Source organism: Amycolatopsis sp. NPDC051371 (assembly GCF_040682155.1).
Classification (GTDB): domain Bacteria; phylum Actinomycetota; class Actinomycetes; order Mycobacteriales; family Pseudonocardiaceae; genus Amycolatopsis.
Genome location: NZ_JBFBAG010000019.1, coordinates 1 through 178,173, shown reverse-complemented (window position 1 = coordinate 178,173; position 178,173 = coordinate 1). Strand labels below are relative to the sequence as shown.

The following is a 178,173-nucleotide window of genomic DNA, read 5'->3' as shown; positions in this document are numbered from 1 at the left end:
AGGCGACCGCGCCCGCCTGCTACGGACCGAACGTGACCGCGCTGGCGGTCTATCTGCTGACCTACCAGCACATCCCGGTAGCCAGGACCGCGCAGCTGCTGGCCGACCTGCTGGGACTGCCGGTGTCGACCGGCTGGGTCGCCGGTGTCCTCACCCCGGTCGCCACCAACCTCGACGAGTTCGCCGAGCGGGTCGAACAGGCGCTGCGGGCAGCGTCGGTGGCACACTTCGACGAGACCGGCATCCGGGTCGAAGGAAAGAACTGGTGGCTGCACGTCGCCTGCACGTCCCACCTCACCGCGTATCTGCCGCACCGCCAGCGCGGCGGTGAGGCGATGGACGAATTCGGGATCCTCACCCGGTTCCGCGGTGTCGCGGTCCACGACGGCCTCATGTCCTACCAAGACTTCGGGCGCAACCACGCCCGCTGCAACGCCCACCACCTGCGCGAACTCGTCGCGGCCAGCGAGGCTTTTCCGGAGCACACCTGGCCCGGAATCGCCATGAAGACCCTCGAAAAGCTCAACACTGCTGCTCATATGGCACGAGACGCCGGCCTGGCCGCGATACCCGCCCATGTCGTTGATCCGTTGATCTCCAGGTTCGTCCGCACCGTCCATCTCGGCCTGCTGCTGCACCCACCGGATCGGGGTCGTAAGCAAAGCAAGACCCGGAACCTGCTGGTGCGCCTGCGCGACTACCAGCAGCAAGTGCTGCTGTTCGCCCGCGACCTGACTGTCCCGTTCACCAACAACCAGGCCGAACGCGACCTGCGCATGATCAAAGCACAGCTGAAGATCTCCGGCGGCTGGCGCACCCGACACGGCGCCCAGGCGTGGTTGCGCGTCCGCGGCTACATCTCCACCGCCCGCAAGAACGGTCTCCACATCATCACCGCGCTACGCGACGCCATCACCGGAAACCCTTGGCTGCCAACAACTGTCGAAATGGCCTGAACAGTTACTCCTTTCGTGTGATGAACGTTTGTTCGTCTGCCGGTAATCTTGGTGTGTGGACAGCGAAACGGTGTGGAAAGCAGATGCGGTGGCCCTGGCCGACCGCATCTCCACCCTGCTCACTTCCGTCCGGTCCATCGAGGCCGAGATCGGTTCTCTGCTGGCCGAAATCGAGTCGCGCGGTGTCATGGAACTCTTCGGCTACCGCTCTGTCGCACGGCTATTCGAGCACCTCGCCGATATCCCCAAAGCCGCCGCCGAAACCGTGATCAAACGAGCCCGAGCCCTCACCTCCAGCCACACCCTTGACGGCACCCCGATCCCCGCCGTCGCTCCCTCCACCGGCGCTGCCGCGTTGGACGGCCGGTTGAGCACCCCGATGATCGACACCATCGTCGGCGTCATGACCCAGGTCCCGCCCGAACACCGCGACGACGCCGAGGAACACTTGCTGTCCTTCGCCTCCGAGGCCGGGCACAAGCAGGTCGCCGCTCTCGGGGCACGCATCCTGGCTCACCTCGACCCCGACGGCCAGGTCCCCGACGAGACCGAACCCGCCACCCCGAGTCGCGAACTGTCGTTGCGTCGCAAAAGAACTGGGGTCTGGGAACTTCAGGGCCGGTTCGACGACGAGACCGGCACCCGCGCCAGCGCCCTGCTGGACTCGCTCGCGCAACGCCGCGCCACCGACGAAGGCCCCGACCTCCGCTCCCCGCAGGAACGCTACGGTGATGCGTTCTCCGACGCGATCGACCTGGCCCTCAACTCCCCAGACCTCCCGACGCAGGCCGGCGAACGAGCCCACGTCATGGTCGCAGTCTCCCTAGACGACCTGAAAACCGGTGTCGGCCGGGCCATCCTCGGCGACCTCGGGACAATGTCTGCGGCCGAGGCCCGCATCCACGCGTGCGACTGCAGGCTCATCCCCGCAGTACTGGGAACGAAGAGCGAACCCCTCGACCTGGGCCACCAGCGACGCTTGATCTCCACACCGCTGCGCCACGCGCTGTACCTACGCGACCGCGGCTGCGCCTTCCCCGGCTGCCACCGCCCACCCCGGCACTGTCAGGGACACCACATCCGGCATTGGGCCGACGGCGGACCCACGGAGCTGGGCAACCTGGTCCTGATGTGCGCCCACCATCACCGGCTGTTGCACCGCTCCGGCTGGCAAGTCCGCATCGCGGCCGACGGGTTGCCCGAGTTCCTGCCACCGGTGTTCCTGGACAAACGCCGAAAACCCAGGCGCAACAACCTGCACCAACCGCTGCCGTTCGCGGCGTGAACAATCGAACATGGGATAGGCCCGCAGCCAATGGCTACGGGCCTACACCCGCGTTCCAACCCGCAAGCGCCCGCCGACCCGACTTACGGTGCGAAAGTCCGGCGCTGGCCCGCGATGTCCGCCACCGACCCGACCGGCGGTGCGGGTTCCGGGGCCTGTCACCGAACTGCTCGCGGACCGTCGCTGCCATCGGCCCGGTCTCCGGCGCGAAGGTCCGGCGCTCGCCCGTCGCGGGCCATTCGTGATCAGAAGTTCCGGGGTCCGTCAGCGGCGGCCGATCAACCAGCACCCAACCCAGCCTCGACCGGCAACCACCCTCAACCGTCGCCGAACCGGTCCCCGATTTCCTCGATCTCCCGCAACCCCACCAACTCCGCGAAATCCGTCAACCCCGGCAACTCACGAACAGCCTCGACCGGCGTCCCATCCCGCGCGATCCGACCCAACACCGCACGCATCGCCTCCGTCGCCGCCAGCAGCGTCGAAATCGGACAGATCACCAACCGGAACCCGAGCTCACGCAACCGCTCCCGTCCCAACGGCGGCGTCTTCCCGCCCTCCGCCCAGTTGAACAGCAACGGCACGTCCCGGAACGTCTCCGCCACCCGCTCGATCTCGGCTTCGCTCTGCAACGCCTCCACGAACAGCATGTCCGCCCCCGCCTCGCGGTAGCGGTGGGCGCGGTCGATCGCCGCGTCGAGGCCTTCGACCGCTCGGGCGTCCGTGCGGGCTATCAGCAGGAAGTCGGGGTCCGATCGGGCGGCTACCGCGGCTCGCAACCGGTCGACCATTGTCGGCGCGGGGATCACGCTCTTGCCTTCGAGGTGGCCGCAGCGCTTCGGGGCCACCTGGTCCTCCAGGTGGATCGCCGCGACTCCGGCGGCCTCGTACTCGCGGACCGTGCGGATCACGTTCAGCGCGTTGCCGTAGCCGGTGTCCGCGTCGGCGATCAGCGGGACCTCCACCACCGAACGGATGCGGCTCGCCGCCTGGACCATCTCCGTCATCGTCAGGAGACCCACGTCCGGACGGCCCAGCAGCGACGCCGTCGTGCCGAAACCGGTCATGTAGACCGCCTCGAACCCGGCCGCCTCGACCAGGCGGGCGCTCAGCGCGTCGTACGCTCCCGGCGCGACGATCAGGTCGCCGCCCGCGAGCAGCTCGCGCAGCCGCGCCGGTCCCGGGACGCGCGGACTCAGCAGATCGGCCACCGCGATCACCTCCTCGCGGGGGCGTTCCCGAGCTGTCCCGGGGTCAAACCCACCCGCTCGTACACGATCTTCTCGTATGGACCGGCCGTGCCCGTCTCGTACAGGATCCCGACCGTGGCCGGGTCGGCCTGGACCAGGTCGGAATAGGCCGCCGGACCGCTGGTCAGCGTGCGGCCGGCGCGCCACGTGTGCCCGCGGTCGGTGCTCAGCCGCAGCTGCATCACCGCGCGCGTGGCGGGGTCGGCCGGGCCCGAGTACAGCATCAGCCACGGGATCGTCGTCTGCAGCACGCTGCCCTCGACCTTCGTCCCGGACAGCGACGGCTGCACCTGGTACGGCCGGACCAGAGTCTTCCCGCCGTCCACGCTGTAGCCGTCGACGCGGTGCTCGGCGGCGGACCCCTGGTTGCGGCTGGAGAAGTAGAGGGTCCCGTCGGGCAGCTCGGTCGCCGACGTCTCGTTCGCGGCGACGACGCCGTCCGTGCGGTCGTCGGTGAAGCCGATGTGCCAGGTGCGGCCGGCGTCGTCGCTGTAGAGGTCGTGACCGCCGTAGTACTTCGCCTCGGTGCCGACGTCGGGGGAGCCGGCCGGCGGGGAGCTGGAGTGGTTGGCGGGCACGACGATCCGGCCCGCGTGCGGGCCGTGCCGCAGCAGCGTCGCGTGCCCGGGGCCGGTGGCGTACCACCGCCAGCCCGGCAGCTTCGCGTCGGCGGTGATGTCCCGCGCGGGGGACCAGGTCCGGCCGTTGTCGCGGCTGCGCAACACGAAGACGCGGCGGGTGTCCTGCGCGGACGCCTGTCCGGACATGATCTGCTTCTCCGAGACCAGTCCGTTGTGGACGGTCAGCAGCACGAGCTCGCCGTCCCGCGCGAGCACCGGCGTCGGGTTGCCGGCGGTGGCGTCGCCGTTGCTGTCCACCAGGGACAGCGGGCCCCAGGTGCAGCCGCCGTCGCGGGAGGTGCGCGACACCGTCTGGATGGCTCCGGAGTCCCCGGCCGAGTCACGCCGTCCTTCGGCGAACGCGACGAGCGCACCGTCGGCCGCCCGGACCACCGCGGGGATGCGGAAGGTGTCGTAGCCCTCGGTGCCGGAGGTGAAGGCCACGGACGACGCGCATCCGTGCGCCGGGCCGGCCGTGGCCGCGGGAGTGAAGGACAGCGCGGTTGTCGCTGCCGCCAAAAGGATCGTGCTGAACCTGCGAATCGGGGACACCGGTTCGACCTCCTCGTCGAGGTAGGACATGGGATGTCGGACGTCCTATGTCTGGACAACCTAAGGAGGCCGTGCGAGTTCGTCAAGGACCACGCTGGGTGCCCGGCCGGGCACGCGGTGCCTTGGGCGTGGGTGCGCGGCGTGGGTGGAGAGCGGTTCGTCGCTCTCGCACGCCGACTACCTGGCGGCTGCCGTGGGCCGAATGGACCGAACCGCGGACGCGTGAAGTGTGCGCACGGAGCGCCGGCTCAAGGGCGGTCAGCCGGGCACGGCCCGAAGTACAGGCACTCGACCAGCGCGCGGACGTCGTGCGCTCGCGCCACCGGCTCCAGCTCGTCGAGCATCGCCGTGAGCGTGACCAGATCGACCCGGCCATCCCCGGTGAGCGGGAACTGCCGCTCCGCCGTGTCGTGCACAGCGCACCCGCTGCCGCGCAGGTTGCCCGCCGGGACGACCGCGAACACCACTTCGCTCTCGTCGCCGAAGGTGAAGTAGCACTGCAGGGCGACCGGGGTGGTGTCGGAGACCGTGTTGGTCCGCTCGCCGCCGAAGCTGTCCGGGTACGACCAGCCCGCGGTGGCGTCGTCGAGGAACTTGACGTCGGCGGGATCGGTGACCCCGTCGAGCCGCCAGCCGCGCGCCAGGACGTGGTGGTGCACCTCGAGCTGGCGGGAGATGAGCAGCGCCGCGGTCATGCGCTCAGTGTGGCCCCACGCCGTCACTCACGATCGGGTGACCTACCAATGGGGCTGGATCACGGACGCGAAGCCTGATAAGCCTCTGCGCGTGACGATGGACCTGCACAGCATCAACTCGTGGGAAGTGTCGTTCCTCCGCGAGGAAGTCGGCGGCTACTTCGCCCACGGCGTCGAGCTCGCACCCGGCGCGACCGTCCTCGACGTCGGGGCCAACGTCGGCGTCTTCTCCGCGGCGGTCTACGAACGGCTCGGCGGTGACGTGCGGATCTACGCGTTCGAGCCGTTGCCCCCGCTCTACGAAAAGCTGGACCACAACGGCCGGGACTTCTTCGCGGGGCGGCTGAAAGCGCTGCCCTTCGGGCTCGCGGCCGGTGAGGACGAGCTCGACTTCAGCTACTTCCCGGGCGCGACGATCTTCTCGTCGTCGTGGCGGGACGAGGGCAACGTCGAGGCGGAGCGGAAACGCGTCACCGCCAGCATCGTCGAGATGATCCGCCAGGGCGGTATGGGCCCGGCCGCCCGCCGCGTGCCGGCGCCGCTCCTGCGCGGCTTGGTCGGCCGCCAGCTGAAGGTGATGCGCAACCTCGAGACCCACCGGGTGCGGGTCCGGCCGCTGTCCCCGGTGCTCGACGAGGAAGGCATCGACCGCATCGACCTGCTCAAGGTCGACGTCGAGGGTGCCGAGCTGGACGTGCTGCGGGGGATCGAAGAGCGGCATTGGCCGCTGGTCCGGCAGGCCGTCGTCGAGGTCGAACGGTGGGCGGAGAACCGCGACCGCGTGCGCGAAGTCTTCGCCACGCGCGGGTTCGCGGTCGAAGCGGTGCAGGACCCGGTCCAGCAGGCGGCCGACATCGGGATGGTGTTCGCCCTCCGCTGACCCTTGCCTTGACGTGGGCGTCAGTGTTTAGCGTCGCCCCGTGTGAAGTTCGGAATCAGCTACAGCACCCCCCAGTTCGGCGTCGATCCCGGGAAACTCCTGCGGTTCGCGAGGGACGCCGAAGACCTCGGCTTCGAATCGTTGTACGTACCGGAGCACGTCGCCCTCCAGCCCGGCGCGAAGATCGGGCCGATGGAGCTGGACCCGACGCTGCCCTACGGTGATCCGCTCGAGTGCCTGACGTTCGTCGCCGCCGGCACGCGGCGCATCCTGCTCGGCACCGGCGTTCTGCTGCTGCCGTACCACCACCCGGTCGTGCTCGCCAAGCGGCTGGCGACGGTCGACCTGCTGTCCGGCGGGCGCATGCGGCTGCTCACCGTCGGCGTCGGCGCGCTGCCCGGCGAGGCCGCGGCGGTCGGCGTCGACTTCGCCACGCGCGGCCGCCGGGCCGACGAGGCGCTCGACGTCCTGCGGCTGCTCTGGGCCGGAGACGTGGACGGCGTCAGCCACGCGGGGGAGTTCTTCACCCTCGACGCCGTGTGCAGTTTCCCGAAGCCGGTCGGCGGCGGCCTGCCGATCCACGTCGGCGGTTCGAGCGACGCCGCGGCGCGCCGGGCCGGGCGGCGCGGGGACGGCTACTTCCCCGGCGGCCTGCTCACCCCGGACGAGCGCCGCCATCAGTTCGCGCTGGCCCGAACGGCCGCGAGCGAGGCCGGCCGGGACCCGGATGCCTTGCAGTACACGCGATGGGGGTCGATCGGAATGTCCGAAGAGGACGCTGAGAGCCTCGCGAACCAGGGCGTGACCCGGCTCGTCGTGAGCCCCACGACGGCCGACGCCGCCGCCCAGCGAGACGAGATGGCGGCCTTCGCCGAGCGGTTCGCCCTGGTTCGTCCGGTTGGGCCAGTCGAGTGACAGCGATGGAGTCGTAAATTTTCTGATCGGTGTCAAGTTCTTGCGTGACGGCGCTCACTTGTTGCATGCTCGGGTGGCTCAGGCTCCCGTCCCCGCCGTCTCGAAGAAGAGAAGACGCCATGACTCGTACGCGCCTGTCCCGGCTCGTCGCCGGTTTCCTCGCCGTGGGGCTGTCCGTCGCCGGGCTCTCCCTCGCCTCCGCGGCGAGCGGCCCACCCGACTTGTTCGAGGCGGCACCCGCCGCCGCGCTCGCGGACGTCCCCTTGACCCGGACGGTGTCGGCGAGCAGCGCCCTGCCCGGCTATCCCGTCGCCAACGCCGCCGACGGGAACCAGGCCACGTACTGGGAATCCGCCAATAACGCCTTCCCGCAGTGGATCCAGGCCGACCTCGGCTCCACGAAGGCGCTCTCGCGGATCATGCTAAAGCTGCCCATCGGCTGGGAGGCCCGCACTCAGACCTTGACCGTGCGCGGCAGCACCGACGGCACCGCGTTCACCGACCTCGCCGCGGCGAGCGGGTACGCCTTCACGCCGAGCGCGAACACCGTCACCATCCCGGTGACGGCCTCGACCCGCTACGTCCGGCTGAACGTCACCGCGAACACCCAGTGGCCGGCCGCGCAGCTCTCGGAGTTCGAGCTGTACGGCCCCGACTCCGGGGACACGCAGGCCCCGACCGTCCCGGCGAACCTCGTGCTCACCGAACCCGCCTCCGGCCAGGTCAAGCTGACGTGGTCGGCCTCGACCGACGACGTCGGCGTCACCGGCTACACCGTCTACCGCGACGGCACGGCCGTCAGCACGGTCACCGGCACGACCTTCACCGAGACCCGCCCCGCCGGCACGCGCGTCGAGTACTTCGTCCGGGCCGAGGACGCCGCGGGGCACGAGTCCGCCGACAGCAACCACGTCGTGCGCCAAGGCACCCAGGCCGGCCAGAACCTTGCCGCGGGCAAGCCGATCGAGGCGTCGTCGAGCGTCTTCGGCTTCGTCGCCGCGAACGCGAACGACAACAACACCGGCACGTACTGGGAAGCCTCGGGCCACCCGAGCACGCTGACCGTCAAGCTCGGCGCGAACGCCGATCTCGACCAGGTCGTCGTGAAGCTGAACCCCGACGCGGCCTGGGGTGCGCGGACGCAGAACTTCGAGGTCCTCGGCCGCGACCAGGGCGCCACGACGTTCACCTCGCTCAAAGCCCGCGCCGACTACCGGTTCGACCCCGCCACCAACCAGAACACCGTGACCATCCCGGTGAGCGGCCGGGCCGCGGACGTCCGGCTGCAGTTCTCCGCCAACTCCGGCGCGCCCGGCGGACAGGTCGCGGAGTTCCAGGTGCTCGGGACCCCGGCGCCGAACCCGGACCTCGTCGTCACCGGCACGACGTGGACCCCGGCGAACCCGACGGAGACGAGTCAGCTCGCGGTCTCGGCGACCGTCAAGAACGCGGGTACCGCGCCCGCGGCGGCCACCACCGTCACCGTCAGCTTGGGCGGCACGGTCGTCGGCAATGCGGCCGTCGGCGCCCTCGCGGCGGGCGCGTCCACGACCGTGTCCGTCAACGCGGGTACGCGGCCGCAGGGCACCTACAGCGTGTCCGCCACGGTCGATCCCACCAACACGGTCGTCGAGCAGGACGACACCAACAACACGTTCACCTCACCGACCTCGCTGGTGATCGCACAGGCGCCGGGCCCGGACCTCGAGGTCACCGGCATCACGTCGAACCCGCCGAACCCGGCGGCCGGCGCGGCGGTGTCGTTCACCGTCGCGGTGCACAACCGCGGCACGAGCGGCGCGGGCACCTCGGTGACCCGGCTGACCGCAGGCACCACCACCCTGGCCGGGGCCACGGGCGCGATCGCGGCCGGTGCCACGGCGAACGTCGCGATCTCCGGCACCTGGACCGCCACCAGTGGCGGCGCGACCCTCACCGCGACCGCCGATTCCACGAACACGGTCGCCGAGACCAACGAGTCCAACAACGACCTCTCGCGGGCGATCGTGGTGGGCCGCGGCGCGGCCGTGCCGTATACCGAGTACGAAGCGGAATCGGCGCAGTACCAGGGACAACTGCTCCAGACCGACCCGCTGCGCACGTTCGGCCACACGAACTTCGCGACCGAGTCCTCGGGCCGCCAGTCCGTCCGGCTGGCGAACCAGGGGCAGTACGTCGAGGTCACGTCCACGAACCAGGCGAACTCGATCGTGGTGCGCAACTCGGTCCCCGACGCGGCCGCCGGCGGCGGGCAGGACTACACGCTCAGCCTGTACGTCAACGGCGCGTTCGCGCAGAAGCTGACGCTGTCCTCGACCCACAGCTGGCTCTACGGCACCACCGACGAGCCCGAGGGCCTGACGAACCGGCCCGGGGGAGACGCGCGGCGGTTGTTCGACGAGTCGCACGCGCTGCTGGCGCAGTCCTACCCGGCGGGCACGAAGTTCAAGCTGCAGCGGGACAACGGCGACAACGCGGCGTACTACGTCATCGACTTGGTCGACCTGGAGCAGGTGGCACCGGCGCTGCCGAAGCCGGCCGAGTGCACGTCGATCACCGAGTACGGCGCCGTGCCGAACGACGGCGTCGACGACGCCCCGGCGATCCAGCGCGCGGTCACCGACGACCAGAACGGCAAGATCGCCTGCGTCTGGATCCCCGAGGGTCAGTGGCGGCAGGAGGCGAAGATCCTGACCGATGACCCGACCGTGCCCAACGGCGGCGGCCAGTACAACCAGGTCGGCATCTCGAACGTGACGATCAAGGGCGCCGGGATGTGGCGATCGCAGCTGTACTCGCTGATCCAGCCGCAGGACGCGGGCACCATCAACCACCCGCACGAGGGCAACTTCGGCTTCGACATCGACAAGAACACGCAGATCTCGGACATCGCGATCTTCGGCTCGGGCCGGATCCGCGGTGGCGACGGGAACGCCGAGGGCGGCGTCGGGCTGAACGGCCGCTTCGGCACCGGCACCAAGATCTCGAACGTCTGGATCGAGCACGCCAACGTCGGCGTGTGGGTCGGCCGCGACTACAGCAACAAGCCCGAGCTGTGGGGCCCGGCCGACGGCCTGGAGTTCAGCGGGATGCGGATCCGCGACACCTACGCCGACGGCATCAACTTCACCAACGGCACGCGCAACTCGCGGGTGTTCAATTCGTCCTTCCGCACCACCGGGGACGACTCGCTCGCGGTGTGGGCCAACCAGTACGTGAAGGACCCGTCGGTCGACATCGGGCACGACAACGTGTTCACCAACAACACGATCCAGCTTCCCTGGCGCGCCAACGGCATCGCGGTCTACGGCGGCTACGGGAACCGGATCGAGAACAACCTGGTCTACGACACGATGAACTACCCGGGGATCATGCTGGCGACCGACCACGACCCGCTGCCGTTCTCCGGGCAGACGACGATCGCGAACAACGCCCTCTTCCGCTGCGGCGGTGTCTTCTGGAGCGAGCAGCAGAAGTTCGGCGCGATCACGTTCTTCGCGCAGGGCAAGGACATCCCGGGGGTGACGCTGCGGGACACCGAGATCCACGACTCGACCTACGACGGCATCCAGTTCAAGACCGGGGGCGGCGTGGTGACGGCGACCGTCACGAACGTCAAGGTCGACCAGTCGGTCAACGGATCCGGGATCCTCGCGATGAGCGGCGCCCGCGGCAGCGCGACGCTGACGAACGTGACGATCTCCGGATCGGCGAAGGGTGACGTCGTCATCGAACCGGGGTCGCAGTTCGTGATCAACGGTGCTCCGATCCCGGCGGTGGTCGCGTCGGGCCGGCGCGACGGGAAGTGACGGAAGGGGGTGCCTCGGCACCCCCTTTCCTCACGCGTCGATCAGGTGATCCCGCAGCAGGTCTTCCCGTCGGCGGTCCTTGACCCACCACTTGCGGGCCCCGGGCTTGCGGGCCTCGTACGCCAGCTGCTTGACGGTGCTCGTGCAGACGAGCTCCTTGACCTTCGCCCCCAGCCGGCCGCCGAGGTGCAGCCGGATCGCGGTGTCGTCGCGGCGGGAGAACTGGAAGATCCCGGCGCGGCGCCCGAGGCTCAGGCACAGACCGGCGAACCCGACGTCGGCCGGGGCGGGTCGCTCGCCCGTGAGCCGGCTGAGCACCGTCTCGGCGGCCTGCGGGCCGAGCTGGACCGCCGACTGGCAGCCCATCCGGTACGGCAGGTCCGACGGCGCCGCCGCGTCGCCGGCCGCCACGATCCGGTCGTCGTCCACGCTGGTCAGCGTCTCGTCCGTGCGCAGGCGGCCCAGGGAATCGGTGCTCAGCCCGCTGCGCGCGGCCAGGTCCGGTACGCCGAAGCCCGCGGTCCAGACGGTCACGGTGCTCGGCAGCTCGCGGCCGTCGGCGAGCCGCACGGCGTCGCGCGTCACCTCGCTCACCACCGCGTCGGCGAGCACGGTCACGCCCAGCTTCGCCAGCCGCCCGGACACCGCGTGCCGGCCGCTCGGGTGCAGGTACGGCCCGAGCTCGCCGCCGCACACCAGCGTCACCGCGCGGCCCGCTTCCGCGAGCTCGGCCGCGGTCTCGATCCCGGCCGGACCGGCGCCGACGACCGTCACCGCCGACGCGGCGTCGAGGACCGGCCGCAGCAGCTGCGCCTCTTCGAAAGTCGTGACGGGGTAGGCGAATTCGGGCACGTTCGCGCCGGCGCTGCCCACGGCGTAGATCAGGTAGTCGTAGCCGAGGGTGCCGCCGTCGGCCAAGGTCACGCTGCGCGAGGCCGCGTCGATAGAGGTCACGCTGTCGACGACCAGCCGGACGCGCGCGGCCAGGACGTCGCGGTAGGCCACGGCCGCGTCGCCGGACCCGGCGGCGAGCTGGTGCAGGCGGATCCGTTCGACGAACTGCGGGCGCGGGTTGACCAGCGTGACGGTGACGTCATCGCGGCGGGTCAGGCGGTTGGCGGCCATGACGCCGGCGTATCCGCCGCCGATCACGACGACCTCGGTGGGCTCGGTCATGGTGTGTCTCCTTCGATGTCGGGTTCGGCATGGAGACACCACGCGACCGGGTCGTGTGACAGCTGTGGTTCAGCTCACGCGTCGGTGGGGGTCCGGGTCCACTGCACCGCCGCGTGCCAGGCGGCGATCAGCGCCTCGTCGTCGGCGTAGCTCGGGCAGGTCCCGACCGGGACCCACACCTGCTCGACGGGTTCGCCGTCTTCGACGCGCAGGACGGTCACCCCGGCGTACTCCAGTACTTCGCGGCCGTGCCCGGCGGGGACCGAGACCGCACGGGTGCCCAGTCGCAGCCGCACCTGTCGTTCGCCCGTCATCGACCCCCGCTCTCCCTGTGATGCTCGACGGTGGTGTCGCGCACCGGCCGCGATCTGTAACAGGCCGACGCCCCCGCCTGCGGTGAACGGCAGGAATCGCCCGGTCAAAGGCGAACGAGTGGCGAACGGACGCGTCCGTTCGTGCTAATCACGTGTAAGTGCGCCTCGGCCGGGTCACCCCGGTGCGGGAAAACCTTTCTGGGGGAGGCGCCGAAGACATGACACAGGAAAGTTTCGAATTCGAGGCGGAGCCGGCGCAGGTCAGGCTGGTGCGGTCGTGGGCGCGCGAACAGCTGGCCGGGAGTGACGTGCCGGAGGAGATCGCGGCGGACGTCGTGCTGATCACGTGCGAGCTGGCGACGAACGCCATCCGGCACGCCACCGGGCCGCTGCGAGCGCTGCTGATCTGCGCCGATGCCGCGGTCTGGGTCGGGGTCGAGGACGCCGGCGGGTCCGCGTGGTTCGACCCGGTCGTGCCCGACGCCGCTCCGGCGGGGACCGGGCTCACCCTGGTCGCCGCCTGTTCCGACCGGCGCGGGCACTTCCACCGCCGGGACGGCGGCAAGACCGTGTGGGCCGAGATCCCGCTCGCGTCCTGAGCCGGCCGCGTTCCGGGGGTTCAGCCGATCTGCTCGCGGATCCAGCCGGCCACCACGTCGACCCGCGCGATCGTCTCCGCGCCCGGCTGCGGGCACGGCGGCCCGGTGTTCACGATGGCCACCAGGCGCCCGGTCCGGTCGTCGTCGTCCGAGACGAAGAACGGGCCGCCCGAGTCCTCCGGGCACGGGCCGTTGTCCACCGTGCGCGTGCCGATCGGCAGGGCTTCCAAGGTGGACTGGGCGATGCCCGAGATCCGGAAGTGGCCGCGTTTGAGGTGGTCGGACGGGCCGAGCACGGTCGCCGAGTGCGAGCCCCAGCCCGCGAACTGCAGCTCTTCGCCGACCTTCGGGCGCGTCGAGGCCAGCTCCACCGGGGTGATGTCGTCGACCGGCGCGCTGAGCTTCGCCACCGCCAGGTCGTTGACCGGCGACTGGCGGACGTCGACGACGACCGCCGTGTGCCCGCCGGGGTCGCTGTCCTTGAGCCGCCCGATCGTCACGGTCATCGTGTAGGGCGGCCGGCCGCCGATCCGGGCGTCCTTGAGGTCGTGGAAGCAGTGCCCGGCCGTGACGACCCACTGCGGCGCCACCAGCGAGCCGCTGCAGGCGCCGTCGCGCACGCCGCCGCCCGGGACCGGGATGTCGTCCGACGTCAGTTTCGCGTTGAACGGCAGGATCGGGTTGGGCGCGGGCGTCGTCGGCGCCGGTGGTGCGGGCGCCGGGTCACGGCCCAGGGCACTGGTGTCGGGCAGGCTGTGCTCGCCGAGTGCCGCGGCCAGCGCGGGTCCGGCCGGCGCGCCGATGGCGGCGTTGGCGAACGCGATACCGGCCCCCACCAGCACCGCGACGGCCACGGCCCGCGCGCGGAAGCGCCGCCGTCGATCCGAAATCGTCCTCACACTCTTAATGCACGGATGAGAGCCCGGTTTGGTTGTGCGTGATCGTCAACTCGGCCGGCGCTTGCGGGGCGCCTTGGCCGTCGCGATCGCCGGCCACAGCACCGAAACGACCGCTTCGGGGATTTCGTCCCGGCTTTCACCGCGGTAAAAGGCGGCGAAGTAGCTGCCGAAGCACAGTGCCGCGATGGTGTGCTTGTCGATGCCGTCTCGGACGGCGCCGCTGTCCTGCAGCTGCGTCAACACGTTCTCGACGAGGGTGACCCGCGGCTCGACGGCGTGCTCGCGGAGGATCCCGAGCAGCTCCGGCGTGCGGATCGCCTCGCCGGCGAAGTTGCCCATGAGGACCATGGCGTCCGGGTTGAAGTACGCGGGATCCAGCCGGCGGACGGCTTCGACGAGCGCGTCGCGCGGCGCCATGTTGCTCAGGTCGATGGCGTACATGTCCCGCTGCTTGCGGAAGCCGTAGTCCAGCGCGTCGACGACCAGCTCGAACTTGGTGCTCCACCGCCGGTACAGCGTCGGACGGCTGACCTTGGCGTCCGCGGCGATGTCGCCGATGGTCATGAGGGAGTAGCCGTCGCGGACGAGCCGGTTCCGGGTGGCCAGGATGATCGCCTCGTCGAGCGCGGCGTCCCGGGGGCGGCCACCGGGCCGGGTCGCCGCGTCTTCGCCTGCTCGTGCCATGGGGGGAGCCTAGCGGATTCGTTACGATACCTGGCTGTTAAGTTACAATACTTGACTGTAACGAAACATCGGCTTACCGTCGGACCACCGATCGGAAGGAGACTGCGATGACCACCGCCCAGCAGCTGATCGACCGGAGCGTCCCATTCCTCGACGACGTCAAGAACCGGACCGCGGGCGGGGAGCTGGAGACCTGGCTCAACGAGCACCACGGTCCCGGCAGCCCGCTGTACGACGACCTCGCGCGCATGATCACCGACGGCGTCCGGGACGGCTGGGCGGCGAACATCGAGGTGGACGGCCCGAAGTACCGGCGCAGCCGGATCGCCGACCCGCAGGACGTCCTGAACTACTTCAGCGTCACCGCCGTCTACATGGACAGCGTCGAGCCCTACCGCGGGCAGTACCACCAGCACCCGTACGGCGAGCTCAACCTGGTGGTACCGCTCGACGCGAGCGCGAAGCTGATGGGCCCGAACGGCTGGAGCGGCCCGGGCTGGACCGCGCCGGGCCCCGGCAGCCACCACTACCCGGAGGTGAAGGGCGGCGCGCTGATCGCCCTCTTCTACCTGCCGGCGGGCCGGATCTCCTACGACATCACCCCGCCGGCCGAGTGAGCACCACCGTCGAGGAGGCGCTGCTGACGCGGCGCAGCTGCCGGGCGTTCCGGCCGGATCCGGTGCCCCGCGCGGACCTCGAGCGGCTGCTGGACCTGGCGGCGCGGTCGGCCAGCAACTCCAACAGCCAGCCGTGGCGGGTGCACGTGCTGACCGGTGCGGCGAAGCGGGCGCTGAGCGCGGACCTGCTGTGCGCGCACGACGAGGGCCGCCGCTCGGCGGGGGAGTTCGCCTACCAGCCCGGCGCGGACCAGTGGCCCGAGCCGTTCCGCGCGCGCCGCCGCCGGTTCGGCGAAGGGCTTTACCGGGACGCGCTGGGCCTCGAGCCCGGTGACACCGCCGGCCGCGTCGGTCACCACCGGCGCAACTACGACTTCTTCGGCGCGCCGGTCGGCATGGTCCTCACGGTCAGCCGGCTGCCCCTGCAGGGCGCCCTGGTCGACGCGGGGCTCTTCCTGCAGGCGCTGATGCTGGCCGCGCGTGGCGCCGGGCTGCACACGTGCGCGCAGGCGTCGCTGATCGACTACCACCCGGTCCTGCGCCGGCACGTGACCGTGCCCGACGACCACGTGATCGTCTGCGGGATCGCCCTCGGGTACGCCGACGAGGGGCACCGGCTCGGCGGCCACCGCACCACGCGCGAGCCGGTGTCGGCGTTCGCGACCTTCCACGACCGCCGCGACCCGGTCTGAGTCCCGGCGGCCACGTGGTCAGGGGCGCTGCCCTGCCTCGTCCACGAAGGTCTTCACCGTCACGGCGCTGTCGTCCGTGCCGAGGAACTGGTGGGTCCCGGCATCGAAGACGAGCACGATCGGCTTGGCGCCCGGTGCCGAGCCCGGCGGGAAGGACCAGGTGATCCCGACCCCCGGGCGGCCGGCGCCGTCGGTGACGTGGTCCAGCGCCTTGAGCCCGGGCACCTTCGCCGCCGCCTGGAACAGCGCGGCGTAGGACGCGGGGGTGAGGGCCCGCTCGTAGGCGAGCATGAAGACCTTCTTGCCCATCGAGCTGACGTCGCCGTCCTTGGTGCCCGGGAGGGCGTCGAGGTAGGCCAGCATCGCGTCGGCGGTCGTCGGCAGGTCCGCCTGGTAGGCGGGGGAGGGACGGCAGTCCTCCAGTGTGCCCTTCTTCGCCGGGTCGTACGGGCCGGAGTACGGGGCCTTGCCATCGCGGCAGCCGGTGACCTCGGTGTCGCCGATCAGGCCGTCGCGGGTGCCGTCGACCGACAGCCAGACCTCGCGGATGTGGTGGTGGGGATTCTCGGTCCGCACGTAGAGGAACTGGTCGGGGCGCGGAGCCTTCGCGGGCTCCTCGAGCGCCGCGCCGGCCGCTTCGGTCAGCACCCGCACCGGGTCGGCGTTCGCGACACCGACGCCGATGCCCACCTGCTCGGCCGGGGCGAGCGCCACGACCGCGGTGATCGCCGCGGCCAGGCCGATCGAGGCGCCGGCGGCCCAGAACCAGCGCCGGGACCGGTGCGGCCGGTCCCCGCGCGCCGCGGCCAGCAGCCGCTCCCGGGCCGGGGCGAGGTGCTCGGCCGGCGCGAAGCCGACGGCTTCCGCGCGGTCGCGGATCAGGTCGAGGTCATCCATGGCGGGAGGTCTCCTTCGCGAGGTCGAGGTCGAGGGCGCCGAGCTCGGCGCGGACGCGGGTGCGGGCGCGGCTGAGCCGTGACTTCACGGTGCCGACGGGGATGCCCAGTGCCTCGGCGACCTCCTGGTAGCCCAGCCCTTCCGCGGCGACGAGCAGCAGGACGTCCCGCTCGCGGGGCCGCAGCGCGGCCAGGGCGCGGTCGAGGTCGGCGCCCAGCGCCTGCGCGCTGACCCGGTCGGCGACCCGGTCGGCGTGGCCGTCGTCCACGGCGGGCGGCCCGGCGGCCAGGCGGAGCTTCAGCTCGCGCACCTCGGCCCGCCACTGCCGCGAGACGAGGTTGGTGGCGATGCCGTAGAGCCACGGCCGGGCGTCCGGCCGGGAAAGGTCGAACTTGGCCCGTTTGCCGAACGCGATGAGGAACGTGTCCGCGAGGACGTCGTCGGCCGCCGTCGGGCCCAGGCGCCGGACGACGTAGCGGTGGATGTGCCGGGCGTGGCGGTCGAAGATGACCGCGAACAGGCTCGGCTCCTGCCGCGACCGCGCGATCACGCTCGCGTCGTCGTCGGCTTCCGTGTCTCCGGGGGTCATCGCCCGCCTCTCGCTGCGCTCAGTGTCATCCGCTCTTCTCGCGAGACCGGAAACGGGTTCCCGGATCACGCGGACGAAGTGACGCAGGTCACGCTCGAGCGCCGGTACGGTGGTGATCATGCTGCCGAAGATCGCGCTGGAAGAGGCCTACGAGCACCCCGAGCGCGTCGCCCGGCTGCTCGCCGACGAGGCCGCGCTCGCCGACGCCTCCGACCGCGCGGGGTGACGCCGGAGTTCTACCGGCCGGTGATGGAGAAGCTGCGGGAGTTCGACGACGTCCGGCTCGGCAGCATGGACCGGGCGGGCATCACGCACACGATCCTCTCGCTCACCGCGCCCGGCATCCAGAGCATCCTCGACCCGGCGGCGGCGACCGCGGAAGCGCGCCGGCAGAACGACTTCCTGGCCGCCCAGGTCGCGAAGCACCCGGACCGGTACTCCGGCTTCGCCGCGGTGGCGTTGCAGGAGCCGGAGAACGCGGCCGCCGAGCTGCGTCGCGCGATCACCGAGCTCGGCTTCAAGGGCGTGCTCGTCAACGGCTACACGAACGCCGGCGACCCCGAACACGGCAGTTACCTCGACGAGCCGCGTTACCACGGGTTCTGGGAGACGCTCGCCGAGCTCGACGTGCCGCTCTACCTGCACCCGCGGCCGTCGCTGCCGGGCGGGCAGGCCCTCTACGCCGGGCACCCGGAGATGAAGGGCGCGACCTGGGGCTTCGGCACCGAAACGGCATCGCACGCGGTGCGGCTGCTGCTGAGCGGGCACTTCGACCGGTTCCCGACGGCGAAGCTGATCCTCGGGCACCTGGGGGAGGCGCTGCCCGCGCTGCTGTGGCGCACGCAGACCATGTTCGAGGCCAACCCGTTCGACCAACGGCCGCGCAAGACGCTGCCCGAGTACGTCGCGGACAACATCTGGATCACCACCAGCGGCACCTTCTCCGACCACGCGCTGATCAACGCCGTGCTGACCGTCGGCGCCGACCACATCATGTTCTCGGTGGACTACCCGTACTCGGAGAACGCCGGGGCCGCCGAATGGATCGAGCGCGCCCCGATCAGCGAGCTGGACCGCCGCAAGATCGCGCACGGCAACGCCGCCGCGCTGTTCGGGATCGAAGGCGCGTAGAACGCGCTCGGTATTCGGAAGGCTACTTTACTAACTGCCCTCCGAGTTGTAGGTTCGGGTCACCGCCGCCTTCAAGCAGTCCTGGTGAAAACCAGTCAGCTACGGAGGAGCTTGTGATCAGACAGGCGATCGTCTCGCACATCCCCGCATCGACGGCCCTCAGCCGGCCGTAAAACCGCCGGACGGTCCACGCCGGCGGTCCGCCGCGCCCGCGGGCCATCCGTCCCGGACTGGTCGCGCACGCCGGATCCCGGCGTGCTCCCACGCGAGCCCGAAGGCTCGACATGTTCGGAGGTTCCCTTGTCACGCAAGAAAACTGTCGCGATCGTGGCCGTCGCCGCGTGCGCCGCGGCCGGCTTCGGCGGCCTGAGCCCGTCGGCCGCGGCACCCGGCCCCGGCGCCCTCACCACGCTCGACACCTCGGCCGGCAACCGCGCGGCCCCGATCCCCGGCCTCTACGACTGGAGCAAGGCCGGCTTCCGCGGCGGGCAGAACCTGCCCGGCCCCGACGCGGTCGACCCGAGCGCGAGCTGCCGGATCACCGCGGCGCAGCTCGCCACCACCTACCAGGTCAAGCCGGACGACGGCGTCGACGACACCGCCGGCATCCAGTCGGCCATCGACAAGATCCACTCGTCGTGCTCGCCCTCGGCGAGCTACACCAAGCTGAGCCTGATCACCTTCCCGGCCGGCACGCTGAACGTCTCGCACGAGATCCACGTCGACGCGAACTACCTCGTCCTGCGCGGTGCCGGCACGGACAAGACGAAGTTCGTCTTCAAGCCGGACAAGAACACCGAGTACGACGTCGTGACGCCGGACGGCGACCAGTGGGACCAGCACGAGATGACCTACGAGGACGGCTCCGGGGGCTGGCTGTGGCCGGGCCGCGGCCTGTTCCGCGTGCAGTCGCGCGGCGTCGATCCCGGCTACGCCAGTCAATACAAGAGTGCCCCGGCCAACCGCAAGGACATCTTCGAAGGCACGATCAACGTGCACTGGAAGGCGGGCGCGAAGCTGCGCGAGAAGCCCGGGGACGAGGGCTTCGCGGCGCGCACCGGCGACCGGACCGTCTACCTGGCCACCGGTGCCAAGACCACCGCCATGAAGGTCGGCGGCTTCATCAACATCCGCGCCGCCAACACCATGAAGTTCTACCAGTCGATGAACGCGGTCCCGACGACCTGGCCGCTGCAGAACCTGCACATGCGCCAGCAGTGGTTCACGATCACCGCGCTCGACACCAAGAACCACACGGTGTCCCTCGACAAGCCCCTCGAGTACGACGTGCCGGTCGACTCCACTTCGGACGGTTCGGCGCCGATCGACGGCGCGACGTACGCGTCCAAGGCGTCACCGATCGTGGACCCGGTCGTGGGCGTCGGCTTCGAGGACTTCGCCTTCACCCAGGACGCCCCGCCCGGAGTCACCCAGGAGCAGGCGAAGGACAACTACGGCAACCTCGCGCCGTCGCTGGCCATGCAGGGCATCGTGTTCAAGTGGGCGGCGAACTCCTGGGTCCGCGGCATCCACTCGATGATGACCGGGTCGCACCCGATCGTGACCGAGGAAGCCAAGAACCTGCAGATCGTGAACAACGAGCTGGACGGCTCGTGGAACAAGGGCAAGGGCGGCAACGGCTACTTCCGCGGCTCCCGGGTCTGGGACTCGCTCTACGCCGGCAACACCACCCGCGACCTGCGGCACTTCACGTTCCAGTGGTCGGCCTCGGGCAACGTGGTGATCGGCAACGACATCGACTCCGACTTCAACATCCACGGCGGCTACGAACGCAACAACCTGTTCGAGCTGAACACGAACCGGGTGTCCTTCGCCCACCGTTCGGGCAACTGCACGGCGCACTGCGGTGACGAAGGCGGCGACGCCCCGGACGACTCGTCGTGGTTCCCGATCTACTGGTCGACCGGCCAGAAGGCGGTCAAGTGGTCCGGGTCGTCGGGCCCGCGCAACGTCTTCTTCGACAACACGATGACCAAGCAGATCACCGCCGGCGCGGCCTACACGCCGTACTACCCGGACCACAACCGGATCTACCAGTTCGGCTGGGACGGCACCGCCTTCCACCACCTGGACGTCGGCGGCAAGCCGATCCCGGACTGGGCGCACAACGAGCAGCAGGACTACACCGGCGGCCACGGCGTGGACGCGTCGAAGACCAGCACGGCGACGTCGCTGTTCCTGAAGAACGTGAGCTGACCGGCGCCTCGCCGTCCTCCGCGTCGGGTGGGGGACGGCGAGGCGTTCACCATGTGGAACGTGCCCGCGTCCGGGAATAGCTTCGCGAAGATCCGGTTGACCACAGACGGACCTCGGACCTCGAAGGAGCCGCGCTGTGACCGGAGATTCCCTGCACTTCAACGCCTTCATCTGGCCGAACGGCTACCACGAGTCCGCGTGGCGGGTCGTCGACGACGACGTCCGCGGGGTGCTCGGGCTGCCGTACTACGCGAACATCGCTCGGACCGCTGAGCGCGGCCTGATGGACTCGATCTTCCTGGCCGACAACATCGCCATCGTCGAATACCGCGTCACCCACCTGCCGCAGACGCAGTTCGACCCGATCTCGGTGCTGTCCGCCCTGGCCGCGGTCACCGAGAAGATCGGCCTGATCGGGACGGGGTCGACGACTTACAACAAGCCGTGGGAGCTCGCCCGCCGGTTCGCCACGCTGGACCACCTCAGCGGCGGGCGGGCGGGGTGGAACATCGTCACCACCATCACGCCGCTGGCCGCGGCCAACTTCGGCGAGAAGGCCCACCCCGACCACGCCGACCGGTACGAGCGGGCCCACGAGTTCGTCGACGTCGTCACCCGCGCGTGGGACAGCTGGGACGACGACGCGATCGTCGGCGACCGCGAGAACGGCGTCTGGGCCGACCGTGCCAAGCTGCACGCGCCGCGCTTCCACGGCAAGTTCTACGACGTCGAAGGCGTGCTGCCGTTCCCGCGGTCGCCGCAGGGCCGCCCAGTGCTCGTCCAGGCCGGACAGTCCGCAGCGGGGATCGGGCTCGCCGCCCGCTACGCCGAGCTGGTGTTCTCCGGCCCGCCGTCGCTGGAAGCGGCGGTGAAATTCCGCGCCGAGCTGGACACCCAGGTGATCGCGGCGGGCCGGGACCCTCGGCAGGTGCGCGTCCTGCCCGCGCTGATGGTGACCCTCGGCGGCACCGAGGCCGAGGCGAAGGCCCGGGCGCAGCGGCTCGAGGAGCTGGCCAGCCCGGAGTTCCGCTGGCAGAACGCGCTGTACACCGCCGGTCTCGACCCGGACGCGTTCGACCCGGACGCCCCGTTGCCGGCCGAGCTGCGGGCGGAGGGTGGGTCTTCGCGTCTGCAGCAGCTCGCGGCGGCGGCCCGGGAGCGTCCGGAGGCCCCGCTGCGCGAGATCGCCGGCAAGATCACCGGGGGAGCGGGGCAGGTCCACTTCGTCGGCACGCCCGAGCAGCTCGCCGACCACGTGCTCACCTGGCAGGACGCCGGCGCCGTCGACGGGTTCACCATCATGGGCTCGACGCTGCCCTACGAGCTGACCGCGTTCGTCGACCACGTCGTGCCGATCCTGCAGCGCAAGGGGCGGTACCGGACCGAATACACCGGCTCGACGCTGCGTGAGCACCTCGCGCCGTGATCCCAGCATGTGGTTTCTGTCGGTGGGGCTGGTTAGGGTCCTGACCGTCCGATTTCGACTGAGGAGTGTGGGACGTGGGCTGGACCCGGAACATCCGAGTGGCCGCGCTGGTGGCGGTGGCCGCTCTGGGCCTGACGGCGTGCGGCGGCGGGGACGACAAGCCCGCGGCGGCGGGCAAGGGCGGGGCGCCGATCGTCGTCGCGTCCTTCAACTTCACCGACAGCCAGATCCTGGCCGAGATCTACGCGCAGGCCCTGGAAGCCAAGGGCTACCCGGTGACCCGCAAGCTGAATCTCGGCTCGCGGGAGCTGATTTACCCGTCGCTGAAGTCCGGTGAGCTGCAGTTCATCCCCGAGTACCAGGGCTCGGCGATCGCCGCCGGGTTCGGCGCGGACCCGGTGAAGGACGCCAAGGGCGAGCACGAGCAGCTGGCCAAGCTGCTCGAGCCCAGCGGTGTCTCGCTGCTGGACTACGCGCTGGCGGAGGACAAGAACACCTACATCGTGAAGGCCGACCTCGCGCAGTCGAAGGGCCTCGCGACCATCGGCGACCTGAAGAAGCTCGACAAGGTCGTCCTCGCCGGCGGCCCGGAGTGCGAGAAGCGGCTGACGTGCTTCAAGGGCTTCACCGACGTCTACAAGCTGACGAACGCGACGTTCCAGACCGTCCAGGAGCTCGGGCCGCGGGCGCAGCAGCTCGATTCCGGTGCCGTCACGGTCATCCCGGTCGACTCGGTGAGCCCGCTGGCCGGCGACCCGAAGTACGTGGCGCTGAAGGACGACCTGGCCATGGTCCCGACCGAGAACGTGGTCCCGGCGGTGACCAAGAAGGTGCTCGACGAGCGCGGTGCGGACTTCGCGGCCGCGGTGAACGCCGTGAGTGCGAAGCTCACGACGGAGGGGATGCGCGAGCTGAACAAGCACGTCGACTCCGAAGGCGAGAAGGCCGCGGACGTGGCGAAGGACTGGCTGTCGCAGCAGGGCCTGGCCTGAGCCGGTGGGAAGACCTCAGCCGGGTGCCTGGCGGCTGAGGTCTTCCCACCGCGCGTGCTGCTCGTCGCGCAGCCGCGAGAGTTCCCGCACCATGTCGAACGACGCGCTGCCGACGACGAGCCGACGTGGCGGGTCTTCCATGGCGGCGACCCGCAGCACGACCGGCGCGGCCGTCTCGGGTGCCGGTCCGGCGTCGTCGCCCCACATCTCCTCGAGCTCCTTGCGCAGCTCCTGGTAGGCGGGGTCCGGCGTGGTGGTCGTCGTACCGCTGGTGAAGAGGCTGGTGGCGTAGCCGCCCATCTGCAGGTTCGTCACGTGCACGCCGAACCGTTCCACCTCCATCGCCAGTGCGTCGGTCAGCGCGTCGAGCGCCGCCTTGCCGGCACCGTAGAACCCGACGGACGCCATCCCGCCGCCGCTGCCCATGGACGTGACCTGCAGCAGCCTGCCGCCGCCTTTGAGGTGGGGCAGCACGGCCTGGGCGACCCAGAGCGCGCCGAAGAAGTTGACGTCGAAGTGTGCGCGGACCTGCTCTTCGGTGGCCTCTTCGACCATGCCGTAGAGCATCACCCCGGCGTTGTTGACGACGACGTCCAGACCGCCGAAGACGCCGGCCGCGCGCTCCACCGCGGCGAACACCGCGCTCCGGTCGGTCACGTCCAGCGGAACGTGGACGAGCCGACCCGGGTAGGCGTCGGTGAGGGTGCTTTCGGTGCGGGACGCGGTGATCACGCGGTGCCCGGCGTTCAGCGCGGCTTGGGCGATGGCCCGGCCGAGGCCGCGTGAAGCCCCGGTGACGAACCAGACCTGACCTTCGGTAGCCGTCATGGCCAACTCCTTGCAGTTCGCGAGACGAATCGTCTCGTCTCGCGAGGAGAAGTGTGCGTGCCTCGCGCCGGTGTGTCAAGACGGAACGGTTCGTCTCGTGGCGCGCTAGGCTGTCGCCCATGGTCACCAAGAAGCCCGATGCCGCCCGGCGCAGCGAACGGTCCCGCCAGGCGATCCTCGCGGCGACCCGCGAGCTGATCGTGGAGCTGGGCTACGCCAAGGTGTCGATCGACGCCATCGCGGCCCGCGCCGGCGTCGGCAAGCAGACGATCTACCGGTGGTGGCCGGCCAAGGGCGCGGTGGTGTTCGACTCGGTCCTCGAGCTGAGCGCCGATCCTTCCGGCGCGGTCGCCGCGCTGCCCGACACCGGTGACCTGGAAGCCGATCTGCAGCTGATCATGCGGGCGACCGTCGCCGAGTTCGCCGACCCGGCGTTCGAGGCACCGATCCGCGCGCTCAACACGGAGATCGCGAACGACCCGGACCTGGCCGCGCTCTACCGTGAGCGGTTGGCCGCCCCTGTGGACGAAGCGAAGAAGGACCGGCTGCGCAGCGCTCAGCGAGCGGGCCAGCTGGCCCCCGACGCCGACCTGGACCTGCTGCTCGAAGTGCTCTACGCGCCGCTGTACCAGCGGTGGCTGCTGCGCACCGGCCCGTTGACCGAAAGCTACGCGGACGCTCTGGTCGCGACGGCACTGAAGGCGTTCCGCCCCTAGCTGAAGCCGACCCGGCCCAGCAGGTGGTCGAGGACGTCGGGCAGGGACTGGTCGCCGGACTCCTCCAGCCACAGCACGCTCGCGGTCCGCACCGCCGCGAGGAACGTCGCGGTCATGAGGCGCGCCAAGGCTTCGTCGAGGTCGTGCCCCCGGGCGACCAGCACCGCGGCCAGGTCGCGCTCCAGGGTGATCTGGTCGCCGGCCTGCTGCGCGAGCAGCGACGGGTGCCGCCGCAGCAAGCGCAGCTGCGCCACCCATTCGCGGTCGGGGACCGCCCGTCCGCGGTACAGCTCGCGGCTCGCCGTGCGCAGCGCCTGCCACGGCTCCTCATCGGCCGGCCGGTTTTCGACCAGTGACACCAGTACGCCGGTGCGCTCGCGGTCGGCGTGCAGGATCGCGTCTTCCTTGTTGGTGAAGTAGTTGGAGAACGTCCGGCGGGACACGCCCACCGCGTCGGCGATGTCCTCGACCGTCACGCCGTCCAGCCCGCGCTCCATCGCGAGGTGCAGCGCGGCCTCGTGCAACGACTGCCGCGTCGCCGCCTTCTTGCGGCTGCGGAGCGTGTCGAGGGTGTCCATGCGGCCAGCTTAACTTCCGGAATAAATTGCTCATTGTGCAAGTTTGCTCAGTGGGCAATGATGGTCCGGAACGTGCGAAGGGATGCCATGAAGTCCGATAGAACCGACTCGTCCGGGTCGATGCGGCACCGCGAGGTGCTGGAGTCGCTGTCCGGGCTGCTGCTCGCGCTGTTCGTGGCCATGATCAGCTCGACCGTCGTGTCGACGTCGCTGCCGCTGATCATCGGTTCGCTGAACGGCAGCCAGACGCAGTACACCTGGGTCGTCACGGCCACGCTGCTGGCCGCCACGGCCACCACCCCGATCTGGGGCAAGCTCGCCGACCTGTTCAACAAGAAGACGCTGGTCCAGGTCGCGATCGTGATTTTCGTGGCCGGGTCGATGATCAGCGGCTTCAGCCAGGACACCGGGCAGCTGATCGCCGCGCGGGCGTTCCAGGGCATCGGCGTCGGCGGCCTGCAGGCGCTGGTCCAGGTCGTGATCGCCGCGATCATCCCGCCGCGGGAGCGCGGCCGGTACAACGGCTACCTCGGCGCCGTCATGGCCGTGGCGACGGTCGGCGGCCCGCTGCTGGGCGGCTTGATCGTGGACGTGCCGTGGCTCGGCTGGCGCTGGTGCTTCTTCGTCGGCGTGCCGATCGCGGTGCTCGCCTTCGTCGTGCTGCAGCGCACGCTGAAGCTGGAGACCGTGCGCCGGGAGAACGTCCGGGTCGACTACCTCGGCGCCGGCCTCATCGCCGCCGGCGTGAGCGTCCTGCTGATCTGGGTGTCGTTCGTCGGCAACACCTTCGACTGGCTGTCGTGGCAGACCGCCGTCATGGTCGGCGCCGGGGTCGTGCTGCTCGCGGTCGCCGTGGTGGTCGAGAAGAAGGTCCGCGAACCCGTGGTGCCGCTGCACATCGTCGTCCAGCGGACGCCCGCGCTCGCGATCATCGCGAGCCTCGCGGTGGGCATGGCGATGTTCGGCGGCGCGGTGTTCCTCGGCCAGTACTTCCAGATCGGCCGCGGGTACACGCCGACCGAAGCCGGCCTGCTGACCATGCCGATGATGGCGGGCGTGCTCGTGTCCTCGACGGTGTCCGGACGGCTGATCAGCCGCACCGGGAAGATCAAGCCGTACATCGTTTCCGGCGCGGTGATCCTGGTGCTCGGCTTCCTCGGCCTCGGCATGGTCGACCACGCCACGCCGCTGTGGATCGTCGGGATCGCGATGGCCGTGGTCGGCATCGGCGTCGGCATGACGATGCAGAACCTCGTGCTGGCCGTGCAGAACGACGTCCCGCTGCGCGAACTCGGCGCGGCGAGCGCGTCGGTGACGTTCTTCCGGTCGCTCGGCGGCACGATCGGCGTCTCGGTGCTCGGGGCGGTGCTCGCGAACCGCGTCTCCGCCGACCTGGCCACGGCGCTGCACGTGCCGGCCGGGCAGGCGTCGACGGGCGGGGTCAGCGCGCTGAACCTCAAAGCGCTCCCGCCGGAGGTGCAGGCGGTCGTGCACACGGTCTACGGCGACGCGACCGCGCACATCTTTTTGATCTCCGCGGCGGTGGCCGTGGTCGGGGTGATCGCGGCGCTGCTGCTCAAGCCGATCACGCTGCGCACGACCATCGACGTGGCCGAGAAGGCGGACGAGCCGGCTTCCGATGCGGTAGTGGGCTAGGGGAGAAGACGATGGGCGGGCCCGGAGCCTTCGAGTCCACTGTGGAGCGGTTCGGCCCGCGTCGCGCGGTCCCGGCGCGGGCCATCCTGGCCGGGATCGACGGCACGGACACGGCCATGCGCGCGGCGGCCTTCGCGTTCGGCATGGCACGCCGCCAGGACAGCAGGCTCATCGTCGTCTTCGTGGCGTGTCCGGCACCGCTGACCCCGCTCCGGCCGGCGGTGGCCACGGTGCTGGAACACGACACGGCGACGCACCTGTACGCCGAGCTGCGCGACCAGATGCGCGAGGCGGCCGAAGAGCTCCGGGTGGCGGTGACGCTGGTCAAGACGTTCGGCGACCCGTACACGGCCTTGCGCGACACGGCCGACCGCTGCCAGGCCGACACCGTGGTGGTCGGCGCGTCCCAGAAGGCGGGCCACCGCTTCGCCGGCTCGGTCGCGACGAAGCTGATCAGGGCGGGCCACTGGCCGGTGCTGGTGGTTCCCTGACCGTTCGGGTGACACGTTGGTGCTCCTGGAGATCCGGGTCAAGAGCTACAACGTCGGGCTCGCGATGGTCACCTACGAGAGCTGACCGCTCCGGTAGCGGCCGGCGAGCTCCGTTCTCTGACCCGCGAACGCGGCCAGATCGGCCCGGAAGACGGCGTCGAGGAGGCTCGTGTCCTCGACGCCGGGGGCGCACACGACCTCGCCGAGCGCCAGGCCGCGCAGCGAGGCGGTCACGACGTCGGCCGCGCTCATCCGCGGGACCGCGCTGAGGTCCAGGCCCTGGCGCTCGTGGAACTCCGTCGCGACGACGCCGGGGCACACCACCTGGACGCGGACGCCGGTGCCTTCGAGTTCGGCGCTCAGCGTCTGGGACAACGTGACGAGGTGGGCGAGGGAACCGGCGTAGACGGCGCGCCGGGGCATCTGGGAGTGCGGCGCGGGTCCGCTGAACGCGATCATGCCGGCCACGTTGACGATGGTGCCGCGGCCGCGTTCCCGCATGCCCGCGACGGCCGCGCGCGCGAGCATCGTCGGAGCGAGGACCTTGACCTTGACCAGTTCGCGGGCCTTGGCGGCGGGCAGGTCGGCGAGCGGCATGTAGTGCGCGACGCCGGCGTTGTTCACCAGCAGGTCGAGCGGCTCGGCGGCGGCGATCTCCGCGACGGTGTCGATGCCGTCGTCGGTGGAGAGGTCGGCCGCCACGGCGCGGACCTCGACGTCGGTGTGGGCGGCGGCGAACTCGTCGAGGCGGTCTTGGCGCCGGCCGACGACCACCAGGTCGTGGCCGTCGGCGGCGAGGCGTTCGGCGAACGCCTTCCCGATCCCGGAGGTGGCGCCGGTGACGAGGGCGAGCTTGCTCATGCGTGGTGGTCCTGTTCGGTCGTGGTGCGGGTGGCCGGAGGCAGGGCCGCGGAGCCCAGGAGGGCCAGCTTGTCCGCGGCGTCCGTGTCCGGGTCGGGGTGGTAGACGGCGAGCACGAGCCCCGGCGCCTCGCTGACGAGAAGCTTTTCGCGGTTCAGCATCAGTTCGCCGACCAGCGGGTGGTCGAACCGCACGGTGGCGCCCCGCCGGTTCGCGACGTCGTGGCGCGCCCACAGCTCCCGGAAGCGGGGGCTGGCCAGCGAAAGCTCGCCGACCAGCTCGATGAACCGGGGATCGTCGGTCTCGGTCCCGACGGACTGACGAAAGCCGGCGACGAGTCCCCTCGTGGCGACCTCCCAATCCGGGAAGAGCTCCCGCTCGGCGGGGTCGAGGAAGACGTCCCGCAGCCGGTTCGCGCCCGCCACGAGCCGAGGCGAGATCGCCGCGGCGAGCGGGTTGGCGGCCAGCACGTCGAGGTAGCGTCCCTCGACGAACGCGGGCAGCGCCAGCGCCGCCAGGAACTTGACGATGCTCGCCGGAACGGTCTCCTTCCGACGCCGTCTCGAGCGGCGGGGCTTCGAATCGGCGAGGCCGATGAGGTACGCCGTGGTGTCCTCGTCGAGCTGCAGCACACGGGCGAGCGATTCGACGACCGACCGCGACGGGTTCCGGTCGCGGCCCTGCTCCAGGCGAAGGTAGTAGTCGGCGCTGATGCCGGCCAGCATCGCGACCTCTTCCCGGCGCAGGCCGGGGACCCGCCGCACCCCGGTGACCCGAAGGCCCGCCTGCGCGGGGGTGAGCAGCTCACGGCGGGCGCGGAGGTGGTCGCCCAGGAGGTTCGGCTCGGCGGTCATGCTTCGACTGTAGGTCGGGTTGCGTGGTGGTGCCTGGTCCTGTCACTCCCAGGAGTGGGGGTCCACTGTGTACGAACATGGCTTTCCTGGGTTTCAGAAGCTCGTTTTAGGGATACGGCTTCGCCGGGGCGTAGGAAATCGGCGCTATCTGTTGTTGCTTGCCGCTCGGTGCGAGAGCGCCGATTCCCCACGCTACGGTGCCCCTGCCGCGTCTGTCGTTTCCACCTGATCGAGTTATGACCAGGCGTTCGACCACCGGTAATCTTGGTGTGTGGACAGCGAAACGGTGTGGAAAGCAGATGCGGTGGCGTTGGCCGACCGCATCTCCGCGCTGCTCACCCTCGCGCGGTCTGCTGAGGCCGAGATCGGTTCACTGCTGGCCGAAATCGAGTCCCGCGGCGTCATGGAACTCTTCGGATACCGCTCTGTCGCGCGGCTTTACGAGCACCTCGCCGACATCCCCAAATCCGCCGCCGAAACCATCGTCAAACGAGCCCGAGCCCTCACCTCCAGCCACACCCTCGACGGCACCCCGATCCCCGCCGTCGCTCCCGCCACCGCCGCCGCCGCGTTAGACGGACGGTTGAGCACCCCGATGATCGACACCATCGTCGGCGTCATGACCCAAGTCCCGCCCGAGCACCGCGACGACGCCGAACAGCACCTGCTGACCTTCGCCTCCGAGGCCGGACACAAACAGGTCGCCGCCCTCGGGACACGCATCCTGGCCCACCTCGACCCCGACGGCGTCGAACCCGACAGCGCCGAACCGGCCACCCCGAATCGCGAACTGTCGTTGCGCCGCAAAAGAACCGGGATCTGGGAACTTCAGGGCCGCTTCGACGACGAAACCGGCACCCGCGCCAGCGCCCTCCTGGACTCCCTCGCGCAACGCCGCACCACCGACGAAGGCCCCGACCTCCGCTCCCCGCAGGAACGCTACGGCGACGCCTTCTCCGACGCAATCGACCTCGCGTTGAACTCGCCAGACCTCCCGCTGCAGGCCGGCGAACGAGCCCACGTCATGGTCGCAGTCTCCCTCGCCGACCTGAAAACCGGCGTCGGCCGGGCCATCCTCGGCGACCTGGGCACGATGTCCGCGGCCGAAGCCCGGATCCACGCCTGCGACTGCAAGCTGATCCCCGCAGTGCTGGGCACTAAGAGCGAACCTCTCGACCTGGGTCACCAGCGACGCTTGATCTCCACCCCGCTGCGCCACGCGCTGTACCTGCGCGACCGCGGCTGCGCCTTCCCCGGCTGCCACCGCCCACCGCGGCACTGTCAAGGCCACCACATCCGCCATTGGACCGACGGTGGTCCGACGGAACTGGGCAACCTGGTGCTGATGTGCGCCCACCATCACCGGCTCTTGCATCGCTCGGGCTGGCAAGTCCGCATCGCGGCCGACGGGTTGCCCGAGTTCCTGCCACCGGTGTTCCTGGACAAACGCCGAAAACCCAGGCGCAACAACCTCCACCAACCACTGCCCTTCGCAGCCTGAACAACCGAACATGGGATCGGCCCGCAGCCACCGGCTACGGGCCTACACCCACGTCCAAGACGCAGCAGGGGCGGCTACCAACATCCCGCAAAGCCCTCGACTCTCCCCAACCGCGGACGACAGTGGCCCACACTCACGACCGGACCGAGCGAGTCAACGCCCGGCAATGGGCAGTCACCGCCCTCGCTGCAGTCGTCACCGTGGCAGCCGCAGCCTCCAGTCGGCAGCAGCCACCACGCACCGCGGCCGCTGCATTCACTGCTATCGCAGTCACTGCGCGGCTGCAGTCATCACGCATCCGCAGTCGCGGCAGTCACCACGGAGCGAGCGAGTCAACGCCCGGCAGTGGCGGCTGCCGCCACGACCACCCGCACCCATCGCCCCAGCTGCAGTCGCCACCGTCGCAGCCTCCAGACGGCAGCGGTCATCACGAATCGCGGTCGGGGCAAACGCCGTCGTCGCAGTCGCCGCGCGACTACGGTCATCACGCATCCGCGGCAATCACTGCGGAGCGAGCGAGTCGACGCCCGGCAGTGGCAGCTGCCGCCACGGCCAGCCCGCAGCCATCGCCCCAGCTGCAGCGCCAACGTCGCAACCGCAGCCTCCAGACGGCAGCGGTCACCGCGCATCGCGGCCGCTGCAGTCATCATCGTCGCAGTCGCCGCGCGGTTGCAGTCATCACGCCCGCGGTCGCGGTCGTCACCGTAGAGCGAGCGAGTCAACGCCCGGCAGTGGCAACTACCGCCAAGGCCCGCCCGCAGCCATCGCCCCGACTGCAGTCACCGCCTCCGCAGCCTCCTGGCGGCAGCGTCACCGCGCATTCTGCGGTAGCGGTAGTCACCATCACCGCAGTCACCGCGCAGCTGCGGCCGCCGCAGCCCTCACCGCCGTCGCCGCAGGCGCCACGCGGCATCAGTTACCACGCAGCCCCGGCCGCGGCGGCCACTCCAGGCGTCCCAACCTGCGTCCGGCCCCAAGCGCATGAAGTCCGCGCCGGCAGGCGGCCACGATCCGACCTCGAAAGGCACCTACTCATCCGGCACGACCGCACAACCAGCCGAGCGACCGAATCACCCGAACGAACCACCACAGTCCTCAGCCGCCTGCATCCGACGGTTCGCCTCCCCAAGCCCCTCAGCCAGCACCCGCAGCTGCTCCGGAGTCAAAACGTCCACCAGCAACTCCCGAACCAAAGCACCATGCCCCGGCGCCCCCAGTGACAGCCGTGAAGCGCCCTCCTCGGTGAGGACCGCGTAAACCGCCCGCACGTCACTCGGGCACGTCCGTCGCGAAACCAACCCCGACTGCTCCAGCTGGCCGATCTGGTACGTCAACCCGCTCTTGGAGCCGGCGACCGCGCACGCCAGCGATGTCATCCGCAGCTCCCGCTCCGGGGCCGCCGCCAACCGGGCCAGGATCTCGTACTGCAGGTGCGACATGCCCGCGTCGCGCTTGAGTTGCTGATCCATGCGCTGGTGCAGCAGGGCGTACGTCGTCCGGAGGGCCGTCCAGGCCCGGTGCTCCTCGGTGCTCAACCGACCCATGTCGGCCACACTACCGATTGTTCAAATTCGAACCCTTCGCACCGACGGCTGTTAGTGTCGACACGTCGGTATTCGGCCGGAGCCAAATCGTGGAGTCGCGTGTCCGAGGCGTTGGCGTTCGATCCCGGGGCCGCTGCCCGCGTGCGGCTGTGCAGCCGCCGGGACAACGGCTGGTCCTCCGTGCTCGTGCGGCTGCTGGACAACGCCGAGGAAGCCGAGCTCGACCTTCCACCCGGCGGCGACCAGACGATCGTGCTGGTGAGCCAGGGGACCACCACGATCGAATCCTTGCACGGCGCGCACTGGCGGCGGGCGGACTACCGGCCCGGCTCGATCGGCATGACCGCGCCCGGGCATCCGACGCGGATCCGCTGGTGCGGCACGGATCGTCTGCAGACGACGCATGTGCACCTCCCCGGTGCCCTGATCGACCGTACCGCTCTCGACCTCTGGGGCCGGGACGCCACCCGGCTCGGCCGGCCGGACGCGCTCGCCGTCGAAGACCCTGTGCTCGCGTCCGTCATGGAAGCGCTCAAAGCCGCCGCCCTCGCCGGTGCCGATGAGCTCTACGCCGAGTCGGCCGCCACCTTCCTCGCCGTTCACCTGCTGACCCGGCACGCCGAAGCACCGAGACCGCGCGAGCTCGGGCGGGATGAGCTGCGGACGCGGCGGGCGGTGCAGTTCATCCGGGAGAACCACCACCTCCCGCTCAGCCTGGGCGACATGGCGGCCGCCGCGGAGCTGAGCCCGTTTCACTTCTTGCGGGTCTTCAAGACGGCGACCGGCCAGACGCCGTACCGGTTCCTCACTCGCGTCCGGGTCGAACGGGCTTGCCGGCACCTGGAGCGCGGCGAGCTTTCCGTCACGGAAATCGCGCAGACGTGCGGATTCGCCACGCCGTCCCGGTTCGCTTCGGCCTTCCGGGCCCAAATCGGACTCTCGCCTTCCGGATACCGGGCCGCGGTGCGGCACCGGCACTGAGCGAGCACCAGCAATAAACGACGTCCCGCGCAGCAACCACGGGAAAGCGCCCCCACCCCGCGCGGGGCTAGCGTCGCCGCGTGTCCACTCCAGAAACCACCGTCGAAACTACCGTGAACGGCGAGGCCGTCCGGCTCGAGCTGGATCCGCGGGAGTCGCTGCTCGACGTGCTGCGCGAACGGCTCGGCCTGACCGGCACCAAGAAGGGCTGCGACCAGGGCCACTGCGGCGCCTGCACCGTGCACCTCGACGGGCGGCGCGTGGTCTCCTGCCTGACCCCCGCCGTGCAGGCCGCCGGGCAGGACGTCACCACCATCGAGGGCGTCGCCGGCCCCGGCGGCGCGCTGCACCCCCTGCAGCAGGCCTTCGTCGACCACGACGCGCTCCAGTGCGGCTACTGCACGCCCGGCCAGATCATGTCCGGCCTCGCCTGCATCGCCGAGGGCCACACGGCCGACGACGACCAGATCCGCGAGTACCTGAGCGGCAACCTCTGCCGCTGCGGGGCCTACGTCGGCATCGTCGCCGCCGTCCGCCAAGCCGCCACGAACCAGGAGGGCTGATGCGTCCCTTCGCCTACGTCGCGCCCGGCAGCCTCGGCGACGCCGTCGACGCGCTCCGCGACGCCGCGCCCGGCACCAAGGTCCTCGCCGGCGGCACGACGCTCTACGACCTCATGAAGCTCGGCATCGAGACCCCGCCCGCCGTCGTCGACGTGCACCGGCTGCCCGAGCTGAACACCATCGAGACCCACGACCACGAGCTGGTCTTCGGTGCCGGCGCCCGGATGGCCGACGTCGCCGACCACCCGGTCGTCCGCGACGACTACCCGGCCCTGTCCGAGTCGCTCTGGCGGGCCGCGTCGCAGCAGCTGCGGAACATGGCGAGCGTCGGCGGGAACCTGTTGCAGCGCACCCGCTGCGGCTACTTCCGCGGTGGCCCGGAGTTCCCCTGCAACAAGCGCGAACCCGGCAGCGGCTGCGCGGCGCGAGAAGGCCACGACCGCACCCACGCGCTGCTCGGCGCCAGCGACGCCTGCATCGCGACCTACCCCGGTGACTGGGCCATCGCGCTGCTCGCCTTCGACGCGGTCGTCGACGTCGTCGGCCCCCGCGGCGAACGCACGGTTCCCCTGGCAGAGCTGCACGTCGAACCCGGGGACGACCCGACGCGCGAGCACACCCTGGACGCCGACGAGCTGATCCTGCGGATCCGCGTCCCGGTGACCCCCGCCGGCCGCGGCTCCACCTACTTGAAGATCCGCGACCGCGAGTCCTACGCCTTCGCGCTCGCCTCGGCCGCGGTCGCCCTGACCGTCGAGGACGGCGTGATCGGGGACTGCCGGATCGCGCTCGGCGGGGTCGCCACCCGGCCGTGGCGGGCCGAAGAGGCCGAACACGTCCTGCGTGGCGCGCCGCTGACCGCCGAGGCCGCCCGGCACGCCGGGGAAGTCGCCTTCGCCGGCGCGCGTCCCGGCACCTACAACGGATTCCGAGTCGAGTTGGGCATCCGCACCGTCGCCGACGCGGTGCGCATCGCCGCGGAAAGGGCCACCCGATGACCGACACGCGCCGAGTGGACGCCTACGAAAAGGTCACCGGCAAGGCCGCCTACGGGACCGATCGCGTGCCCGAGGGGGTCGCCTACGCGACGCTCGCCCTGGCCCGCATCGGCCGCGGCCGGGTGTCCCGGGTGGACACCGCCGCGGCGGAAGCGGTGCCCGGCGTCCTGCTCACCGTCACCCGCTTCGACGCGGAAGAGCTGCGCGGCGCCGGGTTCATCATGGGTGGCGGGTTCTCCTTCCAGAGCCTGCAGCCGCTGCTGGACGACCACATCGCCTACCGCGGCCAGCCGATCGCCCTGGTCGTCGCGGAGACCCTGGTCGCCGCGACCGAAGCGGCCGAGCTCGTCACCGCCGAGTACGACACCGAGCCGTTCGCCGTCCACCTCGACGCCGAGGGCGCGACCACCCTCGTGCAGGAAGAGGCGATCCCGCTGCCGTTCCTCGCCGACATCAAGGTCGGCGACGCCGACGCGGCGGTCGACGCGAGCCCGGTCCGGATCGACAGCACCTACGAGTACGCGGCGCAGCACGCCGTGCCGATGGAGCTGAACGGCGCCGTCGTCGAGTGGCGAAACGGCACGCTCGTCGTGCACGAAGGCACTCAGAACGCGGCCGCGGTCCGGTTCGGTCTCGCCCAGCAGCTCGGCATCGACGCCGCGGACATCGAGGTGCGCTCGCCCTACGTCGGCGGCGGCTTCGGCCAGAAGAACTCGCTGCAGCCGCACCTCGGCCCGCTCGCCCTGGTGGCGCGGCGCCTCGGCCGGCCGGTCAAGCTCGTGCTGGCCCGCACCCAGACGTTCCACAACGGCAGCTTCCGTCCGGCCACCCGCCACCGCGTCCGCCTCGGCGCGGACGCGTCCGGCAAGATCCTCGCCGCCGTGCACGAGGTCGACCAGCAGACGTCCCGGCACGACCTGTTCCCGGCGATGCACACCGAGGTGACGTCGCGGCTCTACGGCTTCCCGGCGTTCCGCGGCCGGCACCGCCTCGTCCAGACCGACGTCCAGACGCCGGGGTACATGCGGGCGCCGTTCGAGAGCTCGGCGGCGTTCGCCTTCGAGTCGGCCGTCGACGAGCTGGCCTACGCCACCGGTCAGGACCCGGTCGCGCTGCGGCTGGCCAACGACACGATGACCGACCCGGTGACCGGACGGCCGTTCTCGACCCGGTTCCTCGCCGAGTGCCTCCGCCGCGGTGCCGAAGAGTTCGGCTGGGCGGACCGGAACCCGGAGCCCGGCTCGATGCGGGCCGACGACGGTTCGCTCGTCGGCTGGGGTGTCGCCGCGGGCAACTACCCGGGCAGCATCGTGCCCGCCGTCGCGCACTTGACCGCCGGCGCGGACGGCTGCGTGACGGTCGGCGTCGACGGCCACGAGATGGGTCAGGGCATCCGCTCGGCGATCGCGCTGCTCGTGGCCAGGGACCTCGGCATCCCGGCGCGTGACGTCGAAGTGCGCGTCGGTGACACGCGGTTCGCGGCGCAGCACCTCACCGCGGGTTCGTGGGGGACGGCGAGCGCCTTGCCGGCCGTCCACGCCGGACTGAGGGAGCTGCGCAAGCACCTGAACGTCGCCGACACCGGCGAGGTCGACGTCGCTGCAGCTGTCGAGCGCGCCGGGCACCCGGTCGAGGCCGAGGCGAGCACCCTCGGGCCCGGTCAGCCGCCCGAGGCACTCGACCAGGCGAAGTCTGGGCACCTGGCCATTTCCGGCCCGGTCTTCCCCGAGTTCAGCACGTTCAGCTGGGTCGCCCACTTCGTCGAGGTCCGCGTGGAGCCGACGACGTGCCGGATCCGCGTGCCGCGCGTGGTCAGCGTCGTCGACTGCGGCCGGGTGGCCAGCCCGGTGACCGCGGCGAGCCAGGTGCGCGGCGCCGTCGTGTGGGGCATCGGCGGGGCACTGCGCGAGGAGAGCCTGGCCGACGGCCGGTTCGGCGGCTTCCTCAACTCGACGCTCGAGGAATACCCGATCATGGTCAACGCCGACGTCCACCGCATCGACGTCGGCTTCGTGGACGAGCCGGACCTGCTGTTCAACCCGGTCGGGGTGAAGGGGCTCGGCGAGATCGCGATGGTCGGGGTCGCGGCGGCCGTGGCCAACGCCGTCCACCACGCCACGGGGAAGCGCCACCACCGGCTGCCGATCCGTCTCGATGACGTCCTCTAGACAGCTCGTGGACGACCGTCCGGCGGTTTGCCGGCCGGACGCGCTGAGCCCGGCCGCGCTGGCCGACGCCCGGCGGAACCAGCCCCGGCGGGCGCTGCTCGGGCTGGCCTTCGTCCTGCCGGTGACCGCGCTGCTCGCGGTAGGCGCAGGCGGCCCGGCGACCACGCTGGAGGCTCTCGGGCCGCCGGTGACGTTCGCGCTGCCGATCGTCGCGATGATCGCGTTCTGGTGGGAGGACTGGCCGGGTTCGCTGCTGCGCGGCGGCTGGTCCGGCCTGTCCGACACGGCGCTCGTCGTCGCCGGGGGAGCGGCGCTGACGCTGCTCGGCCGGGCCGTCACCGGGACGGCCGCCGTGCCGCTCGCGGCGGGCATCTTCACGCTGATGCTGCAGCTGACCCTGGTCGGGGAAGGCTGGCCACTGCGGGGCCGCGGCTCTCGCTGGCCGGGTGTCGCGGCCCTGGCGGTGTGCTGGGTCGCGGGGCTGGCGGTGTACCTGGGCTTGGTGCGGACTGGCGTCGTGCCGGCCGAGGACTACGGCGCGTGGTTCGCCGTGCTCGGCGCCTGGCAGATGGTTTGGTACGTAGCTCTGCGCGGCTGGCCGTTCGCGCGCATCCGGCATCGCGCGGTCCGGCTGGCGACGGCGCACGGCGCGGTCCTAGCCTGCGGTGTCGTCACGTTCGCGCTGGTGCGGCTCGCGTGGGAACCGGAGTGGATCGCGGTGGTCGCGGGCGCGGCCATCGCATCGGTGCTGGTGGTGGCGATGCTGTTCGAGGCGTGGCCGGCGATCCGGCTGACCCCGCTGCCGGGCCGCAGCCTGGTCCTGGTGCTGGTAGCGCTCCTGACAGCGGCGCTGTCGGCGGCTCTGCCGCAGGTGGCGCACGGGGCCGGGGTGCCGGAGCGGCTGGTCGCGGGGTGGGCGACACACACGACGTTGAACGCGCTCAGCTTGGCGGTGATCCTGCACGTGGCGGTCTGGCGCCGCTGGCCCGCGTCACCCCAGAGCAGTGATTCAGCGCCGTGACGCCGCGGTCGCCAGCTCCTCGGTGATCTTCTGCAACAGCTCGGAGGCCGCGTCGCCGAGCGCTTCGAGGTCGGCCAAGGTCGTCTCTTGGTCTTTCACAGCCTGGGTATTCACAGCGAGTCCTCGAAGGCTTCGTGACGGGCGATGAGAGCTTCGGCGAAGGCGGCGTGCACGCGGAGGTACTCGTCGAGGCCCACGGCGGTCTCGGCCCACGCGTGCCACCGGACGTGCGCCTGGGCGACATCGATGTTCGCCGCGGCGGCCACCGTCGCGGGGCCGGTGCCGGCGAGGATCGCGTGGTGCATGAGCGACGGCGAAGAGGTCCGGGCGAGCTCCGCCAGCGAGGCCAGCCGGGTGAGTTCGGCGAGCGCGTCGGGCGCGACCGGTCGGCGGCGCGGTACGGGGACGGGGCGGGCGTTCTCGAGAACGCTGGTCATCAAACGACTCCTGCACGGAAGAAGCTGAAGATCACGGACGGTGGTCGGTTACCCCGCCTCACAGTGATCAAACGCGCGCGCCCGTGATCTCCATCTCGCCGCTGGGGTGGCAGAATTGTGAGCCTGATGACAGACGACGCCCTCGCGGCCCACGCCCGCGCCCTGATCGCGGCGAACGCCTACCTCACCCTGGGGACGACCGACGGGGACGGCGCTCCCTGGACCTGCCCGGTGTACTTCGCGCCGGCCGGCGATCGCGCGTTCGTGTGGGTCTCGGAGACCGGTGCCCGGCACTCGCGCAACCTCGCCGAGCGCCCGCGGGTGAGCCTGGTCGTCTTCGACTCCACGGTCGCGCCGTACCACGGGCGGGCCGTCTACGCGGTGGGGGAAGCGCGGGAGCTGTCGGGGGATGCGCTCGACCGCGCGTTGGAGAGCTACTCCCGTCGCACCGGCGACGGCGCTTCGCCGGTGACGCTCGAAGACGTGTCCGGAGCGTCGCCCTACCGCCTCTACTCGGCAGTGGCGTCGGAAATGTGGGTCCTGTGCCCGCGGGATCCCGGGCAGCCGTGCGACCTCCACGGCGAAGCCCGGGACCACCGGGTTCAGTTGTAGCGGACCTTTCCCCGGCACTGCGGATGCGGGACCCGCTCCGGCCGCACGCTCTCCAGCGTCGGCGTCACCGGGACGATCGTCCCGTCGCGGCGGAAGGTCAGCTTGTCGATCGTCGTCTCGCGGTGGGTGCCGTCGCCGCCCGGGATGCCGAAGCGGTGGTAGGCCAGGTACCAGTCGTCCGTGCCCGGGACCTGCAGCATCGAGCTGTGGCCGGTGCCGAGGATGCCCAGGTGGGCGTCCTTGCCGAGGATCAGGCCGTGGTTGGTGAACGGCCCCGTCGGCGAGGACGCGGTCGCGTAGCCGACGCGGTAGTCCTCGCTGCGGGTGTCGTCGATCGACCAGCTCAGGTAGTAGGTGCCCTTGCGCTCCGCCATGAACAGACCCTCGCGGAAGCCGTCCAGCCCGGTCAGGCGGGTGATCTTCGCCGGGTCGAACGAGACCATGTCGTCGTTCAGCGGCACCACGTACGCGTTGCCGTTGCCCCAGTACAGGTACGGCTGTCCGGAGGAGTCGACGAACACCGCCGGGTCGATCGCCTGGCCGCCGTCCGGGTTCGTCGCGATCAGCGGCTTGCCCGAGTCCACGAACGGGCCGGTCGGCGAGTCGCTCACCGCCACGCCGATCTTGGCCTCCGCGCAGAAGTAGAAGTAGTACTTCCCGTTGTGCTGCGCGATCGTCGGCGCCCAGGCGTTCTTGTCGGCCCAGCTCACGTCCGGTCCGAGGTCGAGGATGACGCCCTGGTTCGTCCAGTCGACGAGGTTCTTCGACGACCACGCCGAGAACTTCGTACCGCTCCAGCCGTCGAAGCCGTCCGTCGTCGGGTACAGGTAGTACGTGTCGCCGAACGCGACGACGTTCGGGTCGGCGTTGTACCCCGGCAGCACCGGGCTGCGCGTCTCGTGCGCCTCGACCGTCCACACGCGACGGTCGCCGCCGGCGCCGGTCACCGTGAACTGCCGGGGCCGGCTCAGGTCCACCGTCCGGGCGTCCGGCTTGATCGTGGCGCCCGGCGCCAGCCCGAACTTCGGCGACAGCCGGTGCAGGTCCGTTCCGGGCCGGACCGGCAGCACGACGGTCGACGCGCCGGAGTCGATGACGGCCGGTGTCTTCAGCGAGGCCAGCTCCACCGACCGGATCGTCGTGCTGTTCGACGGCAGCGTCGCCACCTGAAGCCCGGTGAGCGCCCGGTTGTAGAGCCGGACGTCCTTCATCTTGCCGCGGAAGTACTTGTCGCTCGCGTACAGCGACCGGCCGAGGTAGTTCGCCGCCGTGACGCCGCCGCCGAGGTCCGACGGCTTGATCGTGGCGTTCGCGTTGCGCCCCACTTCGACGCCGTCGAGGTACAGCACCGCCACCCCGTCGCCGACGGTCAGCGTCAGGTTCTTCCAGACCCCGCGCGGAAACCCGCCGCTCGACGCCACCTGCTGCTCGGTCGTCCAGTTCCCGGTCGCGATCGCGCCGCGCAGGCCGCCGCTCGCGGTGCCGCCGGTGGTGAACAGGTAGCCGTCGCCCGCCCCGGACGGCGCGGTGTTGCCGAAGCCCCACAGGAAGTACGGCGTCTGCTGGGCCGGGTCGACCAGGACGTCGGCGGACACGGTGGCCGAGGCGGCGCCGGTCAGCAGGTTGTTCGGCAGCTGGACGTGCCCGTTGGTGCCGCCGAAGGCCAGCGAACCGTCGGACCAGGACACGTCACCGGCGAGGGCGCCGTCGTAGCCGTGGCCGGTGGTGTCCGTCGCGACCTGCCCCGATTTCGCGTCCAACGGCCAGTGCGCGACGAGGCCGTTCTGGTCGGCCTGCACCGGCGCCGGGGGAGCGCTCAGCCGTGCCATTTCCGCCTGCGTGACCGGCAGGACGGTGCCGTGCCGCGGTGACGCGGGCAGGTGCGCGCCCGCTGACATCGTCCACTTGCCCGAATTCAGGTCGGTGGATTCGAACGGGACGTAACCCCGGCCGCCGAACTCGTCGATGAACAGGTACCACTTGTTCTCGGTGTTGGACTTGAACCCGGTGGGTCCTTCGCCGGCGGAGAGGCCCGGGCTGGTCGCCGTCGCCTTGCCGATGCAGTCGGCGACGAAGCCGTAGTGCGGCTCGAGCAGGTCGGTGGACTTCTCCTCGGTGATGAACTTGCTGCACGGCGTCGACGACGTGTTGTTGCGTTCGTCCTTGGTGAAGCGGTAGTAAGTGTCCTGGTCCTTGATGACCGTCGAGTCGATCACCGAGTAGCCCGGGTCGTTCCACACCTGCGGCGCGCTGAAGGTGACGAAGTCGCGGGTGGTCGCGTACATCATCCGGTTGTAGCTGTCACCGGTGTGGTTCGGATCGTTGTCGGCGTAGAGCTTCGAAGCCCAGTACACGACGTACGTCCCGCGCTTGGCGTCCCAGGAAGCTTCCGGCGCCCACGTGTTGCCCGCGGTCGGCGGGGACACCTGGACGCTGCGCTGACGCGACCAGTGCGCCAGGTCGGTCGACTCCCAGACCATGATCGACCGGCTGCCGGAGCGCTGGGCGGCGTCCCAGCCGCGGCCGGCGTAGATCCGCAGGTCGGTGGCGAGCAGGTAGAACTTGTCGCCGTCGGGCGAGCGCAGGATGAACGGGTCGCGCACGCCCAGCTCGCCGAGGCTGGACTTGAGCACCGGACGCCCGTTGTTCAGTTCGCTCCAGTTCAGCGGGTCGTTGCCCTTGCTCAGCGCCGAGTAGATCTGCTCGCCGTCGGAGGTGCCTTCGCCGGTGAAGTAGAAGAAGCTGTAGCCCGCCAAGGGTTGCGGGGCCGGCTTCGGGACGACGGTGGCGGTGAACCGCCGTGTGGTGCTGTCGCGGCCGAGGCTGACCTTCGCGGTCAGGACGACCTTCGCGGGCTTGGCGCCGGTCGGCGGCCGGGTGACCTCACCGGTCGGGGTGATGACGGCCGGAGCGGACGACGTCCAGGCGACGCTCGTGCCGCTCGCGCCGCCGGTCGGCAGCGTGAGGTTGCCGCGGACGTCGTCGATGCCGGGTACCGCGAGGGCGCTCGCGGCTTCTCGTACGGAAGGCGGGGGAGCGGCACCGGCACCGGCGGTACCGAGGGGGACGAGTGCGGCCACGACGGCCAGCACGACGCCGAAACGGCGCGGGGAGAACAACTTCATCGTTGTCGATCCTTCGGGGCGCGTCAGGGACCAGGTGATGTTAACGTTAACATCGGATGGGGCACGCTGACCTTAGAGTCAGCCGTGTCCGGTGGTCAAGGGCCGGCCGGGTGCCGGCGCCCGTCAGCCGAGCCCGTCGAACGCCGGCGCCAGCTCTTCCAGCACCGCGACGTCGGCGGTCAAGTCGTCCGTCGCCGGGGGCATGAGCAGGACGTGGTCCGCGCCCGCGGCGAGGTGCTCGCGCACCTTGGCCGCGATGGCGTCCGGCCCGCCGTAGGCCACGACCGCGTCGGCGATCCCGGCCACGTCGTCCAGCGGGAAACCCAAGCGGCGCAAGGCGTTCGAGAACGTGGGGAGGTTCAGCGTCCCCGAGATCTTCTCGATCGCCGCCGCCTTCGCCCGGTCGGAGTCGGGGTCGGGAACCACGGCCAGGCCGACGACGAGCAGCTTGCCCGGGCCGAGCACCGACCGGGCCTCGGCGGTGAACGCCGGCGGCAGGTTGGCCGGCAGCGCGCCGTCCGCGATCTCCCCCGCGAGGGCGAGCATCTTCGGGCCGTTCGCGCCGAGCAGCCGGGGATACTTCGCCTCGGGCGCCGGCGGCCAGGTCTCCGCGTCCATCCGCCCGACGTAGTCGCGCATCGTCGCGAGGGGACTGCCGAAGTCCCGGCCGGTGCCCTCGGCCTGCTGCGGGTAGCCGACGCCCACGCCGAGCACCAGCCGGTCCGGGTACGCGTCGGCCAAGAACGCCGCGGCAGCGTGCAGGGTCTGCGGCTCGCGGGCCCAGATGTTCGCGATACCGGTGCCGAACGTCAGCCGTTCCGTCGCGGCCAGCAGCACCGCGAGCTGGACGAGGGCGTCCTTGCCGCCGACGACCTCGTTCGTCCAGACGGTCCGGTACCCGGCGCGTTCCAGCCGTCGCACGGCCTCGCGCTGGCTCTCGGCCGGCGGCGTGCGCGTGAACGAAATCGGCAGGTAGACGCCGACGGGCCCCAAGGTCGTCATGGAACTCCTTCTCCGGTGGTGTGGTCCTTCCACCGTGGCTTCGCCGGGCGTCCAGAGTCCAACGAATGTTTCGCGAGACGTGACGCGATTCGTGCATCACCACAGATCAGAGCGCTACGCTGGCGGTGTGTCCGACCTCGACTTACGCCTGGTGCGCGGCTTCACCGTCATCGCCGAACACCGGCACTTCGGCCGCGCCGCCGCCGAGCTGCACCTCACGCAGTCGTCGCTGAGCCGGCAGATCGTACGGCTCGAGCAGCAGGTCGGCGCCCGCCTGCTGGACCGCACCCCGCAGGGCACCCGCCTCACTGAAGCCGGTGAGGCGTTCCTCCCACTCGCCGCGGACCTGCTGCGGGCGGCGGCGCACGCGACAGCTCACGCGCGGGCGGTCGCGCGGCCCAGCCGGATCACCGTCGGCTACACCGGGAACCTGATCGTCACGCCGGCGGTGCGCGACCTGCGCCGCCGCCACCCCGGCGCCGAGGTGCGCACCCGGCACCTCGCGTGGGACGACGTCCGCGCGGCGCTGCTGGAGCACCGCGTCGACGTGGCGGTCGCCCGGCTGCCGCTGCGGGCGGCCGGGCTGCACGTGACGGTCCTCTACGACGAGCCCCGCGTGCTCCTGCTGCCCAGCGACCACCGGCTGGCGGGCAAGGAATCCGTGACGCTCGACGACATCGCCGACGAGCCGCTGCCGCGCGCCCTCGACCCGGAGTGGGACGCGTTCTGGCGCGTCGACCCGCGTCCGGACGGCCGCCCGGCGCCCGGCGGCCCGCTCATCGACGCGATCGAGGACAAGATCGAGCTCGTGGCGAGCGGGCAGGCGGTGGCGATCATCCCGGCGGCGCCGGGGAACGTCACCGGCCTCCGGCCGGACTTGACGATCGTGCCGCTCGCGGACGTCGAGCCGAGCCAGGTGGCGGTGGCGACGCGTGCCGGCGAGCGTAACCGGCTCGTGGCGGCGTTCCGCAAGGGCGCGGAAGCACTGCTGACCCCACCGGAATGACGAATGCCGCGGCGCCCGGCCCGGGCACCGCGGCATCCTTTGTGGACGGTTGGGTCAGCGGGGCGCGGCGGCCGTCCCGGCCGGCGTTCGCGAGGCCTGTTGCGCCCGCTTCCGCTCGATGGCTTCCTGTTCGCGCTGCAGTTTGGCGTGCCATGCTCCTGAGTCGTTGGTCATGGTGTTCTCCGGTGGGCGGGAATGACGGTGCCGTGCCACGGGCGAACCCGGTCACGGGCGGGGGGTGCGGACCGGTGGCGGAGGACCTGGGACCCGGGCGCCGGTGCCGTGTTCCGGAAGTACCCACGCTTTCCGGCGGTCAACCACTTTTCTGTGGTCCGACCTGCGGATCTTCGGTCCGGGGAAGCGCGTTCACACGTTCGGAGCAAGCGAGGCCGTCGAGGAACACCCGCACCAGGCGCTCCGCCGGCGCCGCCGGCTCCCGCGGCGTCAGTCCCGACACGAGCGCCGCCTCGTGCATTTCGAAGAGTAGCGCCAGATCCGCGGGCTCGAGGTCCGCGCGCACGCTGCCCTCGCGCTGAGCTTGCTCGAAAGCCGGGCGCAGCAAGGAAACCAGGGCGTGCGTGTACTGACGCTGGCTGCGCTCCGGCAGTTCGCGGAACAACCGGACGAGCGGGCGCCGCCGGGCCTGCATCGCCAGCACCGCCCGCAGCAGTTCGCGGAACGACTCCCGGCCCCGCACCTGGACCTTGAACGCCGCCAGGTGGTGGGCCGCGACGGCGAGCGCCAGCGCGGTGCGGTCGGGGAAGTGCCGGTAGACCGTGGCCCGGCCGAGGCCGGCGCGGCGGGCCACCTCGTCCAGCGCCACGTCGGCGTCTTCGCTGAAGGCTTCGTCGGCCGCGCGCAGGATCGCCTCGCGGTTGCGGCGGGCGTCGACGCGCCGGGGCACGGCCGCGGACGGTCGCACAGCGCGCATGGGCCGGGATGCTACTCGCGAGTAGTGAGACCGGCAATCCGTTCCATCTCTCGGTTCGGGTTCCTACCTTTACCGACAGTCACCGCCGCCGAAGGAGCCGCCCATGCGCAGCATCGACCGCCGTACCGTCCTGCGGGGCGCGGCCGCCGTCGCCGGCGTCGCCACGCTCGGCGCCGCTCGCGTGCGGGTCACGCGGGAAGAACACCGGGTCGTGATCATCGGCTCCGGGTTCGGCGGCGGGGTCACGGCGTTGCGGCTGGCGCAGGCCGGAGTGCCGGTGCTGGTGCTCGAACGCGGCCGCCGCTGGCCGACCGGGCCGGACGCCGAGACGTTCCCGCACCCGACGTCGGCGCCCGACAAGCGGATCTTCTGGCTCGGCTCCGCGCCGGCGCTGCCCGGCCTGCCGTCGCTGCCGCCGTTCGAGCGCTACACCGGACTGCTCGAACAGGTCACCGGCCAGGGCATGAGCATGATGTGCGCGGCCGGTGTCGGCGGCGGTTCGCTGGTGTACCAGGGCATGACGCTGCAGCCGACGGCCGAGCTGTTCCACGCGTGCTTCCCCGAACAGCTCGACTACGTGCGGCTGGACGCCGAGTACTACCCGCGCGTCGCCCGGATGCTGGGCATCGAGACCGCGCCGGACGCTCTCGTCGAGAGCCCGACCTACCAGGCGTCCCGGGTCTTCGCCCGCAACGCGCGCAACGCGGGCTACGCCGTCGAGAAGATCCCGATGCCGATCGACTGGAACTACGCGCTGCGCGAGACCCGCGGCGAGATGAAACCGTCCTACACCAACGGCGACTGCGCGCTCGGCGTCAACAACGGCGGCAAGCACTCGGTCGACGTCACCTACCTCGCCGCCGCCGAAGCCACCGGCCGCTGCACCGTCGCGACCCTGCACCACGTCACCGACGTCGCGCTCGCGTCCGACGGTCGTTGGGAGGTCCGCGTCGACCGCATCGACACGTCCGGAACGGTGCTGGAGAAGAAGGTCCTCACGGCGAAGGCACTCGTCATGGCGGCCGGCACGGCGAACACGACGCGGCTGCTGATGCGCGCGGGCGCGAAGGGCGACATCCCCGACCTGCCCGACGCGCTCGGCGCCGGCTGGGGCACCAACGGCGACCGCATCTACACCTGGACGAACCTCGCCGACGACTTCGGCGCGCCCCAGGGCGGTCCGGTCGTCTACGGCAGCAAGGAGTGGGACGACCCCGCGACGGCCAACACCGTCATCCAGGCGTCGCTGCCGCCGCTGCCGGACCTGCGGACCACGATGCTCGTCGGGTACGGCATCAGCGCCGGCCGAGGCCGCTTCGTCTACGACGCCGCCAAGGACGACGCCGTCCTGCACTGGCCCTCGAACGCGGACGCGAAGCTGAGCGCACGCATCCACGAACGCATTTCCCGGATCGCCGGTCCGCTCGGCGTGCTGCTCGACACGACCGCCGTCGTGCCCAGCACCTGGCACCCGCTCGATGGCGCCGCGATGGGGTCGGTCTGCGACCTCGAGGGCCGCGTGCTCGGCCACCGTGGTCTCTACGTGCTCGACGGCGCCCTGATGCCCGGCACGACCGCCGCCTGCAACCCGTCGATGACCATCGCCGCCGTCGCCGAGCGCGCACTGGACCACCTGATCGCCGAAGACGTCGGCTCTGTTTTCTAGATCCTTCACGGACTCAACGAGGAGTTCTCATGCGTCGCTTGTGGACGGTCCTGCTGGCCGTCGTCCTCCTGGTCACCACCGCCGGGCCGGTGAGCGCGGCCGCCGATCCGCCCCGCGGCCCGGACGGCGACGCCTTCTACACGCCGCCGAGCCCGCTGCCTGCCGGAGCCGACGGCGACGTCGTCTGGTGGCGGCCGCTGCCGGATTCCGCCGGTACCAAGGGGTACCTGGTGCTGTACCGGTCGAGGTCGGCGACGGACACGCCGATCGCGGTGTCGGGCCGCGTCCTGGTGCCGGCGAAGCCGTGGACCGGTGCCGGCCCGCGCCCGATCGTGTCGGTGGCCAGCGGAACCCGCGGCGTCGGCGACCGCTGCGCGCCGTCGAAGTTCCAGCCGGACTACGAAAAGCCGCTGTTCGTCGACGCGATGCTCAGCCGCGGCTGGGCCGTCGCGATCACCGACTACGAGGGCCTCGGGACGCCCGGCCTGCACACCTACGTCGTCGGCCGGTCCGAGGGCCACACGGTGATCGACGCGGCCCGCGCGGCGACCCGGCTGCCGGCCGCGGGCCTGGCCGCCGGCGGGCCGGTCGCGTTCTCCGGCTACTCGCAGGGTGGCGGGGGAGCGGCGTGGGCGGGCGAGCTGGCGCCGTCGTACGCACCGGAGCTGCAGGTCGCGGGCATCACGGCCGGCGGGACGCCCGCGGACCTGAACGTCGTGGCGAAGGGCCTCGACGGCGGGATCGGGTTCGGCTTCCTGCTGCTCTCGGCGCTGGGCCTGGACGCGGCGTACCCGGAGCTGGACCTGCCCGCCTACCTCAACGACCGCGGTCGCACGCTGTACGCGACGCAGCAGGACGCGTGCGTCGACGCCGTGTTCGGCTACGCCTTCGGGCACATCGCCGACTACACGACGTCGAACCCGCTGACGACCCCGAAGTGGCAGGCCCGGCTGGTGGAGAACGAGCTGGGCGCGCGCCCGCCGAAGGCGCCGATCTTCCTGTTCCACGGCAGCCTCGACGAGATCATCCCGCTCTCCCAGGCCCAGACGCTGCGGCGTGAGTACTGCGCGGCCGGGGTGGCCGTCACGTGGGGCACGTATGTCGGTGAGCACGTGACGACGCTGGCGTTCTCCGCCGGTGACGTCGTGAGCTACCTGGGCGACCGGTTCGCGGGCAAGCCGGCGCGCTCCAACTGCTGAGCGATCTCGTCCTTCGGGTACGGGGTCTTGCGGCTTTCGGTGTGGAGCGCGAAGTAGAAGTCGTTGACGACCGCTGCGAGCGGGGCGTACCGACGCAGGAGTGGTGCCGGGTGTCCCGCTGCGTGTTCGCGGACGAAGTCGTTGCGGGCGCGGGCATCCGGCCACTTGCCGAGGCCCCGGACGACCCGGTTGACCAGCTGGGTCAGAACGTAGGCGCGGTCGTGGTCGGCGTGCTCGGCGAGGAACCCGGCCTCGCGGTCCGAAAGCTCGAACCGCGGTGAGACCGTGAGGCCGAAGTCCGTGAGGTAGAGCCGCTCGCCGTCGGTGACGATGTTGGCGAAGTGCGCGTCGAAGTGCTGGACGCCCTGCCCGGCCAGGAATTCGGTGATGTGCCGCAGGTCTTGTTCGAGCGGCAGGTCGTCATCCGGCCACCCGGCGAGGCTGTGCGGCAGGTATTCGAGGAACAGCACGAGGTCGGTGGTGGCCCCGGCGAGGGCCTCGAGCCGGCGCCGGACGCCCGGGTCGCCGTGCCAGAACGCGACGTCCTGCTCGATGTCGGCGTGGGGACGCGGCAGGCCGGGCAGGATCCGCCAGTGGTGCAGAAGCGGGAAGTTCCCGCACTCGCCGCTGCGGGCCCACTCGGTCGCCATGAGGTGTGCTTCCAGCTCGCGCCAGGCCCCGCCGCCCGCCGAGCCGACGCCGTAGTGGGACCACGGCGGCAGCCCGTAGAAGTCGGCCGTCGAGCCTTCATGTCGCCGCTCCACATCGGTGAGGGCGACCCGCTTGACGAAGACGGGCTCGCCCGCCACCCGCAGCAGCCAGGTCGACCCGCCGATCCCGGTGCCGAGCGGACGCGCGTCGGCGAGGATGTCGTCGGGCGCCTCTTCGAGCGCGGCGGCGATCTTGTCGTGGCGGGTGAGTCGGGTCATCCTTCGAAGCTACTCAAGGACGGACGACCGTGAGGGCGAAGCGCGTCCGGCCGTTCGCCGCGTGGTCGAGGGCGCCCGCGATGTCGTCGAGGCCGAATTCGGTCACAGCGAACTGGCCGAGGTCGAGCAGTCCGGACCGGGCGAGGGCGATCATGCTCGCGTTCGCCGTCCGCGGCTGCATCCACTGGCCGCGCACCGTGATGCCGTTGCGCATGAGCCAGGGGTAGGGCAGGGCGAGGTCGTCGCCGCCGAGCATGCCGACCCCGCCCATCAGCACGATCCGGCCGTACTCGCGGACCGCCATCGCGGCGGCCCGCACGGGCGCGGTGCTCGCCGAGGGCGGCAGCAGGTCGAGGACGACGTCGATCGGGCCCGCGGCGTCACGCAGGCGGGCCGTGTCGTCGTCGCCGGTGAGCCGCACGGTCCGGACGCGGGCGCCGAATCGCCGTTCCAGGTCGTCGAGGGCGGTTTCGTTGCGGCCCGGTGCCACCACGCACGCCGCGCCCATGGCGAGCGCGACGGCGACCCCCGCGCTCCCGAAGTTCCCGGTGGCGCCGCTGACCAGCACGGTTTCGCCGGGTCGCAGGCCGGCCGCGAGCAAACCGCCGTAGGGCACGAGACACAGCGTGAGCGCGGTCCACCGGCCGGCTTCCGCCGGGTCGATCGGCCCGAGGGGGATCGCGTTTTCGGTCGGGAGGAGGAGTTGCTCGGCGTAGGCGCCGTGGCCGAAGTGGCGCTGCAGGAACAGGCCGCCTTCGCAGCGTGCGCTCAGGCCCTGCAGCGTGATGTCCGGGGTGAGCGTGTCGTCGCGGGAGCGGATCACCGGATCGCACAGCACCCAGTCGCCGGGGGTCAGGCGGGTCGAGTCCGGGCCGGTCGCGTGCACCCGGCCGATCGCGCCGGCGCCCGGCACGACCGGCAGGGTGAGCTGGTAGTTCCGCTCGCCGCGGAACACCTCGGCCGCGTAGGGCAGCACGGGTGCGGCGACGACGTCGACCAGGACTTCTCCGGTGCCGAGCGTCGGCGCGGGGACGTCGCGCACCGACAGCGGTTTGCCGAATTCTTCGAGGACAGCGGCTTTCATGTCCCCATCGTCGGGAAGATCGAGAGGGGCATCCAGGCCTGGTATCATCCTGGGACTGTCGAGTACCAGGCGGAGGTCGTCATGCCGGACGCGGCCCGGGCCGGGCTGGGGGAGTTCCTGCGGTCCCGGCGCGAGCGACTCAGCCCGGTGGCGCTCGGGCTGCCGGACCGGCGCCGCCGCCGGACGCCCGGGCTGCGTCGTGAAGAGGTCGCCGAGCTGGCCGGCATCGGCGTCGACTGGTACATCCGGCTCGAGCAGGGCCGCACGGTCAGCCCGTCGTCCGCGACGGTCGAAGCTCTCGCGGGTGCCCTGCGGCTGGACGACGCCGAGCGCGCCCACCTGCGTGCGCTCGCCCGGAACCCGGCGCGGACGCCGTTCGGCCGGGAGCAGGTGCCCGAAGCCACCCGGCGGCTCGTCAAGGGCCTGAGCGAGCCCGCGTACGTGACGGGCCGCCGCTGGGACGTGCTGGCCTGGAACCGCGCGGCGGCCGAGCTGTTCACCGACTTCGGCGCGGTGCCGGAGGAGGACCGCAACGTCCTGGTCTTCCTGCTGCTCGACGAGCGCGGCCGGCGGCTGTTCGGCGCCGGCTGGGCGGCGCAGGCCGAGCACACGGTGGCGCAGTTCCGGGCCGCGCACGATCTGTGGGCGGGCGACCCGGCGTTCGCCGGACTGGCCGCGCGGCTGCGGTCGGGCTGTCGTGAGTTCGCGACGTGGTGGGACCGCCACGACGTCGGCCGGAGCGGACCCGGCTGGAAGACGCTCTACCGGCCCGAGCCCGAAGAGTTCGACTACGCGACCTTCCAAGTCGCCGAGGATCCGGCACTACGCCTGACGATCTACGCACCCACCAGCGGCAGGTAGACCTCGTCGACGATCTCGACGAGCACGTCGTCGTCCACTGTGGTCAGTCCGCGGGTGAGGAATTCGTTGCGCAGCAGCACAAGCGCGACGGTAGCCACCCGTGGGTGCCGAGCTTCGGGGCGAGCTTCGCCGCGCGCGATGGCACGATCGACGATCGCGAGCCAGGTCTTCGCACCGCCCTCGGCGGCCTGCTCGTGCAGCTGTTCCCTCAGTTCCGGCTCGTCGCCGACGCCGGTCAGCAGACCGCGCAGGATCCGGGCTGCGGGTGAGGTTTGGCCGCAGTTGATCGCCCGCAGCAGGGCCAGGGCGTCTTCGCGGAGGTCGCCGGTGTCGGGCGGCTTGAGAGTGTCCGCGGTGACGTGCCGGTAGGCGGCGACGCCGAGCGCGGCGCGGTTCGGCCAGCGGCGGTAGATCGCGTTCTTGTTGGTGCCGGCCCGGTGCGCGACCCGTTCCATGGTCAGGCCGGGGTAGCCGGCTTCGGCGAGTTCGTCCGCGGCGGCGCGCAGGATCGCCTCTTCCAGCTCGGCGCCGCGGCGCCGGGTCTTCTCGGCCATGCGCCGGAGTGTACAGCTTTAGGGTACGGTACGGACCGTACCCTAAATTCTGGAGGAACCGTGCGAGCCAAGGGCATCGGCTACGACACCGGCTTGGAACGCGGCGGGCGGTTCAACCGCCCGTTCGCCCCCGACCTGGTCCGCCGCGAGCTGACGATCATCCGCGACGACCTGCACTGCACGGCGGTGCGGCTGATCGGCACGGACCTGGACCGGATCGAGCACGCCGCCCGCGAGGCGGCCGCGCTCGGGCTGGAGGTGTGGTTCTCGCCGTTCCCCTGGGATCGCACCCCGGAGGAGATCCTCGCGCTTCTCGCCGACGGTGCTTCGCGAGCCGAACGTATCCGATCGGCGGGCGCCGAGATCGTGTTCGTGACCGGCGCCGAGCTGAGCCTGTTCAACCACGGCTTCCTGCCCGGCGACGGCCTCGAAGAACGCGTGGCCGGCCTGCTGGCGTCGCGGGAGCTCATCGCCGGGCTTCCGGAGCGGGTCAACGCGTTCCTGGCGCGCGCGGTCGCGACGGTCCGCACCCGGTTCGGCGGCCGCGTGACGTACGCGGCGGTGCCGTTGGAACGGGTGGACTGGGAGCCGTTCGACATCGTCTCGGTGGACGCGCACCGCTCGAAGGAGGTCGCGCACTTGTACCGCGAAGGCATCCGCACGCTGGTGGCGGCGGGCAAGCCGGTGGCGATCACGGAGTTCGGTGTGACGCCGTACCGAGGCGCGGCCGACCTCGGCGCCCGCAGCGGCGAAATCCTGGAGTACGAAGGCGAAGTGCCGGTCCGGTTGAAGGGCGAGTACGTCCGCGACGAGGAGGAGCAGGCGCGCTACTTCCGGGAGTTGCTGGAGATCTTCACCTCGGAGGGTGTCGACGCGGCTTTCGCTTGCACGTTCGTGTGTTACGGGCTGGTCCACCGGGCCGATCCGCGGGCGGACCTGGACATGGCGAGCTGGGGCGTGGTGAAGGTGCTGGAGGACGGCTCGGGCGAGACGTACGCCGGCGTGCCTTGGGAACCGAAGGCGGCCTTCGGCGCATTGGCCGACTGCTACGCCTGAGCGTCGGCCACGGGAGACCACCATTCGGGGGATCCGGGGTCTCCGCGCGGCCGGGGCGGGCGCCGCGGGCCAGGAGGCGCAGCGTCACCCGGCCGCCGTAGGAATAGCCGCCCAGGTCGTAGTCCTCGACGCCGAGGTGGTCGAGCAGGGCGAGGCCGTCGTCGGCGAGGATGTCGGGCGGGTAGGCCGCCGGTTCGTGCGGACTCGCGCTCGCGCCGTGGCCGCGCAGGTCGGGGAGGATCACCCGGTGGCCGTGTCCGGCCAATCGCGAGCCGGGCCGAGCCAGTCGCGGCTCGTGCCGGTGAAGCCGTGGAACAGCACGAAAGGCCGGCCCGTGCCGAGCTCGCGGTAGGCCGGCTCCGCGCTGTCGCGACCTCGGAAATGCTGCATGGGACCAGCCTATCCATCAGATGAATCGTCGACCAAGTGTGCGGACATCTTGCGAACGACCGCCGGATAGCGCTAACTTCGTGACGCTAGACATCGGATGTCCAGCCCGGTTTGCCGGGTCCGTCCGCCGACCGATGTGCACCCCTGCCGAAGTCGTCAGGAAGGACACACCGACGATGCCGAAATTCCCCCGCAGGACGGCCCTCGCCGTCGCCGCCCTCACCGTGCCGCTCTTGTTCAGCCCGATCGCCCAAGCGGCCCCGCTGTGGCACCCGAACCCCGCCACCGACGGCCTCAAGGCCTTCGAGGGCATCGAAGCCGATCGCGGCAACCACCACCCCGACCGCAAGTACGTCGTGGTCGAAGGCGACCACTACCGCTTCAACATCTGGAAGGACGACCGCGACACCACGGGCGGCGGCGACCGCCAGCGCACCGAGTCCAAGGGCATGGTCCAGGGCGGCAGCACGCTCAAGATGCACGACGGCGAGACCTGGACGCTCTCCTACGAGATGTACATCCCGGGCACCCTGCACGGCACCAGCAAGTTCACCCACATCTTCCAGACCAAGACCCCGTCCACCAACGGCGGCCCGTGGGTGACGCTGGACCTGACCCGCAGCGGCAGCAAGGAAATGCTCAACGCCCGCGCGTACGCCAACTCGGGTTCGCCCAGCATCGCGGCCACCGACCTCGCGCCCCTGCGGAACAAGTGGATCACGATCGAATGGACGTTCACGCCGGGCTCGAAGGGCAAGGCGTCGTGCGTCCTCCGCAACGGCACCGGGTCCGGCGCGCCGATCGCCGCGCAAGGCAGCATGTCGAACGTCAACATCCCCGACCAGGGCGACTACGTGCGCCCGAAGTGGGGGATCTACCGCTCGGTCGAAAGCGCTTCGTCCGACATTCTGGACACCTACCTGCTGTTCCGGAACTACACGGCCTCGCGCAAGTAGCGTGTCGATCCGGGGCGGGCCCGTTCGCACGAGCGGTGCGGCGGGACCCGCCCGAGACGCAGCGGCCGGCCGGGTCACCGCCGCGATCCACGCCCCGATCGAGGTGCGCCCGCTCGCCGGGTTCGCCTGATCCGTGGCGGCGGACCCGGTGCCGGGGTGACACTGGCGCTATGAAGGTCGTCGACGGGTACTACGGCACACGCCACCCGTCGACGGCCGCGCGCTACGCCACGCCGAGGCCGCTGCGACGCGGTCCGGTGCTGGTCACGGCCGCTTTCGCCGCGCTCGGCGGTGCCCTGATCCCGGCCGCGTCGCTCGCCGCGCTCTGGCGGGTCTGGCAGTTCTACGCGATGTTGTTCGGCCTGTTCGCCGCCGTCGAAATCGTGGCTTTCGTCGCGGTGCTCGGGTGGCCGACCCGCAGGACCGCCCACGCCGGCGCGCTCGTCGCGACGGCGAGCCTCGCGCTGTGGGTGGCGAGCCGGCCGCTCGGGCTGCTGGCGCGGCTCGATCCCTGGCAACCGGCGGACACCGTCGCCGGCTTCACCGACTACGTCGCGGCCGCGCTGCAGGTCATCGCCGTCTTGGGCTTCCTGGTCGTCGCGCGGCGGCGGGCGCACCCACGCCCGTCGACGGCGCGGCGCGTGTCGGCGTGGATCGTGCTGTTCCCCGTGCTGCTGCTGGTGCTCGCGACCGGCGCGGCGGGCACGGTCGCGGCCGGCGACAACATCACCGGCAAGTCGGCTCCGACGCTGCTCGACGGCAGCACGGTCGAATACTGCCGTCCGGACGGGATTCCCCTGGTCATGGACATCGTCCGTCCGCGCCCGGACGCCCGCGCCGCGCCGGTGGCGCTCTTCCTGCACGGCGGCGGCCTCATCCTGGGCAACCGCAAGCCGTCGGGCCCGGGCGCGCTGCTCGCCGGGTCGCGGCTCGTGCCCCTGCGCGACGCCCTGACGGCTCGCGGGTTCGCGGTCGCCTCGATCGACTACCGCCTCGCGCCCGCGGCGCGCTGGCCGGCGCCGCTGACGGACGTGCGGTGCGCGGTCCGGTTCCTCCAGGCCAACGCGGCGGCGCTGAACGTCGACCCGGCGCGGATCACGGCCGTGGGCACGGGAACGGGCGGCACGCTGGCGTCGCTGCTCGGCGTCGCCCGGGAGCCGGCCAGCCCCGTCCGCGCGGTGGCGGCGCTGGACGCTCCGGCCGAGTTCGGCTTCACCGGCTCGGACCCGCTCACCCGGGCATCGATCCTCCTGGCATTGGGCCGCGACCCGGCGACGCTGCGCGAGGCGAGCCCGCTGACGTACCCGGGCGCGGGCGCACCACCGTTCCTGATCGAGGGCGGCCGCAAGTCGGCGGAGTTCGCGGACCACCTGCGCGCGGCGGGCATCCAGGTGAAGACCGGTGCCGGCGAACCGGCCGAAGTGGCGGACTTCCTGGCCGCGGCCACCGGCTGACCAGGTCGTGGCACGGTCGTGCGGTAGCTTGGCGGTATGAGCGGTCAGGGACTCGTGGCGCCGATCTTCGGCGACCACTCCTACCGCTGCGACTTCTACGGTTGACGGGCCTCGCTCCGGGTCCCTTTCTCCTCAACCGTAAGGACAGTCATGTCTTCATCCCCGCACGCCGGTACGAGCTGGGCGCTCAAGCACATGCCGCTGACCGCGGCCGCCGTCGAGGAGACCGCGCCGGTGCTCACCGGGCGGCGCCTGGCGATGTGCCTGCACGTCGAGCCCAAGACGGCGGCCCTGGTCACCCTGCTGGCCGGCATCGGCGTCGAGGTCACGCTGACCGGCTCGCCCGGCACCACCCACGACGACGTCGCCGACGCACTCCGGGCGCTCGACGTGCGGGTCCACACACGTCGCGCCGACGACGACGCCGACCACGCGCGGAACGTCGCCGCGGTGCTCGAATGCGAGCCGGACCTCACCCTCGACAACGGCGCCGACCTCACGCTCTCGCTGCTGGGATCCGGGCCGCCCGCGGGATACCTGGGCGGCACCGAGGAGACGACCACCGGCGGCTTGCGGCTGCGGGAGGCGCGCGTCGGCCACCCGGTCGTCGTGATCAACGACTCGCGGCTGAAGCTGCTGGTGGAGAACGAGTTCGGGGTCGGCCAGAGCGTCGTGCAGGGATTCCTCAACGCCACCAACCTGATGGTGCCGGGGATGCGCGCGGCGGTGCTCGGCTACGGGCCGTGCGGCAAGGGCGTCGCGGACACCCTGGCGCGGCTCGGCGCGCGGGTCGCGGTGTGCGACACCGACCCGATGCGGGCGCTGCAGGCCATTTTGGACGGTCACCGCGTCGGCTCTTCGGTCGAGGTTCTTTCCGACGCGCAGGCGGTCTTCACCGCGACCGGCGCTCCCGGCGTCGTCGGCGCTGCGGAGCTAGCGGCTCTGCCCGACGGCGCGCTGCTCGCCGGGGTCGGGCACTTCGCGTGGGAGATCGACGCGGCCGCGCTGCGGGCGGCGACGGTCCGCACGGTCGAGTACGGCTCGCCGGGCCGCCGGGTCGGGCACGTGCTGGCCGACGGCCGCGAGGTCGTCGTCCTCGACCGGGGCCGGATGCTCAACCTGACCGCCGCGAACGGGAACTCGATCCAGGCCATGGACCTCGGGCTCACGCTGCAGGTCCGCAGCCTGGCGGCGGTGGCGGCGGGCGGCCTGGCCGCCGAGGTCCAGCCGGTCCCGGCGCCGGTGGAGCGCCGGATCGCCACGGACCTGGTGGCCGAGCTGGCTTGACCTGGAGCGCGCTCCAGGCTCTAGCGTGAGGGCACGCCGTCCGCACGTCAGGAGAACGTTTCATGGAGCTCGGTTTCCACCTCCCCATCTTCGACATCGACGGCGGGACCCCCGCCATCGCCGGTGAGCTCGCCCGGGTGGGCAGCGCCGCGGAGGAGGCCGGGGCGACCTGGCTGTCCTTCATGGACCACTACTTCCAGATCGAGCCGACCGGCCTGCCCGCCGAGTCGAACATGCTGGAGGGCTACACCACCCTCGGCTTCCTCGCCGCGCACACGTCCCGGATCGAGCTCGGCCTGCTCGTCACCGGCGTGACCTACCGGCACCCCGGCCTGCTCGCGAAGATCGTCACCACCCTCGACGTCCTTTCGGGCGGCCGGGCCGTGCTGGGTGTCGGCGCGGCCTGGTTCGAGCGCGAGCACCGGGGGATGGGCGTGCCGTTCCCGCCGATCGCCGAGCGGTTCGAGCGGCTGGAGGAGACGCTGCGCATCTGCGGGCAGATGTGGGACCCGGCGGACAACGGCCCGTTCGAGGGCAAGCACTACCAGCTCGCCGAGACGCTCTGCTCGCCCCAGCCGATCAGCCGGCCGAAGGTGCTCATCGGCGGCGGCGGGGAGCGCAAGACGCTGCGGCTCGTCGCGCAGTACGGCGACGCGTGCAACCTGTTCGCGTCCTCGCCCGAGGACGTCGCGCACAAGCTGGACGTGCTGCGCGGCCACTGCGACGACGTGGGCCGCGACTACGACGAGATCCGCAAGACGGTCCTGGCCAACAACCCGCGCCCGTCGCCGGAGACCCGCGACGACTTCGTCCGCGCCATGGCGGACTACGCGAAGCTCGGCATCCGCTCGGCGATCATCACGCCGACGACGGGCTCCCCGGCCGCGTGGATCGAGGGCATGGCGCCGGCCGTGCCGCAGCTGGCCGAACTCGGCTAGCCGACGGCGGCGGTCAGAATCCGCGCGGTGACCAGTTCCGGGCGCTGCGGCGGCAGCGCGTGAGTCGTACGCGGCACGACCTCGACGTCGAACAGCGGGTTGAGTGCCCGCACGCGCTGTTCGACGTCGCGCGCGGAGTGGATCACGCTGCGCTCGGCGAGCAGCAGCCGGACCGGGACGGTCACCGCGCGCAGCTCGTCGTCGGTGAACAGGTGCGGCGGCGGGAGCTGCGCGCGGTACTTGAGCGCGCCGAACAGCAGCGGACGGAGGGTGCGCCGCACCGCCGCCCCGGGGCGCGGGTCGAACCAGCGCACGATTTCGCGCAGGCTCCACCGGATGAAGCTCGAGCCGATCACCGCGAACCCGGACGGCTCGATCGCGACCACCGCGGCCACCCGGGACGACGCCCGCATCGCCAGGGTGAGCGCGTGCCGGCCGCCGGTGGAGACGCCGGCCAGCACTGCCCGGTCGTGGCCGAGGCCGTCGAGCAGGTCGCCGAGCCAGTCCGCGTAGTCGCCGTCCCCGGTGATCGGCCGCGTCTGGCGGGACCGGCCCGGCTCGCCGATCGTGTCGACGGCGTACACCCGGTGGCCGGCAGCCAGCTCGGCGACGTGCGGGAACCACGACAGTGACGTGCCCATGCCGCCCGGCAGCAGCACGACCGGCGGTCCGGCGTCGCCGCTGTTCCGGACGCGGGTCGGCCCGTAGCGGGTCCCGACGTCCAGGTCACGCACCGGCACGGGCCAGCTCGTCGCGACCTCGTCGTAGGCGGCCGAGTAGGCGTCTTCGGCCCGCTGGTCCTTGAACTTCCCGAGCATCGGTCCCCCAGTTTTTATAGTGCAGATGCACGATAACATTGCGTGTCCGATGCTGTCGAGATCCTGAGCTGTGGCAGAGTGATCGCGTGCCAAAACGCGTCGACCACGAGCAGCGCCGGCGCGAGATCGCGGAGGCGCTGTTCCGGATCGCTGCCCACCGCGGCCTGACGGCCGTGACGCTGCGTGCGGTCGCCGCCGAAGCCGGGATCTCGATGAACCTCGTCCAGTACTACTTCCCGGCCAAGGACGACATGCTGCGGTTCGCCTGGCAGCGGATGGTGGAGCTGAGCGCCGAGCGGGCCGCGGCCGGGGTCGGCCGCGCGCTCGCGACCGGCGACGAACGCGCTGTCGTGCGGGCCTACCTGGCCGCTGTTCTGCCGTCCGACGAACGTGCGCGGCTGCTTTGCGCGGTGCAGATCGCCTACTTCGCCGCCGACGTCACCCGCGGTGGCGCACAGCCGGACCAGGAAGCCTTGCTGCCGCACCTGGTCCGCGGGCTGGCCGGGCAGATCCGCCTGGCGCAGAAGGGCGATCGCGTCAGCCCGAGCCTGGATGCGACGCTGGAGGCCGACGCACTCGCGACGATGGCCGCCGGTCTCGTCACCGGGATCCTCGTGGGGGCGTACACGGCCGAGCGGGCTTCCGTGCTCGTCGAATACCGGCTCGGCCAGCTGTTCAACGCTTGATTTTGTGTCCATAGTGGACGCTCCGGTAAATCCCTTTCGGTGATCGGTGAACCATTCACGACGGCGCCCCGTGTGCCTTGGTGAGGTGGCGACCCGAGAGGAGGGGCTGATGCCCCACGGACGCAGTACCGGACGACACCGCAAGCAGGCCACGATCGGGCTGGCGGCGCTGCTGGGAGTCGCGGGGGCGACGGCGACGGCGATCGCCCTCAGCAGCCCGGCGAGCAACGCGGCGACGGAGAGCTGCGGCGGCCTGGACACGGCGCTGCAGAACAACCTGACGTTCATCGCGGGCCAGCAGGCGGCCCCCGACGCCCAGTCCGCGGCCCGGATAGCCAACCGCCAGGCGGTGGTCGACCAGATCCAGCAACGCCGCGCGGCGGCCGGCTGCGGGGGAGAGGTGGCGGCGAACGCGGTCGCGACCCAGTGCGCGGCGATCGCCGGAGCGGCCGAGCAGGACGCCGTGGCCGGAGAGGACGCCCAAGCCGGCGAGAACGGCATGGCCGAGGGCAACGGCATGGCCAACGGCAAGGCCGAGAACGGCAAGGCCGCCCAGCAGGACGCGGCGGACGAGAACGGCGCGGCGGACCAGAACGGCATGGCCGACGGCAACGGTATGGCCGCCGAGAACGGCATGGCCGGCAAGGCCAAGGCGAAGCAGAAGGACAAGGCGGCCGAGAACGGCGCTGCCGCCGACGAGAACGCCATGGCCGGCCAGCAGGACGCGGCCGCCGAGGACAACACTGCTGCTCAGGACGACGCGGCCGCCCAGGCCTGCGATGTGGTCCAGCAGTGCGTGGCCCTGGCCGCCGGAGCCGCCGACGCCAACGGCATGGCCGCCGAGAACGGCGCGGCTGCCGAGAACGGCAAGGCCAAGCAGAACGGCGCGGCCAAGCAGAACGGCATGGCGAACGGAAACGGCGCGGCCAAGCAGAACGGCATGGCCAACGAGAACGGTATGGCCAACGAGAACGGCATGGCCGATCAGAACGGTGCGGCGGCCGAGAACGGCATGGCCGACCAGAATGGCATGGCCAACGGAAACGGCGCGGCCAAGCAGAACGGCATGGCCAACGGAAACGGCGCGGCCAAGCAGAACGGCATGGCCAACGAAAACGGCGCGGCCAGCGAGAATGGCATGGCAAATCAGAACGGCATGGCCGACCAGAACGGCATGGCCAACGAGAACGGCATGGCAGCGCAGAACGAAGCCGTAGCGCAGGATGGAGCCGCGGCTCAGAACGAAGTGAACGCGCAGGACTGTGCCGCCATCCTCGACTGCGTCACCCAAGCCACCGCCGCCTCGGCCGCGGACCAGCAGGGCATGGCCGCCGACCAGAACGGTAACGGTCAGCAGAAAGCCAAGGGCAAGAACAAGAAAGCCGCCAACGAGGCGGAGCAGGCGGCCGCTGCCGCGGTAGCGGAGAAGTGCGTCGCCGACCCGGCAGCAGGAGCGGCAGCGGGAGCGGCGACCGCAACCGACAGCAACACCGAAACCGCGACCGACAGCAATACCGAAACCGAAACCGCGACCGCGGGCAAGTGAGACCAGGAGGGGGTGCACCGGCGGCGGGCCGGTGCACCCCCTCCGTCAGCGGTACCTGCCACACTGGCCCGGTGGAATTCGCCCCCGAGCGGAAGCTCGCCGTCTGCCCCGGCCCGGACCCGCACCCCCGCGCGCCCGCCCGGGTCGACGTGCCGCCCGGGTCCGTCGACACCCACGCCCACGTCGTCGGCGCGAGCGGGTTCGTCGAGAACCGCAGCTTCACCCCACCACCCGCCACGGCCGCCGACTACACCGCCATGCTCGACGCCACGAAGATGACCTACGGCGTCCTCGTACAGGTCAGCGTGCACGGCACCGACAACTCGCTCCTCCTCGACACCCTCCGCGCCCACCCCGGCCGGCTCAAGGGCGTCGCCGTCGTCGACCCGCACGTCAGCGACCGCGAACGAGCCGAACTGCACGACGCCGGCATCACCGGGCTGCGGATCAACACCCTCACCGCCGGCGGAGTCGGCTTCGACGCACTCGACCGGCTCGAAGCGATCTGCGTCGAACACGGCTGGCACCTGCAGCTCTTCACCGACGCGGCCGCACTGAAGCCGGTCGCGGCCAAGCTGGCCGAACTCCGCGTCCCCTACGTCCTCGACCACCTCGGCGCGCCCGACGGCAAGACCGGCAACCGGCTCGTGCGGGACCTCGTCGCGGACGGCGCCTGGGTCAAGCTCTCCGGCGCCAACCGGCTCGCCGAGCCGCCGTACGCCGAGACCGTGCCGTTCGCCCGGGAGCTCGCCGCCGCCGCGCCCGACCGGTGCGTCTACGGCTCCGACTGGCCGCACGTCGGCTTCTGGGGGCCCATGCCGAACGACGGCGACCTCGTCGACCTGCTGGCCGACTGGGTGCCCGACCCCGGCACCCGGGCCGCCGTCCTCGGCGCCAACGCCCGCCGGCTCTACGGCTTCCCGGCGCCGACCTGACTCGACCGGGTGACCGGCGGGAACTCCGGCCCGCCGCCGATCGTTGATCGGGTAGCACACAGTAACCTGGTGCGCGGAAACGACCGACGACAGCACGAGGCTTGAGTGACCACCGACCCGGCGGCCGAGGACCTGCGCGAAGCGGCCGAAGAGCTCGCCGTCGCCGGGCAGCTCCCGCGCTTCCTCCTGATGTACAAGTTCGCCATCGAAGAGCTGATGACGAAGCTGCGGATCCTCAGCGAGGAGTTCGACTTCGTCCACAGCCACGACCCGATCGAGCACATCACGAGCCGAGTGAAGCGGCCCGAGGCGATCAAGGAAAAAGTCCACCGCCGCGGCCTCGGTGACGACTGGATCTCCGTCGCGCACGTCCTCGACGACATCGCCGGCATCCGCGTGGTCTGCCCGTTCGTCGACGACGTCTACGAGGTCGCCCGCATGCTCACCGCGCAGGACGACGTCGAGCTGTTGCGCACCAAGGACTACATCGCCCGGCCGAAGGCCAACGGCTACCGCAGCCTGCACCTGATCGTGCGCATCCCGGTGTTCCTGTCCAACCGCGTCGAGAAGGTCAAGGTCGAGATCCAGCTGCGCACCATCGCGATGGACTTCTGGGCGGCGGTCGAGCACAAGCTGTCCTACAAGTACGCGGACAGCGTGCCGCCGGACTTCGCGGGCGAGCTCGCTGCGGCGGCCAGGACGGCGGCGGACCTCGACGCGCGCATGGCGGCGCTGCACGAGCGGATCCGCTGACCCCTCAGCCCGGGGCCAGCGCGTCGAGCAGGATCCGCAGGCCGAACTCGAACTCCGCCTCGTGGTCGCACACCGCCAGGTACGGCGCCGCCGCGGCGACGGCCGGCAGCCCGGACGCCTCGAGATCCTCGAGCCGGCCGCGGCTGCCGTTGCTGAACGTCGGCGCCGCGCTGACCTCACGCATCAGCGTCCCGATCAGGAAGGCCAGCACCGCCCGCAGCCCGTGGACCGCCCGCTCCGGCGGGTAACCCGCCGCGAGCAGCGGGCCGAGCACCGCTTCGACCGGCGCGAGCGCGGTCAGCGACGCGAGCCGGCGGGTGAGAACGAGCGGCGCCGCGCGGGGGTGGCCGAGCATCGCGGCCCGGAACCCGTGCGCCAGCGCGGACATCGTCGTCCGGAGGTCCGGTTCCGGATCGGCGGCCGGGATCGCGGCGAGCAGCACCTCGGCGACGCCGTCCAGCAGCGCGTCCTTGCCGTCGACGTGGTTGTACAGGCTCATCGGGTCGACGCCGAGCCGGCGCGCGAGCTTGCGCATGCTGACCGCGTCCAGGCCCTCTTCGTCGACGAGCGACAAGGCCTCGCGCAGGATCCGCTCCCGCGACAGGGTGCCGTCCGAGTCCTTGGGCGGCCGGCCGCGCCGGGTCGTCACGAGGCGAGCACCGCGGGCAGGCTTTCGTAGCCGCGCAGGATGCGCGTCTCGCGACGCCGGCCGCCGGGCAGCACGCGCAGGCCGGGGAACCGCTCGAAGATCGAGCGCAACCCGATCTCGCCCTCCATCCGGGCCAGCGACGCGCCCAGGCAGTGGTGGCGGCCGGCGCCGAACGCCACGTGGTCGCGGGCACCGATCCGGGTCACGTCGAAGACCGCCGGAGCGTCGAACACCGCGGGGTCGCGGTTCGCGCCGGCCAGCACGGTGGTCACGAGCGCCCCGCGCGGTAAGGGGACCCCGGCGATCTCGGTGGCGCGCGTCGCCAACCGGCCGGTGAGCAGGACCGGCGGGTCGTACCGCAGGACCTCCTCGACGGCGTTGCCCCACAGCTCCGGCCGCTCGCGCAGCACGGCGAGCTGCCCGGGGTCGCCCGCGAGCAGCGCGATCCCGCTGCCGAGCAGGTTGACGGTCGTTTCGAAGCCGGCCGCCAGCACCAGGCCCGCGGTGGACTTCAGCTCCGTCTCGGTGAGCCCGACGCCGTCGTCGCGGGCCGCGACGAGCTTGCTGAACAGGTCCTTGCCGGGGTGGCGGCGCAAGTGGTCGAGGTGCTCGCCGAGCCAGGCGTCGAACTCGCCCAGCGCGGTCTCGACGTGGCGGAACGTGCGCCAGCCGAGGCCGAGGTCGAGGCTGGGCGCGGCGGCCGCGCCCAGCGACAGCACCTTGCCCAGGTCGGACGGCGGCACGCCGAGGATCTCGCTGATGACCGTCACCGGGAGCAGGCCGCAGTAGGACTCGACGAGGTCGAGCGGGCGGCCGGGGGCGAGGTCGTCGAGCAGGCCGTCGGCGATCTCCTGGACGCGCCCGCGCAGCTGCTCGACGGCGCGCGCGGTGAACACGCCGGTGACCAGCTTGCGGTAGCGGGTGTGCTCGGGCGGGTTGACGGCGAGCAGCGACGGCGGCCGCACCGGGTGCAGGTGCTCCCCGGCCGACCACTCGACAAGCCGGCCGAGCGGCGAGCCGTCGGAACCCATGACGCCGACGCGGAAGTCGTCGCTGGACAGCACTTCCCGGACCGCGGCGTGCGTGGTGGTCATCCAGCCGAAGCGGGTGCGCGCGAGCGGGCCGGCGGCACGGATCTCCTCGAACAGCCCGGTCAGGTCACGCCCGTCCGCGGCGGCGACCACCATCCGCCCCTGGAGGTCGCCGCGCCGGGCTTCGCGGCGGAGGACGGTCCGGGGAAGGGCGTGGCCGAGGCTCCACCGGACGACGGGTTTCGCGTGGGCCAGGGCGGCGTCGAGCACGGTCACGGCATCCTCCGCTGTCGGTCTGCCTACAGTGTAGGTTATCGTCCATTACCTACGGCGTAGATTTAGAGGAGTGAGCCATGAGCGAGTTCGACATCCCCGCCCGGGAAGTCCTCGAGGCGCGGCAGAAGCTGGTGCTCGACCACTTCCACGACGAGGTCGCCCAGGACTGGGACGCCACGCTCTCGACGTTCCCGCACCCGCACTACGAGGTGATCGCGACGATGACCGTCCACGACGGCGACGGCGCCGTCCGCGGCTACTACCAGGACACGCGCACCGCGTTCCCCGACCAGCACCACGAGCTGATCGCGCTGCGGCACAGCGCCGACGCCGTCGTCGTCGAGTTCTGGCTGCTGGGCACGCACCTCGGCCCGCTCGGCGCGATCCCGGCGACCGGCTCCCGCTTCCGGGTGCGCATGACGGCCTACTTCGTCTTCGACGCCGACGAGAAGCTGGTGTGCGAGCGGATCTACTTCGACACGCTCTCGATGCTCAAGCAGCTGATCGGCGGGATCGACAAGAAGAACCCGAAGAACTGGCCACTGCTGCTCCGCGTCGCCCGCGGCTTCCTGGCGATGTCCGGCGGGCGGCCCGACCCGCGGCTGGTGAACACCGCGGAGCCGGACCTCCGTCCCGTCTGACGCGCCAGTCGCACCAGCCCCAGCCGCTGAGGGCGACGGCGCGCGTGCCGGAGTCCCCGGCGGCCGCCCCGGCCGTGAGGACGGCCGCCACGCTCAGCACGGCGACCGGGGTCCGGCGCAGAAGTCTCATGGCAAGCTCGTCGCTCGTCAGTCGCAGGTCCAGCGCAGCGAAGCGTGGTCGCCGCCGGTGTTGCCGAAGATCACGCCGTCGTCGCCGATCACGTACACGTCCGCGTCGCCGCCGTCCGGGAACGGGAGCTTGCCGAGCAGCTTGGTGTCCTGCCAGACCGCGGACGGTCCGGTCAGGTCGTCCAGGCTGCCCGCGATCAGCCCGTGCTTGTTGGTCGCTTCCGCGGTGCCGCCGTGCTCGAGCGGCCGCGGGTCGGCCGGGCCGTGCCACGCCAAGGCACGGGAAGCGGGCCACGGTGAGTCGATCGCCGTGCCGACGACGACGCCGTTGCGGATCTGGCGGATGAGCACCGGATTCGCTTCGCCGGTCAGCGGGGTGACCACGCCCGCCCGCCAGAGCCCGCCGAGCCGGTTGTCCGGGGCGCCCAGCAGCACCGTGCCGTCGTCGTCGAGGTCCATGCCGTACCGGTCCGGGAGGTCGATGATCCGCGGTCCCGCGGCCAGGACCGACCAGAGGACGCTCACCCGGTGGCCGTCCTTGAGTGCGGTCGCGGAGGTGAGCACGTCGCCCCGGTCGTTGAGCGCGACGGCCGATTCGAGCCGGTAACCGGGCGGGTCGGACAGGCGGGTCAGCGTGCCGGGACCCGCGTGACCGCCGCTGAACAGGTAAACGCCCCGGGTGGTCGACGGAAGGCCGCCGTCCAGGAGCACTGTTCCCGCGGAGTTCTCGTCGGCGACGTTCGGGTAGACGAACGGCGCGAGCGCGTCCGGGATGCGGGGCTTGCCGTCGGTCCAGAGCACGACCTTGCCCATGTTCACGCTCCGGTCGCTGACGTCACCGGAGTAGTTGCCGTGGCTGTCGGTCCCTCTGATGTTGACGTCGCTGTCGAAGTAGCCGTCGGGCGCCACGATCTTGTGCGCCGTCCAGGTGCAGGCCTCGGCCGCGGTGGCGGTCGGTGCGGTGACGGCGGTGCCCAGTGCGAGTGCCGCGAACGTGAGCGCGGCAGCACGTCGGAACATGAGAATTCCCCCTCGGAATCGGTCGACGCCGACTCCACGCCCCACCGCGCCCGCGGGTTGAGCCGCGTTACCCGTTCGGCCTAGTCACCGACGCGGCGTTGACCACGACGAGCACCCCGATCGCCACCCACGAAAGGACGTCGAGGCGCTGGCCGAGGACGATCCATCCGACCAGGGCGGCCAGCACCGGGTTCACGCTCATCACGGTCCCGAACACCGACGCCGGAACCTTCCGCAGGGTCAGCAGGTCGGCCAGCATCGGCACGGCCGACGACAGGACGCCGGCGGTCACCGCGGCCAGGATCGCGCCGAGACCCGGCCGGTGCGCGATCATCGCCCACACGCCGACCGGCACGTACGCCAGCCCGGACGCGCCCGCGGCCGCCGCCGAGCCCGCTACGCCGGGGATGCGCGCGCCCACCGCGCGGTTGAGCAGGATGTAGCTCGCCCAGCACGCGGCCGCGAGCAGCGCCAGGCCGATGCCGACGTAGTCCGTGCTCGGCCGGGGCCGCACCAGCACCACCACGGCCGCCCCCGCGATCAGGGCGCAGAGCAGGTCGCCGCGCCGTCGTGACCCCGCCAGGGCGACGGCGAGGGGACCCAGGAACTCCAGCGTCACCGCCAGGCCGAGGCCGATCCGGTCGACCGCGCTGTAGAGCGAAAGGTTCATCGTCCCGAACACCAGCGCCAGGGCAAGGACGAGCCGCCACTGCCCGGCGGTGAACCCGCGCAGGCGCGGCCGCCCGGTCGCGAGCAGCACCACCGCCGCGACCCACTGGCGGACGGCGACGACGCCGGCCGGGCCCAGCTGGGGAAACGCCAGCGCCGCGACCGATGCCCCGACCTGGTTGGACAGCCCGCTGCCCGTCATCAGCGCCGCCCCGCGCCAGCGTCCTTCGCTTGTCATGCCTCGACTATCGGGGCCGGTGGGGTATACGCAAAATGCATCCGACACGTCGGCCATACGCTGAGCGCATGGATGCCTCGCTGGAGCTGCGCCACTTGCGACACCTCGTCGCGGTCGTCGACACCGGCAGCTTCACCGACGCCGCGATCGAACTGGGCGTCTCCCAGGCGACGGTGTCGCGGACGCTGCTCGCGCTCGAGCGCGTCCTCGGCGTCCGGCTGCTGCACCGCACGAGCCGGACCGTCGAGCCGACCACGGCCGGCGTCACGGTCCTCGCCCGGGCACGGGTCCTGCTGGCCGACGCGGAAACGCTGGTGCACGAGGTCACCACCGGCCACACCCGGCTCCGGCTCGGGCACGCGTGGTCGGCCGTGGGCCGGCACACGGCGGAATTCCAGCGGCGCTGGCAGGACCGGTACCCCGACGTCGAGCTGCAGTTGGTGCGGACCAACACGGCGACCGGCGGCCTGGCCGAGGGGCGCTGCGACCTGGCCGTCGTCCGCACCGCCGTCGACACCCGCCGCTACGCCCACACCGTCGTCGGCCACGAACGCCGGTGCGTCGCCCTCGCCTCGGACGACCCGTGGGCGCGGCGCCGCGTGATCCCGTTCGCCGAGCTGGGCGGCCGCACGCTCGTCGTCGACCGGCGCACCGGCACCACGACCGCGGACCTGTGGCCGGAGAACGCCCGGCCGGCGGTGGAGTACACCCACGACATCGACGACTGGCTGGCGGCGATCGCGAGCGGGCGCTGCGTCGGCGTCACGCCCGAGGCGACCGCGGCGCAGTACCGGCGCGACGGCATCCGCTACCGGCCGCTGCGCGACGCCGACCGCGTGCCGGTCCGGCTGATCTGGCGCCACCGCGACGCGCACCCGGCGACGCACCTGGCCGCCGCCCTGCTGACCGAGCTCTACCGCACCTGACTTCGCGCCGGAGCGAGCAGGACGCCCAGCGCGACCAGCTCCGTCAGCGCCATCCCGCGTTCGACGAGGCCGAGCGGGATGAGCGTCCACCAGCGGCCGCCGTCCGCCGCGGCCACCACGACGGCTCCGAGGATCACCGCGAACCAGCCCAGCGAGGCGATGGCCAGCACGCGGGCGAGCCACCGGCGGCCGGGGGAGCCCGGGAACGCCGTGCGGGCCGCGACCAGCACCGCCAGCGGGAGTGCCACGAAGGCCACGACGCTCGCGATCCGGTGCAGCGTGCCGCCGAAGTCCGAGCGTGAGACCGTGGCCCAGTCCGGCTTCGGGAAAGCCACGATGACCAGCAGCCCGACCGTCCACAATGTACCGAGCAGGGCCGCGGGCACGGGCAGCCGCCGCTGGCTGTGCAGGACGGCGAGCCCGGCCGCCGAGCCCAGCGCCACCAGGATCACCGCGAGGTCGAAGATCCACTTGTGGTCGGAGAGCCCGTATTCGCTGATCGTGCGGCGGGTCGCGCTGATCTCGTCGGTCGGCGGGATGACCTGGAGCAGCAGCACCAGCGCGGCACCGATCACGAGGGCGGCGATGCCGCTCAGCGAGACCGCGAGCGATGTCCGTCGCGCAGGGACCGTGACCATGAACCGACAGTAGTCGACCGGCGGTTGAACTCCCGGTAAAGGTTCTTTCGGGCGAACCTTCGCGTGAAAACGGGGTGAAGGCTGTACGACTTACGGCGGTTACCGTAGCCGGTTTTCGTCCATTACGGTCACTCGCTACCGGTACGTCCGTGCTGTGCCGGTCTCGGTCAAGGAGGTCTTTGCCTGTGGGGAATTCACCAAGAAGACTGGTGCTGGCGGCTTCGGTCGTGGCGCTGGCGGCGGCGTTCGTCACGTTACCGGCCGGTACCGCCGGCGCGGCGCAGAACATCCTGCGTGCCGACAAGTCGGTACCTCGCTCGTGCTTCGCGAAAGTGCTGCCCAAGGGCACGCCGGGCACCGATCGCCGGGAGCTCAAGTCCACTGTGGATGGACTGGTCCAGGCCCGGCTCAAGCCGGCCTCGGGCGCCGAAGGCGACTGGGACGTCGCCGTGTTCGACAAGGCGACGGGCGCGGTGGTCGCCGCCTCGGCGGCGTTGCGCACTCGCGAACTCGCCGAAAGCTTCGTGAAGAAGGACCAGGAGCTCGTCGTCCAGGGCTGCCGCTACGGCGGCTCGGCCGACCGCGCCCAGCTCGGCGTCGACTTCCTCGCGCTGACCCCGCAGGGCACGCCGACGACCGCGCAGAAGGCGCAGCTGGTCCGCGTCGAGACGCCGACGCGCGCCGACAAGAACAAGCTGACCGGCCTCGGCCTCGACGTCACCGAGAAGGGTGACGCGACCGGGATCGAGGTCGTCCTCGCCGACGACGCCGACCGTCAGGTGCTCAAGGACAGCGGCTTCAAGTCCAAGGTGATCGAAGCCGACCTCTCGGCCAAGTCGGTCCAGGACGCGAAGACCGACCGCCAGTACGCCGCGAAGACCGCCGCGTCGGCGCTGCCGTCCGGGCGCACGAGCTACCGGCACCTCTACGACTACAACTACGAGATGAAGGAGCTGGCCCGCAAGAACCCGGGCCTCGTCTCGGCGTTCACCATGCCGGAGTCGACCTGGGAAGGCCGTGACGTCGTCGGCGTCGAGATCGCCACCGACGTCAAGAACATCACCGACGGCAAGCCGGTGAACTTCACCATGGGCGTGCACCACGCCCGGGAGTGGCCGGCCGCCGAGCACGTCATGGAGTGGGCGTACGAGCTGATCAACGGGTACGCGCACGACCCCGCGATCCGCAGCCTCGTCGGCAAGACCCGCAACATCGTCGTGCCGGTGATCAACCCGGACGGCTTCGAGATCTCCCGCGAGGCCGAGCCGAAGGGCGACTTCACCCGGTTCGACTACGAGATGAAGCGCAAGAACTGCAACGTCAACGACTCGCCGCCGCAGTACGCCACCGGCGTCTGCAAGGCCAACCCCGGCGGTCGTCTCCGCGGCACCGACCCGAACCGCAACTACGCGGGCTTCTGGGGCGGCGCCGGCGCCGAGATCGCCTGGAGCGGCGACACCTTCCGCGGGTCCGCGCCGTTCAGCGAGCCCGAGGTCCGCAACGTGCGCTCGATCGTGTCCTCGCGCCAGGTGACCAACCTGATGACGATGCACACGGTCGCCGCGCTGGTGCTGCGCCCGCCGGGCGTGGCGGACGTCCGCCCGCCGCTGGAGGAGCCGGCCTACAAGGCCCTCGGCGACAAGATGGCGTCGCGCAACGGCTACACCAGCCAGCCGAGCTGGGCGCTGTACGACACCACCGGCAGCACCGAGGACTGGTCGTACTGGGCCACCGGCGGCTGGGGCTTCACGATCGAGGTCGGCGGCAACGGCTTCCACGGTCCCTACGCCGACAGCGTCGTCGCCGAGTACGAAGGCCTCGCGCCGTCGTCCGGGGCCGGCAAGGGCGGCAACCGCCAGGCGCTGCTGGACCAGCTGGGCAGCGCCGCCGACCCGCAGCAGCACTCGACGCTGATCGGTTCGGCGCCCAAGGGCTACCAGCTCAAGCTGCACAAGACGTTCCAGACGCCGACGTCGCCGGTGATCCAGCCCGACGGCTCCACCAAGCCGCCGATCTACGTCACCGACAACCTCGACTCGAAGTTCACGACCACCGGCGGGCGGTTCGCCTGGTCGGTCAACCCGTCGACCCGGCCGTACGTGGCCGGCCGCTACGGGCGCGACCCGCAGGGCCCGGCGCAGCAGGGCCAAGCGGTGACCAACCCGGCCGGGGTGCCGCCGATCAACCAGAACTACCCGGTCGACCCGGCGGGTGACTCGTTCACCTTCCACGTCAACGGCCTGCCCCAGGTCGACAACGGGAAGTTCAGCGTCAACATCAACTGGGCGAACACGGCCACGGACTGGGACCTGTTCATCTACGACGCGGCGGGCAACCAGGTCAGCTCGTCGGCGAACGGCGGCACGACGTCCGAGCATGCCGTGCTGTTCGACCCGCCGGCCGGTGACTACCGGGCCGTGGTGGTCAACTACGACCAGGCCGACCCGGCCACGGTCGACGACTGGTCCGGGGACGTGTCGTTCGCGTCGCCGATCCCGCCGACGTACGGGCCGAAGGAGGCCTACCAGCTGACCTGCACGTCGCCGAAGGGCCAGCTCGTCGGCGTGGCGGACGTGTACGCCGACCGCGGCCAGACGGTCGACGTCGGCGAGGTCTGCACCCGCTCCGCGCACGCGCAGAAGCAGCGCGCTTCGGGTGGGGTTCGGTAGTCCGTTCTGTGTGTTCGTGAAGGCCTCCTCGCTGCGGCGGGGAGGCCTTCACGGCGTTACGGCGAGGGTGACGCCCAGGGCGACGAGGATCGTGCCCACGACGCGGTTGAGCGTGGGTTTCGCGTGGGCGTACCAGCGCTGGGTGGCGGGCGCGGAGAACACCAGGGCGACGCTCAGGTGCCAGGCCGTCGAGGTCAGGACGATCAGGGCGACTGCCGCGGCTTTGACGGCGGTGGGTTCGGTGGGCGGGAGCGTCGCGGTGAGGACGCTGCCGAAGAACGCTGCGGCTTTCGGGTTGGTCAGGTTGCTGACCACGCCTTGGCGGAAGTGGTTCGGTTTGCCGAGGCTGGCTCGGGTTGGCGGCGGTGTGGCTTTCCCGGTGCGGGGCGGTGGGGCGTCGTCGGCGTCGGTTCGCGGTGGTGCGGCCTTCTCGGTGCGTTGCGGTGGGGCCTCGTCGGGGCGGTTCCGGGGTGGCGTCGCCCGGTGCTGTGGCGGTGCTGCTTCCTCGCCGCGGTTCGCCGTCTCTGCCGGTTCGCGGGCTCGCAGCCACAGCCGCACCCCGAGCCACGCCAGATAGCCGCCGCAGAGCACGCGCAGGCCGGTGGCCAGCCACGGCGCCCGGGCCAGCACGCTGCCCAGCCCGAAGACCGCGACGGCGGCCAGCACTCCACCCGCGGCGACCACCCCGAGCGCGACCGCCACCGCGGCCCGCCGGGTCCCGGCCGCTGCGGTGTGCGCGATGAGCACGAAGTTGGGGCCGGGGGAGACCGCCGCCGGGAGGTAGGCCAGCAGGACGGTCCCCAGCGTGGCGGCGGGGTTCACACCGCCAGCCTCGCACGGCCGCCGGGCGGCGAGCCGGGCGCGCCTTGCCGGGCCCTGCCGACCTGAGCCGGTCGTCGGGACGCGAGCCAGCCCGGCAGCATCACGCCGGGGGCTCAGGCCGCCCGGCCGCCCCCGCCGACCACCTGGTCCCGCATGGTCCGCAGCGCCTGGTGGTCCACAGTGGACGGATCGGCGGCGAGCCACTCGCCGATCTCGTGCAGGAACTCCTCCGGCGTCATCGGCGCGGCGAGCAGGTCCCCGGGTTCGGCCGTCGTCAACTCGCCGCTGCGGCTCGGGTACACGATCATCGCGCCGCGCAGCGCCACGCCCGGCAGCAGGTCGCGGTACGCGGCGAGACTCTCGGCCAGCCGGCTGCCGCCGCCGCGGAACGGCCGGCCGTTCCGCAGCAGCCGACCGTCCTCGGCCGTCTCGTAGTGCCCGGGCAGCCACAGCTTCGACTCGATCAGCACCAGGCGCTTCCCGCACAGCACCGCGTGGTCGACGTCGGCGAACACCGAACCGGGCCACGCGAGCCCGTGGAAGATCCGCGCGCCGGGCAGCCGGGTCAGGTAGGTCTCGAGCAGGTCGGCGGTGAGGCGCTCGGCCAGCTCGTCGCGCTCGGTGCCGGGGGCGCCGAACACGGTGCGGCCGCCGAACTCCTCGGCGTACGCCTCGCGCGCCTTGTGCGCGCGCAGGTAACCGCGGGCCAGGCGCTGGACGAGCAGCGCGGTGCCGGCCGTCAGCAGCAGCCAGACGATGAGCACCGGCGTGCTGAACCCCACCCCGGTGACCAGCGGCAGCAGCACCAGCACCATCCCGCCCACCGCGGCGACCACCGGCGTGTGCCCGGGTCCGCGGCGGCGGCCGTGGCGCATCCGGGTGTCCTCCCCGGCGAAGTGCCACCAGCTCAGGTCTTCGGCGTCCAGTTCGGGCAGGTCGGGGACGAACCCGGGCTCGTCCCCGAAGCGCCGGCGGGGCCGCGGCCGGACCGGGACGGGCACCACGATGGCGCCGCCGGAGTCGTACCGCGCGCGGGCGACGGGATCGCTCAGGACGTCGTAGGCCTCGCGGAGCAGGCGGAACGTGCCGACCGTCCCGCCGCCGTCGGGGTGCATGGTCTTTGCCAGGCGGCGGTAGGCCGTCTTGACGTCGGCCGCCGCGGCGTCCCGGCGGACGCCGAGCACCTCGTAGTAGTCGACCTCGGGCACGCGGCTGTTCACCTCCGGATGGCTGCGCGAAGACTTTATGGGACCCGGTTTCCGGGTCCGTCACCGCCTCGGCGGCGCGTCGGGGTGATGCTCCTCCGGCGCAGGTCAGTGCGGTGTCAGGAGTTCTACCGGTGACGGCGGGAGGTTCGCGCACCCGGTTCGCCGGCGCGGAGGGGCCGCGTAACCGGGTCCTCCATGGGCCTTCCGGCGCATTTGCCGTGGTCCGCGAGTGTCCATTGAGGACTTTGTGTCACTCGGAAGTGTTGTCGCGACGGGAAACAGTCGGGTCGCAGTGACTTTTCGTAGCCGGAAATCACTCGAAGAGACGCGAACAGGTGTTCGAATACACGGCTAGGATGGAGGTATGTCCCCGGCGCCCCACAGACGTGACGGGCCCACCGCCACCCCACCTCGGCAGCGGGCCCGTCACCCCCGTCACCGCTCGCGCAGCAGGAAGCGCTGCAGCTTCCCGCTCGCGTTGCGCGGCAGTGCGTCGATGAACCGCACCCGGCGCGGGTACTTGTACGGCGCGGCAACGGCTTTGGCGTGCTCCTGCAGGGCGTGCGCGAGGTCCGGGCCCGGGGTGGCGCCCGGCCGCGGCACGACGAAGGCGGTCACGACCGCGCCCCGGTCCGGGTCGGGTGTGCCGACGACCGCGCACTCGTCGACGTCCGGGTGGCTGAGCAGTACTTCTTCGACCTCGGGAGCGGCGATGTTGTAACCGGAGGAGACGATCATGTCGTCGCTGCGCGCCACGAACCGGAAATAGCCGTCGGGTTCGCGGACGTAGGTGTCGCCGGTGATGTTCCAGCCGTCGCGGACGTAGTCGGCCTGTCGCGGGTCCTCGAGGTAGCGGCAGCCGGTGGGGCCCCGCACGGCGAGCAGGCCGGGCGTGCCGTCGGGTACGGGCGTGCCGTCGATGTCCAGGACGGCGGCGCGGAACCCGGGCACGACGGTGCCGGTGGTGCCGGGGCGGGTGGCGTCGTCGGCCGCGGAGATGAAGACGTGCAGCATCTCCGTGCTGCCGATGCCGTCGATGAGCGGGCGGCCGACGACGTCGCGGTACTCCTCGGCCACGGCGGCGGGCAGGGCCTCGCCGGCGGAGATCGCGCGGCGCACGCCCTTGAGCAGGAGGCCGTCGCCGGCGCCGAGGATCGCGCGGTAGGCGGTCGGTGCTGTGAACAGCACGGTCACCGCCCGCTCGGCGACGATCGAGGCCAGCTCCTGGGGCGTGGCTCGTTCCAGGAGGAGCACGGACGCGCCGGCGTGCAGCGGGAAGACGAGGAGGCCGCCGAGGCCGAAGGTGAACGCCAGGGGAGGGGTGCCGCAGAAGAGGTCGTCCGCGGTGGGGCGCACGACGTGCCGGGAGAACGTGTCGGCGATGGCGAGCAGGTCGCGGTGGAAGTGCATCGTCGCCTTGGGCGTCCCGGTGGTGCCGGAGGTGAAGGCGAGCAGCGCGACGTCGTCGGCGGCGGTCGGCACGTCGTCGAAGGTCGCCGGGTGCCGCGCGCAGCGTCCGGCGAGCTCGGTGCCGTAGGAGACGACGGGCAGTCCGGGCGGCAGCTCGTCGAGCAGACGCTCGTCGCACAGGGCGACGGCCGGCCGCGCCCGGTCGACGATCTTGTCGAGCTCGTGGCGGCGCAGCATCGGCATCGTGGAGACGGCGACGGCGCCGGCCTTGAGGACGCCCAGCCAGCACGCCGCCAGCCACGGCGTGTTGGTGCCGCGCAGCAGCACGCGGTTCCCGGGGACGACCCCGAGCTCGGCGGTGAGGACGTGCGCGATCCGGTTGGCGCGCGCGAGCACCTCGCCGTAGGTCCACGTCTCGTCGAGTGAGCGCAGGCAGGGCCGGTCGGCGCCGAAGCGCTCGACCGCGCCGTCGAGCAGGGCGGTGGCGGCGTTGAGCCGGTCGGGGTAGTCCAGCTCGGGGAGGTCGAAGACGAGCCGCGGCCACTGGTCGCCGGGCGGCAGCCGGTCACGGCAGAACGAGTCGGTGTGAGCGCTGGGAGTAAGCCTCATCGCAGCTCCTCGGATCGACCTGGGCCCCAGGGAACGTAGCACTCGTTGCGACCGTCGAGAAGACGCAATGCCGCACCGATGACGGCGGCGACGAGGAAGCGATATCACTCCGTGGACCGGAGGCCGCGCAGAGTGACCGCCGCGACGAGCGCCTCGCCCACCACCCGACGGCCACGTTTCACCCGGCGTCACCGTGGTAGCCACCGATCATGGTGAGCGTCGGGTACTTCCTCTCCTCCGAAGAGTTCTCTCCCCGCGAGCTGGTCCGCCAGGCCCGGCTCGCGGAGGCCGCCGGGTTCGAGCGGCTGTGGATCTCCGACCACTTCCACCCCTGGCTCGACGAACAGGGCAACAGCCCGTTCGTCTGGTCGGTCATCGGCGCGCTCAGCGAGGTCACCTCGCTGCCCATCTCGACGGCCGTGACCTGCCCGATCATCCGGATGCACCCCGCCGTCGTCGCGCACGCCGCCGCCACCGCCGCCGTGCAGTGCGAAGGCCGGTTCGTGCTCGGCGTCGGCACCGGGGAGGCGCTCAACGAGCACGTCACCGGGGCGCAGTGGCCGTCGCCCGGGGTGCGGCTCGAGATGCTCGAAGAGGCCATCGACGTCATCCGGCAGCTGCACACCGGCAAGGAGGTGAACCACCGCGGCCGTCACTACACCGTTGACCACGCCCGCCTCTACACCGTGCCCGACGAGCCGGTGCCGATCTACGTCTCGGCTTTCGGCCCGATGGCCACGGATCTCGCCGCCCGGGTGGGCGACGGCTTCTGCACCGTCATGCCGGACGCCGACCTCGTCCGGAAGTACCGCGACGCCGGCGGCGGTGGCAAGCCGGTGCAGGGCGGGCTGAAGGTCTGCTGGGCCGAGTCCGAAGAGGACGGTGTCCGCACCGCGCACCAGCGCTGGCGCAATGAACTGCTGCCCGGCAAGCTGCCCTCGACCCTCCCGACCCCGGCCGACTACGCCGCCGCGGCGAGCCTGGTCACCGAGGACATGGTCCGCGAGCAGTTCCCGTGCGGGCCGGACGCCGACCGGCACGTCGAAGCCGTCCGCGAGTTCGCCGACGCCGGGTTCGACGAGGTCTACGTCCAGCAGATCGGTCCGGACCAGGACGAGTTCTTCGAAGCCTGGCGCACGCAGGTGCTGCCGCGTCTCTGACCGTCCTTAACGGACTGCGAGCGGCGCGACCGTCGCGTCCGGCTGGTTCGCGCGGCGCAACGCTTCGGCGACGAACCCGTTCGCCTTCAGCTCCTCGACCAGATCGCGCAGGAACTCGACCGTCGAAGGACGACGAGCCGGCGTGGTCCCGACCGCCTGCTGGATCTGCATGAACCGCTCGGAAATCACCCGAATCCCAGGGTGCCCGGCCACATAGGTGGTCATCGGCTGCCGGATCCCGGCGGCCACCTCGAGGCCTTGCTCTTCGAACGCGACCACCCCGTCCGAGCCGCGCACGACCGTCGCGTGCGCGAGGGTCCGCGTCAGGAACAGGTCGTAGGCCGACCCCTCCTTGACGCCGATCCGGACGCCCGGCCGGTCGACGTCCGCGGGCGAGCCGAACGGCGAATCCGCCGGCACCACGTACACGCCTTCGATGACGACGTACGGCGCGGTGAAGGCCACCGAAGCCGCCCGCGCCGGCTCGATCGCCAGGAAACCGAGGTCCGCCGCGTCGGAGGTCAGGGCCTCGAACGACTTCCGGGCCGCGTCGAAGCAGCGGAACTCCACCGGCACGTCCAGCCGCGCCGCCACCTCGCGCGCCAGGTCGACCGTGACGCCCCCGGGCGCGTCCGGCGTTCCGTGGGCGAGCACCGGGTTGCCCAGGTTGATGGCGGCGCGCAGCACCCCGGTGGGCGCGAGGTCGGCGGAAAGATCTCCCATGACCGGCGAGGGTAGCCGCGACGGCGGCCGTGAGCGGGGTGGATGTCGCTCACGCCACCGGCGGCCGGTCCGCCGTCGTCAGCTCGAAGACCGTCTCCTGGTGGTAGACCCCGCCCGGCCGCAGCACCGTGCTCGGGAAGTCCGGCCGGTTCGGCGAGTCCGGGAAGTGCTGGGCCTCCAGCGCGAACCCCGCGCCCGGACGGCCGAGGTAGTTGCCCGAATAGAACTGCAGACCCGGCTCGGTCGTCCACATCGTGAGCAGGCGGCCGGACGTCGGCTCCCAGGCCCGGGTGGCGAACGGCGCACCGTCGTCGAGGACCCAGTTGTGGTCGTAGCCGCGGCCGATCGCCAGCTGGGGGTCGGGCTCGCCGAGACGGGCGCCGATCGCCGCCGGGCGGCGGAAGTCGAACGGGGTCCCCTCGACCGGCACCGGGTCGCCGACCGGGATCAGGCTCTCGTCGGTGGGGCAGTACGAACGAGCCGCGATCGACAGCGAGTGGTCGTACACGTCACCGGCGCCGGCCAGGTTCCAGTAGGTGTGGTTGGTCAGGTTGACGACCGTCGGCGCGTCCGTGGTCGCGCGGTAGGTGATGCGGAGCCGCGAGTCGAGGCGGTAGGTCACCTCGGTGGTGAGCCGGCCGGGGTAGCCCTGGTCGCCGTCCGGGCTGACCAGCGTGAACCGCACGCCGTCCGAGACCTGGACCGCCGACCACACCCGCGTGTCGAACCCGGCCGGGCCGCCGTGCAGGCTGTTCTTCCCGTCGTTCACCGGCACGCGGTGCAGGACGCCGTCGAGGGCGAACGCGCCGCCGGCGATCCGGTTGGCGAACCGGCCGATCACCGCGCCGAGGAAGACCCGCGCGGCGCCGGGCTGGTTGTTCGCGACGTAACCGTCGAGGTCGGGGTAGCCCAGGACGACGTCGGCGGGCTTTCCCGAACGGTCCGGGGCTTCCAGGGACTGGAGGACGCCGCCGTAGTCGAGCACGCGGACGGTGAGCCCGCCGGGCCGGGAGAGGGTGTACCGGTGGACGTCGGTGTCTCCGACGCGCCCGAAGAACTCCCGGGTGAGTTCGGTGTGCGTCATCGACAGGCCCCTCCGCCAGTGCTGTTAGCGCTAACAGAATGCGGGAGGACGTACCGCACGGTCAAGGGTCAGTGCTCACCCGGCGGCGGCGTCCCCAGCAGCTGGTGCGCCCGCAAGGCCATCTGGATCTCCAGCCGCTGCGCCGGATCCGTCAGCCGGTCGCCGAAGAGGTCGCTCAGCTGGCTCACGCGGTAGCGGACCGTCTGCGGGTGGACGCCCAGCGCCTGCGCGATGTCCGGCGTGTTCCCGTTGTGCTCCAGCCAGCTCAGCAACGTGTCCGCCAGACGGACCTGCTGTTTCACCGTCAGGCCCGCGAACGGGGCCAGGGTCTTCGCGGACAGCTGGTCGAGCAGGAACCGGTCCAGCAGCAGCCAGTGCGTCGCCAGGTGGTCGGCCGTGTGCGTTACCGCGTGGTCGCCGACCAAGCCGCGGCGGACCAGACCGAGCGTGCGGCGCGCCCACAGTGCCGACGTCGCCGCGTCGGCCGGCCGGACCCGGGGGCCGACGGCCGCGCGCCAGCCGGGCAGCCGGCCTTCGAGACCCCGCAGGTCGCGGTCCGGGTTCGGGGTCAGCAGGCAGGGCTCGGTGCCTTCGAGGTCGAGCAGGACGTCGTCGGCCACCTGCGGCGCCGGCGTCAGGTGCTGTTCGCTGCGCGGGTCGAGGGCGACGACGGTGACCCACTTCGGCATGGTCCAGTTCGCGGCCTTCGCCATCGTCGCGATCGTCGCCGGGGACGACGGCGGCGTGGCCAGGAGGAGCTCGAGCAGCCGGCGGCGACGGCGTTCGAGCGTCCCAGTCGCCATCGCCTGCGCCAGCGTGTACCCCTCGACCGAATACGACGAAATCTCTTCCACGTAGGCGAAGATCGCCTCCGCGCCGACGCACAGCACGGCCGCCGGGAAGCGGTGGGCCTGCCCCAGCTCCGCCACGTACCGCCACGCGGCCCGCCCGCCCGCGAAGTAGGCCGCCTGCAGCGAGTTCAGGCTGCCGCCGTCGTGGTGAACGCGCTTTCCGACCTCCCGGAACAACTTCGGCCAGTTGTCCTCTGTGGACGGTACGGAGTCGATGCTGTCGATGCAGCTGAGCACGGCCTGCTCGATCGCCAGCACGATCATCTTCCCGAACTCGCCTTCGAGGGGCTTGGCGTATTCGGGTACCGCTCGCTGGATCTCTTCGAGGATCCGCCGGGCGAGGGGGTCGGCGTGCAGCCGGAACCGCCGTGCGAGCTCGGTCGGCAGCGAGCACCAGAGTTGCTGCGCCCGGCCGGTGCCGCGAGGGTGCGGGACGGTGATCGTCCGGGTCATGGGCCACCCCTTTTCCGCATCGTCGCGAAGGTCATGTACTCACACGGATACGAGATTGGCAACCGCCGCACGCGTCTTCGGAGCGGGTTCTGTCATGCGGGGACCAACCGCCGCGCGCGACTTTGTCACGTGGTCGACAAGCGGCGGAACACTCACGGCCGCAAGGATTTCCGGAATCGGATTTGTGAGCTCGGCCCGTATCTTCGCGACCTGTTCCGTTGTTAGCGTGATCAACAAAAGCAACCGGAAGGAGAACGGGATGACGGCCGTCGTTTCGTGGTCTTTCCGCTGGTCCGGCGTGGTCGTCGCGCTCTGGCTGACGGCGCTGGCCGGACTCGTCGCCGCCGTCCTGCACACCGGCGCGGACTTCCGCGACACGGTCGACCTGCCTGCCGCGGACAGCACCGCCGCGGCACGGCTCCTGCACAGCACCGGCACCGAGGAACGCGTCGTCGTCCACGCGCCGGACGGTCCGCTCGACACCGGCACCGGCCGCGCCCGGCTCGACGCGTTCACCGCCCGATTGGCGGAGCTTCCGCACGTCGTGGCCGTCGGCCCACCGCCCGGCCAGGTGTCGGACGACCACCGGACCGCCGTCCTGCCAGTCCGGTTCGACGCCCCGGCCGCCGAGCTCGGCCAGGGCACGGCGGACGCCTTCGCGGCCGTCGTCCGGGACGCCGGCGACCTGACCGCCGGGGCGTCGGGGGAGCTCGCCGCGATGACGGCTGCCGCGCCGGACCTGGGCAACGCCGGGATCGGCCTGCTCGCCGCGGCCCTCGTGCTGCTCGTGACGTTCCGCTCGACGGCGTGCGTCCTGCTTCCGGTGCTCACGGCATCGGTCTCGGTCGGCTGCGCGCTGGCCGTCGTCTCCCTGCTGTCGCACGTCATGACCGTCCCGAAGATCAGCACCGAGATCGCCGCGCTGCTGGGCCTCGGGGTCGGCGTCGACTACGCGCTGTTCGTGCTCACCCGCTTCCGGCAAGGCCGCCGCGAAGGCGCGGATCCCGCGACGGCGCTGGCCGTCGCGGCGGCGACGTCGGGCCGCAGCGTGGTCTTCGCCGGGATCACCGTGTGCGTCTCGCTGGCCGGCATGCTGACCGTCGGCCTGCCGTTCCTCGACGGGATCGCCGTCGCCGCCGCGGTTTCCGTGCTGCTCACCGCGTCGGCCGCGCTGACCCTGCTGCCCGCGTTGCTCCGTCCGGTGGCCGCGCGGATGCGGATTCCGGCGGAGGGGAGCGGCCGCCGCTGGGCCCGGCTCGCGCGGTCGGTGACCGGCCGGCCGGCCCCGTACACGCTCGCCGCGCTGCTGGTCGTGGCCGTGCTCGCGCTGCCGATGACCGGCCTGCGGCTCGGCGTGCCGGACGCCGCCCTCGATCCGCCCGGCAGCGTCACGCGGACGGCCGCCGAGCTGCTGCGCGACGGGTTCGGCCCGGGCGCCGGCGCTCCGCTGCTGGTGGTGGGCACCCGCGACGCGTCGCTGGGCACGCTCCGCGAGGCGCTGCTCGCCCGAGCCGACGTCGGGCCGCCCGCCCCCCTTCCCGGCGGCGGCTGGCTGCTCACGGCCACCCCGCGCACCGCGCCCGACGATCCGGCCACCGGTGAGCTGCTGACCTGGACGAGGGCGATGGTCACGACGATCGGTGGCCCGGACACGCACGTCGGCGGGCTTCTCGCGGTCAGAGCCGACTTCTCCGCCGCCATCACCGCGCGGCTCCCGCTGTTCCTCCTCAGCGTCGTCGGCATCTCGGTGCTGCTGCTGGCCTGGGTGTTCCGCAGTGTGCTGATCCCGCTGACGGCGGCGGTGATGAACCTGCTGACCGCGGCCGCGACGACGGGCGTGGTCGTGTTCGCCTTCGGCGGCCCGATCGAGCCGTACCTGCCGGTGTTCCTGTTCGCCGGCCTGTTCGGCCTGTCGATGGACTACGAGGTCTTCCTCATCGCGCGCATCCAGGAGGCGTGGCGCCGCCGCCGTGACACCCGGGCCGCGGTCGTCGACGGCGTCGCAGCGACCGGCCGGACCATCACCGCGGCCGCGCTGATCATGGCGCTGGTGTTCGTGGCGTTCGCGTTCGTCGACGCCCGCGTCGTGCGGGAGGCCGGGGTGGGGCTGACCGTCGCGGTGCTCCTCGACGCGGTCGTCGTCCGGTGCGTGCTGGTGCCGGCGGTGATGGCGTGGCTCGGCGAAGCCAACTGGTGGTTTCCGCGGCGCTCGCGCGCTCCGGCCGCCCGCGAGCTGGTGGGGAGTGCGCGATGACCCGGCGGACCCTGGTGCTGATCGCGCTCGGCGCGTTCGTCACGACCTTGGACAACACCATCGTCGCGGCCGGCGCCCCTTCGATCGCGCGCGACCTCGGCCTGGACCTCGGGACGCTGCAGTGGGTCGCCCTCGGCTACATGCTCCCGTTCGCCGGCTTGCTCCTGGTCGCGGGCACGCTGATCGACCGCTGGGGCCGGCGCGCGACGTTGCCGGCCGGACTGCTGGCGTTCGGGATCGGCGCGGCCGCCGGCGGGCTGGCCGGGTCGGTGGGCCTGCTCGTCGCCGCCCGGGTGCTGCAGGGCGCGGCCGCCGCGTTCCTGGTGCCCGGCCTGCTGAGCTTGCTGCGGTCCAACCTCGACGCGCGGGGCCGGACGCTCGGCGCCGCCGTCTGGACCGCGTGCCTGGCCGCCGCGCTCGCGCTGGGGCCGGCACTCGGCGGGCTGCTCAGCGAATACCTCGGCTGGGCCTGGATCTTCTTCGTCAACCTCCCGTTCGTGGCCGCGATGCTCGTCCTGCTGCCGGGGACGGTGCCGCCCGGTCGCGAGCCGCCCGGTCCGCGGCCGGCCGTCGGAGCGATGGTCGTCGTGACGACGAGCCTGGTCCTGCTCACCGCGGCGCTCGTCTCGGTGGGCGACGACCCGCGGACCGGAGTCGCGCTGCTGGTGGCCGGTGCCGCGCTCGGCGTGGGATTCGTGGTCCGGGAGCGGCGGACGGGGCAGCGGCTGGTGCCGGCCGACCTGACCGGCAACCGGGTGTTCGCCGGCTCGCTCGCCGTGCAGGTGCTGTGGGGCCTCGGGATCTCGGGCATCGTCTTCTTCACGCCCCTGCTGCACCAGGAGTTCCTCGGTCTCGACCCGGTCCGGGCCGGGTTGCCGCTGGCGCTCGTCGCGGTCGCGGTGGTGGCCGCGACGCCGCTGGTCCCGTGGGCGGTGGCCCGGTTCGGTCCACATCGGACGGTCGCGGCCGGGCTCGCCGTGGTCGCCGGCGGATTGCTCGCCCTCGCCGCCGTGAACCACGTTCCGGCCGTTCTGCCGCGGGTCCCCGGGCTGGTGCTGATCGGGGCCGGCTCGGCGTTCACGACACCGTTGACGTCGCACGCGCTGGACGTCGTGGCCGAACGGCGGTCCGGCACGGCTTCCGGACTGCTCACGGCGTCGCGCGAGCTGTCGAGCGCGTTGGGCGTCGCGTTGATCGGCGCTGTCCTGACGTCCGTGCGGGCGATGCGGCTTGACGCGGGCGCGTCGCCGGGGACGGCGCTGGCCGCGGGGTACACCGCCGGCCTCCTCGCCGCGGCAGGGCTGACGCTCGCCGGCGCGCTGCTGGCCGTGCGCGCGTTGCGGAGCCCTGCCGCCACGACCTCGTCGCCGCGTGACAAACGTGCGGTGCCGTAATCCGTTTGCCGGTGAGTATCGGAAATCGCCCGATTGACAACCGCCCGGGAGCAGCTATTCACTGCGCCGGTAAACGCTATCTGCGAGGAGCCATGGAAACCATTTCCCAGCCGGTTCCCGTCCCCGGGGAAACCACCGACGACCGCGCCTCGCTGGCGACCCTGCTGGGCCGGTGGGCCCGGGTGCTCGGGGACGAGGTCGCCGTGACGTACCTGGACCACCGCGGCACCGCCGACGGCCGGGCGGTCACGCTGACCTGGCGCGAGCTCGACGAGCGCGTCACCACGGTCGCCGCGCGGTCGAGCGGAATCGCGGCCCCGGGCGAGCGGGCGGCGGTGCTCGCCGGGCAGTCCGTGGACTACGTCGTCGCGTTCCTCGGCGCGATCCGGGCGGGACTGGTCGCCGTGCCGCTGTTCGCACCCGGCCTGCCCGGGCACGCGGGCCGGCTCGCCGCGACACTCGCCGACTGCGCCCCGCGGCTCGTGCTCACCACGACCGGGGAAATCGAGGCGGTCAACGCCTTCCTCGCCACCGAATCGGCTGGTCCGGCCGTGGTCGCCGTCGACGCACTGGCCCCGGCCGACCCGCGGGAATGGCCTTCGCCGGACCCCGATGCGGTGGCGTACCTGCAGTACACGTCCGGCTCCACCCGCTCGCCCGCCGGTGTCGTGCTGACCCACCGGAACGTGCTGGCCAACGCCCGCCAGGCGTGCACCGCCTACGGCGTGGAAAGCCGCACCACCTCGACGGTCAGCTGGCTCCCGCTCTTCCACGACATGGGCCTGATCCTCGGCATCGGCGCGCCGATGGTCGGCGGCATGGCGTCGGTGCTGATGGACCCGCTGGCGTTCCTCGAGCGGCCGTCCCGGTGGCTGCGCGCGCTCTCGGCCAGCCCCGGCGCGATCAGCGCGGCGCCGAACTTCGCCTACGCCTACTGCGCTTCCCGCGTGTCCGAAGCCGAAAAGAGCTACCTGGAGCTGAGTCGGGTCGTCTCGCTGATCAACGGCAGCGAACCGGTGCTGCCGGCCACGATCGCGAAGTTCGAGAACGCTTTCGCCGAATGTGGGCTGCGGCCGGAGGTCCACCGGTCGTCCTACGGCCTGGCCGAGGCCACGGTGCTCGTTTCCGTGTCCGACGCCGGGAAACCGGCCCGGCAGGTCACCTTCGACCGGGACCGGCTCGCCGCCGGGTTCGCGGAGCCGGCCGCCTCCGGCTCAACTCTCGTTTCGTGCGGTCGCCCGGTGGGGCAACGGGTGCGGATCGCCGACCCCGTCACCGGCGAAGCCCTGGCGTCCGGCGAGGTCGGCGAGATCCGGGTCGGCGGCCCGAACGTCGGCCGCGGCTACTGGGGACGGGACTCGACCGCGACGTTCGGCCTGCCGCCGCTCGATCCGGATACCGGCGAAGGCTGGCTGGCGACCGGCGACCTCGGCGTGGTGTTCGACGGCGAGCTGTTCGTCACCGGCCGGCTGAAGGACCTGGTCGTCGTCGACGGCCGCAACCACTACCCGCAGGACATCGAGCAGACGGTGGAAGAGCACGCGGGCGTCCGGCCGCACTCGGCCGCGGTCTTCGCGATCGGCACCGACGACGGGGAAGCCGCGGTCGTCGCGCTGGAACGCGCCAAGAACTCCGAGGCCGACGTCGCGGAGGTCGTCGCCGCGCTGCGGGCGGCCGTGTCGGCCGGACACGGGCTGCGTCTGCACGACGTCGTCGTCCTGGCTCCCGGAGAGGTGCCGCGGACGTCCAGCGGCAAGATCAGCCGGGCGCATTGCCGGGCGTCCTATTTGGATGGTCTGCTGGACGAACGGCGGCTCGGATGACCACGACCGACGCGGTTCGCGCGTGGCTCCTCGCCCGGCTCGGCCCGGTGGACCCCGACCGGCCGCTGCAGGAGACGGGACTGTCCTCACGGGACGCGACGACCCTGGCGGCCGACCTCGGGCAGTTCGTCGGCCGTCCCCTGGACGCGACTCTCGTCTGGCAGTACCCGACGGTCACCGCATTGTCCACCTATCTGTCCACAGGGGACTCTTCCGTCGTTTCGCTGCCTCCCGGCGTTGTCGATGAGCCGATCGCCATCGTCGGCCTCGGCTGCCGGCTGCCGGGCGGGATCGACTCGCCGGAGGCGTTCTGGCGGTTCCTCGACTCCGGCGGCGACGGCATCGGCGACGTCCCCGAGGGGCGTTGGGAGACGTTCGCACCGGCTTCGGATCTCGCGGGATTGCCGTTGCGGGGCGGGTTCCTCGACGACGTCGCCGGGTTCGACGCGGAGTTCTTCGGCATCACCCCGCGCGAGGCCTCGGCGATGGACCCGCAGCAGCGGATCCTCCTGGAGGTGGCCTGGGCGGCGCTGGAACACGCCGGGATCCCGCCGTCCGGGCTGCGCGGCAGCCGGACCGGGGTGTTCGTCGGGCTGTCGGCCACCGAATACGGCTCGCTGACGATGACCGACGTCGGGGGCGTCGACGTCTGGTCGGGGACGGGCGCCGCGGCGAGCATCGCCGCCAACCGGCTGTCGTACCTGCTCGACCTGCGCGGGCCGAGCCTGACGCTCGACACGGCGTGTTCGTCGTCGCTGGTCGCGGTGCACCAGGCGATGCAGAGCCTGCGCCGCGGCGAGAGCGAGCTCGCGCTGGCCGCCGGGGTGAACGTGCTGCTGTCGCCGGGCATCACCGCGGGCTTCCACCGCTCCGGGGTGCTGGCCGCGGACGGGCACTGCAAGCCGTTCGACGCGGGCGCCGACGGCATCGCGCGTGGCGAGGGGTGCGGGGTGGTCGTGCTGAAGCCGCTGCGGGCGGCGCGCCGGGCGGGCGATCGGGTGCTGGCGGTGCTGCGCGGCAGCGCGGTGAACTCCGACGGCCGGTCCAACGGCCTTACGGCGCCGAACCCGTTGGCCCAAGCCGACTTGCTGCGCTCGGCCTATGCTTCGTCCGGAGTCGATCCGTCCAGTGTGGACTACGTCGAGGCGCACGGGACGGGTACACCGCTCGGCGATCCGTTGGAGGCCGGCGCTTTGTCGGCGGTGCTCGGCCGCGAGCCGGACCGTCCGTTGTTGCTGGGGTCGGTGAAGAGCAACCTGGGTCACCTCGAAGGGGCGGCGGGCATCGCGGGGCTGCTGAAGGTGGTGCTGGCGATGACGCACCGGCGCGTGCCGCCGACCCTGCACTACCGGGCGCCCAACCCGCACATCGACTTCACCGGGCTGCGGGTGGTGACGTCGGGCACGGAGTGGCCGCGCTACTCGGGGACGGCGCGGGCCGGGGTGTCGGCGTTCGGCTTCGGCGGGACGAACGCCCACGTGGTGGTCGAGGAGTGGCCGGCGGCGTCGTTCCCGCCACGGGTGGTCGGTGTCGACGGGCCGGCGGTGTTCGCGCTTTCGGCTCGGTCGGATGAGGTGCTGCGGGCACGGGCGGGTGAATTGGCGGAGTGGGTCGAGGGTTCGGAGGTGCCGCTGGGTGTGGTGGCGTCGACGCTGGCTCATGGACGTGAACACTTGCCGGTTCGGGGTGTGGTGGTGGGGGAGAGCCGTGGTGAGGTGGCGGCGGGGTTGCGGGAGCTGGCCGCCGGCTGCGGCATGGTCAGCGCGGCGGGTGGTCTACCGCGGCTTGTCGTGAGTGAGAAACAGTGTTCTAACCCTGTTTCTCACTCACGACCGTCGGCCGCGGACCCGGGGGTGGTCTTCGTTTTCTCCGGCTACGGCTCTCAGTGGGTCGGCATGGGTCGCCAGTTCCTGCTCTCCGAACCCGCCTTCCGCGCCGCGGTCGAGGCGCTCGACCCCGTCTTCCTCGCCGAAACCGGCGCCTCCCTCCAAGACCTCCTCGACCGCGAACCCGAGAACCTCGCCACCACCCAATTGGCCCTCTTCGGCATGCAGCTCGCCCTGGCCGGACTCTGGCGCGCCCACGGCGTCACCCCCGCCGCGGTCCTGGGGCACTCCATGGGCGAGGTCGCCGCGGCCGTCGTCGCCGGGGCGCTCGATGTCCCCGATGGCCTGCGCGTCATGACCACCCGGGCCCGGCTGCTCGCCGAACTCGACCAAAGCGGGGACGGCGCCATGGCCGTCGTCGAACTTTCTCCAAAAGAGCTGGCGGGGTTCCCCGAAATCACCGTCGCGGTGTACGCCTCGCCTACCCAGTGCACCGTCAGCGGCGCCGCGGACCAGGTCGACGCCCTCATCCGGTACACCGAACGTGAGGGCCGCCTCGCCCGGCGGCTCCCGGTCGGCGGGGCCGGGCACTCCGCCGCCGTCGATGCCGTGCTCGACCGCTTCCGCGCCGACCTCGACCAGATCCAGCCCAAGAAGCCCGAAGTTCTCTGCTACACCACAGTTCTCGACGATCCTCAAGAGACACCGACTTTCGACGTCGAGTACTGGGCCGCGAACCTGCGCCGTCCGGTGCGCTTCACCCAGGCGCTGACCGCCGCCGCCAAGGACGGGCACGTCGTGTTCGTCGAAGTGTCCCCGCACCCCGTCGCCCTCGCCGCCATCGAACAGACCACGGGTGAACAAGCTCTGCCCTCGGCGAGCCGGAAGATCGACGAACGGACGGCCTTCCTCACCAGCCTTGCCCGGTTGCACGTGAACGGCCGCCCCGGTGCGCTGGCCGTCCGGCCGCGGACCACGCCGGTCGACCTGCCGGGTCCGGTCTGGCGCCACCGGCGGTTCTGGCCGAAGCGCCGAACCCAGGCCCCAGGCGCGCACCCGCTGCTGGGTGTCCACATCGAACACCCGGACGGCCATCTCTGGCGCGGCGACGTCGGCACCGAGTCACTGCCCTGGCTCGCCGACCACACCGTGCAGGGGACGCCGGTCTTCCCCGCCACCGGCTTCCTCGAACTGGCGCTCGCCGCCGCGCGCACCGGGCGGATCCGCGACCTCGAACTGCGGGAAGTCCTGACGCTGGACGACCACACCGAGGTGACGACCAGCCTCACCGGCACCGAGTTCGGCGTCCACGCGAAGTCCGCGCAGGGTGAGTGGGTCCGCCACGCCACCGCGCGTATCGACACCGGTGGCACGCCGTCGGCACCGTTCGGCGAGGCCGTCGGCGAGCCCCTCGATCTGTACCGCGTCCTGACCGAGCTGGGCCAGGACTACGGCCCCGCGTTCCGCGGCCTGCGTCGCGTCACCGCCGCCGACGGGAAAGCCTCGGCTTCGATCACCCCGCCCGACGCCGATCACCCCGCCTACCTGCTGCACCCCGCCCTCGCCGACGCCTGCCTGCACGCGCTCGCCGCGGCCGTCGGGGACGCGGACGCCCTCTACCTGCCGCTCACGATCGGCGAAGTCCTGCTCGTCGGCGAACCTCGGCACGGCGTTCGCGTGGACGCCGTCCTCAGGTCGAAAGACCCCTCCGGCGACGGCTTGCTCGGCAGCGTCCAGCTCGTCGACGCCGACGACGTCGTGCTGGTCGAGTTCCGCGACGTCTACTGCCGACGGTTCCGTGACGCGGCCGTCGAACGGCTGCTGTTCGAGGCGGCCTGGCAGCCGGCGGAACTACCGGCAGCGTCGGAGCGGCCCGACCGCTGGATCGTGCTGTCCGAAGACGACGACGACCTCGTCACGGCCCATCTCGGCGATCGGGCCGCCGTCGAGGCGCAGCTACTCAAGGGCGAAGCGACCGCGGTCGTGGTCCTGCTCGGCGGGGAGACCACGCCGAACCCCGAGCGGGCCGCGCGACTGGTCGGGACGGTCTCCGACCTCGTCGCCGAACTGGCCGAACTGCCGGCGCCGCCGAGGTTGTGGCTGGTCACGGCCGGGGCGTACAGCGTCGAGCCCGGCGAACGCGGCGACCCCGACCTGGCCGCGCTGCGCGGACTCGTCCGCGTGCTCGCGTTCGAACACCCCGAACTCCAGGTGAGCGTCGTCGACTTCGACGCCGGACCGGACCCGGCGCGGCTGTGGGTCGGCCAGCTGCGTGACGAGGTCCGCGCGGACGGGCCGGACGACGAGGTCGCCTGGCGCGAAGGCGTCCGCCACGTGCGACGGCTGGGCCGCCCCGAGCCGGGTGACGTGGTGCGCGAGCCGGTCCGCGACGGCGCCTACGTCATCACCGGCGGGCTCGGCGGCCTCGGCCTGGTCACCGCGAAGTGGCTGGCGGACCGAGGCGCGACGCGGGTGGTGCTGAACAGCCGCCGCGGCGCCCCCGCTCCGGACCTGGGGATCGACGTCCGTGTCGTCTCCGGCGACGTCGCGGAGCCCGCTACGGCCGAGGCGCTGGTCGCGGCGGCCGTCGACGGGGGCGTGCCGCTGCGCGGGGTGCTGCACGCCGCCGGCGTCCTGGCCGACGGCGCCGCGATCAGCCTGGACGCGGGTGCGCTCGACGCCGTCTGGCGGCCGAAGGCGCTGGGTGCCTGGCGGCTGCACGAGGCGACCGCCGGGCACGACCTCGACTGGTGGCTCGTCTATTCGTCCGCGGCCGCGCTCTTCGGCTCGCCCGGCCAGGCCGCGTACGCCACGGCGAACGCGTGGGCCGACGCCCTGGTCGCGTGGCGCCGGGCCCAGGGCCTCCCGGCGGCGACCATCGGGTGGGGCGCCTGGGGCGAGGCAGGCGCCGCGGCCGGGTCGCGCAACCCCGTGCTCGAGCCGCTCGGCACCGAGGAAGCGCTTGCGGCGCTGGACGTCGTCCTCGCACGCGACCGCGCGGCGACCGGCGTGGCCCGCGTCAACGCCGAAACAGTGCTGGAGTTGTTCCCCCGGCTGGCCGACCGGCCGTTCTTCGGGTTGTTTGCGCCGCGGACGGGACCGTCTACATGGGACGGTTTGGACTCCCTTCGCAGAGGAACACCGGAAACAGCGAGGAAAGCGATCGCCGATCACCTGGCCGGACTCATCGCCGGTCTGCTGGGCTACGCCGAGGTCGAACGGGACGTGCCGCTCACCCGGCTCGGCCTCGACTCGCTGTCGGCGATGCGCGCGCGGGGTGCGGTGGAACGCGACTTCGGCCTGCCGCTGCCGATCCCGCTCCTCCTGCGCGGTGCCAGCCTCGCCGAGCTCGCGGGTCACCTCGCCGAGCAAGCCGGCTTCGGACCGGCGAAAGCCGAGCCGGTCACCGCGGGGCCGCGTGACCCCGCCGAGCGGTGGGTCGCCCGCCACTGGCGGGCCGAGCTGGGCGGCCCGGAACCCGGCGTGCACGACGACTTCTTCGCCGTAGGCGGCGATTCCGAGCAGGCGAGGCGGCTGAGGGCGGTGTTCGCGGACCAGCTGGGCGCCGTGCCCGCCGTCGAGCGGCTGTTCGCCACGCCGACGGTCGCGGCGATGGCCGACCTGCTGCGTGCGGAGCTGGAAGGACACGGTGGTGGCCCGGTGCGGCTGCTGCGCGACGGCGTCGGGGAGCCGGTGTTCCTCTTCCACCCGGCCGGCGGCCCGACGAGCGTGTACCGCGAGCTGGTCCGGCTGCTGCCGGAGGCACACCCGGTGTACGGGTTCGAGCGGATCGACGACGAGGACACCGTCGAGGCCAAGGCCGCGTGCTACGTCGAGCTGATCCGGGAGATCCAGCCGCAGGGGCCGTACCGCCTGGGCGGCTGGTCGTTCGGCGGCTGCCTGGCCTACGAGACGGCCAGGCTGCTCGACGGCTCGGTCGACCTCGTGGTCCTGATCGACACGATCCTGCCGCTGCCGGCGCCCGGGAAACCGGCCGACCTGCTGCTGGACCGCTTCGACCGGTTCGCCGAGCACGTCTCGCGGACCTACGGCGTCCCGTTCGCGATCCCGCGTGACGCCCTGGCCGAGCTGGAGGAGCACGCCCAGATCCGGTGGGTGATGGACAGCCTCGCCGAACAGGTCCCGGACTTGGGAGCCGGCGTCCTGCGCCACCAGTACGAGTCCTATGTGGACGCCCGGGTGGCCGAAAGGTACACACCGGAGCGGTACGACGGGCGAGTGCTGCTGTTGCGGGCCCAGGAGCCGCACCCGCTCACGACGACGCTCGACCCGCGCTACCTGCGCACGGACGACACCTTGGGCTGGGACGAGTTCTGCCCCGACCTCGAGGTGGCCCGCGTCCCGGGCGACCACGTCTCGATGATCGACCCGCCGCACGTGGCGGCGCTGGCCGCCGAGCTGACGGCCCGGCTCGGAGTGGGGGTGCGGTGATGGACGAGCTCACGCCGACCACGGCGTTCCGGATCGCCGACCTCGAGGCGCGGCAGGACGAAGCCGTCCGGATCGCCGAGAAACGCGCCGTCGACCGGCAGCACGCCAAGGGCAAGCTCACGGCCCGCGAACGGATCGGGCTGCTGCTCGACCCCGGGTCCTTCGTCGAGCTCGACCAGTTCGCGCGGCACCGGTGCGGTGAGTTCGGGATGGACGCCAACCGGCCCTACGGGGACGGCGTCGTCACCGGGCACGGGACCGTCGACGGGCGGCAGATCTGCGTCTTCTCGCAGGACTTCACCGTCTTCGGGGGCAGCATGGGCGAGGTCTCCGGCGAGAAGGTCCTCAAGGTGATGGACCTGGCGATGTCGCTGGGCTGCCCGGTCGTCGGGATCAACGACTCCGGCGGCGCGCGCATCCAGGAAGGTGTCGTCTCGCTGGCTTACTACGCCGAGCTCGGCCGGCGCAACGCTCACGCGTCGGGGGTCGTCCCGCAGATTTCGATGATCATGGGCCCGTGCGCCGGCGGTGCCGTCTACGCGCCGGCGATCACCGACTTCACCGTGATGGTCGACGAAACCTCGCACATGTTCGTCACCGGGCCGGACGTCGTGCACGCCGTCACCGGCGAGCGGGTCACCGCGCAGGAGCTGGGCGGTGCGGCCGTGCAGAGCGAGGTCGCCGGCAACGCCCACCACCGGGCCGCCGACGAGCAGGACGCCATCGAGTGGGTGCAGACGCTGCTCGCGTACCTGCCCTCGAACAACCTCGACCGCGCCCCGGAGTACGCCGACGACACGAGTCCCGTCGTCACCCCGGCCGATCTCGAGCTCGACCGGCTGGTGCCCGACTCGCCGAACCGGACCTACGACATGGCCGAGCTGATCGTCCGGCTGGTCGACGACGGCGAGTTCACCGAGGTGCACAGCGCCTTCGCGGCCAACATGATCTGCGCGTTCGGCCGGGTCCAGGGCCGCACGGTCGGCATCGTCGCCAACCAGCCGCGCCACCAGGCCGGCGTCCTCGACATCGACGCGTCGGAGAAGGCCGCGCGGTTCGTCCGCTTCTGCGATGCCTTCTCGATCCCGCTGCTGACCCTCGCCGACGTCCCCGGCTACCTGCCGGGCAGCGACCAGGAACGCGGCGGCATCATCCGTCGCGGCGCGAAGCTGATCTACGCCTATTCCGAAGCCACCGTGCCGAAGGTGACCGTGGTCGTCCGCAAGGCCTACGGCGGCGGCTACGCGGTGATGGGCTCCAAGCACCTCGGCGCCGACGTGTCCCTGGCCTGGCCGACCGCGGAGATCGCGGTGATGGGCGCGGAGGGCGCGGTGCAGGTGCTCTACCGGCGCGAGCTGGCCGAGCTGCCGCCGGAGCGGCGGGCCGCGGCGCGAAGACGGCTCACCGAGGAGTACCGCAAGCGCCACACCGGACCGTACCTGGCCGCCGAGCGCGGCTACGTCGACCAGGTCGTGACGCCCTCGCAGACCCGGCTGCAGGTCGCGCGCGCCCTGCGGACGCTGCGCACCAAACGGCAGACCTTGCCGGCCAAGAAGCACGGGAACATCCCTCTGTGAAGGAGCGGCGATGAGAGCCACCTTTCTGGCGTTGATCGTGATGGTCCTGATCGCGAGCGGCGTCACGGCCGCCCAGGCGATCCCGGCCGCGGTGGCCGACGACGGCGCGAAAGTCGTCGAGGAGACCTGGCTCGACGCCCGGACCGTCGACCTGAAGATCAGCTCGCCCGCCCTCGGTACCACCGGGATGGTCCGGCTGATCGTGCCGACCGGCTGGGCCGCGCAGCCCACGCGGACGTGGCCGGTGCTGTTCCTGCTGCACGGCTGCTGCGAGCCCGTCGACTACAAGTCGTGGGACCAGTTCACCGACGTCAAGGCGTTCACCGCGAACAAAGACGCGCTCGTCGTGATGCCGACGGACGGGCCGGCCGGGATGTACACGAAGTGGTGGAACTTCGGGTTGTCGAGCAAGCCCGACTGGGACACGTTCCACACCGCGGAGGTCCGTCAGATCGTCGAACGCGGGTACCACGGCGGGACACGCCGGGCGATCGCCGGGCTGTCGATCGGCGGCTACGGCGCGTTCGCGTACGCCTTCCAGCACAAGGGGATGTTCGCCGCGGCGGCGTCCTACAGCGGCGTGCCGAACACGCTCTACCCGGGGATCCCGGTCTGGATCATCGGCATCCTGGCCCGTGCCGGGATCTTCAACTACCTCAACCTCTGGGGCGACTCCTTCGGGATGCAGCCGATCTGGTCGTCGCACAACCCGTACGACCACGTCCAGGACCTGCGCGGCATGGCGCTCTACCTCTCCTGCGGCAACGGGCAGACCGGGCCGCTCGACCCGCCCGGGCAGTCCGACATCCTGGAACCGTCGGCGTTGCTCTCGTCCCGCAGCTTCACCGACAAGCTGCAGCAGGCGGGGATCCCGGCGACCGTCGACTACTACGGCCCGGGCACCCACAGCTGGCCGTACTGGCAGCGGGCCCTGCACAACTCGTGGCCGGTCCTGGCCGGCGCGCTCGGGCTCCCCGCCTGAGCACATTCCCTTTCCCGAGGGAGCCCTTTCCCCGATGGAGGTTGTGGTGAAGTCTGTCCCCTTGCGACGCGTGCTGTCCGCGCTCCTGGGCGTCTCCCTGGCGGCGCTGGGAGTGGTGGCCGCGAGCCCGCCCGCCGGCGCGGTGGCGGCGCCGATCCTGCCCGGCCCGTTCGACGACTCGTTCTACACCGCGCCTTCGCCGCTGCCGGCCGGGAAGCCCGGTGACGTCCTGCGCTGGCGCCCGACGGTGCCGCTGCTGAACGCCGCCAACGCCGACGCCTGGCAGGTCATGTACCTCTCGACCAACGCCCAGGGCCGGCCGGACGCCGTCACCGGGACCATCCTGGTGCCGAAGGGCAAGGACCCGGCGACCGCGCCGATCGTGGGGTACGCCGTCGGGACGCAGGGCCCGGCGTTCAAGTGCACGGCGTCCAAGGCGATGGAGCGCGGCACGCTCTACGACCAGCCGGCCATCAACGACTCGCTGTCCAGCGGTTACGCCGTCGCGGTGACCGACTACGAGGGCTACTCGCCGACGACCGTGCCGACGTACATCACCGGGCAGTCCATGGGACCTGCGGTCATCGACTCGGTGCGAGCGGCGCAGAACCTGCCGTCCGCGCGGCTGGCCAAGTCGGCGAAGGTGATCTTCCAGGGCTACTCGCAGGGCGGCGGCGGATCGATGTGGGCGGGGGAGAAGCAGCCCACGTACGCGCCGGAGCTGAACGTGGTCGGCGTCGTCGCGGGCGGGGTGCCGGCCGACCTGACCGAGGTCGCCAAGGGTCTCGACGGTTACGTCGGCTTCGGGTTCCTCGCGTTCGCCGCGATCGGGCTCGACGCCGCGTATCCGGACCTGAAGCTCGATTCCTTCCTCAACGACACCGGCCGTCAGCAGTTGGGTGACGCCGAGAAGAACGCCTGCGTCGCGGAACTGCTGCTGAACTACTCGTTCAAGAAGATCAGCGACTACACGACGACGAACCCGCTGAGCACGCCGCAGTGGCAGGCGCGGCTGGCGCAGAACGAGCTGGGCGCGAACCCGCCGCGGGTGCCGGTGTTCCAGTACCACGCGAGCACCGACGAGATCGTCAACACGCCGCAGGCCGAGACCCTGCACCGCGCTTATTGCGCGGCCGGCGTCCGGGAGCAGTGGCAGACCTACATTTCCGACCACGCCACGGGAATTCTCGCCGGCAACGCGGACGCGCACCAGTGGATCGTCAAGCGCTTCAACGGCGACCCCGCGCCCACCAACTGCTGAAAGTTCGTGAAGGCCACCTTGAGGAACTTCAAGTTCCTCAAGGTGGCCTTCACGAACATCGGATCAGAACTTGCCGGCGGCGAAGGCGGCCGCGTCGGCGGCGTTGCCGCCGTAGCTCAGGTGGGCCAGGATGTTGGCGCCGCCCGGCTGGCAGATGGGGTCGCCGTCGGCGCAGTAGTCCTTGGTGCGGCTCTGGTAGGTCCCGGTGACCTGGCGGCCGATCGCGCGGATCGGGTTGCCGAACAGCAGGATGGCCGCGATCCGCGGGGCCAGGTCGGCCGGGATGGTCGTGACGATCGGGCCGCCGACGACGGCGCCGTCACTGCTGATGCCGATCGAGTTGTCGACGACGTTGGCACCCTGGGAGTAGCCGACCAGGACGAACCGCTGCTGCGGGCACGCCGCGGCCTGGGTCCGCACGTGGTTCACGAGGTCGGTGTTGCCCTTCTGCACCGACGCGGGCTCGCCCAGGTCGGCCGGGTAGTCGACCCGGTAGCTGCTCAGCGACCGCGGCCGCAGCCGGTTCTGCACGGCCTGGTAGACGGGGTCGCCGACGATGAAGCCCAGCGTGCCGGGCTCGCCTGTGCCGCGGGCGACCGGCACGTCGATGTCGGTGCACGGCGCGGCCGACGCGACCGGCGCGGTGGCGACGGCGAGCCCGGCCGCGACGAGGCCGACCGCGACGGCGGAGGAAAGCAGACGGGACCTGGAAACACGACTCATGGATGATCTCACCTCTGGTGGCGGAGAAAACCGGAATGCCCGCAAACGCTTTCCCGGAATGCGATTCCGGGCGGGGTCACGGCAGCGTCGCAGCCATTGCCGAGCAGAGGCAAGAGGTGTTTTTCGCCGGTGCGAAGAATTGTTCAGCCGGTGACAAGTGGTCCTTTGTGGACGCTCAGGTGGCGCACTTCCCGGCGTCGACGTGGTCCAGCAGGGCGGGGTCGAGGCCGCGCAGGGCGGCCATGACGAACCCGGTGGCCAGCTCGCCGGCCGCGATCGGGTCGACGCCAGGGGAGTGGGAGACGTGCATCGCGGCCCGGCCGACCAGGCCGACCATCATCGCGGCGAGCAGGTCCGCGCCGGCGCCGGGCGTGCGGCCGTGGGCGAGCAGGTGTTCGCGGACCCGGTCGACGACGTGCGTGGTGACGGTGTCGGCCAGGGCGCGGCGCTCGTTCGACATCTCGTCGACGGCGGTGTCGAACAGCATCCGGAAGCTGTCGGGGTGGGCGCCCGCGTAGCTGAACATGGCCATCACGGACAGCCGGACGCGGTCCTCCAGCGGGCGCGCGCCTTCCGTTTCGTACGCCGTGAGCACCCAGTTCCGCAGCGCGGCGACCTCCCGGGTCACGGTGGCGCGGAACAGGGCCGCCTTGTCGCCGAAATGCGCGTAGAGCGTCGGTTTCGTGGAGTCGGCGCGCTCGGCGATCAGGCCCATGGTGGCCTGGGCGTACCCGCGTTCGGCGAACACCGCGCGGGCGGCGTCGAGCAGTTCGTCGTCGGTGGGCCGGGCGGCCGGGCTCCGGCGGGTGCTGGATCGATCAGGGAAACGCGGCCGGCTCATGGAGGTGTACTGTACGGTCCCGCTGCTTTACTGACCGGTAAAGCACGCCTGCCCCGGGGAGGGAACCTGGTGTCCGGCGACGGTGCTCGGCAGCAAGTCCCGATGGCACAAGAGGTGTTCGGACGCACGGAGCTGGCCGCCCTCATGCGTCCGGCCCTGCCGGCGCTGGTGGACTGGATCGTCCGGGAGGTCTGGCGCGAGGTCCCGGTGTACGCCCGGCACGGCCGCGTGACCCGCCACGGCGTCGAGTGCGCCGTGGCACTCTTCGTCGACCTGGTCGAGGATCCGCTCGCACCCCGGGATCGGCTGTACGAGACGTGCCGCCGTCTCGGCGCGGGTGAGGCGTACGAAGGCCGGACGCTCGACGATCTCCAGGTGGCGTACCGGGTCGGCACGCGCGCGGGCTGGCGCTGGATCATGCGCCTGGGCCGCCGGCACCGGCTGTCGTCGGCGGTGATGGCGCGCCTGGCGGAGATGCTGTTCGGCTACGCGGACGAGCTGGCGCGGATGTCGATCCGCGGGCACCGCGAGGCGCAGGCGGAGCTCGACGGCACGCGGGCGGGCCTGCGCCGCCGTCTGGTGCGGCTGGTGACCGGCCCGGTGGCGGTGACGGACGCGGTCCTCGCCGAGCTCGCGGCGGCGGCCGGCTGGCCGGTCCCGGCCGAGGTCACGGTGGTGGCCCTGGAATCCGCGGTCTCGCCGAGCTGGGATCTCGACGTCCTGGCCGACCTCGAACCGCCGCAGCCCTACTTGGTGGTGCCGGCTCCGGTGGACGCGCGGTTCTGCGCTTCGCTCGGTGTCCGGGTCGCCGTCGGCCCGCCGGTTTCCCCGACAGCCTCGGCGCATTCCTTGCGCTGGGCGCGGACGACGTTGCGGCTGGTGGGCGACGGCGCTCTGCCGGACGCCCCGGTGACGTGGTGCGCGGAGCACCTGACGACGCTGTGGCTGCTCTGCGACTCGCCTCTGGCGGACCAGGTGGCCCGGCAGGAGCTGGCCCCGCTGGCGCAGTTCCCCGACCGCACGCGGCGACGCCTCGGCGAGACTTTGCTGTCGTGGCTGCAGAACGGCGGCAACTCGGAGAAGATCGCGGTGGAGCTGTCGGTGCACCCGCAGACGGTGCGGTACCGCGTGCGTCAGCTCAAGCAGGCGTTCGGGGACCGGCTGGACGATCCCGAGGCACGGTTCGCGATGCAGGCGGCCCTGCGCGCCTCGGCCTTGCGTTCCCAGGGCGCGTGAAAAGCCGTGAAGGCCTCCTTACCGGCATCTTCGGCCGGTAAGGAGGCCTTCACGGACTTCAGTTCTTGACCAACGCGGTGACGGCTTCGGCCAGCGGCGTCGTCGGGCGGCCGATGAGACGGCTCAGGTCGCCGGACGTCGAGGCCAGTTCGCCTTCGGCGATGCCGCGGTCGGCGTCGGCCAGCATGGCCGCCACCGGCTCCGGCAGGCCCGCGCCGACCAGGATCTGGCGGTACTGCCCGACCGGCAGGTCCTGGTAGGTGACCGAAGTGCCCGACGCGGCCGTCACCGCGGCGGCGAGGTCGGTGTAGCTGAACGGCTCGTCGCCGGCCAGCTCGTACACCTTGCCTTCGTGGCCTTCGCCGGTCAGGACCTCGACCGCCGCCTCCGCGAAGTCGATTCGCGGGACCGCGCCCAGCCGGCCGTCGCCGGCCGCACCGGCGAAGGATCCGACGGCGAGCGCCTGGGCGATCGTCTGGGCGTAGTTCTCGGTGTACCAGCCGTTGCGCAGGAACGTGAACGGCACTCCCGACGCGCGGATGGCCTCCTCGGTGGCCTTGTGGTCCGGCGCGAGCGACAGCTTCGTCGTGTCCGCGGCCAGGACGCTCGTGTAGGCGAGGTGGCCGACGCCGGCCTCGCGGGCGGCCGCGACGACGGCTTCGTGCTGGGCCAGCCGGCCGCCGGGCGTGCTGCTCGAGATCAGCAGCACCTTGTCCGCCCCGGCGAACGCCGCGGCGAGGCTCGCCGGGTCTTCGTAGTCCGCCCGGCGCACCTGCACACCGCGGGCGGCGAACTCGGCGGCCTTCGCCGGATCGCGCACGGCCGCGACGACCTCGGCGGCCGGGACCTTCTTCAGCAGGCCTTCCACGACCAGGCGGCCGAGCTGGCCGGTGGCGCCGGTGACCACGATCATCTGCTTCTCCTCGCTGCTGGGGTGCTTACCAACAGAGTGTACTAACTTTGAGAAAGTGCAAACTCTTGGTGAGCATCCTCACCTGGGTTTCCGCGACCGGCGAGGTACCGTTGACGGCATGAGCGAGGCGCCGGAGTGGGTGGACGAGCACGGACAGGTGCTGTTCGACGTGTTCGCCCAGGCGTGCACCTCCCGGGCGACGCTCGAGCACATCACCGGCCGGTGGGGGATCCTCGCGATGGTCGCGCTCCACGACGGCACACTCCGGTTCAACGCCCTGCGCCGCCGCGTGTCCGGAGTGAGCGAGAAGATGCTCGCCCAGACACTGCAGGCCCTCGAGCGCGACGGCTTCGTGCACCGCGAAGCGCAACCGACGATCCCGCCGAAGGTCGAGTACAGCCTGACGCCGCGCGGCCGCCGGACCGCGGAGCTGCTGCTGGCGCTCATCCAGGACGTCGAGGGTCAGATGCCCGAGGTCATGGAAGCGAACGCGAAGTACGACGCCGCGAAGCTCGACTCATAACGGGTTCTAGTCGGTACTGTGCGCCTCCGGAGCGCACGCCTTGCCCAAAGTTGGAACGTGTTCTAGTTTTGTGACGTGAAGACCGATCTGGGCCTGGCCGGGGCCGTCGTGCTCGTCACCGGCGGCGTCCGCGGTGTGGGCCGGGGCATCAGCGACGTGTTCCTCGCCCACGGCGCCCGCGTCGTCACCTGCGCCCGGCACGAGACCGCCACGAAGGCGGAGTTCGTCCAGTGCGACGTCCGCGACGAAGCCCAGGTCACGGCCCTGATCGACGGGATCGTCGAAAGGTACGGCCGCCTCGACGTCGTCGTCAACAACGCCGGCGGCGCCCCCTACGCGCCCGCGGCCGATGCGTCGCCGCGGCTGCACGACAAGATCGTCCAGCTGAACCTGCTCGCCCCGCTCCTGGTCTCGCAACGAGCCAACGCCGTCATGCAGCGCCAGAGCACCGGCGGCTCGATCGTGATGATCTCCAGCGTCAGCGGCACCCGCGCCTCACCCGGGACCGCCGCCTACGGTGCCGCGAAGGCCGGGCTCGACAACCTCACCGCCAGCCTCGCCGTCGAGTGGGCGCCCAAGGTGCGGGTCAACGCGCTCGACGTCGGCATGGTGCGCACCGAGCAGAGCCACCTGCACTACGGCAGCGAAGCCGCCATCGAAGCGGTCGGCAAGACCGTCCCGCTCGGCCGGCTCGCCGAGCCCGAGGAGGTGGGCGCGTGCGCCGCGTTCCTCGCCTCCGGCCTGGCTTCCTACGTCTCCGGCGCGACCCTGCGCGTCCACGGCGGCGGTGAGGTCCCGGCGTTCCTCGCCGCGGCCGACGTCAACCAACGGGAGGATTCGTGAGCAGGTTGTGCCAGGACCGGGTGGTCGTGGTGACCGGCGCCGGCCGCGGCATCGGACGGGCCCACGCGCTCGCCTTCGCCGCCGAAGGTGCGCCGGTGGTGGTGAACGACGTGGACGCGGACGCGACCGCCGGAGTCGTCGCCGAGATCGAGGTGCTGGGCGGGAAGGCGGTGGCGAACACCTCCGACGTCGCCGACTGGGCCGGGGCGAGCGAACTGATCGGGACGGCGCTGGCGAACTTCGGCCGCCTGGACGTGCTGGTCAACAACGCGGGGTTCGTCCGGGACCGGATGCTGGTCAACCTCGGCGAGGACGAGTGGGACGCCGTCGTTCGCGTGCACCTCAAAGGTCACTTCGCGCCCTTGCGGCACGCCGCGGACCATTGGCGGACCGAGGCGAAGGCCGGGCGGGTGCCGAGCGCCCGGGTGATCAACACGAGTTCGGGTGCCGGGTTGCTGGGCAGCGTCGGCCAGGGCAACTATTCGGCGGCGAAGGCAGGGGTCGCCGGACTGACCGTCGTGGCGGCGGCCGAGCTGGCGCGCTACGGGGTGACGGTGAACGCGATCGCGCCGGCTGCGCGGACCCGGATGACCGAGGCGGTGTTCGCGTCGATGGCGCGTCCGGACGACGGCTTCGACGCGATGGCCCCGGAAAACGTCTCGCCGCTGGTCGTCTGGCTCGGCAGCGAGGAGTCCGCGCACGTCACCGGCCGCGTTTTCGAGGTCGAGGGCGGGAAGGTGTCGCTCGCGCAGGCGTGGCGCCACGGCCCGGCCGCCGACAAGGGCGAGCGCTGGGACCCGGCCGAACTGGGCCCGGTCGTCGCCGACCTGCTCGAGCGCGCGCCCGAGCCCGAACCCGTCTACGGAGCGAGCTGATGGGCATCCTCACCAAGCGCGACGGCCACGTCGAGATCGTCACCGTCGACTTCCCGCCGGTGAACGCGCTGCCTGTGCAGGGCTGGTTCGACCTGGCCGAAACCATCCTGAAGGCCGGGAAGGACCCGGACGTCCACGTCGTCGTCCTGCGCGCGGAAGGCCGGGGCTTCAACGCCGGCGTCGACATCAAAGAGATCCAGCGCAGCGCCGGGTACGACGCGCTCGTCGGTGCGAACAGAGGCTGTTACGCCGCTTTCGGCGCCGTCTACGACTGCGCGGTGCCGGTCGTCGCCGCGGTGCACGGCTTCTGCCTCGGCGGCGGGATCGGCCTGGCCGGCAACGCGGACGTCGTCATCGCCTCCGACGACGCCACCTTCGGCGTCCCCGAGGTCGAACGCGGCGCCCTCGGCGCGGCGACCCACCTCGCCCGGCTGGTCCCGCAGCACCTCATGCGCACCCTCTACTTCACCGCGCGCACCATCACCGCCGCCGAGCTGCACACCCACGGCTCGGTCTACCAGGTCGTGCCGCGCGCGGAGCTGGACGACGCCGCGCTGGCCATCGCCCGCGACATCGCGAAGAAGGACCCGCGGGTCATCCGGGCGGCGAAAGAGGCCCTGAACGGCATCGACACCCAGCAGGTGCACCGCAGCTACCGGTTCGAGCAGGGCTTCACCTTCGAGCTCAACCTGCTCGGCGCGTCCGACGAAGCCCGCGAGGAGTTCTTGAATGGCCGATAAGCGCACGACCGCCGACGACGTCGCGGCGGAACTCCGCGACGGCATGACCATCGGCATCGGCGGCTGGGGCTCCCGGCGCAAGCCGATGGCGCTGGTCCGCGCGATCCTCCGCACGCCCGTCAAGGACCTCACCGTCGTGTCCTACGGCGGCCCCGACGTCGGCCTGCTCTGCGCGGCCGGCAAGGTCAAGCGTGTCGTGTTCGGGTTCGTCACGCTCGACTCGATCCCGTTCGACCCGTGGTTCGGCCGCGCCCGCGAGACCGGCGCGATCACCGTCACCGAGTACGACGAAGGCATGTTCGGCGCCGCTCTTTCCGCCGCGGTACAACGGCTTCCGTTCCTCCCGATACGCGCCGGGCTCGGGTCGGAGGTGATGCGCGCCAACCCGGACCTGCGCACCGTCCGTTCGCCCTACGCCGACGGCGAGGAACTCGTCGCGGTCCCGGCGCAGCACCTCGACGTCGCGCTCGTGCACCTCAACCGCGCCGACGCCCGCGGCAACGCCCAGTACCTCGGCCCGGACCCGTACTTCGACGACCTGTTCTGCCTGGCGGCCGAGAAACGGTTCGTGTCGGTGGAAAAGGTCGTCGACACGCCCGAGCTGATGGCGGGCGGGCCGGTGCAGTCGTTGCTGCTCAACCGCGGCAGCGTGGACGGCGTCGTCGAGGCGCCGCGCGGCGCGCACTTCACCACGGCCGTACCGGACTACGGCCGGGACGAACGGTTCCAGCGGCACTACGCCGCCTGCGCGAAGGACCTGGAGGCGTGGCCCGGTTTCGTGGACCGGTTCCTGTCCGGTGGCGACGAGCACTATCTGTCCGAAGTGGACAAGTTCGAGGCGGAGGCGGCATGAGCGCGACCCGGGTCGAGATCGCCGTCGTGGCGATGGCCGAGGTGTTCCGCGGCGACGGCGAGATCGTCGTCAGCCCGATGGGCCTGGTCCCGCAGCTCGGCGCGAAGCTGGCGCGGCTGACGTTCGAACCCGACCTGCTCATGTCCGACGGCGAGGCGTACCTGATGACCACGGACGGTGTCGTCGAGGGCTGGCAGCCGTTCCGCAAGATGCTCGACACGATCGTCCCGCACGGACGCCGGCACGTCGTCATGGGCGCCAACCAGATCGACCGCTACGGCAACCAGAACATCTCCGCCATCGGCGACCACGCCCGGCCGAAGAAGCAGCTGCTCGGCGTGCGGGGCGCGCCGGGAAACACCGTCAACCACCGCACCAGCTACTGGGTTCCCCGGCATTCTTCGCGGGTCTTCGTGGACACCGTGGACGTCGTTTCGGGCGTGGGCTACGACAACGCGGCGAAGGCCGGCCCGTCGGCGGAGAAGTTCCACGACGTCTACCGCGTGGTCACGAACCTCGGCGTATTCGACTTCGGTGGTTCCGATCACGCGATGCGGGCGGTGTCGCTGCACCCCGGCGTCACCCGGGACGAGGTCGCGGCGGCGACCACGTTCGAGATCGACTTCGGCGGTGTGGAAACCAGCCGCGAGCCGACGGACGAAGAGCTGCGGCTCATCCGCGAGGTCGTGGACCCGAAGAGCCTGCGCGACAAGGAAGTCCCGGCGTGAAGACCGCGCTGACCCAGCTGGTCGGGGTCGAGCACCCGGTGGTGCAGACCGGGATGGGTTGGGTCGCCGGCCCCCGGCTCGTCTCGGCGACCGCCGAGGCGGGCGCGCTCGGCATCCTCGCGTCGGCCACGATGACGTTCGGCGAGCTGGAAGCGGCGATCGCCGAAGTGAAGAAGCGCACGGAGAAACCGTTCGGGGTGAACCTCCGCGCCGACGCGGCCGACGCCGGCGACCGCGTCGACCTGCTGATCCGCGAGGGCGTCAAGGTGGCGTCGTTCGCGCTCGCGCCACGCAAGGAGATGATCGCCAAGCTGCGGGACCACGGGATCGTCGTGATCCCGTCGATCGGCGCCGCCCGCCACGCCGAGAAGGTCGCTGCCTGGGGCGCCGACGCGGTCATCGTCCAGGGCGGCGAGGGCGGCGGGCACACCGGGGGAGTGGCGACCACGCTGCTGCTGCCTTCGGTGCTGGACGTCGTCGACATCCCGGTCGTCGCCGCCGGCGGGTTCTTCGACGGCCGAGGTCTCGCCGCGGCCCTCGCCTACGGTGCGTCCGGCGTTGCGATGGGCACCCGGTTCCTGCTGAGCAAGGAGAGCACGGTCCCCGACGACGTCAAGCGCGTCTACCTCGAGCAGGGTCTCACCGGGACGGTCGTCACCCGGCGCGTCGACGGTATGCCGCACCGCGTGCTGCGCACCGACCTGGTCGAGAAGCTCGAACGCACCGGCCGGCTCCGGGGCCTGGCGCAGGCCGCGCGCAACGCCCTCCGGTTCCGGAATATCACCGGACTGTCCCCGGTTGCCATGGTCAAAGAAGGCCTTGCGATGAAGCACGGCAACGATCTGACCTGGAGTCAGCTGGTCATGGCGGCCAACACCCCGATGCTGTTGCGGGCGGGGCTGGTCGAGGGCCGGACGGACGCGGGAGTGCTAGCGTCGGGACAGGTGGTGGGCATGATCCACGACCTGCCCACGGTGGCCGGGATCGTCGAGGGCACAGTGGCCGAGGCAGGTGAGATACTCCACCGTCTTGGCCGGGAAACGGGAGGATGAGCGTGGCGCTCAAGGTCGGTTACAAGGCGTCGGCGGAGCAGTTCGGACCGCGGGACCTGGTCGAGTACGCGGTGCGTGCCGAAGAGGTCGGCCTCGACTCGGTCTGGGTGTCGGATCACTTCCTGCCGTGGCGGCACGAGGGCGGGCACGCGCCGTGGGCGCTGGCGTGGATGCCGGCGGTCGCCGAGCGCACGAAGCGGGTGCAGATCGGCACGAGCGTGCTGACCCCGACGTTCCGGTACAACCCGGCGGTGATCGCGCAGGCGTTCGCGACGATGTCGCTGCTGTCCGGCGGCCGCGTGATCCTCGGTGTCGGTTCCGGCGAGGCGCTGAACGAGATCGCCGTTTCGGGTCGTGAGTGGCCGGAGTTCAAGGAGCGCTTCGCTCGGCTGCGCGAGTCGATCAAGCTGATCCGCGAGCTGTGGACCAGCGACAACGTGAACTTCAAGGGCGACTACTACGAGCTGGTGGACGCGAAGATCTACGACCGGCCGGAGCAGCCGGTGCCGGTCTACATCGCCGCCGGCGGCCCGGTGGTGGCCAAGTACGCCGGGCGCGCGGGTGACGGGTTCATCTGCACCTCGGGCAAGGGCATGGACCTCTACACCGAGAAGCTGATGCCCGCGGTCAAGGAAGGCGCGGAGGCGGCCGAGAAGACCGTCGAGGACGTCGACCGGACGATCGAGATCAAGATGTCCTACGACCGCGACCACGAGAAGGCTCTGGAAAACACGCGCTTCTGGGCGCCGCTGTCGCTGTCTGCCGAGCAGAAGCACAGCGTGACTTCGGCCGAGGAGATGGAGCGGCTGGCCGACGAGCTGCCGATCGACCAGGTCGCCAAGCGCTGGATCGTGGCGTCGGACCCGGACGAGGCCGTGGCGCAGATCAAGCCGTACCTGGACGCCGGCCTGAACCACCTCGTCTTCCACGGCCCGGGGCACGACCAGGAACGCTTCCTGACCCAGTTCTCCGAGGACGTGCTGCCGAAGCTGCGCGCCCTCGGCTGAGCCGGCGTCTCGGCTTCACAGCCGTTCGATGATGGTGACGTTGGCGGTGCCGCCGCCTTCGCACATCGTCTGCAGTCCGTAGCGGCCGCCGCGGCGCTCCAGTTCGTGCAGGAGCGTTGCGAGGAGCTTCGTCCCGGTCGCCCCGATGGGGTGGCCGAGGGCGATGCCGCCGCCGTTGACGTTGACGCGCGCCGGGTCCGCGCCCGTTTCGTCCAGCCACGCCAGCACCACGCTCGCGAACGCCTCGTTGACCTCGAACAGGTCGATGTCCTCGATGGCGAGCCCGGTTTTCCGGAGCGCGTAGGAGGTCGCCGGGATCGGACCGGTCAGCATCCACACCGGGTCGGCCGCGCGCACCGACAGGTGGTGGATGCGGGCCCGCGGAGTCAAGCCGTGTTCCTTCACGAACGCTTCCGAGGCCAGGAGCGCCGCGCTCGCGCCGTCGGAGATCTGGCTGGCCACCGCCGCCGTCAGCCGCGAGCCTTCGCTCAACGGCTTCAGGCCGCGCATGCGCTCCAGTGACGTGTCCCGGCGCGGGCCTTCGTCGTGGCGGAAGTCGTCCACCGGCGCGATCTCCGCGTCGAAACGTCCCTCATCGATGGCGGAGAGAGCCCGCTGATGGCTGCGGAAGGCGTACTCCTCCATGTCGGATCGGCTGATGTCCCAGTGCGACGCGATCATGTCGGCGCTGCGGAACTGCGACACCTCGACACTGCCGTAGCGCTCCTGCCAGCCCTTCGAGCCGGAGAACGGGTCGTCGAAGCCGTATTCGCGCCCGGCCAGCATCGCCGCGCTGATCGGGATGCGGCTCATGTTCTGCACACCGCCGGCGAGCACGAGGTCCTGCGTACCCGACATGACGGCCTGCGCGGCGAAGTGCACGGCCTGCTGGCTCGACCCGCACTGCCGGTCGATCGTCACGCCGGGCACGTGGTCCGGGAAGCCGGCCGCCAGCCACGCCGTGCGCGCGATGTTGCCCGACTGCGGGCCCAGGGTGTCCACGCAGCCTAGGATGACGTCGTCGACGAGGTCCGGGTCGACGCCCGCGCGCTCGACGACCGCCCGGATGACGTGCGCCCCGAGGTCGGCGGAGTGCCACCCGGACAGCGCGCCGCCGCGCCGGCCGACCGGGGTGCGGACCGCGTCGAGGAGGAAGGCTTCGGGCACGGGTGCTCCTAGGGGTGCTGGCTGCTGACGGAGACGACTTCGCCGGTGAGGTAGCTCGCGTAGTCGCTGGCGAGGAAGACCATGACGTTGGCGACCTCCCACGGTTCGGCGGCGCGGCCGAACGCCTCCCGTTTCGTGAGGTCCTCGAGAAGCTCGTCGCTGGTCACCTTGGCGAGGAAGGGATGCATGGCCAGGCTCGGCGCGACGGCGTTGACGCGGACGCCGTGCTCCGCGGCGTCGAGCGCGGAACACCGGGTCAGGGCCATCACGCCGGCTTTCGCGGCGGCGTAATGCGCCTGCCCGGCTTGGGCGCGCCAGCCGATCACCGACGCGTTGTTGACGATCGCCCCGCCGCCGCCCTGGGCGACGAACTGCCGCAGCGCCGCGCGGGTGCACCGGAAAGTCCCGGTGAGCGTGATGTCGAGGACGCGGGACCACTCGTCGTCGGCCATGTCCAGCACGGACTTCGTGCCGCCCAGCCCGGCGTTGTTGACCATGACGTCGAGGCGTCCGAAGTGGTCCACCGCGCCGTCGACGAGCGCCTGGACCTGCTCTTCCTTCGTGACGTCGCAGGGCAGCGCGTGCACCTTCCCGAGTTCGGCCAGCTCGGCCGCCTTCTCGCCCAGCCGCCGTTCGTGCCAATCGGAAATGACGACGCTCGCGCCTTCTTCGAGGCAGCGCTTGGCCACGGCCGAGCCGATGCCGGTGCCGGCCGCGGCGGTGACCACGACGACCTTCCCGGACAGCAGGTCGTGGCCGGGTGGGTAGTGCGGGATCACGGGCGTGCCTCTCTCGGCAGGCCGAGCACGCGCTCGGCGATGATGTTCCGCTCGATCTCGTCCGACCCGCCGTAGATCGTGTCCGCGCGGGTGAACAGGTAGAGCCGCTGGGCGTCGTCCAGCTCGGTGCCGCCGGCGACCAGCGACCGCGCACCACGGGCACGCATCGCCAGCTCGCCGAGCCCGCGGTGCCACTGCGCCCACAGCAGCTTCCCGACGGCGACCTCCGGCCCGGCCGGGCGCCCGAGCGTCCGCAGCGCGTGGGCGCGCAGGACCCGCAGGCCGATCCGGGCGCGCGCGAGGTCGGTGCGCAGGAGGGGGTCGTCGTAGGTACCGGTCCGCTTCGCCTCGGCGACGATGTCCTCGAGTTCGCGGCGGAAGCCGATCTGCTGGCCGAGCGTCGAGACGCCGCGTTCGAAGCCGAGGGTCGCCATCGCGATCTTCCAGCCGTCGCCGGGTTCGCCGACGACCAGGCCGGCGGCGGTGCGGGCGTCGTCGAAGAAGACCTCGTTGAACTCCGACGTGCCGGTCAGCTGCTGGATCGGCCGCACGGTGACGCCGTCCTGACGCAGCGGCACCAGGAGGTAAGACAGGCCGCGGTGGCGCTGCGACCCCGGTTCGGTGCGGGCCACGACGAAGCACCAGTCGGCCACGTGCGCCAGGGACGTCCAGATCTTCTGGCCGTTGAGGACCCATTCGCCGTCGCGCCGGACCGCGGACGTCGAGACGGCGGCCAGGTCGGAGCCGGCGCCGGGCTCTGAGTAGCCCTGACACCACAGCTCTTCGACAGCGACGATCTTGGGCAGGAACCGCTGCTGCTGCTCGGGGGTGCCGAAGGCGATGAGCGTCGGGCCGAGCAGCTGCTCGCCGATGTGGTTGACGCGCGCGGGCGCACCCGAAGCCGCGTACTCCTCGTGGAAGGCGACCTGTTCGTCGAGGCTCAGGCCGCGTCCGCCGTGCTCGACCGGCCAGCCGACGCACGTCCAGCCCGCGGCGGCCAGGTGGCGTTCCCAGGCCAGGCGCAGGTCGAACGCCTCGTGCTCGCGTCCCGGCCCGCCCAAGCCACGCAGCTGCGCGAACTCGCCGGTCAGGTTGTCCGCGAGCCAGCCCGCGACCTCGCGGCGGAATCGCGTCGGTTCCACGCTCGCCTCCTTGCTGCCGGGCCGGTCCGGGACCTAGGGTAATGAGAACACGTTCTAGTTTGCCGGTCCAGAGGAGGGTGTGGTGGGTCAGACCACGATCCCGGCCGTCGTCCGTGACGCCGCCGCCAAGTTCGGGTCGGCGGAGGCGCTGGTCGACGGCGCGCTCCGGCTCGGTTTCGACGACCTTCTGGAACGTGTTCAGTCGGTCGCCCGGGCGTTCCTCGCGCGTGGCGTCCAGCCCGGTGACCGGGTCGCCATCACCCTCCCGAACACCCACCAATGGGTGCTCACGGCCTTGGGCGCGCTCTACGCGGGCGCGACCCTGGTGCCGGTCAACACGCGATTCACCGCCGCGGAGACCGTGGACCTGCTGGTCCGCAGCCGGGCGAAGGCCCTGGTCGTGGCGGCCGACTTCCTCGGCACCGACCGCCACGCCGCGATCGTCGCGACCGGCGCCGACCTGCCCGACCTCGCCACGGTCGTCCGGGTTGCCCTGGAACAGCCGCACCGGCCGGTCGGGGACGCGCTCGGCTGGGACGAGTTCCTGGACCTCGCCGAGAGTGTGCCCCTCGCGGACGCCGAGGCGCGCGCGGACGCGGTGCGGCCGGACGACGTGAGCGACATCCTGTTCACCTCGGGTACTTCCGGCCGCTCGAAGGGCGTGCTGTCGGCCCACCGCCAGGTGGTCGGCGTCGCCACCGCCTGGGCGGACTGCGGCCAGGTCACCGCCGACGACCGGTACCTGGTGATCAACCCGTTCTTCCACAGCTTCGGCTACAAGGCCGGGATCGTCGTGGGGCTGCTGACCGGCGCCACGCTCGTGCCGCAGGCGGTGTTCGACGTGCGCGGTGCGCTGGACGTGATCGAACGCGAGCGGATCTCGGTGCTGCCGGGCGCGCCGACGATCTTCCAATCCCTGCTGCACGAATCCGAACGCGGTGACCTGTCCTCGCTGCGGCTCGCGGTCACCGGCGCCGCCGACGTCCCGGCGTCGCTCGTCCGGCGCATGCGGTCCGAGCTGGGCTTCGACATCGTCCTCACCGCGTACGGCCTCACTGAAGCCGTGGTCGTGACGATGTGCCGCCCGGGCGACGACGCGGAACTCGTCGCGAAGACGTCCGGCCGGGCGACCGCCGAGTTCGAGGTGACGATCCAGGGCTCGCCCGGCGAGGTCGTGCTGCGCGGGCCGAACGTGATGCTCGGCTACCTCGACGACCCCGACGCCACCGCGAAGGCCGTCGACGAGCAGGGCTGGCTGCACACCGGCGACGTCGGCGAACTCGACGCCGACGGCAACCTCACGCTCACCGGCCGGCTCAAGGACATGTACATCTGCGGCGGCTTCAACGTCTACCCGGCCGAGGTCGAGCACGCCCTGATCGACCTGGCCGGCGTCCGCGACGTCGCCGTCATCGGCGTCCCGGACGAGCGGCTCGGCGAGGTCGGCAAGGCCTTCGTCGTCGGCACCGGCCTGACCGAGGACGCGGTGCTCGCGTTCTGCCGTGAGCGGCTCGCCAACTACAAGACCCCGCGGTCCGTCGCGTTCCTGGACGCGCTGCCCCGCAACGCTTCCGGCAAGATGCTGAAGCGGCTGCTCAGTGAGGAGAAGGCATGAGCGTCAACGGCGCGTCCGCCGACGTCGTCCGCTACGAGCGCCGCGGGCCGGTCGCCGTGGTCACCATGAACCGGCCGGACTACCGCAACGCCCAGAACTCCGCGATGACGTATGCGCTCGACGACGCCTTCGCCCGCGCGGTGAACGACGCCGAGGTCAAAGTGATCGTGCTGGCGGGGGCGGGCAAGCACTTCTCCGCCGGGCACGACATCGGCACGCCGGGCCGGGACGTGGACCAGTCGTTCGACCGCCGTGCGGTGATGTGGTGGGACCACACCGATCGCGCCGGCGGCGACCAGCGGTTCGCCCGCGAGTCCGAGGTTTACCTGGGCATGTGCCGTCGCTGGCGCGAGATTCCGAAGCCGATGATCGCGAGCGTCCAGGGCGCCTGTATCGCGGGCGGACTGATGCTGGCGTGGGTGTGCGACTTGATCGTGGCGTCCGACGACGCGTTCTTCGCCGACCCGGTGGTGCGCATGGGGATTCCGGGGGTCGAGTACTTCGCGCACCCGTGGGTGCTCGGGCCTCGCGCCGCGAAAGAAGTGCTGTTCACCGGCGAGCGGTTCACCGTCCAGCAGGCGAAGGAGTGGGGGATGATCAACCGGATCGTCCCGCGGGCCGAGCTGGAGCAGCACACCCTGGAGCTCGCCGAGAAGATCAGTGGGATGCCGCCGTTCGGGCTGGCGCTGGCGAAGAAGGCCGTCAACCAGGCCGAAGACCTGATGGGGATGCGGTCCGGCATGGACTCCGTGTTCGGCCTGCACCACCTGGCGCACGCGCACAACGCGGAGACGTCGGAAGACTCGCTGGGCGGGCAGTCCGCGCGGTCCATGCGTGATGCGAACAAGGGGGGCTGATGGACCTCGACATCGACGAGGCGTCGGCGGCTTTCCGCGACGAGGCGCGCGCGTGGCTGACCGAGCACGTCCGGGCGTTGCCGTCGATGGACACCGCCGAAGGGTTCGAGGCGCACCGCGAGTGGGAGGCCGAACTCGCCGAGGCGCGGTGGTCGGTCGTGTCGTGGCCGCGGGAGTACCACGGCCGGGACGCGTCGATGGTGCAGTGGCTGCTGTTCGAGGAGGAGTACTACGCGTCGGGTGCGCCGGGCCGGGTGAGCCAGAACGGGATCTTCATGCTGGGGCCCACGCTGTTCGCCCACGGCACGCAGGAGCAGCGCGACCGGATCCTCCCCGCCATGGCGCGTGGTGAGCAGGTCTGGGTCCAGGCGTGGTCGGAACCCGAGGCGGGCAGCGACATCGCGGCGTTGCGCAGCACGGCGGTGCGGACCGACGGCGGGTGGCTGCTGTCGGGGCAGAAGACGTGGAGTTCGCGGGCGTCGTTCGCCGACCGCGCGTTCGGGTTGTTCCGCACGGATCCCGACGCGCAGCGCCATCACGGGCTGACCTACTTCATGGCCGACCTGCGTGCCGAGGGCGTCACGGTCCGGCCGATCCCGCAGCTGGACGGCGAACCCGGGTTCGCGGAGATCTTCTTCGACGACGTGTTCGTGCCCGACGAGGACGTGATCGGGGAGGTGGGGCAGGGCTGGCGGGTCGCGATGACGACCGCGAACAACGAGCGTGGCCTGTCCCTGCGCAGCCCCGGCCGGTTCCTCGCCGCGGCTTCCCGGCTCGTGGACCTCTGGCGTGCGCAGGACTCGCCACTGTCCACACAGGACCGCGTCGCCGATGCCTGGATCGGTGCCCGCGCCTACCAGCTCTACACGTACGGCACGGTGAGCCGCCTCGCCGACGGCGGTGAGCTGGGCCCGGAGTCCAGTGTGAACAAGCTGTTCTGGTCGCACCTCGACGTCGAACTCCACGAAACGGCCCTGGACGTGCTCGGCCCGGCCGCCGAGACCGACCGGGACTGGGTGGACGGTTACCTCTTCTCCCTCGCCGGACCGATCTACGGCGGCACCGACCAGATCCAGCGCAACACGATCGCCGAGCGCCTGCTCAAGCTGCCGAGGGAGGCGCGCCGATGAAGTTCCAGCTGTCGCCGGAGCAGCACCAGTTCTCCGCGTCGCTGCACGACCTGCTGGGCGGCGCCGACACCGCCACCGTCGCCCGGGCCTGGGCCGCGGGTTCCCCCGAGCGTGGCCTGAAACTGCTGCGCGCCCTCGCCGACCTCGGCGTTCCCGCGCTGCTGGTCGACGAGGACCACGGCGGCCTCGGCGGCTCCGCGGTCGACCTGGTCGTCGCCTTCGAAGCGCTCGGCTACCACGCCGTGCCCGGCCCGCTGGTCGAGACGGCGGCCGTCGCGCCTTCCGTGCTGACCGGTGACCGGCTGGCCGCGCTCGCCGGGGGCGACCTCCTGGCCACGGTCGTCGCGCCGCCGGAAGTCCCGCTCGCCTTGGACGCCGACGTCGCCGGGGTCGTCCTCGACCTCAACGAAGGCGAGGTCACCGACGTCGGGATCGAGCCAGTCCGGTCGGTCGACCCCGCACGGCGGCTGTTCCGGATCACCGGGACCACCCGGACCACGGTGGCCGACCCGGTCGCGTTCGACCGGGGCGTCCTCGCCGTGGCCGCCCAGTTGCTCGGCGCGGGCCAGTGGCTCCTCGACGCCTCCGTCGCCTACGCCAAGCAGCGCAGTCAGTACGGCCGGGCCATCGGCGAGTACCAGGCGGTCAAGCACCTGCTGGCCGACGTCGTGACGCAGCTCGAACTCGCCCGGCCGCTGCTGTACGGCGCGGCCGTCGCCGGGGACACCTTCGCCCGGGACGTCTCGGCGGCGAAGGTGATGGCGGGCGACGCCGCGTACCTGGCGGCGCGCACGGCCCTCCAGGTGCACGGCGCCATCGGCTACACCGCCGAACACGACCTCGGCCTGCGGCTGACGAAGGTGCGGGCCCTGGCCGGGGCCTGGGGAACCGGGTCGTTCCACCGCGCGCGCGTCTTGGCGGACCTGCGATGACGGACCCGACCGAGACCGAGGAAGCCCAGGGCCTGCGGGACGCGGTGCGGTCGCTGCTGACCCGCCGGTCGGGGCCGGCGGCGGTGCGGGCCGCGATGGAGTCGCCGCTCGGGTACGACGACAAGCTGTGGTCGACGCTGTGCGAGCAGATCGGCGTCGCCGCCCTGGCGATCCCCGAGCACCACGGCGGCGCGGGCGCCGGCCTGGCCGAGGTGTGCGTGGTCCTGGAGGAGCTCGGCCGCACGCTCACCCCCGCCCCGATGCTCGGCTCCGCGGTGCTGTGCGGCGAAGCGTTGCTGCGCAGCGGAAACGCCGAAGCCTGCGAACGGCTGCTGCCGGGCATCGCCGCGGGCACGACCCTCGCCGCGCTGGCCTGGTCCGACGAAGACTGGTCGCCGGGCTTGACCGCGTCGGACACCGGACTCGACGGCTGCGCCCACTACGTCCTCGACGGCGACCTCGCGGACGTCCTGCTCGCCGTGGCCCGGACGGCCGACGGCGTCGGGCTGTTCGAGGTCCCGCTGGCCGGCGTCCGCCGGGAGCGCGTGACGACCCTGGATCCGAACCGTCGATTGGCGGTCGTGGACTTCAAAGGAACGTCGGCTCGGCGCCTCGACGCCGACGGCTTCGACCTGCGGAAACTGCGGGACACGGCGGTGGTCGCCGTCGCCGCCGAACAGGTCGGCGCGGCGGCCCGCGCGCTGGAACTGACGGTGGAGTACACGAAGCAACGCCGTCAGTTCGGCCGGGCGATCGGGTCGTTCCAGGCGTTGAAGCACCGGATGGCCGACGTGCACGTCCACGTCGAAGCGGCCCGCTCGGCGCTGTACGCGGCCCTGGTGGACGGTGACGCCGAGGCCGTGACGACCGCGAAAGTCGTCTGCAGCGAAGCGTTTTCCCACGCGGCGGCGGAGATGATCCAGCTCCACGGCGGCATCGCGATCACCTGGGAGCACGACGCCCACCTGTACTTCAAGCGCGCCCACGGGACCGCCCTGCTGTTCGGCGATCCCGCGAGCGCGCTTTCGTCCTAGGACAGGTGGTGCACTTCCTGCAGCCCGTAGACCGGCGTCGGGATGCCTTCCGCGCGGGCCTTCAGCTGCAGGGCGAGGTAGAGCGAGTAGTGCCGTGACTGGTGCAGGTTGCCGCCGTGGAACCACAGCCCGTCCTGCTGGGTGGGCTTCCACATGTTCCGCTGCTCGCCCTCCCACGGGCCCGGGTCCTTCGTGGTGTCCGAACCGAGGCCCCACACCTTGCCGACCTTGTCCGCGACCTCCTGGCTGATCAGGTCCGCCGCCCAGCCGTTCATCGAGCCGTAGCCGGTCGCGTAGACGACGAGGTCGGCCTCCAGTTCGGTGCCGTCGTCGAGCTTCACGGAGTTCTCCGTCAGCTCGACGACCTGGCCGTGCGCGAGCTTGACCTCGCCGTTCGCGACCAGGTCCGCCGCGCCGACGTCGATGTAGTAGCCCGAGCCCCGGCGCAGGTACTTCATGAACAGGCCAGAGTCGTCGTCACCCCAGTCGTGCCGGAAGCCCGCGCCTTCGAGGCGGTCGTAGAACTCCTGGTCGCGGTCCTTGATCGCGGCGTACACCGGCTGCTGGAAGGTGTGCATGATCCGGTAGGGGAGCGAAGCGAACGTCAGGTCCGCCTTCTGCGTCGTCATCCCCGCGGCCAGCGCGCGTTCCGAGTAGAGGTCACCCAGGCCCAGGTCCATCAGCGAGTCCGACTTCACGATGTGCGTCGAACTGCGCTGGATCATGGTGACGTCCGCGCCGGCCTCCCACAGCGCGCCGCAGATATCGAACGCCGAGTTGTTGGACCCGACGATCACGGCCTTCCTGCCGCGATAGGCGTCCGGGCCGGGGTGCTCCGAGCTGTGGTGCTGCTCGCCGCGGAAGCGATCTTGACCGGGCAACACGGGAACGTTCGGCTTGCCCGACATGCCGGTCGCCAATACCAGCTGCTTCGGCTTGAGCACGACCTCTTCGCCGTCGCGGTCGAGGACGACCGTCCACTCCTTCGCTTCTTCGTCGTAGGAGGCGCTCTTGCAGGTCGTCGACGACCAGTAGTTCACCTCCATGACCTTCGTGTACATCTCGAGCCAGTCGGCGATCTTGTCCTTCGGCGCGAAGACCGGCCAGGTGCGCGGGAAGTCGAGGTAAGGAAGGTGGTCGTACCAGACCGGGTCGTGCAGGCACAGCGACTTGTACCGGCCGCGCCACTGGTCGCCGGGCCGTGCGTACCGGTCGACGACCACGTGGTCCACGCCGAGCTGGCGCAGCCGGGCGCCGAGCGCGATCCCGCCCTGGCCGCCGCCGATGACGACGACGTAGGGCTGCCGCGTCGTGCCGATTTCGTCCGCTTCCGCTTGTCGTGCTTCGGACCACGTGACGCGCTCGCGGTTGACGCCGTGCTCGGCGCCCTTCGGCCGGCTCGTGCCGAGCGGCTCTTCGTGGCCCTTCAGCTCGTAGAGCGTCGTGAGGAACGTGAAGGCGCCTTCGTCGTTCAAGCGCAGGTGTCCACGTCCGCGTCCGGCGGCGGTCTCGAACCCGATCCAGGCCTCGACGATGCCGTTCGCTTCGGTTGGCTCTTCAGTGGCGTGGAAGCCGGTGGCGTCGGCGGTGTCCATGGTCGCGAGCAGGAGGTCCTTGACGCCGTCGCGGTTCTCGACGGTCTTCAGGTTCCAGGTGAACGCGATCAGGTCGCGCCAGAACGACGTCGTCGCGAAGAGGGCGGCGGCCCGGTCGGCGTCCCGGGCCGCGAGCGCGGCCTCGAAGTCGGCGAGCCAGCCTTCGACGCGCTGCCGGGCACCGAGGGCCGCGGCCGGTTCGAGGGTCTGGGTCATTAGCGGACCTCCCCGTCTCGGGCACCGTCTTCGTCGGCGGCGCGTTCAGAGCAGCCAACCCCGGCGGACCGCGATCGCGGAAGGGTTGCCTCAAGGTTGCAACAGCACGACCTCGACACCGGGCGCGATCCGGTACGGGCGGGCGAGCAGCAGGCCGCCGACCAGCTTGCGCAGCCGCGACAGCTCCGCGCGGACGGTCACCAGGTGCGTGCGGTCGCCGTAGAGCGTCTCCGACAGCTGCGCCGCCGACAGCCCGGCCGGGCCCGCGGTCGCGATCAGCCGAAGCAGGTCCGCCTGGCGCCGGCCCAGCGGGTGTGTCCACCGCGCCGAGCCTTCGACGATCGCGCGCGGCGGGTCGAGTTCGAGGGTGAGCCGCAGGGTTTCGCGGTGGCTCGGCCGCAGCAGCCACCCGCCCGGCACCGGCTCGGGCTCGCACGCCCCGATGCCGAGGACCGCGACCGGGACGCCGTGCCGGGGCGCCGCGACGCGGTCGACCCCGAAGACGCCGCTCTGGGCGGCGACCCAGCCGTGGTCGTCGACGACGAGCCCGGGCCCGCCGCCGAGGACGTGCCCGGACAGCCGGCGGAGCGCTTCGAGCCGGACCTCGTGCCGCTGGCGCAGGACGGCCTCGGCCAGCCGCACCGACGTCCCGACCAGGGCGACGGTCATCGGGTGGACGGTCTCGGCCGGGCCGCTGACGTCGACGATCCCGAGCAACTCGCCGGTGCGCGGGTCGTGCACCGGGTAGGCGGTGCAGGCCCACGAGTGGTGGGAGCGCACGAAGTGCTCGGCGGCGAACATCTGCACCGGGGCGGCCTCGGCCAGCGCTGTGCCGATCGCGTTGCTGCCGATGGCGGGCTCCGACCAGGTGGCGCCTTCGGTGAAGCCGAGCGAGTCGGCGCGGTGCCGGACGCCGCGCGCGCCCTCGCGCCAGAGGACGACGCCGTCGGCGTCGGTGACGACCATCAGGTGGTGCGCGTCTTCGGCGACGGACGTCAGCGCGCCGCGGAGTTCGGGAAGGACTTCGCTGAGCCGGCAGCGGGTCCGGCGGTGTTCTACTTCGGCGGCGCCGACGGGATCGGGCGCGGGCGGCCGGTCGGGATCGACGCCCTGCGCGGCGACCCGGCGCCACGAGCGTTCGACCAGCCGGCGAGGCGCGGTCCGGGGCGCGCGCCCGGCCAGGACGGCGTCGTGGATGCCGGCGAGCAGCCGGGCGTGCCCGGCGACGTCGGTGCCGGGCCGGACCGCGCAGACTTCGTCGTCCACCGCCACCTCCTGGGCCGGGCTTCACGGTAACCCGGGGGAGTGGGGGGCGGGGCAACCTTCGCGCAACGTCCGGTGGACCCGCGTACCCAGCCCGTGCGAAGCAGTCAGCCGGTGAGGCGGGCCGCCGAGCCGGGCAGCTCGCGGTTCGCCTCGTCCAGGCCCGAGGCCACCGTCCGGCACGAGCCGCAGCCCGCGATGTGGTCCGCGACCACGCTCGCCCGGCGCGGGGACAACGCGCCCCGGACCCACGCACCCATGCGCCGGCGCGGTTCGCGGCAGACCGGCTCCTTCGCGTCGGGCACCTGGACCTGCAGGTACGCCTGACGCAACCCCTCGCGCGCCCGCATCGCGAGCGCCGACACGCTGTTCGGCGTCAGGCCCAGCAACGGGGCCGCTTCCGTCGGCGTGTCGCCTTCGGCCTCGGTCCGCCAGAGGACCGTCCGCCACCGGCCCGGCAGCGTGCAGTACGCCGACCACACGAGCTTCTCGTTCGACCGGTGCAGGGCCAGCTCGTCGGCACCGCTCGCCGGCGTCTCGGGGACCGTCTCGCACAGCTCGACCCGGCTGCGCTGCCGGCTCCACCGCGACACCAGGTTCCGCAGCGTCACGACGAGGTAGGGCCGCAGGTCCTCGGCCGGGCCGCCACCGGCGTGCACGACGGCGAGCACCCGCACGAACGTCTCGGCCACCAGGTCGTCCCGCTCCGCGGGCTGCTTCGCCCACGCCGCCGCGGTCCGGCGCAGCGGCTCGGCGTGCCGGCGGAACAGGGCACCGGCGGCGTCGAGGTCACCCGCGCGGAGAGCGGCGAGCAGCACGGCGTCCGGCGGCTCCTCGTCGGCGTTCCTCATCGACACTCTCCGTGGCCAGGTGGCACCCCAAGTTAGCGGTACGGCAGTGTATGCCATAGGGAGCCAAGACCCTCCGCCCCTACAATCCGGCCGATGACATCGACGGACACGCCGCGACCACCGGACGGCCGGGCCGCGCGGTGGGCGGGCCAGCGCGACCGCCGTCGCCGCGAGTTCGTCGAGGCGGGCCTGCGCGCGATCGCGCGCCACGGGCCCGAGGTGTCCACCGAGCAGATCGCCGACGAAGCCGGCGTCGCCCGCACGCGGCTCTACCGGCACTTCGACGGCGCCGCCGACCTGCAGCACGCGATCGCCACCCGGGTCGCAGAGCTCATCACCGCGGAGTTCGCGCCGCTGTGGAACCCGAGCGGCACGCCGATGGAGCTGATCCGCGCGGCCATCGGCGCGCACACCCGCTGGCTGGCCGAGCACGGCTCGCTCTACCGCTACCTGACCCGGCACGCGATGGACGGCGCTCCCGACGTCTTCGCCGACGGCAAGTCCGCGATCGCGCGGCAGCTGACGGTGGTGTTCGAGCACTACCTCGGACTGTTCGGAGTGGACACCCGCGTCTGCGAAGCGGTCGCCTTCGGATTGGTCGGCCTGGTGGAGTCGAGCGCCTCGCGCTGGCTGGAGAACCCGCGTGGCGTCGACCGCGCCGAGCTGGCCGCGCTGCTGGCGCGCTGGGTCTGGCGGATCATCGACGACACCCTGCGCGCCGGCGGCCTCGAGCTCGACCCGCACACCCGGCTGGCGGGCTTCGCCTGATCCGTCCACAGTGGACTCCTGGTGCGCGGTCGCGGTCCGCCCCCTAGGATCGCGGCAACCACGGGAGCGGGGGAGCGGATGGGCGTCGGCATCTGGGTGGGCACCATCGGCGTCGTGCTGGCGCTGCTCGCGGTCGACCTCGTGCTCGCCGCGCTCCGGCCGCACCGGGTCGGCTTCGCCGAAGCCGTCGCCTGGTCGGTGGGCTACATCCTGGTCGCGGTCGCTTTCGGCGTCTGGCTGACGCTGGCCCACGGCGGTGAGCTCGGCACCGAATACTTCGCCGGCTACATCGTCGAGAAGAGCCTGTCGGTCGACAACCTCTTCGTGTTCGTGATCATCATGACGACGTTCGCCGTCCCGGAAGAGCACCAGCACAAGGTGCTCACGTTCGGGATCATCCTCGCGCTCGTGATGCGGGCGATCTTCATCGTGCTCGGCGCGACGCTGCTCGCGCTGTTCTCGTTCATGTTCCTGCTCTTCGGGCTGTTGCTGATCTACACCGGCGTGCAGCTGTTCCGGCACCGCGACGCCGACCCCGACATCGAGCGCAACGTCGTGGTCCGGACGGCGCGCCGGATTCTGCCGGTCTCCGACGCCTACGACGGCGGCCGGCTGTTCACGCGGGTTTCGGGGCGTCGGATGGTGACGCCGCTGGTGGTCGTCCTGGTCGCGATCGGCGGCGTCGACCTCCTGTTCGCCCTCGACTCGATCCCGGCGGTCTTCGGCGTCACCGAGGAGCCGTACGTCGTGTTCGCCGCGAACGCGTTCGCGCTGCTCGGCCTGCGGGCCCTGTACTTCCTGGTCAAGGGCCTGCTCGACCGGCTCGTCTACCTCTCGGCCGGGCTCGCGGTGATCCTCGCGTTCATCGGGGTGAAGCTGATCCTGCACTGGGCGCACGTCGACATCGACGCCCGCGTCCCGGAGATCGCCACGCCGGTGAGCCTCGCGGTGATCATCGGCGTCCTGGTCGTCGTGACGGTCGCCAGCCTCGTCAAGACCCGGCGCGACCCGGCCGCGAAGGCGCACCCGGGTTCGCTGCGGGCGTCGCCGGAGTTGTCAGACCGCGAAGACCTGTGAGTCGTCGGCGAAGGCCTTGAACTCGAGCGCGTTCCCGGCGGGATCGAGCAGGAACATCGTCCACTGCTCGCCGGCCTGGCCTTCGAAGCGGACGTAGGGCTCGATCACGAACTCCGTCCCGGCCGCCCGCAGCCGTTCGGCGAGCGCCTTGAACGCGTCGACCTCGAGGATCAGGCCGAAGTGGGGCACCGGGACGTCGTGGCCGTCGACGGGGTTGTGGACGCGCTGCGGCCGGCCCGGCGCCAGGTGCGTCACGAACTGGTGGCCGTGCAGGTTCCAGTCGACCCACGTGTCGGCGCTGCGGCCCTGCGCGAGGCCGAGGACCTCGCCGTAGAAGCGGCGGGCGGCGGCCAGGTCGTCGACCGGCATGGCGAGGTGGAAGCGGGGGATCGTCATGTCTGAATGTTAACATCATGACATGAGTGCTCAAGTGGCTCCCGCGCGCCGGCGCGGGCTCGCCGACGAGGTCGCCGACCGCATCCGGGACGCGATCTTCGACGGGACGTACGCGCCGGGAAGCCAGCTGCGTGAGGTGGAGCTGGCGGAGGCGCTGGGTGTCAGCCGCGGGCCGGTGCGGGAGGCACTGCTCAAGCTGGAGCGGGAGGGGCTCGTCCGCGGTGAGTGGCACCGGGGGACGACGGTGACGTCCCTGTCCGAAGTGGACGTCGCCGAGCTGGACAGCCTGCGGGCCGCGCTGGAGCAGCTCGCCGTCGGGCTGGTGATCGACCGCGCGCCCGGCTCGGCGGCGGTCGACGCCGCCGTGGCGCGCATGGAACGGGCGGCCGACGCGCACGAGATGGTCCGCTGCGACCTCGCCTTCCACGACGCGATCTACGCGGCCGCCGGCCACCGGCGTCTCGAGGAGGCCTGGCAGGCGATCCGGTCGCAGGTGCACCTGTTCCTGCTGACCCGCATCGGAGTCGAAACCGACGGCTACCTGGCGGGCATCCCCGCCGAACACCGGCAGCTGGCCGACGCGCTGCGGGCCGGGGACCGGGAAGCGGCCCTCGAGCTGTTCGCGACGCACCGGCAGCACGCGTTCGACATCCTCACCGGGCGCAGTTCCGGCTGACGGAGGCCGGACGCGGACGCATGCCGGGTGTTGACGGCGGTGCCCGCCGGCGCGGATCGTGGGGCCATGGCGACACGCATGGGAGCGCGGTTCACCGGTGACCTGGCCGAACTCCGGTACGAACCGGTGGCCAAGCGGGTCCGGGCGGTCGCGAGTGGACGGACGTTCGCCGACTCGCGGCGGGCGGTGCTGGTCTGGGAACCGAAGCGGGTGGTGCCGTCCTACGCGGTCCCCCTGCCGGACCTGCGCGCGACACTGACCTCCGCGGAAAGCGCTTCGGCGCCGGAACATCCGGTACAGCTCGCCGAAGGCGGCCCGCCGGTCCTCGACCCGCGGACCGCGTTCGCCGTGCACACCTGCGCCGGCGAACCGCTGACCCTGGCCGGGGACGGCGTGACCCTGCCGGGCGCGGGCTTCCGGCCCGCCGACGCCGACCTCGGAGACCACGTCGTCCTCGACTTCGGCGCCTTCGACGAGTGGCTCGAGGAGGCCGAACCGATCGTCGGTCACCCGCGGGACCCGTTCTCGCGCACCGACGTCCGGCGCAGCGACAGCCGGGTGCGGATCGAAGTGGACGGTGTCGTCGTGGCCGACTCGGCCGCGCCCCGCCTGCTGTTCGAAACCGGCATCACCACCCGCTACTACCTGCCGCGCGAAGACGTCCGGATGGAGCTGCTCACGCCGTCGGACACGCGCACCACCTGCGCCTACAAGGGCCACGCGACCTACTGGTCGGTGGGCGGGCACCGCGACCTCGCCTGGACTTACGACGAGCCGCTGTCCGACGCGCGGGACGTCGCCGGGTACATCGCCTTCCTCACCGAACGCGTCGACGTCGTCCTGGACGGCGAGCGGCTGCCGCGGCCGGTCACGCCCTGGTCATAGCAGCAGGTCGTCGAGCGCCAGGATCTCCCTGACCTCGCTCGTCGATTCGAGGCCGGTCAGCGGGTCCGCGTCGGGGAGAGAACCGAACGACAAGCCGGTCAAGCCGGCGATCCGGCCCACCGGCACCTGGTAGGTGCGGTAGGCGCCGTAGCTGAACTCGCCCGCGAGCTCCAAGCCGTGGATGAGCTCCTCCTGGCTCAGCAGGTACGCCGTCGCCGAGAGCGTGCCGTCGGCCTTGACCATCGCGACGACCTTCCAGAACTGGCGCGGCAGCTGAACGTCGCGGTAGCGGTCGTCGTCCTCGGCGAGCACCGGGCCGGTCACCACGCTGACCTTCAGGTCGGCGTTGTCCGCGTTGTTGAGCACGTAGTCCTCGAGCCCGGCCCACGTCGTCTTGTTCTGGTTGAAGTCCTTGTGCTGCGGCGAACAGTTCGTGAAGTGGAACGTGTCGTCGTTGCCCAGCTGCGCGATCGCGGCCGTCGCGCCCCACGCCGGGTCGAGGCGGCGGACCAGGTGCCCGCGGTCGAGCGGGTTGGCCCGGTAGATCTCCTCGCCGACCTGCTCGCCGGCGGCCACGCGCGGGTCGAGCGACCAGTGGTCCGTCTCCCGGCGCAGCGACTGGCTGGTGCGCCCGTCGATGTTGACGGCCGTGAAGAACGCCAGGCGCCGCACCTTGTTCATGACGACGCTGAAGTGGTGGTACGGCAGGACGTACCGCGGTTCGCCCACCGCCTGCCGGTTGGTCGCCGCCAGCGCGGCGAGCGCGTCGGACAGCGCCGGCAGCGGCACGGTGTGCCCGGGCAGGAAGTCCGGGTCGTACCCCTCGCGGTTCGAGTAGTCGGGGTCGATCCGGACGGCCTCGGCGGCCGGTTCGGCGCGCAGCCGGATGTCGACGGGCAACGTCAGCGTGACCGCCTGCGCGGCGCCGTCGGGAACGGGCTGGGTGGGCGTGTCGCGCTCGGGCCGGGTGGAAAGCCGGTCGAAAAGGGCCTGCCGCGCCGGCGTGAACCGCTGCCCGCGCAGGAACTCCAGCAGCCGGCTGACCCGGATCCCTTCGTTGAGGAAACCGCCGTACTCCGCGTGTCCCTCGGCCGGGACGCTCGCGTGGTGCAGCGCCACGACCTCCCACTGGTCGTTGAACACCGGCGAGCCCGACGACCCGGGTTCGGTGTCGGTTTCGTAGTGCAGGAACTTCTCGAGGACGTCGACGATCCGGTTTTCCCGCAGCGCGACCTGCTTCTTGCCGCCGCGCGGGTGCTGGATGATGGTGACGAAGTCGCCGACGATCGCCTTGCCCTCGCTGCCGATCAGCCGGTTGAACCCGAACGGCCGCAGCTCGTCGGCGGACGCCTTGACGGCGACCAGCGCGAAGTCGAGCTCCTCGTCGGCGACGAAGAACCGGTCCGGGTCGAGTCCGAACGCGCGGACCGGCCGAGGCAGGCCGTCGACGCCGTCCTGGTAGTCGAACTCGATGACGCTCGACCCGGCCGTTGCGGCGTCCGGCAGCACGTGGTGGTTGGTGAGCAGCAGTTCCGGGGAGATCATCGAGCCGGTGCCGTAGCCGGTCAGGCGGCCGCGGCCGTCGCGGATGTTGACGCGGCCGATCGCGGCCGACGCCGTGACGCCGCCTTCGAGGTAGCCCACGCCGAGGAGGTCGTCGGTCAGGACGATCCGTTCGAGGATCACCCCGGCGTCCGCCATCGCCTTCGGATCGCCGGCGGCGATCGCCGCCGGGTTCACCGGCCGCACGTCGGGGTAGTAGCGGCCGAGCCGGTCGATCCGGGTGGCGACGCGGCTGGGCTCGTCGGCCTCGGCGATCCCGCCGGGCTTGCGCAGCAGGGCGATCTTCGCCCGTCGCGGCCCGGTCCGTTCCGCGGCGCGCGCGGCCGCGGCTCGCTCCTGTTCGGACTGGCGATCCGTCATCACGTCCACGATGCCTCCCCGGCAGCCGGAAACATCGCGTAAGTCGGGTTTTCCCGGAGCGCGTTACAGGATTTCCGGTGTGTCGCCGGGAATTGTTTTTCAAGCCACCGCGCGTCGTTTTCCCTTCCTGTCGGGAAATCGGGAAAATAACCGCCCGTCAGAAGGGGCGGCCGCGAACGGCTCGGAGTCGTCGACCGGGTGGTAGCCCAGTTGCTCGCCTTCTCGCAGCGAACATCGGCCCCGGGTGTTGGCCGACACGCCCCAGATGATCCGGAAACCCGGAGCCGCGGCGGTCAGGCACGCCTCGACCATCCGGCCCGCGTCGCCGGGGGACAACCACAAGCCCAGCGCGTGCCGGTCGACCGGCCGGGCGAAGCACGACCCGATCCGCACGCAGATCACGTCCAGCCCGAACCGGGAGTGGTGCAGGCTGCCCAGGGCCTCGACCGCCGCTTTGCTGACCCCGTAGAAGGTGTCCGGACGGGGCGGGCAGTCCGCGGGCACCGGCTTCCCGGCCGGCCAGAACCCGACGACGTGCACGCTCGACGCCAGGACCACCCGGCGCACCCCGGCGACGCGGGCGGCGTCCAGCACCGTGCGCGTGCCACCGACGTTCACTTCCATGAGCCGGTCCCAGGTGTCCTCGACGGCGATCCCGGCGAGGTGGAGCACCGCGTCCACTCCGCGGCACGCTTCGATCATCGTTTCGGCGTCGGCCACCGAGCCGGTCACCCACTCGCCCGGAAGCTCGTCGGCGCGCGCCACGTCCAGCAGCCGCAGCTGCCAGGCCGTCCGCAGCCGGGGGACGACGATGCGCCCCACCCGACCGGCCGCACCCGTCACCAGTACCCGCCCCACCTTCAGGAGCGTACCGGGAGCACGACCGCCGACGCGTGCGCCAAGTCGTGGTGGATCTCCTGGTCGGCGGCACGCAGGGTGGTCGCGGTGGCGTGCGGCTCGCCGGTGCCGGGATTGCGGGCGTAGCGCGGGAACGCGCCGCTCGACACCTGGACCCGGATGCGGTGCCCGCGCCGGAACCGGTGGGCCGTCGGCCACATCCGCACGGCGACGGCGGCCAGTTCGTCGGCCGAGGTCAGGCTGGTGAGGCCGTCGCAGACGTTGACCGAACGGCCGTCGGGGCCGACGTCGCAGAGCCGGACGAAGACGTCGGCGAAGGGCAGGCTGCTGCGGAACCAGATCTCCGCGCTCACCTCGCCGATGACTTCGACGTCTTCGTCGAGCACGGCCGTGGTGTAGGTGAGGACGTCGGCGCGGGCTTCCAGGGCCGCGTTGTCGACCCGCCCGGCGTCCGGGGCCATGCGCACGCCGCCGGCCGCGGGCGTCGGGTCGGCCGGGTCGTAGCGGTAGCCGCTGGACGCCGACTCGGCGGGTGCGTCCGTGGACAGTACGCCGCCGGACTGGAGGTGAAAGCGTTGCGGCGCATAGCCTTCCGGTGGCCAGGACGCGAAGTCCCGCCAGATTTCCTCGCCCATGACGAACAACCGGACCGGCGCGCGCTCGGGTGGCTCCTCGCCGCGGGCGTGCGCGAGCCCGAACTCCAGGGCCTCCCGGATCGTGAGGCCCGCGCCGGCGAGCAGGTCGGGCCGGCCGGCGTGGGTCCACGGCCCGACCGTCAGGCGGGGCCGCCGTCCCGCGTCCTGCAGGGTCCGGAAGTCGCGCAGCTGGCCGGGCAGGAAAATGTCGTACCAGCCGCCGAACGAGCTCACCGGCACGGTGACGTCCGCGACGCGCGGCCGGTGGTCGACAGCCGCCCACCGCGGGTGGTTCTCGTTGTGCGCGAGGACGTCCTGGATGTAGTCCGAGCGGTGGCCGATGGCGACGACGTCCGCTTGGGCGAGCGGGAGCGTGTTCAGCGCCTGCGCCAGCTTCTTCGCCTGACCGCGTTGCCGCAGCATCGCGAACCGGCGTTCCTGGACGGCGACCTGGACGCCCCAGCCGAACGGCGTCTCGAGCGAAAGCCCGTCCTCCCGCAGGAACTCGAGCGTCAGACCGGACTCGGTGACGTGCGGGATCATCGCCTTGACCTGCGGTGGCAGCCGATCGGCGACCGCCCACTGGACGAAGCCGAGGTAGCTGGGGCCGAGGAGCACCATCGCGTCGCCGAACCAGGGCTGCCGCACGACCCAGTCCAGCGTCGCGAGGCCGTCTTCGCGCTCCTGCCGCAGCGGGTCGAAGACACCGCCGGAGCCGAAGCCGCCGCGGGTGCTCTGGATCAGCACCTGGAAGCCGCGTTCGGCCAGCGGCCGGGCGAAGAGCGCGCCGAACGCGCCCTTCCGGCCGTAGGGACTGCGGACCAGCGCCGTGGGCAGGCCGTCCCCGCCCGCGCGCGGCGCCCACCGGTCGGCGAGCAGCTCGGCGCCGTCGGGCATCGGGACGCGCAGGTCGCGCTGGACGAGCAGGCGCCGGGTCGCCGGGGCGGGCAGCTTCAGCAGGCGTTCGAAGAGACGGCTGATCACCGGCCGGCCTCCTTCGTGATCATCGAGGTGACGACCGACCGGATCCGCATGAGCCGGTCGGTGAAGCCGTCGGGGTCGAGGGGGTCCGGTCCGTCGGTGACCCAGGCGTTGACGACCGCGCCGACCCCGCCGGTCAGGAACGTGGCCAGGTCCTCGATCTCCGGCGCGCCGAGCCGGTCGCGGAGCGCGTGACCGAGGTGATGCCGGTTGAGCGGGAGGAACACGCTGGTCAGCGCCTCGGTGAAGGCGAACGCGGACGCTCCGGTCAGCAGGGCGCGGTAGAAGCGCCGGTGCGCGGCGAAGTGGCGGGCCAGGGCCAGGAGCGACGTGCGTTCGTCGTCGGGGAGCTCGGTGAGCAGCTCGCGCCGGACCAGGTCCTGCGCGGCTTCGAGGAGGAGCGAGTCGCGGTCGCCGAACTGCTGGTAGAGCACTTGCCGGCTGACATCCGCCGCTTCGGCGATCTCGGAGACCGCGACGGCGGTCGAATCCCGTTCGGAGACGAGTTCGACGGCGGCTCGCATCAACGCGGCGCGCGACCGGCGCACCCGCCGGTCCTTGACGGGGGCTTCGGTCGTCCAGTCGGAGCGCATGGCTCCGATAATGGACAGTTGTCAAGAAAATGGCAAGTGTTGTGTAACAGCCTCCGGGAGGTCGAACAGCGGGAAGAGCGCCGGATCGAGGAAGGTGTACAGGGCGGTGACGCGCCCGGCCGCGGTCGTCAATGCGTGGATCGCGAACGCGTGGTGGCCCTCGGCGTCGCGCCGGTACTGCGCCAGCCCGATGCCGCCGTTGACGTCCACGGGCACGAGGAGCGCGCCCTCGCACGCGGCGCGGCGCGAGTGGAACCAAGCTGCGATCGACGCGGTTCCGCGCAGGGTGATGTCGTACGGCGGCATCGAAAGCGTCGCTTCGTCGTGCAGCAACGCCACCAGAGCGTCGATGTCGAACCGCTCGAAGGCGTCGACGTACCGGGCGAGCAGCGCGCGGTCGTCGCCGGACAGCGGAGCCGGGTCCGGTGCGGGCAGCGCGGCGCGGGCCCGCTTGAGCACCGCGTTGACCGCGTCTTCCGTCGTGTCGAGGAGCTTCGCGACCTCCTTCGCCCGCCACCGCAGCACGTCCCGCAACAGCAGCACCGCGCGCTGGCGCGGCGAAAGCACCTGCAAAGCGGCGACGAAGGCGAGCCGGACCGTCTCGCGGTCCACCGCCACCTGCGCGGGGTCCAGGACCCAGCGGTCCGGGACGGGCTCGACCCAGGTCTCCCGGGGGCGAGCCGGCCCCAGCTCGTCGGTGACGTTCGTGGGCAGCACCCGGCGTCGCGCGTCCTTCAGCGCATCGAGGCACACGTGCGTCGCGATGGTGAACAGCCACGTCCGCAGCGCCGCCCGGCCGTCGAACCGGTCGAGGCCGCGCCAGGCGCGCACCAAGGTCTCCTGCACGGCGTCGTCGGCGTCGAAGGCCGACCCCAGCATCCGGTAGCAGTACCCGGCGAGCTCCTGGCGCAACGGGCCGAGCTGCTCCTCGAACGCGGCCCGGCCCGGCATGGTCGTCAGCATGTCACGCCGGCTGCCAGCCGGAGGCCCACAAGTGGGACGGCGGGGCCTCGCCGCGGAACCTCGCCGCGTGCCGGCGGGCGAACTCGGCGAAGGTCGTCGGCCGGACGCCGAACCTCTCGTGCGTATTGAGGTCCACTCGGGACTCTTCGGCGCCGGTCCGCCGCTCGGCGAACAGCTCGTCCATCGCGTCGGCGAAGAACGCGGGGATCCCGGCGGCGAGCAGTTCTTGCCGCTTGGCGGCCGGGTCGGCGTCGACGTAGCGGACCGGCCGGCCGGTGACCTCGGCGAGCTGCCCGGCGACCTCGGTCATCGTCAGTGCCTCGGGCCCGGTCAGCTCGTACCGGCCACTCTCCTCGCCTTCGCCGCGCAGCACGGCGACCGCGACCCGCGCGAGGTCGCCGACGTCGACCGGTGCGAGCTTCGCGTCACCCATCGGCAGGTTCAGGACGCCGTCGCGGAGCATCGACGGCACCTCCCGGAAGTACACCGGCATGAACTGGCTCGGCCGCAGCACCGAGTACGCGAGCCCGGAGTCCGCGAGGTAACCCTCGATTTCGGCGTGCATCCGCGCGAACCGGAACGCCGAACCGCGCCGGCACCCCCGGCCGGACATCTTCACGACGTGCCCCACGCCGGCGTGCTTCGCGGCGTCGATGAAGGCGTGTTGCGTCTCGACCAGCCGCTGGTCGGCCGAGGAGATCAGCAGGGCCCGCTCGACGCCCGCGAAGACGGCCGGTGGCGGGTCGAGCAGGTCGCCGGTCACCACTTCGACGCCGTCCGGGAACCCGGCGGCTTTCGCGGGGTCCCGGACCAGTGCGCGCACCGGCAGTCCTTCGGCCACGCACGCGCGGAGTACCGCGGATCCGGTCAGCCCGGTCGCCCCTGTCAGCAAGATCATGTGCCGTCCTTTCGTGTCACCTGGTTGGACTGCCGGGGCGCGCGAAACTGGTCGTGCGAGCATGCAGCCATGTCTTCGACGATGCGGGCCTTCGTGCTCACCGGGCCGCGCCGAGGGGCCGTCCAGGAGGTCCCGGTGCCCCGCCCGGAGTCCGGCGAAGTCGTCGTCGACGTCGAACGAGCCGGGGTCTGCGGCACCGACGTCGAGTTCTTCACCGGCGAGATGGCCTACCTGCACCAGGGGCACTCCGCCTACCCGATGCGGCTGGGACACGAGTGGGCGGGCACGGTTTCCGCCGTGGGGGCGGGCGTCGACTCCGGGTGGCTCGGGAGGCGGGTCATGGGCGACACGATGCTCGGCGACCAGACGTGCCGCCGCTGCGCGAGGGGCCACCAGCACACCTGCGAGAACCGCCAGGAAGTCGGGATCCGCGGCGACCGGCCCGGCGCGCTGGCCGAACGGCTCGCCGTCCCCGCGTGGTCACTCCACGCGCTGCCCGACGAGGTCGACGCGGTGCTCGGCGCGCTCGTCGAACCGGGCGGCAACGCGTTGCGCGCGGCGCGTGCCGCGGGCGCCTGCGACCGGGCACTCGTCTTCGGCCCGGGCACGATCGGACTGCTGACCGCGATGTTCCTGCGGGCCGCGGGGACCGAGGTCCACCTGATGGGCGTGGACGACGGCAGCTTCGCCCGCGGCCTCGGCTTCGAGCACGTCTGGACCCGCGAGACGCTGCCGGACCTGCCCTTCGACGCGGTCGTGGACGCCACCGGCGCCGCGGACCTGCCCGCGCTGGCCGTGGACCTCGTGGAGCCGGCCGGCCGGGTCGTCTACATCGGACTGTCCGGCCGCCCCAGCCCGCTCGACACCCGCGCGCTGGTGCTCAAGGACGTCACGGCGGTCGGGGTTCTTTCGGCGTCCCCGGGTCTGGCCGAGACGATCGCCGCGTACGGCAGCGGGGCCGTCGACCCGCGGCCGCTCGTCGCCGCGACGGTCGGGCTCGACGACGTGGGTGCGGTGCTGGCGGGGGAGTGGCGAGCGGGGCCGGGGCCGAAGATCCACGTCGACCCGCGGCGCTAGCGGGGCGACGCCAGGGTGGTCGGGCGGCTGCGGCCGCGCAGGGTGACGTCCTCGGTCGCCTGCCACCGAGCCGCTTCCGCCGGCTCGGCGGCCTCGACCGCCGTCCACGACGCCAGCAGCCGGCCCGGCGCGTTCTTCGCCAGCTCGGTCAGCCGGGCGGCTTCGTTGACCGGGTCGCCGATCACCGTGTACTCGAACCGGCGCGGGTCGCCGACGTTGCCCGCCACCGCGTCGCCCGTCGCGACCCCGATACCGGCCGGCCCGTCCGGGACCTCTTCGGCGAGGCGGCCGGCGATCGCGCGACCGGCCGCCAGCGCGCACGTCGCGTGGTCCCCGAGCGGCGCCGGCGCGCCGAAGACCGCCAGCGCGGCGTCGCCGACGAACTTGTTGACCAGCCCGTGGTGCCGGTCGACCTCGTCGACCACCACCGCGAAGAACCGGTTGAGCAGGCCGACGACCTCTTCGGGCGGGCGGCTCGCGGCCAGCGCCGTCGAGCCGACCAGGTCGACGAACAGCACCGAGACCGTGCGCACCGTGCCGCCGAGCTCGGTGCCGTCCTCGGACGTGCGCATGGCTTCGACGGCGACCTCGTGGCCGACGTGCCTGCCGAAGAGGTCGCGCATCCGTTCCCGCTCGGCCAGCCCGGCCGCCATGTCGTTGAACCCGGCCTGCAGCAGGCCCAGCTCGGTGCCGTCGTAGACCGGGATCTCGACGGCGAAGTCGCCGGCCCGGACCCGGCCCAGCGCGTCGCGGACCGACGTGATCGGGTTGACGACCGCGCGGGCGGTGAACACGGTGACCAGTAGGCCGAAGCAGAGCACGACCAGGCCGAGCGCGATCACCGACACCGCGAGCTTCGTCGTCGAGACGTCGCCGCGCACCCAGGCCAGTACCGCCGTGACGACCAGCCCGGCCACCGGCACCCCGGTGCCCAGGCACCAGAACAGCAGCATCCGCAAATTGACGCCGCCGCTGAGCGGGCGCGGCGGCGCGGTCCCGTCGAGGGCGCGCGCCGCGTACGGGCGCAGAGCGAACTCGCCGAAGAGGTAGGCGATCGCGCAGACCACGACGCTCGCGAACGCGACGACGAGGAAGACGGTCAGCGCGACGGCGGGTTGCCGGAGCACGGCCAGCGCGGCGAACACCACGGTCGCGACGCCCCACAGGACGGCCTGCATGAGCGTGAGGCGCAGGGGGACGCGCAGGCTGGCGACGCGTTCGGCGTCGGTCGGGCGGCGCCCTTCGGCGGCCCAGCGCAAGGTCCGTAGCGCTCCGCGAGTACCCCAAAGCGTGCCGACGACGACCGCCGACACGACGTAGCCCGGCACCGCGACCGCCATGACCCGCACGAGGTCACCGGACATGCCCGGGGCCGGTATCAGCAGTGCCGCGAGCCCGACGACCACCAGCGCGCCGATGACGTTCGTGGCGATCAGGGTGGCGGTGAGCAGGCGCTGGACCCGCCTGCGCAGTACGGTGACGTCCTGGTCGAGGGGGCCGAGCAGCCCGGAGCCGAACGGCCCGGACCGGGCGGGGGTGTCGCTTTTCGAGTGCACCGGTTCCTGCCGTTCGACGCCATTGAGTGAACGAATGTACACCGAGTCGACGACGGCTCGCGAGCCGGTCTGACGGCGAGTTTCGCGGTCGCCGAGGCGACGGGTGTGCACCGGACCGAGTATATGTTACGGTTGGTAACAGTGAACTCCGGTAACACCTGTCGAGGAGGTCGGCGATGACCAGTATCAGCGAACGCGAAGCGGCGACTGCAGCGTCTTCGGACCGCGAGACCACCGCGCGCCGGCTGCTGGACTCGTCGGAGCAGCTCTCGTACGACCCCGTCAAGGAGGTCGACTGGGAGACGCCGCTGGACACGGACTACCACGGCGCGAGCCCCGAGTGGAGCACGCTCTACGGCACGTCCTACTGGGCTGAGATGACGCCGGAACAGCAGCGCGAGCTGACCCGCCAGGAGGCGGCGTCGGTGGCCAGCACCGGCATCTGGTTCGAGATGATCCTGCAGCAGATGATCCTGCGGGACTTCTACGCCAAGGACCCGACCGACCCCGCGTTCCAGTGGGCGCTGACGGAGATCGCCGACGAATGCCGGCACTCGATCATGTTCGCCCGTGGCGCCGCCAAGCTGCGCGCGCCCGCGTACCGGCCGCGCCGGTTCGTCGTCGAGGCGGGCCGGATCTTCAAGGCGACCGCCACCGGCGAAGCGGCGTACGCGGCGATCCTCGTGGCCGAAGAGGTCCTCGACGTGATGCAGCGCGACTGGATGCGCGACGAGCGCGTCGTCCCGTTCGTCCGGACCATCAACAACATCCACGTCGTCGAAGAGTCGCGCCACATGAAGTTCGCGCGCGAGGAAACCCGCCAGCGGCTCGAAGGCGCCGGCTGGGTGCGGCGACAGGTCAACGCGCTGGTCGTCGCGATCGCGTCCTACGTCATCGTCGGCAGCATGGTGAACGGCAAGGTCTACGAGAACGCCGGGCTCGACGGCAAGCGCGCGCGGCGCGAAGCGAAGGCCAACGAGCACCACAAGTCGATGCTGCGCTCGAGCTGCTCCGGGCTGATGGAGTTCCTGCACTCCGCCGGGCTGCTCACCAAGCCGTCGCTGTATTTCTACAAGCGGGCGAACCTGATCTGAGATGGCGTTCGCGATCACCCAGACCTGCTGCGCCGACGCGTCCTGCGTGTCGGTCTGCCCGGTCAACTGCATCCACCCCACGCCGGACGAGCCGGATTTCGGGACGACCGACATGCTCTACGTCGACCCGGCGACCTGCATCGATTGCGGCGCCTGCGCCGACGCCTGCCCGGTCGACGCGATCTTCCCGGCCGGCGACCTGACCGGGCCGCTGAAGGTCTACGAGGAGATCAACGCGGAGTACTACGCGGGCCGGGACATCCTCGCCGAGGCAACGGTCGCCCCGAACTTCCACCGCTGGTCCCCGCCGGAGTTCGGCCGTGTCCTGCCGAGCGACTTCGCGGCGTTGGACGTCGCGGTCGTCGGCACGGGCCCGGCCGGCATGTACGCGGTCGAGGACCTGTTGCTGCACACCGGATCCCGGGTCACCTTGATCGACCGGCTGGCGACGGCCGGCGGCCTGATCCGCTACGGCGTCGCGCCCGACCACCCGTCGACGAAGAAGATCGGCGAGACGTTCGCGCGCTTCCACGACCACCCGCGGCTCAGGTTGCGCCTCGGCGTCGAGGCCGGTCCCGAACTGGCCGCTCGCCACGACGCGGTGATCTACGCGGTCGGGGCCACGGAGGCCCGGCGCCTCGGTGTCCCCGGTGAGGACCTGCCCGGCAGCCTCCCGGCCGCCGCGGTGGTCGGCTGGTACAACGGCCACCCGGACGCGGCGCCCGTCGACCTTTCTGCCGAGCGCGTCGTCGTGGTGGGCACCGGCAACGTCGCCCTCGACATCGCCCGGATCCTCACGGCGGACCCGGGGTCCCTGGCCGGCACCTCCCTCGCGCCGGCGGCCTTGGCCCGGCTGCGGTCGAGCAAGGTGCGGGAGGTGGTGGTGCTGGCCCGGCGCGGCCCCGAGGACGCCGCGTACACACGGCCGGAACTGTTGGAGCTGGCGGCCCGGGGCAACCTCGTCGTGGACGCGCACGACCCGCGCATCGGCGCGGCGATCGACGGCGGGGACGAGAAAGCTGCTCTGTTGCGAGGCCTGCCGCGAGAGGTGGTGGAGTGGTCCGCGCCGCCCCCGGACGGCCGGCGGGTCGTGCTGCGCTTCCACTCTTCGCCGGTCGCCTTCACCGGCGACACCGAGATCCGCGGCGTCCGCGCGACGGGCCCGGCGGGCGAGGTCGAGATCCCGGCGGGTCGCGTCGTGCGGGCCGCGGGCTTCCGCGGTGCGCCGGTGCCGGGCCTGCCGTTCGATCCCGGCACCGGGACGGTCCCGAACACGGCCGGCCGCGTCGAGCCGGGCACGTATGTGGCCGGCTGGATCAAGCGCGGGCCGTCGGGCGGAATCGGGGCGAACAAGGCGTGCGCCCGCGAGACGGTCGGGTCGCTGCTGGAGGACGCGATCGCCGGCCGGCTCCGAATCCGGCGGCGCGCACGCATCTTCGGCCGGGCACCGGCGGTTCGCCAAAGGTCTTGAATGAGTCATTCAGGACCTCCCGAGCCCTGAATGACTCATTCAAGACAACCGGGGCGGCGGCCGGTCAGCGGGCGGTGGGTGCGTGGCTCGTGTGGGTGAACTCCACTGTGGACAGCATCGACTCGTCCGTCCTCGAGCGCTTGCGGCCGAAGACCAGGACCTTCGCCGGCTCGACCGCGAACACCACCGCGTCGTGCCCGCCCTGCCGGAACGTGTCCTCCGTCGCCGAGTAAACCCAGCTGCCGTCCCACTTGGCCAGCCACGCTTCGGCGAGCTGTTCCAGCTTGGCTCGGCCGGTGACGCGCCGGGCGACGCCTTCGACCACCACGTCCAGGGCGTCGTCCCACGAGTCGCGGCCCGTGGTCAGCACCACGTTCGGGTTCGCCGTGAGGTTGAGGTACTTCTGCTCGGTCTCGCCGGTCGCGAAGTGCAGCGCGCCGTCGAGCCAGATCGCGACCAGCGGGGTCACGTGCGGCCGGCCGTCGGCGCGGACCGTCGTGAGCCAGCTGATCTGCGCCGCTTCCAGGGCTTTCACCGTCTCGGCCCAGTCGGTGGCCGAGGTGCCGGGGTCGCTGAACCGTTCGTCGAGCCGGGTTTCCATCGTCACTCCGTTCGTCGGTCGCGAAAGGGTGCCGCGGCCTCGAGACGCTCGGCGACCGTCGGGCCATCCGGCGCCTTTCCGCGGCGGGTTCCGAGGTGGGCTTCGCGCAGTTCGTCCATGAAGGCCTCCCACAGCGGGGGACCGCCGGCGGTGAGCACCTCGGCGCGAGCCGCGTACTCGTCGGCGACGGGCAGGTGCCGGACGCCCCACGCGCTGAGCTGCGCGAGCACCGGCACCAGGTCGATCGCCCGCTCGGTCAGGCTGTAGGTGACCTTCTGCTTGTGCGACGGATCGCCGGCGCGAGTCAGCAGGCCGTGCTCGACGAGCACCGCCAGCCGATCGGCCAGCACGTTCGACGAGATCCGCTCCTCACCGCCGAGCAGCTCGCGAAAGTGCCGCGCCCCGCCGAAGACGACGTCACGCAGGACGAGCAGCGTCCACCGGTCGCCGAAGATCTCGAGCGACAGGTTGATCGGACACCCCGACCGCGCTTCCCGCACTGCTCCCACCTCGCAACTGGTTGCATGACAAGAGCAGTATTACCCCAAGGCGACCGGTTGTAAACCGAGAGCGGTCATCCGGCGAGCCGGTGCAGGACGGCGGCAGCCAGCGCGGTCCGTTCGAGCATCCCCTCCACGCTGATGTGCTCGTGCCGCGCGTGCGCGCCGTCGCCGACCGCGCCGAAGCCGTCCAGGACCGGGTGGCCCAGCGCGGCCACGAAGTTGCCGTCACTGGCGCCGCCGACCGAACATTCCCGCAGCGTGACGCCCAGTTCCGCGGCCTCGTCGCGGGCCAGCTCGTACAGCCGCACGATCGCCTCCGAGCGTTCCATCACCGGCCGGTTCCAGCCGCCGGTCACCTCGACCGTCGCGCGGGAGTCGTGCGCGCTCAAAGCCGTGAGGCCCGCGTCGATGCGGGCCGCCTCGGCGGCGCTGGACACGCGGACGTCGATCTCGCCCGATGCCGCGCCCGCGATCACGTTCTGCCGGGTGCCGCCGGCGATCACGCCGACGTTCACCGTGGTGCCGGCGTCGGGATCGGACAGCCCGTGCAGCGCGAGCACCGCCCGCGCCAGCTCGTCGATCGCACTCGCGCCCTTGGTCGGGTCGAGGCCGGCGTGCGCCTCGACGCCCGTCGTGCGCACCCGGAACAGGCCGACACCCTTGCGCGCGGTCTTCACCGCGCCGTCGGCGCTCGCCTCGAACACCAGCGTCGCGCGCGTCCCCGCGGCGGCCTCCTCGATCACCGGGCGCGACGCCGGGCTGCCGATCTCCTCGTCGCCGTTGAGGACCAGCCGCACCGCCGGGCGCGGCAGCCCGGCCGCGTCGAGCGCGCGCAGCGCCCACACCGCGTGCACCAGCCCCGACTTCATGTCGAAGATCCCCGGCCCGGTCGCGCGGTCACCGTCCACAGTGAACGGCCACGCGGCGAGCGTCCCGAGCGGCCATACGGTGTCGTAGTGGCACAACAGGAGCACCGGCTCGCCGGCGCCGGGGAAGTCGTAGATCTTGATGTCACCGTACCGCCCGCCGTCGACGTCCCGGACGTTCTCCGGAGATCCCAAGCGTTCGCGCAGCCAGCCGTCCACCCAGGACAGTCCGCGGTCCAAAGCGGACTTTTCGTCGCTGGGCGTCTCGATGCCGACGTAGGTCGCGACGTCGGCCAGGAGGTCGTCGCGGTGCGTGCGCACCCACTCGTGCAGTTCGCGGATCACAGCGCTCGCTCCAGTTCGGTCAGGTGGTCTTCGGACATCGTGGCGGCGCCGGTCTCGACGTCGCGCAGCCGGGTCAGCATCGCCCGCAGCAGAGGGACGTCCGCCGCCGCGAGCACCGGCGCGTAGTGGTGGTGCACCTCGACCGGGCGGTGCCGGACGGCGATGTCGCGCCAGATGCCGCTGCGATCCTTGGGCTGGGTCCGCAACCACGCGACCAGTCGGTCGGTGGCCGCCTCGCGCCCGGCCGCGCCCGGCAGGTAGGCCGCCGGGTCGAACTGGTCGAACGGCTCGAGCGTGCGGTCGCCGGCCGCGGCGAAGACCTCGGCCGTGAGCGCATACATCAGCGGCCGGTGGCGGTCGATCAGGTCGGCCATCGGCGCGTCCGCCAGCGCTGTCGTCGTGAGCATCGCGCCGAAACCGAGCTTCGCCCACAGGTAGCCCTCGACATTGGCAGTCGCTTTCGCCGGGCCCCACGCCTGCAGGTCCGCGACGACCTCCTCTACGCGGTCGCTGATCCGGCCGTCCGGCTCGCCGACGACCAGCGCGCCGAGTCCGCCGTCCCGCACCACGCCGGGCTCGACGACGTCGGCGAACAGGTTCACGAACGCTCCGACCGTCCTTTCCGGACCGACGTGCGACGCGATCAGCGCCTCGTTGAGACCGTTCTGCAGCGAGACGACGAAGCCGTCGGACGCGAGCCTTGGGGTCAGCCACGGCAGCACGGTTTCGGTGGCCTGGGCCTTGACGGCCAGCAGCACCCGGCCGAACGTCGGCGGGGCTTCGTCGGGGAGGAAGGCCGGCAGCTCCACGGTCTCGTCGCCACCGGGACGGCACAGGGTGAGACCGCGGTTCGCGATCGCGGCCACGTGCGCCGGGTCGGTGTCCACGATGGACACCGGGTGCCCGGCCCGCGCGAGGTGGAACGCGAGCGTCCCGCCGATCGCGCCGCCGCCGACCACGGTGTACGAGCGCCGGTCAGACATGCAGGTCCTTTCCTTGTTGGACAGTTGTCCCCGCGCCGGCCCAGTGCAGCGGCAGCCCGGCCGCGCCCGCGGTCGAACCGCCGTCGACGCGCAGGACGGCGCCGGAGATCCAGCCGGCCTCGGGACCGGCGAGCCAGAACACCGCGTCGGCGATCTCGCGCGGCTCGCCGCGCCGGCCGAGGGGGTTCACCGACACCGCCGCCGCGTACGCCTCGGTGACCGGGTTGGCGTCGCTGTCGACGGTGACGAAGCCCGGGCTCACGGCGTTCACGCGGATGCCGTGCGGGCCCAGCTCCACCGCGCAGGCCTTGGTGACCATCTCCAGCGCGGCCTTCGACGTCGCGTAGTGCCCGGCGCCGGGGCGCGCCCGGGTGGCCGCGCCGGACGAGATGTTGACGACCGCGCCGGTGGTTCCCTTGTCCACATGAGACCGTCCGAACGCGACGGTCGTCAGCAGTGCGGCCCGGACGTTGACGTCCTGCACGCGGTCCCAGATCGCCGCGGTCATGTCGAGCAGGGGAGTGGCCGGGTAGATCCCGGCGGCGTTGACCAGGACGTCGACCGGACCCGCCTGGTCGACGAGCCCTTCGGCGTACTCCGCGTCGGCGAGGTCTCCGGGCAGCTCGAGGACTTCGGTGGACAGTCGGGCGGCCACTGTGGACAGTTCCGCCGCGCGGAGATCGGACAGGACGAGGCGGTCTCCCGCGGCGGCGAACCGGGCCGCGATCGCGGCGCCGATGCCGCCGCCGGCCCCGGTGACGAGCACGGTGCGCACTACAGCTCCTTCCCCTTCGTCTCGGGCATGGTGAGGTAGACCGCGACGCCGATGAGCGCGGCGGCCGCGACGTAGATCCACACCAGGTCGCCGAGGTGGTTCGCGTTGAGCCAGGTCGTGACGTACGGCGCGGTCCCCCCGAAGATCGCCACGGCGAGCGCGTACGGCAGGCCGATGCCGGTGGTGCGGACCTCCGGCGGGAACTGCTCGGCCATGATCACCGCGCAGTTGGCCGAGTACCCGACGATCAGGACCAGCCCGATCAGCTCGATGGCGAACACGCTCCAGAAGCTGTTGCCCAGGAAGTGGAACGCGGGCCAGGCGAAGACCACGAATCCGCCGGCGAACATCGTCATCGTCGGTTTGCGCCCGAGCCGGTCGGACAGCAGGCCGCCGAAGGGCAGCAGCAGGATGAACACGACCATGGCGAGGGTGTTGGCCAGCAGTGCCGTCTTGAGCGGGATGCCGGTGGTCAGGTGGGCGTAGGCCGGCATGTAGGAGACCCACACGTAGTAGATCAGCGTTCCCGCGATGGTCACGCCGGCGACGCGCAGCGCCGCGCCCGGGTGGTCGCGCAGCATCGCGACCACCGGGTTGCGCCGCGGCTTCGCGGCGATCTTGGTGAACGCCTCGGTTTCGTGCACCGAAACCCGCAGCCACAGTCCGACCAGGCCGAGCAGCCCGGCGAGGCCGAACGCGAGCCGCCAGCCCCAGCCGCGCAGGTCGGCGTCGGACAGCGTCGAGTTGAGGATCGTGCCCATCAGCGCGGCGAGCAGGGAACCGAGGCCGACCGAGACCTGCTGCCACGAACCGGCGAACGCCCGGCGGCCCGGCGCGGCGGACTCGATGAGGAACGCCGACGACGACCCGAACTCCCCGCCCGCGGAGAAGCCCTGGACGAGCCGGGCCAGCAGCAGCACGATCGGGGCCAGCACGCCGATCGCGGTGTACGTCGGGCACAGCGCGATGACGATCGACGCCCCGGCCATCAGCGAGATGGTGAGCGTCAGGCCCTTCTTGCGGCCGTTCCGGTCGGCGTACGCGCCGAGCACCGCGCCGCCGATCGGCCGCATGACGAACCCGACGGCGAAGACGGCCAAAGTGGACAGCAGCGCCGTGGTTTCGTTACCACCGGCGAAGAACTGACCGGCGAAGACCGGGGCGAACGTGGCGTAGACGGCCCAGTCCACCCATTCGACGGTGTTGCCGACGGCGCCGGCGACGATCGCCTTGCGCTGTTGCGCCGTCAAGCGGTGGCTGACGACGGTGTCCACAGTGGTCATGACTGCTCCCGCAGGACGTGGCCGACGATCTGGGCGTGCGTGGCGAACCAGACGCCGTCGTGACCGGTGATGTGGTCGAGGAGCTCGGCCAGGATCGCGATGCGCGAGCGGTGGCCGATGATGTGCGGGTGCATGGTGAGCTGGAAGATGCCGCCGTCGGCGAGGGCGGCGTCGAACTCGTCGCGCCAGATCGACAGGACGCCGCGCGGCGGGGTGTAGGGCCGCAGCGAGGCGAACCGGTCCATCATGAAGTACGGCGCGTCGTCGCGAATCCATTCGACCGGCAGCTCGACGATGCCGGTGGGTTCACCGTTCTCGATCAGCTCGTAGCAGTCGTCATCGGCCATCAGCGACGAGTCGTACTTGAGGCCCAGCTCCCGCGTGATGGCGAGGGTGTGCGCGGAGAAGTCCCACGACGGCGTCCGGATGCCGACCGGCCGGGTGCCCGCGAGGCGCTCCAGGACGTCGGCCGCGCGGAGGGCGAGGTCGCGTTCTTCGGTCTCGGTGAGCGCCGTGTTGCGTTCGTGGATCCAGCCGTGCAGCGCGACTTCGTGTCCCGCGTCCACATAGGACTTGACTTCGCCGTCGTGCAGCAGCGCTGAAACGGCGGGCATGAAGAAGGAGGCGGGCGCGTTGTGCTGCTGCAGGAGCTTCAGGATGCGCGGCACGCCGACGCGGGCACCGTACTCTCCCTGGGCCATCTTGCCGGGCAGGACGTCGCCGTCGCGCAGGGCGGGCGTCTCGTGGTCGGAGTCGAAGGACAGGGCCACGGCGACCTTCGCGCCGCCGGGCCACGACGCGGGGCGCAGTGCGCGCCCGGCGCGGACGTGCTCGACGTGTCCGCGCCACGTCTTTTCGTCCCACTGCCACGGTTGGTCGGTCATGCGTCCTCCAAGCTGGCGGCGGGCGTCGGGGCCCACGCGCGCTTGAGCGTCGAAACCTGCAGGGTCACGTCGGCCTCCCGGAGCCCGGGCAGTGCGCCGACGACGTCGGTGGTGTGGCGGTAGAGCTCCCCGTAGTGGCGCAGCACGATCTGGCCGACGAGGTTGAAGCGGCCGGTCGTGGCGCTGAGGTACTTCGTGCCGGGGTGGGCGGCGAGCTGCTGCCCCGCGCGGTCGAGCTCGCCGGGGACGACCGAGAGCCAGAGCATGAACTCGAGCGCGTAGCCGAACATGGCGGGCTCGGCGAGGGTCCGGAACCGCAGGCAGCCTCGGCGCACCAGTGAATCGACGCGACGGGCCACAGTGGACTCGCTGGTTCCGACCTGTTTGGACACTTCCTTGAACGGCAGCCGGCCGTCTTCGCCGAGAGCGGCGCAGATGGCGAGGTCGAGTTCGTCGAGCTGCTCGGGTGGGCGTTCCCAGTGCTGTTCCTCGAACGGCCGGACGTCGCCGCCGCGCAGCTCTTTCGCCGCGTCGGAGGTGAGCTCGCCGGAGTCCCAGTCGTGGTTGGAGGTGAAGGTGCGCATGACGGCGAAGGTCTCGGCGTCCCGGATGGCCTGGGCGGCGGGGAAGCCGTTTTCCTGCAGGCTCGCGATGTCGGCGTAGGAGGGCAGGACGAACTCGGCGGAGCAGTCGGCGCTCCCGGCGAGCACGGTGGCGTACCGGACATCGGGCCGCGCGGCGAGGGCCTCGGCGACGGCGGCGGCGGTGCCGGGGCGGCACTTCAGCCGGGCGATGACCGGGACGCCGAGACCGCACCGGAGCACGTCGACGACGCCGATGACCCTCAGCCGGCCGCTTTCGGTGAGTTTCTCGGCGCGCCGGAGGACGGTGGACTCGCTGGCGCCGACATGGCGGGCGACGGCGCCCCAGGACGCCCGGCCGTTGAGCTGGAGGGCCGCGACGATACGGCGGTCCAGCTCGGTCGCTTTGCCTTCGTTCTGCACAAGAGGCATCCTGAATGCAGGAAAACGTCAAGTCAAGGGGTAGTGGTGCGTGAAAGCTGCAAAGTGACTCGCTCGCGGCTGCGGGGCGGTGGGTGGGCGGCGCTGTCCCAATGTGGCGTTGGGGGCGTGGGACGCACCGAATGCCACATTGGGTGCGTGGGACGCACCCAACGCCACATTGGGTCGCTGGCGGGGAGGGCGGCGCGGATCATGCGCCCCAATGCGGCCTTGGTTGCGTTGAACGCACCGAAGGCCGCCTTGGGTGCGTTGAGCGCACCGAAGGCCGCCTTGGGGCGCTTGGGTCAGTCGATCGGGAGCACCGGCGTGGAAGCCGCGAAGGCGTCTGCCGCGGCCAGGTCGAACTCGCCGTGGTCGCTGCCCAGCCCTTGCGCCACCAGTCCCGCCGCCGCGCACCCGAGCACAGCCGCCTCGCGAAGGGGGCGACCCAGACCGACTCCCCGCAAGAACCCCGCCGAGAACGCGTCGCCGCAGCCTGTCGTGTCGACCACCGGCACCTCGAACGCCGGCACCGCGAACGCTTCGGAAGCGGTCACCACCAGCGCCCCCAGAGCGCCTCGCGTGACCGCCACGCACCCGACACCCTGTGCGAGCAACGCGCGAGCGCCGTCCTCCAGCGAAACCGCGCCCGTCAAGCCCAGCACCTGCTCCTCGTTCGGCAGCAGGTAGTCCAAAGAGGACAAGGCCGGCGCGATCCACGCCTGCACCCCGGGATCACCCGGCGCCAGCAAGTCGGCCGACGTCACGACACCGGCGGCCCGAGCCGGCGCCAGGATCGAAGCCGCCGCGGCGCCGCCCATCAGCTCCGGCCCGCCGAGGTGCAGGTGAGTTGCGCGGGCAAACGCCGAAACTGCGGCCTCGGAAGGCTCGTAACCCAGGTTCGCGCCCGGCACGTGGAACGCGGGCCGGCTGCCGTCGGGGCGGATCGGGAGCACCGATGCCGACGTCTGCACGCCGGAGCGTCGCAGCACCAGCGACGTGTCGATACCGTACCGCGCGAGCATCGACAGCAGCAGGTCGCCGATGGGGTCGTCGCCGACCGCGCCCGCCGAACGGACTGAGGCGCCGAGCTTGGCCAGCGTCACCGCCGTGCCCGCGGCCGTCCCCGCCGGGCCGAAGCGGATCTGCTCCACCAGCGCCGCGCCCTGGCCCTCCGGGATGGCCTCGACCGGCCGGACCTGCACGTCGAACACGTGCGCGCCCAGTGTCACGACGGTCTGCGTCATCAGTCCTCGATCCGCCGGGGCCGGCCGTACCCACTCCGCACGGCCGCGGTCACGACGGCTTCCTGCTGCAGGTCGTCCAGCGCCCGAGGCGCGCCGAGTGCCGCCGCCCGGACGTACAGGCCGCACGCCCACTCCAGCAGCAGGGCGTTGTCCATCGCCGCGTCGAGGGTCGGGCCGTGGGCGATCGCGCCGTGGTTGGCCAGCAGCGCCGCGGCCTTGCCGTCGAGCGCCGCGAGCGTGCCCGCGGCCAGCTCCGCGGACCCGAACACGGCGAACGGCGCGACCCGGACCGCGCCGCCCAGCGCGAGCTGCTGGTAGTGCACGCAGGGGAGCTCGTCGAGCACCAGCGACACCGCGGTGGCCTGCGGCGAGTGCGTGTGCACGACCGCGCCCACGTCGTAGCGCCGGTAGATCCCCAGGTGGAGCTCGAGTTCCGACGTCGGCGCCAGCTCCCCGGCGACGACCGTGCCGTCGAGGTCGACGACGGTCACGTCGTCCGGCGTGGCCGCGCCCAGCACGATCCCCGTCGCGGTCACCGCCACGTGCTCGCCGGCCCGGACGCTCACGTTGCCGGCCGTGCCGATCAGCAGGCCTTCGCCGGCGAGGCCGTTGCTGGCGCGCGCCACCGCCCGCCGCGCGTCGTCGAGTACGGAACTTCCCACTGCCATGACCCCGAGGCTAGGATAAATACGAAACAAAGTCACGTTCAGGTTTGGAGTGGCCATGCCGCGAGTACCGCGTCAGGCCCGGGCCCGGGAGAAGCTGGCCCGGGTGCTCGAGGCCGCCGACCGGCTGCTCGCCGAGGAGGGCGTCGAGGCCCTCACGACGACCCGGGTCGCCGCCGCGGCCGGCGTCTCCGTCGGGACGCTCTACCAGTACCTGCCGGACCGCGACGCCATCACCGAAGCCCTGGCCGAGGGCTACCTCGCCCGGCTCGAAGACCTCATGACGGCCTTCGCCGACCAGGCGGCGAAGGAGACCTGGGACGACCCCGTCGCCCTGCTCGTCGACGCGTTCGCCGCGCTCTACCGCGCAGAGCCCGGGTTCCGCGCGCTCTGGCTGGGCCGCGGGCTGACCGAGGCGGCGCGGGAAGCCGACGTCGCCCACAAGCGCGTGATGGCCACCGGCGTGCACCGCGTCCTGGTCGCGCAGGGCTTGCTCCGCGACGACGACGAGGCCGCGACGGCGTGTCGCACCGCGTTCCTGGCCGCCGACGCCGTCATCCAGGAGGCGTTCCGCGCCGACCCCGACGGCGCCGCCGGACTCCTCGACCACCTCAAGGTGATGCTGCGGGCCTACCTCGAGCGGCTCGTCTAGGCTCGCGGGCATGCCCGACACGCAGTACGAAGACCTCCTCCGTCACGTCCTCGACACGGGAGCCCGCAAGGCCGACCGCACCGGCACGGGCACGCGGTCGATCTTCGGGCACCAGCTGCGCTACCGCCTGGCCGACGGCTTCCCGCTGGTCACGACGAAGAAGGTGCACTTCCGCTCGGTCGCGTACGAACTGCTGTGGTTCCTGCGCGGCGACGGGAACGTCGAGTGGCTCCGGGAGAATGGCGTCACGATCTGGGACGAGTGGGCCGCGCCGGACGGCGACCTCGGCCCGGTCTACGGCGTCCAGTGGCGGTCGTGGCCGACCCCGGACGGCGGGCACGTCGACCAGATCGCCGAGGTGCTGCGCACGCTGCGGGAGAACCCGGACTCGCGGCGGATCATCGTGTCGGCGTGGAACGTCGCCGACATCCCGCGGATGGCGCTGCCGCCGTGCCACGCGTTCTTCCAGTTCTACGTCGCCGACGGCGAGCTGTCCTGCCAGCTGTACCAGCGCAGCGCGGACCTGTTCCTGGGTGTGCCGTTCAACATCGCGAGCTACGCGCTGCTGACGCACATGATCGCTTCGCAGGTGGGGCTCGGTGTCGGCGACTTCGTGTGGACGGGCGGCGACTGCCACATCTACGACAACCACGAGGAGCAGGTCCGCAAGCAGCTCGCCCGCGAGCCGCGGCCGTTCCCCACACTGAGCTTGAAGCCGGCGGACAGCCTGTTCGACTACACCTACGAGCACATCGCGCTCGACGGCTACGACCCGCACCCCGGCATCAAGGCCCCGGTGGCGGTGTGATCGGTCTGGTCTGGGCCCAGTCGTCGAACGGCGTCATCGGCCGCGACGGCACGCTGCCGTGGCACCTGCCGGAGGACCTGAAGCACTTCCGCACGCTGACGTCGGGCGCGACCGTCCTCATGGGACGCCGCACATGGGAGTCGTTGCCACCGCGGTTCCGGCCACTACCGGGCCGGCGCAACGTCGTGCTGTCGCGAACGCCGCAGGAAGGCGTGGAGACGTTCCCGGATCTGCCGGGAGCACTTGGCGCGGTGTCCGAGGACTGCTGGGTGATCGGCGGCGCGGCGGTGTACGGCGCGGCGCTGCCGTTCGCGGACCGGATCGTGGTGACGGAGATCCGGGAGAGCTTCGAGGGCGACACGCGCGCGCCGGACGTGGGCCGCGCGCCGGACGAGGCCGGGGAGTGGCAGGAGTCGTCGACCGGGCTGCACTACCGGTTCCTGACCTGGGGTTGAGCCGGATCCGAGACCGCAGGCGGCGTGTGTCTTCGGAAGCTGGGTTCACGTTGTGGCCGCGCCGGCGGGTGGCCGTCGTTGCTGGGGTTGAGGTTGGTTTCCGCGGCAGGGGTGAGGGTGGCCGAGCTGTTGGCTCCTTCGGCGTGAGTGCTAGCCGGGAGGCGGCGTGTGCCCTCGGGTGCTGGGGCAATGTGGTGCCGCTGGCGGGTGGCCGCGGCAGTGTGAGGGTGGCCGGGCGTTGACTCCTTCGGTGTGAGCGCTGGCCGGAGACGGCGTGTGTCCTCGGGTGCTGGGTCAATGTTGTGGCCGTGCTGATGTGGGGCTGCCGACCCGGTAGCACCTTGGGGCGTGGGTGTAGGCCCGTAGCCGGTGGCTGCGGGCCTTTCCCATGTTCGGTTGTTCACGCCGCGAACGGCAGTGGTTGGTGGAGGTTGTTGCGCCTGGGTTTTCGGCGCTTGTCCAAAAAGACCGGTGGCAGGAACTCGGGCAACCCGTCGGCCGCGATGCGGACTTGCCAGCCCGAGCGATGCAACAGCCGATGGTGATGCGCGCACATCAGAACCAGGTTGCCTAGCTCCGTCGGGCCGCCATCAGCCCAATGTCGGACGTGGTGACCCTGACAGTGCCGCGGTGGGCGGTGACAGCCGGGGAAGGCGCAGCCTCGGTCGCGGAGGTACAGCGCGTGGCGCAGCGGGGTGGAGACCAAGCGTCGCTGGTGCCCCAGGTCGAGAGGTTCGCTCTTCGTCCCCAGCACTGCGGGGATGAGCTTGCAGTCACACGCGTAAATCCGGGCTTCGGCCGCCGACATTGTCCCGAGGTCGCCGAGGATGGCCCGGCCGACGCCGGACTTCAGGTCCTCCAGCGAGACTGCGACCATGACATGGGCTCGTTCACCGGCCTGCGTCGGCAACTCTGGCGAGTTCAACGCGAGGTCGATCGCGTCGGAGAACGCGTCGCCGTAGCGTTCCTGCGGGGAGCGGAGGTCGGGGCCTTCGTCGGTGGTGCGGCGTTGCGCGAGAGAATCCAGGAGGGCACTGGCTCGGGTGCCGGTTTCGTCGTCGAAGCGGCCCTGAAGTTCCCAGATCCCGGTTCTTTTGCGCCGCAACGACAGTTCGCGGCTGGGGGTGGCGGGTTCGGTCTCGTCGGGTGCGGCGCCGTCGGGGTCGAGGTGGGCCAGGATACGTGTCCCGAGGGCGGCAACCTGCTTGTGTCCGGCGTCTTCGGCGAAGGAGAGCAGGTGCCGCTCAGCCTCGTCGCGGTGCTCGAGCGGGACCTGGGTCATCACACCGACGATGGTGTCGATCATCGGGGTGCTCAACCGACCGTCCAATGCGGCAGCGCCGGTGGCGGGAGCGACGGCGGGGATCGGGGTGCCGTCGAGGGTGTGGCTGGAGGTGAGGGCTCGGGCTCGTTTGACGACGGTCTCGGCGGCAGCCTTGGGGACATCGGCGAGGTGCTCGAATAGCCGCGCAACAGACCGGTAGCCGAAGAGTTCCATGACACCGCGGGTCTCGATTTCGGCGAGCAGTGAACCGATCTCGGCCTCGGCGGACCGTGCGACGGTGAGCAGGGTGGAGATGCGGTCGGCCAGGGCCACCGCATCTGCTTTCCACGCCGTTTCGCTGTCCACACACCAAGATTACCGGTGGTCGAACGCCTGGTCATCACACGAAGGGGTGATCCACTATGAACACGGCAGGGGCACCGTTGCGTGGGGAATCGGCGCTCTCGCACCGAGCAGCAAGCAACAACACGAGGCGCCGATTTCCTACGCCCCGGCGAAGCCGCATCTTGAGAACCCCGACACCAACCGACTTTCCGCCCTTGACGTGAGCCCCCCGGAGGTCAACACTACAGCCTTAGCCCAAAATGTTAACGCTAACACATTCGACGACGAGGTCGGAGCGAAGCCATGAAGCTGCGCCACGCGATGTCCATCCTCCTGCTGCTCACCGGGACGCTCCTGGGGACGGGCACCGCGAGCGCCGCGGAATCCCCGGTCTCGCCACCCGCGATGGGTTGGGCGTCGTGGAACTCCTTCGCCGCCAAAATCGACTACAACGTCATCAAGACGCAGGCTGACGCGCTGGTGTCGTCGGGTCTGAAGGACGCCGGCTACAGCTACGTCAACATCGACGAAGGCTGGTGGCAGGGAACCCGCGACGGAGCCGGGAACATCACCGTCGACAACGCGGAATGGCCGGGCGGGATGAAGGCGATCGCCGACTACCTGCACGGCAAGGGCTTGAAGGCCGGCATCTACACCGACGCCGGGCGCGACGGCTGCGGCTACTACTTCCCGACCGGCCGCCCCGCGGCACCGGGCTCCGGCAGTGAAGGCCACTACCTGCAGGACATGCTGCAGTTCCAGCGCTGGGGCTTCGACTTCGTCAAGGTCGACTGGTGCGGCGGCGACGCCGAGGGTCTCGACCCGGCGAGCACCTACCGGGCGATCAGCGACGCCAACCGCGCCGCGACCGCGCAGACCGGGCGCACGCTCACCCTCTCGATCTGCGACTGGGGCAAGAAGAACCCGTGGAACTGGGGCGCCGGCATGGCCCCGATGTGGCGCACCAGCACGGACATCATCTACTACGGCCAGACGGCGACCCTCCCGCAGGCGCTGACCAACTTCGACCAGGCGCAGCACCCCGTCTCGCAGCACACCGGATACGTCAACGACCCCGACATGCTCACCGTCGGCATGCCCGGGCTGACCGCAGCGCAGGGTCGCACCGAGATGGGCATGTGGGCGGTCTCCGGCGCGCCGCTGCTCGCCGGCAACAATCTCGCGACGATGAGCGCGGAAACGGCGTCGATCCTGAAGAACCGTGAGGTCATCGCCGTCGACCAGGACTCCCGCGGCCTGCAAGGGGTGAAGGTCGCCGAGGACGTCGCCGGTCTCCAGGTCTACGGCAAGGTCCTCAGTGGATCGGGCAAGCGCGCGGTCCTGCTGCTGAACCGGACGTCGTCGGCCGCGACGATGACCGCGCGCTGGGCCGACCTCGGACTCACCCCGACCGAAGCGAAGGTCCGGAACCTCTGGACCGCCGGCGACAAAGGCAACTACGCCAACGGTTACAGCGTGAGCGTCCCGGCCAACGACTCGGTGCTGCTGACCGTCCAGGGCACCGACGCCGCATCGACGCACGGCACGACGTTTTCCGCTGCCGCAACGGGTCTGGCCGTCGCGACCTTCACCTACAGCGCGACCACCACGCAGACGCCGCCCCTCGCGGTGAACGGCCAGCAGCCGACCGTCCTGAAGTTCCCGGCGACCGGGGGAGCGGCCAAGGCCGTCTCCGCCGTCGTGTCCCTGGGCAAAGGCACGAACACCCTGACGTTCACGGGCACGCCACCGCAGCTCACCGACGTCGCGATCCTGCCGCTGCCCGGCACCACTGGCGTCCAGGTGGTGGGCACGCAGTCGAACCGGTGCCTCGACGTCGACGACAACAGCATCACCAACGGCGTCCAGGCCCAGCTGTGGGACTGCGCCGCCGGGCCGAACCAGACGTGGACGCCGGCGCGCGGGCAGCTCGTCGTCAACGGCACCAAATGCCTGGACGCCTACGACAGCGGCACGACGAACGGCACCGCGGTCGTCATCTGGGACTGCAACGGCCAGCGCAACCAGCAGTGGACCCTGAACGCGAATGGCACCATCACGAACGCGGTGTCGGGGCTGTGCCTGGACGCGAGCGGCGCCGGCACCGCGAACGCCACGAAGATCATCCTCTGGGCCTGCGGCGGCGGGGCCAACCAGCAGTGGACCCGGCGGTGACCTACGCGGTCGAGTCGCGGATCACCAGCCGGCACGGCCGCGTGTGCGGGCCGGGAGAAGGTGAGCCGTTGATCGCCGCCAGCAGCAGGTCGGCGGCGGTCCGCCCGAGTGTCTCCAGTTCCATGTCGACGCTGGTCAGCGGCGGCTGGCAGGCCAGCGCCATGACGTCCCAGTTGTCGAAGCCGACCAGCGCGACGTCGTCGGGGACGCGCCGGCCGGCCGCCTGCAGGGCGTCGGCGACGCCGCGGGCGATCTGGTCGCTGCCGCAGAACACCGCGTCGAACGGAGAACCCGCGCCGAGCAGCATCCGGACCGCCTGCCGGCCCCACGCCTCGCTCCACTCGCCGAACATCGGCGCGCCGACGAGATCCAGGCCGTCCGAGGCGAGCCGCTCGACGGCCGCGGTCGCGCGCACCGTCGCCGAATGGTGGTGCTCAGGCCCGGTGACGTGGGCGATGCGACGGCGTCCGGTGGCCAGGAGGTGCTCGACGGCCTTGCGAGCCCCACCCGCCTCGTCCGGCACGACGGAACAGTCGTGCGGGTCGGCCGAGCTGATGAACGCGTACACGACGGGGATGGGCAGGGCCGCGCCGATCGGCGGGCGGGCCTGGGTCCGGCGGCCGGTGACGATGATGCCGTCGACCCGGCGGGACAGCAGCGTGCGCAGGTAGTACTGCTCGCGGATCGGGTCGTCGCGGGCGTCGCAGAGGAAGACCGACATCTCGCCGGCGCCCAGCGCGTCCTCCGCGCCCATCATCAGCGGGATGCTGAACCGGCCGATCGTGTCGGTGGTGATCATGCCGACGGTGTAGGTGCGGCCCGAGTTGAGGGTGACGGCGGCCCGGTTGGGCTGGAAGCCCAGCTGCTCGGCGGCGGACAGCACGCGCTGCCTGGTCTCCGCGCGCAGCGACCCGCGGCCGTTGAGCGCCTTCGACGCCGTGCCGACCGAGACGCCGGCCAGCAGTGCGACCTCGCTGATCGTGGCCGGCTTGGCGACGTTTCCGGGAGTTTCCGAAAGTTTCCTCGGGGGCATGGTGGCACAGTACCTCCGGCCACGAGCGACGACCACCAGCAATGCCGATGCTGTGGTGCAAACGGCGCTTGACGAGCCCGCGACGAAGAGCCTAACTTGATTCGGCAACCGGTTTCCGAGTTTTCCCGGATACCGCCTCGCTTCGCTCCTCGACGTTCACAGGCGGCGGCCTCCCGTTAGGAGAGTCGATGACTTCGCACATCCGAACCAGGCTCGCGGCCGCGATCGCGGGCGTGCTCGTCCTCGCGTCCTGCCAGAGCGGGCCGTCCGGGGCGGCGGCCGGCGACACCGCCGGCGTGGACGACGGGACCACGATCACCATGTGGACCCGGTCGCCGACGGCCACCTTCAGCCAGACGCTGATCGACGCCTACAACGCGAGCCACAAGAACAAGGTGAAGCTGACGGTCTTCCCGGCCGACTCCTACCAGCAGAAGGTCGGCACCGCCGCGGGCGCGCGGCAGCTGCCGGACCTGCTGGCCGCCGACGTCGTCTACGCGCCGAACTACGCGGCCAAGGGCCTGTTCCTCGACCTCACCGACCGCGTGAACCAGCTGCCGTTCAAGGGTTCCCTCGCCTCGGCGCACATGAAGGCGGCGACCTTCGAAGGCAAGCACTACGCGCTGCCGCACGACATCGACCTGTCCGCGATGTTCTACAACAAGGTGCTCTTCACCCGCGCCGGCTTGGACCCCGAGAAACCACCCGCCACCATGGACGAAGTGCTCGCCGCGGCCCGCAAGATCGCCGCGCTCGGCGGCGACACCAAGGGCTACTTCTTCGGCGGCGCCTGCCCGGGCTGCCAGCTGTTCACGAGCTGGCCGATGATCTGGGCCTCCGGCGGCACGGTGCTCAACGACCAGGGCACCGCGGCGACGCTCGACAGCCCGCAGTCCGCCCAGGTCTACTCGCTGCTGCGGCAGCTCTACACCGACGGCGTCGTGCCGGCGTCGGCGAAGAACGAATCCGGGCCGACGTGGACCCAGCCGTTCCTCGACGGCAAGATCGGCATCCAGCCGATGGGCGCGACCGCGTTGCAGGGCATGAAGGAAGGGCCGGACCTGCAGGTCGGCGTCGCGCCGATCCCCGGCCTGACCGGCGGCAGCTCGTCGTTCGTCGGCGGGGACGTCGTCGGTATCGGCAGCAACAGCCAGCACGCCGCGGCCGCGTGGGACTTCATCGCCTGGACGCTGTCGGATGCGGCCCAGGTCGACGTCGTCGCCAAGAGCAAGAACATCACCGTCCGGTCCGACCTGGCCGACAACACCTACGCCAAGCAGGACCCGCGGCTCGGGGTGTTCAACCGGCTCGCCGGCCAGGGCCAGACGCCGATCTCGGTCAACTTCGGCAAGACGTTCAACGACACCAACGGTCCCTGGACCGCGACGGTGATCGACGCGGTGTTCGGCGGCGGTGACGTCGGCTCGATCCTGAAGCAGCACAACGCGGCCGTCACCGAATCCCTCGCCGGCGGCAGCTGACGATGGTGTCGCTCTTGTCCTCGCGGGCACCGGCGCCGGAGACCCCGGCGCCGGCACCCCGCCGTCGCGGCTCGATCGCCCGGAACCGGCGCCGGCTCGGCCTCGCCTACGCCACCCCGATGGCCGTGCTCGTCGCGGTCTTCTTCGTCATCCCGCTCGGGCTGATGCTGTGGATGTCGGTCAACCACTGGCCGCTGGTCGGCGTCTCGGCACCCAACGGCGTCGAGAACTACGACGCGCTGAGCGACCCGCTGTTCCTGCGCGCGGTCGGGTTCACGGTGAAGTACACGCTGGTCACGACCGTGGTGCTCGGCGTCGTCGCGTTCGGGCTGGCGCTGCTGGTGCAGCACGACCGGCCCGGCACCGGCGTGGCCCGGACGGTGTTCTTCCTGCCCAGCGCGGTCGGGCTCGCGTCGACCAGCCTGCTGTTCTACGGGCTGTTCAACACCGACTCGAGCGCGCTCAACCACTTGGTGGACACTCTCGGCTTCGGCCGCGTGGACTGGCTCGGCTCGGGCGGCAGCGCGCTCGGCTCGACCGTCGGGATGATCACCTGGCGGTTCGCCGGGTTCTACATGCTCATCCTGATGACCGGCCTGCAGAGCATCGACCCGGCGCTGTACGAGGCCGCGCGCATCGACGGCGCCACCCGGTGGCAGATCCTCTGGCGGGTGACGCTGCCGCTGCTGCGCCCGACGCTCGCGCTCGCGGCGGTGCTGTCGCTGACCGGCTCGCTGCTCGCGTTCGACCAGTTCTTCATCCTGACCGGCGGCCGGCACGACACCGCCACGGTCGTCATCGACATCTACCGCGAGGCGTTCCTGTCGCAGGATCTGGGCCGGGCCGCCGCGGTGTCGGTCGCGACGCTCGCCGTGCTCATCGTCCTCAACGTCGCGCAGCTGCGCCTGATCCGCCGGGAGGGACGGTGATCCGGAATGCGGGCCGGTACGTCACGAGCGCGGCGCTGGCCGTGCTGTTCCTGCTGCCGTTGCTGTGGACGCTCTACTCGTCGCTGACCGGGCGGGAGGCCGGCGACTCCGGGACCGACAACTACCGGCGGCTCGCCGAGTACGGCACCGGCCTCGGCACCTACCTGCTCAACACGACCGTCGTCGCGCTCGTCGCGGTGAGCGTCACCGTCGTGACGACCACCCTCGGCGGCTACGCCATGGCCCGGCTCGCCTTCCCCGGACGCAACCTGCTGTTCCTGGTCACCCTGGCCATCCTGATGGTGCCCTACACGACGATCCTGGTGCCGCTCTACATCCTGCTCGGCTGGCTCGGCCTGCAGAACTCCCTCATCGGGCTGGGCCTGGTCATGGCCGTGCTCCAGCTGCCGTTCGGGCTGTTCATGATGCGCAACTCCTTCGAAGCGCTGCCGATCGAGCTCGAGGAAGCGGCGCTGATCGACGGCTGCTCGATCGGCGGCGCGCTGCGCCGGGTACTGCTGCGCGGGGTGCTGCCCGGCGTCGTCACCATCGCGCTGTTCTCGTTCCTGGCGGCGTGGAACGAGTTCGTCGCGCCGCTGATCTTCCTCACCGACGGCGAGAAGTTCACGCTGCCCGTCGCCCTGTTCAACCTGCAGTCCGGCAGCCTCGGCTCGGTCGACTTCGGGGCCCTGCAAGCGGGAGTGGTGGTCTCCGCCCTGCCGTGCGTGGCGGTCTTCCTCGTCCTGCAGCGGTACTACCTCCGCGGCTTCACCTCGGGAGCCCTCAAGGGCTGAACCATTCAACGGCGCGACAGGAGCACCCGATGACCGAACGCATCCTCGGCCCCGCCCACCCTACGTCCGCCGCGATGTCCGCTCTGCGGCCCCTCTTCCTCGGTGCCGTCACCTTCGAGCCGGACAGCCTGCTCGGCCGCTGGCAGGAGCGCAACGCGACCCGGACCCTGCCCCACTGCGTCGACCAGCTCGACGCCGCGGGGGCGATGGACAACCTCCGGCGCGTCACCGGCGAGGTCGAAGCCGGCCGGCGGAACATGTGGTTCGCCGACTCCGACGTCTACAAGACCCTCGAAGCCGCCGCCTGGCAGCTCGGCCGGACCCCGGACGACGCCGAGCTGCGCGCGTTCCTCGACACCACCGCCGCGCTGGTGGCGAAGGCGCAGGGGGAGGACGGCTACCTGAACTCGTACTTCGCCGTCGACAAGCCCGAGCTGCGGTGGCGGAAACTGCACTGGAGCCACGAGCTGTACTGCGCGGGACACCTGATCCAGGCCGCGGTCGCCGCCGCGCGGGCCGGGGTGGGCGCCCAGCTCGTCACGGTCGCCCGGCGCTTCGCGGACCTGATCGTCGAGCGGTTTTCGGTCGTCGACGACGTCGACGGGCACCCGGAGATCGAGACGGCCTTGGCCGAGCTGTACCGGGTGACCGGGCACCGCCCGTACCTGGACCTGGCGCGGCGGTTCCTCGACCTGCGCGGGCACGGCCTGATCGACGGCGAGCGGTTCGGCCCGCGGTACCTGCAGGACCACGTGCCCGTCCGGGAAGCCGACGAGGTCGCCGGGCACGTCGTGCGCCAGCTCTACCTGCTGGCCGGCGTCGTGGACGTCGCCGTCGAGACCCGCGACGACTCGTTGCTCGACGCCGCCCGGCGCGTGTGGGCCGACGCGTTCGGCGCGAAGACCTACCTCACCGGCGCGCAGGGCTCGCGGCACCGCGACGAGGCGTTCGGCGACCCGTACGAGCTGCCGCCCGACCGCGCGTACGGCGAGACCTGCGCCGGGATCGCGAGCTTCCAGGCGAACTGGCGGCTGCTGCTGGCCACCGGCGAGCGCAAGTACGCCGACGAGATGGAAGGCGCGCTGTACAACGTGATCGCGGGTTCGACCGCGATGGACGGCACGCACTTCTTCTACTCCAACCCGCTGCACCTGCGCACCGGCCACGACGGCTCGCACGAGGACGCGCCGTCGCAGCGCCTGCCGTGGTACTCGTGCGCCTGCTGCCCGCCCAACCTGGCCCGGCTGGTCTCGTCGCTGTCCGGGTACGTGGCGACCACCGACCACGGTGGCCTGCAGATGCACCTTTATGCCGCCGGGACGCTCCGGACCACTGTGGACGGTGCCGACGTGCGGATCGTCACGCGCACCGAGTACCCGTGGGACGGCCGGATCGAGCTGACCGTGACGACCGACGCGGCGCTGACGCTGGCCCTGCGCATCCCGGGCTGGGCGTCCGGCGCGCTGGTCGACGGCGCGCCCGCCGACGTCCGCGACGGCTACGCCGAGGTGCGCCGCGACTGGTCCGCCGGCGCCACGGTCACCCTGGAGCTGCCGATGCCCGCTCGCATCGTCCGGCCGCACCCGCGGATCGACGCCGTGCGCGGCTGCGTCGCCGTCACGCGCGGGCCGCTCGTCTACTGCCTGGAGCAGGCCGACCTCCCCGGCGGCGTCACGCTGGAAGACGTCCGGATCGACCCGGCCGAGCGGCTCGCCGAGGGGCAGTCGCCGGACGTCCCGGTGACCCTCACCGCGCGGGGTTCTGTCGAGGCACCCGCGTCCGAGGAGCTGTACGGCGCCGGTGCCGCCGGGCCCGGCGAGCCGGTCGAACTGATCGCGATCCCGTACTTCCTGTGGGGCAACCGGACTCCCGGCCCGATGCGGGTCTGGATCCCGGTCGCCACCACGGAGTGACCCGTCCCCGACAGGATCGAGGTTCCGATGACACTACTGTCACGACGCACGCTCGCGCTCGCGGTCGCCGTTCTCACCGCCCTCACGGTGGTGGCTCCGGCGCAGGCCGCCGGGCACACCCTCGTGGTGAACGCCGCGGCGCCGTTCCGGCCGGTCACGCACGCCGTCGCCGGCGGCCTCTACGCGCTGGCCGAGAACAACCGGCCGGCGGATTCGACGCTGCTGCCCCTCAAGCTGAACACCCTCACCCAGCCGCCGCCGGACGTCGGCCAGAAGCCGAACGGCCAGCCGCCCGGCGGCGACGCGCTGAAGATCGCGCCGCAGGCGGACCGCGTCGGCGCCGCGCAGGTGATCCGGATGCCGGACATCTACCCGGACTTCCCGTACAAGTGGGTGAGCTGGGACGACTGGCTGGCCAAAGTGGACACGATGGTCTCGAAGCGGCTCGCGGCCACTTCGGTGAGCAACGTGGCCGCGTGGGAGATCTGGAACGAGCCCGACGGCACCTGGAACACCGCCGCGGCGGGCGACTTCAACGCCGGCTGGGCGCGGACCGTGCAGCGGATCCGGACCCGCGACACCATCACGCCCGTCGCCGGGCCCGGGTACTCGAGCTGGAACACCGACCGGATGCGGACGTTCCTGACCGCGGCGAAGAGCACGAACACCGTGCCGGACGTCGTCGTCTGGCACGAGCTGGGCCACAGCAGCGCGTCGATCGCCGCCGACGTCGCCGCGTACCGGTCCCTGGAGTCGTCGCTCGGCATCAGCCCGCGGCAGATCTTCATCAACGAGTACGCGTGGACGGACGAGGTCGATGTCCCCGGGCGCGTCGCGAACTACGTCTCGAAGCTGGAGCGCGCCGGGGTGGCGGCCGCCGACCGGGCGTTCTGGTACGAGTACGGGACCGTGAACGGCCTGGTCGTCAACAACACCCAGCCGACCGGGACGTGGTGGCTCTACAAGTGGTACGGCGATATGGCGGGCTCGATGGTGAGCACGACGCCGCCCGCCCAGTCCGGATTGGACGGTTTCGCCGCCTATGACTCGACGCGCAAACGCGTCGACGTCGTGTTCGGTGACGAGGCGGGGAGCAACTCGGTGCGGGTGACCGGGCTCAGCGGCACGGTCCGCGTCACCCTGGAGTCGACGCCGTCGTCGGGGCGGTTCACGGCGGTGTCCGCGCCGACCGTGCTGTCCACCTCGACCTACACCGTCGCGAATGGACAGATCACGGTGCCGGTGGCGAACATGTCCGCGACCAGCGCTTACCACTTGGTCGTCGAACCGACCAGCGGTGTGCCCGTCTACCAGCAGCGGTACGAGGCCGAGAACGCGTCGGTGTTCCGCGCGCAACGGCTGTCGAGTTCCACCGCGTCCAACAGTGGTTACGTCGGCCGCATCGACAACAGCGGTGACCCGCGCAACGACAGCTACGTCGACTTCATCGTGAACGTCCCGAGCGCCCGCGCCTACACGATGACCATCGGGTACGCGAACGGCACGGGAGCGACGTCGACGCAGGGCCTGGCCTACAACGGCGGTGGCTGGTCGACGGTCAGCTACCCGCCGACCGCCGGGTGGGGTCGGTTCGGCACGGTTTCGACGTCGGTGAACCTGCACACGGGCTACAACACGATCCGGCTGGCCAAGGGCGCGCCGTTCTTCGCCGGCGGCACCGGCTACGCCGAGCTCGACTACCTCCAGCTGAACTGAACCACCGGAACGGCACACGGGAGCGCACCCGGCCCACACTGTTAACGCTAACAACCGAAGAATGCGAGGACTCGATGACGCGTCCGCTATTTCGGCATGCGTGTGACGTGGCACGGCTGGCCGCCGTCGTGGTGGTGTGCCTCGTGGCCGGCTTGCTCTCCATGGGCACCGCGCAGGCTGCGACGGCCTTCACCAGCACGGTCGTCAACCAGGCCAACGGAAACTGCGCGACCGTGCCCAACGGGAACAGCGCGGTGCAGCTGACCCAGTCGAGCTGCACTTCGTCCGCCGGGCAGTCGTTCCGATTCACCCCGGTGTCCGGTGACGTCTACACCATCAGCACCTTCACGTCCGGGAGCTGCCTGGACATCTCCGGCGCGTCCACTTCGGACAACGCCGCGGTGATCCAGTACGCGTGCCACTCCGGGACCAACCAGCAGTTCCGGGTCCAGGCCTCGGGAACTGTCTTCGCCCTCGTGGCGGTCGGCTCGGGCAAGTGTGTCAGGGCGGTGAACAACCTGCTCGTCCAGCTGCCGTGCGCCTCGGCGAGCGCATGGCGGCTGGCCGGTTACCCGAGTCAGAACCCGGCGGAGAAGACCGTGCGGGTGTGGCTGCTGCGGCCGTCCGACGTGCCGTTCGACCAGCGCTACCCGGACGGCATCGCGAACGTGCTGCGCGAAGCCCAGCGGTACTACGGGCAGGAACTCGGCAAGACGTTCCGGCTGGCCGAGCCGGTGGTGCAGGTCGTCACCGGCGAGCACGTCAAGAGCTGGTACGAGAACACGCCCAACGGCAGCGACCGCTACTGGTGGGCCGTCTTCAACATGCAGCAAGAGCTCCTGCGGCGGTTCGACGTGCACGCGCCGGACAGCCGGTGGATCAACGTCGGCGAGGTCATTGCCGAAGGCCAGGGCGCGGGCGGCGGCGGGGGTGGCGGCTGGGTGATCCTCTGCCAGCACGACGCCGACGGTGCCGCCGGGATCAACGGCCCGATGAACCGCTGGTACGGCGGCATGGTGCACGAGCTCGGCCACGCCTTCGGCCTGCCGGACTCGACCTCGACCGACGGGACGCCGATGTCGGCGTCGTTCTACGACTACCCGAACACGCACTTCAGCCCGAGCCAGAAGACCGCGATCCTCAACGGCCCGTACGGCTCCTTCCTCTTCTGAGCGGGGAGAAACCCGATGAGACGTCCAGTGCTCTTAGCCGCTTTGCTGGTGGCCGGCGCAGCCGTGGTGGTCCCGGCGAACGCCGCGGCCACGTTCACCAGCACGATGGTCAACCCGGCCACCGGGACCTGCGCCACCGTGCCCGACTCCACCAGCGCCGTCCAGCTGACCCAGACGGCGTGCACCTCCGGCGCCGGCCAGTCGTTCACGTTCACCCCGGCGTCCGGGGACGCCTACACGATCGGCACGTTCACCTCCGGCAGCTGCGTGGACATCTTCGGCGCGTCCACCGCGGACAACGCCGCGGTGATCCAGTACGCGTGCCACTCGGGCACCAACCAGCAGTTCCGGCTGCAGTCGGTGGCCACGAACACGTTCAGCGTCGTCGCCGTCAGCTCGGGCAAGTGCGTCGTCCCCGCGAACAACGCGCTCGTCCAGCTGCCGTGCTCCGGCTCGAGCACCGCGTGGCGCCTGCCGGGTTTCACCCCGGGCACGTCCGATGCGTACCAGGGCATCCCGAACCTCGCGCCGAACGCGTGCAAGAACTCCGGGCTGCCGCGGTCGTACGGGACGAACTTCCAGACGCCCGACGATCCGTACGGCCAGGGTTTCCAGAACACGACGGCGATCGGGTGGGACGGCAACTACTGGCCCGTTTCCACTTACCTGTCCGGCTCGTTCTTCGCCCGCGGTGTACCCACGACGTATAACGGCCTATGCGGCGCGATGTATTCGTTCAGTGCTTACACCTACGGCGGAAACCCGGGCGCGCAGTCGGTGCAGTGGACGGAGGACAACGGCTACCTGCCGGCGATGACAACCACCCGCACGTCGGGCACCGTCGGGATCACGATCAAGAACTTCGCCGACAAGGTCACCATCAACGGGCAGCGCGGTCCTGCTCGCGTACACGCGGGTGTCGATCAAGAACAACGGCTCGGCGTCGGTGACAGTCCCGCCGGGCGGCTCGGGCCCGAACCTCGTCCGGCTGACGTCGTCCGGTTCGGACACCGTCGCCGCCGGGCAGACGAGCAATCACGACTTCGTGGTGGCGGTCGACAACTTCGGCAGCGGTGTAGCGCTTCCGACCGGTTCGACGCTGTCGTCGAACGCGCCGAACTACGACACCGCGTACAACCAAATGACGTCGTACTGGAACTCGCGGCTGGCCGAAACGAACACCTTCGGCCTGCCGAACACGACCCTGCCCAACACCGGCAACCTGGCGAACCCCGGCACCGCGATGACCAACGCCTACAAGGCCGGCACGATCTACAACCTGATCATGCAGGTCGGCAAGGCGCAGTTCTCCGGCGCCAACAACTACAACTGGATCCTCAACCACGACGTGCCCGGCGAGCTCACCGCCAAGTTCGAGACCGGCGACTTCCGGGACGCGCGGAACCTGCTGCTCACCGCCCGGATCTCCGAACAGGACAACTGGGATGAGGTCGGCGCCAACTGGTACTGGGACGGCGTCTGGAAGACGATGGGCACCTGGGCGACGTACCTGGCGAAGACGAACGACACCGCGTTCGTCGGCCAGTACTTCCACGACGATCCCAGCACGTGGGGGCCGAGTCTGTACACGATCGCCCGCGTCAAGTACCCGGCCCAGCTCGCCTCGGACGGCACGCTGAAGACCAACTTCGACAACGACTCGACCGGACGCTGGCTGTTCAGCAACTTCTCGGCGTTGCAGATGCTGGCGTCGTACAAGTACATCGCGACGAAGCTCGGTCAGACCGCCGAAGCGACGTGGGCGAACGGCGCCTACACGTCGTTGCTGAACGCGCTGAACACGGTGGTGGGCCGTAACCAGTCGACCAACGGCTTCACCTACCTGCCCTGTGAGGTGGACAAGCCGAACAGCGCCAACCGCTGCAACACCTTCAACGACGCGAACTGGGCCTCGCCGGGCTGGGTCGGTCAGAACCAGTGGTCGACGACGCTCTCCGGCGGCGCGTTGACCGGGATCATGGGCGATCCCGGCCAGATCGACCGCATGTACCAGTGGGGCTTCAACCGGCTGTCGTCCAACGGCTACCCGTTCCCGACCTTCGGGGCGTTCAACGGGTACTCGACGGCGTACAACACGTCGTACTCCTCGGACGGGCTGTTCTCGAACACCTACCGGGACCTGCCGATCACCAGCTACGCGTGGCAGCTGAAGACCACCACCGGCGGCCCGAACGCCTGGTGGGAGGCCAACGGCAGCGGGCCGAGCACGGCCAACCCGTGGATCGGCAGCCACGCGGGCCCGCAGTTCGGTGCGTGCCCGTACGCGTGGCCGATCGCCGGGCAGCAGCAGGGCCTGCTGGAGTCCCTGGTTGCGGAAGGTCTGGCCTCGAGCGGCTCCGGGCCGTACACGTTCACCCGGCCGCTCTACCTCGGACGCGGCGTGCCGAACGCCTGGCTCACGCCCGGCCAGACGATCTCGGTCGGCAACCTGACCAACACCTACGACGTCGCTTCCGGCAGTCGGTCGACCTACGGGGTCTCCCTCGCGGTGAGCGGCTCCAGCGGCGCGCGGGTCGTCACGGTGACGCTGTCGGGCACCCCGCCCGGCGGCGCGGTCTCCATCCAGCTGCCGGTCTTCTTCTCGACCGGCGTGAACTCGGTCAGCGGCGGCACCTACAGCTCCGCCACGCACACGGTCACCGCGAGCGCGAACACGGTGACCATCTCCCTCGCCGGCTGAACCTCCCCGGGGTGCGCCGTGCCCGCGGCGCACCCCGGCTCCCCGGGAAAGGCTCGATGATGCGTGAACCCTCCTTCGACCGCCGCCTCCTCCTCAAGGCCGTGGGCGCGCTCTCGGCGACCGCGGCCCTGACCCCCGCCCTGGCCGGGACCGCCGCCGCGGCCGCGCGTCCCGACATCGGCGTCTCGGTGTTCCCGTTCCCGCTGGGTGCGGTGCGGCTGCAGGCCGGCCCGTTCCTCGACAACATGAACCGCCAGCTGGCGTACTTCCGGTTCGTCGACGCCGACCGCCTGCTGCACACGTTCCGGACCAACGCCGGGATCGCCAGCTCCGCCCAGCCGTGCGGCGGCTGGGAAAGCCCCACGACGGAACTGCGGGGCCACTCGACCGGCCACCTGCTCTCCGGGCTGGCCCAGGCGTACGCGAACACCGGCGACACCGCGTACAAGACCAAGGGCGATTACCTGGTCAACGCCCTGGCCGCGTGCCAGGCGGCGTCGCCGGGACGTGGCTTCCACGCCGGCTACCTCTCGGCGTATCCGGAGAACTTCTTCGACCGGCTGGAGATCGGCCAGTCGGTGTGGGCGCCGTACTACACGCTGCACAAGATCATGGCCGGGCTGCTCGACCAGTACCTCCTGGCCGGCAACCAGCAGGCCCTCGACGTCCTCGTGCGCACGGCGGCCTGGACGAAGACGCGCACGGATCCGCTGTCGACCACCCAGATGCAGCAGGTGCTGCGGACCGAGTTCGGCGGGATGCCGGAGGTGCTCACCAACCTGTACCAGGTCACCGGCGACGCGAACCACCTGACCACGGCCCGGCGGTTCGACCACGCGCAGATCCTCGACCCGCTGGCCGCGAACCAGGATCGCCTGTCGGGGTTCCACGCCAACACCCAGATCCCCAAGATCCTCGGCGCGCTGCGCGAGTACCACGCGACCGGGACGACCCGCTACCGGGACATCGCCGTCAACTTCTGGCGGATCGTCCTGGACCACCACACGTACGTCATCGGCGGCAATTCGGACGGCGAGTACTTCCAGACCCCGGACGCGATCGCGAGCCGGCTCTCGGACAGCACGTGCGAGGTCTGCAACACCTACAACATGCTCAAGCTGACCCGTCAGCTGTTCTTCACCAGCCCGGCGCCCGAGTACATGGACTACTACGAGCTGGCGCTGTTCAACCAGATCCTCGGCGAACAGGACCCGAGCTCGAGCCACGGGTTCGTCACGTACTACACGCCGTTGCGCGCCGGCGGGATCAAGACGTACGCCAACGACTACAACGACTTCACCTGCGACCACGGCACCGGCATGGAGTCGCAGACGAAGTTCGCCGACAGCATCTACTTCTCCAACGGCGAGACGTTGTACGTGAACCTGTTCATCGCGTCGGTCCTGACCTGGCCGGGCCGGGGGATCACGGTCCGGCAGGACACGACGTTCCCCGCGTCGTCCGGCACCCGGTTGACGATCTCCGGCGCCGGGCATATCGCGCTGAAGATCCGGATTCCCCGCTGGACCTCGGGGGCCGTGGTGAAGGTCAACGGCGTGGCTCAAGGGGCCGCTTCACCGGGCACGTACTTCACGATCGACCGGACGTGGGCTTCCGGGGACGTCGTCGACGTGACGCTCCCGGCGTCGTTGACCTTCCCGCGTACCAACGACGACGGCGGTGTCGGCGCGGTGAAGTACGGCGCGATCGTGCTCGCCGGCCAGTACGGCTCGACGAACCTGAGCGCGCTGCCGACGTTGCAACCGGCGACTTTGACGCAGGATCCCGCGAATCCGCTGCGCTTCACCGGCACGGCGAGCACGGGGGCGGTGACGTTGCTGCCGTTCTACGCGACCCACCACCAGCGGTACACGGTGTACTGGCGGATGGCCGGCGCCGGCGGTTCCTACGAGGCCGAGTCCGCCACTTTGGGCGGGCAGGCCGCGGTGCGAAACTCGTCCGGCGGCGTCCTGGTGGGGTACGTAGGCGGCGGTACAGCCAACTTCGTGCAGTTCAGCGTGAGTGCCACGGCAGGCGCGCACCAGGTGACGATCCTCTACGCGTCGGGGGAGGCGCGGTCGTTGACGGTGAGCGTCAACGGCGGCGCAGCGGTCTCCGTCAGCACTCCGAGCACGGGCGGGTGGGACACAGTCGGCTCGGTCACGGTGACGCTGACCCTCACCGCGGGCGCGAACACGATCCGGCTCGGCAACCCGTCCGGCTGGGCGCCGGACCTCGACCGGATCGTCGTGAGCTGAAGTTCGTGAAGGCCACCTTGAGGAACTACAAGGAGAGAAACCGGCGAAGCCCGTCTCCAGGAATCGACTATTTCGTCAATCGCGTAAAAAGCATTCGAAGAAAGCGCCGAGCGACGCGCGTTGCGTGGCGATGCTCCGCCCCGCGTCGACGGTGCCGATGAACGGCGCGACCGACGCCGAGTCGAGGCCGAGCCGGGGGAGCAGCGCCTGGTAGTCGGTGTAGCTGAAGTGCTCGCCGTCGGCCAGGTGGGCTTGGCGGACCGGGCCGCGCTGGTGGCTCAGGAACTCCTGCCACGAACCGTCGGACGCCGCGCTGTGGTTGCCCGCGCTGAGCAGCAGGAAGGGCCGGTCGAGTCCTTCGTCGGCGACGCGGCCGAAGTCGCGGGTCGACTGGGAGTACGCCATGCTGCCGTCGAGGTCGGCGCCAGCGTCGATGCGCGGGTCCGACACCATCGTCTCGCCGGTGGTGAACCCGCCCGCGGAATGGCCGAACATGCCGACCCTGGTCAGGTCGAGGGACAGCCCGGCCGGGAGCGCCGCGTCAGGGTTTTCGCCGCGGGTCAAGGTTTCCAGCGAGTCGAGGACGAACCGGGTGTCCGCCACCCGGGTGGCGATGAGCAGCTTCCCGTCGGTGCCCGGCGGCAGGACCCGCCGTTCGACGCGGCCGCCGGGGAACTCCACCGCCGCCGGTTCGTGGGTGTGGTCGATCGCGACCGTCACGTAACCCTGGCTCGTGAGCTGCTCAAGCAGCGTGGTGCCGACCGAACGCGGGTACTTGGCGCTGGGGGAGTAGAGCACGACGGGACGCCGCCCGCCGGCGGCGGGAGCGTCGGTGCGGGCGTGCGTGGGAAAGGTGTAGCCGAGGCGGTCGGCGTCGATGCCGAGCTGGCGCGCGTCTTCCTCCGCGATGATGTCCGCGGCCCCCGGCGTCATGTAGGGCGCCCGCGGGCCGCCGCCGGGCCGCGCCGGGTACCGGACGGTCACCATCAGCTCCCGCGTCGTGCCCGCGACCCACGGATCCTGCCGGGCGTGGTCGACGAGGTGCAGATCGGTGCTGCCGACGGCATAAGGTCCGGCCGGCGCAGGTAGCGCGAGCTGGGTCGTGGAGGCCGTGGCGGCTGCCGCGGAGGACATCAGGAGGACGCCGGCGAGTCCGGCGACGAGTGCTTTTCGCATGGTTTGACCGTATTGACGCGGGGGTGCCGCGCCATCGGGATGATCACCGATTTCGTCCCGGTCAGGGTCGGCCGCCGAGACGCGGCCCCGGGGCGAGTGCCCCGGGGCCGCGTCCAGGCTCTGGATCAGAAGCCGTAGACGGTCTCGTAGATCTGCTGGCCTGCCTGGTTCGTCGCCGCGAGGCCGTTGGCCCACAGCGAGTTCACCCGGCTGCGCTCGGCCGAGTTCGGCACCGCGTTGGTGCAGGACGGGCCGGGGCCGCCGCCGGACATCAGTTCCGAGCACGGGCCCGAGTAGTGGTCCGGCAGCCCGAGGGCGTGACCGGTCTCGTGCGCCGCGATGCGGGTCGGGTTGTACTGGCGGGCCTGGGTGTAGTCGATGAAGATGGTGCCGCTGCCGTGACCGTTGGTCGAGGCGTAGGACCCGCGGGGGTCGTTGCCCTCGGTGTAGCGCAGGCTCGCGCCGGAGTTGCGCTCGACCAGTCTGACGTTGGTGACGCTGCGGTTCCAGTTGGCGGCACCGGCGTTGATCACCGAGCGGAACGACGGCGCGCTGGCCGTGCTGTAGTAAACGGTCGTGACGGCGGCTTCTTGCTGGGTGCCGGCCGGAGCGGCGGACGCGGTGCCCGCGGCGATCGGTGTCACGGCCAGGGCCAGCGCGACAGCGCCGGCCAGGGCGAACTTCCTCGACATCGGAAGACTCCTCGTGGGGGACGGGGATTTGCCGGATTTGCGCGCGCTGTCGAAAATTTACCGTCTGTTCGCCTTCACGGGAGCCGACTTCCGTAGGGCGGTGGACGTGGTGATTTACCAATACTGACTGCGGGTTGACAGACTCTCCGCGATACGTTCGCGGCCTTCGCCCGGATCAGCACTGCGGCTCGTAAGGTCGGTCGGGGATGTACCGGGTCCATTCCTCCTTGGTGACACGCTGCCCCACCGCGGCGCAGATCCGCGTGGTCGCCCGGTCAGGATCTGTCTCCCACATGCGGATCGCCTTCTCCGCGGTGCCCGCGGTGAGCGTGTGCCCGTCCGGGGCGAACTCGACTACGAACACCGAGTCCTGCGCGGCCGTCAGGGTCGCGAGCCAACGTGGTGCGTCGGGGTTCGTGACGTCCCAGGTCCAGACGGTGTGGTCGTATCCGCCTGCGGCCAAGGTGGTGCCATCGGGACTGAAAGCCACGGAGTAGACGTAGTTCGTTGCACCGACCAGCGGAGTGCCGATGGCGCGGGGTGCGCCCGGATCACCGAGGTCCCACAGACGGACGGTCTTGTCCGCGCTGCCCGCCGCGACAAGCCTGCCCTTCGGTGCGAACACGACGGAGTGGACGTAGCTGTCGAAGCCCGTGAGCGGGGGAAGTGGTCGTGGCGTATCGAGGTGGCTCACGTCCCACAGCCAGATCTTTCCGTCGAGGCTGCCGGCCGCGAGCAGGGAGTCGTCGGCGCTGAACGAGAGTGAGTAGACGCTGTTGCCAGGACCTTGCAGTGTCGCCATCAATTTGGCGGAGCGCGGATCGCTCACGTCCCAGACGGTGACCGCCCGTTCGTCGGTGCCGACGGCCAGCAGCCTCCCCTTCCGGCTGAACTCCACAGTTTCGACCAGGCTGTCACTCGCATGGAGTGGCGGGCCGAGCGCTCGGGGTGCGTCGGGGGCGGAGACGTCGAAGAGCACGACGAAACCGTCGTCGAGCCCAGTGGCGGCGGTCCGGCCGTCCGGACTCAGGCTCACCGACCCGGAGAAGTTGTCACCGGCATGAGGGTTCACCAGCGGCACACCACGTCGCACCGGTCGCGCCGGGTTCGTCGTGTCCCAGAGCTCCGTCGTGTTCGCCACGATGCCCGCGCTGGTGATGAGGGTGTCGTGGTTGCCGGCGTATTCCAGTGAGAGAGCACTATTGGCCCGGTTTCCGATTCGTTGCCCGGGAACCGGCCACAGCCGTGTGACGCCGTCGGCGGCCACGCTCGCTACCACCGCGCCGCCGTCGAGGAACTCCACACCGGTCACCGGTCCCGGATGGGGCAGGGACACGATCACCCGGTCTGTCGTCCGGTCCCAGACACGGACCGAGCTGTCGGAACTCCCCGCGGCAAGAGTGGTGCCGTCGGGTGCGAACGTGATCGTGTTGACCCGGCCGGTGGCGCCGGCCAGAGCCGGGGCGGGTACGGGATGCCGGACGTCGGCGGTGTTCCAGACGTAGACGTTCTTGTCCGCACTCCCCGCGGCGAGTGTGTGCCCATCCGGGGCGAAGGCTACGGTGAGCACTTTGCCGGCCGAGCCGCCGAGAGGACTGCCCAACGGCACCGGCTGCGCAGGCGTGGCGATATCCCAGAGCCTGACGGTCCGGTCGGCGCCGCCCGCGGCGAGCGTGTGGCCGTCCGGGGCGAACGCCACTGCCTGGACGAAGCCGGTGAACCCGGTCAACGTCGCCAGAAGGGCGGGACGGGTGCGGTTCGCCGTCGAGAACAACCGTACGGTCTGGTCCGCGGACCCGACCGCGAGCAGTGTGCCGTCCGGGCTGAAAGCGGCTGCGTAGACCGTATTGCCGAACCCGGTCAGCGGATCGCCGAGCGGTACCGGTTTCGTCGGGTCGGTGACATCCCAGAGCCTCACCCGGCGATCGCCTCCACCCGTCACGAGGACATCGCCGCTTCGGTCGAAGGCCGCCGTGAAGATCGTGTCGTCCGCCGCCGAGAACGGCGGACCCGCCCGGACCGGCAGTTCGCCGGGACGGCGGGTCCACAACTGGACCTGGCGCCCGGTGCCGGCGGTCGCGAGAAGGGAGCCGCCTGGAGCGGCGGCCACGGCCTGCAACACCTGTAACGGGCCGAGCAGCCGCTCGGCGAGCGGGCTGGCGGTCGCGTCCAGGAGGCTTGCCCTGGCTTGGGGGGTAGGTGAGATGCGGTATGCCTCGAGACTCAGCTGCGCAGCCAGGGACACGTCGCTCGTCCGGAACCGGTCGGCCTGCGTGGCGAGCTCCCTCGACTGGCTCAAGTCCCGCTGTTGGTCGCTCGCCGCCGATTGGGTGACGGCGTAGCTGACCATCGCGCTCGCGAGCAGGACGCTGACGGCGATGATCGAGATCAGTCCTCGCCTGATCCTCCGCCTGGTGCGCAGGTCGCGTTGCTCGATGTGGTGGCGGTCGTTGGATGCGGCGAGAAAGTCGCGCTCGGTGGCATTCAGCAGGTTGTCGCGTCCCGGCTGCTCCAACCATTCGTTCGCCGCCGTGAGCAAAACACCGCGGTACAGCAGATCGCTGTCCTCGCGAGACTCCTGCCAGGTCCGCGCGGCCAAGCCGAGCCTCCGGTGCAGGGCGTGGCCGGCTCTGTCGTCGTCCAGCCAGCTCCGGAGCCGGGGCCACGCCAAGATCAATGCCTCGTGCGCGATCTCGACGCCGTCTTCGGCAATGGTGAGTAGGCGTCCGTTGACGAACCGGTCCAGTACTTCAGCCGACGCGTCGTCCGCTGCACCGCCCTCGATCTCCGCTGTGGGCACCCGGCGGCGGGTGTCCGGCAAGGCGTCACCGGTGTGCACCAAGCGCAGGAACACACCGCGGGCCCGGTTTCGCCCAGTCGACCCGAGCTGCTCGTGGATGGCTTCCGCCGTCTGGGCGACGGCCTGCCGGATGCCACCGCACTCCTTGTACCCGGCCACGGTGAGCGCGCCGTTCTGCCGACGTTCCCAAGTCATCCGAAGCGCGTGGGCCAGCAGAGGCAGCGCACCCGAATCGCAGGCTGCGGTCGAGCCGGTCGGCGCGAGGTCACGCAGGATGAGGTCGACCAGGCCGGGTTCGAGCGAGAGCCTGGCCTTCGAGGCCGGCCCGGTGATGACCTTGGTCAGCTCCTCACGCGACATCGGGGGGATCACGACCTGGCCGTCGTTGAGCGCGCCGGCGAGCATCGGGTCGTCGGTGGCCTGGGGGAAGAAGTCGGCGCGCATACCCAGCACGACCACGGTCGACGCGGCTCCACTGGCGAGCCCGTCGGCGAGATAGGCGATCGCGTGCAGGAAGGCCTGACGCTCGACCTCTTCGGTCTCCGCGCTGAAGAGTTCCTCGAACTGGTCGATGACGAGAACCGCCCCTTCCTGGCCCTCGGAGTCCAGGCGTTCGCGGAGGGCAGGTTGCAGCAGATGCCGGGAAAGCTCGGAGGGATCGGCCGTGATTTGCCGTGAGACGTCGGCGTTGTCGACCCCGAGCAGGTCGGCTAGCCGTGAACACGGTTTCTGCCCGGGTGTCATGAACAGGATGAGACGATCACCGGTGCGGGCGAGAGCCGGTATGACGCCGGCCTTGAGCACGGACGACTTGCCGACGCCGGACGAACCGACGACGAACAGGGGGCGCCCGCGCGAAGACCGGGTGCGGATCCGGCTCAGGATCAGGTCTGTGATGCGAGTTCGTCCGAAGAACCACTCGGTGTCCTGCTCGTCGAACGCTTCCAGGCCGCGGTACGGGACCGGTCGGCCCGCGGGTTCCGGACCGGGCCGGCGACGGATCCGCTCAATCGCGGCCAACCATTCGTCGTGCGCCCTTTTGTCATGTATGCCTAATACTTTCAGGAGTGCGATGAACTCCTGGCCGCGCCCGCGCTGCGGCAGATTGCGGCCACGCACGTAGCCGTGAAGTGTTGTCACGGGCAATCCGGCCCGGCGCGCGGCCTTGTGCAGGCTCAGGTCGGCCCGCAGGCACAGCGCTTTGAGGGCACTGCCGAATTCCGCACGATCGTTGATCCGCTTTGGGTCGGGCTCGGGATCCGTCACGAGTCGTTTCTCCCTTCGGGTCTGATGTGATCGCTGCCGAACTGTCGCGCGCGATTAATCCGGATGGGAACCGGCGCACGGCCCTGAGTGTTCGTCCGAACGGCCGATCGGCGGAGGTTCCTGCCGCGTACGAGAACGTACGAAATTCCGGACGCGCGTCGCGCTCTCCGTCCGAAGATGTTCGAGGATTCGGCGCGGAGTTCCGAAGTGAGGGTGTTCGCGCTTGACTGGAGAGTGGAACCCGCCCGGGAAAGGCGCTTCCGCGATTCGGTGTCGCGGTCGCACTGTGGCATGGACGTGCCTCCGGAATTGGGTTTCTCTACGGAAGCGCACAGTGTGTTCGTGGTCAAGGACAGACGCTGGACAATTGCGTACACGGTGGGATCGGAGCGAAAATGTGGTGATCGAATGGGCATCTGCATGGTCATCCGATGATTTTTTGCCGCCGCGCCGATGGGCGGCGGGAGCGTCGAGGAGGTATCGGAAATGATCGTCTACCGGCTGCCCGATCTGCTCACCGTCGAGGCGTGGGAGAGTCGCTTGAGCGGTGCCGGCAGTCCGTTCACCGATGCCGACGGCTGGCGGCCGGAGGTGGCGGCGGAGGGGTTCCGGCTTGACTTCGCGTCGGTGGAGTTCGTCCACTTCGAGACGTTGGCGCGCGCACTGGTGCTCCTGGACGCCGCTGTCCGTGACGGCGTCCGGGCGAACGTGGTGCTGCCCACCGGGCACCTGCCGGTCGTGGAGGCGGGGGAGCCCGAGGAGCCGGCCGGCGGCGGAATCGCGTTCGAGTCGATCGAGCGGCGGGTTGCCCGGCAAGCCCGAGCCCGGGAAGAGGCCAGAGCGTTCATGCGGGACGTCGGCTTCCTCGAAGCCTTGCACGCGTCTCACTGGCCAGAGGGCGCTGTGCGGGTCGAAGACTCGGCCGCACACTGGCTGGGCCAACCGGGACCGGAGACCACGCCCGGGGCGGTGATCACGCCCCTCGACGAGGCGAAGCTGCTTCGCCGCCGGCGGATCCTCCCGTTTCGCTGGGTTCCCGTTGACGCGCACGGCGCGGTGGCCGCTGATGTCCTGCGCGAGGCGCAGAGACGGTTCAAGGACATGGGACTCTCGCGCTCGGACGCCCGAGCCATCACGCTCGCGGTCGTTTCGGGCCTCGTCGAGAACGTCGGCCTGCACGCGGGGCTCGGCTCGCCGGGGACGCCGTACGCGCTGATCGCCGCGGTGCTGGTCGATGACGACCTCTATGTCAGCCGCCGTGATCTTCCCCGCGCCGCGCAGGAGCTGGCCACGTCGCTGGTGGACGGCGGCACCGGTGGCCAGGTGCTCCAGCTCGTCGTGGCGGATTCGGGAATCGGCCTGTTCCGTCGGCTGTCCCTCGACCGGGATCCCTCGGCGGACCGGGTGCCGACCCGCGATCTGGCGCTGCAGGCTTTCGAACGGAACATCGCCGGCAAAGGCCCCGACGGGCAGGCCGGAGCGGTCGGACTCTGGCGGGTCGCACGGCTGGTCGGCAGTTACCACGGCAGCGTCGTGACGCGGTCGGCCGACGCGGCGATCGGGAAGGTGTACCCGGGCAGCACGGTCGAAGACTTCGACGAGCCGCAACCGGTGTGGGCGCCGGGCACCGTCGTGGAGGTCACGTTGGTCATCCGCGACTACCTGACGCGGGCGTTGTCGGTGCCGTGGGAATGGCGGTCCAGCGCCCGCTCCGACGCCCGCTGGGAAGTCATCCCCTGCGAGTTCGACCCCGAGCACGGCATCGGGGACGTGGATCGCGCTCGGCTGGACGAGGCGGCGCTGCTGGCCCAGGACGGCGGGCGCTCGGCGGGAGTGGTCGCGACCATCGCCGTCAGGCAGGCCGACCACGCGCTCTCCGACGCCGCGGTGCAGACCGCGTTGTCGCGTGCCTTGCACGTGGCCAGCCTGACTCCGCACCAGGCCACGGTCGTCCTGGTCTTCCCGAACGCCGACCCGCGGTTGCTCGACCTCATGGTCGCCGGACTCAACGTCGACGAGGAGCGGGAGTGGGAGCTGACGCAGAGGAGCCGCACGCCGAACCCGATCCTGGTCCTGGGCGCATCCGGCGCACCCCTGTGGTGTGGCGGCTCGGTGTGCCTGCGCGCCGTACTGGAGGGGCTGACCGCGGCGGGCGGGGCGTTGCCGGTGGCCGACGTGGTCCGGCTGTGGGCGGCGGCGGGCCGGGCACCCGACGAGCTGTGGCCGACGCTCGGCAGGCACTCGCACCTGGTCACCGTGACCGCGGCCGAGGTGATCCTGCACGTCTCGGCCGGCGACGCGGTGCGCGCCCTCGGTGAGTACGTCCGGGACACACTCGCCGAGACGATCGGGCAGAGCGGCCCCGGGGTGGTGCCCGGGCTGTTCCGGATGCCGACGCTCCGCCTGGCCGACCGGTGGATCGACGTCGATTCCTTGTTGCGTGGCACGGTCGGGTTCGACCTCGCGGCCTTTCTCCTCGCGCGGGCGGTCGAGGAAGCCGCCTTGGCCGATCAGGAGCGCGACGGCTCCTTGGTGGTCGCCCGTGCCTCGACGACGCCCACTCAGCTGGCGGCTCAGCTGAGCGAATGCCTGTACCGCGACGGGCGGTACTACGACCTCCCCGGCGAGCTGGACCTGGACGGCATTCCCGTCAGCGAGCAGGTGCCCCGCCGGGCGAACGTCGTCATCTGCGCCGACATACTGGCCACGGAGAACACCGCCCGGCGCGCGGCGGCCGCGCTCGTCGGCAATCGCGCCGTGCCCGTGGCGGTGGCCTGCGTGGTCGACACGAGGACCCACTCGGGTCCGATCCGGATGTTCAACCGGGACATCGCCGTGCTCTCCTTGGTTACAGCGGAGGTCGCGGTGCCACCGCGGGCCGGTGCCGTGCCGGTCGACATCAACCCGATCCATCGGCGGCCGGTCGCGTCCGACGAGGTCGGTACGCCGCCGCGCACCCCGATCACCGAAGAAACCCTGCTCGGCTGGTGCGCGAAGGACGACGATTCCCTGCGGCTCGGCCATGTCGAGAGCATTCCGCGCGCCCGCCACTTCAGTGCTTATCCGCAGCTGGACCACTTGTTGTTCGGCAAGGGGGTGAGCGACGAGGTGCGATCCGCGATCCGCCACAGCGTGCACGACGTGACGCGCCAGTGGGCGGCGGACGGTCCGGGGGCGGGGGAGCTCGGCCGGTGCCGGATCTGGCATCCGGGCGGGCCCGCCGACTACGCGGCCAAGCTCGCCCAGCTGGTCCGGAGCGTGCTCGTCGAGGAGGGGACGACCGTCACCGACGTGCTGCCGATCCCGCGGGCGGTCGCCGGGAACCGGTGGATGTTCCCGGCCAGCCTGCCGGCGCCACGGGAACTGGGCACCGTGGTCGTTGTCGACTGGGGCGCGCTGAGCGCCAAGTCGATCCATCAGATGATCCGGCTCGCGGCCGAGGCGGGAGCATCCGCGATCCTCGCGCTCGTCCTGCTCAACCAGCTCGGGGACCAGGAGTCCGACGTTCTTCGGGCGGTCAGCGCGCTGCGCGCCCGCCGGAGCGGCCGGGCCAGGCCCGCGGTGCCCACCGAGGTGCGTTTCCTGGCGACGAGCAGCCTGGGCCGTCTGGCGGTTCCCGACTGCTCGCTGTGCGAGACGAGAGACCTCTACGAGGACTACGCGGAGTCGGCCCCGCGAGCTCTGCGGGGTCATGCGAAACGACTCTGGGAAAGGACCCGGCTCCGCACCCGGACCGAAGTCTTCGGTGAGGTGCCGGTCGACCTCTTCAAGGTGCCGATCCGGGCCGAGGACATGGCCGACTACCTGAGGTGGCGGGGCCTCCTGCTCAGAGCACTCGAAGACACGGCGGCGCGGCAGGAGGTGCTCGACCGGATCGGCGGGCTCGACGACATCGACACGGAAGCCGTGCCCCGCACGAAGTGGACCAGGGACAGCCTTGTGCGGCTGACCGCGGCCGAGCAGAACTGGCTGAAGTTGCCGCCGCTGCGCTTTGCCGACGCGCGGGAGAGGCTGGCCGCGATCTGCGAAACCGCGGTGCGACGATCGCAGACCGGCCACGCCTGGTTCCGCACCCAGGCCGTGATGGTGATGGCCGCCGCGAAGCCGGAGACTTTCGTCGAGCTCCTGCCCAAGCTGCTCGCCCGGGCTGTCGCCATCGACGAGCGAGAGCTCAGCGACCAGCTTTTCCTCGAGTGCCACCGCCTGCTTCGCCGGCCGCTGGAGGACATGCCGATCGACCACGCCGCCATGCGGTCGGCCCTGATCCGGTGCCGCGACCGGCTCGAATCCCTGCTCGGCCCGGGCGACACCGACGTGGTCCGCAAGTCGGTCGGAGTGGTCAAGGAACTGCTCGCGGTCGTCGACGCCAAGGCGTGGCCGCGCCCACGCAACCCCCAGCACGGATGGTGGCTGCTGCACGAAGAGCTCAGCAGGCACGTGCAGGACCACCGGATGGAGGCGGTCCTGCTCCGGGTCCGGGACTTCGTCGAAGATCTCGTCTTCGCGCAGCCGCCGCCCCCGCGCGGCAGAGAGGCGCTCTCCGACTGGGAACAGTGCCGCACACAGCTCTGCCAGCGAGCCCTCGTGAACATGACCGCGCTGACCGACATCATCGCCGGCGAGTACGTGTCCGACCGCGTCGGGCGGCACGACCAGCGACGGCTGCTGGCCGCGATCTCCGATCCCGATTTCTCCGAGCTCCAGCGGGTACACGACCAGCTCGAAGACATGGTGGATCGACCGTGGACCCCCCAGGACCCGGACTGGCTCCGGGAACACCGGGATCTGCTGGTCCGGCTCCGCTGGTGGCATCGGATGTTCACGGCGACGCACCTCGACGCCGGGCGTACCGCGGTGTTCGTCGAGCTCGTGGAGTCCGCACCGGTCGTACCCGGCCCACGCGTCGACCGGGTCGTGCAGGGTGCGGGAGTGGACTTCTCCACCCTGGAGCGGGAAATCGGGGATCGGACGGAAGTCTTCTGCCCGGCCTCCCTGCTCGACGAAGCCGTGACGCACACCATCGCGAACATCCGGCAGCACGGGGGACAAGCCGCGACGCCGATCGTGCGCGTCGAGTACGGCATGTGCGAAGGACGACGGCTGTCGTTGGTGATCCGGAACACGGGCACGCGCCCGAGTACCCAGCCCGGGCACGGTCTTCGAACGCTCAACGACAAGCTCCGCCCGTTCGGCGGTTCGATCACCGGAACACCGCTCGACGACGAGTGGACGTTCGCGACGGAGATCGGCTTGTCCGTCTGGCAGGGAGCCTGAATGGAACACGTCATCCGCGGACTGATGGTCGACGACGTCGAAAAGAACCGGAACTCGGTCAGCCTCCGGCTGAGCCAGCAGCTGAAAATGAAGGGCTGGACGGTCAACTGGACCATGGTCGGGGATCCGAACGAGGCGCATCGGCTGCTCGCCGACGAACCGCCGTTCGACCTGTGCGTGATCGATCTGCTCTTCAAACGCGAAGATCTGGACGACGACGAACCGCGGGGGCTCGAATTGGTGCAGCGCGCCGTCGCGGTCGCCCCGGGCGCTTACGTCTTCGTGATCAGCACCGGTGACAGCCATCGGCGCGATCTGTTCTCCAAGGCCGAGGAGCTGGGGGCGCACAAGGTGCTCCGGCGAGCGGAGTTCAGCACCGAGACGACGAGTACGAGTCCGGAGGCGGTGGCCGCGGCGATCCGCAACCACCTGCTCGGGAACGGGAGTGTCATAGAGGTCGAGGTTCGCGCTGACCGCACCGACCCCGCCGTCCAGGCTCTTCTGTTCGAGGTCAAGGAGGCGACGCTGACGCAGCTGCACAGGCTCGTGCTGGAAGCCACGGACGACGTCGCTGACATCATCGAGGTCAAGTGCCTGGTTCCCGGTGCGTCCGGGGCCAGCGTGTGCAGCACGACCGCGCGGGTGCGGCGAGGGCCGACCGTGCACCACGTGCTCAAGGTGAGCCGGGCCGAGGAGAACCTCGTCCGTGAGACCCGTGGAGCCCTGCAGGCGCGTCAGCTGCTGCCGCAGCGGTTCGTCGTTCCCGTCCAACCGGAACGGCCGGTGGGCCCGGTGAACGGCTGGTGCGCGACGGGCGCGCACCTCGACCGGCACGCGCTGCCGCTGCACCGGTGGCTGGGCACCGGACCGGCGCCGGAGCTGGTCCGGGATCTTTTCGACCTGCTGTTCTCCGACTGCCTGGGAGTGTTGTACGAAACCACCGGGGAGGACCGCTGCGGAAGCGCGCCCTCGCTGCTCACCCTCCCGTACTACAAGCAATGCCTCGTGCTGCGCGCGTTGGAGGAGCTCGCGCCGCTGTTGACCCATCCCCGGGGCGGCCGGCTCGAGGATGCGACCACCCTGATCGCTGACGTCGGAGCGTTCGTCACCGAGCGGCGGCTGCCCGGCATCCAGGAACGGAACCTGCCCCAGCGGAGTCATGTCTGCATCGGCCACGGCGACCTCCACGGAGGAAATGTGCTGGTGTACCCGGGGCGCCACCCGTCGCCCGCGTTGATCGACTTCAGCGAGTTCGGCAAGGTGCATTGGGCCCTCGATCCGGCCCGGCTCGCGGTCGACCTCCTGATGTACGGGATCGATTCGGGGCCGGAATCGGCCTTCTTCGAGGGAGTTCCGGTGTGGCGGAAGCTGGCGGCCGCTGTCGGTGTGCTGTCCGCCGACCTGCGTGCCGTCTCTTCGAACCCGTCGACGACCGCGTACCTGGGTGGCCTCGGCTGGCTCACCGGACAGCTCCGGCAAATCTGCCCGAAGCTGCGCGCGGACGTCGATTTCCGGCGGAATCACTGGGAATGGCATCTCGCTTTGGGCAGTCAGTTGCTGCGGGTGAGCTACCACCGCGACATGCCTCCCCCGAAGAGGGTGGCAGGTCTGATCGCGGCGCATGATCAGCTGGTCGCCGCGGCGGCCGCCGTACCCGAGCGGGACTGACGGTCCGGCGCGCGAAGGTCGATGACGACGTGGCGATCTTCGCGCACCTGAGTGTGGATCCAAGCGCGTGTCGCCACTTCCTTCACCTTCAAGGGCACTTCTGTGTACGCGTTCGCCTCGATTCCGCGATGTCCGTGCCGTACGACCGCCCGGTGGACCACGTCGGAAAGGGCTACGACGAGGTCTGCATGCGGCCGAAGGAGGAGTTCTTCGCGAAGCGGTGCCGAATCGACCAGCCGGCACGTCAGGTTGAGGTCCGTGCCGATCCAGCCGTGCGGCCCCCGGACCACCTCGCCCGCGTGGACTGCGAGGCGGACGCGAATGCGGTGAGCTGCTTCCGCCTTCGAGTTGTGGTCGTGCAGGCACGCTCTCAACCGCGGGATGAACGGCTGGATCAGCACCGCCTTGGAAACGGTCGCGGGGACGAACACGATCACGCCGTCTCCTCGATCTTCGAAAGCAAGGCGAGAGAGGGGTAGGCCCGATGTGCGGCAGGCTGCGCGGACGACTCTGTCCAGGCTCGTTCGGATGTGCACCTGAGCAGGGTCCGTCCGCCGTCCGAAGCCCGCTACGTCGAGGACGATGATCGAGCGATGCTGCGGGTCCGTGTGCCGCTGACGCCACGGATTGCGGAGCGTTTGGTGGAGTCGGAATGTCATGCGAACGGGCCTTCCGCTTCGGAGGTGTCTGGCTGAGCTGATCGTCGGGGCAGAGAGGCCGCGATCCACGATCGGCGCGTCGAACTTCACCGTGCTCGACGAACGTGGACCGCTATGAACGCGCCCTGTACTCCGTTCTCGCGAAACCGCTGGTGATCAGTTGACGGTTTCTGACAGGGTTGAACGCCGAGGCAAGGAGACGGCGTGGCGCTGAAGCGTGAACCGACACCGGCCGGGGCGATCACCGAGTTGTTCGACCGCCTGCACGACCTGCACCTCGACGCGGGCGAGCCGGGAGTCCGGCAGATCGCCACGGGTATCGGCCGTGGCGTTGTCAGCTATACGACCGTGCACAATGTTTTCCGCGGACCGAAGGTGCCGAAATGGGGTCATCTGGAGCTGATCGTCGACCAGTTGGGAGGCAACCCTGAGGCGTTCCACGTCCTGTGGCGCGCTGCGCGACTCGCGGAACTCGCGGCGCCCGGTACCGGACCGGCGTCCGAACACAGACCTGCGCCCGACTCCGCGAGGAGAGACGCCCCGGAGGGCGGCGCAGTCCCGTCAGTGGATGAAGATCCCGAGAGCCGGTCTTTCGACTTCGTTCTGGTGACGAATCGAATACCGGTCCACGCCCACAACAGATGGCCTGCGGGCGCGCGGAACATTTACAGTCCCGGCCTGGACCAGGTCTTCCGTGATCTCGTCATCGGGAGGCAGGGCGTATGGGTGGGGTGGTCACGCCATGACGCAGGTGCCGGCGGTCTCGAGCAGACAGGTGAACCGCCGCTCATGACGGTGGTCTTGACCGGGCGTGAAGTCGAATGGCACATGGAAGGACAATGCAGCTCGACGTTGTGGCCGCTCTACCACGGATCGATCGAACGCCCGGAATTCCGCCGGGACTGGCGCGAAGCCTATCGCGTGGTCAACCAGCGGTACGCCGACGCGGTGGTTCGCGTCGCCGCGACCGGTGCTGTCGTCTGGATCCACGACTACCAGCTTCAGTTGGTCCCCGCGCTGCTGCGTGAGCGGAGGCCTGACCTGCGGATCGGCTTCTTCCTGCACATTCCGTTGCCGCCGGTCGAGTTGTTCGGCCAGTTGCCCGGGGGTGGTGAAATCCTGCGTGGGCTGCTCGGTGCCGACGTCGTCGGCTTCCAACGCCCGCGGAGCGCGCAGAACTTCCTGCAGCTCTGCCGGGCCGTCCTCGGCCTGTCGACGTCCGAGGGCTCTGTCGAAACAGGCATACGTACCGTTGTAGTCGGTGCCTACCCCGTCTCGGTCGATGTGGCAGCGATCGAGCGGCTGGTCGGCCAGTCCCAGATCAGGCGACGTGCGCAGCAGATCCGGGCTGAGGCCGGGAATCCCGAGGTGCTCGTCGCCGGGATCGACCGGCTCGATTACACGAAGGGCATCGAGCAACGTCTCCTGGCTTACGGCGAGATTCTCAACGAGATGCGGTCCGTGACGAACCCTCCGGTCTTCATCCAGGTCGCAACTCTGAGCAGAGAACGGGTCGCGAGGTACGCGAGTCTGCGCGAACGCGTCGACCGGCTCGCGGGACACCTGAACGGCAGTTACGGCCGAATGGGAAGCCCGGCAGTCCGCTACACGAACAGTGCCCTCGATTTCAATGAGGTGGTGGCTCTCTACCGCGCCGCCGACGTGATGGTCGCGACGCCTTTCAGCGACGGCATGAATCTGGTAGCGAAAGAATACGTAGCGAGCCGCGTAGACGACAGAGGTGTGCTGGTACTGAGCCAGTTCGCCGGCGCGGCCGCGGAACTGGGGGAGGCCATCCTGGTCAACCCTAACGACTCCGACGACTTGAAGGATGCGATCCTCCGCGCGATCGCGATGCGACCTGCCGAACAGGAGCGACGGATGGGGGCGATGAGGGAGCACCTGCGCGCCCATGGCAGCCACGCCTGGACCGTGTCGTTCCTGACCGCCTTGGAAAGGGCCGCTCCCTTGGCCTAGTACTGCAACGGCACTCGGGTGGCGTGTGGTAGATCATCCTGGTGGTGGTCGATGTGGTGATGGATCAGCTGGACCGGGTGCATGAGCGGAT

General features: G+C 71.2%; 150 protein-coding genes and 3 pseudogenes. 83 read left to right on the top strand and 70 right to left on the bottom strand.

Translation table 11 applies throughout. From position 1 onward, the window contains the following. Both AB0M59_RS23950 and AB0M59_RS23945 read left to right on the top strand, forming a co-directional pair. Positions 1-956, top strand: a 956-nt coding sequence (locus tag AB0M59_RS23950) for an IS66 family transposase (RefSeq protein ID WP_364618459.1), incomplete at its 5' end; no start/stop codon positions are given. A 55-nt stretch (positions 957-1,011) separates the two neighbouring features. Further along, positions 1,012-2,241, top strand: a complete 1,230-nt coding sequence (locus AB0M59_RS23945) for a DUF222 domain-containing protein (protein WP_364618456.1) — start codon at positions 1,012-1,014, stop codon at positions 2,239-2,241. A 317-nt stretch (positions 2,242-2,558) separates the two neighbouring features. Here the strand turns inward: AB0M59_RS23945 and AB0M59_RS23940 are convergent, their stop codons facing one another. The 3 genes from AB0M59_RS23940 to AB0M59_RS23930 form a co-directional block, all read right to left on the bottom strand. After that, the gene (locus AB0M59_RS23940; RefSeq protein WP_364618453.1) at positions 2,559-3,452 is read right to left on the bottom strand and encodes an oxaloacetate decarboxylase; all 894 of its coding nucleotides are present in this window, start codon (positions 3,450-3,452) and stop codon (positions 2,559-2,561) included. Positions 3,453-3,457: 5 nt separating this feature from the next. After that, the gene (locus tag AB0M59_RS23935) at positions 3,458-4,555 is read right to left on the bottom strand and encodes a sialidase family protein (RefSeq protein WP_364618451.1); all 1,098 of its coding nucleotides are present in this window, start codon (positions 4,553-4,555) and stop codon (positions 3,458-3,460) included. 356 nt (positions 4,556-4,911) lie between these two features. Continuing rightward, positions 4,912-5,358, bottom strand: coding sequence for a hypothetical protein (locus tag AB0M59_RS23930; protein WP_364618448.1), 447 nt, complete (start codon positions 5,356-5,358; stop codon positions 4,912-4,914). Between the two features lie 97 nt (positions 5,359-5,455). Here AB0M59_RS23930 and AB0M59_RS23925 point away from each other — a divergent pair, with 97 nt between their 5' ends. From AB0M59_RS23925 to AB0M59_RS23915, 3 genes are all read left to right on the top strand, one after another. Then, a complete protein-coding gene (locus tag AB0M59_RS23925) occupies positions 5,456-6,238 on the top strand; it encodes an FkbM family methyltransferase (protein WP_364618476.1) in 783 nt (260 codons plus the stop codon). A gap of 42 nt (positions 6,239-6,280) precedes the next feature. Next, complete coding sequence (locus tag AB0M59_RS23920; protein WP_364618445.1) at positions 6,281-7,153, top strand: TIGR03619 family F420-dependent LLM class oxidoreductase; 873 nt, start codon at positions 6,281-6,283, stop codon at positions 7,151-7,153. Between the two features lie 119 nt (positions 7,154-7,272). Then, positions 7,273-10,962 carry a CARDB domain-containing protein gene (locus AB0M59_RS23915; RefSeq protein WP_364618442.1) on the top strand — a complete coding sequence of 1,230 codons (3,690 nt, stop codon included), beginning with the start codon at positions 7,273-7,275 and terminating at the stop codon, positions 10,960-10,962. Between the two features lie 30 nt (positions 10,963-10,992). Here the strand turns inward: AB0M59_RS23915 and AB0M59_RS23910 are convergent, their stop codons facing one another. Then, complete coding sequence (locus tag AB0M59_RS23910; RefSeq protein WP_364618439.1) at positions 10,993-12,138, bottom strand: FAD-dependent oxidoreductase; 1,146 nt, start codon at positions 12,136-12,138, stop codon at positions 10,993-10,995. A 74-nt stretch (positions 12,139-12,212) separates the two neighbouring features. Then, positions 12,213-12,452: a hypothetical protein gene (locus AB0M59_RS23905; protein WP_364618436.1), complete on the bottom strand. Its 240-nt coding sequence runs from the start codon at positions 12,450-12,452 to the stop codon at positions 12,213-12,215. Positions 12,453-12,670: 218 nt separating this feature from the next. Here AB0M59_RS23905 and AB0M59_RS23900 point away from each other — a divergent pair, with 218 nt between their 5' ends. Then, positions 12,671-13,051, top strand: a complete 381-nt coding sequence (locus tag AB0M59_RS23900; RefSeq protein WP_364618433.1) for an ATP-binding protein — start codon at positions 12,671-12,673, stop codon at positions 13,049-13,051. Between the two features lie 20 nt (positions 13,052-13,071). On the opposite strand, the gene AB0M59_RS23895 is transcribed toward AB0M59_RS23900, so the two are convergent. Both AB0M59_RS23895 and AB0M59_RS23890 read right to left on the bottom strand, forming a co-directional pair. Then, entirely contained in the window at positions 13,072-13,950 is an 879-nt protein-coding gene (locus tag AB0M59_RS23895; RefSeq protein WP_364618430.1) for a trypsin-like serine protease, read from the bottom strand. 45 nt (positions 13,951-13,995) lie between these two features. Further along, positions 13,996-14,634 carry a TetR/AcrR family transcriptional regulator gene (locus AB0M59_RS23890; protein WP_364618427.1) on the bottom strand — a complete coding sequence of 213 codons (639 nt, stop codon included), beginning with the start codon at positions 14,632-14,634 and terminating at the stop codon, positions 13,996-13,998. A gap of 107 nt (positions 14,635-14,741) precedes the next feature. Here AB0M59_RS23890 and AB0M59_RS23885 point away from each other — a divergent pair, with 107 nt between their 5' ends. Then, on the top strand, positions 14,742-15,251 hold the full coding sequence (locus AB0M59_RS23885; protein WP_364618424.1) for a DUF4863 family protein: 510 nt from the start codon (positions 14,742-14,744) through the stop codon (positions 15,249-15,251). Then, positions 15,248-15,943 carry a nitroreductase gene (locus tag AB0M59_RS23880; protein ID WP_364618422.1) on the top strand — a complete coding sequence of 232 codons (696 nt, stop codon included), beginning with the start codon at positions 15,248-15,250 and terminating at the stop codon, positions 15,941-15,943. Before AB0M59_RS23885 ends, AB0M59_RS23880 begins: the two co-directional genes overlap by 4 nt. 18 nt (positions 15,944-15,961) lie before the next feature. Here AB0M59_RS23880 and AB0M59_RS23875 read toward each other — a convergent pair whose 3' ends face one another. Beyond that, the gene (locus tag AB0M59_RS23875; RefSeq protein WP_364618419.1) at positions 15,962-16,840 is read right to left on the bottom strand and encodes a CU044_5270 family protein; all 879 of its coding nucleotides are present in this window, start codon (positions 16,838-16,840) and stop codon (positions 15,962-15,964) included. Beyond that, positions 16,833-17,429 (bottom strand): RNA polymerase sigma factor, encoded by a 597-nt coding sequence (locus AB0M59_RS23870; RefSeq protein ID WP_364618416.1) that lies wholly within the window; start codon positions 17,427-17,429, stop codon positions 16,833-16,835. Before AB0M59_RS23870 ends, AB0M59_RS23875 begins: the two co-directional genes overlap by 8 nt. Positions 17,430-17,678: 249 nt before the next feature. Between AB0M59_RS23870 and AB0M59_RS23865 the strand changes: the two genes are divergently transcribed. From AB0M59_RS23865 to AB0M59_RS23850, 4 genes are all read left to right on the top strand, one after another. Then, positions 17,679-18,560, top strand: a complete 882-nt coding sequence (locus AB0M59_RS23865; RefSeq protein ID WP_364618413.1) for an amidohydrolase family protein — start codon at positions 17,679-17,681, stop codon at positions 18,558-18,560. Between the two features lie 300 nt (positions 18,561-18,860). Continuing rightward, positions 18,861-20,777 (top strand): hypothetical protein, encoded by a 1,917-nt coding sequence (locus AB0M59_RS23860; RefSeq protein ID WP_364618411.1) that lies wholly within the window; start codon positions 18,861-18,863, stop codon positions 20,775-20,777. 136 nt (positions 20,778-20,913) lie between these two features. After that, the gene (locus tag AB0M59_RS23855) at positions 20,914-22,203 is read left to right on the top strand and encodes an LLM class flavin-dependent oxidoreductase (protein ID WP_364618408.1); all 1,290 of its coding nucleotides are present in this window, start codon (positions 20,914-20,916) and stop codon (positions 22,201-22,203) included. Positions 22,204-22,277: 74 nt separating this feature from the next. Continuing rightward, on the top strand, positions 22,278-23,195 hold the full coding sequence (locus tag AB0M59_RS23850; RefSeq protein ID WP_364618405.1) for an ABC transporter substrate-binding protein: 918 nt from the start codon (positions 22,278-22,280) through the stop codon (positions 23,193-23,195). Between the two features lie 15 nt (positions 23,196-23,210). Here AB0M59_RS23850 and AB0M59_RS23845 read toward each other — a convergent pair whose 3' ends face one another. After that, positions 23,211-24,023, bottom strand: a complete 813-nt coding sequence (locus AB0M59_RS23845; RefSeq protein ID WP_364618402.1) for an SDR family NAD(P)-dependent oxidoreductase — start codon at positions 24,021-24,023, stop codon at positions 23,211-23,213. A gap of 119 nt (positions 24,024-24,142) precedes the next feature. Here AB0M59_RS23845 and AB0M59_RS23840 point away from each other — a divergent pair, with 119 nt between their 5' ends. Then, on the top strand, positions 24,143-24,739 hold the full coding sequence (locus AB0M59_RS23840) for a TetR/AcrR family transcriptional regulator (protein WP_364618399.1): 597 nt from the start codon (positions 24,143-24,145) through the stop codon (positions 24,737-24,739). On the opposite strand, the gene AB0M59_RS23835 is transcribed toward AB0M59_RS23840, so the two are convergent. Further along, positions 24,736-25,317: a TetR/AcrR family transcriptional regulator gene (locus tag AB0M59_RS23835; RefSeq protein ID WP_364618396.1), complete on the bottom strand. Its 582-nt coding sequence runs from the start codon at positions 25,315-25,317 to the stop codon at positions 24,736-24,738. The two genes, AB0M59_RS23840 and AB0M59_RS23835, sit on opposite strands and share 4 nt — an antisense overlap. 87 nt (positions 25,318-25,404) lie before the next feature. On the opposite strand from AB0M59_RS23835, the gene AB0M59_RS23830 reads away from it, so the two are divergent. Then, positions 25,405-26,973: an MDR family MFS transporter gene (locus AB0M59_RS23830; protein WP_364618393.1), complete on the top strand. Its 1,569-nt coding sequence runs from the start codon at positions 25,405-25,407 to the stop codon at positions 26,971-26,973. 11 nt (positions 26,974-26,984) lie between these two features. Continuing rightward, positions 26,985-27,464 (top strand): universal stress protein, encoded by a 480-nt coding sequence (locus AB0M59_RS23825; protein ID WP_364618391.1) that lies wholly within the window; start codon positions 26,985-26,987, stop codon positions 27,462-27,464. Positions 27,465-27,536: 72 nt separating this feature from the next. On the opposite strand, the gene AB0M59_RS23820 is transcribed toward AB0M59_RS23825, so the two are convergent. Beyond that, positions 27,537-28,325: an SDR family NAD(P)-dependent oxidoreductase gene (locus AB0M59_RS23820; protein ID WP_364618388.1), complete on the bottom strand. Its 789-nt coding sequence runs from the start codon at positions 28,323-28,325 to the stop codon at positions 27,537-27,539. After that, positions 28,322-29,179 carry a helix-turn-helix transcriptional regulator gene (locus tag AB0M59_RS23815; RefSeq protein ID WP_364618385.1) on the bottom strand — a complete coding sequence of 286 codons (858 nt, stop codon included), beginning with the start codon at positions 29,177-29,179 and terminating at the stop codon, positions 28,322-28,324. The genes AB0M59_RS23820 and AB0M59_RS23815 overlap by 4 nt, the downstream gene beginning before the upstream one ends. Before the next feature lie 271 nt (positions 29,180-29,450). Between AB0M59_RS23815 and AB0M59_RS23810 the strand changes: the two genes are divergently transcribed. Further along, complete coding sequence (locus AB0M59_RS23810) at positions 29,451-30,680, top strand: DUF222 domain-containing protein (protein ID WP_364618382.1); 1,230 nt, start codon at positions 29,451-29,453, stop codon at positions 30,678-30,680. A 1,070-nt stretch (positions 30,681-31,750) separates the two neighbouring features. Here AB0M59_RS23810 and AB0M59_RS23805 read toward each other — a convergent pair. Further along, on the bottom strand, positions 31,751-32,224 hold the full coding sequence (locus AB0M59_RS23805) for a MarR family transcriptional regulator (protein WP_364618379.1): 474 nt from the start codon (positions 32,222-32,224) through the stop codon (positions 31,751-31,753). A 99-nt stretch (positions 32,225-32,323) separates the two neighbouring features. Here AB0M59_RS23805 and AB0M59_RS23800 point away from each other — a divergent pair, with 99 nt between their 5' ends. The 5 genes from AB0M59_RS23800 to AB0M59_RS23780 all read left to right on the top strand — a co-directional run bounded on the left by AB0M59_RS23800 (position 32,324) and on the right by AB0M59_RS23780 (position 37,955). Next, a complete protein-coding gene (locus AB0M59_RS23800) occupies positions 32,324-33,205 on the top strand; it encodes an AraC family transcriptional regulator (RefSeq protein ID WP_364618376.1) in 882 nt (293 codons plus the stop codon). Between the two features lie 80 nt (positions 33,206-33,285). After that, the gene (locus AB0M59_RS23795; RefSeq protein ID WP_364618373.1) at positions 33,286-33,768 is read left to right on the top strand and encodes a (2Fe-2S)-binding protein; all 483 of its coding nucleotides are present in this window, start codon (positions 33,286-33,288) and stop codon (positions 33,766-33,768) included. Continuing rightward, complete coding sequence (locus AB0M59_RS23790; RefSeq protein ID WP_364618371.1) at positions 33,768-34,766, top strand: xanthine dehydrogenase family protein subunit M; 999 nt, start codon at positions 33,768-33,770, stop codon at positions 34,764-34,766. Before AB0M59_RS23795 ends, AB0M59_RS23790 begins: the two co-directional genes overlap by 1 nt. Next, a complete protein-coding gene (locus AB0M59_RS23785; RefSeq protein WP_364618368.1) occupies positions 34,763-36,934 on the top strand; it encodes a xanthine dehydrogenase family protein molybdopterin-binding subunit in 2,172 nt (723 codons plus the stop codon). The genes AB0M59_RS23790 and AB0M59_RS23785 overlap by 4 nt, the downstream gene beginning before the upstream one ends. Positions 36,935-36,941: 7 nt before the next feature. Further along, entirely contained in the window at positions 36,942-37,955 is a 1,014-nt protein-coding gene (locus tag AB0M59_RS23780) for a hypothetical protein (RefSeq protein ID WP_364618366.1), read from the top strand. Positions 37,956-38,065: 110 nt separating this feature from the next. Here the strand turns inward: AB0M59_RS23780 and AB0M59_RS23775 are convergent, their stop codons facing one another. Beyond that, positions 38,066-38,392 carry a hypothetical protein gene (locus AB0M59_RS23775; RefSeq protein ID WP_364618364.1) on the bottom strand — a complete coding sequence of 109 codons (327 nt, stop codon included), beginning with the start codon at positions 38,390-38,392 and terminating at the stop codon, positions 38,066-38,068. A gap of 126 nt (positions 38,393-38,518) precedes the next feature. Here AB0M59_RS23775 and AB0M59_RS23770 point away from each other — a divergent pair, with 126 nt between their 5' ends. Next, on the top strand, positions 38,519-39,004 hold the full coding sequence (locus AB0M59_RS23770; protein WP_364618362.1) for a pyridoxamine 5'-phosphate oxidase family protein: 486 nt from the start codon (positions 38,519-38,521) through the stop codon (positions 39,002-39,004). Here AB0M59_RS23770 and AB0M59_RS23765 read toward each other — a convergent pair. Both AB0M59_RS23765 and AB0M59_RS23760 read right to left on the bottom strand, forming a co-directional pair. Further along, positions 38,995-42,129: a family 43 glycosylhydrolase gene (locus tag AB0M59_RS23765; protein ID WP_364618359.1), complete on the bottom strand. Its 3,135-nt coding sequence runs from the start codon at positions 42,127-42,129 to the stop codon at positions 38,995-38,997. The genes AB0M59_RS23770 and AB0M59_RS23765 overlap by 10 nt on opposite strands. Before the next feature lie 123 nt (positions 42,130-42,252). Continuing rightward, positions 42,253-43,131: a TIGR03620 family F420-dependent LLM class oxidoreductase gene (locus AB0M59_RS23760; RefSeq protein ID WP_364618357.1), complete on the bottom strand. Its 879-nt coding sequence runs from the start codon at positions 43,129-43,131 to the stop codon at positions 42,253-42,255. Between the two features lie 127 nt (positions 43,132-43,258). Here AB0M59_RS23760 and AB0M59_RS23755 point away from each other — a divergent pair, with 127 nt between their 5' ends. After that, the gene (locus tag AB0M59_RS23755; RefSeq protein WP_364618355.1) at positions 43,259-44,137 is read left to right on the top strand and encodes a LysR family transcriptional regulator; all 879 of its coding nucleotides are present in this window, start codon (positions 43,259-43,261) and stop codon (positions 44,135-44,137) included. 313 nt (positions 44,138-44,450) lie between these two features. Here the strand turns inward: AB0M59_RS23755 and AB0M59_RS23750 are convergent, their stop codons facing one another. Further along, on the bottom strand, positions 44,451-45,068 hold the full coding sequence (locus AB0M59_RS23750) for a helix-turn-helix domain-containing protein (protein ID WP_364618353.1): 618 nt from the start codon (positions 45,066-45,068) through the stop codon (positions 44,451-44,453). Between the two features lie 103 nt (positions 45,069-45,171). Here AB0M59_RS23750 and AB0M59_RS23745 point away from each other — a divergent pair, with 103 nt between their 5' ends. Both AB0M59_RS23745 and AB0M59_RS23740 read left to right on the top strand, forming a co-directional pair. Beyond that, a complete protein-coding gene (locus tag AB0M59_RS23745) occupies positions 45,172-46,734 on the top strand; it encodes a GMC oxidoreductase (protein WP_364618351.1) in 1,563 nt (520 codons plus the stop codon). A 29-nt stretch (positions 46,735-46,763) separates the two neighbouring features. Next, complete coding sequence (locus tag AB0M59_RS23740; protein WP_364618349.1) at positions 46,764-47,933, top strand: lipase family protein; 1,170 nt, start codon at positions 46,764-46,766, stop codon at positions 47,931-47,933. Here the strand turns inward: AB0M59_RS23740 and AB0M59_RS23735 are convergent. After that, the gene (locus AB0M59_RS23735) at positions 47,885-48,862 is read right to left on the bottom strand and encodes a hypothetical protein (protein WP_364618347.1); all 978 of its coding nucleotides are present in this window, start codon (positions 48,860-48,862) and stop codon (positions 47,885-47,887) included. The genes AB0M59_RS23740 and AB0M59_RS23735 overlap by 49 nt on opposite strands. Before the next feature lie 13 nt (positions 48,863-48,875). After that, positions 48,876-49,946 (bottom strand): zinc-binding alcohol dehydrogenase family protein, encoded by a 1,071-nt coding sequence (locus AB0M59_RS23730; RefSeq protein ID WP_364618345.1) that lies wholly within the window; start codon positions 49,944-49,946, stop codon positions 48,876-48,878. Between the two features lie 81 nt (positions 49,947-50,027). Here AB0M59_RS23730 and AB0M59_RS23725 point away from each other — a divergent pair, with 81 nt between their 5' ends. Then, positions 50,028-50,807: a helix-turn-helix transcriptional regulator gene (locus AB0M59_RS23725; protein ID WP_364618343.1), complete on the top strand. Its 780-nt coding sequence runs from the start codon at positions 50,028-50,030 to the stop codon at positions 50,805-50,807. Here the strand turns inward: AB0M59_RS23725 and AB0M59_RS23720 are convergent. Then, a complete protein-coding gene (locus AB0M59_RS23720; protein WP_364618341.1) occupies positions 50,783-51,361 on the bottom strand; it encodes a TetR/AcrR family transcriptional regulator in 579 nt (192 codons plus the stop codon). The two genes, AB0M59_RS23725 and AB0M59_RS23720, sit on opposite strands and share 25 nt — an antisense overlap. A gap of 60 nt (positions 51,362-51,421) precedes the next feature. Here AB0M59_RS23720 and AB0M59_RS23715 point away from each other — a divergent pair, with 60 nt between their 5' ends. Next, positions 51,422-52,417 (top strand): hypothetical protein, encoded by a 996-nt coding sequence (locus AB0M59_RS23715; RefSeq protein WP_364618338.1) that lies wholly within the window; start codon positions 51,422-51,424, stop codon positions 52,415-52,417. Here the strand turns inward: AB0M59_RS23715 and AB0M59_RS23710 are convergent. Beyond that, positions 52,404-52,661, bottom strand: a pseudogene (locus tag AB0M59_RS23710) (alpha/beta fold hydrolase); the annotation flags it as partial. The gene AB0M59_RS23715 and the pseudogene AB0M59_RS23710 overlap by 14 nt on opposite strands. Then, positions 52,658-52,807, bottom strand: coding sequence for a hypothetical protein (locus AB0M59_RS23705; RefSeq protein ID WP_364618336.1), 150 nt, complete (start codon positions 52,805-52,807; stop codon positions 52,658-52,660). The pseudogene AB0M59_RS23710 and the gene AB0M59_RS23705, both read right to left, overlap by 4 nt. Before the next feature lie 176 nt (positions 52,808-52,983). Between AB0M59_RS23705 and AB0M59_RS23700 the strand changes: the two genes are divergently transcribed. The 4 genes from AB0M59_RS23700 (at position 52,984) to AB0M59_RS23685 (ending at position 57,442) form a co-directional block, all read left to right on the top strand. After that, positions 52,984-53,763, top strand: coding sequence for a hypothetical protein (locus tag AB0M59_RS23700; protein WP_364618333.1), 780 nt, complete (start codon positions 52,984-52,986; stop codon positions 53,761-53,763). A 170-nt stretch (positions 53,764-53,933) separates the two neighbouring features. Then, on the top strand, positions 53,934-55,217 hold the full coding sequence (locus tag AB0M59_RS23695) for an alpha/beta hydrolase (protein ID WP_364618331.1): 1,284 nt from the start codon (positions 53,934-53,936) through the stop codon (positions 55,215-55,217). Between the two features lie 150 nt (positions 55,218-55,367). After that, entirely contained in the window at positions 55,368-56,504 is a 1,137-nt protein-coding gene (locus AB0M59_RS23690) for an adenosylhomocysteinase (RefSeq protein ID WP_364618329.1), read from the top strand. Positions 56,505-56,566: 62 nt separating this feature from the next. Further along, positions 56,567-57,442, top strand: coding sequence for an LLM class F420-dependent oxidoreductase (locus AB0M59_RS23685; protein WP_364618326.1), 876 nt, complete (start codon positions 56,567-56,569; stop codon positions 57,440-57,442). Here AB0M59_RS23685 and AB0M59_RS23680 read toward each other — a convergent pair. After that, on the bottom strand, positions 57,439-58,260 hold the full coding sequence (locus tag AB0M59_RS23680; protein WP_364618323.1) for an alpha/beta hydrolase: 822 nt from the start codon (positions 58,258-58,260) through the stop codon (positions 57,439-57,441). The two genes, AB0M59_RS23685 and AB0M59_RS23680, sit on opposite strands and share 4 nt — an antisense overlap. A gap of 86 nt (positions 58,261-58,346) precedes the next feature. On the opposite strand from AB0M59_RS23680, the gene AB0M59_RS23675 reads away from it, so the two are divergent. The 4 genes from AB0M59_RS23675 (at position 58,347) to AB0M59_RS23660 (ending at position 62,180) form a co-directional block, all read left to right on the top strand. Further along, positions 58,347-58,946: a TetR family transcriptional regulator gene (locus tag AB0M59_RS23675; RefSeq protein ID WP_364618320.1), complete on the top strand. Its 600-nt coding sequence runs from the start codon at positions 58,347-58,349 to the stop codon at positions 58,944-58,946. A gap of 109 nt (positions 58,947-59,055) precedes the next feature. Next, positions 59,056-60,492 carry a hypothetical protein gene (locus tag AB0M59_RS23670; RefSeq protein WP_364618317.1) on the top strand — a complete coding sequence of 479 codons (1,437 nt, stop codon included), beginning with the start codon at positions 59,056-59,058 and terminating at the stop codon, positions 60,490-60,492. 71 nt (positions 60,493-60,563) lie between these two features. Beyond that, positions 60,564-61,427 (top strand): amidohydrolase family protein, encoded by an 864-nt coding sequence (locus AB0M59_RS23665; RefSeq protein WP_364618315.1) that lies wholly within the window; start codon positions 60,564-60,566, stop codon positions 61,425-61,427. Positions 61,428-61,532: 105 nt separating this feature from the next. Continuing rightward, on the top strand, positions 61,533-62,180 hold the full coding sequence (locus AB0M59_RS23660; RefSeq protein WP_364618312.1) for a GTP pyrophosphokinase family protein: 648 nt from the start codon (positions 61,533-61,535) through the stop codon (positions 62,178-62,180). 4 nt (positions 62,181-62,184) lie between these two features. Here AB0M59_RS23660 and AB0M59_RS23655 read toward each other — a convergent pair whose 3' ends face one another. Both AB0M59_RS23655 and AB0M59_RS23650 read right to left on the bottom strand, forming a co-directional pair. Continuing rightward, positions 62,185-62,829 (bottom strand): TetR/AcrR family transcriptional regulator C-terminal domain-containing protein, encoded by a 645-nt coding sequence (locus AB0M59_RS23655; protein ID WP_364618309.1) that lies wholly within the window; start codon positions 62,827-62,829, stop codon positions 62,185-62,187. After that, positions 62,826-64,130 (bottom strand): cytochrome P450, encoded by a 1,305-nt coding sequence (locus tag AB0M59_RS23650; RefSeq protein WP_364618473.1) that lies wholly within the window; start codon positions 64,128-64,130, stop codon positions 62,826-62,828. Before AB0M59_RS23650 ends, AB0M59_RS23655 begins: the two co-directional genes overlap by 4 nt. 83 nt (positions 64,131-64,213) lie before the next feature. Here AB0M59_RS23650 and AB0M59_RS23645 point away from each other — a divergent pair, with 83 nt between their 5' ends. Continuing rightward, a complete protein-coding gene (locus AB0M59_RS23645) occupies positions 64,214-64,777 on the top strand; it encodes an ester cyclase (protein ID WP_364618306.1) in 564 nt (187 codons plus the stop codon). Positions 64,778-64,924: 147 nt separating this feature from the next. On the opposite strand, the gene AB0M59_RS23640 is transcribed toward AB0M59_RS23645, so the two are convergent. Both AB0M59_RS23640 and AB0M59_RS23635 read right to left on the bottom strand, forming a co-directional pair. Next, the gene (locus AB0M59_RS23640; RefSeq protein WP_364618304.1) at positions 64,925-65,926 is read right to left on the bottom strand and encodes a hypothetical protein; all 1,002 of its coding nucleotides are present in this window, start codon (positions 65,924-65,926) and stop codon (positions 64,925-64,927) included. A 67-nt stretch (positions 65,927-65,993) separates the two neighbouring features. After that, positions 65,994-66,833, bottom strand: coding sequence for an EamA family transporter (locus AB0M59_RS23635; RefSeq protein WP_364618301.1), 840 nt, complete (start codon positions 66,831-66,833; stop codon positions 65,994-65,996). A 68-nt stretch (positions 66,834-66,901) separates the two neighbouring features. Here AB0M59_RS23635 and AB0M59_RS23630 point away from each other — a divergent pair, with 68 nt between their 5' ends. Next, complete coding sequence (locus AB0M59_RS23630; protein WP_364618298.1) at positions 66,902-67,759, top strand: LysR family transcriptional regulator; 858 nt, start codon at positions 66,902-66,904, stop codon at positions 67,757-67,759. Here the strand turns inward: AB0M59_RS23630 and AB0M59_RS23625 are convergent. Further along, the gene (locus AB0M59_RS23625; protein ID WP_364618296.1) at positions 67,747-68,397 is read right to left on the bottom strand and encodes a DUF998 domain-containing protein; all 651 of its coding nucleotides are present in this window, start codon (positions 68,395-68,397) and stop codon (positions 67,747-67,749) included. The genes AB0M59_RS23630 and AB0M59_RS23625 overlap by 13 nt on opposite strands. Before the next feature lie 209 nt (positions 68,398-68,606). Here AB0M59_RS23625 and AB0M59_RS23620 point away from each other — a divergent pair, with 209 nt between their 5' ends. Beyond that, positions 68,607-71,066 (top strand): M14 family zinc carboxypeptidase, encoded by a 2,460-nt coding sequence (locus tag AB0M59_RS23620; protein ID WP_364618293.1) that lies wholly within the window; start codon positions 68,607-68,609, stop codon positions 71,064-71,066. 48 nt (positions 71,067-71,114) lie between these two features. Here the strand turns inward: AB0M59_RS23620 and AB0M59_RS23615 are convergent, their stop codons facing one another. From AB0M59_RS23615 to AB0M59_RS23605, 3 genes are all read right to left on the bottom strand, one after another. Beyond that, positions 71,115-71,888, bottom strand: coding sequence for a LysE family transporter (locus tag AB0M59_RS23615; protein WP_364618291.1), 774 nt, complete (start codon positions 71,886-71,888; stop codon positions 71,115-71,117). 113 nt (positions 71,889-72,001) lie between these two features. After that, positions 72,002-73,096, bottom strand: a complete 1,095-nt coding sequence (locus tag AB0M59_RS23610) for a DnaJ domain-containing protein (protein ID WP_364618289.1) — start codon at positions 73,094-73,096, stop codon at positions 72,002-72,004. Positions 73,097-73,531: 435 nt separating this feature from the next. Continuing rightward, on the bottom strand, positions 73,532-75,115 hold the full coding sequence (locus AB0M59_RS23605; RefSeq protein ID WP_364618286.1) for an AMP-binding protein: 1,584 nt from the start codon (positions 75,113-75,115) through the stop codon (positions 73,532-73,534). Positions 75,116-75,324: 209 nt separating this feature from the next. On the opposite strand from AB0M59_RS23605, the gene AB0M59_RS23600 reads away from it, so the two are divergent. Further along, positions 75,325-76,275: a TIGR03557 family F420-dependent LLM class oxidoreductase gene (locus AB0M59_RS23600; RefSeq protein WP_364618283.1), complete on the top strand. Its 951-nt coding sequence runs from the start codon at positions 75,325-75,327 to the stop codon at positions 76,273-76,275. Positions 76,276-76,281: 6 nt separating this feature from the next. Here AB0M59_RS23600 and AB0M59_RS23595 read toward each other — a convergent pair whose 3' ends face one another. The 3 genes from AB0M59_RS23595 to AB0M59_RS23585 form a co-directional block, all read right to left on the bottom strand. Continuing rightward, positions 76,282-76,998 carry a transporter substrate-binding domain-containing protein gene (locus tag AB0M59_RS23595; protein WP_364618280.1) on the bottom strand — a complete coding sequence of 239 codons (717 nt, stop codon included), beginning with the start codon at positions 76,996-76,998 and terminating at the stop codon, positions 76,282-76,284. Positions 76,999-77,047: 49 nt separating this feature from the next. Continuing rightward, positions 77,048-78,082: an aldose epimerase family protein gene (locus AB0M59_RS23590; RefSeq protein WP_364618277.1), complete on the bottom strand. Its 1,035-nt coding sequence runs from the start codon at positions 78,080-78,082 to the stop codon at positions 77,048-77,050. Between the two features lie 68 nt (positions 78,083-78,150). Beyond that, positions 78,151-79,386, bottom strand: a complete 1,236-nt coding sequence (locus AB0M59_RS23585; RefSeq protein WP_364618274.1) for a helix-turn-helix domain-containing protein — start codon at positions 79,384-79,386, stop codon at positions 78,151-78,153. A 259-nt stretch (positions 79,387-79,645) separates the two neighbouring features. Here AB0M59_RS23585 and AB0M59_RS23580 point away from each other — a divergent pair, with 259 nt between their 5' ends. The 7 genes from AB0M59_RS23580 to AB0M59_RS23550 all read left to right on the top strand — a co-directional run bounded on the left by AB0M59_RS23580 (position 79,646) and on the right by AB0M59_RS23550 (position 94,955). Continuing rightward, complete coding sequence (locus tag AB0M59_RS23580) at positions 79,646-81,640, top strand: MMPL family transporter (protein WP_364618272.1); 1,995 nt, start codon at positions 79,646-79,648, stop codon at positions 81,638-81,640. Further along, positions 81,637-83,034, top strand: a complete 1,398-nt coding sequence (locus tag AB0M59_RS23575; protein ID WP_364618269.1) for an MFS transporter — start codon at positions 81,637-81,639, stop codon at positions 83,032-83,034. Before AB0M59_RS23580 ends, AB0M59_RS23575 begins: the two co-directional genes overlap by 4 nt. A 92-nt stretch (positions 83,035-83,126) precedes the next feature. After that, complete coding sequence (locus tag AB0M59_RS23570; RefSeq protein WP_364618266.1) at positions 83,127-84,857, top strand: fatty acyl-AMP ligase; 1,731 nt, start codon at positions 83,127-83,129, stop codon at positions 84,855-84,857. Next, on the top strand, positions 84,854-91,135 hold the full coding sequence (locus AB0M59_RS23565) for an SDR family NAD(P)-dependent oxidoreductase (RefSeq protein WP_364618263.1): 6,282 nt from the start codon (positions 84,854-84,856) through the stop codon (positions 91,133-91,135). The genes AB0M59_RS23570 and AB0M59_RS23565 overlap by 4 nt, the downstream gene beginning before the upstream one ends. Then, positions 91,135-92,712, top strand: coding sequence for an acyl-CoA carboxylase subunit beta (locus tag AB0M59_RS23560; RefSeq protein ID WP_364618261.1), 1,578 nt, complete (start codon positions 91,135-91,137; stop codon positions 92,710-92,712). The genes AB0M59_RS23565 and AB0M59_RS23560 overlap by 1 nt, the downstream gene beginning before the upstream one ends. Positions 92,713-92,722: 10 nt before the next feature. Beyond that, complete coding sequence (locus tag AB0M59_RS23555) at positions 92,723-93,694, top strand: alpha/beta hydrolase family protein (protein WP_364618259.1); 972 nt, start codon at positions 92,723-92,725, stop codon at positions 93,692-93,694. 46 nt (positions 93,695-93,740) lie between these two features. Then, positions 93,741-94,955, top strand: coding sequence for a lipase family protein (locus AB0M59_RS23550; RefSeq protein WP_364618256.1), 1,215 nt, complete (start codon positions 93,741-93,743; stop codon positions 94,953-94,955). Positions 94,956-95,018: 63 nt separating this feature from the next. On the opposite strand, the gene AB0M59_RS23545 is transcribed toward AB0M59_RS23550, so the two are convergent. Together AB0M59_RS23545 and AB0M59_RS23540 are read right to left on the bottom strand one after the other, a co-directional pair. Continuing rightward, on the bottom strand, positions 95,019-95,678 hold the full coding sequence (locus tag AB0M59_RS23545; protein WP_364618253.1) for a cutinase family protein: 660 nt from the start codon (positions 95,676-95,678) through the stop codon (positions 95,019-95,021). 175 nt (positions 95,679-95,853) lie between these two features. Further along, positions 95,854-96,519 carry a TetR/AcrR family transcriptional regulator gene (locus tag AB0M59_RS23540; protein ID WP_364618250.1) on the bottom strand — a complete coding sequence of 222 codons (666 nt, stop codon included), beginning with the start codon at positions 96,517-96,519 and terminating at the stop codon, positions 95,854-95,856. A gap of 102 nt (positions 96,520-96,621) precedes the next feature. Between AB0M59_RS23540 and AB0M59_RS23535 the strand changes: the two genes are divergently transcribed. Further along, positions 96,622-97,755 carry a helix-turn-helix domain-containing protein gene (locus tag AB0M59_RS23535; protein ID WP_364618247.1) on the top strand — a complete coding sequence of 378 codons (1,134 nt, stop codon included), beginning with the start codon at positions 96,622-96,624 and terminating at the stop codon, positions 97,753-97,755. 58 nt (positions 97,756-97,813) lie between these two features. On the opposite strand, the gene AB0M59_RS23530 is transcribed toward AB0M59_RS23535, so the two are convergent. Beyond that, positions 97,814-98,668 carry an SDR family oxidoreductase gene (locus tag AB0M59_RS23530; protein WP_364618245.1) on the bottom strand — a complete coding sequence of 285 codons (855 nt, stop codon included), beginning with the start codon at positions 98,666-98,668 and terminating at the stop codon, positions 97,814-97,816. A gap of 118 nt (positions 98,669-98,786) precedes the next feature. Between AB0M59_RS23530 and AB0M59_RS23525 the strand changes: the two genes are divergently transcribed. The 8 genes from AB0M59_RS23525 (at position 98,787) to fgd (ending at position 105,289) form a co-directional block, all read left to right on the top strand. Next, positions 98,787-99,191, top strand: coding sequence for a helix-turn-helix domain-containing protein (locus AB0M59_RS23525; protein ID WP_364618242.1), 405 nt, complete (start codon positions 98,787-98,789; stop codon positions 99,189-99,191). Between the two features lie 75 nt (positions 99,192-99,266). Continuing rightward, positions 99,267-100,034: an SDR family oxidoreductase gene (locus tag AB0M59_RS23520; RefSeq protein ID WP_364618239.1), complete on the top strand. Its 768-nt coding sequence runs from the start codon at positions 99,267-99,269 to the stop codon at positions 100,032-100,034. Further along, positions 100,031-100,909 carry an SDR family oxidoreductase gene (locus AB0M59_RS23515; RefSeq protein ID WP_364618236.1) on the top strand — a complete coding sequence of 293 codons (879 nt, stop codon included), beginning with the start codon at positions 100,031-100,033 and terminating at the stop codon, positions 100,907-100,909. The genes AB0M59_RS23520 and AB0M59_RS23515 overlap by 4 nt, the downstream gene beginning before the upstream one ends. Beyond that, positions 100,909-101,649, top strand: a complete 741-nt coding sequence (locus tag AB0M59_RS23510; protein WP_364618233.1) for an enoyl-CoA hydratase family protein — start codon at positions 100,909-100,911, stop codon at positions 101,647-101,649. Before AB0M59_RS23515 ends, AB0M59_RS23510 begins: the two co-directional genes overlap by 1 nt. Beyond that, the gene (locus AB0M59_RS23505; protein ID WP_364618231.1) at positions 101,639-102,502 is read left to right on the top strand and encodes a CoA-transferase; all 864 of its coding nucleotides are present in this window, start codon (positions 101,639-101,641) and stop codon (positions 102,500-102,502) included. The genes AB0M59_RS23510 and AB0M59_RS23505 overlap by 11 nt, the downstream gene beginning before the upstream one ends. Next, positions 102,499-103,230: a CoA-transferase gene (locus tag AB0M59_RS23500; protein ID WP_364618227.1), complete on the top strand. Its 732-nt coding sequence runs from the start codon at positions 102,499-102,501 to the stop codon at positions 103,228-103,230. The genes AB0M59_RS23505 and AB0M59_RS23500 overlap by 4 nt, the downstream gene beginning before the upstream one ends. Next, on the top strand, positions 103,227-104,282 hold the full coding sequence (locus AB0M59_RS23495; RefSeq protein WP_364618225.1) for a nitronate monooxygenase: 1,056 nt from the start codon (positions 103,227-103,229) through the stop codon (positions 104,280-104,282). Before AB0M59_RS23500 ends, AB0M59_RS23495 begins: the two co-directional genes overlap by 4 nt. A gap of 2 nt (positions 104,283-104,284) precedes the next feature. Next, a complete protein-coding gene (fgd, locus tag AB0M59_RS23490; protein ID WP_364618470.1) occupies positions 104,285-105,289 on the top strand; it encodes a glucose-6-phosphate dehydrogenase (coenzyme-F420) in 1,005 nt (334 codons plus the stop codon). A 15-nt stretch (positions 105,290-105,304) separates the two neighbouring features. Here the strand turns inward: fgd and AB0M59_RS23485 are convergent, their stop codons facing one another. The 3 genes from AB0M59_RS23485 to AB0M59_RS23475 are packed head-to-tail and all read right to left on the bottom strand — an operon-like array spanning position 105,305 to position 108,377. Continuing rightward, positions 105,305-106,456 (bottom strand): acetyl-CoA C-acetyltransferase, encoded by a 1,152-nt coding sequence (locus AB0M59_RS23485; RefSeq protein WP_364618222.1) that lies wholly within the window; start codon positions 106,454-106,456, stop codon positions 105,305-105,307. Positions 106,457-106,464: 8 nt separating this feature from the next. After that, positions 106,465-107,235, bottom strand: coding sequence for an SDR family oxidoreductase (locus AB0M59_RS23480; protein ID WP_364618219.1), 771 nt, complete (start codon positions 107,233-107,235; stop codon positions 106,465-106,467). Next, positions 107,232-108,377 (bottom strand): acyl-CoA dehydrogenase family protein, encoded by a 1,146-nt coding sequence (locus tag AB0M59_RS23475; RefSeq protein ID WP_364618216.1) that lies wholly within the window; start codon positions 108,375-108,377, stop codon positions 107,232-107,234. Before AB0M59_RS23475 ends, AB0M59_RS23480 begins: the two co-directional genes overlap by 4 nt. A gap of 82 nt (positions 108,378-108,459) precedes the next feature. Between AB0M59_RS23475 and AB0M59_RS23470 the strand changes: the two genes are divergently transcribed. Genes AB0M59_RS23470 through AB0M59_RS23450 form a run of 5 tightly spaced genes read left to right on the top strand, consistent with a single transcriptional unit; the run spans position 108,460 to position 113,945 of the window. Continuing rightward, a complete protein-coding gene (locus AB0M59_RS23470; protein ID WP_364618214.1) occupies positions 108,460-109,992 on the top strand; it encodes a FadD3 family acyl-CoA ligase in 1,533 nt (510 codons plus the stop codon). Next, positions 109,989-110,849, top strand: a complete 861-nt coding sequence (locus AB0M59_RS23465; RefSeq protein ID WP_364618211.1) for an enoyl-CoA hydratase — start codon at positions 109,989-109,991, stop codon at positions 110,847-110,849. The genes AB0M59_RS23470 and AB0M59_RS23465 overlap by 4 nt, the downstream gene beginning before the upstream one ends. Then, positions 110,849-111,979, top strand: coding sequence for an acyl-CoA dehydrogenase family protein (locus AB0M59_RS23460; protein WP_364618208.1), 1,131 nt, complete (start codon positions 110,849-110,851; stop codon positions 111,977-111,979). Before AB0M59_RS23465 ends, AB0M59_RS23460 begins: the two co-directional genes overlap by 1 nt. Continuing rightward, the gene (locus tag AB0M59_RS23455; RefSeq protein WP_364618206.1) at positions 111,976-112,911 is read left to right on the top strand and encodes an acyl-CoA dehydrogenase family protein; all 936 of its coding nucleotides are present in this window, start codon (positions 111,976-111,978) and stop codon (positions 112,909-112,911) included. Before AB0M59_RS23460 ends, AB0M59_RS23455 begins: the two co-directional genes overlap by 4 nt. Further along, positions 112,908-113,945, top strand: coding sequence for an acyl-CoA dehydrogenase family protein (locus tag AB0M59_RS23450; protein ID WP_364618203.1), 1,038 nt, complete (start codon positions 112,908-112,910; stop codon positions 113,943-113,945). The genes AB0M59_RS23455 and AB0M59_RS23450 overlap by 4 nt, the downstream gene beginning before the upstream one ends. Here the strand turns inward: AB0M59_RS23450 and AB0M59_RS23445 are convergent. From AB0M59_RS23445 to AB0M59_RS23435, 3 genes are all read right to left on the bottom strand, one after another. After that, complete coding sequence (locus AB0M59_RS23445; RefSeq protein ID WP_364618200.1) at positions 113,942-115,756, bottom strand: NAD(P)/FAD-dependent oxidoreductase; 1,815 nt, start codon at positions 115,754-115,756, stop codon at positions 113,942-113,944. The genes AB0M59_RS23450 and AB0M59_RS23445 overlap by 4 nt on opposite strands. A gap of 90 nt (positions 115,757-115,846) precedes the next feature. Next, positions 115,847-117,022, bottom strand: a complete 1,176-nt coding sequence (locus AB0M59_RS23440; protein WP_364618197.1) for a GAF domain-containing protein — start codon at positions 117,020-117,022, stop codon at positions 115,847-115,849. A 104-nt stretch (positions 117,023-117,126) separates the two neighbouring features. After that, complete coding sequence (locus AB0M59_RS23435; RefSeq protein WP_364618195.1) at positions 117,127-117,870, bottom strand: sigma-70 family RNA polymerase sigma factor; 744 nt, start codon at positions 117,868-117,870, stop codon at positions 117,127-117,129. A 93-nt stretch (positions 117,871-117,963) separates the two neighbouring features. On the opposite strand from AB0M59_RS23435, the gene AB0M59_RS23430 reads away from it, so the two are divergent. Next, entirely contained in the window at positions 117,964-118,638 is a 675-nt protein-coding gene (locus AB0M59_RS23430; RefSeq protein WP_364618193.1) for a TetR/AcrR family transcriptional regulator, read from the top strand. A 78-nt stretch (positions 118,639-118,716) separates the two neighbouring features. Beyond that, entirely contained in the window at positions 118,717-119,715 is a 999-nt protein-coding gene (locus tag AB0M59_RS23425; protein ID WP_364618192.1) for a TerC/Alx family metal homeostasis membrane protein, read from the top strand. On the opposite strand, the gene AB0M59_RS23420 is transcribed toward AB0M59_RS23425, so the two are convergent. Further along, the gene (locus tag AB0M59_RS23420; RefSeq protein ID WP_364618190.1) at positions 119,695-120,111 is read right to left on the bottom strand and encodes a VOC family protein; all 417 of its coding nucleotides are present in this window, start codon (positions 120,109-120,111) and stop codon (positions 119,695-119,697) included. The two genes, AB0M59_RS23425 and AB0M59_RS23420, sit on opposite strands and share 21 nt — an antisense overlap. A 22-nt stretch (positions 120,112-120,133) precedes the next feature. Here AB0M59_RS23420 and AB0M59_RS23415 point away from each other — a divergent pair, with 22 nt between their 5' ends. Together AB0M59_RS23415 and AB0M59_RS23410 are read left to right on the top strand one after the other, a co-directional pair. Continuing rightward, complete coding sequence (locus AB0M59_RS23415) at positions 120,134-120,787, top strand: GntR family transcriptional regulator (RefSeq protein ID WP_364618189.1); 654 nt, start codon at positions 120,134-120,136, stop codon at positions 120,785-120,787. A gap of 66 nt (positions 120,788-120,853) precedes the next feature. After that, positions 120,854-121,672: a DUF427 domain-containing protein gene (locus tag AB0M59_RS23410; RefSeq protein ID WP_364618187.1), complete on the top strand. Its 819-nt coding sequence runs from the start codon at positions 120,854-120,856 to the stop codon at positions 121,670-121,672. Here AB0M59_RS23410 and AB0M59_RS23405 read toward each other — a convergent pair. From AB0M59_RS23405 to AB0M59_RS23380, 6 genes are all read right to left on the bottom strand, one after another. Continuing rightward, positions 121,667-123,595 (bottom strand): DNA/RNA non-specific endonuclease, encoded by a 1,929-nt coding sequence (locus tag AB0M59_RS23405; RefSeq protein ID WP_364618184.1) that lies wholly within the window; start codon positions 123,593-123,595, stop codon positions 121,667-121,669. The two genes, AB0M59_RS23410 and AB0M59_RS23405, sit on opposite strands and share 6 nt — an antisense overlap. 99 nt (positions 123,596-123,694) lie before the next feature. After that, entirely contained in the window at positions 123,695-124,453 is a 759-nt protein-coding gene (locus AB0M59_RS23400) for an NAD(P)-dependent oxidoreductase (RefSeq protein WP_364618181.1), read from the bottom strand. Between the two features lie 2 nt (positions 124,454-124,455). Further along, on the bottom strand, positions 124,456-126,072 hold the full coding sequence (locus AB0M59_RS23395; protein ID WP_364618179.1) for a CocE/NonD family hydrolase: 1,617 nt from the start codon (positions 126,070-126,072) through the stop codon (positions 124,456-124,458). Beyond that, positions 126,069-126,662, bottom strand: a complete 594-nt coding sequence (locus AB0M59_RS23390; RefSeq protein WP_364618176.1) for a TetR/AcrR family transcriptional regulator — start codon at positions 126,660-126,662, stop codon at positions 126,069-126,071. Before AB0M59_RS23390 ends, AB0M59_RS23395 begins: the two co-directional genes overlap by 4 nt. A 21-nt stretch (positions 126,663-126,683) precedes the next feature. After that, complete coding sequence (locus AB0M59_RS23385) at positions 126,684-127,625, bottom strand: RNA polymerase subunit sigma-70 (RefSeq protein ID WP_364618173.1); 942 nt, start codon at positions 127,623-127,625, stop codon at positions 126,684-126,686. A 1-nt stretch (position 127,626) separates the two neighbouring features. Then, on the bottom strand, positions 127,627-128,523 hold the full coding sequence (locus AB0M59_RS23380; RefSeq protein ID WP_364618170.1) for an SDR family oxidoreductase: 897 nt from the start codon (positions 128,521-128,523) through the stop codon (positions 127,627-127,629). Between the two features lie 69 nt (positions 128,524-128,592). Here AB0M59_RS23380 and AB0M59_RS23375 point away from each other — a divergent pair, with 69 nt between their 5' ends. Then, a complete protein-coding gene (locus AB0M59_RS23375; protein ID WP_364618168.1) occupies positions 128,593-129,600 on the top strand; it encodes an alcohol dehydrogenase catalytic domain-containing protein in 1,008 nt (335 codons plus the stop codon). Here AB0M59_RS23375 and AB0M59_RS23370 read toward each other — a convergent pair. Next, entirely contained in the window at positions 129,597-131,156 is a 1,560-nt protein-coding gene (locus AB0M59_RS23370; RefSeq protein WP_364618468.1) for an adenylate/guanylate cyclase domain-containing protein, read from the bottom strand. The genes AB0M59_RS23375 and AB0M59_RS23370 overlap by 4 nt on opposite strands. Before the next feature lie 176 nt (positions 131,157-131,332). Here AB0M59_RS23370 and AB0M59_RS23365 point away from each other — a divergent pair, with 176 nt between their 5' ends. Together AB0M59_RS23365 and AB0M59_RS23360 are read left to right on the top strand one after the other, a co-directional pair. After that, positions 131,333-132,250, top strand: a complete 918-nt coding sequence (locus tag AB0M59_RS23365; protein ID WP_364618166.1) for a diiron oxygenase — start codon at positions 131,333-131,335, stop codon at positions 132,248-132,250. Position 132,251: 1 nt separating this feature from the next. Further along, a complete protein-coding gene (locus AB0M59_RS23360) occupies positions 132,252-133,721 on the top strand; it encodes an FAD-dependent oxidoreductase (protein ID WP_364618165.1) in 1,470 nt (489 codons plus the stop codon). A gap of 64 nt (positions 133,722-133,785) precedes the next feature. Here AB0M59_RS23360 and AB0M59_RS23355 read toward each other — a convergent pair whose 3' ends face one another. The 10 genes from AB0M59_RS23355 to AB0M59_RS23310 all read right to left on the bottom strand — a co-directional run bounded on the left by AB0M59_RS23355 (position 133,786) and on the right by AB0M59_RS23310 (position 142,877). Then, positions 133,786-134,322 carry a pyridoxamine 5'-phosphate oxidase family protein gene (locus tag AB0M59_RS23355; RefSeq protein WP_364618163.1) on the bottom strand — a complete coding sequence of 179 codons (537 nt, stop codon included), beginning with the start codon at positions 134,320-134,322 and terminating at the stop codon, positions 133,786-133,788. Between the two features lie 2 nt (positions 134,323-134,324). Then, positions 134,325-134,822, bottom strand: coding sequence for a helix-turn-helix domain-containing protein (locus AB0M59_RS23350; protein ID WP_364618161.1), 498 nt, complete (start codon positions 134,820-134,822; stop codon positions 134,325-134,327). A gap of 74 nt (positions 134,823-134,896) precedes the next feature. Next, positions 134,897-136,036 (bottom strand): M20 family metallopeptidase, encoded by a 1,140-nt coding sequence (locus AB0M59_RS23345; protein WP_364618159.1) that lies wholly within the window; start codon positions 136,034-136,036, stop codon positions 134,897-134,899. Further along, positions 136,033-137,019 carry a 2-dehydropantoate 2-reductase N-terminal domain-containing protein gene (locus AB0M59_RS23340; protein ID WP_364618157.1) on the bottom strand — a complete coding sequence of 329 codons (987 nt, stop codon included), beginning with the start codon at positions 137,017-137,019 and terminating at the stop codon, positions 136,033-136,035. The genes AB0M59_RS23345 and AB0M59_RS23340 overlap by 4 nt, the downstream gene beginning before the upstream one ends. Continuing rightward, on the bottom strand, positions 137,012-137,794 hold the full coding sequence (locus AB0M59_RS23335; protein ID WP_364618155.1) for an SDR family oxidoreductase: 783 nt from the start codon (positions 137,792-137,794) through the stop codon (positions 137,012-137,014). The genes AB0M59_RS23340 and AB0M59_RS23335 overlap by 8 nt, the downstream gene beginning before the upstream one ends. Beyond that, positions 137,794-139,077 carry an MFS transporter gene (locus tag AB0M59_RS23330; protein WP_364618154.1) on the bottom strand — a complete coding sequence of 428 codons (1,284 nt, stop codon included), beginning with the start codon at positions 139,075-139,077 and terminating at the stop codon, positions 137,794-137,796. Before AB0M59_RS23330 ends, AB0M59_RS23335 begins: the two co-directional genes overlap by 1 nt. After that, complete coding sequence (locus AB0M59_RS23325) at positions 139,074-139,961, bottom strand: polysaccharide deacetylase (protein ID WP_364618152.1); 888 nt, start codon at positions 139,959-139,961, stop codon at positions 139,074-139,076. The genes AB0M59_RS23330 and AB0M59_RS23325 overlap by 4 nt, the downstream gene beginning before the upstream one ends. Beyond that, entirely contained in the window at positions 139,958-140,974 is a 1,017-nt protein-coding gene (locus tag AB0M59_RS23320) for an Lrp/AsnC family transcriptional regulator (RefSeq protein ID WP_364618150.1), read from the bottom strand. The genes AB0M59_RS23325 and AB0M59_RS23320 overlap by 4 nt, the downstream gene beginning before the upstream one ends. Before the next feature lie 293 nt (positions 140,975-141,267). Beyond that, entirely contained in the window at positions 141,268-142,209 is a 942-nt protein-coding gene (locus tag AB0M59_RS23315; protein WP_364618148.1) for a sugar kinase, read from the bottom strand. Next, the gene (locus tag AB0M59_RS23310) at positions 142,209-142,877 is read right to left on the bottom strand and encodes a class II aldolase/adducin family protein (protein ID WP_364618147.1); all 669 of its coding nucleotides are present in this window, start codon (positions 142,875-142,877) and stop codon (positions 142,209-142,211) included. The genes AB0M59_RS23315 and AB0M59_RS23310 overlap by 1 nt, the downstream gene beginning before the upstream one ends. Before the next feature lie 55 nt (positions 142,878-142,932). On the opposite strand from AB0M59_RS23310, the gene AB0M59_RS23305 reads away from it, so the two are divergent. Genes AB0M59_RS23305 through AB0M59_RS23295 form a run of 3 tightly spaced genes read left to right on the top strand, consistent with a single transcriptional unit; the run spans position 142,933 to position 144,789 of the window. Continuing rightward, positions 142,933-143,526, top strand: a complete 594-nt coding sequence (locus tag AB0M59_RS23305; protein WP_364618145.1) for a TetR/AcrR family transcriptional regulator — start codon at positions 142,933-142,935, stop codon at positions 143,524-143,526. 10 nt (positions 143,527-143,536) lie between these two features. Further along, positions 143,537-144,334, top strand: a complete 798-nt coding sequence (locus AB0M59_RS23300) for a thymidylate synthase (RefSeq protein ID WP_364618143.1) — start codon at positions 143,537-143,539, stop codon at positions 144,332-144,334. Further along, positions 144,331-144,789, top strand: coding sequence for a dihydrofolate reductase (locus AB0M59_RS23295; protein ID WP_364618141.1), 459 nt, complete (start codon positions 144,331-144,333; stop codon positions 144,787-144,789). The genes AB0M59_RS23300 and AB0M59_RS23295 overlap by 4 nt, the downstream gene beginning before the upstream one ends. A 400-nt stretch (positions 144,790-145,189) precedes the next feature. On the opposite strand, the gene AB0M59_RS23290 is transcribed toward AB0M59_RS23295, so the two are convergent. Next, positions 145,190-146,419: a DUF222 domain-containing protein gene (locus tag AB0M59_RS23290; RefSeq protein WP_364618139.1), complete on the bottom strand. Its 1,230-nt coding sequence runs from the start codon at positions 146,417-146,419 to the stop codon at positions 145,190-145,192. A 282-nt stretch (positions 146,420-146,701) separates the two neighbouring features. Between AB0M59_RS23290 and AB0M59_RS23285 the strand changes: the two genes are divergently transcribed. After that, entirely contained in the window at positions 146,702-148,573 is a 1,872-nt protein-coding gene (locus AB0M59_RS23285; protein ID WP_364618137.1) for a ricin-type beta-trefoil lectin domain protein, read from the top strand. Between the two features lies 1 nt (position 148,574). Here the strand turns inward: AB0M59_RS23285 and AB0M59_RS23280 are convergent, their stop codons facing one another. Beyond that, complete coding sequence (locus tag AB0M59_RS23280; RefSeq protein WP_364618135.1) at positions 148,575-149,606, bottom strand: LacI family DNA-binding transcriptional regulator; 1,032 nt, start codon at positions 149,604-149,606, stop codon at positions 148,575-148,577. A gap of 188 nt (positions 149,607-149,794) precedes the next feature. Here AB0M59_RS23280 and AB0M59_RS23275 point away from each other — a divergent pair, with 188 nt between their 5' ends. The 6 genes from AB0M59_RS23275 to AB0M59_RS23250 all read left to right on the top strand — a co-directional run bounded on the left by AB0M59_RS23275 (position 149,795) and on the right by AB0M59_RS23250 (position 157,611). Continuing rightward, entirely contained in the window at positions 149,795-151,087 is a 1,293-nt protein-coding gene (locus AB0M59_RS23275; protein WP_364618133.1) for a sugar ABC transporter substrate-binding protein, read from the top strand. Between the two features lie 5 nt (positions 151,088-151,092). Continuing rightward, positions 151,093-152,016, top strand: coding sequence for a sugar ABC transporter permease (locus AB0M59_RS23270; protein ID WP_364618465.1), 924 nt, complete (start codon positions 151,093-151,095; stop codon positions 152,014-152,016). Next, complete coding sequence (locus AB0M59_RS23265; protein ID WP_364618131.1) at positions 152,013-152,810, top strand: carbohydrate ABC transporter permease; 798 nt, start codon at positions 152,013-152,015, stop codon at positions 152,808-152,810. The genes AB0M59_RS23270 and AB0M59_RS23265 overlap by 4 nt, the downstream gene beginning before the upstream one ends. Before the next feature lie 29 nt (positions 152,811-152,839). After that, complete coding sequence (locus AB0M59_RS23260; RefSeq protein ID WP_364618129.1) at positions 152,840-154,723, top strand: beta-L-arabinofuranosidase domain-containing protein; 1,884 nt, start codon at positions 152,840-152,842, stop codon at positions 154,721-154,723. Between the two features lie 27 nt (positions 154,724-154,750). Continuing rightward, the gene (locus AB0M59_RS23255) at positions 154,751-156,439 is read left to right on the top strand and encodes a carbohydrate-binding protein (protein ID WP_364618127.1); all 1,689 of its coding nucleotides are present in this window, start codon (positions 154,751-154,753) and stop codon (positions 156,437-156,439) included. A gap of 107 nt (positions 156,440-156,546) precedes the next feature. Then, the gene (locus tag AB0M59_RS23250; protein ID WP_364618125.1) at positions 156,547-157,611 is read left to right on the top strand and encodes an RICIN domain-containing protein; all 1,065 of its coding nucleotides are present in this window, start codon (positions 156,547-156,549) and stop codon (positions 157,609-157,611) included. Here AB0M59_RS23250 and AB0M59_RS23245 read toward each other — a convergent pair. Beyond that, a complete protein-coding gene (locus tag AB0M59_RS23245; RefSeq protein ID WP_364618480.1) occupies positions 157,536-157,820 on the bottom strand; it encodes a hypothetical protein in 285 nt (94 codons plus the stop codon). The genes AB0M59_RS23250 and AB0M59_RS23245 overlap by 76 nt on opposite strands. Between AB0M59_RS23245 and AB0M59_RS23240 the strand changes: the two are divergent. The 3 genes and pseudogenes from AB0M59_RS23240 to AB0M59_RS23230 form a co-directional block, all read left to right on the top strand. Beyond that, positions 157,717-158,022: pseudogene (locus tag AB0M59_RS23240) on the top strand (RICIN domain-containing protein); the annotation flags it as partial. The gene AB0M59_RS23245 and the pseudogene AB0M59_RS23240 sit on opposite strands and share 104 nt — an antisense overlap. 505 nt (positions 158,023-158,527) lie before the next feature. Next, on the top strand, positions 158,528-160,312 hold the full coding sequence (locus AB0M59_RS23235) for a hypothetical protein (protein WP_364618478.1): 1,785 nt from the start codon (positions 158,528-158,530) through the stop codon (positions 160,310-160,312). Between the two features lie 56 nt (positions 160,313-160,368). Next, positions 160,369-162,570, top strand: coding sequence for a beta-L-arabinofuranosidase domain-containing protein (locus tag AB0M59_RS23230; RefSeq protein ID WP_364618124.1), 2,202 nt, complete (start codon positions 160,369-160,371; stop codon positions 162,568-162,570). A gap of 75 nt (positions 162,571-162,645) precedes the next feature. Here AB0M59_RS23230 and AB0M59_RS23225 read toward each other — a convergent pair whose 3' ends face one another. From AB0M59_RS23225 to AB0M59_RS23210, 4 genes and pseudogenes are all read right to left on the bottom strand, one after another. After that, positions 162,646-163,746 carry an alpha/beta hydrolase gene (locus AB0M59_RS23225; protein WP_364618122.1) on the bottom strand — a complete coding sequence of 367 codons (1,101 nt, stop codon included), beginning with the start codon at positions 163,744-163,746 and terminating at the stop codon, positions 162,646-162,648. A gap of 125 nt (positions 163,747-163,871) precedes the next feature. Next, the gene (locus AB0M59_RS23220) at positions 163,872-164,438 is read right to left on the bottom strand and encodes a snapalysin family zinc-dependent metalloprotease (protein WP_364618120.1); all 567 of its coding nucleotides are present in this window, start codon (positions 164,436-164,438) and stop codon (positions 163,872-163,874) included. Positions 164,439-164,613: 175 nt separating this feature from the next. Continuing rightward, on the bottom strand, positions 164,614-168,258 hold the full coding sequence (locus AB0M59_RS23215) for a WD40 repeat domain-containing protein (protein WP_364618462.1): 3,645 nt from the start codon (positions 168,256-168,258) through the stop codon (positions 164,614-164,616). A gap of 33 nt (positions 168,259-168,291) precedes the next feature. Beyond that, positions 168,292-168,504, bottom strand: a pseudogene (locus tag AB0M59_RS23210) (helix-turn-helix domain-containing protein); the annotation flags it as partial. 486 nt (positions 168,505-168,990) lie between these two features. On the opposite strand from AB0M59_RS23210, the gene AB0M59_RS23205 reads away from it, so the two are divergent. Continuing rightward, complete coding sequence (locus AB0M59_RS23205) at positions 168,991-173,778, top strand: hypothetical protein (RefSeq protein WP_364618118.1); 4,788 nt, start codon at positions 168,991-168,993, stop codon at positions 173,776-173,778. Beyond that, a complete protein-coding gene (locus AB0M59_RS23200) occupies positions 173,779-175,446 on the top strand; it encodes a phosphotransferase (protein WP_364618116.1) in 1,668 nt (555 codons plus the stop codon). Here AB0M59_RS23200 and AB0M59_RS23195 read toward each other — a convergent pair. Then, positions 175,404-175,883, bottom strand: a complete 480-nt coding sequence (locus AB0M59_RS23195) for a hypothetical protein (RefSeq protein ID WP_364618114.1) — start codon at positions 175,881-175,883, stop codon at positions 175,404-175,406. The two genes, AB0M59_RS23200 and AB0M59_RS23195, sit on opposite strands and share 43 nt — an antisense overlap. Before the next feature lie 426 nt (positions 175,884-176,309). On the opposite strand from AB0M59_RS23195, the gene AB0M59_RS23190 reads away from it, so the two are divergent. Further along, positions 176,310-178,082, top strand: coding sequence for a trehalose-6-phosphate synthase (locus AB0M59_RS23190; protein WP_364618112.1), 1,773 nt, complete (start codon positions 176,310-176,312; stop codon positions 178,080-178,082). Positions 178,083-178,173 lie beyond the last annotated feature (91 nt).

What these genes read in the sequence shown, in the direction of transcription:
- AB0M59_RS23220 (WP_364618120.1), bottom strand. Translation starts at nt 164,438, where the DNA reads ATGTCGAGGAAGTTCGCCCTGGCCGGCGCTGTCGCGCTGGCCCTGGCC.
- AB0M59_RS23725 (WP_364618343.1), top strand. Translation starts at nt 50,028, where the DNA reads ATGCCGGACGCGGCCCGGGCCGGGCTGGGGGAGTTCCTGCGGTCCCGG.
- AB0M59_RS23870 (WP_364618416.1), bottom strand. Translation starts at nt 17,429, where the DNA reads ATGACCCCCGGAGACACGGAAGCCGACGACGACGCGAGCGTGATCGCG.
- AB0M59_RS23700 (WP_364618333.1), top strand. Translation starts at nt 52,984, where the DNA reads ATGCCGAAATTCCCCCGCAGGACGGCCCTCGCCGTCGCCGCCCTCACC.
- AB0M59_RS23535 (WP_364618247.1), top strand. Translation starts at nt 96,622, where the DNA reads ATGGCACAAGAGGTGTTCGGACGCACGGAGCTGGCCGCCCTCATGCGT.
- AB0M59_RS23585 (WP_364618274.1), bottom strand. Translation starts at nt 79,386, where the DNA reads ATGACCCGGACGATCACCGTCCCGCACCCTCGCGGCACCGGCCGGGCG.
- AB0M59_RS23355 (WP_364618163.1), bottom strand. Translation starts at nt 134,322, where the DNA reads ATGGAAACCCGGCTCGACGAACGGTTCAGCGACCCCGGCACCTCGGCC.
- AB0M59_RS23730 (WP_364618345.1), bottom strand. Translation starts at nt 49,946, where the DNA reads ATGAAAGCCGCTGTCCTCGAAGAATTCGGCAAACCGCTGTCGGTGCGC.
- AB0M59_RS23590 (WP_364618277.1), bottom strand. Translation starts at nt 78,082, where the DNA reads ATGACGCACACCGAACTCACCCGGGAGTTCTTCGGGCGCGTCGGAGAC.
- AB0M59_RS23560 (WP_364618261.1), top strand. Translation starts at nt 91,135, where the DNA reads ATGGACGAGCTCACGCCGACCACGGCGTTCCGGATCGCCGACCTCGAG.
- AB0M59_RS23600 (WP_364618283.1), top strand. Translation starts at nt 75,325, where the DNA reads ATGGTGAGCGTCGGGTACTTCCTCTCCTCCGAAGAGTTCTCTCCCCGC.
- AB0M59_RS23380 (WP_364618170.1), bottom strand. Translation starts at nt 128,523, where the DNA reads ATGATCTTGCTGACAGGGGCGACCGGGCTGACCGGATCCGCGGTACTC.
- AB0M59_RS23740 (WP_364618349.1), top strand. Translation starts at nt 46,764, where the DNA reads ATGCGTCGCTTGTGGACGGTCCTGCTGGCCGTCGTCCTCCTGGTCACC.
- AB0M59_RS23630 (WP_364618298.1), top strand. Translation starts at nt 66,902, where the DNA reads ATGGATGCCTCGCTGGAGCTGCGCCACTTGCGACACCTCGTCGCGGTC.
- AB0M59_RS23530 (WP_364618245.1), bottom strand. Translation starts at nt 98,668, where the DNA reads ATGATCGTGGTCACCGGCGCCACCGGCCAGCTCGGCCGCCTGGTCGTG.
- AB0M59_RS23865 (WP_364618413.1), top strand. Translation starts at nt 17,679, where the DNA reads ATGGAGAAGCTGCGGGAGTTCGACGACGTCCGGCTCGGCAGCATGGAC.
- AB0M59_RS23625 (WP_364618296.1), bottom strand. Translation starts at nt 68,397, where the DNA reads ATGGTCACGGTCCCTGCGCGACGGACATCGCTCGCGGTCTCGCTGAGC.
- AB0M59_RS23325 (WP_364618152.1), bottom strand. Translation starts at nt 139,961, where the DNA reads ATGACCGACCAACCGTGGCAGTGGGACGAAAAGACGTGGCGCGGACAC.
- AB0M59_RS23500 (WP_364618227.1), top strand. Translation starts at nt 102,499, where the DNA reads ATGAGCGCGACCCGGGTCGAGATCGCCGTCGTGGCGATGGCCGAGGTG.
- AB0M59_RS23430 (WP_364618193.1), top strand. Translation starts at nt 117,964, where the DNA reads ATGACATCGACGGACACGCCGCGACCACCGGACGGCCGGGCCGCGCGG.
- AB0M59_RS23605 (WP_364618286.1), bottom strand. Translation starts at nt 75,115, where the DNA reads ATGAGGCTTACTCCCAGCGCTCACACCGACTCGTTCTGCCGTGACCGG.
- AB0M59_RS23915 (WP_364618442.1), top strand. Translation starts at nt 7,273, where the DNA reads ATGACTCGTACGCGCCTGTCCCGGCTCGTCGCCGGTTTCCTCGCCGTG.
- AB0M59_RS23365 (WP_364618166.1), top strand. Translation starts at nt 131,333, where the DNA reads ATGACCAGTATCAGCGAACGCGAAGCGGCGACTGCAGCGTCTTCGGAC.
- AB0M59_RS23205 (WP_364618118.1), top strand. Translation starts at nt 168,991, where the DNA reads ATGATCGTCTACCGGCTGCCCGATCTGCTCACCGTCGAGGCGTGGGAG.
- AB0M59_RS23720 (WP_364618341.1), bottom strand. Translation starts at nt 51,361, where the DNA reads ATGGCCGAGAAGACCCGGCGCCGCGGCGCCGAGCTGGAAGAGGCGATC.
- AB0M59_RS23420 (WP_364618190.1), bottom strand. Translation starts at nt 120,111, where the DNA reads ATGACGATCCCCCGCTTCCACCTCGCCATGCCGGTCGACGACCTGGCC.
- AB0M59_RS23680 (WP_364618323.1), bottom strand. Translation starts at nt 58,260, where the DNA reads ATGCTCGGGAAGTTCAAGGACCAGCGGGCCGAAGACGCCTACTCGGCC.
- AB0M59_RS23900 (WP_364618433.1), top strand. Translation starts at nt 12,671, where the DNA reads ATGACACAGGAAAGTTTCGAATTCGAGGCGGAGCCGGCGCAGGTCAGG.
- AB0M59_RS23635 (WP_364618301.1), bottom strand. Translation starts at nt 66,833, where the DNA reads ATGACAAGCGAAGGACGCTGGCGCGGGGCGGCGCTGATGACGGGCAGC.
- AB0M59_RS23425 (WP_364618192.1), top strand. Translation starts at nt 118,717, where the DNA reads ATGGGCGTCGGCATCTGGGTGGGCACCATCGGCGTCGTGCTGGCGCTG.
- AB0M59_RS23580 (WP_364618272.1), top strand. Translation starts at nt 79,646, where the DNA reads ATGACGGCCGTCGTTTCGTGGTCTTTCCGCTGGTCCGGCGTGGTCGTC.
- AB0M59_RS23670 (WP_364618317.1), top strand. Translation starts at nt 59,056, where the DNA reads ATGCCCCACGGACGCAGTACCGGACGACACCGCAAGCAGGCCACGATC.
- AB0M59_RS23405 (WP_364618184.1), bottom strand. Translation starts at nt 123,595, where the DNA reads ATGACGGATCGCCAGTCCGAACAGGAGCGAGCCGCGGCCGCGCGCGCC.
- AB0M59_RS23225 (WP_364618122.1), bottom strand. Translation starts at nt 163,746, where the DNA reads ATGCGAAAAGCACTCGTCGCCGGACTCGCCGGCGTCCTCCTGATGTCC.
- AB0M59_RS23765 (WP_364618359.1), bottom strand. Translation starts at nt 42,129, where the DNA reads ATGAAGTTGTTCTCCCCGCGCCGTTTCGGCGTCGTGCTGGCCGTCGTG.
- AB0M59_RS23260 (WP_364618129.1), top strand. Translation starts at nt 152,840, where the DNA reads ATGACCGAACGCATCCTCGGCCCCGCCCACCCTACGTCCGCCGCGATG.
- AB0M59_RS23510 (WP_364618233.1), top strand. Translation starts at nt 100,909, where the DNA reads ATGGGCATCCTCACCAAGCGCGACGGCCACGTCGAGATCGTCACCGTC.
- AB0M59_RS23840 (WP_364618399.1), top strand. Translation starts at nt 24,143, where the DNA reads ATGGTCACCAAGAAGCCCGATGCCGCCCGGCGCAGCGAACGGTCCCGC.
- AB0M59_RS23875 (WP_364618419.1), bottom strand. Translation starts at nt 16,840, where the DNA reads ATGGATGACCTCGACCTGATCCGCGACCGCGCGGAAGCCGTCGGCTTC.
- AB0M59_RS23390 (WP_364618176.1), bottom strand. Translation starts at nt 126,662, where the DNA reads ATGCGCTCCGACTGGACGACCGAAGCCCCCGTCAAGGACCGGCGGGTG.
- AB0M59_RS23300 (WP_364618143.1), top strand. Translation starts at nt 143,537, where the DNA reads ATGCCCGACACGCAGTACGAAGACCTCCTCCGTCACGTCCTCGACACG.
- AB0M59_RS23435 (WP_364618195.1), bottom strand. Translation starts at nt 117,870, where the DNA reads ATGAGGAACGCCGACGAGGAGCCGCCGGACGCCGTGCTGCTCGCCGCT.
- AB0M59_RS23890 (WP_364618427.1), bottom strand. Translation starts at nt 14,634, where the DNA reads ATGGCACGAGCAGGCGAAGACGCGGCGACCCGGCCCGGTGGCCGCCCC.
- AB0M59_RS23685 (WP_364618326.1), top strand. Translation starts at nt 56,567, where the DNA reads ATGGAGCTCGGTTTCCACCTCCCCATCTTCGACATCGACGGCGGGACC.
- AB0M59_RS23820 (WP_364618388.1), bottom strand. Translation starts at nt 28,325, where the DNA reads ATGAGCAAGCTCGCCCTCGTCACCGGCGCCACCTCCGGGATCGGGAAG.
- AB0M59_RS23410 (WP_364618187.1), top strand. Translation starts at nt 120,854, where the DNA reads ATGGCGACACGCATGGGAGCGCGGTTCACCGGTGACCTGGCCGAACTC.
- AB0M59_RS23545 (WP_364618253.1), bottom strand. Translation starts at nt 95,678, where the DNA reads ATGAGTCGTGTTTCCAGGTCCCGTCTGCTTTCCTCCGCCGTCGCGGTC.
- AB0M59_RS23230 (WP_364618124.1), top strand. Translation starts at nt 160,369, where the DNA reads ATGATGCGTGAACCCTCCTTCGACCGCCGCCTCCTCCTCAAGGCCGTG.
- AB0M59_RS23925 (WP_364618476.1), top strand. Translation starts at nt 5,456, where the DNA reads ATGGACCTGCACAGCATCAACTCGTGGGAAGTGTCGTTCCTCCGCGAG.
- AB0M59_RS23375 (WP_364618168.1), top strand. Translation starts at nt 128,593, where the DNA reads ATGTCTTCGACGATGCGGGCCTTCGTGCTCACCGGGCCGCGCCGAGGG.
- AB0M59_RS23415 (WP_364618189.1), top strand. Translation starts at nt 120,134, where the DNA reads ATGAGTGCTCAAGTGGCTCCCGCGCGCCGGCGCGGGCTCGCCGACGAG.
- AB0M59_RS23525 (WP_364618242.1), top strand. Translation starts at nt 98,787, where the DNA reads ATGAGCGAGGCGCCGGAGTGGGTGGACGAGCACGGACAGGTGCTGTTC.
- AB0M59_RS23640 (WP_364618304.1), bottom strand. Translation starts at nt 65,926, where the DNA reads ATGTTCCGACGTGCTGCCGCGCTCACGTTCGCGGCACTCGCACTGGGC.
- AB0M59_RS23280 (WP_364618135.1), bottom strand. Translation starts at nt 149,606, where the DNA reads ATGCCCCCGAGGAAACTTTCGGAAACTCCCGGAAACGTCGCCAAGCCG.
- AB0M59_RS23825 (WP_364618391.1), top strand. Translation starts at nt 26,985, where the DNA reads ATGGGCGGGCCCGGAGCCTTCGAGTCCACTGTGGAGCGGTTCGGCCCG.
- AB0M59_RS23360 (WP_364618165.1), top strand. Translation starts at nt 132,252, where the DNA reads ATGGCGTTCGCGATCACCCAGACCTGCTGCGCCGACGCGTCCTGCGTG.
- AB0M59_RS23255 (WP_364618127.1), top strand. Translation starts at nt 154,751, where the DNA reads ATGACACTACTGTCACGACGCACGCTCGCGCTCGCGGTCGCCGTTCTC.
- AB0M59_RS23540 (WP_364618250.1), bottom strand. Translation starts at nt 96,519, where the DNA reads ATGAGCCGGCCGCGTTTCCCTGATCGATCCAGCACCCGCCGGAGCCCG.
- AB0M59_RS23695 (WP_364618331.1), top strand. Translation starts at nt 53,934, where the DNA reads ATGAAGGTCGTCGACGGGTACTACGGCACACGCCACCCGTCGACGGCC.
- AB0M59_RS23340 (WP_364618157.1), bottom strand. Translation starts at nt 137,019, where the DNA reads ATGTCTGACCGGCGCTCGTACACCGTGGTCGGCGGCGGCGCGATCGGC.
- AB0M59_RS23885 (WP_364618424.1), top strand. Translation starts at nt 14,742, where the DNA reads ATGACCACCGCCCAGCAGCTGATCGACCGGAGCGTCCCATTCCTCGAC.
- AB0M59_RS23705 (WP_364618336.1), bottom strand. Translation starts at nt 52,807, where the DNA reads ATGCAGCATTTCCGAGGTCGCGACAGCGCGGAGCCGGCCTACCGCGAG.
- AB0M59_RS23330 (WP_364618154.1), bottom strand. Translation starts at nt 139,077, where the DNA reads ATGACCACTGTGGACACCGTCGTCAGCCACCGCTTGACGGCGCAACAG.
- AB0M59_RS23505 (WP_364618231.1), top strand. Translation starts at nt 101,639, where the DNA reads ATGGCCGATAAGCGCACGACCGCCGACGACGTCGCGGCGGAACTCCGC.
- AB0M59_RS23815 (WP_364618385.1), bottom strand. Translation starts at nt 29,179, where the DNA reads ATGACCGCCGAGCCGAACCTCCTGGGCGACCACCTCCGCGCCCGCCGT.
- AB0M59_RS23570 (WP_364618266.1), top strand. Translation starts at nt 83,127, where the DNA reads ATGGAAACCATTTCCCAGCCGGTTCCCGTCCCCGGGGAAACCACCGAC.
- AB0M59_RS23275 (WP_364618133.1), top strand. Translation starts at nt 149,795, where the DNA reads ATGACTTCGCACATCCGAACCAGGCTCGCGGCCGCGATCGCGGGCGTG.
- AB0M59_RS23310 (WP_364618147.1), bottom strand. Translation starts at nt 142,877, where the DNA reads ATGGCAGTGGGAAGTTCCGTACTCGACGACGCGCGGCGGGCGGTGGCG.
- AB0M59_RS23200 (WP_364618116.1), top strand. Translation starts at nt 173,779, where the DNA reads ATGGAACACGTCATCCGCGGACTGATGGTCGACGACGTCGAAAAGAAC.
- AB0M59_RS23385 (WP_364618173.1), bottom strand. Translation starts at nt 127,625, where the DNA reads ATGCTGACGACCATGCCGGGCCGGGCCGCGTTCGAGGAGCAGCTCGGC.
- AB0M59_RS23905 (WP_364618436.1), bottom strand. Translation starts at nt 12,452, where the DNA reads ATGACGGGCGAACGACAGGTGCGGCTGCGACTGGGCACCCGTGCGGTC.
- AB0M59_RS23930 (WP_364618448.1), bottom strand. Translation starts at nt 5,358, where the DNA reads ATGACCGCGGCGCTGCTCATCTCCCGCCAGCTCGAGGTGCACCACCAC.
- AB0M59_RS23455 (WP_364618206.1), top strand. Translation starts at nt 111,976, where the DNA reads ATGAAGTTCCAGCTGTCGCCGGAGCAGCACCAGTTCTCCGCGTCGCTG.
- AB0M59_RS23775 (WP_364618364.1), bottom strand. Translation starts at nt 38,392, where the DNA reads ATGACCAGCGTTCTCGAGAACGCCCGCCCCGTCCCCGTACCGCGCCGC.
- AB0M59_RS23460 (WP_364618208.1), top strand. Translation starts at nt 110,849, where the DNA reads ATGGACCTCGACATCGACGAGGCGTCGGCGGCTTTCCGCGACGAGGCG.
- AB0M59_RS23760 (WP_364618357.1), bottom strand. Translation starts at nt 43,131, where the DNA reads ATGACGACCTTGGGGCCCGTCGGCGTCTACCTGCCGATTTCGTTCACG.
- AB0M59_RS23805 (WP_364618379.1), bottom strand. Translation starts at nt 32,224, where the DNA reads ATGGGTCGGTTGAGCACCGAGGAGCACCGGGCCTGGACGGCCCTCCGG.
- AB0M59_RS23770 (WP_364618362.1), top strand. Translation starts at nt 38,519, where the DNA reads ATGACAGACGACGCCCTCGCGGCCCACGCCCGCGCCCTGATCGCGGCG.
- AB0M59_RS23575 (WP_364618269.1), top strand. Translation starts at nt 81,637, where the DNA reads ATGACCCGGCGGACCCTGGTGCTGATCGCGCTCGGCGCGTTCGTCACG.
- AB0M59_RS23835 (WP_364618396.1), bottom strand. Translation starts at nt 25,317, where the DNA reads ATGGACACCCTCGACACGCTCCGCAGCCGCAAGAAGGCGGCGACGCGG.
- AB0M59_RS23465 (WP_364618211.1), top strand. Translation starts at nt 109,989, where the DNA reads ATGAGCGTCAACGGCGCGTCCGCCGACGTCGTCCGCTACGAGCGCCGC.
- AB0M59_RS23790 (WP_364618371.1), top strand. Translation starts at nt 33,768, where the DNA reads ATGCGTCCCTTCGCCTACGTCGCGCCCGGCAGCCTCGGCGACGCCGTC.
- AB0M59_RS23645 (WP_364618306.1), top strand. Translation starts at nt 64,214, where the DNA reads ATGAGCGAGTTCGACATCCCCGCCCGGGAAGTCCTCGAGGCGCGGCAG.
- AB0M59_RS23285 (WP_364618137.1), top strand. Translation starts at nt 146,702, where the DNA reads ATGAAGCTGCGCCACGCGATGTCCATCCTCCTGCTGCTCACCGGGACG.
- AB0M59_RS23565 (WP_364618263.1), top strand. Translation starts at nt 84,854, where the DNA reads ATGACCACGACCGACGCGGTTCGCGCGTGGCTCCTCGCCCGGCTCGGC.
- AB0M59_RS23315 (WP_364618148.1), bottom strand. Translation starts at nt 142,209, where the DNA reads ATGACGCAGACCGTCGTGACACTGGGCGCGCACGTGTTCGACGTGCAG.
- AB0M59_RS23745 (WP_364618351.1), top strand. Translation starts at nt 45,172, where the DNA reads ATGCGCAGCATCGACCGCCGTACCGTCCTGCGGGGCGCGGCCGCCGTC.
- AB0M59_RS23830 (WP_364618393.1), top strand. Translation starts at nt 25,405, where the DNA reads ATGAAGTCCGATAGAACCGACTCGTCCGGGTCGATGCGGCACCGCGAG.
- AB0M59_RS23750 (WP_364618353.1), bottom strand. Translation starts at nt 45,068, where the DNA reads ATGCGCGCTGTGCGACCGTCCGCGGCCGTGCCCCGGCGCGTCGACGCC.
- AB0M59_RS23450 (WP_364618203.1), top strand. Translation starts at nt 112,908, where the DNA reads ATGACGGACCCGACCGAGACCGAGGAAGCCCAGGGCCTGCGGGACGCG.
- AB0M59_RS23845 (WP_364618402.1), bottom strand. Translation starts at nt 24,023, where the DNA reads ATGACGGCTACCGAAGGTCAGGTCTGGTTCGTCACCGGGGCTTCACGC.
- AB0M59_RS23785 (WP_364618368.1), top strand. Translation starts at nt 34,763, where the DNA reads ATGACCGACACGCGCCGAGTGGACGCCTACGAAAAGGTCACCGGCAAG.
- AB0M59_RS23305 (WP_364618145.1), top strand. Translation starts at nt 142,933, where the DNA reads ATGCCGCGAGTACCGCGTCAGGCCCGGGCCCGGGAGAAGCTGGCCCGG.
- AB0M59_RS23595 (WP_364618280.1), bottom strand. Translation starts at nt 76,998, where the DNA reads ATGGGAGATCTTTCCGCCGACCTCGCGCCCACCGGGGTGCTGCGCGCC.
- AB0M59_RS23555 (WP_364618259.1), top strand. Translation starts at nt 92,723, where the DNA reads ATGAGAGCCACCTTTCTGGCGTTGATCGTGATGGTCCTGATCGCGAGC.
- AB0M59_RS23445 (WP_364618200.1), bottom strand. Translation starts at nt 115,756, where the DNA reads ATGACCCAGACCCTCGAACCGGCCGCGGCCCTCGGTGCCCGGCAGCGC.
- AB0M59_RS23320 (WP_364618150.1), bottom strand. Translation starts at nt 140,974, where the DNA reads ATGCCTCTTGTGCAGAACGAAGGCAAAGCGACCGAGCTGGACCGCCGT.
- AB0M59_RS23690 (WP_364618329.1), top strand. Translation starts at nt 55,368, where the DNA reads ATGTCTTCATCCCCGCACGCCGGTACGAGCTGGGCGCTCAAGCACATG.
- AB0M59_RS23910 (WP_364618439.1), bottom strand. Translation starts at nt 12,138, where the DNA reads ATGACCGAGCCCACCGAGGTCGTCGTGATCGGCGGCGGATACGCCGGC.
- AB0M59_RS23735 (WP_364618347.1), bottom strand. Translation starts at nt 48,862, where the DNA reads ATGACCCGACTCACCCGCCACGACAAGATCGCCGCCGCGCTCGAAGAG.